The sequence below is a fragment of the Paenibacillus sp. XP01 genome (assembly GCF_057364885.1).
In genome coordinates, this window is sequence record NZ_CP139481.1 from 1,374,556 (window position 1) to 1,605,241 (window position 230,686).

Consider the following 230,686-nt stretch of genomic DNA (forward strand, 5'->3'; position numbering starts at 1 on the left):
ATACCAACCCGATTAGGGGTGGTATGCCGGATGCCTTTTTTTATTGCCCAAAACCGACCAGAGAGGCCGAATTTATGGAAAGGCAGGCAAATTGAATGGAAAAAGAGACTTGGGAACAGCTGACGCGCGCGGATGACCTGTTCCGCAAAATGGTGCGCAGATTCGTGAAGGAACGGGACCGCGTCAGCGTGGAGGGCGTGACATTGCCTGCCATGCTGATCCTGCAAAAGATCATTCGCGACGGTGAGCAGCGGCTTGGCGATCTGGCCGAACAGATGGATTTCACCTCTGGCGCGATCACTGCGCTCAGCGACAAGCTGGAAGCGGCCGGGTATACGGTGCGCCGCCGCAAGGAGGACGACCGCCGTACGGTACTGCTGGACATCACCGCCAAAGGGCGGGAGATGGTGGCGCGCAACAACAACATCGGTGACCGATGTATCACGCTTCTGTTTCAAGGATTCACGGCAGAGGAGCTGGAGCAGCAGAGCCGTTTCTACGAACGGATTTTTGCCAATCTGGAGGGGTTCTCCGAAACGCTGCTGGGGCTGGCCGAACAGAATGCGGCAGTTCCGGTGCCTGTGGATCAGGAACAGAAGCAGAAACCGTCACGAAGCAATGACCAAAATTATTTGAGTTATTAACCAACATATAAGGAGCGATCACTATGGGACATTCAACGATTTATCCGACAGGAGCAACGGTGTATCAGCCGGAGAAGGCTTGGAGCGGTTATACGATTTTTCAAGCCGGGGACGAGGGCGTTGTTTTGATCGACATGAACGGCAGGGAAGTGCGTCTGTGGAAAGGCTTGATCGGTTTTCCGGCCAAATTGTTCCCGGGCGGTTACGTGCTCGGCAGCACCGGGCGCCGAGATCCGAAGTTCGGCATTCAGGATAACCTTGACCTGGTGCAGGTGGATTGGGACGGCAACATCGTTTGGAAATACGATGGCTACGAACATATCGAGGACCCTGGATACGAGCCGCTCTGGTATGCAAGACAGCATCATGACTACCAACGGGAAGGCAATCCGGTCGGGTACTATGCTCCGGGATTGGTACCGAAGGTGGGCAGCGGCACCACGCTGATCTTGTCCCACAAAAACGTGAACAATCCGAAAATTTCCGATAAACCGCTGCTCGATGACACGATCCTCGAAGTGGATTGGCAGGGAAATATCATCTGGGAATGGGCTGCGAACGAGCATTTCGAAGAGCTGGGCTTCGATGAAGCTGCTCGCAACGTATTGTTCCGCGATCCGAATACCCGTTCGTTCGGCAATCTGGGAGGGGGCGTAGGCGACTGGCTGCACATCAACTCCGCATCTTATGTCGGCCCGAACCGCTTCTATGATGCGGGGGACGAACGGTTCCATCCGGATAACATTATTTGGGATGCGCGCGAAGCGAACATTATCGCGATCACCGACAAACGAACAGGAAAGATCGTCTGGCAGCTTGGGCCGGATATGGCCTGCCGAATCCCGCTTCCCCATATGGACTGAAGTCGGCGGTGCGCGATCATTCCCGGGTGCTGGAGATCGATCCGGTCACGCTGGAGATCGTGTGGCAGTATACCCCGGCAGAAGCGGGATTTTCGGTGCCGACCGATTCCTATAAATTTTATAGCCCATATATCAGCTCGGCCCAACGGCTCGCCAATGGCAATACGCTCATTACCGAAGGTTCGAACGGACGACTGTTTGAGGTGACGCGCGAGCACGAGCTGGTGTGGGAATACATTTCGCCGTATTGGAACACGCGCAACACCAACATGGTGTATCGTTCTTACCGGGTTCCTTATAACTGGGTGCCACAGCTGGACAAACCGGAGGAAGCGGCGATCGAACCGATCCGCGTAGAGGATTATCGCGTCCCTGGAGCCGCGCCCAGAGGAGCGGAATCGGTCGTGAACGTTGCGGCTACGCTGCCATTTGTCGAGGAAGCCGCCTGCGTAGCTACTTCGGACGACGTCAAATCCGACGAAGACGGGCAGGCAAACGAATAGGCAATCATTCCAATAGACGAAGAGGTGGGTCCTCGTGAAAAAAACATTCATTCATACATCCATGCTGTTCCTTGTAACGGCAATGCTGGTGCTGTCCGGTTGCGCGCCGGGAGAAAAGGCTGAAGCCCAAACAGGCGGTGCTGAAACCGGCGGGGCCAAGGTGAAAATCCGGATTGCCGATACGGCAAGCAACCCGACGTTTCGCGTCGGTATCGCCAAAGGATTCTTTGCAGAGCAAGGCATTGACGCTGAGAGCATTACGTTCGGCACACCTGCTGAAGGTGTCAACGCCTTGTTCATCAACCAGGTCGATATTGCATACGGCGCGGACTTTCCCGTATTAAACGCCATATCCAAGGGCGACTACTCCATCATCGCCTCGGCCGGGCAGGCAACGGATCAGGCGGCCGCGGCCTGGAAGCTGTACGTGAACAACGACATCCAATCTGCCGTCGATCTGAAAGGCAAGAAGCTGAGTTTTCTGCGGGGCACGTTCATTCCGTATCTATGGGATGAATATTTGAAGGATAACGGCGTGGCGGTTCAGGACGCCACGCAGGTGGGGCAGGGCTCTTTTGACGAAGCATACATTGCGTTGAAGCAAGGCGATTTGGATGCGTCCTGGGTCATCGGTTCGGCGCTGACCGACAAATTCGATGCACTGGACAACGTGCACCAACTGACGGATATGTCGCAAACGTCGGTGCGGCTGGGCATGGGGCTTGTGGCGAGCGATGCATTCATCGAATCGAACCCTGAAACGATTAGCGGTTTCCTGAAGGCGCTCAGCCAAGCTTCGGAATATGCGCAGGCCCATCCGGATGAAGTGGCCGATTTGCTGTACAAGGAAACCAAGCAGCCGAAGGAAGCAACGCTGAAAGATCTGCCGATCAATCCGTGGGAGGTCGGTTTCACGCAAGCGGCCTATGACAGCCTGGCTGGCCAGAAGCAATACATGGTCGATAACGGCATCATTCAACAGGATTTCGATCTCGGAAGCAAATTGAATCTGGAACCGCTGCGCAGGGCGCTGCCGGACCAGGTCACTTACGGAAAATAGATGAATCGTATATGAAGGAGGGCTTGCACATGTCAACATCGGCGACGGTATCGGCCATTGAGATCGAGCAGCTTCGCAAAAGCTACAACGACGTGGCGGCAGGGGATGTCCATTATATTATCAAAGACGTGAACCTGGTCATTCGGGGAGGAGAGTTCTTTGTCCTGCTTGGACCGAGCGGCTGCGGCAAATCGACGCTGCTTAACATGATCGCAGGGTTTGTTTCGAAATCGGGCGGACAGCTGAAGGTCAATGCGCGGGAGGTCGTCAAACCGGGCAAAGACCGGGCCATGGTGTTCCAGCAGGCGGATTCCTCGCTGTTCCCATGGTTGACCGTCAGGGAGAACGTGGAATTCGGCCTGCGCATGGCACATGTGCCCAAGGGAGATCGCCGGGCGATATCGGATCGGTTCATTGCGATGGTTGGCTTGAGCGGCCACGAATCCAAATTTCCGAGAGAGCTGTCCGGCGGCATGAAACAGCGCGTGCAGCTTGCCCGGGTGCTGGCAAACGATCCGGCCATCCTGTTGATGGATGAACCGTTCGGCGCGCTCGACGCGATGACGCGCCGGACGATGCAGAAGGAACTGGTCAACATTTGGCGGGAAACGAACAAGACGATCATTTTCGTTACCCATGACATTCAGGAAGCGCTGCTGCTCGGCGATCGGATCGGCATTATGTCTGTGGGGCCATCCTCCAACATTACGGATATCTATGACGTGAATTTGCCTTATCCGCGCAATATCGCCTCCGAGGAATTCGGGGCGCTCTATGAGCGGATCGGCAGCCATTTTGGGGAATAGGAGGAAGGATGCCATGAAATGGTTGGAACGCAAATGGGTGACGGTCCCGATATTGTGGTTGGTTGTGCTCGGCATCTGGCAGACGGGGGCGTTGATCTACGGACCGGACGTCATTCCCGGACCGTGGGCCACTGTGCTGGGCGCCAAGGAGTTGATTGCCGACGGCACGTTGGTGCATTACATTGCCATCAGTTTTCAACGCGTGCTGATCGGATGGGTTCTCGGCAGTCTGATTGCCATTCCGATCGGACTGCTCATCGGCCAGGTGCACGTCATTCGCGTGTTCGCAGAGCCGTTCCTGAACTTTATCCGCTTTATTCCGCCGATCGCGTTTATTACGTTGTTCCTGGTCTGGTTCGGCATTGGCGAGCAGTCGAAGATCGCGCTGATCATGTATGCGACCTTTTTTATCGTCATTCTTAATACGTTAACCGGCGTGCTTGCCGTGGAGGAAGACAAAATCCGATCCGCCCGCAGCATGGGCGCTAGTGAGTGGCAGATTTTGCTGCATGTGGTAGTACCGGCCACAACGCCATATATTTTTACCGGAGTAAGGCTCGCCATGGGGACTTCTTACATGGCCATCATCGGGGCGGAGATGATTGCTTCTAATGAAGGTGTCGGTTATCTGATCTGGAATTCGCGTCTCTTTTTCCGCACGGACTGGATCTTCGTTGGTTTGATCTGCCTGGGCTTTATGGGGTTTGCCACCGACAGGCTGTTCAACTGGTTTGGGCGCAGAGCCCTCCGCAGATACGGCGTCGTCAGTTCGCCGGCATGGAAAAGGTAAGCTCCTCCGAGTTTGGCACAAATGATCACATGGGCGACTCGCAGACGACACGGTTTGCGGATCGCTTTTTTTGTGCATTGGCTGTAATCAACGTACCATGGCATGAGTTGTTTGTACGATGGAAGGTGCACGCATGATAGACTGACAGGGTATAATGGAAGGAGATGAGTGTATTTCACAAAATGATGTGAGAAGAGATGACAATCTCAGATAGGTTTTGCTTTTCGAAACCGCTGATGTTGTGTATAATCACTCAAAATAGAGACAGTCGGCTAGGAGTGATCAACATGCAATGGAACGATCTGAGAGAACATAGACAGTATCCCGAGCTTGCGAAACAGGATGGTGCCCGAGCGGCGTATGAACGGGACTATTCCCGCTTGATCCATTCGCCTACCTTTCGCCGTTTGCAGGGTAAATCGCAGGTATTTGGCGCAGGAACGGGCGATTATTACCGGACGCGCCTGACCCATTCGCTGGAAGTGGCGCAGATTGCGCGCGAAGCGGCCCGCAGCCTGTTGCGTCGGTATCCCGAGGTGGATCTGGGACAGGCGGACAGCCCTGGCCTGATCATCGATTCGGAAGTGGTGGAATGTGCGGCGATCGCGCATGATTTCGGACATCCTCCGTTTGGGCATAAAGGGGAGGAAGTGCTGGATGGCATTTTGGATGATCTCATCAACGCCGAGGTCAAACGAATCATGAAGAAAAGCCGTGGCGCCAAATCGCCGCAGCAGGAGCCGGAAATCCGGGCCGAGTTAAAACGCAAGTATGAGCATTTCGAGGGAAATGCACACAATTTCCGGCTGATCATGTTTTTGGAGAAGCGCGAAGATATCGACGGGCTGAACCTGTCCGACGCGGTGCTGCTCGGCATCAACAAGTACCCGTACCCGGGCACGGAAAGCAAGAAGGGCATGTATCACCATGAATGGCAGTACATCCGCGAGGTGCGGAACCGCTGGGATATCCCGGCAGGCAAAAAAACGCTGGAAGCGCAGCTCATGGACTTGTGCGACGACATCGCGTACTCTGCGCATGATTTGGAAGACGGCATCAAGGCCGGCAAAATCGAGGTGCATGAGCACTTTTTGCAAGATCCGCACATCAAAAAGCTGATCGTGGACAAAATTACGACGCTGGAGGATTCGTTCTGGAGCGGCTGGACCCGCGAAGCGATTGCGCAAAAAGTAGATGAGGTGCTGGTGACGTTCCTGCGCGTCTGGAATGAGAAAATGCCTTTCTGCGAGCATGATTATTCGCGCACCCGCCGCGAGGTCAAGGCGTATTGGGTCAGTCTCTTCGTGGGCAGCCTGGGCGTCATCGATGACGGGGATTGGAAGAAAGTAACCTTCGTGCGCGAAGGGACCGAGGATCTCGACATGCTGCGCACGGTGAGTGTGCTGAAAAGCTTTGCCTGGGTAACGATGATTCGCGACCTGCGGGTACAACGGCTGCAGAAACGCAGCGAATGGATGATTAAGCGGCTGTGGGATGCGTTCCTTGATCCCGAAACGTCGAAATCGATCATTCCTTCCGATTGGCTGCAGCGCTATGAGAAGGATCAGGCCAAGGCACAGCCGATCTGGACTTGGGAGCATATGGTGATCGATTACATCGCGGGCATGACGGATGCCTTTGCCGAGAAAATATATAATGAATTGTACGGACTGAAAGTGGGCTCCATTTACGATCTGGACTAATCTGCTGCCAACAGCATGGGAGCAGTCGTATTCTATGGGATTTGCGTAAATGCGAATTTTCTTGGAATTGATTGCGTAAATACGAATGTGTTTGAGTTCGTTGCATAAATGCGAATGTGCTTGAGATCGTTGCACAAATGCGAATGCTAATGTGTTTAAAGTTTAGTATGGGAGGGAGGGAACGATTTGACTATAGACAGATCTGTGGGGGCAGAAAGAAGTACTGGTGCGAGCGTTCGCGAGAAGGCTCGTCTCGGCGTGCTTGACCTGGTGCCGAGGCTGGGCGGAGCGTCGGCAGAAGAGGCGCTGCGCCAGGCCGTCATGTTGGCGCAGCATGCCGAAGCATGGGGGTATTCGCGGTATTGGACGTCGGAGCACCACGATATGGAGGAGCTGGCCTCGGCATCGCCGGAGGTGCTGCTCGCCCATGTCGGGGCGCTGACCAAGAGCATCCGCCTTGGTTCCGGGGCGGTGCTGCTGCCGCATTACAGCCCGCTGAAGGTCGCCGAATCGTTTCGGCTGCTGTCTGCGCTTTACCCTGGACGCGTCGAGCTTGGCCTCGGCCGGGCCCCTGGCGGAGGTCCTCATGCGGCGATGGCGCTAAGCGGCAATTATTTGCAGCACGTATCAAAGCTTCCGGAATCGTTAACCGCCCTGACCCAGCTGCTCGAGGACCGTTATGCTTACGAGGAGCATCCCGTACGGGCAAGACCGATTCCGGGCAAATCGCCATCCTTGTGGATGCTGGGCACGAATATGAAGAGTGCCGAATATGCGGCGCGTTTCGGCATGGGTTACGCCTTTGGCCAATTCATGAGCGATACGGACGGCCTGGAGGCGGTTCGTCGTTATCGGGATGGATTCATCCCTAGTGCCGACCGGACAGAGCCAGAGGTCATGGTTGCCGTTAGCGTGCTGTGTGCCGAGACGGAACAAGAGGCGCTCGATTGGAGCATGGAGATGGAGCGGAAACGTCAATCCCGCGGAGCCGATTCGAAAGCAGTCCCTTCGGCTGATGAAGCTCCCCCTTCCGGAGGACAAGGCCCGAAACGGCATTATGCCGGTACGGCGGATCAGGTATGGACGGAGCTGAAAGGGCTCGCAAGCCGGTTGGGAACCCATCAGCTGCTTGCCGTCACGGGCGGGCCGGATTATGAACGCAGACTGTCTTCCTACCGATTGTTGGCTGAATGCGTGTTTGCTCATTCATGCAAGGCTTAACGATCCATTTTCAGGCAACCGGATTGCCGATTTGTGATACTATTAGAGGAGCTGCAGGACGCGATTTCCCGTGTGCTGCAGCTCTTTAACATGCAGGCATAGATTTAACAAAACCAAGCATGTCTTGCAAAATATCATGTTATAATTTTTTGCGTCTATATATTCATGAAAAAAATATGAATATATGTTTTTTTGCAAGATGACCATAGTAGGGTAAATCAATGACAAAAGGTTCGAAAACGAATTCATGGCCACATCAAACACAAGGGGGAAACCAAATGTTCGGCAGATTCAGGATCAAGAGCATCGGCCTGCGCATCAGCATCGCGTTTTATCTGTTACTCCTCTGTTTAATCGTTCTAAGCGTCACGGTGATTGGCCGCTTGAATTCGATGGAGGCGAATACGAACGATATAACGGACAAATGGATGCCGGCGATCCAGCAGATCAACCATCTGAATTATACGACAGAGCATATCCTGTCGCTCAGCTACCGCCATTTTGATGCACGGGCAGAGGAAAAGAAGTCATTGTCCGAAGAACGGACCACATATATACGCGAAACGGCCCAGACGATCAAAATTTATGATCAGAAGGCGAAAAGCGATGAGGAGCAGCAGCATTGGTCCGATTTCAAAGCCAAATGGGAGGCCTACCTTAAACTGAACGTGCAGGCGATCAAGCTAAGCGATGAAGGACAGACGGAATTGGCGAAGGAAGTATCTGAAAAAGGGGCTGCCTCTTTCGATGATTTGCAGGTGAACCTGAATTACCTGGTGGAGTATAACCGGGAACAATCGGATATCGCTGCGGCGCGAACCATCCGCATCGTGCAGGATGGCAGAATCACCATCATGCTTGGAGTGCTGGCCATGATCCTGATTACCGCCGTGTCCATCCCGATCATTCGCTCGCAGGTCGTCAGACCGCTTCTCCGGGTGATCAGCGCGGTTAAACTGATTGCTGAAGGCCAATTGAATGTGCAGGACGTACATACCAAATACGAGGATGAAGTGGGCGCTTTGGCAAAAGCCGTGAATGTAATGAAAAGCAATCTGACGTCCATGGTCTTGAACGTCAGACGGATCGCGGAGTCGGTCAATCGTCAGAGCATTGATCTTACGGTTGCATCCGAGGAGGTCAAAATCGGCAGCAGGCAAATCGCCGCAACGATGGAAGAGTCGGCCAGGGCGGCCGAAAGCCAGGCGATGACTGCCGTGGAATCGACACGGGCGGTGACGGGGCTGAACAGCCATATTCAACAGCATGCCGAGCAGGGACGACGGCTTCAGGCCATGTCGGATCAGGTGCTTGAGCAAGGTTTGAATGGCCGTATGGTGATGGAGCAATCGGTGCAGCAGATGCGGCTGATCGCCGGTACCGTCTTTGCTTCGATGAGCAAAATGGAACAACTGGATCGAAAAAACGAGGATATTTCCAAGTTGGTCCAGGTCATTCGTGACATTGCCCGCCAAACCAATCTGCTTGCATTGAATGCCTCGATCGAGGCTGCGCGTGCAGGTGAGAGCGGACGAGGGTTCGCGGTTGTGGCAGCAGAGGTGCGCAGCCTGTCCGAAGCCGTTCAAGCCTCGGTGGAGGAGATTACGGCCATTACGGAAGATATTCAACAGGATTCGCAGGGTGTTGTGGCAGAGCTGCGCCTGGGCGTGCAGGAGACGGAACGCGGACAGGAACAGGTTCAGGCGACGGGCGAATTGTTCCGGAACATTAGCGAATCGGTGGAAAGCATGGTCGTTGTGATCGCCAAGATGACGGAAGGCCTGAAGGGCATGCAGGAAGCCAGTGCAAGGATGAACGGGTTCAGTCAACAGATTTCGGCGGTCTCCGAGCAAACGGCAGCGAGCGTGGAGGAAGTATCGGCTTCGGCCGAGGAACAGGTGAGCTCAATGGAGACGATCAGCGGCAATGTTCAGCAATTGAAGGCGTTGTCCGGCGATCTGCTCACTTCCATCGAAAAACTGAAAATATAATCTTCTTATTATAGAAGAAGCATGAAGGACGGATAAACATTGTGAAAGAGAAGCTTGCCGATGGCGGCGCCAATACCCCGTATTTGTATACTTTTGCCTGTCATGAAAACGAGCGTGAAATTTGTGCGCTTGAACTGGAAACGATGCTGCTTTCCGGAGTAGAAATGGATGATTCTGCCCGCTCTTATGTGCGCTCCGCGATTCGCATTGCACCTGGGCGAAGCCCGTTTATCCGGGGCAGGCTGGATATCATCGCCGAAAAGAGAACGGTGTCCGAACTGCAGCCGATCGCTGCAGCAATTCGTCTGGCCGAGGGTGAGACGTTCAAGGTGGTTTGCTTGAAAGAAGGGGACGACATGCCCGATTTCGAGCAAGCGCGTTTGTTGGAAAGGGAAATCGGCATGTGCATTCGCGGAACGGCTAGGATGAAACACCCAAAAATGACTTTTGGCCTAATACAGGCTGGCGGAAAATGGCTCTTCGGTCGATGGACGGAAGCAGACCGGGATTGGTACGATCACCGGCATAAGCCGCAAAATTACTCCACAGGGCTCCCTGTCCATCTCGCCAGGGCGCTTGTCAACATTGCGCTTCCCGAAACGGAAAACCGCCGTTTGCTCGACCCGTGCTGCGGGATGGGCACGGTGATGATTGAAGCTTTATCGATGGGCATCGAAACCGAAGGCAATGATCTGAACCCGCTTGCGGTTCAGGGGGCCCGGGTCAATCTGTCCCATTACGGCTACGATTCGGAACTCGTTGCACTCGGGGACATGAACGACCTCCAGGGAAGATACGATGCGGCGATTCTGGATATGCCGTACAATCTTTGCTCGGTGCTGCCGGATGAGGAACAACGGATGATGCTGACGAGCCTGCGTCGATTGTCGGGACGAGCAGTCATCGTTTCCACCGAAAGGGTGGAACATCGCCTGGAGCAGGCGGGATGGAGGGTGCTGCAGCATCGAACCGTCAGGAAAGGCACGTTTATCCGTCACGTCTGGTTGTGCAGCGAATAACGACCAAATAAAAGAACCTCCGATCCGAAGGCAGGACGCCGCAGCGGATTCGGAGGTTCTTTGTGCTGCCTGATTCAATACTTGTGCTCGTAATCCACCAGATTGCGGTGCAAAGACCCGTCTTCCAGATACGTTTGCAGGTTATCGATAAAAATATCCAATGCCCGGTCGGTGTATAGCTCCGTGCTGCCGGCAATATGCGGCGTGATCAGCACGTTCTCCTTGCTCCACAACGGATGGTCGGCGGGCAGCGGTTCTTCTTCAAAGACGTCCAGTGCCGCGAAAGCCAGTGATCCGTTATCCAATGCGCGAAGAAGGGCGGCGGTGTCCACGCTGGGACCGCGTCCCACGTTGACGAAGCATGCTCCCGGTTTGCAGCGCGCGAACGCGGCATCATTGTATGCATGATGCGTTTCATCGGTAAGCGGCAAAATGTTAATGATGTAGTCGCCCTGTGCCAACGCTTCGTGGAAGCCGGACATATCGTACATCCGATCCACATGGGGAGCGTCCTTGCCTGAACGGCGCACGCCAATGACTTTCATGCCGAGGGCCTTGAGGATTCTCGCGGTTTCCGTTCCGATTTCCCCGACGCCGGCGATGACGGCCGTTTTGCCATTCAATTCGGGCAGCGGCTTGCCTGGGGATGTCCATTCGGCATGCTGTTGATGCAGCATAGCTTGTCTTAACCAACGGCTATGGGAAAGCATCATGCCCAAAATGATTTCGGTGATGGGAACGGCATGTACGCCGTTGGCGCTGGTGACCCGAATGTTCTTTTGTTCCAATTGGGCAAAGGGAAGGCTGTCGACACCCGCGGACCACACCTGAATCCACTTCAACGGACTGTCCTGCGACAAAACGTGTTCAGTGATCAATGGGGACCAGCCGACAATGATCTCGGCTTCCGCCAATTGTTTGGGATCCAGTTCTTTGGCTTTGCCGACAATGAGCGAATAACCAGGTGCAGCATCCGTAATCCGTTGTTTCTGTTCCTTGGATAATGTTGGAAAACATACGATTTTACCCATGATTGCCCTCCTGAATTTGAATGTAGTCTGATTTAATTTTAACAAATTTGAGCAGAATGTGCAGAGAAGGCAGGTATGAAGCCTCATGAATATCGCTCTGTTCTATGTCAATCTGGACGTAGGCGACTTGAAAGAATCTCTTTGAATATGGAATAATAGATCATACTTTAGCGGGGTGGATACAATGAGTAATGATTTACATAATAGTTTTGGTGGTGTTTCCCATGGGAGGGAAAGATTGTTCACAGCGATTCGTTTGCCGTCCAAACTTCAGGAATTTCTTCGGTTGGAGGCGGAATGGGCGCAGACCAGGCTCGATTTTCGCAAATGGACGGATCATAGGGACTACCATATTACCTTGCAATTTTTGGGAGATACGCCTTCTGCCGAAATCGGGAAGTTGAAGAAAGTGCTGAGGGAGGCAAGCTTGGCATTCCAACCGTTTTCCTTGAACATATCCGATTGGGGGACATTCGGGCTTGAACGTGCACCGAAGGTTTTGTGGAAGGGTGTTAGCGGAGACGTGGAGCGATTGCACTCTCTGCAAAAACATATCGTGGAGTCAACGGCCCAACTGGGTTTTCAGGCAGAGCTGAGACCGTATCGCCCGCACATCACGATGGCGCGCAAATTCGTGGGTCAGGTTCCAGAACATACGCAAAATGGCATTTTCGACCTGCTCCCTGGACATTCCTCTCCTGTGAATTCATGGACGGTAGATGGGTTTGTACTTTATGTGACAAGGCTTGGACAAATCCCCATGTACGAGGTCGTGGATACGTTTTCATTTTCCTGTAAATAAGTATTTTTACATAAAATCACATTGACATTACGTTTATCCCTATGTAATATTAGCCAACGTTATTCAATTTCTTTTTTTGAGGTTACTTAGTTTAGGGAATTGCTGCGACAGGAGGAATCTTCGAGATGGATCTTATAAACAAAAATCGTTGGGTAGCACCGATGTTATCTGTGCTGCTTGTGTGCATATTGGGGGTAAATTTAGTTCAGGCATCCGGGAAATGGAATGAGGCGAGTGAAAGCAAACAAATGAGCGAAGTGGCGGCGCCAGGGCCTGACGGACAATCCGTTGCCGCAGGAGATAGGCGAGTGATGGAAGACAGGACCAGTCTGTCCGCAAGCACGTCCCTCCAGTCCGATTGGAAACATGCGACACCTGCGCAAAAATGGTTCACGGCTGCCTTGGACAAGCAGGAGAAAGAGGAAGCCAAGGCCAAACGACAGGTTCAGGCTGCAGCTCAGGCCAAAGCGAAGAAAGAAGCTGCGTTAAAGCTGGCCGGAACGAAAAAGGCCAAAGCGGCTGCTGCAACGACAACTCCCCCCCACAAACTATACTTTACGCGGACCAAACTGCTCAGTCAGGAAGACCGGAAATCAGCCACCTGGTCGTATACTGTGTCCGATAAAGAGCTGTTTCTGCTGCAGAAAATCGTCATGGCAGAAGCGGAAGGCGAACCGTACGAAGGCAAAGTGGCAGTGGCCAACGTTGTCTTGAACCGGCTGCGGTCAGCCAATTTTCCCGATACCATTCACAAGGTTATCTATCAAAAATCCCAATTCAGTCCTGTGGCTAACGGGCGCCTGGATCGCGTAACTCCGAACGAGGAGTGTGTCAGGGCCGTGAATGCCGCGTTGAATGGAACGAAGGAAGTACCGGATAATACGTATTATTTTCTTTCGTTGACGCTGGCGGACGACTTGACGGTCGCCAAATCGCAGAAAAAAGTCAAGACCATCGGAAATCATACTTTTTATAAATAAAGGCCCTTTAATTCTGCAAACAGGCAGGGTAGTTCACTAATCGATGTTTTTTGCAACGATTTTCCCTCGGGAAAAAAGCGAATTTGCAGGGCGTTATTTCGAATATTCACCGTTAAGTATTTCCTTTTTTGCGGTAGTTATTCGGTGATCGTTCATTAAAATGACAAGGTCCCGTCCATGCTGATGGACGAGGACCTTATTTATCTGTACAAATTTATTTCGTGCATATTCTTCTAATGTCCTCTCAGATCGATTCTAAGGGGTCATAGAGAGGTTAATACGGCAAACGGGTACCTGACAAAGATCTGGCTGTAATTCCGGCTGAAACGAGCTCCTTGGGCGCTGATATGAATTCTGCTGCCATCGGGAACAATAAGTCATGAACCGTTTGGGCACAGCACGTCGGATCATAGCTTTGTGTTTTCGGAGAATGAATCGTTTTCTGGCTTGAAGGCTCTGGCGATAACGTGCCTCCCGTGCTTAATTGCCCGAAATAATTCGCGATGACTTCAGGTGAGTGAATGACTTGGCCGTATCCTGCTTGTACGAAATACTCGCAATTCTCCTCTTCCTGTCCGGGAAGGGGCGGCACGAACAGCATGGGCAATTTTTTGGCCATCGCTTCCGTGCAGGTCATGCCGCCAGGCTTCGTGATGAGCACGTCGGACGCATCCATCAGCTTGCTGACTTCCCGGGTGTATCCGATAATGCGGATATTGGGATGCTGGAAGCAAGGCATTTCCTTCATTTTCGCCATCATTTTGGCATTGCTGCCCAGACAGAAGAGCAGCTGGATGCGATCTGCCCAGGATGCAAGCGACTTTAGATGGTCTTCGTCAAAGGAGAGTCCCCATCCTCCGCCCATGAGCAGGGCCGTGGGCATTTGCTCCAGGCCAAGCTCGCGCCGGATCAGCGTTTTGTCGCCCTGCTCCCAAAAATCGGGATGCACGGGAATGCCTGTGACCCGAATGCGGGCCGGATCAACGCCGCGAATTTCAAGCAGTGCTTTGACCTGAGAGGTAGGGACCAGAAAATGGTTTACTTCAGGCGTAATCCAGGTACCATGGGCATCGTAATCCGTGACAAGCGTATACAGCGGAATGTTGAGCCCCTGGCGCTTGAGCCGGGAAATGACCGCATTCGGGAAAGGATGGGTACAGATCACGGCATCCGGCTTCAATTGGGAAATGACCTGGGCCGTCTGCGTATAAAAAATGCGGTGCAAAGCAAGCCTGGTGAAGCCGTTCAGCGATTTATTATATTGTGTCCGGTAAAGCAGGCTGACCAGCTTGGGCTGGACGGACAACGTCTTGCGGTATGCCGAGAAGATCAGCGGAGCCATCGTAGGGTTAAGAAACTTTCCGAGTTCGATGACGCGGCTATGAACCTGGGGGTTGAGTTGTTTGATGCCGCTCGCAAGTGCATGGGCGGCTTGAGTGTGACCGGTGCCGAAACCTTCCGATAGCAAGAGTACTCTTGGTTTTCGCATGAGTTCACCTTTATTCATAAGTTTTCATATATAACGATTATCGCTGTGCCTAAGGCTTGTTACTACATGGATATACAGTGGAATGATGAATGATGTTCATTCATTAATGTTTACACGTTTTTACGATTCTGATACCACTAGACTTCATGTCTGCCCGTGTTGAGTATGACACCATAACTATAGACGACGACAGGAACGGTTTCCACTGCATTTCGGTTAAAAAAAATTAACACAAATTTGGGATGTTAGTCTTGCAATCTGTTCAATATGGTGGTATTGTAACTTTTGACCGAATGACTAAATTGTATTTTTGGTCATTCATAAGTGGAATAACATGCAAAGGAGGGGGAGAGATGGCTCCGATCGACCGGAGACAACAGGTGATACAGGCGGCTGCGCAGTCGTTTTCCATGTTCGGCTATAAGGCAACCACGATGGATCAGGTGGCGAAGATCGCTAATGTCGGCAAAGGGACGATCTACACTTTTTTCACGAATAAAGAGCAGTTGTTCGACCAGATTCTGGTGGAAGTGATCCAGGAAATGAAGAACATTGCCCACAGGGAGGTCCACCGGGAGAGCACGTTTTTTGATAATTTGTTTCGGGTGCTGGACTCGTTGCTGGAATTCCGACGCGATCATGAGCTGCTTGTGAAGCTTTCCCAGGAGTTGAAGGATTTCGGGACGCTGCAGGCCAAGGACGGCTTGGAAAAAGTAGAGAAGGTCATTTCCGACTTTTTGGCCAGTCACTTGGAGAAGGCGAAGGAGCGCGGGGAAATCAAGGACTGCGATCCCAACATCGTGTCTTTTATGATGATCCGCTTGTACATTGCGCTGACCTCGGATTGGAACAAACAGCATGAACCTCTTGGCAAAGAGGAAATCAAGAATCATTTTCGCCTTTTTTTAATGGAAGGAATTGCTGCAGCAACGTAAACCATACTTGTTCTATAATAGTAGAATGACGTTTGAGGAGCATGATCCATGCATAGGTTGCGGCAGTGAGGCTTGTCGGGAGACAGGTTGTTTTTTTGCTCTGGATTGACCGTTTGGGGAAAGTGGTCATTCCGTATTTCTGAAAATTTCATAATAAGTCCTGCTCCATGAGCAGAGAGAAGTAAGGGGAGAAACCAATTGAAATCATTATCCGTGTTTTTCAAGGATGTGGGATCGGCCGTGAGAAACCCGAAGGTGTTGATCCCCGTCATTGCTGTCATGTTTATTCCTATTTTGTATAGCGGTATCTACCTTGCCGCATACTGGGACCCATACGGTAAAGTGGATCAGATGCCGGTTGCGGTGGTCAATCTCGACAAAGGAGCTGAGCTTGAAGGCAAATCCCTTCATATCGGCAACGATCTGATCGACGAGCTCAAAAAGAACGATGACTTCAAGTGGGACTTTGTATCCGCGGAGCAAGCCAAAAAAGGCATTCAGGATGACAAGTACTACATGCAGATCACGATTCCGCAAAATTTCTCGTCCCAGGCGACAACGCTGCTGGACGACAAACCGCAGCCTGCGGAGTTGATCTACGAGCCGAACGGCAATTACAGCTTCGTCGGTGCGCAGATCGGCAAAACGGCCATCAAGGACCTGAAATCGAAGGTGTCCGCCAAAGTGACCGAGGCCTATGCGGAGACGCTGCTCGACAAGTTCTCCGAAGTATCGGACGGATTGGCTGATGCAGGCGAAGGCGCAGGCAAGCTGACGGACGGTGCTGGCGAACTGGACGACGGCGCAGTGAAGCTCAAGGATAATTTGGCGAAGCTGGCCGACGGGACATTGGAACTCCAAAAAGGATTGTCTCCGCTGAGCGATGGCGTCAGTGCGCTGCATACCGGCGCAAGTAAGCTCGAAACAGGAACGGCGAGCCTGGTGTCCGGATTGAATCAACTTCACACAGCGGCCCAAACGCAGCTGCAAAGCGGTGCGGACCAGTTGAAAGAAGGCAGCGACAAGCTGGCTGCAGGACTTAAGTCCTCCCTGGATGGAACGAGCAAGCTGCAAACCGGGCTCCAATCGTCCGAACAGGGAAGCGCCCAGTTGTCCGAAGGGCTGCAAAGCGCAGTGGAGGGCAGCAGCAAGCTGTCAAACGGACTGCAGTCTGCGGTGGACGGCAGCGAAAAGGTGGCCGGCGGAGCGAAAAGCGTTGCCGACGGCTTGAAGCAGCTTGCAGCGTCGAATCCGGAACTGGCCGCAAGCGAGGATGTGCAGAAGCTGCTGGCTGCAAGTGAGGCCGTAGCCGACGGCAGCGCGCAGCTGCACGAGAGCGAGCAGCAGCTGGCCGCAGGGGCAGCGCAATTGCATGAGGGCAACCAGAAGCTTGCCGCAGGAGCTGCCCAATTGCATGACGGCCAGAAACAATTGCTTGCCGGTGCAGACCAACTGGTAAACGGTCAGCAGCAGCTGCTGACAGGAGCCGGTCAACTTAGCCAAGGCGGCGCGAAGTTGTCCGACGGGCTGAAACAATTCACCGCCAAGCTGGGCGAAGCCGCGAGCGGCGGCACGCAGCTGGCGGACGGTGCCAAACAGCTGGGTACAGGCACAAGCGCGCTGCAAACGGGTGTGAGCAAGCTCAGCAACGGTGTCAGCACGCTGACCGATGGATCGAAACAGCTCGGCGATGGTGCAGGCAAGCTGTCAAACGGCTTGTCCGAACTGAAGGACGGTTCTAGCGAGCTTGCCACCAAACTGAATGACGCTGCCGACAAAACGTCGGAAGTGAAGAAAACGGATGATGTGGTTAGCATGTTCGCCGAACCGGTGAACTCTTCGGAGAACGAAGCCGAAGGGGTATCCAACTATGGTACCGGACTGACGCCGTTCTTCCTGTCGATCGGGTTGTTCGTTGGATCGCTCATTTCCACGATCATTCTAAAAATGCGTGACACGTCCGTGCCGAACGCATCCGGTTGGAGCCGGTTTGTCAGCCGCACACTTGTCTTTGGTGGCATGAGCGTGTTCCAGTCGGTCATTGTGGCCAGCTTTATGCTCTATGGTCTCGGTCTGGAAACGCACAGCGTGCCGCTGTTCTACCTGTTCACGATCATTACGGGCCTGACCTTCATGTTTATCGTGCAGGCGCTCGTAACCTGGCTCGACCTGCCTGGGCGTTACGTGGTCATCCTGCTGCTGGTATTCCAGTTGGCGGCAAGCGCCGGAACATTCCCGGTGGAATTGATTCCAGGCTGGCTGCAATCGTTCAGCCCTTGGCTGCCGATGACGCATAGCATCATGGGCTTCAAAGCCGTCGTTTCCAGCGGCAACTTTGACGTGATGTGGCATCAGGCCGGAATACTCGCCATCTATGCGGGTGCATCGGTGCTGCTCACATTGGGCTTCTTCCTTTGGAACGGCAAACGTCGCACGAAAAAAGCGGCAGAAGCAGCGGAATCGGGTCAAGTCGTGACGGCATAATATTGAAGTGAACCGGAGTTTGGAACCGGCATTTGGTGGTTCGTTCGAAACCGGGATGTGAAAGTGGTTGAAAAACGATCAATTCACTATCAAAATTATGCAATATAGTGTACAAAAAGTGCAAATAGCTTATGCCCCCTAAAAAGGGCATAAGCTATTTTTGCATAGGATTGCATGCCTGGCGCGCGATTTGCTGGACCGCCGGATCCGATTTTGGCGAAAAGAGGGGGAAATGCAGGCCCCATATGGAATGTTTTTCTTTTGTCAGCAGATAAAATCAGTTGTACTCTTGCGCGAAATGTGTATAATTATTCGAAAAAGAGTTGGATTTTAGCGTTACCGCACTAACGCTTCACTGCAAAACAATTCTTATCAGAGGTATTAAAAAGTTTAAATTGCGCTGATGTTAGGTCGGTGTTAAAATGATAGAACTTATTAAACACGTCGCTCCATTTTTAACGGCCATGCCAGTGGCCGAAAATGCCAATCATCATGCATTCGTGCCCGCCCGGGCCGCGGACGGCATGTAACCTTCAAGGCATATACCGAACTACGACAGCGCTCTTGAATCGGACGGCCATTGTGCCGCCACTCCGCAATTTTGGCAGGCACTTGCATCAAGTTGCCGGCTCCTCCCGTCTCAATGTTGCTTGTCGCCAAAGTCTGGATCTCCGAAATACTTCATTAATAGAAAGGTTGCGTTCCATGAAACAGATCGGATTACCACCCAAACAGGGTCTGTATGACCCGCAATTCGAAAAAGATGCATGCGGAATGGGCTTTGTGGCCCATATCAAAGGTGTAGCTTCACACGATATCGTTAGCCAGGCGCTGACCATGCTCAGTAACATGGAGCACCGTGGCGGACAGGGCAGTGAACCGAATTCCGGTGACGGAGCCGGTATTTTGATCCAGATTCCTCATCGCTTTTTTGCGAAGGAGGCGGAGCGTCTCGGTTTTGCTTTGCCAGAACAAGGACATTATGGTGTAGGCATGCTCTTCCTTTCCCATGATCCGGCCATTCGCGGCGCCCATGAGGAAAGCCTCAAAAAAATCATTGAAGAAGAAGGCCAAACGGTGCTCGGATTCCGCGATGTGCCTACCTACGATGGCATGCTGGGGCGTTCCGCGCTTGCAGCGAAACCTCATGTCCGTCAGATATTCATCGGCAAGTCCGAGGACATCAAGGACGAGATGGCTTTCGAGCGCAAGCTGTACGTCATTCGCAGACGCGCGGAGCTGGCGATCCGTTATTCGGCTGAGGCACAAGCCGGCGATTCCTTCTATCTGCCAAGCTTGTCTTGCCGCAAAGTGGTATATAAAGGAATGCTTACGACAGAGCAGGTTGGAGAATTTTACCTGGATCTGCAGGAGGACCTGGTGGAATCCGCGATCGCACTCGTGCACTCCCGTTTCAGCACGAACACGTTTCCGAGCTGGGAACGCGCGCATCCGTACCGCTTCATGATCCACAACGGCGAGATCAATACGATGCGCGGCAACGTGAACTGGATGCATGCTCGCCAGTCGCTGTTCGAGAGCGAAGTGTTCGGCAGCGACATCGACAAAGTGAAACCGATCATCAACCCGGACGGTTCGGATACCGCGATGTTTGACAATACGCTGGAGTTCCTTTATTTGAGCGGACGTTCCCTGCCTCAGGTAGCCATGATGATGGTACCGGAGCCGTGGAGCACGGATGAAGGCATGGACCCGGCCAAAAAAGCATTTTATGAGTACCACAGCACGCTGATGGAGCCATGGGATGGACCGGCAGCGATGGGCATCACCGACGGCGTGCAAATTTGCGCAACGCTGGACCGCAACGGTTTGCGTCCTGCCCGTTATTATGTAACGAAAGACGATCGTATCATTTTGTCCTCCGAGGTAGGGGTACTGGATATCGCGCCGGAAGACATCCTTTACAAAGACCGCCTGCGTCCTGGACGGATGCTGATCGTGGATACGCAAGAAGGACGCATCATCTCCGATGAGGAAGCAAAAGCGAAAATCGCGGCTGAAAATCCGTATCAGGCATGGCTGGACGAACATCTCGTAGACCTGAAGGAACTGCCTGAAGCGCCTGAGCTGCCGGAGCCGAAGCATGATAACGTGACCCAGCTGCAGCTTGCGTACGGGTATTCCTTCGAAGAACTGCGCAAAATTCTGGAGCCGATGGCGTCCACCGGAATGGAAGCGACAGGTTCGATGGGATACGATGCACCGCTTGCGGTGTTGTCCGATCGCCCGCAGCGGTTGTACAACTACTTCAAGCAGATGTTTGCCCAAGTCACGAACCCGCCGATCGATGCGATTCGTGAGGAGATCGTAACCTCGACGGCAACGACCATCGGGCCTGAGCGCAACCTGCTGAACCCGGAACCGGAGAGCTGTCGTCAGATTCGTCTCGAGACGCCGGTTCTGTCCAACGAGGATTTTGCGAAAATCCGCCACGTCCGCCGTCCGGGCTTCCGCTCGATGACGATTCCGATCTTCTTCGCGGCGAAAGAAGGCGCGGAAGGATTGCGCAAAGCGATGGACCTGCTCTTCGAAGCAGCGGATCGCGTTATTGATAAAGGACACAACATCCTGATCCTGTCGGACCGCGGCGTGGATGCGGAAAATGCAGCCATTCCTGCATTGCTTGCCGTTGCCGGTCTGCACCATCATCTGATCCGTCAGGGGACAAGAACGAAAGTCAGCATTTTGCTGGAATCGGGAGAACCGCGCGACATTCATCACTATGCCCTGCTGCTTGGCTATGGGGTAAGCGCCGTGAACCCGTATCTGGCATTCGAAACGCTGGATGACATGATCCGCCAAGGTATGCTGCGCGGCATCTCGCATGAGAAGGCGGTTAAAAACTATATTAAAGCGGCGACCAAAGGGGTTATTAAAATCCTGTCCAAAATGGGGATTTCCACGATCCAGTCCTATCGCGGAGCACAAATCTTCGAAGCGGTCGGTTTGAAATCCGATTTCGTGGACCGCTATTTCACCTGGACGCCTTCCCGGATCGGCGGGATTGGCTTGGAAGAAGTCGCTGCGGAGGCGCTTAGCCACCACAACCGCGCGTTTACGGAGAAGGACGGCAATGACAAAGTGCTGGATTCCGGCGGTGAATACCAATGGCGCAATGACGGGGAGGAGCATCTGTTCAACCCGCAAACGATCCACACGCTGCAGCACGCCGTTCGCACCGGTGATTATAAACTGTATAAAAAGTATTCCAAGCTGGTACAGGGCGAGAACGAGCAAATGCTCACCATCCGTTCGATGCTGAAGCTGAAACCGGTCGGTCCAGCCATTCCGCTGGATGAGGTTGAGCCGCTCGAAGCGATCATGCGTCGTTTCAAAACGGGAGCCATGTCTTTCGGTTCCATCAGCAAAGAGGCGCATGAGGACCTCGCGATTGCAATGAACCGCGTCGGCGGCAAATCGAACACGGGCGAAGGCGGGGAGGATCCAGCACGTTTCGTGCCGGATGCCAACGGCGATTCCCGTCGCAGCGCGATCAAGCAGGTTGCGTCCGGCCGATTCGGCGTAACGTCCAACTACCTGGTCAATGCGGACGAAATTCAGATCAAAATGGCCCAAGGCGCGAAACCGGGCGAGGGCGGGCAGCTGCCTGGACGCAAAGTGTATCCTTGGGTTGCCGAGGTCCGCGGATCAACGCCTGGCGTAGGTCTGATCTCTCCGCCGCCGCATCACGACATCTACTCCATCGAGGATTTGGCGGAGCTTATCTATGATCTCAAAAACGCCAACCCTCGCGCGGAAATCAACGTGAAGCTGGTATCCGAAGTGGGCGTAGGAACGATCGCGGCCGGCGTAGCCAAAGGCCGTGCAGACATCATTCTCGTCAGCGGATACGATGGGGGTACAGGTGCGTCACCTCAAGGCTCGATCCGCCATGCGGGAATGCCGTGGGAGCTTGGCTTGGCCGAGACACACCAGACGTTGATGCTCAACAACTTGCGTGATCGCATCGTGCTGGAGACCGATGGTAAAATGCTCAATGGTCGTGACCTTGCAGTTGCGGCTCTGCTTGGAGCCGAAGAATACGGATTCTCGACGGCACCGCTCGTGGCGCTGGGATGCATCATGATGCGTGTATGTCAAATGGATACTTGTCCGGTGGGCGTGGCCACGCAAAATCCGGAACTGCGCAAAAATTATATGGGCGATCCGGCCCATGTCGTAAACTTCATGCGTTTCGTCGCCGAAGAAATGCGCGAAATCATGGCAGAATTGGGCTTCCGCACGATCCAAGAGATGGTTGGCCGTACCGACTGTCTGGAAGCTGCGGATGCCGCGGACCATTGGAAGAAAAAAGGCGTGGATCTGTCCGTGCTGCTGCACGTGCCGGAAATGCCGGAAGGTTCTGCGCGCTACCGTACGCAGTTCCAGAACCATGGTCTGGAAGAAACGCTGGATATGCAGCAGCTGCTGCCGCTGGCGCAGCCTGCGCTCGAATCCGGGCAACCGGTGGAAGGCGTGCTGCCGATCACCAACGTCAACCGTGCCGTCGGAACCATTCTGGGCAGCGAGGTTACGCGCAAGTATGGTCTTGCCGGACTGCCTGAGGATACCATTCAATTCAAATTCATCGGCTCTGCGGGACAAAGCTTCGGTGCGTTTATTCCAAAAGGCATGACGATGACGGTTGAAGGGGATTCCAATGACTATGTAGGTAAAGGACTGTCCGGAGGCAAACTGATTGTGATGCCTTCTCCGAAAGCGACATTTGCGGCTGAGGAAAACATCATCATCGGCAACACCGCCCTGTATGGAGCAACCAGCGGGGAAGCGTACATTCGCGGAATCGCCGGCGAACGCTTTGCGGTTCGTAATTCGGGGGCTAACGTCGTCGTGGAAGGCGTGGGAGACCATGGCTGTGAATACATGACCGGTGGGCGCGTTGTCGTGCTCGGCGATACAGGCCGTAACTTTGCGGCAGGAATGTCCGGAGGCATAGCATACGTTTATGATCCGAAAGGCACATTCTTGCAGCGGTGCAACCTGGAGATGGTTCTGCTTGAACGTGTGGAAAGCACGGAAGAGAGTGCCGAACTGCGCGGCATGATCCAGCGCCATGTGGCCTTCACTGGCAGTGAAGCGGGTCAGCGCATTCTGGATCAATGGCAGTCATCCCTGGCTGACTTCGTTCGTGTCATTCCGAAGGACTTCAAACGCATGACGGAACAAATTGAGCGTGCACAGGCTTCGGGCCTGACGGGCGAAGCTGCGCTGCTGGCCGCTTTCGAAGCCAATATGCGTGAGCTTGCTCGAACCGGAGGCTAAGCCGTCCGTTTATATTCAAACATTTTGCTTCATTATATAACCGAAAATAAAAGCAGGAGCCTAACGACAACGCGATTGGTGTCGTTAGGCTCCTGTTTTGTTTTCGACAAAATTAGAACCACCCTCAAAAACGTTCTCGCCACAAGACGACAACATAGATATGGCAACTCAAGTATAATAAGAACAGTTTTGGAGTCAGGAAAGTATAGTAAAGAGAGGGTTAGCGGAATGAATATGAAGCATCCACACAGTCGCAGACCTAGACCGACAAAAGGCAAACCGGTGGAAACTACCAAGCTGGACATCACCAAGGTGTTGCTGCAATGCGGGATCAAACCTGAACGCTGGGAACAATTCGTATCCTCCGCGACCGGCAAGCGTTCTTGACCGCAATGACATACATGGATCGGAGGGAAATAAAGAAGAGACGAAAAAACCCAGGTACCGAAAAAGATCATCTTCATCGGACTGGGTCTTTTTATTTGTTCCTCATTTCATGCTGCGTTCCATCCGGACAAAAGCAATAAAGCGACGGGCCTCTTCTTCGGTAAGAGGTTTACCGTCGATCATTAAATCGAAACGATCCAGCACTTCCTTGTCCGATAATTCAAGGGAGTCCACGAATTCCCGCACATCTTCGTCCATCACCACATCCGTGTGTTGCGTGCGGCCAACGAGATAATCGATAGATACCCCAAAGATATCGGCAAGTTTGGTTAAGACTTCAAAATCGGGTTTGCGACGATTCTTTTCATAGTGAGAGAGAGCAGCTCTGGTGATATGAATGGAGCTCGCAAGTTCTTCTTGAGTAAGTCCCCGCTGTTCCCTTAATTCAGCAATGCGATTTCCGTAATTCATAAGCTTATCCCCCTGAACGCCAAGTCAAATAATTTTCAACGATCCCAAGCCATTATTTTGATCAGGGCAGCTATCTGCAATACGTCGAACAAGATCCGGCATTCCGATCAAGTCAATATTTATCCCGGGCCCAGTTCGAAAAAGTAATATCTTCCCATGGATTCTGACCAAATATAGTTCTGTCTAAGGACATCTCATATTGTCGTATATCAAAAGAACCATGTCCAAATACCGCTTGACATGATACTTATTGTATCGTAAATTGAACCTATAGAGTTACGAAATGTATCATTTGGAATAATTTAAGTGTAACCAAGCTGCCTGCACAATATACATCCGGCAAGATGCGTCATATTGCGGGCTATCCCATCCTTTAAAGGAATGAAAACATGGAACCAATGTTAAGCGAGTGGGCCAAATTGGAACTAAACGTTCATATGTACATTCACGCGTTTCAAGGCAAACAGGTAGAACGAAAGCGGCGTCCAGTTATGCTGCTCGGCATGGATACCAAGGAGCTCACGTTCCTTAGCGATCTAGACCTGCCCATCTCACCGGAAATGGTGATCGGATTGGACGTGGAAGATCATCATGCGTGCTTGCGGCTTCAAGCCGTACTTCAATGGAAGCAGCCGTTTGGAGAGCTGATATTGTATCATTCAAAGCTGCATATTCAGCAAGAGCAAGCACTATATATAACAGGACAGTTAAACAACATGCTTCGAGATGTGCAGTTTCCGGTTGTTCCGCGAGATCCGTATGAAAAATCGCCGCAACCCCCGATTACTGCGAAAAACATCCATTACATCGATTTTACCATATAAAGTCGAAGGCAATCTAAACATTTTCTAAACAAGCATTACTTAACGCCATTTTACTATATTTTATGTCGTTATGCATTAGTTCTTTAACACCAAAACAATTGCGCAAGAAATACGGGGCGAGGAGGAGCATACATTGAGGAAGTTTGGTTATGGTTGAAATACACTGCCACATTTTATTCGGTCTGGATGATGGTCCCTTCCATGTGGAACAATCCGTCGCTATGGCCGAGAAGGCGGCAGTCTCCGGAATTACCTCCATTATTGCCACTCCGCATCACTTGAACGGGCATTATAATAATGACCCGATTGTGGTCAATCAGGCAGTGAAACTGCTTCAGGAAGAGCTGGGAGAGCGTAATATTCACCTGGAGATTCGCCCCGGACAAGAGATCAGGGTACATGACAACCTGATCGATGACCTGTACGCCGGAAGATGCTGCACGCTGGCCGGAAGCCGTTACATGCTGCTGGAATTGCCCTTTGACCACATTCCCCCGAAGTTGTCCGACATTTTATATGAACTCAAAATGGCGGGCATTGTTCCGATTCTTGCTCATCCGGAAAGAAATCGCGTTTTGCTGCGCAAGCCGAAATTGTTAGCAGAGTATTTGAGGCAAGGTGGATTATGCCAGCTTACATCCCAATCGTTCACGGGGCTTTTCGGGCGGAAAGTTCAGAAATGGTGTTTTCATTTTTGCAAAGAAAACGGATTTCATTTCATTTCATCGGATGCTCATGACATTCAAGTGAGGACGTTTGCATTGCGAGAGGCTTATGCATTAATTGAACGTAAGTTTGGGCACAGATTCGTTCAAGTTTTGCAGGATAATGCAGGTTCATTATGGTGGAACAGAAGAGTGAAGGGCGAAAAGTTAACCCGAAGACGAAGGTTCCTGTTTTGACAACCAGCGGCAAGGCCATCAGGTGAATTAAAAAGCAGATTTGAATGGAGGAAATGGCGTGGAACTTAAAGAGTACATGAAGATTTTGCGTAAACGAATCTGGATCATTGTCACATTTGTGTTGGTTGCCTGCGTAGGAGCTGGGGTGAAAAGTTATTTCTTTACTACTCCTATATATGAAGCGAACACCAAATTAATCGTGAATCAGGCGTACAATACGGATGGAGTGCCTAGTCTCGATATTTCTTCGATTCAGACGAATATAAAGGTGATCAGTTCATACATGGAAATCATTAAATCTTCAGCCATCCTCGATAAAGTGGTTACTACATACCCCGATCTTGGTTTAGACGCGAATCAACTGCTTCGTAACATCAAGGTATCTACCGCAAACGAGTCTCAAGTGATGAACTTGACCGCCCTTGGAGTGTCCTACGAAAAAGCCGCTAAAACAGCGAATGCCGTCGCGAAGGTATTTCAAAAACAAATCCCTACTATTATGAAGGTCGACAATGTGACAATTCTAAGCGAGGCCAAACCGACAGAAGTGTCCAAACCTATTAATTTCAATCCAACGATGAATATTATGGTCAGCTTTTTCGTTGGTCTCTTGCTTGCTGTAGGTTTTGTAATTTTATTGGAATATTTGGATGACACGATTAAAACAGAAGATGAGCTGGAGAAGGAGCTTGGTATCCCGGCCCTTGCCGTGATCTCCAAGATTAGAAAAGAGGAAGCACGTGCATCTAAGCTAAATTCGGCACATCCAAAGAAAGTAGGTGACGGTCAGTATGCCACGGCAAACCAATGATAAAGGCGGCCTCATCACGATGGCTAACCCCCAATCCAACTCGTCGGAGGCATATCGTAAACTGCGGACGAATATTCAATTTTCGTCCATCGACAGCCAGATCAGAACGATTATGATTGCTTCCGCGATATCGGGCGAGGGCAAGACAACAACGATTGGAAATTTGGCCGTAGCCTATGCGCAAGTAGGGAAGAAAGTGTTACTTATGGATACCGATCTGCGGAAGCCGGCAGTGCATCGAATGTTTAATGTGCCGAACCATATTGGCCTGACGAGTGTATTGTCGAGTCAATACCAAATCACGGAGGTTCTGAGGGAGACCGGTGTTGAAGGACTGCATGTGCTTACATCTGGTCCAATTCCTCCTAATCCTTCGGAAATGATCGGATCGCGAAAAATGCTCGCGTTGCTCGAAGATTTGAAGGAAGAGTATGACGTTATCCTATTTGATACACCTCCTGTGTTAGCCGTATCAGATGCACTGATTATCAGTTCCTTGGTGGATGGAGTCATTCTTGTAGTGAGTGCGGGCAAAGTCAAGAAAGATCTCGTCAAAAAGGCTAAAGCTCATCTGGAACATGTTAATGCACGTATACTTGGAGCGGCGCTGAACAACGTTCAGCTATCCAAGGGACAGTATGGCGAGGATGCTTAAAAGGTAGTGTCGTCTGACAGTCCATTCAATCGTCGTTATTAACATTTCCAAGGTCATGTCTACTATACCTCTATCAAGGTAGACACTCGGTCACACTGTGGGTAGTGTACCTTAGACGTTCATCGTCGAGGGTGTGATGTGAGGTAGGGTTAAATGCCCAATCAAATAATCATCTTTTATGTTGTTATGAAATCTAGTTTCATAAAAATATTAGAGGATAGGGTGGTTTTTATGAGTAGAGTTAGGAAAGCAATCATTCCTGCGGCGGGTTTGGGAACCCGATTTTTGCCTGCCACGAAGGCGATGCCTAAAGAAATGCTCCCTATCGTAGACAAGCCAACCATTCAATACATTGTAGAGGAAGCCATTGCTTCAGGGATCGAGGATATTATCATTGTGACAGGTAAAGGCAAACGTGCCATTGAGGATCATTTTGACAGTGCGTTCGAGCTGGAGCAGAATTTGCTGGAAAAAGGGAAACACTCCTTGCTTGAAGAGGTCAAAAAATCCTCTAACGTTGATATTCATTACATACGACAAAAGGAGCCTCTAGGTCTCGGGCATGCCGTCTGGTGTGCGCGGAACTTTATTGGTAATGAACCGTTTGCCGTACTGCTTGGCGATGATATTGTTGTTTCTGACGTACCTTGCACCAGACAGTTGATCCAGCAGTATGAGGAGGTTCAACAATCGGTTCTGGGTGTGAAAACGGTGAGTCCAAGCGAAACATACCGTTATGGTATCATTGATCCTTTGCATACGGAAGGCCGATTGTCCTCGGTTAGCAGCATGGTGGAGAAGCCACCTCTGGGCTCGGCTCCCTCCAATCTGGCCATTATGGGCCGTTACATTTTGACGCCGGATGTATTTCGGTATCTGGAAGCGCAGCATATCGGCGCTGGGGGAGAAATCCAATTAACAGATGCACTACAAAAGTTGAATGATGATAAGGGCTTATATGCCTATGATTTTGAAGGAACTCGTTACGATGTGGGAGAGAAGCTTGGTTACATTCTGACCACGCTTGATTTCGCACTGAACAATGCAGAACTTCGTGCGCCCGTACTAACCGCCATTGAAGATATCTTGATGAGAGAGCATTTGAAACATCGTATGCTTGTGGGTGGAGGGGATAGTCTGTGAACCTCTCAGGACCGGAATATGTAGTAAACCGTGAAGCTGCCGTGCAAGAGGGAACTGCAGCAGTCCTGGATCAGACTTGTTCCCGGCGAGTTGGAGGTTATGCGGATTTCTGGAAACCGTTTATCGATGTCATGGTAGCAGCCGTACTGTTGCTCGCCGTTTCACCTGTGATGATCCTTGTAGCTATTATGATCAAACTCGATTCTCGAGGACCCGTTCTATTTCGCCAGGATCGCTATGGAAAGAATGGTACGAAGTTCAGCATTTATAAATTCAGAACCATGTATACGGATGCACCCAAATACAGTGTTTCTCCTACAAGCAGTCTAGACCCGCGGATAACCCGAATCGGCAGAATCCTTCGCAAGACGAGTCTGGATGAATTGCCGCAGCTGTTGAATATTCTTAAAGGAGAAATGAGTTTTATCGGGCCGAGGCCGGAGATAAAAACGATTGTTGAGCAAGAGTACACCGAGCTGGAACGCAGACGGTTTATTGTGAAACCCGGAATAACCGGCTTGTGGCAGGTCAGTGAAGCGCGCAAAGAGCCGATTCACCACAATCTGCAGTATGATTTCCATTATATTTCGAATGTTTCCTTGAGCATGGACATCAAAATTATCATTCAAACCCTACGTGTCATGATTAAAAGCAATACGTTTTGACCTATTATAATGGAGCGTGATCGGATTGAAACATATCGTTGTGACGGGCGCAGCCGGGTTCTTGGGTTCACATCTCGTCAAATCTCTGGTTGGGCAAGGCCATCGTGTTACCGGATTGGATAATCTGTCCACCGGCGTTATATCCAATTTACAAGAGGTGGCGGAAAGCCCCCTCTTTTCTTTTGTCGAAGCGGATGTTACCGTTCCTGCGTCGTTGAGTTTTCTAGACGATGAGCCTCTGGATGAAATCTACCATCTTGCATCACCAGCTTCGCCCAAATTTTATCAAGCCGATTCTTTGGGTACAATTTGGGTCAACACACAAGGGACGTATCATATGCTGGAGCTTGCTCGCCTCAAAGGAGCACGGTTCCTCTACTCCAGCACAAGTGAAGCTTATGGTGATCCGGAAGTGCATCCGCAGCCTGAAAGCTATCGTGGTTACGTGAACACATGGGGACCACGAGCTTGTTACGATGAGTCCAAACGTTTAGGTGAAGTGCTCTGTTACGAATATTATACGAAGCATCAGGTAGCCGTGAGGGTAGCTCGCATTTTTAATACGTATTCTGCGGGGTTGCGCAACGACGATGGTCGGGTAATTTCGAATTTTGTGACCCAAGCGCTGACTGGTCGAGATATTACCGTATATGGGGATGGTTCGCAGACCCGGTCATTCTGCTATGTGGACGATAACATCCAGGGATTGGAAAAATTGATGGCATCGGATCAGGCAGAAGGGGAAATTGTAAACATCGGTAACCCATCCGAATACAGCGTGCTTGAAGTGGCTCACCTCGTTAAGCGGCTTACACAGTCGGAGAGCCATATCGTATATATGCCTTTGCCTCAGGATGATCCCAAAGTCAGAAGACCGGTCATTGACAAAGCCAAAAAATTGCTGGATTGGGAGCCGAAAATCGGTCTGGAAGAGGGGCTCGGTCGCATGATCGAACATTATCGTTCCATGCTGCTGGGGACGACCTGATCCTATGGCCAAAGTATTAATTGCCCACAGCCTCTATCCGCCGAACATCATTGGGGGGGCTGAGGTGTCCACCCAAATCCTGGCACAGACGTTGCGTCGGCGATATGAAGTTCAAGTCGTGACCGTTGGCCGGCATAACGACAGAAAGGTCCAACTCGACCGTGTGAATGGAATCGATGTATTCCGTTTGCCTTATAACAATCAGTACTGGGTTGGAGATATCGAGAGGCAATCATCGGTGGCAAGTAAAGTCATGTGGCGCATTCAGGATATATTCAACCTGAGGCAATATCGGCACATTAAAGAGATTCTTGTCCGCGAAAGGCCCGATCTGGTCCATACGCAAAATCTACCAGGTATTAGCTTGGCGATCTGGAGAGCTGCCCGTGAGCTGAATATTCCGGTTGTACATACGCTTCGGGATTACTCTTTGATCGAACCGATTGGTATATCGGTTTATTCCAAGATCTATAGAGTCTTTTCACGAAAATCCAGTCAAACGATCTCGTCCGTCATTGGCATTTCCGGCCATATTCTTGGGACTCACACCGGACTTGGATTTTTCGAGGGCTCCAGCAAACATGTCGTACACAACATTGTAGAAAATGATGCAGATGCGGCAGAGCTATATGAACAGAAAAAAGTGAACGTTAATGGCCCGCTCCATATCGGGTATTTTGGCCAACTTACCGAAGTGAAGGGCGTTCAGTATCTGATTGAGGCATTCAAGGGGCTTGGGCCAGATATTGCAGGTCAACTGCATATTTTTGGCGAAGGTCCTCTGCTTTCTTCGTTACAACAATCCGCAGCCTCGGATAATCGCATCAAATTTGAAGGGAAAATTGCCAAAACGGAGATTGCCAGACAGATGGCAGCGATGGACCTTGTCATTGTCCCTTCGATTTGGGGGGAGCCATTTGGAAGAGTGGTCATTGAATCCTATCAAGTAGGGACACCGGTGTATGCATCGCGTGTCGGAGGAATGGTGGAAATTTTGCTGGATGCGGACGATTTTTCGTTTGATCGCCAAAGCTCAGAGGCGATCAAGCAGTCCATTTTGCGATATTTTCATTTGAGTGAGGAGCAGAAAGAAAAAATAAAAGAACGTTGCTATGACCACAGCCAGACCTTCAATGAATCTTATCTTCTCTCTAACCATGTGAATATTTACGATAAGCTGATCAGACATGGGGGTTAAACATATAGATGGCATCTATAGAGATGGGAAGACCCGTATATGGGATATCTTTGGTTGAACCTAAGCATTCGCTGTTGAAGCTTTCGATCCATGCTTTGTTAGTATACTTGGCATGTTATGGACTAATTTCTATATATGTCGACAATATCATTGTTCGTTCTCTCAAAGATGTGGGAATGTCCTTGTTGGCCATTTATGCTTTAAGCAAAGTGTATCACGAGCAAAGAACATTTATCGTACCCTTTCTATTTTTGCTAGGATCTATATTTTTCTTAGGTTCATTGAATTTGTTGCTTGGAGGAAGTTTCGTTGCGCTGATTTATGGATTCAAGATTACCTTTTTGCCGATGATGATGGTATTCATTGGCATGTTAATCGCTAAATTCAATGCTGTGGAGTTGTTCGCTAGAACAAATTTGTTCATCCTGGTCCTTCTCATTATAGGCTGGCTTATTCAATATTCGCTTGGAATAGAGAAGCTGATCTCGCTTGGATTCGTCTATGGCGTAAATATAAAAAATTATTTTGAGGGAGTACCGCGTCTGCCCTCGATCACCTATTCACCAGACGGATATGCTTATGCCTTGTTGATTTCAGGACTAATTGCCGAGAAAGTCCGTTTGGCAAGAAACTATCGAATAATTCGCCTATCGATTCAGCTGCTTACGATTAGTTTTTTGTTTATGTCTACCATTCGTTCTGCGTTGGTCTTATGGGGAGTGTATCAGATTGTCATGTTCCTCCTCCATATGCGTCAGTACAACAAACGCAACTTGTTGTTGTTGTCCAGCGTGTTTTTCCTGCTTCCGGCGGCAACTGTGCTTGGGGTACAAGTTTTGAACAATTATAACTTATTGTCAGTTACGTCCATGCTGGACCGTTTTCAGAACTGGGGATATGGTTTAACCTCGCCCTTCACGATGCACGGGATGATTGGGAACGGCATTGGCGCCGTGGGAGCTGCCAGTCGCCGAATGAATATGATTGGTCTACAATCCAGAGATTATGCCGTGGATAGCCAATTCTTCTCTTTTTATGAGCAAATAGGATTGATTGGGGTCATGTATATATCAATCTTATTTTTGTGGATAATGCACAGTCTCATAAAGCGAATGAAGCAGCTGCCTGTGACTGATCGCCTGAAGTTACCGCAAACCGCGATCGGACTTGTTGTAGGTGTAGCAGCAGCAAGTGTTACAACGAATGTACTTGAGATGTTTCCTTCAAACGTCTTTCTTTGGTTATTTGTAGGTGCAGCCTTGTACCAGCATCGGAAAACAGAGGAAATACCATAAAGAATGGGTGAGCAAAGTTGAAGATTTTGCATATCGGCGAGTATGTTGTTGGTGGAGTGGCGACATACATGAACGAAGTTGTCGCTTATCAACGAAATTATTTTGATGTTCATTTACTTTTAAGTGACTATAACTCGGCTTCTGATTTCGATTTAGAACCCGAACGCATTTGTCGGTATACCTATAAGCGTCATCCTAAATTTTTCTTCTCTGCCATGAAACAGATCTACCAAAACATACAAAGAATTCAACCGGACATTATCCATGTCCACAGTTCGTTTGCAGGCATGCTTGTAAGAGGTTTGTTTTTTATTACTCGGCGCAAAGCTAGCGTGATTTACTGCTCACACGGCTGGTCCTTTCTAATGGACACCAAGCAGTGGCTTAAAAAAGTTTATTTCATGATCGAGAAGATCCTCGAGTTCAAAACCGACTGTATCATTAATGTCTCGAAACGTGAATTGGAACAGTCCATTCGATTTGGGATGTCCCCTTTCAAATCCAAATTAGTCTACAGCGGAATTAGCGAGAGACAGAGGAATGTGTCACTCGATCATCGACATTCGGAATATCGGTCATCAGAAGAATCTTCAAGCATTCAGCTTTTATTCGTAGGTCGTTACGATTGGGCCAAAGGGTTGGACATCCTGTTGGATGTATTCCAACAGCATCAGCATTTACAGCAGCGGATTACATTAAGCGTAGTAGGTGAGCCTGTACTAGAAGATGATCATCATTTACATTTTTCGGATAATGTCATTCAAATAGGGTGGGTGAATCACGAGGAAATCGATGAATATTACCAGAAGTGTGATGCGGTTATTATGCCTTCCCGATGGGAGGGATTTGGTTTGACGGCTGTGGAGGCGATGAAGAATAAAAAACCCGTGATCGTCAGCAATCGTGGAGCATTGCCGGAATTGATAACACATGGAATGAATGGTTACGTCTTTGATATAGATCAGTCCGACGAGCTGCCCGATTTGCTGATGCAATTGGACAAAACCACTTTGGCGGAAATGGGAAACAAAGGTTATGAGATTTACAAAGAAAAATTCAGTTCTGTAAGAATGAATGAAGAAATAGTAAACATTTATTATGAAGTATCCAATATGCGGGGTAAAATTCCGGCTCCTACAACGAAGCATGCGAAATTTTCGGAGAGAATGGGAGAAGTGCATGATTAAAATATATATGAATGCCCGATTCTTGACCCAGACCGTTACAGGGGTACAAAGGTATGCCATAGAACTCGTGAAAGAAATTGATAGGTTGATTGACCAAGGCGCTATTGACTCAAAGCAATATCAATTTCATCTTCTGTCACCTAACAACGTAATAACGAAATTGGAACTTAAACATATCAGTCATAGAGTTGTCGGTAAATTGAAAGGTCACCTGTGGGAACAGTTCGAACTTCCTTTCTATTCAAGAGGGGGAATGCTGATCAATATGTGTAATACGGGGCCTGCTTTCAAAAAAAACCAAATCGTCACCATTCATGATGCTGCCGTATTTAGCTCCCCGGAAGGTTTTTCCTTTGCCTTTCGTAATTGGTACAAATTTTTGTTGGCACGTTTGGGGAAGTCCTCAAAGAAAATAATTACGGTATCTCATTTCTCCAAAAAAGAATTGATCCTCAATTGCAAAATAGAGGAGGAGAAGATTGCAGTGACTTATTTGGGGATTGATCACATCCATCGTATACAGGCGGCACATGGAATTATTGAGAAATATCAATTACACAGTCCGTATATTTTAGCGGTGTGCGCAATGAATCCCAATAAAAATTTTAAAATGATTTTTGATGTAGTGCCTGAACTTGAAGGCCATGATTTAAAGGTTGTTATTGTAGGATCTAAAAATAGCAGAGTGTTCGGAGAGCAAGATACGCCTCATTTCGATTCCGTACATTGGCTGGGGTATGTATCCGATGAAGAATTACTTGCTTTATACGAGCATGCTGCCGGTTTTATTTTCCCTTCGCTGTACGAAGGCTTTGGTTTGCCCCCGCTCGAAGCAATGGCGCTCGGATGTCCCGTCGTTGTATCTTCCCGCGCTTCCATTCCTGAGATATGCGGCGATGCTGGATTATATTTTAATCCCCTTGATCCTAAGGAGGCTGCCGCACGTTTGATCGAGGTTACATCAAACTCGGAACTAGGTCAAAAATTGTCCGATAAGGGCAGGGAGCATTCGGCGTTCTTTACTTGGAACAAATGCGCCAAAGATACCGTCAACATTATCATGAATGCGGTATGAGCAGGTTGGCTGCGTTCTTTCGAGGGAGATGACGAATATGAACAAAGTATTTGTAGCGATTGATTTTCCTCCTGAAAAAGGCGGAATTCACGATTATGCTTACGGGCTTATTTCACAGATGCCTGCGGAAGAGACCACGGTTCTGACCAATAAAATAAAGGATTCGGCACAATCAAGCCAGTTTGACCAAAGTGAAGGATTCGAGATTATCCGCAAGCGTATTTTCTGGAATTCGAATAAGGTGCTCTTGCTTATATCCCAGCTGATCTTATTGATACAGTTAATCCTGCTAAGATGGCGCAAAAAAACGAATGAAATTCATTTCATTAATGTGTTTCCGGTAGGAATTGCTGGTCCAATTATGAAAACCTGTTTTGGTGTAAAGTATTTCACTTACGTTCATGGTCTGGACGTTATGGGAATGCGCGGCAGCAGGTTTTTTCCTCTGTTGATGACTATATTGCGGCGTTCCGACAAGGTTATTGCCAACAGTCAATATACACGCTCTAGACTTGTGGAGCTAGGCATCAGAGAAGAACAGATTGTGATTATTCCGCCAGGCTTGAATATTGGGAAGCTGAGGGGGGCCGTTGGCCACGAGGTAAACGTCAGGAGTAAGTATGGTCTGCAGGATAACAAGGTCATGATTACCGTTTCCAGATTGGTTGAACGTAAAGGTCACGACATTACGCTTCGTGCCGTTCGTCAAGTCGTGAAGCGAATTCCGGATCTGAAGTACGTTATCTGTGGGGAAGGACCTTACCGTAGTGAACTGGAACGTTTGGTCCAGCAATACGAACTGGAGGATGTTGTTGTTTTTACAGGGGGGATCCCTGACCATGAGCTTCATCAGTTGTACCAATGTTCCGATCTGTTCATCATGCCCAGTCGTGATATTAAGGAAAAGGGTGACGTTGAGGGGTTTGGCATTGTGTTTCTGGAGGCTAACTATTACCGGTTGCCGGTCATTGGCGGCAATAGCGGAGGGATTCCGGACGCTGTCAGGGACTCTGTTACCGGTTATCTGGTTGATCCTTTGAATGAAAAGGAAATTGCGGATCGAATCGAACAATTGGTGATGGATGAAGATCTTGCAAGGACGCTTGGGGATAACGGATATGATTGGGTTATCAATCATTGCCTCTGGTCGCATCGAGGCCAGCTGCTAAGGCAATTGGCTTAAACGCAAAATATTGCAAATTTCGGGGTGAGGACATGAGGGCGTCAGTAGCCATATGTACGCATAACAGAGGGAATGACACCATGCAGGCTGTGGATAGTGTCTTGAGAGGAGACACGGAACAGAGTGAATTTGAAATTTTGGTCATAGATAATCGTTCTACAGATAATACCAAGGAATTGTTTGATTCCATGCAATTTCCTTCGAATGTAAGATATATTTTCGAACCCCAATTAGGATTGTCTTATGCAAGGAACAGGGCAATTGAAGAAGCGAAAGGTGAATTTATCCTGTTTTTGGACGATGATGCTCTTGCTTTTCCATCCTGGATCGATGAAGTCTTAAAAATATTCGATAAGGATCCTGCGATCGGTTGCGTTGGCGGAAAGATCATCCCTCTTTGGGAAGGGGGCAAGCCGGACTGGATACCGGACGATATCGTGAGTTTGTATACGGTTATGGATTTTTCAGATCATGTAGTAGAGATGCAGGCTCCACATATCCCGTTTGGCGCGAACGTATCGTTTCGGAAAAACATATTCGAGAAGATCCAGCCGTTTCGAGTGGATTTGGGACGCGTAGGAACTAACTTGATGTCAAGTGAAGAGAGCGAACTGATTAGCCGTGTCCGATTAGAGCACAAAATTTATTACAGTCCGTTTGCGGTCGTAGAACATAAAATTTCTAAAAGTCGATTGAACAAACGCTGGCTGTTAAGACGGATGTATTGGCAGGGAATCAGTGACGCAACGCGGTACAGAAAAAGTGCGTGGGGAATCTTCAAACATGTGATAAGAATTGCACAGGCACTGGTGCTTATGTTGCTTTCGGTGAACAATGTAAAAAAAGTAACTAGCCAAATGGTCAAAATTTCTTATCGCAATGGCACGATCGTGGGTTCATTTCGGAAAAGCAAAGGGATGAACGCCTGATGAGCCTAGTCGCTGCAAAGTCCCCAAGATCGAACAGCATGCTCCAAACGATTCTCATGACCAGTTTTGCGAACATTGCCATTATGGCTGTAACGACGCTTACTTCCATCCTGACCGCTCGCATGTTCGGAGCTGCGGGGAAGGGGGAACTGGCCGCCGTGCTGTTCTGGCCGGCGTTTTTGTCTGGTATTGCGGCATTCGGGCTGCCGACATCGTTGATTTATAACGTGAAGAAGAACCAAAATCAGCTCTCAACCTATATTGGCATGAGTTTTGCAGTTCAGCTGCCGATCAGTCTGATCATCGGTATCGTCAGCTGGATCGGAGTCTCTTCATGGTTAACCGGATATTCGGATTCGGTAGTCTCTTTAGCGAAATGGTATACGGTTCTTATGGTTCCTGTTCTGCTTTTGACAGGTGTCTTGGCCGCAGCCGCCCAAGGCACGGAACGATTCCATGTATACAATTTGTCGAGGCTGCTCGTTCCTTTGATCAATCTTCTGGGGCTGGTAGCCCTGTGGATCGCAGGAACGCTGACCGTAGAGCGGGCTATTATTGTCAGTCTGGCATCTTCGTTTCTTGTACTTGCGGTCTACATGTATATGATGAGAAGCCAAATCCTCGACTCGGCTGGCCAATTCATGCACCGATTCAAGGCTTGCGTGCACTTGTTCAGTTACGGCATTCGGGTGTATGGCGTTGAATTGCTAGGTACGCTCTATACCCAATTCGACAAGATCATCATTGTAGCATTGCTTACTCCACGCGATTTTGGCCTGTATTCCGTCGTGTATGCTCTTTCGAGAATGTTTAATGTCGTACAAAATGCGATAACCAACGTGATCTTTCCGAAAGTGGCAGGCATGGAAAAAGAACGGGTATTGCTGCTGGTCGGCAGAGCTTTTCGAATCAGCATGGTGCTGATGACGATTATAGTATTGCCAAGCATGTTTATTGGTCGTTTTTTTATTGGTCTCCTGTTTGGGCCGGAATTTTTGCAGGCCAGCGGCGTCTTCTACTTGCTTTCACTTGAATGCATCGTAGGTGGAGGTTCATGGATTTTGGCCTCGGCGTTTAATGCGCTTGGGAGGCCAGGGGTCATCGTGCTGAGACAGGTTATTGCGCTATCCGTGACGATTGCGCTATTTTTTGTGCTTACGCCCACGTTTGGCTTGCTGGGGATTGCAATTGCCTTGCTCGTCGGCTCATTTGTTCGTATCCTGATGTCCCTGATATCGATCTCCATTCTGTTCAAGCTGCCCTTGCATAGCATGATCTATGATTCCAAGGATATCCCGTTCTTGAAACAAACCTTCAGAGAGAAAAATCCATTCAAAGGAGCTCGGAAAGATGCCAAACGTGCAACGGACTCATCCCATGGATGAGCTGAAACAACGGCTTTCACAGCTTTTGGAGGCGATCCCTCCAAAATCAAAGATCTTTTATTTGGACTATCCGGTCTATAGCAATGGCGGGGACCTGCTAATTATGAAGGGGGCGTTGGCTTTTTTTAAAAGCAATGACATCCAAGTCACAGATTCGTATAGCGTACACGATTTTCACGAAGATGTCAGGATCCCCGAAGACCATATCATTGTGATGAGCGGAGGAGGGAATTTCGGCGATTTATATGATTCGCACCAAAGACTCAGGGAACTTGTAGTCCAAAAGTATCCAAGAAATAAAATCGTCATATTGCCCCAAACGATTTTCTACAAGGATGTAGCCAACCTGCAAAAGACCGCAGAACTATTCAATCGGCACAGTAATCTGTATGTATATACTCGGGATGAATCTTCTTATAAGCTGGCGACCACATATTTCACCCGCGCTCATGTAGGGCTTCTTCCGGATATGGCGCATCAATTATGGAAGATTCAGACCCCGGTCACCGCGAAAAAGGCGAAACTGAACTTCTTGAGAACCGATATTGAAACCAACGCAGAACAGTCGGATATCGTTGTCCAAGGCGACACTGTAGATTGGGCATCATTGTATAACAGATACGAGAAAAAGATGATATTTTTGATGGCGAACGCTCTCCGTAAGCGAAAAGCAAGAAAGCTGCTGCAGTTTGCTTGGAACGTGTACAGCGACTACCTGGTACGCAAGGCTGTTCGGCTCTTCGCCCAATACGAAATGATTCATACCTCCCGGTTGCATGGACATATTTTGTCCTGCCTGATGGCAAAGCCAAATATCTTGATAGATAATTCGTATGGAAAGAATTCAGGCTACTACCAGCTATGGACACATGAGGTGAACACGGCGAATATGGCCGGCTCCGCCAAAGGCAATATGTCCTTGGATCATGGATACAAAGAAACCGTCACGGTTTAAAAAAAGGGATAAAATAAGGAGTGAAGTGACTACGTTATGAGAATCGTACTTCTTTCCGGCGGGTCCGGCAAACGGTTATGGCCGTTGTCCAATGACACACGCTCCAAACAATTTCTGAAAGTGCTGGAAGGCCCCAATGGGCAGGCCGAATCGATGGTTCAGCGTGTATGGAGACAGCTGCAGCATACCGGGTTAAGCGAATCGGCCACTATTGCAACAAGCAAACCTCAGGTTGAGATTTTGCGCAGCCAATTGGGAGAGGAAGTGGACCTCGTTGTAGAACCGGAGCGCAGAGACACCTTCCCGGCTATTGCATTGGCGGCCGTGTATCTGTATTCGGTCAAGGGTGTCAGCCTGAATGAGACTGTGGCTGTACTTCCGGTAGATCCCTATGTGGAAGAGGCCTTTTTTCATAAAGTGACCGAACTTGAGTCCATACTAAACCAATCCGAAGCGGAACTGGCTTTGATCGGCGTCAAACCGACATATCCTTCCGAAAAGTACGGGTATATCATTCCCGGCACCAAAGAAGTGGAGAATGAGCATGCTCCATATACGAAAGTATTGCGTTTCCAGGAGAAACCCCGCGAAGCCGAAGCGGCAGAGATGATTCAACAATCTGCGCTTTGGAATTGCGGGGTTTTTGCATTCAACCTGAACTACCTGATCAATCTCCTGATTTCCCTTGAACTACCCATCCAGTACGAGGAGATGCTTAAGCAATATGACAGGCTGGAAAAAATCAGCTTTGATTACCAGGTTGTCGAGAAATCCGGTCACATTGTGGTCACGCCGTACGAGGGGTATTGGAAGGACCTCGGCACATGGAACACACTGACGGACGAAATGAGCACCAACATTGTTGGGCCGGGCGTCATGAGTGGAAATTCGATCAACACTCATCTCATCAATGAATTGAATATCCCCGTATGCGTGCTTGGCGTGTCCAATCTTATAGTGGCAACGAGCCCGGATGGCATTCTTGTCAGCGAGAAAGAGGCCAGCCCCCAGGTCAAAGAGGTATTGAAAGACCGCAATGACCGGCCCATGTACGAGGAGCGCCGCTGGGGATGTTACCGGGTGCTGGACTATACGCGAAATGCGGACGGCGATGAGGTGCTGACGAAACGCATCGTGATCGGTGCCGGCAAAAATTTGTCCTATCAGTATCATTTGAAACGGAATGAAGTGTGGACGGTTGTGTCGGGTCAGGGAGAATTCATACTTGACGGCGACCTGATGAAAATTTCCCAGGGGGACAATATCGTCATCCCGTTAGGGTGCATGCATAGCGTAAAAGCTGTAACCGAACTTGAAATCATTGAAGTGCAGATGGGCAGCGAATTGGTGGAAGAAGACATTGTCCGCATCGAGACGGAATGGGCTGAAATTATCCAAAATTGCGTGAACTGGGGGAGAAGAAGATGAACATAGCGGTGATTGGAACGGGATATGTCGGTCTTGTGTCAGGAGTATGCTTTTCGGAAATCGGCAACAAGGTCATCTGCGTGGACAACAATCAAGCCAAGGTTGATATGCTCAATGACGGCGGCGTGCCGATCTACGAGCCAGGTCTTCAAGAACTGATGCAATCCAACATGAAAGCAGGCCGATTATCCTTTACGTCGGATATTGCCGAAGCCATGGACCAATCCGATATCATTTTTATTGCGGTAGGCACGCCTCCCCTGCCAAATGGAGAAGCCAATCTGAGTTTTGTTGAGCAGGTGGCGCTGGAAATCGGAACCCACATGAAAAATTATAAAATCGTGGTGACCAAAAGCACCGTCCCCGTCGGCACGAATGATCGCGTGAAAGACTTGATCAGCAGCATCAGCGGTCAACCTTTTGACGTGGCTTCGGTACCTGAGTTTTTGCGGGAGGGGTCGGCCGTAAAGGATACGCTGCATCCGGATCGCATCGTGATCGGAACGGATAGCGATCGGGTCATCAAAACGCTCAAAAAGCTTCATCGTCCGTTAACGGACAATATCATCATCACGGACATCCGCTCTGCCGAAATGATCAAATACGCATCCAATGCTTTCCTGGCAACCAAAATTTCGTTCATTAATGAAATTTCGAATATTTGCGAAAAAGTAGGCGCTGACGTCACTCGCGTGGCCGAAGGCATGGGGTATGACAAACGGATCGGATCCGCCTTCCTGAAGGCGGGAATCGGCTATGGTGGTTCATGCTTTCCCAAAGATACCCAAGCCCTGATCCAGATTGCGGACAGGGTTGATTACGATTTCCGCTTGTTGAAGTCCGTCGTGCAAGTCAACCAGGACCAACGCTTTCAAGTCATTCGCAAACTGGAAGAGGCTGCCGGGTCGCTCCAAGGTAAAACGATTGGCATTTGGGGACTTGCATTCAAACCGGACACGGACGATGTGCGGGAGGCGCCGGCAATCGATATCATCAACTATCTTCATGATGCCGGGGCAGTCATCAAAGTGTATGATCCGATCGCGATGCCTAACTTCCGCAAAGAAGTCGATATTGCTTCGATTCAGTGGTGCGAAGATGCTTTGCAGGCAGCGAGGGATACGGATGCGTTGTGCGTGTTGACCGAATGGAAGGAATTTTCCAAAGTTGATTTGCAGGACCTGGTCCATGTGATGAAAGAACCCATTATGATTGATGGACGCAATCTGTATGGCCCGGAACAAATTCTGGCATCAGACCTGCAATATTATTCGGTTGGCCGTCCGGGGCTGGTCCGCATTCAAGGAAAAACAGCGGCAATCATTTAACGAGTTCATCCACAATCGAGTATGAGCGAGGGCAAACTTATGAAAAAGTGGCTAAAAATCACCATATGGACGTTTTCCCTATTGATTCTGGGCACGGCGGGGTATGGCATCTACCTGTATCAGTCCGTTAAGTCCACCGCTGAGCAAATCTATGAACCGCGCAATCCGGTCAAGCCGGTATCCATTACAAATAAAGGTGGAGGCCTCCCGGTAGATCTAAACAGCAAGGAGCCGTTCAATGCGCTGATTCTTGGGGTAGATGAGAGACCCAATGATTCGGGACGATCCGATACAATCATTGTATTAAGCGTCAACCCGGCCAAACACAAGGCGCTTTTGTTCAATATTCCGAGAGACACCAGAACGGAGATTGTCGGACATGGCACAGAGGACAAAATCAATCATGCGTATGCGTTCGGTGGAGTGGACATGTCGATTCGAACGATCGAACAATTTTTGGGCATTCCGATCCATTATTACATGAAAGTGGATATGGAAGGGTTTGCTCGGATTATCGACCTGGTGGGTGGGGTCGACGTGAATAATCCATTTGCTTTTGATTATGACGGGATGCGCTATGAGAAGGGGAATATCCATTTGGACGGTTCGGCTGCCCTCGGTTACTCAAGAATGCGTTATGATGATCCAAAAGGAGACCTTGGGCGCAATGAAAGGCAGCGCGAAGTGTTGAAAAGCGTGTTTCAAAATTCGCTGCAGGTTTCAAGCGTCATGAATTTGCATTCGGTGCTCGAAGAGTTGGGAACCCATGTCAGAACCGACCTGACATTTGATGAAATGAAAGAGCTTTTGTTCGAATATCGCAGTGATTTGGGAACGATCGACACGGTTGAAATTCAAGGCAAGGGCGAAAAAATAGACGGCATTTATTATTATATCGTGGACCAGGCCGAACGGGACCGGATTCGTGGAATTCTTGAGGAATACGCAGAAAAATAACGTGCAGAGGGCTAATGAAAGTGGTGATACCCATCATTGCAGAGGAGGTTGCTCGCAAAAAAAGAAGGCGAGTCAAAAGCAACGGTTACAAGCGCCGGAGAACGTTCGGTTATATTCTGTGGTTATTGTTTATTCTGGGCTGGATCATGCTGATCTGGTCCTTCTCCATGCAAACCTATCAACAGCAGAGCATTCAGCCTTGGTTGCACAACTGGGCAGAACATTTGCGGTTGAAAATATCGTTTCCGGACATTGCCTTCCATTACGGTGATCGTTCTTACTCTTTAAGGCAGCAGCCCTACGAATTTGTCGAATTTATGTTCCGGAAGACTGCGCATCTGTTCGTGTATGCTGTCCTGGGAATATTGGTCTATGCGAGCTTGCGTTGCAGGAACGTGCATTGGGCCAAATGTGCAATGATCTCATTGATCGTCGTTGCAGCCATTGCAGGCACGGATGAGTACATACAGCAGTTTTCCAAGGATCGAACTTCATCTGTTCGCGATGTTGGAGTGGATCTTCTTGGGGGCGCAGCCGGCATTTTGATCTGGGTGGGGGGCAGGTCCCTTTTTAGGAAAAAGCGGCAATAGGCTTCGATCGTTTGTCCTGAAGCAACGATGATTTCCCAGGAAATGCGCACAATGTTCCTTCTACTTGTCCTTCATTCATCATAAGTATGAATGAAGTAGATAAGGGGGAGCCTGCATGCTGCGAAAAAGAAACCGGATGATGCTGCTTCAGAAGATCGGTTTTATTGCCGTTGTAGTCGTGTTGATCTGGCTGATCGGCCGAACGCTTCCAGCTCTTTTCAAGGCAGCTGCACCGGAAGAGGCAGCAGCTCTCGTTCAACAATTTTATGAATATGAACAGGCTGGGGATTTCGGCAGCTCGTGGGAGCTGTTTCATCCGTTGATGAAGGAGCGTTTCTCCAAAAGCGCTTACTTGCAATCCAGAGCGCACATCTTTATGCAGCATTTTGGAGTGGAAACCTTCGATTTGGAGGTGGGGAAGCCTGAACGCCAGTTTGACGTTGTCATTGTCGGCGGAGCCGAACCTTTCGATGAAGCTTATCGGGTGAAGGTTACTATGAAGTATGAAGGGACTTTTGGCCAGTTCAGCATTGACCAGAATTGTTATGCAGTGAAAGACGGAGATGAGTGGACGATGCTTTGGTATTATCCGCAAAAAGAGGCTGAAGGTGAGGGGAACGGATAATCGCTTGTTGTAAGGATGGATCATCTTCAAAAAAAGTAATTGATATGCATCTATATATTGCATCATAATGTAACATTTTTCTCTCCTGAAAGCTCCATAAATGCGAGACTTTGGTCGCATTTATGGAGCTTTTTTTGTGTTTTATTTGCCTTTTATGCCTGCAAGCCCTTGACAATAGTTCGTATGTCCAGTAAATTACGACTTAGATACAAAATGTATCAAATTTCTGCGCCTAACGACAAAAAACTGGGACGTTCATAAGCTCATGCGAGGGGAAGGAATTTCATTGATCGAATCGAGCCGCTTTTACTGTGTCAGCTGTGGGATCATTGTGTCGGTTGCTGGAGGCTTCGTCGAAATGAAAGAAAAAGGCTGCAGGAGGGATCAGGTTTTTCGCACCGGCTTCTACCGAAGTGAAATGCCGCTTGGATGCTGCGAAACCTGCTTGAATCACGGGAAAAGTCAAGGGATCAACCAATTCTCAGGACAATATGACAAAAATTATGATACACTGGATTCATATGAAAAGCGGGCTTGAGAGACCAAGCCCGTGAAATAGGGAGGTATGACATGCAGCAGGAGCCGGTAGTGCGCATACAGGGCGTCAGCAAAATCATCTCTTCCCGAACGTTGGTGAGCGACCTGACCTTGGATATTCCTCCAGGCCAGGTTTTTGGCTTTTTGGGCCCCAATGGTGCGGGGAAGACAACGACCATTCGCATGATGGTTGGATTGATGTCCATTAGCAAGGGAGATATTTTCATCTCCGGGCATAGCGTTAAGGATGAATTCGAGAAGGCTGTGGCCAACGTGGGAGCCATTGTGGAAAATCCGGAAATGTACAAGTTTCTGAGCGGATATCAGAACTTGGTGCATTTTGCGCGAATGTCCCCGGGAGTTACGAAAGAAAGAATTGATGAAGCCGTTGCGCGTGTAGGGCTCACTGCCCGCATCCACGACCGCGTCAAAACGTACTCCTTGGGCATGCGTCAGCGTCTTGGGGTTGCACAGGCCATCCTGCATAGACCCAAGCTGCTCATTCTGGACGAGCCGACCAACGGACTGGATCCGCAGGGAATTCGCGAATTAAGGGATTATTTGCGGCAGCTCAGCCGTGAAGAGGGTACGACCGTCTTTGTTTCCAGCCATTTGCTGTCCGAAATGGAGCTGATGTGTGACACGGTAGCCATTATTCAGAATGGCAAATTGGTCGACGTAAGAAACCTCAGAACAGAAGCGGAAGCCGACGCCATGGCGGAGATTGCGTTCGAGGTCGATGATGTGCAGCGGGCCGTCATGCTGGTGGACGGAGCTGTCGTTCAAGGACAGGCGCTCGTTGTCCGTCTGACACGGGAGCAGATCCCGGCCCTGAATGCGAAATTGGTCGGGGAAGGCATTCACGTTTACGGCATTCGTCATGTGGCGGCAACGCTTGAGGATCAATTTTTGCAAGTAACCGGAGGTGGGGGCATTGGGTAACTTCGGGAATCTGGTGATGAACGAAAACATGAAAATCTATCGCCGTGCCCGCACATGGATCATGCTGTCCATTCTGGCGGTATTGGCATTGTTCATGCCCGTCCTGTTCAAGGAAGGCATCGGCGCAGAGAACATGTCTGCCTTGGAAGCGGCGTTGACGACCGTTCAGTTGTTGTTTTTCCTGAATACGATCTTCTCGGTTGTGATCGCCGCGGAGACGGTTGCCGGTGAATTTACGTGGGGCACGATCAAACTGCTGCTCATTCGTCCATGGTCGCGAAGCAAGATTCTGGCATCCAAATACGTTAGCGTGATCGCGTTCAGCGTGCTCAGCACATTGATCCTGATTTTGCTGACGCTGGGCATGTCGTTCATTCTCTTTGGCGGCGGAGGTAATGTGACAGCGGGGGATGCTTGGGCGATGTGGGGATATCAATATGTGGACCTGTTCATTACTCTGGCCATCGCTTTCATGGTTTCTTCGGTATTCCGTTCCGGCGCGCTTGCGATCGGGCTATCGCTATTCATTATGTTCACGCAGGGCATTTTCTCGCTGATCTTTAGCCCGGAGCGTTACGGCTGGGCCAAGTACATTCTGTTCAACAATATGGACCTTAGCAGATACATGACGGATTCCTCGGAACTGAGCTTGTTTGGCGGCGGATCTTCAGGCATGACGCTCGGATTTTCCGTAACGGTCCTGGCTGTATATTACATCGTATTCATGGTTATATCGTGGGTCGTATTCACAAGAAGAGATGTGGCAGGCACATAAGCCTGCCTCTTTTTTTTTGCCTTTTTTTGCGATTTTGCCGACGGAAGCGGAACGCCTGCTATGTGGCATGGCCCGGATTTTGGGGTACATAGGTAGTACGCGTACATAAAAAAAGCGGATGACCGCCGATGGCCTCTCGGCGGGCAGCATATGGAGGGAGTGAACCCGTTGATCAATCACAAATTTTATCGGATTTGCTCGGCAATCCTGCTGCTGCTGCTCATCGTATATTTGGGGGATAAAGTAAGCTTCATCTTTCGTCCCCTGACGTCACTGCTGCACATCGTGATCGTACCGCTGCTCGTAGCGGGTTTTTTCTATTATTTGCTCCGTCCGCTGGTGGATTTCATGGAAAATCACAATATCAAGCGTTCCATCGCGGTGCTGCTCATTTATACCGCCATCGCCCTCGTATTGGGTGGTTTCAGCGTGCTCGTTTGGCCTTCGCTGAGGGAGCAGCTTTGGAATTTCGTTGAAGATACGCCTTCGCTGGTAACCTCGCTAAGCAACCAATTGGGGGAACTGAAGAACAACCGTTTCTTGTCCGCATACCTTCCCGACGACGGCGAAATATTGGCTAAAATTTCGGATTACCTCAGCGAGGGAATCACGCAAGTGTCTGATTACGTCTCGGGGTTGTTTACGGTAGTATCCAACGTGGTCATCGTGCTCGCGACGTTTCCGATCATGCTGTATTACATGTTGAAGGAAGGCAGCAAATTCGGGACGAACCTGACGATGCTGCTGCCAAGGGCCTATCGCAAGGACGGGGAAGAGGCCATTCATGAAATTGACGAGGCGCTGAGCGGTTATATCGTGGGCCGCGTTATCGTCAACGTGGCGTTAGGCATTCTGATGTACATCGGGTTTGTCATCATCGGCCTGCCCTATGCGCTGCTGTTGACCGTAGTATCCGTTATCCTGAACTTCATCCCGTATGTTGGGGCGCTGCTTGCAGCGGTGCCCGTTGTGATCGTAGGGTTCATCGAATCGCCTTCGATGGCGATCTGGTCGCTCGTGATCATCGTGGTCGCCCAGCAAATCCAGGATAATCTTATCTCGCCTTATGTCTATGGGAAACAGTTGGATATTCACCCGCTTACAACGGTCATTCTGTTACTGGTAGGCGCCGATCTGTGGAACATTCTGGGCATGATCATCATTATCCCGCTCTACATGATCCTCAAGATCATACTCAGGAAGCTGCAGCAGCGGGTGGTGGAAGAACGGGCGGAGCATCCCAGCTGAGGAAAGAAAGGCACAGCAAAAGAGCAATCCCTCAAGGGACTGCTCTTTTGCTTGCCCTGCAAGGGCATGGCGCGGATTATGCTTCCGCGTGTTCATCGTTGGTATATCCGGGAAGCGTGATCGCTTCTTTCGGAACAACCGCAACTTTATAGAAGCGATTTTTATCCTTTTCCAGCAGGACAAAGGTCAAATTCTCGAATTCGTATTCTTCCTGCTCGTCCATTTCCGGGCGATGACTGTAAAGCCAGCCGCCGATCGTGTCCCATTCATCGGCATCCAGGTTCGACATGAACATGTCATTGACCTTGGACAAGGACACCTTGCCGTCCAGGATCACATAGTTCTCGTTAATGATCTGAATATCCTCGACTTCATCCGCATCGAATTCGTCACGGATCTCGCCGACGATCTGTTCAAGCACGTCCTCAATCGTTACGATCCCCGAGGTGCCGCCATATTCGTCGACCAGGACGGCGATGTGCACGCCGTCTTTTTGCATTTTTTTCAACAGGTCCTTGACCGGTGTTGTTTCATGCACGGCCGACACGGGCTGAATCAGGGAAGACAGATCAACGGGGGCATCGTTGCCATACAATTCCAGGAAAAATTGCTTCGTATTGATGATCCCGATGATATCGTCCTTGCTCTCGTTCACGACGGGAAAACGTGTATATTGTTCCTGGCGAATGATATCCAGGTTTTCTTCGTTTGTTTTATTCAAATAAAGGCAGACCATGTCTGTTCGGGGTACCATGATTTCTTTGGCCAGCATTTCATCAAAAGCGAAGATCCGGCTGACATAACCAAACTCGCTTTGATTGATTTTGCCGCTTTCGAAGCTTTCGTTAATAATAATCTGCAATTCTTCCTCCGAGTGTGCTTCTTCATGCTCGGAAGCGGGTTTGATGCCGAATAGCTTGACCAGTTGATTCGCGGAGCCGTTCAACAGCCAGATAAAAGGATACATAATTCGGTTGAACCAGATGATAGGTCCCGAAGTCAGCAGCGCAACGGTTTCGGCTTTGCGGATGGCAATCGTTTTAGGAGCAAGCTCGCCTACCACGACATGCAGGTAAGTGATCGTTACGAACGCAATCACGAACGACAGAAATCCTGCAATGGCTTCAGGGATGCGCATCGCTTCGAACAATGGATGAAGGAGGCTTTCTACCGTCGGCTCACCCAGCCAACCGAGTCCCAGCGACGTAATCGTAATGCCGAGCTGGCACGCGGACAAGTAACCGTCCAGGTTGGCAACAGCCTGTTTGACGGCCATGGCTCGTTTGTTTCCTTCCGCAATCATTTGGTCGATCCGGCTTGAGCGGACGCGAACCAATGCAAATTCCACTGCGACGAAAAATGCCGAAAACCCTATCAAAATCGCAACCAATACTAAATTTAACGCATACCTCTCACTGTCCATTCACTACTCTTCTCCTTTGAAGTAATAAGTTTTAACGAATATTATATCGAATTGCGAGGCAAAAGACCACTTTTTGGGTCACATTTATATGTATGGGACAACACAGTCATAACAGACATCACGGCGTTTCCATTCCAGGGTGATGGTGCTGCGGGCGGTTTGGACCGCGGTTTTCTTGTCCAAAATGCTGTTATGGGTAAAACCGTTATGGGGTAACCATGATTACCTCGGGGAAATGTTGTCAAAGCTAGGGGAATTGAACGTTGGGCAGGCAGGATGCTCGTCGCCGAGGGGGAGGTTATATGTTCTGGTTGGTCATTATTTTACTCATATTCATATTTCAAGCTGCAACGATCTTGCTGCTGGAGTTTCGTAATCCGGCCAAGGCGGTCGCCTGGTTGTTCATTTTGTTTTGCGTGCCCTTGATCGGATTCATCGTGTACTATTTCGTGGCCCAGGATTACAGAAAACGCAAAAAACTGCGCAGGGGCGGCTCGCGCATTTTTCGGGCAATCCGGGGAAGGTTATGGACCCAGGCTGCCATCGTTGAAAGGATCGGCCAGATGCCTGAGGGCCGGTTTCAGAACCAGCAGCGGTTGTTCAATTTGTTGACCCGGCTCTCGGAAAGTCCGATTACCGGCTGCAACCGGAGCCGGGTGTTGACCAATGGGCAAGAGACGTATGCTGCCATGCTCAGCGAGATGGAAAAAGCGCGGCATCACTTGCACGTGGAGTTTTATATTTTTCGGGATGACGTCATCGGGGCCCAATTCCAGAACGTCATGATCCGCAAGGCTCGCGAAGGCGTGAAGGTGCGGTTCATCTGCGACGGACTCGGAAGCCATGCCCTTAGGCGGGACTTTTCCGAAAAGCTGCGGCAAGCCGGGGTTGAATTTCACTTCTTCCTCCCGCCGATGATCGCCACAATCGATCGGAGCATCAACTATCGTAACCACAGGAAAATCGTCATCGTGGATGGCAAGGTGGGGTTCGTGGGCGGGATCAACGTGGGTGACGACTATTTAGGCCAGTATCCGAAAATGGGACATTGGCGGGACACGCACGTCCAGCTTGAAGGGGACGCCGTCTATTTTTTGCAGAATACGTTTTTGAATGACTGGAAGCTGGCCTCCGGCGAACAAATTGCCGAACCCGGGTTATCCGAGCTGTTCCCGCTGCATGATTGCCAAGGGACGGAGCGCGTTCAAATATTGAGCAGCGGCCCGGACCAGAATTGGGATGCCATTCAGGAGATGTGTTTTAGCGCCATGTCGGTGGCATGCGACCGCATTTACCTCACAACCCCCTATTTTATTCCTGACCCTGCGCTATTCGAGGCCCTTAAAACGGCCGCCGTCAGCGGGGTGGATGTGCGCATTCTCATTCCTTACCAATCGGATTCCTTGCTGGTTCACCTGGCCTCGCTTTCCTACGTGGAGGAACTGCTTCTTGCCGGGGTACGGTTTTTCCAATACCGCAAAGGATTCGTGCATGCCAAAGTAATGATCGTGGACGATTTGCTGGCTACCGTCGGCACGGCCAATATCGACATGCGCAGTTTTTTTTGCAACTTTGAACTGATGGCGGTGTTGTTCGATGCGGAGCCGATAAACCGGTTATTGGAGGATTTTAAGCAGGATCTAAGCGAAAGCAGTGAAATCGAGATCAAGGCCTTTGTACGGCGTTCGTGGCGACAAAAAGGGATGGAAATGCTGTCTCGGATGCTTTCTCCGCTGCTTTAGCCGTTTTAGACCTGATTTCACGAGATAAATTCACTTTTTGTGAATTTATCTCTTTTTTTCTAACTATTTTGCTCAAATTTGATCTTTTATGATATAATAGTGATAACAAATGATGTCTTGGCGAAGGAGGGGGAGTCTGAATGATAGCAGGCTCCCTTTTGCTCTTTTTTGGCAATTGCCATCGGAATTAAGACATTTTGAATCCATTTCATATAGCTTTTAGTTGCTCTTCAGGGTGCGTATAAAGTCCAACCCATTTGTTGTTTTATATGTAGACCCCCCGTGCAGTAGTTAAATGATTTATGAAATGGATTCACATACTGACCAAATGGGGGGGAAAGCATGTCCAATGTAACAGTTAAAGAAATTACATCCAAGCCGGACCGCAGCGTGAAAGGCTCTGTGTTCACATTGAAGCTTCTGCAGCGGATTGTCATGATTCTCATTGGTGCGGTGCTAATGGCCGTCGCACTGGAAGTGTTCCTGGTGCCCAATGGCGTTATTGATGGAGGGGTTACGGGCATTTCCATCATGGTGTCGGAACTGACCGGCTTGCCACTCGGGATTTTCTTGACACTGCTTAACTTGCCGTTCCTGTTACTCGGATACAGACAAATCGGCAAAACGTTTGCCTTGTCCACGCTGCTGGGGATCGTGGCCATGTCAATCAGTACCACGTTATTGCACCATGTTCCCGCATTGACTCCGGGCGAGCCTTTGCTTGGCGCCGTATTCGGCGGACTGATTCTTGGCGCCGGCGTCGGCCTGGTCATTCGTTCCGGCGGATCGCTGGACGGAACCGAGATCGTGGCCATTCTGCTCAGCGAGAAAACCCCGCTGTCCGTCGGACAGATCGTGCTGTTCATCAACATCTTTATTTTTGCGGCTGCAGGCTTCGTGTTTGGCTGGCCGAATGCGCTGTACTCCATGATCGCCTACTATATCGCAATGAAGCTGATCGATATCGTGAACGAAGGGTTGGAGCAATCCAAATCGGTTTGGATCATTAGTGAAAAATATCGCGAAATCGGTTCGGCCCTTACCGACCGCCTTGGTCGCGGAGTTACGTTCCTTGATGGAGAGGGCGGTTTTAGCGGCGATGAGAAGAAAATCATTTTTGTCGTCATCACCCGTCTGGAGGAAGCAAAGATGAAATCCATCGTTGAGGATTGGGATCCGCATGCGTTCGTAGCCATCGGCAACATTCATGACGTAAAGGGCGGACGCTTCAAGAAAAAGGGAATTCATTAGCGGTTATGTCCGCGTACATCGATAAAATAGCCGATATCTGCCCACATGCAGGTATCGGCTATTTGGATTGGAGGTGCTTCAGTATCAGTTCTACCGGCTGAGGATCGATTGCGGCGATCAGATCGCCGGTCTTCTGCAGGCGTTCCAGAATATTGAGCAAATGAAAAGCTTTGACGGACACGTTACTGCGAACCTCATCCCAGGTCAATGGCGTGGACACGGTCCCTTCGGGCTTGGAACGGGGCGTATATGGGGCTGCCAGCGTTTTTCCGCCATAATGCTGCAGGTAATCGAAATAAATCCGATCTCCGCGATCCTTTTTGAGTCGCTCCAGCGTGAATAGGTCGGGATGCTTCTGGGTGACGTATTTCCCGACGAAGTGGCCGATCATCCGAAGCTGATCAAACGTCACTCCTTTCCGAATGGGCACGATGATCTGTACCCCTGTGGCACCGGACGTTTTGGCCACAGATTGCAGTCCGAGAGAGGAGAGGGTTTCGCCAACGATCAAGGCAGCCTCCATGATGCGAGGTTCTTCCTCCAGCGAAGGGTCCAGGTCGATCATCCATTCGCACGGGAGCGTGCTGCCTACGGCATGTAATGAGGGGTGAAACTCCAATGCCGCGAGATTGCCAAGCCATAGCAGTTCGGGCAAACCGTTCATGACGACGTAACGGATGCCATCGTGCATTTCGGTATGCACAAACTCGGGCACCGGTTCGGGCACGTTTTTTTGATAAAAAAATTCACCGCCCGCACCGTGCGGATAACGAATGGTTGTAAGCAGGCGCTGTTTGGTATAGGGGAGCAGGAACGGGGCGAGGCCGGCCAGTTTTTGCAGGTACATCGCTTTGGTGATCCCCACTTCGGGCCACAAGGGTTTGTCGGGATTGGTAATGGTCAGTTCGACGCCTTCTACCGTAATTGTCCCTTTTATGGGTGAAGCCATATTCGTACCTCCTCAAAAGTCATGGGCGATTTGTCGATCCGTGCCATCTGCGGCCACTTACGTTTGGAGTTGATCCGCAGAGCATTCTTCCCGGGTGACCTCGGCGAATGCCTGGATGCTGGGATGTCTTAGCGTCCGATGGTGGGTCAGCTCCATATACTGCACCCTGACGCCAATCTGCGGCTGGATCCAGGTTGTTTCGGCGCTTCGTTCGGGTCTGTTGCTGAAGGGTCGTTCCTCCCTGACGAGCGGCGCCACTTGTCGGGTCAGATCGCGCCATGCTTCGGCATTCAACCTGCCGGTGCCGACATGACCGATATAGACGAAATGAGGGCCGTCATACACTCCGACGGCGACGGCATTGACGATGCCGTCCCTGTACGTAACCCCGCCGATCATGGCGTACAGGTCATGCATGATTTTTACTTTTTGCCAACGCGCGTCCTTGCCCTGTATGCCGTATGTGCTGCGCAGATCCTTACAAACGATGCCTTCCATCCGGTGTTTGCGCATGACGGCAAGCAGCGTGTCCGGATCGTCCGTATTCGCGACTTCCTGCACATGGGGGGAAGGGATCAGAACGTCGTGAAGCAATCGCTGCCGATCCGCGAGCGGCTGGTCGGTTACCCACCGTCCGTTGCAATACAAAATATCGAATACCATGTACGCGATCGGAAGCTGATGAACCATTTGGGAGATGACGTCCGGTTTGCTCATGCGATCGCGCCGCAATACGTGATAGAAGGAAGGAGTACCGTTTTCCGGATCAAGGGAAATCACTTCTCCGTCCAGAATATAGGTTTGTGCCGAACAAAGATTGCGCTTGACGGTCAATTCCGGATATTGCAGCGTTCGCTCATGCCTTCGACGGTTAAACAATTTCAAAGCTTCCCCATCCTCATAGGCCAGCATACGGACGCCATCCCATTTGATCTGGGCGATCCAGTCGGGGCCGGTCGGGAGCTGCTCCTTCAATACGGGTTCAAATGGTATGATCGGGGGTAACATGGGGTGAGCCTCCTTTCGGCACGGGCTGCCTTGCAAAAGATGCTTGAGCATTCGTTGCAGATATCAGCTTTTTCGCAAGCGTCTCCTAAACTGGTGAATCAGAAGCAGCAGCACAGGCAAAACAATGCCGCAGGTGATATCCCAATCGATCCAATACGGGATAATGTCTTTAAGATAGAACTCTTCGTCGGGAGCAACCAGGATGGACATGGAGACTGTCATTAAGGCTCCCGGCAAAATGAGTGGGCGATGGCTGGATATTCGAAACAGGGAAGACAGCCCCATAAGAAATCCATATAGGAACAGTATGCCCTTGAAAAATACGGCGATCATCCAGACAGAGGCGATGAATGCCTCGATTCGTTGCAGGAAGTTGCCGATGTTTATTTTGCGCGACAGATTGTAGGCGGGAAACCATTGATGCTCCGTCATAAAGGAACCCAAGACAAGCAAGCACATGGTCAACGTAAGAGTGAGCCACAATCCGCCAAAGATGCCGGCCAGAAGAACATCCTTTTTCAAATTCGCTCCCTGGTTGGCATAGGGGAACACCATCATGAAAATGCATAGCTGGCAGTAGGGGTAGGTCAATACGGCAAAGATTCCTTTCAAAGGGTCAAGCAAGCCATGAGCTAGGATTGGCGTAATATTGTTCAGATGGGCTTGAGGCAGTATACATACCGTCAAAATAAGCAAAAACAGCAGGACCAGCGGCAAAAAAAGCTCTGCACCTCGTCCTATGCATTCAATGCCACAGATCAGACCCCATGCAAGCGCCCCGACAAAGAGCAGGTTTAAGGCAAAGAGCGGAGATTGGCGCATGATATTCGTAGTCATGAAATCGCCAAGTTCCCGCACAAAGGTGGAAGCGCCGATCAGGAAATAGAACAAATAAAAGCAGCTGACAACGGCGCCGAACCATGGACCAAGCTTTTGCAGCGCATGCTGTATCAGATTCAATTGCGGCTGCGTTGCATGGAGCAGCAGCATGATGGCGAGAATGCCGGTGCCACCTGCGACCCCGAGCAAGGCGGATAACCACGCATCTTCGTGCGCATACGACGTGATCATGGACGGAAACAAGAGAATTTGTTCTCCGATCGTGCACATGAATAGCAATGCAGCAAGCTGTCTTACCGTCAAACGCCCATTTTCAAGCATACGGCTTCTCCTTTGCGGGTATATCCGGTTATTCCTATATTCTTTGCCAAAGAGACCAATATTATGAGGCCAAGTTCATTTGACCGATGAAGAACGCTGCATGGCCGCGCTAAAAGGCCCGAACAGGATCTGCTCTTCAAATAGGAAGAGGCAATCCCGTTCGGGCCGTTATAGGTGTATGCGCTAGAGTCGAGGGCGGAGCCGAGTTGGCGGGCAATCATTTCAGTTTGCTGCTGTCAGGCGAATGCGAATGTTTTGCGGATCGACGGTCCACCAGATCGCCCCGTCCTGTTCCACAGAGGCCCCTTCCTGACGAAGATGCTGCACGGCCGCATCAAGCTCGGCCTTTCTGTCGTAAACGATCGTGAAGTAGTCGATGCCTGTTCCGTTTATCGGCGTGACGGGCGCTCCGACGCCCGCCCACGTGTTCAACCCAAGGTGATGATGGTATCCTCCTGCCGATACGAACAGTGCCGAGCCGCCGAAACCACTCGTAATATCGAACCCGAGCAATCCGATATAGAAAATGCCGGAATCCTGCAGGCTCCGCACGTGAAAATGCACGTGGCCGATCACTGTGCCCGCCGGAAGGCCCTTCCAAGGGAGATTTTCGGAAATGGCGAACAGGCCTTCCACGTCAACGGGGTCGGTTGCCATAATGTAGTTGTTTTTCTCATCCCGTTGCCACGTATCGCGAGGACGATCCGCGTAGATTTCAATCCCGTTGTTGTCCGGGTCGGAGATGTAAAGCGCTTCGCTGACCAGATGATCCCCTTGTCCGATCTCGATGCCATGGGCAGCAAGGTTGCGCAGAGCGAGACCGAGCGATTGACGGTCAGGCAGCAAAATGGCGAAATGATACAAGCCGGCAGAAGACCTCGGGCGGGTGATGCTTACGTCGGCAGGCTGCTCCAGCCGCAGCAGCGAGGTTTGGCCGTCAGCGGTCAATGTGGCGACACGGTCGTTCCGTTCCAGCAGCTTCAGCCCGACCACTTCGGTGTAAAACCGGATCGAACGGTCGAGATCGCTGATTCTGATGCTGACCTCGCCGAGTCGTGTCGATGCGGGAATTTGATAATCGGTTGTCATTGGGATACCTCCTCGGAATATAAATGATGCTTCATCAGCATTCATATGATTATGGATCAAAGTACGGTTGTTGAAGGATGATGGATCGATGTTTATTCAGGGCGGATCTGCGAAGAAAGGCCTTGCGAATCCATTTTGCTGTAAATTGATAAATAAGTTACTTTTCATAAGTTAATATAAAATATAAATAAACTTTCGTCAATCCATATCTGATCCTAGCCATCCGGCAAATACGACGAACGAAAAAAAGCCGGCTCAATATGGCCGGATTGGCGAAAATGGACGAGATGCAAGTTAGGATATGGAAGGGCAGGGTGTGACGAGTCATGTTTTCGGTTTGGCTGCGCTTTTTTTGCGTTTGCCGGCAGCGGGCGTTGCCGCAGGTTCTTCGTTTCCGACGGCCGCTTGCGCAGCGGTTTTCTTTGGCGCCCGTTTCTTTGGTTTGGCTGTCGCGGTACCGGGATCGGCCGGGATCGGTTTGACGGCTTCGATGCTTGCCTGCAAAGCGGCCATCAAATCCATGACGTTGGCTTCCGGTTTGGCCGGAGCGATTTTGATTTCTTCGCCCGCAACCTTGTGATTGATCAGCTCCACCAGTTTATTGCGGTAGTCGTCCGTGTACTTTTCAGGCTCAAACGGGGTTGAAAGCTGTTCGATCAACAGTTTGGCCATCGTCAGTTCCTTCTCGTTGACATTCTGGTTCTCGGGCAGGCCCGGCACCTGGGAAACCGGGCGAATTTCATCCGGATAGAAGATGGTTTCCATGGAGAGGCAGTCCTCAAGCACGCGAATGGCCGCCAGGCTGCTCTTGGAGCGGATGGAAACCTTTGCAATGCCGATCTTGCCTGTGTCGTGCATGGCTTTCATCAAAAGCTGATAGGCATTGCCTCCAGCCTGATCGGGGGAAAGATAGTATGTTTTTTGAAAATAAATCGGATCGATTTCGGTGAGGTCTACGAAATCGATGATCGTGATCGTTCTGTTCGAGGCGTCATTCAAGGCCTCCAGCTCCTCTTTTTCGAACAGCACGAATTTTCCCTTTTCATATTCATAACCTTTGGTGATGTCCTCCCACTGGACTTCGACTTCACAGGATGGACATTTGCGGACATAAGCGAGCGGACTTCCGCAGACTTTATGAATGTAACGCATGGAGATGTCTTTGTCCTCGGTGGCCGAGAACATTTTGACAGGCACGTGCACGAGCCCGAAGCTGATGGCCCCTTTCCAGACGGTATGCATGGGACAGCCCCTTTCCGATAGAAACTTTTAATAGCAGTATGGGCATGTAAGGGCTTGATCATCCCTGCGGCGACGATTTTTGTATGCTTGGGCTGCATTCGGGGATGATAAGTGTGCATGCCGTAAGCTGTGCCTATGAAGACAAGGGAGGTGTCCTATGAATCAACGACGGGATGATGAACGTGCGCATAAATACGCCTTTACCCCGTACCCGCTAGTAACTACAGATAGCGTTGCAGGAACCCAAGTGAACTGGGAGGCAGTGACGTCCACGGACGAACCGCTTGATCGCGAGTCCTACATGCTGGACATAGACCGGATGGTGAACGAAGGACTGGGCGGCGGCCAAGTTACGGAAGACAACGGTTATATCGGAGATAGCACGACGGACAGCATGACACCCGAACCCCATGATGTGGAAGGAGAGTACGATCCATTATGATGGATGCCAAACGAGCAAAAGCCATCTTCGACTCCAAAGATACCATTGCCGTTAGTTTGGATGGCGAGCCGGTCTGGATCGAACATGTGGATGAAGCGAACGGCATGGCGACCGTGCAGGTCGGCAGCGATCCGCTGAATACGCACACCGTTTCGGTTGATCGGTTGAAAGAGTAGACATCGGGCGACACATAAGCATACAATGATTTCAAGGGCCGGTGCCGTCAAGCACCGGTTCTTTGGCTTGGTCGACCCTTCGGTGTTGCGGGGGAAGAAGGGGACCGATATAATAGTCTTCAAAGTGAACTCGGGCGGCTTGGACCGCCAAAGGTGGGGCGTATATTGAATCTGAAGCATGAGCAGTGGGTGTTCGAATCCCATGGCATTGCCGATACCGAAGCGCTCGCGTCCGCAATTGCAGGACAGGCAACCGCCGGAATGGTGATTGCGCTGGACGGCGACCTGGGCGCGGGCAAAACGGCGTTTTCGCAAAAATTCGCATGGCATCTCGGCGTGCAGGACGTGGTGAACAGTCCCACGTTTACGTTGATCAAGGAATACGAGGGCCGATTGCCCCTGTATCATATGGACGTGTACCGGATATCGCTGGAGGAAGCGGACGAGCTTGGACTGGGCGAGTATTTCTACGGAAATGGCGTAAGCCTGGTGGAGTGGGCGAGCATCATTCCCGAACTGCTGCCGGAAGCGCACTTGCATATCCAGATCGAGACGACAGGTCCGGAAGACCGCAAAATTACGCTCGATGGATACGGCGAAACCTACGCTGCCCTGTGCAGGCAGTTCAGAGAGAATGGAGTGTTCAGTTAATATGGAACAATTGCAGCAAAAAGGAGGGCGGCGGTTTCTGGCTCTCGATACGTCCACCGCAATGATGGCGGCTTCCGTCATGGAAGAGGAAGCGCTGCTGGAGGAGCGAAACGAACGGGCAGACCGCAACCATTCGGTGCATGTGGTGCCGGTGATGGAAGAGCTGCTGCAGGCCAGCGGCACCCGAACGGGCGAGCTGGACGGCATTGCCGTAGGCATCGGTCCAGGCTCGTACACGGGCATCCGCATTGCGGTGACCGCGGCCAAGACGCTTGCCTGGGCTTGGGACATCCCCGTTGCCGGGGTGTCCAGCCTTCAGGCGATCGCTTGGGGCGGCTGGCACGCAGGCCTCGCCGCCAAGGCGGAAGCTGCGGCCGAGGATGCCGCAGCGGCAGGGCTTGGCGGAACGCCATCCGCGGACCAGGACGGCACAGGTGCCGCCCCTGTCCACTGGATCGTTCCGCTCGTGGATGCGCGGCGCGGCCAGGCCTACACCGCGCTGTTCGCCGGCGCCGGAAGCGCTGCGCCCCGGCGGCTGGAGCAGGATGCCATCCGCAAGATGGACGGATGGCTGGAAACGCTCGCCGCCCGCATCGCGGAGGCGGCGCCCGAGGAGCGGCCCGTCGCCGTCTGGTTCGTCGGCGAGACGGGGCCGCATGCAGAGGCAGCGGCGGGGCTTCGCTGCCCGGCCGGGACGGCGATCCAGCTCGTGCCTTATGAGCTGGAGGGCCGTTGGATCGGGCGCCTCGGCGCTGCCGCGCTGCTTGCAGGCCAGCATGACGACGTGCATGCGCTGGTGCCGAACTACACCCAGCTGGCAGAGGCGGAAGCCAACCTGCTGCGCAAAGGTTGAAGGAGGGCTTGCGAATGGACAGGCTGGAGGGGCAGCAACCGGATGAAGGGCTGCAGTTCAGGCTGATGACCATGGACGACATTCCGGGCGTAATGGTCATCGAGCACGAAGCGTTCACCTTGCCGTGGACGGAAGAAGCATTCCGCAATGAATTGACGCATAACCAATTTGCCAAATATATGATCATGGAATATGAAGGCGCTCCGATCGGATACGCCGGCATGTGGACGATTATGGATGAGGCTCATATTACCAACATTGCCGTCCGCAAGGCATACCGGGGACGCGGGCTGGGAGAACGGCTGCTGGACGAACTGATGAGAACGGCCGCATATCTCGGCATGGAGCGAATCACGCTGGAAGTCAGGGTTTCGAACCATGTTGCCCAGAACCTGTATGCCAAAAAAGGATTTGAATCCGCAGGTCTTCGCAAAGGATATTATTCCGACAACCAGGAGGATGCGATGATCATGTGGGCCAATCTGCCGCCCGTGGACCGCGATGAAGAGGAAGGAAGCGTAACGGATTAATGAGCGAACACAATGAAAGTCAACTCTCGGCCCCGGCCTACATTCTTGCGGTCGAGACAAGCTGCGACGAAACGTCCGTAGCGGTGGTCAAGGATGGATGTGAAGTGTTGTCCAACCTGATCTCGAGCCAGATCGAAACCCATAAGGCATTTGGCGGCGTGGTGCCTGAGGTCGCTTCCCGCAAACATGTGGAAGTCATTACGCTGATGATGCAGGAAGCGATTGAGAAATCAGGCATCCGTCCACAGGATTTGAGCGCGATTGCGGTTACGCAGGGTCCGGGTCTCGTAGGCGCTTTGCTGGTGGGCATCATTGCGGCGAAAACGCTGGCGATGGCTCTGGGCAAACCGCTGATCGGCACGCATCACATCGCCGGGCACATCTACGCCAACCGGCTGACGCAGGAGCTGCAATACCCGGCCATGGCTTTGGTGGTATCCGGCGGTCATACCGAACTGGTGCATCTGGAATCCGAAGGCAGCTTCAAACTGATCGGGCGCACGCGTGACGACGCGGTAGGGGAGGCCTATGACAAAGTGGCCCGTGCACTGGGTTGTCCCTATCCCGGCGGACCGCATGTGGACCGGATGGCCCATGAGGCGCATGAAGCCGTGCCGCTGCCGCGGGTTTGGCTGGAAGCCGACTCGTACGACTTCAGCCTGAGCGGGCTGAAATCGGCCGTGCTTAATGCGCTCAACCAGGCCAAAATGCGAGGCGAGACGCTGGAGCCTGCCGCAGTGGCGCGAGGGTTCCAGGAGGCCGTCGTTGAGGTGCTGGTAGAAAAAGCGGTGCGGGCCGTGCGCCAGTACGGTTCCCGTCAATTGCTGCTGTGCGGCGGCGTGGCTGCCAACCGTGGTTTGCGTACTGCGCTGCAGGAGCGCTGTGCCAAGGAGGGCCTTCAGCTCCTTATTCCGCCGATGGAATATTGCACGGATAATGCGGCGATGATCGGAGCTGCAGCTTATCTGAAATTCAAACGCGGAGAGGACATGAACTACGATGCCAAGGCCGATCCGGGCCTTTCGTTGGAGGCATGGTCGGTCCGCGCCGTTTAAGCTTTTTTGGACTTTGCGGGTTGACACCTGCTTGCAAAGCATGTATATTAAAACCAAATTTAAACAGGGAAACGCAATGAACAGGATCAGTAGGGATATTCCGGGATCAAGAGAACTGCGGGTTGGTGCAACGCAGTCGATGGAAGCCTGAAGCTCGCCTGGAAGCGGAATGATGGAAGTCGGGAAGTGTGTGCAATGTGTGATGTTGCTCGCTTGTCCAGTACATCGTTACGGGTTGCCTCCGTGATGGGGCCGTTGTTGAAGGTTCATGCCGAATGCAATGATATTCTGGTACATGAACGCTTTAGCAGCACTGAGGTGGATTTTCGCAGTCTCGGCATAGTTATGGCGTGTGGACGCATACGCGGTAACGGGCTGATGGCACGGAAATCAACAAGAGTGGTACCGCGTATGGGTGAACAGCCTGTCGTCTCTTGAATGAGATGGCAGGCTTTTTTTGTTACTTATAACGATGCGAAAAATGCAATTCATGTGGAAACGAATAACGATAAAGGTAATGAACGGGAGCAGTAGGACGAGGGTGGTGTACAGAGAGCTGCGGGGTGGTGCAACGCAGTCGCCGAATCGTGCGAATCTCGCCCGGGAACAGAGCCGTGGAATCATGGAACAGGTTGCCTCCGAAACTGATCGGGCAGCAGAAACCATAGGGTACATGGCAACGGCTAACCCCCGTTACAGGGTGGTTTTCGGCCAGGCTAGCGCTTGGATTGGCAGCGGAGTTGCGCTGCTGCAAGGGCGGGCATGGCCGGGACGCGAGGTGGATGCTTCGGGGATTTCCTGAACATCAAACAAGAGTGGTACCGCGGAGGGAGAATAACCCGCCGTCTCTTCTAGAAGAGATGGCGGGTTATTTGTATTTGCTGCCGGCAGCAGGGGTGGGCGCAATTTAAGGAGTTGGAAGGTTAAGCCATGGCAGGATGGAAGGAATAATCGAAACGCAAGTCGACGTGCGTTTCGGCATAAAGGTAGTAGAGTGAATCGGCAATAAACGAACAGGCGCCGGGTCGCCGGGAACGGCACCGGTCAATTAACTATCGATGGAGGATGTGGACGATGACAACACCACAGCATAAACGGATGATCGAAATTTTTGATACAACGCTGCGCGACGGGGAACAGGCGCCGGGAGCGAGTCTCCAGCCTGAACAGAAGATTGAGCTGGCACACCAGCTGGCTGCACTCGGCATTGATGTCATTGAGCCTGGATTTCCGATTTCGAGTCCGGGCGAGTTCGCGGCGGTGCAGGCGATCTCCCGCCAATTGCAGCAGGTTGAAATTTGTGGATTTGCCCGCGCGGTGAAGCAGGACATTGATGCAGCCGTCAAAGCGACTGCAGATGCGGCTAAACGTCGGATTCACCTGTTCATTTCCTCTTCCGATATCCATATCGAGCATCAACTGTGCCGCCCGCGGAGCGAAGTGGTTGCAACGGCAAGGGAAATGGTCGCCTATGCCCGTCAATTCACGGACGTGGTAGAGTTCACGGCCATGGATGCCGCGCGCACCAAAATCGATGACCTGATCGAAATGGTCGAGGTTGCGATTGAAGCCGGGGCAAGCATTATTAACCTGCCAGATACTGTGGGATATGCGCTGCCACATGAGTACGGAGAGATGTTTCGCCGCGTGCGTGAAGGGGCCAGAGGCGGCGATCGGGTGCGATACAGTGCGCATTGTCACAACGATCTCGGACTGGCCGTAGCCAACAGCTTGGCAGCAATCGCCAACGGGGCCTCCCAGATCGAAGTGACGATTAACGGCGTGGGCGAGCGGACGGGCAATACGGCGCTTGAGGAACTGATTATGGCATTGGAAACGCGCGGCGACGCCATTGGGGCGACGACGAACATCAAACTGAACCAGCTTTATGAGACTTCGCGCCAGATCAGTCGTGCAATGCATTTTCCGATTGCTTACAACAAACCGGTCGTGGGACGGAACGCTTTTCAGCATGAGTCTGGCATTCATCAGGACGGCCTGCTGAAAAACCGCAATACGTATGAAATCATGGACCCGGAAGCGTTGGGCATTCCGCGCAGCATGATTATTCTTGGCAAGCACTCCGGGCGTCATGCCTTGAAGGATCGCGTCCGAAAATACGGTTTCGAACCGGATGAGCAGCAGATGGAACGTCTGTATGAAGTGTTTAAGGAAACGGCGGATCAACAAAAGGTCGTAAGCGATGATCAGCTGCTGCAAATGGTCAGCCAAACGATGAACATTCCGGCCCAGGATTACGAATTGCTGGAGCTTCAAGTAACGGCGGGCAGTATGACCGACCGGGTAGCAGCCGTGCGCATTCGCACCAGTGCCGGGGAACAGACGTATTCCGCCATCGGTGGCGGTCCCGTGGATGCGGCGATCAAGGCGATCAGTCAGAGTATTGCCGAGGATATCTCCTTTGTGGACATGGAGATCCAAGCTCTCAGCGGAGGCGCCGGTGCTACAGGAGAAGCTGTAATTACCGTGGAGCGCGCCGGACGCGAGTTCAAGGGAACGGCGACGCATCAGGATATCGTAATGGCGGCTGGCCTTGCGTATGTCGCGGCATGCAACGCAGCCGGTTTGAAGGCGGAATCCATGGAAAATGCACCAACCGTGCATGCATAGGTTCTAGGTTCTAGATTCACTGGGGAAGAAGCAATCCGAGGCAAAGCCGGCTTGATGGCTTTGCCTTTCTTTTTTTCGGGTACGTTCCTCGTACAGTAAATGCATGCGGAAAATAAGGCGTAATTTGGCATCGAAAAGAGTGAGGCGTTCCGCACAAATCATGCTTATCTCTGATATGTCGTTCTATTTAGCCTTTTTCAGCGGAAGGAAACGGATGTGAGCTGAAATGATAAATGTCAAGATGTGATTATAGTTATGCACATATTCAGTGAATTTTGTGGATAATCCTGTTGAAACCTTCCCTGTCTTGTTTTCGAAACTAAAAGGTTTTAGGGGATATTTAAGGAGTGAATTGTCCACAATGATGTGGATAACGTGGATAAGTCGGTGGATAAATATGGATTTTGTGCGATTAAGCTAAGTGTGCAGCCATTTTCCTGCAAAATGACGTATGGTTTGTAGACGGAGGGTTTGTGGATAAATCGTCGGTTATTCGCTGAAAAAAATATTCCAGGATTCGATGGTTTCGGACAACGGAATTCCCCAAATGTTTTGGCGGCTTCATATCGTAAATTCAAAAAGCTGACTCCGCAAAGGAATCAGCTTTTTTGGGTAATGCGTATCATGGAGATTCGCCGGATGCATTCCCGACCGGACCGGCAGGTTGGGTCGCCGATATCCTTGGGTTCTTCTGGGGACAATACGCCTATTCCATTGCCAGAGCTTCCCACTCTTCATAGGCTTCGGCGAGTTGTGTTTTGAGATCATCGGTTTTGGCCTGAAGCTCCTGCAGCTTCATATAATCCTTATACACTTCTGGTAAAGCCATCTCAGCCTCGAGTCTGGCGATTTCCGTTTCCAGCTCGGTGATCCGTTTTTCCAGTGCTTCTTGTTTGCGCTGGCGGTTTCGCTCCTCGCGTTTCGCCTGTTTGCCGGCTTCAAAGGAAGCGGCGCCCGAATCTTCGGAAACGGCTGCGCGAGATTCTGGACGGGAGGCCTTTCTGGCGGACGCTTGCGCCGACTGCGCTTCCGCAGCTTCGCGGGCAATGTCCTCCAGTTCCTGTTTTTTCTCGACGTAATCGTCGTAATTGCCCAGATAATGCTCCGTTCCGTTTGGATGCAGCTCCACGATCCGTTCCGCCATTTTGTTCAGGAAGTAACGGTCATGGGAAATGAACAGCAGTGTTCCTTCGTAATCGATAAGGGCAGATTCCAGTACCTCTTTACTAAACAAGTCCAAATGGTTCGTCGGTTCGTCGAGAATGAGCATGTTGGCTTCCTTGAGCATGAGCTTGGACAGGGAAACGCGAGCCTTTTCCCCGCCGCTGAGCGAAGAAATCCGCTTAAGCACGTCGTCGCCGCTGAACAAAAAGTTGCCCAGCACCGTCCGGATTCGGGATTCCTCCATGTGCGGGTACGCGCTCCATACTTCCTCCAGTACCGTATTGGTTGGAGTAAGGCCGGTCTGTTCCTGATCGTAATAGCCGATCTGAACCTTGGTCCCCCAGTTGATCTTGCCGCTAACCGGGCGCAAGCTGCCGGTGAGGCACTTCAGCATCGTGGATTTCCCGATGCCGTTCGGCCCGATCAGGGCGACCGTTTCGCCGCGGCGAAGATCAAACGATACGTTGCGGAACAGCGGAGAGGCTTCGTCATACGCCGCCGAAAGTCCATCGACTTGCAGCACCTCCTTGCCGGACATGACCGCTGTCTCGAAAGAAAAGTGGGCTTTTTTCAACTCGCCCATCGGCTTGTCCAGCCTTTCCATCTTTTCGAGCGCCTTGCGGCGGCTTTGGGCGCGTTTGGTCGTGGAAGCACGCACGATGTTTTTCTGGACGAAATCCTCCAATTTGGCGATCTCGTCTTGTTGTTTCTCATATTGTTTCATTTGGCTTTCATATTCGGCGGCCTTCAGCTCCATGTAGCGGCTGTAGTTGCCGGTATATTTTTTGGAGCGGTGGCGCTCGATTTCAACGATATTCGTGACGAGACGGTCCAGGAAGTAGCGGTCATGGGAAACAACGAGCAGAGCGCCCGAATAACCGCGCAAATAATCTTCCAGCCAGGTGAGCGTTGGAATATCGAGATAGTTGGTCGGCTCATCCAACATGAGCAGATCCGGGGCCTGCAGCAAAATGCGGGCCAGCGCCAGTCTCGTTTTTTGCCCGCCGCTCAGCGTCGAGATCGGGGTGTCCGGCGAAAATTCGCCGAATCCCATGCCGTGCAGAATGCTGCGGATGCGCGTTTCCATCGCGTAACCGCCCTGGTCTTTGAACCAGTCGGATTTGCGGGCGTAGCGCTCGAGCAGGTCGGCGTATTTTTTTTCGTCCTCCATTTGGGCCGGGTCTGCAATATCCAGCTCCATCTGTCTCAGTTCTGCCTCCGCCTGCGTCAGGTGGGCGAATACGTTGATCATTTCTTCCCAGATGGTGCGTTCGGATTGCAGGCCGCTATTTTGGGCGAGATAACCGAGCGTCGTTTCCTTGGACCGGAAGATTTGCCCTTCGTCATAGGACATTTCTCCGGCGATGATTTTGAGCAAAGTCGATTTGCCCGCACCGTTCACTCCGACGAGTCCGATGCGTTCGCGTTCCAATATTTGCAGGTTTACGCCGTCCAGAATCGGATCGACACCATAACGTTTAACAATTCCGGATACTTGAAGCAGCATAGGTTATAGTTCCTCCATTACGTTCCAGTTCTTGATTAGAGACTGCGACGAAATAAAGTACCTCTAATTTCTTCGCAGCTTCTTAGGCAACTGCTTTCCAGTTTACATGAAAAACAGAACAAATGCACTGATTGACAACGGCCGGGCGTGTAGTCTTTTTGGTCAATCAATGATAAACTGAAACAAGGCATGTTAAACGATGATGGTTTTGCAGAATTTTTGCAGAAAATAAATGAGTAACTTCAAAATATTCAACAAGATGACAGCATGTCATAACGCATATAGATGTTTTGCTTGGATTCAAGAGCCGCTTTCATGTGATCAAACAGGGGGTATTTCAGGGACATGCAGGATCAGACGCAGCAAAAGAACAAGCTTCGTTCAAGGCTCAGAAAGAGCCGAGACCTGTTGGACGATTCCATTCGGCGCCGGGCTATGGCCGGAATTGAAGAATGGACCCTGAGAGAACTCGAACGTCTTCGCCGGGAAAAGGACAGGCTGATCGTGTTCAGTTATTTGTCATATCGGAGCGAGGCATCTACGGCATTCCTGTTTGAAGAGGGATGGAAGCGCGGCGATCTCATGCTTGCGCCGAAGGTGCAGGCGAACCCGCAGCGGATAGAACTGCGCAAGGTAGAGGGAATGCAGGACATCGAGCCCGGAGTATGGGGCATTCCCGAACCGAACGAGGAATGCGGGATTTATCCGCCCGAACAGTGGCCGGATATTGATTTTATCGTCGTGCCCGGACTGGGGTATGATCGTCAGGGAGGGCGCATCGGTTATGGCGGCGGTTACTATGACCGTTTCGCTGCCATGCTCTCGGCCCAAAGCGCGGCGGCCGGCAAACGGCCGCTTCTGGCCGGATTCGTGCTTCCCGGTCAATTGCAGGACGAAATTCCGATGGAGCCGCTTGACTTGCGGCTCGATCTGCTGATCATGGCAGAAGGGGTCGTACATATCGAATAAAAAGGTTGTGATCGCATTGAATTCAGATTCGGCTCGTGGAGGCGCCGAAGGGCAGCTGACCCATTTTAATGAACAGGGGCGTGCCCGAATGGTCGACGTTTCGGCGAAAGAAATTACGGTGCGGACGGCAGTTGCCGTCTCCAAGGTGACGATGAACCCCGCCACATTGGAAGCGATTCGCGCTGGACGCATCGGCAAAGGAGACGTTCTTGCGGTGGCTCAGATTGCCGGCATTCAGGGTGCAAAGAAAACGTCGGACTGGATACCGATGTGCCATCCGCTGGCCCTTACCGGGGTTGACATTCGTTTCCGGGACAACGGCGTGGATGAACTGCATATCGAAGCCGTCGTCAAGACCGAAGGCAAAACCGGCGTCGAGATGGAGGCACTTACTGCCGCCTCGGCTGCGGCATTGACGATCTATGACATGTGCAAAGCGTTGCAAAAAGATATGATTATCGGCCCGACAATGCTGAAGTCCAAGACCGGAGGCAAAAACGGGGATTTCAGCCGATAAGGAAAAATTATTTTCATAGAGGAGAAGGGGGATCTATATGGTGTGGAGAACAGCAATCCTGACAGCCAGCGACAAGGGAGCCCGCGGAGAGCGCGAAGATACTAGCGCTCAGGTTATCCGGGAGCTTGTGGAGGAGGAACTGGGCGGGGAAATCGTGGAATACCGCATCGTTCCTGATGAACCTGATGAGATTATCGCGGCGCTGATTGAGATGACGGATTATTTCCATGCCGATCTGGTGTTGACCACCGGCGGCACGGAGCTTGCCATTCGCGACATTACCCCCGAAGCGACAAGGCGTGTGATCGAACGCGAGGTGCCTGGCATGGCTGAAGCGATGCGATATTCAGTCATGAAAAAAAATCGGTCAGCCATGCTGTTTCGGGGCGTGTGCGGCATTCGCGGACGCACGTTAATTGTGAACCTTCCAGGAACGCCGAAGGGCGTGCATGAACATCTGGCAGCAATCATGGACCAGCTTCCCGAGGCGTTGTTGATGGTCACGGGACAATTCCGGCAATAATCGTGCATGAACTCCAAACGTGGATGTTAAAAAATGCTTCTCCGAGAACTCTTTCCTGCATTTAATGGGTTATGTAAGTGGTTACATTGTGATATGATGGGGGTAATTGGCAGCAATGCCATAGAACGTTCGCAATCTGGTCAACTACTAAATGTAACAATCCGAACCTGAATGGAGGAGGAATGACCATGTTAAGTTCCATTGGACCGACGGGATTTATTTTGCTTGCTGTCATTGCGCTGCTGTTGTTTGGACCGAACAAGCTGCCGGAATTGGGACGCGCGGTAGGACGAACATTCCGCGAGTTCAAAGAGGGTGCGCGCGACATCATCTCCGACGATGAATCGAACAAGCATAAGGAGCCAGAGAAGGCGAAGCCGGTTGCTTCCGATAGCGCCGCTCCCGAGAAAACTGGTCAGCAGCGCCTGCCGGAGTAGTACCTGAGGACTTGAACGAGAAATCCCTTCCGGCAGGAAGGGTTTTGTACTTTAAGCTGGCTGCAAAGGGGGACGGACATGACGAGGCAGAAGCAAGAAATGACCATGGGTGAGCATTTGGGCGAGCTGCGCAGGCGGCTGATTTACGTGCTTGGCATATTTACGCTTGGTCTGGTGGCCGGATTTTTCGTTGCCGACCCGGCGTATCGTTATTTAACGAAGGCGGAGTCGGCTCAGGGCTTCGTGCTGCATGCCTTTTCGTTCTGGGACGGAATCGGCATTTACATGAAAATCGCCGGGCTGTTTTCGCTTGTGATTACGCTTCCTTTTACGGTGTACCAGATCTGGAAATTTGTCAGTCCAGGGCTTCGACCCGTTGAACGCAAGGCCACGCTGAAATACATCCCCTATGTGCTCATATTGTTTCTGGTGGGACTGGCCTTTGCGTATTACGTCGTATTCCCGATGGCGCTCGCATTTACTTCCTCAATCACGGAAAAAATGGGGTTAGTGGAAACCTACGGCATGAAACAGTATTTCAGCTTCCTGTTCGGCATCGTATTGCCGGTATCGTTGCTGTTCGAGCTGCCGCTGCTGATCATGTTCCTTACAGGACTGCGGATCCTGAATCCATATCGGCTGCGCAGGATGCGCAAAGTATCTTATTTCGTGCTCATTTTTATTGCGGTAGCCGTGACGCCGCCGGATTTCATTTCCGATCTGCTGGTCATGATTCCGCTTTTGTTGTTGTACGAATTCAGCGTGTTTCTGTCTTCCATCGTTTACCGCAGGCAGCTTGCGGCCGACGAAGCGGCAGAGTCGCGTTACGTTCGCGCAGGGAATGCCGAGGGCGCAGGCCAATGAATGGCTTGTGCCTTTTGCGTGATTTGAACTTGGGGTGAAGTCTATTATAAAATGTGGTTACAGGACAAACTGGCATATTTTGTTTGGTGGATGGATACAATGGTGAAGTGCTTTTTACGCCATGTTCCTTTTGCGGACAAGTTGGTATACCAGCGCCCTACAGTATGCAGTGCGCAGATGCCGGTCTTTGTAAAAGTTCGATTGATTTCATGAAAAGGACTTGAAATCAGTCGGCAAGTTGAGTATCATAAAGTTGGTTGTTAGCACTAAACACTGTCGAGTGCTAATACATATGGCTACAACCTATGAAGAACCTTATATAATTTCAAAAGGAGGCTATTTTTCATGATCAGACCTTTAGGTGAACGCGTATTGGTAGAACCATTGGAGCAAGAGCAAACGACTTCTTTCGGGATCGTACTTCCGGACTCCGCGAAGGAAAAACCGCAAGAGGGTAAAGTAATCGCTGTTGGTTCCGGTGCGTTGAAAGACGGAGTGCGCGTAGCTCTGGAAGTAAAAGAAGGAGATCGCGTAATCTTCTCCAAATATGCCGGAACAGAGATCAAATACGAAGGTAAAGAATATTTGATTATGAAAGAGAGCGATATCCACGCGATTCTCGACTAATTCATAATGTAATCGGATCACCGATCAATATAGCATGACAAGATCAAAACATATACTAGGGAGGTTTTCTTAACATGGCTAAAGACATTAAATTCAGTGAAGACGCTCGTCGCTCCATGCTTCGTGGTGTGGATGCATTGGCTAACGCAGTGAAAGTAACCCTCGGTCCTAAAGGCCGTAACGTGGTTCTGGAGAAAAAATTCGGAAGCCCGCTCATCACCAATGACGGCGTAACGATCGCAAAAGAAATCGAACTGGAAGACGCATTCGAAAACATGGGTGCTCAACTGGTTAAAGAAGTAGCAACCAAAACAAACGACGTTGCCGGTGACGGTACGACGACTGCAACTGTATTGGCTCAAGCGCTGATCACAGAAGGTCTGAAAAACGTAACTGCTGGCGCCAGCCCGATCGGTATCCGCAAAGGGATCGACAAAGCGGTTAAAGCGGCTGTTGCCGAACTGCAATCCATCTCCAAACCGGTTGAAGGCAAACAATCCATTGCTCAAGTTGCTGCGATCTCCGCTGCTGACGAAGAAGTTGGCGAACTGATCGCTGAAGCGATGGAAAAAGTGGGCAAAGACGGCGTTATTACTGTTGAAGAGTCCCGCGGATTCGCGACAGAGCTGGAAGTGGTTGAAGGTATGCAATTCGACCGCGGTTACATCTCCCCTTACATGATCACGGATACGGACAAAATGGAAGCTGTTCTGGATAACCCGTACATCCTGATCACGGACAAAAAAATCTCCAGCACACAGGACATCCTGCCATTGCTCGAGAAAATCGTTCAACAAGGCAAACCGCTCGTTCTGATCGCTGAAGACATCGAAGGCGAAGCGTTGGCGATGCTGGTTGTGAACAAACTGCGTGGAACATTCAACGCGGTTGCCGTTAAAGCTCCTGGCTTTGGTGACCGTCGTAAAGCCATGCTGCAAGATATCGCAGCTCTGACTGGTGGTCAAGTGATCACGGAAGAACTGGGTCTGGACCTGAAAACCGCTTCGGTGGATCAACTGGGTACAGCTCGTCAAATCCGCGTAACGAAAGAAAACACAATCGTTGTTGATGGCGCTGGTAACAAAGCGGACATCGATGCACGCGTGAGCCAAATCCGTACGCAACTGGAAGAAACCACTTCCGAGTTCGACAAAGAGAAACTGCAAGAGCGTCTGGCTAAACTGTCCGGCGGCGTAGCAGTAATCAAAGTTGGTGCGGCTACTGAAACAGAATTGAAAGAACGCAAACTGCGCATCGAAGATGCCCTGAACGCAACTCGCGCTGCGGTTGAAGAAGGAATCGTATCCGGTGGTGGTACTGCGCTCCTGAACGTATACAATGCGGTTGCGGCAGTAAGCCTGTCCGGCGACGAGCAAACCGGCGTAAACATCGTGCTGAAAGCACTGGAAGCGCCAATCCGTACAATCGCTGCTAACGCTGGCGAAGAAGGTTCCGTCATCGTTGAGCGTCTGAAAAAAGAGCAAGTTGGCGTAGGTTACAACGCGGCAACTGGCGAGTGGGTGAACATGATCGAAGCAGGTATCGTTGACCCTGCGAAGGTTACTCGTTCCGCACTGCAAAACGCTGCATCCGTCGCGGCTATGTTCTTGACAACAGAAGCGGTGATCGCTGACAAGCCAGAACCAGCTGGCGCTGCCGGTGCTCCTGACATGGGCGGCATGGGCGGAATGGGCGGCATGATGTAACATGAGGACTGAACCCTTGCGTAGCAAGGATTTCTCCTCAGGATAACCCTGATTGCCCATATTGTGTTAAATAAAAGGCACCATAGAGTAGATATCTACTCTATGGTGCCTTTTATTTTTAGAGGGTTTTTATGGATAATATTTCCGGCTTTGATCTTAATGCATCAGTCGGAAGAGATGCTCCCTCTGCGACAAAAGGGACAAAATCTGTTTAGGTTGACATCTAAAGAACTCCATGGTAACATTCAACTCATTAAATAAGAGGAGGCACGTTATCTATGACACATTCCATGCGTATTCGATAAGCTGGCAATAAAAAAGCGGATTTTTCTTCCACACAATTGTGGGCTTTTTTTGAGCTGCTTATTTTTACGTATGGTGAGACATAGATTACGATCTGGATAGCTTATTTTGGCTATGCCTTGTATCGCCGTGTCCTAATTCGTGATGAATGCAGATCTAAGCCCGCATAGTGGTTTGGATCTGTATTTTTTATTGCCGAAAACAAATAACCAATAAAAGATACAGGGAGAATGAATATGAATACACAAAGATGGAAACGTAGTTTCTTTACGATATGGGCCGGCCAGGCCATTTCACTCATTACAAGCGCCGCCCTGCAAATGGCAATTATTTGGTATCTTACAGACACGACAGGATCTGCAATGGTGCTCGCTATTGCAACTATGGTAGGGTTTTTGCCTCAAGCTATCTTGGGTACCATGATCGGAGTATTGGTTGACCGTTGGAATCGAAAGCTGGTCATGATCGGAGCAGACCTTATGGTTGCTGCCGCAGGTGTGGCCTTGGCAGTGGTCGCACTTACAATCGAGCTACCAATATGGGTAGTAATGCTCGTCTTATTAATTCGTAGTATTGGTACCGCATTTCACACACCTGCTTTGAGTGCAGTGACGCCGTTGTTGGTTCCAGAGGATCAACTGACGAAGTGCGCGGGATACAGCCAATCGGTACAGTCGGCAAGCTATATTATCAGCCCTGCAATCGGAGCTTTTCTATATTCGACATGGGAGCTGAATGCCATTATTCTCATCGATGTGTTGGGTGCATTGATCGCTTGCACCACGGTGGCGGTCGTGACTATACCTAATCAAAAGCTGCAAGCAGAAAGTGCCACAAGCAACTTTTTTGAAGAAGTCAAAGATGGCTATCGTGTACTAAGAGAATCGAAGGGATTATTCGCATTGCTTTGGATCGGTGCGCTGTATGCATTTGTCTTTATGCCAATCAATGCCTTGTTCCCATTAATGAGCATGAGCTATTTCAAAGGCACGGCCACCCATGCTTCTATTGTGGAAATCGCCTTCGCAGTAGGCATGCTGGTAGGCGGCTTGTTGCTTGGGGCATGGGGCGGATTCAAAAACCGTGCGCTGAGCATCGTGTTTTCCATTTCATTAATGGGGAGTGCCTTATTCATTTCTGGCCTATTGCCGATCAATGGCTATCTCGTTTTTGTTCTATGCAGTGTCTTGATGGGCTTATCCAGTCCGTTCTATAACGGTGTACAGATGGCGCTCATACAGGAGAAGATTCAACCTGAGTATTTAGGGCGGGTATTTGGCCTGCTGGGTAGCCTAGTATCCTTTGCCATGCCGATCGGATTGATCGTGTCCGGTATTTTCGCGGATCGAGTTGGCATTAACATGTGGTTTCTGTTATCGGGGGTTGTCATCATCGGAATTGCCATACTATGTGCATCTCTTCCCTCCATCCGAGAATTAGACAAAAAAGCTGAAAGGGACTAATACGATGAGATACATGCATAGCTACTTCTTCATATAGTCCTCCCTTCCTAAATCACAGGCGATCCTGCGAACAAGAAAACTGTGAATTCAGAAGGGGGTAACAATAATGAATGCATTGATTAACGCAAAAGAATCATAACAGCTAGTATGGTGCTAATTGGTGTGTTCTATGGATCACATCTCCCCTCTTTTTTGATCCAAATTTCATGTGGATTTCAGAATCATTTAAGGTTCGGGCTTTAATATATATCTTGTAAACCCCTTCTCGTGTGAAAAATAGATGTGTGATTGGCCCTGTCGGATCATCCGGCAGGGCACTTTTTTTGTTTATGGGTTTACGCGCTTCGAGTGCAGTATGGTATCATTTTATATAAACCGCAAAAACTTCCACATGTTAACGGAGAAATAAAATGGTTTTCATTCACTATACTTTTGATTAAAACAAGTTAAACCTGAAAAGGAGAGGTTGTTCATGAGTGGAACGTTTCAAGTAAGGGATCATTTGTTGCGAGAATTGGAGTTAGGCATCAGAACAGGCGCGTCGCTGATTCGTTTGATTCGTCCCGAGGATTGGGCGTACCGTCCACAGGATAATATGCGCTCCTTGGTCGAGTTGGTTCACCATTTTGTGCAAATCACCGCATCCGATCTGGCAATCATGCAGGAAAAGTCCGAATCCGAGGTAGGAGAGGTCGAGAATCGGCTGTCCGGTATGCAGGACGTTGAAAAGGTTGAAGCGGCGTTGTGGGGGAATTTCGAGGCGTACAAGGATTACATCGTTTCGCTAAGCGAAGAGGATTACCTCAATCGTTCCACGAAAGCATTCTACATGGAGCATGGGCACCTTCAAGCCCAATGGCAGATTGAGACGTTGACTCATGTGTTTCATCACCGTTCCCAGCTGTACAACTATTTGAAACAGCTTGGACACGAATTGAACTTCTTCATGCTGTATGCCTAAGCACGCCGATTTACAATCTATCCATAGCTGCAAGCCACCGGATAAGCCGGTGGTTTTTTTATTAATTTTATTATAAATCTAGCAGGTCTATGAAAAATGGACGTAACGACACGTGCATTTACCGCTGCAATTATAGATTCGGCGCATAGAATGCATTATCAAAACAAGAGGAGGTGAGTTCGATGGCCATCCTTTTACCACAACAAACTTACGCCCTTGCCGCAAACGTCGGCAGATCGTATTACGAGAGCCTGGCGGGAGGTATCAACGCCAGCGTGACCGTGAACAACGTTGGACCTGCATCAATAAATCTGGTCATTACGCGTGTTGATGGTCCGAGTGTGACGTTTGCAATCCCTGCGGGAAACGGTCTTACGATTACCGTTAATGGGTTGCTCGTGGCTGGTTTGTTGACGACTGCGCTCGGCGCCGCTACCGGCACGATTCAAGTGGCAATTGCCGAATTCTGATTTGAATGGTGTATAGGTAGACAAGCAAGTCCCTGCACGGACAAGTTCCGGCAGGGGCTTGTTTTTTTGGTTGAAGCTCAAGGATAATGAACAAATCACAACGGTCAAATATGAGGGCAATTGGAAGAACGATAAAAAAGAGGGACAAGGAACGTTATTAACTACAGATATCACGGTTCAAGGCGAAATGATGGGAGAGAGTCTCCAAACCGGAATCTTTGCCAAAGACAAGTGGATTAGCGGTTATGAGGTGGAGCATTTTTTGATGGCAGATCCCCCTTATAATTTTACATATAAAGATCCGAATAAAACCATTCGAGTGATGGGCGGCGCCGAGGGCATTCTTACAGGATTAAAGGAAGGCTATTTCTTCGCTTTTACTTATCAGAAAGGCAAGATCTATAAGGATGTGGGCGTTGGCGATGAGTTTGACCAAAAACAATTTGCCGCTTTCATTAAAACCAGTTTATTCTGCTTGGAATCGACGTAATTTTTGGTATAGACAGCCGTTCACGGCTGCCGAAATAGTAGGAGGGATTCTTTATGGAACGTACTGTTTTTCTTGAAACGGAACGCTTGGCGTTCTCGACCTGGACGAGAGAGGATTATGCGCTCGCCGCATCGTTATGGGAAGATCCGGAAGTGGGCAAATGGATCAGCAGCAAAGGTTATTTAAGCGAGGATGAGGTGGAGGCACGCCTCGAACAGGAAGTAAAACGCGAACAGGAGCTGGGGATACAATATTGGCCCATCTTCGAGAAAGAATCAGGCCAGTTTGTAGGGTGCTGCGGCCTTCGTCCGTATGAAGATCGAGAGCGGGTATTCGAGCTTGGTTTTCATCTAACCCGGGATCAATGGGGGAAAGGCTACGCTACGGAAGCGGCCAGGGCGGTGATTGATTATGCCTTTACGAAAAAAGGGGCGGAAGCGTTATTTGCCGGGCATCATCCGGCTAACGACGGTTCCGGGAAGGTGCTTCGCAAACTTGGCTTCACTTACCAGGGCGAGGAATTTTATGAGCCGACGGGCAAGATGCACCCTTCATACATCTTGTTGAACAGCGATAAGCAATCTGAACGGGTTGGAGATCGTGGCCGGGTGGGTTATAGTTAACATTGTTTTTATGCTTTTTTTATGTCGTTTTCAGCTTCTATTAAGGTAGCGGGGGTAAGATAGATTTTGTAAACCCCTTCTCGTGTTAGATAGATGTGTGACTGACCTCGTCGGATGCCGACGAGGTATTTTTTTATTCGTTTTTCAAAAAAACGTCAAAAACAAAAGTGAACAAAGATAAATAAAACTAAATAAATAATAAATCGATTGACTTATAAAGATAAACAAAGGTATAATGAATGTGAAAAAAGGAACGTATTCGTCCGTGAAGTGCCGTGAATTTTCATTCGATGAACAAATAAAGGAGAGAACGATCATGAACATGATCTTTAAGCATGACCCCGCGCAAGTTGCCGGCTGGGACATTCCATTTGTCCGCGAAATGGCGGAAATTACGCAGCATATGTGGAAAAACGGCTGGGATGAACGCAATGGGGGCAATGTCAGCTATTTGCTTGATGAGGAAGAAGTAGCCAGGTATGTCGATATCCATCAGGTGCTTCGCACGATCAAACCGGCTTTTTCGGTCGAAGAATTGGCAGGAAAATATTTTATCGTTACCGCTTCGGGCAAATATTTCAAAAACGTGCTTGCCGATCCCGAAAGCAATCTTGGACTGCTGCGCGTATCGCAGGATGGACAGCAGCTGGAAGTGCTGTGGGGCTTCAAGTCAGGAGCAAACCCGACGAGCGAATTGCCGACGCACTTTATGAGCCATATCGAGAGATTGAAGGCAGACCCGAATCATCGGGTCGTCATGCACAACCATGCAACCAACGTGCTTGCAATGACTTTCATCCATGAGCTTGACGAGAGCCGATTCACCAGAACGCTTTGGCAGATGTGTACCGAATGTGTGGTGGTATTCCCGGATGGCGTCGGCATCATCCCTTGGATGGTACCTGGTTCGAACGAGATCGGCCAGGCGACTGCGGAAAAAATGAAACAATTTCACGCCGTCATTTGGCCGCAGCACGGCATCTTCGGTACAGGCACAACGATTGACGAGGCGTTTGGTTTGATTGAAACGATCGAGAAGGCGGCACAGGTATACATGCTTGTCGCAGGCCATGAGATCAAACAACGCATCACGGATGAACAGCTTGCCAACCTTGCGAAGGCTTTTGGGGTTACGCCTCGGCCGGGCATTTTGAATGTGGCCCTGTAATCCTCGAGGAACTCGTCTGAACGAAAATACAGGCGTTCTTCAGCACTTGAACAGCATAGGTTTTTCCAGAATGGCAAACAATACGCTAGGATGGTCTTCGGTGAACGCAAAAGCCGAAGGCTATTTTTCATTTTCAGGCAAGCAAACGTCGTTTTGGACCAAAAAACTCTGATTTGTGCATAAAGAACGGCTTTGTTATTCATTATTGAATCGTAGAATGCATTATCGCGCGCTGGCGAATCCCGGGTGAAATGACATATTGTCATCGGCACGGCGATTTTGCATAATAACAATGCTCCACACATGAAAGACGGAAGGAAGTCATGATTATGTTTGGCAAAATGAAAAGAGTCCTGATCGGCAAACCGATGAAATCCACTGAATTGGATGCGGAAAAGCTCGGGAAATGGAAGGCGCTCGCCATCCTTTCCTCCGATGCGCTGTCTTCCGTAGCCTACGGCACGGAACAGATTTTGCTGGTGTTGATTGCGGCCGGATTCGCCGCCTTATGGTATTCGGTGCCTATTTCCCTGGCTGTTCTCGGACTGCTCGTCATATTGATTTTTTCATATCGCCAAACCATATTTGCATATCCAACGGGCGGCGGCGCCTATATTGTGGCCAAGGATAATCTGGGCACAACGCCGAGCCTGATTGCAGGGGGATCGCTGCTTGTCGATTACATCCTGACGGTGGCCGTCAGCTCGTCCGCAGGCACGGACGCCATTACGTCGGCATTTCCTGCGCTGCATGATTACAGCGTGATCATCGCGCTGGTCATGATTTTGTTTTTGACGATCATGAATTTGCGCGGGGTTACGGAATCGGCCTCGGTACTGGCGATCCCGATCTATCTGTTTATTTTCTCCATCGCGATATTGATCATCTCGGGGGGCATCAAATATTTTACGGGCGGGGTTCATGCGGCCGCTCCCGAGTTTGGAAACACGTTATCCCATGTGAGCCTGTTTCTGCTGCTGAAGGCGTTCAGCTCGGGCTGCTCAGCCTTGACCGGCGTGGAGGCAGTCAGCAATGCCATCCCGAACTTCAAACAGCCTGCCGAAAAGAACGCCGCCGGCACGCTTATGCTTATGGGATGTATACTGGGGGCCATGTTCATTGGCATCACCTTGCTAGCTTTTGCTTACGGAGTGAAGCCTGACCCCAAAGCAACGGTTATTTCCCAAATCGCCGAATCTACATTTGGACGGGGAACGATGTATTTTATCATTCAGGGTGTGACTGCGCTCATCTTGTTCCTGGCGGCGAATACGGCATATTCCGCTTTTCCGCTGCTGTCCTTCATGATGGCCAAGGATAAATATATGCCGCATGCGTTCATGGTCCGGGGCGACCGGTTGGGCTTTTCGAACGGCATCATTTTTCTCAGCGTCATGTCCGCCTTGCTCGTCGTTGGGTTCAAAGGCAACACGGAAAGCCTGATTCCGCTGTATGCGGTCGGCGTATTCATTCCGTTTACGCTGTCGCAGCTTGGCATGATGATCCGCTGGATCAAAGTCAAACCAAAGGGCTGGGGCGTCAAACTGTTGGTCAATACGATCGGCATGCTGACCACGCTTTCCATCACGCTGATTTTTATTTTCACCAAATTCACGCAAACCTGGTTCATCTTCATTTTCCTGCCTCTGGTGGTGTACGTGTTCATGCGCATTCATCGCCACTATTGCAACATTGCGGACGAATTGCGAATCAACATTGCGGAGGAGAAACCGATCCCGAAAGGTAACACCATCGTGATTCCGGTAGCCGGCATTACGCGCGTGGTCATGAACACGATTAGTTACGCAAAGACGATGTCGGATAACGTGGTGGCGCTGTACATTGGCTTTGACGATGAAGCGATTCGCAAAATGGAGCGGAAGTGGGAAGAATGGAACCCCGGCGTACGGCTGGTCGTGGTCAAATCCAGGTATCGCAGCATCATGGGCCCGCTTAAAAAATTCATTGATACGGTGGAATGGAAAACGGCGGAAACGGACCACATCACCATTCTGATCCCGCAATTCATTACAAAGCATTGGTGGCAAAACGTGCTTCACAACCAGACCAGTTTCATGATTCGCGCATACCTGATTAATTACAAGGATGTGATCGTAACGACAGTGCCATATCATCTTCATCGATAAACATGAGTGATGTCGTAGTTTGTAAAAACGGTTCATTCGGATTCGACCTTGCTGATTTATCTTCCATTTACAATGCAAAACCGCTCCGGCTCTGCTTATCCAGAGCTGGCGCGGTTTTTTGTTCATGTCCGCAGAACACATATGTCCTTATTTTATCCATGATTTAGTTAATGTTACAGTTGATAGTTAACATGAACTTGATTTAGAAGAAATTGTCCGGTGACATTTTCCTTTTAGACTAAAAAGCAGGGTTAAGAGCTTAACTTCATATCGAAAGGTAAATCAAGGGGGAAGACCATCCGATGAGTGAGCTTGACAAACGGATCAGCTTGCCAACGTCCAGAGCACGCGTTTCCGAGGCAGCAGAACAGCGGCGCACGGCTTCGCTCCGCGTGCAACGACTGCGTGAGAACATGCTGGCTTATGGTTTCTTGGCGCCATCGCTGCTTCTGTTTGCGGTGTTTTTGTTTTATCCGATGTTCAAGTCCGTGTATTTGAGCCTTCATTCCACGGATCCGACCGGGCAGATTGCAGCATTTGTCGGGTTGGACAACTTCAAGGCCGTGTTTCAGTCGGGATTGTTCTTTCAAGGAATGAAAGTAACGCTGTTGTTTGTTCTGTTGACCGTACCGACAGGCATTTTTGCTGCACTTGTTCTGGCGGCTCTTACGCACAACCGCTTTAAGGGCATGCGCATGTTTCAATTCGTTTTTTCACTCCCGGTAGTACTGTCCGTAGGTTCGTCTGCGGTCATCTGGAAGTTTCTGTTTCACCCGACGCTTGGCATGCTTAACTACCTTCTTGGCAAGGCAGGCATCGAACCGATTCCGTGGTTAACCAGCCCGGATTGGGCTTTGTTTTCCATTTCCATCATGACCATCTGGATGAACCTGGGCTTCAACTACATTATCATTTCCAGCGGATTGCAGGGCATTCCGGACGAGATCTACGAAAGCGCCAAAATCGATGGGGCCGGAGCGCTGCTCACGTTTCGAAAAATATCGATGCCGCTGCTGTCGCCCACTCTGTTTTTCGTGACTGTGGTATCGATGATCGGTGCGTTCCAGTCGTTTGGCCAGATCAACATTCTGACCCGTGGCGGTCCGATGGACAGTACCAACGTATTCGTATATTCGATTTATCAAGAAGCCTTTATCAATTTCCGTTTCGGGACAGGCAGTGCTCAAGCGCTCATTTTGTTTGCCGTGATCATGCTGCTGACGCTGATCCAATTCAAGTGGGTGGAAAGGAAGGTGCATTACCAATGAAAGCGTCGTGGACGACCAGAACGCTGCTGTACATCGTGTTGACCATCTGCGCTGCGTTGGTGCTGTATCCCGTCATGTACACCTTTTTCATGGCCATCATGAGCCCGGAGGATGCCAGTGCGTATCCGCCGCACATCATTCCGCAATCTGTGGATTTGTCCAATTTCGCCGAAGTGTTCGAGATCGTGCCGATCGGTTCGTTTATCGGAAACACGTTTCTCGTCTCCGGCGTTACGATGCTGGGACAGCTCGTTACGGCGAGCATGGCGGCTTATGCTTTTGCCAAAATGCAATTCAGGGGCAAAAACATCATGTTCAGCCTGTTCGTGGCCACCATGATGATTCCGTGGGAAGTGACGATGATCCCCAACTATCTGACGGTCCGCAGCTGGGGCTGGCTGGATTCGTACCAAGGATTGACCGTGCCGTTTCTGGCTACGGCGTTTGGCACGTTTCTTCTCAGACAGTTTTTCATGCAGCTGCCGAAAGAATTGTTCGAAGCGGCCAGAATGGATGGATGCGGCCATGTTCGTTATTTCATTTCCCATGTGCTTCCCTTATCGCGTCCGGCACTTGGCACCCTGGCGATCTACTCGTTTCTGAACATGTATAACTCATATTTGTGGCCATTGCTTGTCACGAACACTCCGGAAATGCGCACCGCGCAAATCGGGATCTCCATGCTGGAATTTCAGGAATCGACGTCATGGAATCTGGTGTTTGCAGGAACGGCATTGGTCATTCTCCCATCGTTATTGCTGTTGATTTTTGGCTTGAAGCAGCTGGTACGCGGAATGGCCGCCGGTGCGCTCAAGGGTTAATAAAAATAAAAAAATGGGACGTTCAACAAGGTGCGGCTATAAGCCAGGAGTAGTGGAGAAAACGAGATCGATTCTGAAGAAGCGCGAGCGTTCGCCTTTGTCTCCGAATTTCATGCCGAAGCAGAAAATAAATCAGGGAAATCTGGAGACAACAGCGATCGGAAGAACGATTTCGATTCGGAACGTCTACTCGTGCTGGCTTCCAAGCTTTGATTTTGAACGGGCCCAAAAGGAGAGAGAACATGAACAAGAACGTACGTATGAAAAAAAGAGGAACGTTTGCACTCATGCTTGCAGCACTCATGTTGGTCATTTCCGCATGCGGAGGAAAAACGGATACAGCCACCACCTCCGGAGGTGCCCAAGTGGATACGGTTGCGGCATCTAACAACGATCCGATTCAATTGACTTGGTGGCATTCCATGTCGGGTTCAGGGGAGAAGGCGATCAACCAGCTTGCCTCCGATTTCAACGCCAGCCATCCGGACATTCAGGTCAAAGCGATTTATCAGGGCAAATACGATGAAAGCTTGAACAAACTCAAAGCGTCGATGGGGTCGGACAGCGGTCCGGACATTATCCAGGTGTATGAGATCGGCAGCAAATTCATGATCGATTCCGGCATGATCACGCCGGTGCAGCAGTTCATCGACAAGGAAAACTTCGATCTGTCCAAGCTGGAACCCAATATCATTCGCTATTACACCATTGATGGCAAGTTGAATGCGATGCCGTTTAATACGTCCAACCCGATTCTGTATTACAACAAGGATGCCTTCAAAGCAGCCGGACTGGACCCGGAAAATCCTCCAAAAACATACGAAGAGTTCGAACAGGCGGCCAAAGCGCTGTCCCAGAACGGCAAGCCCGGAGCTTCCATGGCGATCTACGGCTGGTTCATGGAGCAGTATTTTGCCAACCAGAATGCAGATTATGTTAACAACGGCAACGGAAGAAGCGAAGCTGCAACCGAATCTTTGCTGAATTCCGAAGCTGGTGTAAAAACATTGACTTGGTGGAAAAAAATGATCGACGATAAAACGCTGGCCAACCTCGGACGCAGCACGGATGATACGTCAGCGGCCTTTGCCGCGGAGCAGATCGGCATGACGCTGGACTCAACGGCTTCCTTGCGTGGTATTGTGGAGAAGGTTGGAGGCAAATTTGAACTGGGAACAGGCTTCCTGCCGCGTCCATCTGATGTAAAAGAAGGCGGCGTTGTCGTTGGCGGAGCCAGCCTGTACATCATGAACAACAAATCCGAAGCCCAGCAGCAAGCGGCATGGGAGTTCATCAAGTATTTGGCAACACCTGAAGTGCAAGCGAACTGGAGCGTGGCGACAGGATACTTCCCCATTACGACAGCAGCCTACGACCAGCAAGTATTAAAGGATAATATGGCGAAGTACCCGCAATTCCAGACAGCAGTCGACCAACTTCACGCTTCCGTGGATTCGACGGCAACTTCCGGCGCGGTGATGGGCGTTTTCCCCGAAGCCCGTCAAATTGTCGAAGGCGCGATCGAAGCCGTGTTGAACGGTCAAGGCACACCTCAGGAAGCATTGGATACGGCGGCGAAGCAGATTACGGAGAAGATTGCACAGTACAACGCAACGGTGAAAAAATAAGCAGGTTGAAAAGAAGGATGGATGTGGCAGGCAACAACAGGTTTAATCCGTTTGCGGAGGCAACGCGTGCGGAAGTGGTTACGCTGCTGATGTCTGCAGCAGAAATGCAGAATTAACCGTAAGTGAATTTAGAATGTACCGATAAAATGTCGAACGATGCAAAACAAGCTGCTCCTGGATAGGAGCAGCTTGTTTGCGTAATGAATGAAGAACATAGAAGGACATATGCATAATGGCTTTTTGCATAGCGGATTATTGCTTCAAATCTTCAATGGAACTGATGTTCATATAGCTTGGAACGACGAGGCCCGTACGGACGCCGGTCATGTTGGTGCCGAGATCGTCCAACTGGTCTTTGTACTTGGCCCAGTAATCGGCATGCGTCAGCGGCAGCCAGGCTGCCGGGGAAGCGTCCACGTCCCCGGTGGCAACCCCGGTCCACAAAGGTCCGGGCTCTACTTGCAGCGCGGTGACTTTATAGCCCAGATCATTTTCCAAAACGTATTTCAACAGATTGGTGCTGGCGATTTCCGAATCCCATGCAACATATCCAAGGCGGAACGTATCCCCCTTGACGGGAGTCAACCCTTTGGTCCATTCGGCGATTTGCTCGGGATGTTTGCCGGCATAATCCTTTGCTGCTTGCTCAGGTGTGGTGCCGTCCTGGATCGCGATCATCATTTCGCCCATTTGGTCTGACGTCCAATTGAAGCGGGACAGGAATTCGTAGGCAACCGGATGATCGTCCTTCAGGCCTTTGCGGGCAATCGTATGAATTTCTTCAGCATCCCCGTACACTTTATCCGGATCATCCAAATATTTCAGATCATATTGATTGAACATCCAGTGCGGCGTCCAACCGGTAACGATAATCGGCTCCTCGTTTTTGTAGGCTTTATCCAGCGTCGCCGTCATAGCGGCACCGGAGCCTTCAACCAGATTCCAACCGGTCAGCCCGTACGTTTCGATCGCGCTGGCGGTAGACTTCATGATGCCTGCTCCCGGATCGATACCGATAATCTGATGGCTGACTGCATCTCCTACATTCGCTGCTATGTCCGCATTGGCAGGAGCGGAGGCGGAGCCGGACGAAGCGGCTCCTGTCTCCAGATCTTCAATCGAATTGACATCGGTCATATACGATGGGACGACAAGGCCGGTACGGACGCCAGTCATATTGGCGCCAAGGTCGTCGACCTGGTCTTTGTAACGCGCCCAATAATCGGCATGGGTGAGCGGCAGCCATGCGGCAGGCGAAGCGTCGACATCTCCGGAAGCAACGCCGGTCCACATCGGTCCTGCTTCGACTTGAAGCGCATTGACTTTATAGCCGAGTTTGTTTTCCATGACGTATTTCAGCAAATTGGTGCTCGCGATTTCGGAATCCCAAGCGACGTAACTCAGTTTGAACGAATCTCCATTTACCGGAGCAAGGCCTTTCGTCCACTCATTAATTTGATCGGCATGTTTCTCTGCATAATCTTGCGCCGCTTGCTCGGGAGATGTGCCATTCTGAATGGCAATCATCATTTCGCCCATTTGGTCCGAGGTCCAATTGAAGCGGGTCAGGAATTCATAGGCAACCGGATGATCATCCTTCAGGCCTTTGCGGGCAATGGTATGAATTTCCTCGGCATCGCCAAACGATTTTTTCGGATCTTCCAAGTACTTCAGGTCGTATTTGTTGAACATCCAGTGCGGCGTCCAACCGGTAATAATGAGCGGTTCTTTGTTTTTGTACGCTTTGTCGAGCGTGGCCGTCATGGCAGCACCCGATCCCTCAACCAGCGTCCAGTCGGACAAGTGGTAATCCTCGATCGCTTTGTTCGCGGATTTCATGATGCCTGCCCCAGGGTCGATACCGATAATTTGGTAATTAACCTCGTTACCAACCGTGTTAGCCGATGTATTCCCCCCGGCAGACGTATTTCCACCAACGAAATATTGGGAGAATCCGGCAATGAGCACGACCGCTGCGGCAGCTACCGTTATCCACGCTTTTTGCTTCGACGATACGCGGGAAGACTTCTTCCGGCCAGGCATAAACAGGTTTTGTGTAAATCGGTCCAGCACGATGGCCAGCACCACGACGGCAAGCCCGGCTTCGAAACCTTTACCGATCTGAAGCTGCGTCACGGCCCGGTATACCTCTGCACCGATGCCTTGCGCACCGATCATCGAGGCGATCACGACCATGGACAGCGACAGCATGATCGTTTGGTTGACCCCCGACATCAGCGTAGGCAGTGCCAGCGGAAGCTGCACCTTGAACAGCTTTTGCCCGGAGGTGGAACCGAACGCATCGGCCGCTTCCACCAGTTCGCCAGATACTTGGTTGATCCCCAGATGGGTCAAACGAATCGTTGGCGGAATGGCGAAAATGACTGAAGCGATAACCCCTGGAACGACGCCCAGGCTAAAGAACGTAACAGCAGGCAGCAGGTAAACGAAGGCAGGCATCGTCTGCATGAAATCCAGCAGCGGAGTGATGATGCGTGCCGCCGTTTTGCTGTATGCCAGCCATATTCCGATCGGAACGCCCAACAGGATCGAGATCAGGCCCGAGGTAATGACAAGCCCCAGAGTGTCCATCGATTGGGTCCAATACCCGAGGTTTTCGATCAGCAAGAAACCGATGATGGTGAAAAGGGTAAGCGGCAGACGGCCTACCAGATAGGCCAATACGGCCAAGATGGCAATGAACAGCAGCGGATGCGGGAGCAAAAACAATCCCGAAAAGAAATCGACAACCGCTCCGATCACCGTCGATATGACATTGAACAGGCCGGAGAGCGAATCGCTCATCCAGTCGACAATGGCTTCAATCCACGATGCCAGTGGAATTTTCGGTATCATTCTCCGGGCACCTCCTCTTTCGTTACTTCACCGCTCAACGCACCAAGCAGGGCTCCCCGAACGATGACGCCTTGCAAGCGGCCGTTTTCGTTCACGACGGCAAGAGGCACCTGGGAAGAGCTTGTAATTTCAAACAGCTCGTGAATCAACGTTTCCGGCGCAACCTGCGGCCCGTCGGTAATCAGAATATCATTGAGCGTTTTGTTTTCGCGCATGGCACGCGAAGCGTCCTCCGCGGTAATGACGCCGAGCAGCTTTTTCGCTCGGTCAATGACGAACAGGTTGGAAATGCCTCGTTCGCGCATCAATTCGAGTGCAACGCGCGGACCGCGGTCCGGCGTAATCGTTTCGGGCCTGCGCATGACGTGGGCAGCCGTGAGGACTTTGGACAGATCCACGTCTTCGACGAAGCGGGCCACATACGAGTTGGCCGGTTGAATCATGATTTCTTCCGGAGTACCGATCTGTACGACGGCGCCGTCTTTCATGAGGGCAATCCGATCGCCGATGCGCAGCGCTTCGTCCAAGTCATGGGTGATAAAGATGATCGTTTTTTTCATTTTATCCTGAAGCTCAATCAATTCATCCTGCATATCCCGGCGAATCAATGGATCGAGTGCACTGAACGCTTCGTCCATGAGCAGTACTTCCGGATCGTTAGCGAGTGCGCGAGCCAGACCGACACGCTGCTGCATGCCGCCGCTCAACTCATCGGGCATTTTGTCTTCCCAGCCCTTAAGGCCAACCAGCTCCAATGAGGTTTTGGCTTTCTCGCGGCGTACGCTTTTGTCCACCTTTTGGACTTCAAGGCCGTACTCCACGTTTTCCAGCACGGTGCGATGAGGGAAGAGCGCGAATTTCTGAAATACCATGCTGATCGTCTTCCGGCGTACTTCGCGAAGCTGTTCCTTGTTCATTTTGCGCAAATCCTTGCCATGAACGAGAATCTCTCCCGACGTCGGTTCGATCAGACGGTTAAACATGCGAACCAGGGTGGATTTACCACTCCCGGACAGTCCCATAATGACGAAAATCTCTCCTTGGTTAATCTCCATGTTGACCCGGTTGACACCAACCGTAATTTGTTTCTCTTTAGCCAACTTTTCCTTGCCCCAACCTTGTTCAAGCAGTTGCAATCCTTGTTCGGTGTGGGGACCAAACAGTTTGCTTACGTTCCTTACTTCAAGTATGGTCAATTGCCTTCACCCCTTCTGATGTGTTGTGCACTTCGAATGGCCTGCAGCTATACGCAAGCCCATACACTTGCGAGCCTAGCCACGAAATCCGGTTTTGCTTTGGCTTCCCGTCTTTCTGGGTAACGTTAATATTCTAACAAATAAACAAACTGTATATCAAACGAACAAACAGTACATAATGTTTGTACAGTAAAAACTGTACAAAGTTTCTCTCCGAAATGCTCCCTGATGCTCATTATTATGGCAAATAAGGCTTCTTTACATTTGATAAGGCAACTCCTACAATAGACAATGAGCTGAATCTAAGCTTTTTTTGGGGTTATGCAATAGTCATGGGCACAGCAATATGGAAATCTGCCCTTAACATGCATTCGGTATTGTTGCTTCTGGCATATAGAATGTCCTGTCGAATGCATTCCCATGTAAGCTGGATGATTTCCGACATTGCATTGATTTTGCCAAGACTGGAATGTTCAGAATGGAGGTTGCAAGCATGAGCTTGGACCATTTGCAAGAAGAACAGCAGGCAACCGTTCTTAAAATTCGTAAGCGCGTCATTGAAGCCATCGGGCGCAACATGGATTTATACGGCGTTACGCTGTCCACGGGACACTTGTATGGATTGCTTTTTTTTGCAGACAAACCGATGACCCTTGATGATATGGGCCGGGAAATGGAAATGAGCAAAACGAGCATGAGCACCGGCGTACGGAATCTGCTGGATCTAAAAATGGTAAACAAAGTGTGGAGCAAAGGTTCGCGAAAAGATTTGTATGAGGTCGAATATGATTGGTATCAAACATTTACGGATTATTTCGTCATTAAATGGAGAAAAGCGGTCGAGAGCAACCTGCAGGTGTTTCGCAAGTCGATCGAGGAATTGAACCGGCTCGCGGATACGCTGAACGAAGAGACGGATGCGGAGCTTCTGCGTATTCTGGAACAGGACAGGGGCAAAATGCTGCAAGCGGAAGCCTATTATAAATGGTTGGATCGCCTGATTGATGCCATGGAGGATGAAGAGATATATAAGCTGGTTCCGCGTGAGGAAGTCAAAGATCGGTCCTAGCGCACACGAAAAAGGCACTTTCCGTTCAAAGGAGAGTGCCTTTTTTCATTTAATAGGCCTGAAAGAGTGCTACATGACGGTCAGCCAATTGTTCAAGTTCGTTTAGAATTTGCTGGCGGCCCGAAGGGGTTCGGCTCATTCGCATCCAGTCCTGGATCTCGTGTACGCTTCCCTGAAGAACGGCTGGAGATCGGTTCCAGGCCGCGGTTTGTTTTAAGCGTCTGAGCATTTTCTCGCTGCCCGCCTGTTCAGGAGAACGGAGCAGCAGCAAATGGTCTGTGTCCAGCAAAGGAATACTGTCGGCCGTGTATTCAACCCATGCATGAATGTTGGGCTGGGTTAAGCTTGCAGGCTGCAGGCAAAGACGATGATACAGCAGTTCGTTCAGCGGGTGCTCCAGGCCGCCTTGGATACGAATGCAATAGGGCGTGATTTGCAGCACCGTTACACGTTCCCTGCCGAAATGCTGCCGGAGCCTTTTGCTCACATCCAGTGCGCGAAATTCCAATTGTTTGAGATTTTGCAGGGCTCGTTCTTCTTGCCCCGCCAATTCGGCGATACGCCAGTGGGTCTCCTTCCAGTCCAGCGACGGGTCGATGAACACGGTAGGCGCGATCATTTTCAGTTGATCCGGCAAGAAGCTAGGGTTACGGTCTGCGATGATCAGATCGGGTTTGGTCCGACGCAATCGATCAAGCAGCCCAATAAGCTGACGAGATTGATCGACGTCGCCTTGTTCCCGTTCCTTTGAGACGCCGAGGGCTGCTGCCGCTTCCAGTCCAAGGGAGGAAAGATGATCCTGGAGATGGCTGGTGGAGACCGTGGCTATCTTCAATTGTCTCCTCTTCATATATAAACTTGGTGCCATGCCGAAGCTCTGCTTGAATTTGCGGCTGAAATAATATTCATTGCCATAGCCTACGGACTCGGCCACGTCCTTGATGGTCTGTTTGTCCTGGCTCAATAATCGTTTGGCCTCGTCGATCCGCATCCGGTTCAGGTAGTCGGTGGGAGACATGCCTTTGGCCTTCTTGAAGCTGCGTGAATAGGAGCTGGCGGTCAATCCTGCGATTTTGGCTAGTTGTTCCATGCTGATTCCTTCGCTCATATATCGTTGCATATATGCAATGCTGCGTTCCAAGGAAAGATCAACCTTCTCAAGGTTGTCTTCCAAACGGTGTTCCGACAAGTGCTGCAGCAATTCATGCAGTTGGCTGTGGACGCTGATGCAGTGCTCTTGTTGCCGTGTCCCGTGATAAGCTTCATGGAGCCGAATGAAACGCTGCACGGATTGGGACTCATGACGCACGCGCAGCCTCCCGGTCGGCCAGTGAAGCGGAAACTCGGGATGGGGGAGCATATGCCATTCACCGCGTACCTGCTTCAGCCTTACGGTGTTCATGCTCAGCAAAATGCACTCCATCGGAGTACGGGAAGCCGCTTCAATCGTTGTGCCTGTTTCCAGGAAAAACAAATGGTTGGCCTGAACCGTATGTACCTTATCATTCAATACCAGAAGACCTTCTCCTTGCAAAACAAGGCAGAGCATGGGCCGGGTTACGGCTTGTTCGCGCAAACGGAAATTCTCTCCACGGCGTACACGGCACATGGATGAGAGAAGCGGCAGTGATGAGGTTTTGGAAATGAAGGGAAGCTGTTCAGTCATACGGACCATCCTTTGATTTCATTTTCTTAATGATAACAATTATCATTCTCAAATGGAAGGCGTTTTTAAGTTTTATTGCCAAACTTAGCCCCGGAAAAACAAAAATACCCTGAACACGGATGGTTCAGGGTATCCTTCATGGATTTGAGATCAGCCTTTTTTAGTTAGGCGTTGCCAACAAAATGCGGTCGGCGTACACTTCGCTGAGCACTTTTTTGCCAGTGCCGTTCGCTTGCACATGGTAAAGGCGGAACTGATCATCGGCATTCAAGTAAAATACGCCTGGAACTTCGTTGCCGAATTGATAATAATCCCATTCTTCCCCGGCCAGCTTGGTCACTTTGAGCGCCGTATTCACGGCGTAAATGCCATTATAGTTGGAGATGTAGGCCAGCGTCGGCGAAGCGTTCGTCAGTTGTGAACCGAGAGAGTTCACGCCGCTGAGGTTGAGGTTGGCCGTTTTGATGACTTTGCTGGCCGATACCGTTTTGCCGTAGGCTTTTTTGTCCGCATCGATAATGATGACTTTGTCCGTACCGACCATCGTTGTTTCACGCACGCTTTTGCTGTGGAGCTGCATCGTTTTGCCCGCCGTGGTCAGTGCAAAGGCTTTGCCTGTAGCATAGTTGTAATCCTTGTTGCTGTCCAGCTTGATGCCTTTGTTGTAAACGTAAAGATTGCCTGCCCAACCGCCGGAATAAGCGGCATTAACGTCCAGCTTCGCCTTCGGATTGACGGCTTTGCCTTTGCCGGTGCTGTAGTTGACGGAATACATAACGACGGCGTTGGTCGAGTAGACCGTTTCGTATTCGTCGGTATTGACCATCATGAGCAGTGCGTTTTTGGTAGAGTTGATGAAATAGCTGTCTTCCACGGCGCCGGCTGCAATGGATTGAACGGAACCGCTGCCGTTTGTAGCTTTGGAAGCAACGTACGTTTTGCCGTTAATTACTGCATTGTAGTAGACTCTGCCTTTGCTTACATATAGCAGAGGGAAGTCCGTATTTGCCCGGTCGGCGATTTTTTGGACCGTGGATGGAGCACTGTTTCCGTTGGTACGGTAGATGGCACCCTTGGAATCAAGATAATAAATGAAGCCGTTATCCGTAGCGTAGTCCAGCACATCCTCAGCAAAGGTTTCGCTCTCGTCCTGCGAGCCGTCATTTTTCACCCGGTGCAGCGTCGTGGACGTTGCAGTTTCCGTGTAATAGAGGTAGGAGCCGGCTGCTTGAAGCCCGGATCCTTTAAAGTCGAGCAATACTTCCGTCGTGCCGGAACCGTCTCCGGATACTTTGTAGAGCACGCCGTCCGAATCGTAATATACCGTTGATTGGCTAAGGGATGCCGCTTGCGCTTTACCTCCACTTACCAGTGCTGCTGTGGCAAACAGGGAAACCATCAGCACGGCACACATCGTTCGTTGCAGTCGCAAAGACCATTTTTTCATAGACCCATCTTCACCCTTCGTTCGCAATGTATGTATATAATACCTTAAAATATATCGGTAATCTATGGAAAAAATGTTAGAGCAACGCGGGAAATGTTTTTGGAATGAAATTCGATTTCATTCTGTTGGACACATATAGAGAATCTATGCACGCTGCGGCCAATACCTTCCGAAAGCATTCCCCGAACCGACCCCGTGCTGGTACCATGGCGATATCAAGCGAATAAGGAGTGAAGCGAATGATGAATATCGCCATGATTGGGTTCGGAAACGCGGTCGTAAACTACCATTTGCCTTACTTGGCAGGGAGAGAAGGGATTAAAGTAAAAACGATCTTCCGCCGGGAGGAGGACCGCGTCGGGGATATGGAGCGTGAAGCGTATTATCCGGATATTGCATTCACGAGCGACCTGAACGCCGTATTGTCGGATCAGGACATCGAATTGATCGTTGTGGCGACCCATGTGGACAGCCATTTCGAATATGCCAGACTGGCGCTTGAACATGGCAAGCATGTGCTTGTGGAGAAGCCTTTTGCCTCCACCTCGGAAGAAGCGCGCCGTATTTTTGAGCTTGCAGAACGGAAAAACCTGATTGCCATGGCCAATCAGAACCGCAGGTTTGACGGGGATTTTCTCACGTTGAAAAAGGTTATGGAGAGCGGCAAACTCGGCCATATCGTTGAAATTCAATCGCACTACGATTATTTCAGGCCAGCCTGGGTCAAACCGGGATTCACGATGCTGCACGGATTGGCTGTGCATCCCATCGATCAGCTGATCTCCCTGTTCGGCAGGGCAGACCGGATCGATTACGATGTCCGCAGCCTTGCTTATCCGGGCGAATCCGATGATTACGTGGACATTGATTTTCGCTACGGCAAGGCCAAAATGACCGTCAAGTGCAGCATGCTCGTCAGCATCGAGCATCCCAAGTTCGTCGTTCACGGCGACCGGGGCAGCTTCGTCAAATACAGCAGCGGCCACCAGCACAAGAACGAGCATGGACCGACCGTCGTTTCGTTTGAGCCGGAGGACGAAGCCAATTGGGGAACGCTCCGTTATGTCGACGATGATGGGAATTCCCGCACGGAAAAGGTTCCGTCGGAAGTAACGGATTACGGCATCCTGTATGAACAGCTTCTCGCGGCAATACGGCATGGGACAGACAAGCCGGTCAAGGATGACGAGGTTCTGTACGTCCTGGACATTTTGCAGCAAGGGGTAAAAGTGGCCAAACAGGCTCAAGCATAAATTATTATGAATGATCAGGAGTGAAGAGAACATGATGAACATTGCAACGATCGGCACCGGAAGCATCGTGGATGCCATGTTGGCAGCGATCAGCGAAGTGGAGAGAGTAACTTGTACCGCGATGTATTCGCGCAAACGGGAGACGGCTCAGCCTCTGGCCGACAAGTATGGGGTCGATTCTGTTTATACCGATCTGGAGGCGCTGTTTGCTGATACAAATGTGGATGCCGTATACATCGCTTCGCCGAACAGCCTTCATTATGAACACGCATATAGGGCAATGGAGCATGGTAAACACGTCATTTGCGAGAAACCGTTTGCGTCCAACCTGGCCGAAACGGAATCGCTCATCGCCCTTGCCAAACAGAAAAACCTGTTCCTTTTCGAAGCGATCTCCAACATCCATTTGCCGAACTACGCGGCGGTGCAGGAACAATTGCCCAAGCTGGGCCATATCAAATTCATTCAATGCAACTACAGCCAATATTCCCGAAAATACGACCAGCTGTTGGCAGGCGAGACGCCGAACGTATTCAATCCGCAATTTTCCGGCGGGGCGATCATGGACATCAACATCTACAACATTCATTTCGTCATGAAAATGTTCGGTGCTCCGGAATCCGTGACCTATACGGCGAACAAACACGCCAACGGGATCGACACGTCAGGCGTTGCCGTGCTTCAATATCCCGACTTCATTGCGGAATGCGTGGGCTGCAAGGATACGAGCAGCATGAATTTCGTGCTGATTCAGGGCGAGAAGGGATATATCCAGGTCGTCGGCGGCGCCAATGGGTGCCGGGAAATCAAGGTGCAGATCGGCGAGAAAACCGAAGAGCTGAACCGCCAAAACCGGAAGAACTGGTTTTACTACGAGTGGGAGACGTTCCGGGACATTTACGAAAGCGGAGATCAACAGCGCTGCCATGAACTGCTGGCGCACAGCCGATCCGTCATGAGCGTGCTGACGAGTGCGCGCAAGGACGCAGGCATTCGATTTGCAGCCGATCAGGCCTGATTATCGGACTCGTCGATGCTGCACATGTACAGGATGTCGAAGATGTACATGACGGAAAGCATGGAGGACATCTTGCTAAGCCGCAGTTGGTCGCTGTATGCGTAAGTAAGCAGCGTTTCATCACATTGCTTTGCCAACGTCGAATCATTGTTGCCAGTCACGGCAATGACGTTCATCCGTTTGCCGCTCAGAAGGCTCGCCGCTTCAATCATGGCAGGATTCTCGCCGGTGTGGGAGATGACAAAGGATACCGTAGCCGATCCGGCGTGCACGGTATTCAAATAGTGCCTGTTCGGCGTATTGTGGGCAATGGCAGGCAGGCCGAGTTCATTCCATTTGGTACAGGCCTGCCGCGCCACGTCATAGTTCACGTCGCTTCCGTAAATATCGATCCGGCTGGACTGTTTCAGCGTCCTCAAGATGCGCTCGATCACGGCGCCGTTCAACATCCGCCGCGTCTCGGCGACGGCTTGCTGATACAGGTATGGCACGGATTCGATCGCGGTTTGCACGTTCCCGAACTCCGGCGTCTGCACCTCTGGCGATGCGATGGCGGAAGGGGCCTGCACGGTTTCGAGCGCCAGCTTCAACTGAAAGTCCGGGTACCCTTTGGTACCCAGTTTTTTGCATAAGCGGACAATGGTCGATGAGCTTGTAAAGGTTAAATGAGCCAGCTCCTGGGCCGTGGAATGGAAGACGGCTTCGGGATGCTGGAGGATATAATCCACGATGTGCTTTTCCTGTGTCGTTAAATGCTGCGCGTATTTCATTTGAAGAAGTAACATGGGTTCCAATCCTCTCCGTCGTCTTGCCGTCTCCAGCTTCATGTCCCCTTATCATACCGCGCCTCATACAGTTTCTCAATCAAGTCCAGGCGCGGGACATGTCGGTCCCGAAGTCAGATCTGGCTCTCTGCAAGCTGCTGGCGACGATTCCACATTGAGACAAGGCGCAGCAGCACGAAGCAAAGGCACAGCAATACCGCACCGATGACGGCGAGCAGCCAGGGACGAAGCAGCAGCATGCCCGTAGCCTGGGCACCGATCAGGGCGAGCAAGGGGAGAACGACGACGCCCCCCAATTGGTAAGCCTCCTGGAACCCCCGTACTTTGGCCGAAATCAGCACATTGAGCAAAATGACGACCAGACTGCACAGCGGAATCACCCATAAGATCAGGAGGATCCAATTCAGGTTGGGGAACATGATCTGTCCAAACATCGGATACATGATCACATTGGCGATCACGCCGAAGATCAGAAAGGTTGCCCATGATAAAATAATAGAAGGAATCAGGGCAGCCAGCACCTTTGCCGTAAATAACGTGTTCATGCTCACAGGCGTGAATAGAAGTCCTTCCAGCGTTTTACGCTCCTTCTCGCCGGCAAAGCTGTTCGCCGTCAGAATGCTGGACGCCATTACCGGAATGATGAGAAACAGCGGGGCAAACATATAAAGGGCCAAATAATAGACGATCCGTTGATTATCGGTCGCCATATGCGCGAGCTGAGGGATCTGTCCCGAAGCGGTCAAGGCATCGAGCGTGTCCAGGACCGCCCCCATATTACCCAGCTCGCGCAGATCCAGGCGTGAAGCCAGCCATAATAAAGCTGTGGGCATCGCTACTCCAATGATGAGAGGCACGATCAGCATCGGCAGCCACAGTTGTACACTGGCGGTAATGGCGCGTATGTCTTTACGGACCAGTGCGCGAAGCGCCCGGTTTTGGTGAGCGTTCCTATTCATGACGGTGAGCCTCCCTTATGGAAAAATAAACACTCTCAAGGTCGCTGTTCATAATCCGGGACTGATAAACCTCGCCAATTCCGGTTAACGTTCGCAGCAATCGCGGTATTTGTTCGCGTGACTCCAATTGGAATATGGCTTTACGAGGCGTCAGGATTTCCAGAGAGTACCCCGGCAAGTCCAATGCCCGCCACCCGCCTGGCAGGTCGGCTTCGATTTCCACTTTGGGCCGCCCCAGATAACGGTTTACGATGTCTTCCTCGGTGCCTTCCTCTACTTTACAGCCGTTCTCCATGAAAATGTAATGATCGCATACGGCCGACAATTGGGACAGTACATGGGAAGACACAAGGATCGTGATGCCTTCCTCCCGATTGAGCCGTCGGATCATGCCCAGCACCATCTGAATTCCATCCGGATCGAGACCGTTCGTCGGTTCGTCGAGAAACAGAATGGAGGGGGAGTGGAGCAGCACTCGGGCCAGTCCCAGCCGTTTTTTCATGCCTGTGCTGTATGTGCCTACTTTCCGATCTACATATTCCGAAAGCTCGAAAAGAGCAACAAGTTCATCGATACGTGCGGCGGCCTGTTTGACGCCGAAAACCTCCGCAAAAAAAAGCAGATTGTCCCGGCCGCTCATATTCTCGTACAATCCGCTCTGTTCCGTCAGCGTGCCGCACATGGCCAGCACCTTCTCCGCATCGGTTGACGGGTCCAAACCGCCAATCTTGATTTTGCCTGCGGATGCGCCGAGCACCCCGTTCATAATGCGAATCAGTGTAGTTTTACCCGATCCGTTGGGGCCGATGAGCCCTGTCACGCTGCCCTGCTTGATCGTGAAGCTGACATCGTTCAGCGCCCGATGGATCTCGAATTGTTTGGAAATATTGCATACCTCGATCATGATGTCACCGCCGTCTTCCCGACCTGCCCGATGGTTGTGTTGGTTTTGCAAGAACATAATCGGGTATGATCTGAATTTTAAAATAGTACGTTTAGGACCCGATTTTCGTTCAAATGGAAAAAAAGATCGACTTTGTCCTTCTATAGTCCCAAAAAAGCGAACATTTGCACGTATTTTCCGGCGCGAAATCGGGTCTCAAGTTCGTTTTATACGGGTGCCGTACCATGTATCCTTGTTATAAGAGGCATTCTTCATGTTGGTGGGCATCCATTTGCTTTGAGCGCTTCATGAGCATAAGAGACGTCTCAAAACGAATTATTTCGTCTAACACATCGGTTTAAACATGGATGCATCGGTGTGGAGGATTCGGGAAGGTGAATCGTATGGCATCATCCAATGAGTACCGCTTTCAGGTCAATCTGAGCGGCATGATCCAGATTTTATCGAATCATTTATACAGCAGCCCCAAAGTGTTTCTGCGCGAACTCATGCAAAATGCGACCGATGCGATTACGGCACGAAGCGAGGCGGAGCCGGGCCATCGGGGCGAAGTCAGCGTGGAACTGACCGGAGCGGGAACGGAGCTGACGATGACGGTGCAGGATAACGGAATCGGGTTGACCGAGGCCGACATTCACGAATTTCTGGCCATGATCGGGCAGTCGTCGAAGCGTGGCCGCCAAGCGCTGCTGGACGGGGAAACGTCCTTTATCGGCCGTTTCGGCATCGGACTGTTGTCATGCTTCATGGTGAGCAACGAAATCGTGATGCTGACTCAGTCCGCAAAGGGCGGGCCTTCCATGGAATGGCGTGGCAAGCCGGACGGCACGTACACGATTCGCCGGTTAGACACGTCATTGTCGCCAGGGACGAAAGTGTATCTTCGGTGCACTCCCGAAGGGGCAGCGTATTTCGATGCAGAGTACGTCAAGGAGTCGCTATTTTATTATGGGGCATTGCTGCCTTACCCGGTTACCTTGCAGCATGAAGGGCAGCGGCATGTGATCAACGCCGAATCGCCCGCATGGCTGGCGAACCCCGAACTCGCTGCAGGACGCAAATCCGAGGTGCTTGCATTTGGCCAACGTTTGCTGGGGGAACGGTTCGAGGAATTCATTCCGCTGACAACAGCGTCCGGACGCACAGCCGGCATTGCATACGTACTGCCGCATGCCGTAAATCTGAACGCCAAACGTTCGCACCGTGTGTACCTGAAACGAATGCTGGTATCGGAGAAGGCGGAGAACATTTTGCCGGATTGGGCCTTTTTCGTCAAATGCCTGATCTGGACGGATGAATTGCAGCCCACCGCTTCCAGGGAGCATTTCTACGAGAACGATAAATTGGAACAGGTGCGTTCTGAACTCGGTGACGCGATTCGGGCAGGCCTTGCGAACATGGCTGCGAACCATCCGGAACGGCTGCAGAAGCTTATTCGTTTGCATGCGTTGTCCATGAAGGCGTTGGCGGTGCAGGATCAACAATTTTACGCCATGGTCCATCGCTGGCTGCCATTCGAGACAACAAGGGGACACCGGGAACTCGGTGAACTGTTGGACGAGGAAGAGACGTTGTATTATACCGGGTCCGTGGATGAATATCGCCAGATCCATCATGTGGCGGCAGCACAATCCATGCTGGTCGTGAACGGTGGTTATATCTATGACAGCGACCTGATGGCGGCCCTGCCTTTAGCGGTACCTTCCGCGCACACGGAGCAGCTTCAGCCGGACGAGGTTTCGATGAAATTCATCGACGTGCCTCCGCATGAGCGGGACCGATATTACGACGCTTTGCGTCTTGCCGATGCCGCTTTGCAGCGTTTCCGGTGCCGGGCAGAAGTTAAAGGCTTCAAACCGAGCGACCTTCCCGTCCTGTTCACGCTGTCCAAGGAAACTTCAACGCTCCGCGCATTGGAAAAGGCGAGCGAGGAGAGCACGGACTTGTTCTCTTCGGTGCTGGGCTCATTGTCTACAGCGATGAATTCGGCGGGGTACTCCACGCTCTACTTGAACGTGAGCAATCCGGTCATCCAGCGTGTGCTTACGTCGCCTGATCCCCAGATGACACCGCTGGCCATTGAGATGTTGTACGTGAATGCGCTCATGATGGGCCACTACGCGATGAACCGGCAAGAGCATGCCGTGCTTAACCAAGGCATCATTCGCTTCATCGATTGGGGTTTGCAGGCCAACACGAAAGATAAGGGAGAGTGAGTCGGCGATGAGTCTGGAAATGGACATGGATTTCGAAGATTTGATGATGGAGGCGCACGGTTTGCCGAACGGTGCGGCCAAGCTTGGGCTGTTGGAGGAAGCGGCGAGGATCGCGGATATCAACGGCATGGAAGAAGAGGCATACGAAGCGCGAGCGGAAATCGTGGAGACGGCTACGTTCTGCGGTTATCCGATGAAGGCGCTGATCGCTTTTTCCTGGCAGCTGGGCAAGTTCGACGGCGACCCGGAGCGTTACGACGAGGAAGAACTGATGTGGTCCTACAAATGGATTCTCGGCACGATTTCCAACTTCCCTGAAATATCGCGCGAAAAAATCATGGAGCTTCTGGAGGATTTCGGTCGCCGTTTCCGCTCTTTCGGTTACAGCGAACGATCGTACCTGTACTATCGGTTCATGTTGTCCATGGATTTGGGCGACTTGGAAGAAGCTACGCGCTGCCTTTCCAAATTCACGGCGGCCGACAGTGATTACATGAGCGATTGCGCGGCCTGCGAACAGAACGAAATCGTACGATATTGGAATTTGATGGGTGATGACGAAAAGGCAATCGAAGCGGCGAAGCCGATTCTGTCGGGCAGAATGTCTTGTGCCGAGATTCCGCATCTTACATTGTCTCGCCTGTTGATGCCGCTGTATCGCCTGAACCGGCAGGGAGAAGCGGACAAACACCAGAAAAAAGGCTACCGTCTGACCAAAGGAAACAAGGATTTCGTGAAGTGTTTTGGCGAGCAAATGGGATACCTGGCACGTACCAATCCGGCGGCAGGCATCGACGTGCTGGAACAGACGGCGCCACTGGCGGTGGATCACGAAGATCCGACGGCCAGAATGGTATTTTACGCCAATGCGGCAGCGCTGCTGAAGCGCTGGGCCGATGAATCCCAAGGCTATCGCCTGCGCCTCCCGACATCGTTCCATTACGATGGCGATGCCTCCGATTTGCAAGGTTTGGCTGACGTATTCGCCAAGGAAGCGGAGACCATTGCGGACAAATTGAATCAACGGAACGGAAACCGGCATGTATCCGCATTGATCGCCAACATTTAATTTTACCCTCGAGCGGCGGGCAGCGTATGCCCTGATCATACAAGAGAACAGGCTTGTCGAAGGACGACGGTTTCGCCCTTCGAACAAGCCTGTTTGGTCATGTTCTATACATCGTTTTTCACATTTCTACTGCTCGGAGCAGGCACGCAGCATCTGCTTCCTGGAATCAGGAAGCAGCGGCCTCTTCGGCCGGCTGCTGCTGTTTCATCAGCTCGGACACGATCTTGTCGGTCGGCTGCGTGAACAGCTGGTACATGATCGCCGCTTCTTCCTGACGGATCAACGGCTTGCGGGGAAGGACATCGACCGATCCATCCTCCAGAACCTTCACTTCCGGTCCGTGAAGGCCCAGCGCAACCATCATGCGGATGGCAGGCGCAGCCCATTCGTCGATATGTCCGGCCAGTCGGATATCTTCAAACAGTTCGGCAGGATATTGCTTTTGCAGCGAGCGCCATACCATGACCATCGCTTCCTGACGGGTAATGGCCTGGTCCGGCTTGAATTGCTTCGAATCGGCTCCGGTGATCATGCCGGCCTCATAACCAAGCTGAATGTAACCTGCTGCCGGATGGGTAGCCCAATCGCTGTCTGCAGGAGGGGCTGTTTTGCTGGCAGACAAGCCGCTCATTTTCAGCACGTCTTCGATGAATTCGGCGCGGGTCACCGTATTTTTCGGTTGGAAAGCCGCGTTTTTGTCATTTTCGTAATGTCCGAGGGATTGCAGGCCATAGATCGCCTCGGCGTAAGGGCTGTCCGGACGGACATCCCGGAATCCTTGGGCTTTCTCGCCTTTTTTCTCATAACCCATCGGGTTGAGGTAAGGCTCTTTCATATAAACGGTACCGTCGGCATTCTCCTTGAAGGCGGTAAATTGCCCGGTGATCTCGTCCTTGAACAGATGGTCTCCGACCTGAATCAGCGTGCGCGGCCCGAGGAATGCATCCGAGATGCTCAGTTTTCCAGCCTCTTCGCCCCCGCCGTTCAATTTGCTGACGATCGTGCTGAGACGCAGGTCGGCATACAGACCGGTAAAGCGCTGCAGCTCTTCGCCCGATTGCGGCGTGAACGGTTCAAGCTTGGCCGGTTCTGCGTACTGCGGGAAGAACGTTTGGATAAAGGCCGGGTAGAACAGGTTGCGCAAAGCTCCGGTTTGATTGTAAGTCAGGAAGACACCCGTATTTTGCTCAGGAATAAAGAAGAGATAAGAGCTGAAGCCGGGCAGGTCTCCTGCCTTGGTGATGATTTTGGAACTGCTCCCTGCTCCCGGAAGCTGAAATGGCGCTTCGAATCCGTAGGTCGTATTGGGCAGCAGCGGATGAATCGATGAGCGGTATTGCTCCATACTGTTGATGGTGGATTCTTTCCATACGCGCTGATCATCCTTGATCCCGCCATTCAGGAAGGCGATCATGAAGCTGCCGATATCCTCGGCCGTGGACAGCATGCCGCCTTGCGGCATCGGCGTCGGGGAGAGCGTGTATATGTCAAGCGGCTTGCTTGTCGCGTCATAGCCCGTCGCCAGTTGTTTCTGGCGTTCGCCATTCAGCAGGAAGCTGCTGTGATCCATGCCGAGCGGCTCGAAAATATGCTTTTGCATATAGGTCTCGAACGGTTCGCCGCTCACATTCTCCACGATCATGCCGAGCAGCAGGAACGAAAAGTTGTCGTACATGTAGGAGCTCCCAGGTTCGCGAACGACAGGGGGCATGTGCTCTTTGGCGTAATCCTCCATCGATACGATTTTCTCGAAGTCCGCGTGAAGGTCTTCCTGCTGAGGATCGCGAATCTCGAAACCTGTTGTATGGGTGAGCAGATGTTCAACGGTTACGGGTTTGTCGAACGGATTTTTGAACTCCAGCCCTTTAACGTAAGTCTGAAAATCGGCCTGCAAATCGACTTTCCCTTGTTCCGCCAGCTGCATTACCGCTGCAGCCGTAAAGGTTTTGGAGACGGAGGCAATCCGGAAAAGCGTGCTCTTGGGATTAACGGCCGTCTGGTTCTCGGCATCGGCGTAACCATACCCTTTTTCAGCCAGAATCTTGCCGTCCTTGACAACAACGACGGATGCTCCGACGTATTGGGCCTGTGCTTCAGGCGATGCAAAAAACTTGTCTAAAAACGAGGTTGCCGATTCCGCCGTCAGCGCGGTGGCTTTGTTTTGCTGGGACGCTGCGGTGGCAGCCTGTCCCGGCGTTTGCGCGGTTTCCGCATGAACCGCCGGCGTCCATAAGCTGAATGAAAGCATTGCAGCCATGAGCGCGCTGGTCAGTGTAGTGGCTTTGAAGCGATTCCTTCGTGTGGATTGATGCATGTAAACACTCCCTTGAATTGGTTTGGGAAATTGTTCCTTCATGTGTATTACGTCCAAATGCCTGGATTGGTTCACGTAAATTTCTCGGGAGAAAATCAATCGTTGTGCAAGAGTGCGCGGCTGGCGTCCACAGCGGGATTCTTTTTTGCGTTTATGACGCCATCGTTCCGGACGATGAATTGCCTGAATTGCCTGAAGTGAACGTTTGGCGATCCAGCGAACTTCGGAATAAGCAGAGCGCTCCCAGTCCCATCAGCAGATACAAGCAAGCCATCGCGTATGAGGGCAGAATCGCGCCGATGGACAAACCGATGCTTCCCATTAAGGCGGCAGCGTTGTAACTCATGCTGTCGGCGGCCATATAGGCTGCACGGTTCGTATCGGGGATCATGCCGGCCAAAAGGACTTTTTGGACGGGCGAATACATCAGTTCACCGATCGTGTATACCACCGCAGCCGCAATCAGAAGCAGCGCCCAGTTGCTGACGGCGAGCAAGGCGAAGCCCAACGTGTACAGCACCATGCCAACCGTCATGACAGACCGGGAAGAATAGCGATGTATCCACTTGGAAAAGGGCAGGGCGATGAGCGCTACAAGGACGGTGTTGATGGCCAAAACGAAGCTGAACATTTGCAGTCCCGTGATGTCCCATTGAAACAGCTGGGCGCTGAATTCATTTTTCAGGCGCACGGCGATATACTTATCCAATTGAAATTCAAGGGCTACGGCCAGTACGGTTGCAGCAAAGAATGTCATGAAACGCCGATTGCGGAGCACATCTCCATACGTGGAGAACATGCTGCTCCGTTTGCGCGAAACGGGAACATTGGAATGGGAGTGTGTTTCCATCGTTTCGTGAATCAAGGTGACAAGAATGGCCAGCGTTGCCACGCTTTCGGCGAGTACCAGGCCGAACAGCAGGAATCGGTTGGTTTCGAACAGCAGGCCGCCCATCAAGGCGCCGAACGTGATAGCCACGTTCGTGGTCCAATATTGAAGGCCGTAAACATACTGGCGTTCCCGTTCGCTGCTGACATCCACGATCATGGCATTGGCAACGGGAATGCTAACGCCCGAACTTACGCTGCTGAATGTAAACATGATGCATGTCAACCAGACGGAGTCCAGCCAAGGCGAGTTGGCCGCCGCCATCCAGAACAGGGCGAAAACCTGTATGCATTGGGCGGAAACCATCAGTTTTTTACGTCCGATCCGGTCGGACCAGTACCCAGCCCCCAGGCTCACCAGCATGGATAGCAAAATATTGGCGGTGAGCAATAGCCCGGCCCAACTCGCTCCCAGTCGAACGCTCAGGTATATGGCCATGAACGGCAGGATGGATTTTTGCGTCAGATCGGTAAAAAAGTCGGTGATGATGCGAATTCGAATGTTGCGATGCAAATCGGAGTACTTCATGGTATGCGTTCCTTCCTTGGGTCATATTGATTTCCCGAGTATAATGGATGAAAACCTGAAGAAAAACCGTAAAAGCATCGAGTTTAATTTCGTATTTTATTTGAGTCAGGGGAAAGGCAGGAAACGTTCAGTGGACATGATCGATCATTATCTTCGGTTGCGTTTGAAGTTTTCGAATGTAGCGGATGGGGAGAGTTGTGCGAGTACGACTGGAGAGCTTGCCGATTGCTTGTGCTGCACGATGCGCAATATGAACTTGATCATGAACAGGTTCATGCGGGAAGGATGGGTCGAGTGGAGCCCGGAGCGAGGGAGAGGCAAGAAATCAAAGCTTGTGTTCCGCTATCCTCTGCGGGCGGCCGCAGGAGAGAGGTTTGATCGACTCATGCAGGGCAACAGGCTCGATGAAGCCTATGAGCTGGCGTCGCGTCTGCCTTTTGCGATTCGAAACGATGTCCTGCAGCGACTCGGCGATCACTTTGGCTTTCGATCTGCTGTGGGTAGCGAAGGCAGAATGGATACGCTGCGCATTCCCCAAGAAACGCCGTTCGTGACGCTTGATCCAACGCAAGTGGCCATGTGGGCGGAAGCCGGAATCGTGGGAGAAGTGTTTGACAGGCTGGTACGTTACAATGCCGAATGCGAGCGCTGCGAACCGAGCCTGGCCATTGCCTGGGAGAGCAATGCGGCTGGGACGGAATGGACCTTTTATTTGCACAAGGGCGTGCGCTTTCACCATGGCAAGTCATTGGATGCGGAGGACGTAAAATATACGTTCGAGCGGATTACGGCAGACCGCAGTAATCCGTGCAGATGGTTGTTCGGGGATATTGCCGGTATTGTTGCCTACGACGAACTCACGGTACGATTCCGGTTAAGCAGGCCCCATTTCATGTTTCCGGACTTGATGAGCAGCATCGCTGCCTCCATTTTGCCGAGAGACGTGGATTTCGATCCGTTAAATCCGGTTGGAACCGGTCCGTACCGTTTGGTTCGCAACGACCCACAGCTGCTGGCGTTAGATGTGAATCCTTGGTATTTCAAAGGGCGTGCTTACATTGATCGAGTTGAGTTATGGCAGCTTCCTCAGCTTCCTTCAGGGGAGCCGTTGGTAGAATCGGCCATTAAGCGGGACATGTTTCCCGATGGTCAGGGGAGAGCCGTGCAGTATGAAGCGCAGGGCGGAGTTTTTATGACGTTTAACATGCGCAAGCCCGGGCCGCAGCAGGACCGCAGATTCAGGCTTGCGATCAGATATTTGTTAAGCCGGCAAGCGTTGGATAACGAGATGGAGGACAAGAATACCCGGCTTGCCTATAGCCTGTTTCGCGGTCGCTTGGGGGAACAGTCCGCAATGAGTCCCATGGATGATGAAGGTGTGGATGGATCTTTGGCGAGGGCGGCAACGTTGCTGCGTGACAGCGGGTATGCGGGGGAAACGGTGAGCGTCTGGGTGGAGGACGGCCATAAATTGCAAATCGACATGGCTTGGTTTGCCGATCGGTGCGAACACGTCGGACTAAAGATAAACATCGAGCCCGGTGATGTGGTCAAGGCGGTCTACCACCACGATTTCGGAGAGCATGACCTGATCTACACGGGGGAGTTGTTTGATGAACATGTCATGTTAAGCCTGCTGACCATGTACACGTTTCGAAACACGTTGTTCCTGATTGCGATGGACGATGCGTGGCGGGCAGCACTGGCGCTTCAATGCAGCAGGGTCGTCGGCATTCGGGACGAGGACGAGCGAATGCAAGGATGGATCGAGCTGGAAGAAATGCTGATCCGCGAGGCACTGCTGCTGCCCATGTACAGTTTCCGGGAAGAGCACACCCACCATGCATCCTTGCGAGATTACAGGGTGGTCGGTTACGGGATGCCGGACCTGAGGAGATTATGGGTGAAGCGCAGCCCGGATGCCGAAAGCAGGCAGGAGAGCTATCCGGCGTATATCCCGTTATGGTAATGAATCACTGGATGGATACCCCGCTTGTGATTTCGGTTGTGGTTTATTTGAAATATGAAACCGGAAGTACATACATGGATGATTTTGGGCATCAAAAAGGGGCTCGGCCAGAGCCCCATCGTTTTTCGCGGTTCAGGATTGCTTAGGCTGTTTGACAAATACAATCGGCTTCGTGCCGGGTTCCATCAGCAAGGGAATAGAAACCGATTGTACATGCCCGTCCTCGCTCACTTCGAACGTCGCTGTCACCGTTAACCCCAATAACGGAAGCTCCACCGAAAATGTTTCGTTTCCGGAATAGGTCATCGGCATTTCCAGTTGGTTAAAATAGGTTTCCAGTCCGTCTTCCCGACGGCGAACGAATAGCTCGCCATACCCGGGGTTAACATAAACGCCTTCATAGGCAGATCCATGCCGTTCAAGGGTGAACGATGTTGGCGTCTCCTCTTTGTCGGTTTGTTCCGGCTCCTTTCTTGTGGAAGTGATGGCACTAGGAGCGATGGCATCCGTATCCTGTTCGGCCGGTTCGCCGCCCATGATTTTTCGCATTTTGCCGCTCCAATCCACGACATCCAGTTGAAGCAGTAAATCCACGACGCGGAACGACGCCGTGTAAGGCACCACGCTGCCTTGCGTATTGCTGAGCGCAACGATTCCGATGTTTTGTTCCGGCAGAAAGGCCACTTGGGAAGCAAAGCCGTCAATGGCTCCGCCGTGATGAATCATCATATGTCCGCGATAAGGCTCGATGAACCAACCGAGACCATAGGTACATACAGGCATTTCGCTGCCTTGGAATGGAGAGTCGCATGGCATGTGCGGCGTGTGCATGACGGCAAATTGCTCTTTGGAAATTAAGGACTGGCCGTCGAATTGTCCCTGGTTCAGCTGGAATCGCAGCCAGGCGATCATGTCATTCAGGTTGCTGTTGATGGAGCCTGCAGGGCCAATAGCGTCGATGTTGCGGAACGGCATGCGCTCTAACTTCCCGTCTTTCTCTATATACGGATAGGCGTAGTCTTCCTTTTGCTGCATGTCCTGAACCGAAAATACGCTGGACGCCATGCCTAACGGATCCAATAGGTACTGCTGAGCGAACTGTTCCCATTCGGTTTCTTTGATGTGTCCCACGAGATAGCCAGCCGCCATATAGATCAGGTTCTGGTACTGCCATTTGTTTCTGAAATCTTCATTGGGTTCCAGATACCGCAAAGCGTAGATGAGTTCTTCTCTCGTACGGCCCGAATTGTACCAAGCCATTTCATGTCTCGGCAGGCCGGAGCGGTGGCACAACATATCTCGGATGGTCATACGTTCCGCAGCCATGGTATCAAACATTTGGAATTCTTCCATATACGTTTTAACGGGGGTATCCCACTTCAGCAGTTCTTGATCGACAAGCTGGGCTGCCGTGGCTGCAGTGAAAGCTTTGGTGCTTGAACCGATCGCGAAGAGCGTTTCAGGTGTAACCTCACTTTTGGATTCTACGTCGCGGTAACCGTAGCCTTTTTTCCAAATGATTTCATCGTTATGTATGACGGCTATGGCCAAACCGGCCGTTTTCCATTCCTGCAGCTGTTGGATGATATATTCGTCCAATCCGTCGAGCAATGTGGAGTTCGTTGCGATAGACATCTCGAATCCCTCCGTTTACATGAATTTGTTCCCCACGTCCACTATGCCTCTCCCCATTGGAAATTGCATCCTTCCCGAGACCGATTTGTGCCTGATCACCGACAATACGAAAAGGGATGAAGGCTTGTCAAACCAGTCCGCATAAATCGAACAAGTCCCTCATAGACATGTACTAATCAAGTAGGGGTTCTGCCGAACGCACAATCCCGAAGTGAAAACATGTGCTAAAGGGGATGATGTCATGCGCCGAATATCATGGATGCTTGCCATGGTATTGGTTTTCTCGGTCTTGCTTGCCGCTTGCGGGAAAAAGGATGCGGCAGCCGTGGTCAAAGATTTGAATGAAGTCGTGGGTGAGATGAAAAGTTATCAGGGATCAGGCGTCATGACGCTACATACCGGAGACACGCCGCAGCAGTACAAGGTCGAGGTATGGCATCAGAAACCGTCTTATTATCGCATCGCGCTCACCAACGCCAAAAAGGATATTACCCAGATCGTGCTCCGCAACGACGAAGGTGTCTTCGTGCTGACGCCAAGCCAGAACAAAAGCTTCCGTTTCCAGAGCAATTGGCCGGACAACCAGGGGCAAGTCTATCTGTATGAAACGTTGATTCGCAGCATTACGGGAGATTCGACCCGTCAGTTCTCCGATGAAAAAGAAAGCTATGTTTTTGATGTGGCGGCCAGATACAACACCCCAGCGCTCGTCCGTCAAAAAATATGGCTCCATAAAGGCGATTACGCGCCACAGCAGGTGGAAGTATCGGATGCCAGTGCGAACGTCGTCGTAGACGTCAAATTCGACAGTTTCAAATTCGGAGCCGAGTTCGGCAAGGACGCGTTCGACATGCAGCGCAACATGACGGCTGCCACGGGAGAGAAAGGACAGAACGGTACCAGCACCGGCGGCACAACAGAAACGGAAAACGGTAAGACGCAGGATGGCCAGAACGCAGGTAACGAGCAGGCTAATCCGCAAACGGCACCTGGCGAAGGTGCGGCATCCGAATCGGGAGGAACGTCCGTGGATGGTCAAACCGGCGTCTCCGAAGGAAATCAGGCGGGAGCCCAACAGCAGCCGTCTACCGGCAATGAAGGCGCGGAAGAAACGACTACTGCCTTACCGGAAGACGCGGGAAGCTTCGGTGTCATCGAGCCGACATATGCTCCGGAAGGCGTCAAGTTCAAGGACGATCAAATTTTGGATGAGTCGGAAAATTACTCGGTCATGCTGCGTTACGAAGGAATGTACAATTACACCATTTTTGAAGCAAGACCGCAGGACCGGGCCGTATCGCTCGCGCCATCGACGCTTATTGATCTCGGATTCACCGTCGGCATGTTAAGCGGAGATGCGCTGCAGACGCTGACATGGATGAATGACGGCATTGAATACCGGATTACGAGCAGTGACCTGCCTACTCACGAGATGGTGAAGATCGCCACGTCGATGCAGGACCAGTCGGGTAAATAGGTCTGAGGGTATAGGAGATTTGTCATTAGGCATGCTAAGAAGCATCGGGGAGTGGTTCTCCGGTGCTTTTTTTGGGTTCATAATATAGACTTCCTCCGGATTTTTGAAAGTGTGACGTGATGGAGAAAAGGTATTCATCCGCTTAGGACAGAAATCGGCGCTATTTTTTCCAGCAGGCCACACTCGCGATCCGAAACCCGCATATAATTGAAAGTATGGGTGTATTGAAACCAGCATCCCGGTTAAATGCAATTGGGGAATCATTACCATGCTCTGGAAAAAGGAAGGGCCGCTCCACATTGAAGCAGGCACGCTTACGAGCAGCCAGAAACGGGTATGTGTATAAGGGAGAGGGCGGATAAAATGCAAGCAGGCGAGAGGCGCCCTTCCTGTGAAACCCCACCCGTTTTCAGCCGTGCTGCCTTCGTATTCCGTCGTTGATTTGACAGTCACATGCTTGGGCATTACGATGGAAACTGACATGAGGCGGATTAAGAAGATTGGAGAAGGTGAAAGAACGTGCAACGACAATATCGGCCGACCCAAGCGGAAATTAACTTGGACCATCTGGGCAGCAACGTAGAAGCTTTCCGCGCGGCATTGCCGCAAGGCATGAAGCTGCTCGCATGCGTCAAGGCAAATGCCTATGGCCATGGTGCAGTGGAGACGGCCAGAGAACTGGAACGAATCGGCGCTGATTATCTGAGCGTTGCTTTTCTGGACGAAGCGCTTGAATTAAGGCAGCATGGCATTACATTGCCGATTCTTGTATTGGGATATACTCCGCCGGAAGGCATCGTGGAGGCTTGGAAGCATAACCTGACCATCACCCTATTCAGCAGGGAGGTGCTCGAGGCCATTCGCAGTCTGGACCCGGGCCTGAGCGACCGCAGGCTCAAAGTGCACATCAAGATCGATAGCGGCATGGGCCGATTGGGCTTGCTGCCTGGGGAAGAAGCGGTGGCTTTCGTCCAGGAAGTGGCCGATTTGCCGCAGGCAGAGCTGGAGGGCATGTTTACCCATTATGCCAAAGCAGACGAAGAAGACAAAACGTATACCCTGGAGCAGTATCGACGGTTTCAAGGCGTGGTGGATGCGCTGCGAAATCAGGGATGCACCATCCCGATCTTACATACGGCGAATAGCGCGGCCGCGATCGATTCTCCCGGATTGTCTTATGACATGGTACGGGTCGGAATCAGTCTCTATGGGCTGTATCCATCCGCCGAGGTGAATCATCAGGCCGTGAAGCTTTCGCCGGTATTGACGCTGAAAACCAAAACGGTTCTGGTCAAAACGCTGCCGTCCCATTGGGGGATCAGCTATGGAACCCGTTATGTTACGCAGGACAATGAACGAATAGCGACACTGCCGATCGGTTATGCAGACGGATTCTCCCGAATGCTGACGGGCAAGGCGCAGGTGCTTATACGCGGTCGCCGCGTTCCCGTTGTCGGCACGATCTGCATGGACCAATGCATGGTGTCGCTGCAAGCTTTCGCGGAAGAAGCGGAAGACATTCAAGCCGGCGAAGAGGTTGTTCTCATCGGCCATCAGCATGGGGAGACCATTTCCGCAGAGGAGGTCGCTTCCCAACTCGGTACCCTCAACTACGAGGTGATTTGCATGCTCGCGCATCGCGTTCCGCGCGTATATACACGCGGTGGAACAGAAGTTGCCAGCATCAACCCCCTTTTGACAATCTAATCATTCGCAAGGTTTATATTTCCAGCAAAGTTTTTTCCGAATCGGCAGGAATAATGTCATCCCGTCCCGAAATCTTATCTTTGGAACGATCCGAGGATGTAAATCCTGTAAAAGGATGTCTGACCTGTACGAATAATGCCTGCCCGGTTTATAATGGAGTACAGCATACTTGATATACTGGGGGCATATATATTCCTTTGTATAAAAGTTCTGGAAAAACGCAATACTGGAACACAATGGCGAATGGTTTTTGGGGGTGGAAGAAAGGTGGCCAACTTGCAAAACACCAAGCGGATCATGATCAGTCTGCCTGATCATCTTCTGCAGGAAGTGGATGGCATCGTCGCGATGGAGAATTCCAACCGCAGCGAATTGATCAGGCAGGCCATGAAGCTGTATTTGACAGAGCGGAAAAAGCGTTATATTCGCGAGTCGATGCAGCGCGGGTACATGGAGATGGCGAAGATTAATCTAACCATGGCATGTGAGGCCTTTCACGCGGAGGAAGATGCGGACAGCACTCTGGACCGCTTAGTTAGCGGGGTGTAGACATTGATCGTAAAACGCGGTGACGTTTTTTTTGCGGATCTTTCTCCCGTTGTTGGTTCCGAGCAAGGCGGGGTCAGACCGGTTCTGGTGATCCAGAACGATATCGGCAACCGATTCAGTCCAACCTGTATCGTGGCGGCCATTACCGCCCAGATTCAGAAGGCGAAGCTGCCGACGCACGTCGAGATTGATGCGGAGGCACATGGGTTTGATCGGGACTCGGTGATTTTGCTCGAACAAATACGGACCATTGACAAGCAAAGGCTGACCGACAAGATTACCCATCTTGACGAGGAGACCATGAAGCTGGTCAATGAGGCATTGCAGATCAGCATAGGGCTGATCGATTTTTGAAATGCGGTTCCCAGGAAGAACACTATCATAACCGCAGTTTGTTAAGGGAGCGTACGGCCGTCTTAGAGAGGGCTGTGCGCTCTTTGCATGTCCAGCTTCATCAAGCGTTGTGAAAGCGTAGAACAATTAAAGGGTTTTCGCTATAATGGTACCGGAGAAACCGTTTACGAGAAAGATATACAGAGTGGAGGAAGCATATGAGCATTTTGATCAATCCGGACAAGCTTCAGTTTCATCTGCAGACCCGCAAGGCAAGCTACGTATTTCAGGTCATGCCTTCGGGGCATTTAGTGCATCTGTATTACGGCAAAAAATTGCGAGACACCGATCTGGGCTGGCTTCACGTTCGCACGGAACGGGCATCGTTCAGCCCTAACCCCGTGCCGGAAGATCGCACCATTTCATTCGATACATTGGCGCAGGAACTGCCGGTATATGGAACGAGCGATTTCCGCCACCCGTCCGTGCAGCTGCAGCTGGCCAACGGATCGATGATTACCGAGTTTACTTATGTCGGTCATCGATTGGAGCAAGGCAAACCCGTGCTGGAAGGCTTGCCAGCGACTTACGTGGAATCGGCCGATGAAGCCGATACGCTTGTGATCGAGTTGGAAGATCGCGTGGCAGGCGTGCGCATCGAGCTTTCTTACACGGCATTCGACAAGTTCAACGCAATTACGCGTTCCATGCGGGTCATTAATGACAGCGCTACCGCGGTAAACCTCGTGCGCGCGCTCAGCATGTCCGTTGACTTTCCGCATGACCGATACGAACTGCTTCACCTATCCGGTGCGTGGACGCGCGAGCGCGACGTGGTGCGCAGAGCGCTGGCTTCCGGCATGCAAGGCGTGGAGAGCCGCCGCGGTGCGAGCGGCCATCAGCAGAACCCGTTCTTGGCGCTGCTGACGCCGGGCACCGACGAGGATCATGGCGAGGTGTACGGCTTCAGCCTTGTCTACAGCGGAAGCTTCACGGCGCAGGCTGAAGTGGATCAGTTCAAAACCACCCGCCTGTCCATGGGCATCAACCCGTTCGATTTCAGCTGGAAGCTGGACTCCGGGGAAGCGTTCCAGACGCCGGAAACAGTTATGGTATATTCGGATACCGGTTTGGACGGCATGTCTCAGTCCTTTCATGAGCTTTATCGCGAACGACTGGCGCGCGGCCGGTTCCGCAATGCGGAGCGCCCGGTGCTCGTCAACAACTGGGAAGCGACTTATTTCGCTTTCAATGCGGACAAGATTGAGCAGATCGCCCAAGCGGGCAAGAAGCTCGGCATTGAGTTGTTCGTCTTGGATGACGGTTGGTTCGGCCATCGCGACAGCGACAATTCCTCGCTGGGTGACTGGTTCGTCGATAAAAGCAAGCTGCCCGCCGGCCTGGAGGATCTGGCCAACCGGGTAACCGGATTGGACATGCAGTTCGGGCTCTGGTTCGAACCGGAAATGGTATCGCCGGACAGTGAGCTGTATAAGGCGCATCCGGATTGGTGCCTGCATGTTCCTGACCGTCGCCGCACCGAAGGCCGACAGCAGCTCGTGCTGGATTTCTCCCGCCAGGACGTGCGTGACGAAATTGTTCGCATGCTCAGCGACGTTCTGGGCTCTGCCCCGATTTCCTACGTGAAATGGGATATGAACCGCAACATGACCGAAGTGGGTTCCGCATTGCTGCCAGCGGATCGCCAGCGCGAGACGGCTCACCGCTACATGCTTGGATTGTACGACGTTATGGAACGCGTCACGTCTTCGTTCCCGCACATTTTGTTCGAAAGCTGTTCGGGCGGCGGCGGCCGTTTCGATCCGGGCATGTTGTATTACATGCCGCAAACATGGACCAGCGACAACACGGATGCCATCTCGCGTTTGCGCATCCAGTACGGAACGAGCCTCGTATATCCGGTAAGCTCGATGGGATCCCATATTTCTGCTGTTCCGAATCACCAGGTGAACCGGATCACTTCCCTGGAAATCCGCGGGCATGTAGCCATGTCCGGCAACTTCGGATACGAACTCGACCTGACTCGCTTCACCGAAGAAGAGAATGAAATCGTGAAGGCACAGGTCGAGTTGTACAAGGAAATTCGCGGAACGATCCAGTTCGGTACGTTCCGTCGTCTCCTCAGCCCGTTCGAAGGCAACGAAACGGCATGGATGTTCACGTCGCCGGACGGAAGCGAGGTTGTCGTCTTTTACTTCCGCGTGCTGTCCGAGCCGAATGCGCCGCTGCAGCGCCTGAAGCTGAAAGGGCTTGATCCGGAAGCGGATTATCGCTTGAAAGGCCGGTCCGAAACGTTCACCGGAGATGCGCTGATGTATGGCGGCATTGCGGTTGGTGCAGCCAAAGGAGATTACCTGAGTGAAATGTTCCGCTTCGAACGTGTTTGAGGCTTAAATTAAACCATCCGATCCTAACAGGGCCGAAATGCATTGGAAGATGTGTTTCGGCCCTTCTTTGCGGTCGCCGGGAAAGGGATTGGGGTTGGTTCTGAGCTGTAAGAACTTGCTATGCGCACGATTGCTGGAAATCTGCACGGAATTTTGTGATAATATAAAAAAGGGAAACCTGTTCAAGTGGCAGGTTACATATGGGATTACAGCAGCGCGGCTGCCCCGAACATAGCCTGATCTGTACGATTCAGGAAGGAAAGAGGGATTGGATTTGTCTGAACAGGAAACGGTTATGGAAATGAATGAAGAGAAAATAAAGGCTGAACGCCATGAACGTATTGTAAAACAAGTTGCGAAGGAACTGTCGTTATCGCTCAAACAGATCCGTACAACCACGGAGCTGCTGGATGAGGGGAATACGATTCCGTTTATTGCCCGTTACCGCAAAGAAATGACGGGCGAGCTCGACGAAAACCAGCTGCGGCAGATTGAAGAACGCATCGTATACCTGCGCAACCTCGAAGACCGAAAAGTCGAAGTCATCCGCATCATCGAAGAACAGGGCAAACTGACCGAGGATTTGAAAACGTCCATCACGAAGGCGGTCAAGTTGCAGGAAGTGGAAGACCTGTATCGACCTTATCGCCAGAAACGCAAGACACGTGCCAGCGTGGCGAAGGAGAAAGGTTTGGAGCCGCTCGCGGCCTGGATCTGGGCTCAACCGAAACAAGGGAACGTGGCGGAGGAAGCCGCACGTTACGTGAATGCCGAGCTTGGGGTGGACGACGCGGATGCCGCACTCCAGGGAGCCAAGGATATCCTTGCCGAGAACGTGGCCGACGATGCAGCAATTCGCGCCTGGATTCGCAGATATACGCTTGATCATGGCATGTTGACTTCCGAAGCGAAAGATGCGGAACAGGAATCCGTGTACGAGAACTACTATAGCTATCGCGAGCTGGCCAAAAAAATGCCGCCGCACCGGATTCTGGCCATTAATCGCGGAGAGCGCGAAGGCATTCTCAAGGTCGGGCTGGAAGTCCAGCCGGAGTCGGCCCATCGGCACATGGAAGGCCAAATCATTAAAGGCGCTTCCGCCGTGCAGGATATTTTGCGCGCCGTCATCGAAGATGCCTACAAACGGCTGATTGCTCCTTCAATCGAACGCGAGGTCCGGGCAGAGCTGACGGAGAAGGGCGAGGCCCAGGCGATTTCCGTCTTCTCGGCCAACCTGCGCAACCTGCTGCTGCAACCGCCGATCCACGGCAAAAGCGTGCTGGGCGTGGACCCGGCATACCGGACCGGCTGCAAGCTGGCCGTTGTGGACGATACGGGCAAACTGCTTGAGGTTGCCGTCACGTACCCGACGCCGCCGAACAACAAAAAACGCGAAGCTGCGGAAGTCTTCCATCGCATCATTAAACAGTATGACATCGGTCTGATCGTCATCGGCAATGGTACGGCATCGCGCGAAACGGAACAGTTCGTTGCCGAGATCATTCAAGAGAACGGGGACGACAACCTGGTATACCTGATCGTCAACGAGGCTGGAGCGAGCGTATACTCCGCTTCCAAACTCGCCCAGGAGGAGTTCCCGGATCTGGACGTGGCCGAACGGAGCGCTGCCTCCATCGCTCGCCGGGTACAGGATCCGCTGGCTGAACTGGTCAAAATCGATCCCAAAGCGATCGGCGTCGGACAGTATCAGCATGATGTTTCCCAGAAAGTACTGGAGGAGAGCTTGAAAGCTGTCGTCGAATCGGCGGTCAACCATGTCGGGGTCGACGTCAATACGGCTTCGCCTTCGCTGTTGTCCTACGTGGCTGGCGTGAATGCGACTATCGCGAAAAACATCGTCAAGTTCCGTGAAGAGAACGGACGCTTCTCGAATCGCCGCCAGCTACAGAAAGTGCCGCGTCTGGGCGCGAAAACGTATGAGCAGTGCGTCGGCTTCATGCGCATCGGCGAAGGAGACAATCCGCTGGACCGCACCCCGATTCATCCTGAGTCCTACAAGGTGGTCGACCAGCTGTTCGCCGAGCTGAACATCGGTCTGGACAAGCTGGGCAGCAAAGAATTGTCGGAATTGCTCTCCCGGCAAAATCCGGAGCAATTGGCTGCCAAGCTGGGCGTTGGCGTGCCTACGCTGCGCGACATTTTGGACAGCCTGCAGCGTCCGGGCCGCGATCCGCGCGAAGAGATGCCGCTGCCGATTTTCCGCACGGACGTCCTGAAAATCGAAGATCTGGTGCCAGGCATGGAGCTGCAAGGTACGGTGCGCAACGTGATCGATTTTGGCGCTTTCGTAGACATCGGCATTAAGAGCGATGGGCTTGTCCACATTTCGCAGCTTAGCAACGGGTATGTCAAACATCCGATGGATGTCGTATCCGTAGGCGATAATGTGACGGTGTGGGTACTTCACGTGGATGTCAAAAAAGGCCGCGTTGGACTGACCATGAAAAAGCCGGCTTCGGCTCAGCAGTCCTCATGATCGGCACACCACGCACAGAGAACAGCCTTCCCTTTCCGGGGAGGCTGTTTTTGTCATGTATGGGCTTCGTTGTGTTCCGCGACCGGTCCGAACGAAAAAGCGGGCTGCGCCCGTGAAGGGCTCGTCACATTTCACTGTCTGCGCTGCGAGATACGCTGCTATTGCTCGGTTTGTTCCGATAAAAGAACCAGCATTCGTTCAGGAGTTTGATCTGGCGGCTATCCTTTTTGTGGAATGCCCGCATCAGTTGATTGCAAAGCCATTGGGGCAAGGGTATCTCCTCCTCTTGCGTTTTCATCTGTACGTTAGCATATGTGGCTATAGCCTGACCCGTGCGGAATAACCCGGGCATGAACGTTGGAAAATTCAATGCCAGCATAGCTCCTCATAGCTGCTCGGTTCAGGTGAAAGCTTTTCTTGGAGTTCATGCATACAAGATGAGCGACGTTGGGCCATACAGCGCAAAAAAGCGCATCCTCCGGTTGGGGAAAATGCACTTTCAGGTTGGGTATTCTGCCTATGGGTGTATACGAGTCGATCAGAGCGCTTCGGCTTCTTCCTCGTACCATTGCTCCAATTGAGCTTGCAGCGCACGAATTTCGGTGAGAAGCGCAATCAACGGGTAATGGTTCTCTTTCAGACTGGCAAAACTCTGCTCCAGCGCGTTGATGTAATCCATCCCGGAAACGATCACCCATTGCTCGCTCAGCAAATCAAGATTGTCGCATTCCGCAACGGCCCGAGGCAGTTCGGGTACATCTGCAGCCGTGAGTTTGTCGATTTCCTTGTGCAGGCGCAGATTGAGCGCACTCAATTGATAGGCATAATCGGCCGGCATCTCCACAAATTGCAGGTGCCCTGCCTGTTGCAAAATGACGTAACGCATTTTCGGCATAACGAGTCGTAGCTCCCCTCATACATTCTACTTGACAGTGTAGCCCACGAAACGGTTACAATTCAAGGGTATGCTTGCAAACAAAAAGATTGGCCTGCACCAAAGGAGAGGAAATCAGTGGAGAATGACGAATTGCAGCAATGGATCGAGCAGGTGTCTCTGGAGCACTTTGGAGTCCCGTTTACGCATGAGGCGCTATTCAATCCTCGTTTGTCGACGACGGGCGGACGATACATGCTGAAAAGCCACCGGATCGAGATCAATCCTCGTCAGCTTGAAGTGCACGGACGGGAAGAGGTCGAAAAAATTATCAAGCATGAGCTGTGTCACTACCATTTGCATATCCGGGGGCGCGGTTATCGTCATCGGGATCCGGAGTTCAAGGCATTGCTGCAAAAAGTGGGAGGTTCCCGGTTCTGCCAGTCCCTGCCGGACGGGATGGGGAGAAAGACGCTGCCTTATCGCTATAAACTGGTTTGCAAAAGCTGTGGCACCGAATACTTGCGTAAACGCAAAATGGACCCGAAGCGTTATCGCTGCGGACGCTGCACGGGAAAGTTGGAGCTGCGCGACATGCCGTCATGATTGCAGAGCGCGGATACGGACACAAGAAGAAGCGGGAGTTGTCTCATAAGAGAAAAATGCTGCAAAAAAATGTTTAAAACAGTGTCAACGTTATTGACTTGGCAAGCCAATCATGTTAAATTATTTTTATCCACTAAAAATATTCCCTGATAGCTCAGTTGGTAGAGCACTCGACTGTTAATCGAGTTGTCACAGGTTCGAGTCCTGTTCGGGGAGCCATTTCTTTGGAGAGATACCCAAGTGGCTATAAGGGGACCCTCTGCTAAGGGGTTAGACTGCGTAAGCGGTGCGAGGGTTCGAATCCCTCTCTCTCCGTACTGAATATACAAAATACAAATCCTCTTCACGTGAATCGGTTAACGATTCCAGTGAAGAGGATTTTTTAGTTTCTTATTTTTATTCAAAATATGATTCCGAGCGCGTTTGACAAGCCTTGTTTGCCTTCTTCCGTCACTTCGACGGCACGGCTGCCTGTTTTGCGGCGCGTCCATCCAAGCTCCGCCAGTCGCCGTTCCAGTTGATCACCGAGCAAGCCCGAGATATGGAACCTGCGTTCGCTCCAATCCAGGCACTTGCGTGCGATTGCTCTGCGCGTTCCGGATCGATGCGAAAGGTCGATTCCGAACGACTCAAACCATTCATATCCTTTCGTTGGAATGTGATAATCCTTGTTCTGGCCATCGTCCACGATATAGCCTTTCTGCAACAAGGCGTCGCAGAGGGCGATACCCAACTTTCCGGCCAGATGATTGTAACAGGTGCGGGCGGAACTGAGCTGTTGCAGCTGATCGGATTGTTTGAGGGAACGTACGGAGACAGGGGGGGCGATGCTTGCCATCGTTTCGATCAAAAAGGCAATGTCATGACTGGCCAGGCGATAATACCGATGCCTGCCCTGACGTTCCACAACGAGTAATCCGCCTTCTACCAATTTGGCCAGGTGGTTGCTTGCGGTTTGGGGAGTCACCCCCGCCATATAAGCGAGTTCGCCGGCAGGCAATGCTCTCCCGTCCAGCAAGGCTTCCATAAATACGGCACGACTGGGGTCCGCGATTAATGATGCAATCGCTGAAATATTAGGGTATGCATTCATACTTCGATGATAACTGAACAATTGCCGTATTACAATGCAATCAGGCACGAAAAATCTGCCCCGAAGGTCGGATGCATGTCGTCGCTATGAAAGAAGTTGTTTTTGAAGGATGGAATGGAGGAAGGATACATGGGACATCGCTATCTGAAGGATCATATGGAGCATAACAACAGCTGTGAAACCAGGACTTTTCATGAGAAATCGGTGGAGCTTCATGAAGTGATCCGCCCGAATATTTTATATTATGGCACACCCGTGCTGCTGCTCAGCACACTGAATGAGGACGGGTCAACCAACATATCCCCGTTATCGTCGTCATGGGCTCTGGGAGATTGCGTCGTGCTTGGGTTAGGCGTTCAAGGGCAGGCTATCGATAACTTGAGCAGGCATAAGGAATGTGTTATTAATTTGCCGGATGCCACCTTATGGAGACAGGTTGAGCTTTTGGGAAAGTATACAGGCAAAAGTCCGGTTCCTGAGGAAAAAGCGGAAATGGGATATCGATTCTGCTCGGACAAGTTCGAGGCTGCGGGGTTTACGTCACAGCGTTCGGCAGAAGTTCGTCCTGATCGGATCGCCGAATGCGCGCTCCAAATCGAAGCCTCGGTGCAGCATATTCGCATACCCCAACATACGCCGTTTATGGCGATTGTTGAAGCTAAGGCGCTAATGATACATGCCCATCCGGGGATCATCTCTGCTCATGACCATATTGATCCGGAAAGATGGAATCCGCTTATTTATAATTTTCGGCACTACTACGGACTCGGGGAGAAGCATGGAGAGAGCTTTAGGGCGAGGAAGTGATCGGACGTAAGAAAGAAGAGAGGGCGGGGGCCGACGAAGGTCCTCGTCTTTTAAGTATTTTGAAAATGGGGTAATTAGTAAAGGATAATGAATGTAAGCATATACATACTTGAGATGGGATGTCCGCCTTGTTGGCGTTGTTTCGAGATGATACGAAAGGATGGATGGCGATGGAATGGGAATATTTGATGCGCGTGGTCCTCGCCGGTCTGTGCGGTGTGTTCATTGGATATGAACGGAAAAATCGGATGAAAGAAGCGGGGATCCGCACGCATTTTGTCGTTGCTGTAGGTGCAGCGCTGATGATGGTTGTATCCAAATACGGATTCCAGGATCAATCCGGCTGGACCAACCTGTCGCTGGATCCTTCCCGGATTGCGGCACAGGTAGTAAGCGGGGTCGGATTCATCGGCGCCGGCATGATTTTTACGCAGCGCCAAACGGTGCGTGGACTCACCACGGCCGCAGGCATTTGGGCAACGGCTGGCATGGGTCTGGCCATGGGTGCGGGATTATATTGGACGGGTGCCGGAGTGACGCTGCTCATCATCATTGCGCAAATGCTGCTCCATCGGCAAGCGCGCTGGCTCGTATCCGCCAGGTCGGAAACGTTGACGATCCGTTTGGATCAGGAAGGGGCTGCGCTCCAGAGCGTCTTGTCCCTGCTGGGGCAAGAGGGGATTGCGGTGACGGGTTTCCGGGCAGAAAAAGAAACAAGCGCAGGTCTCCTTGGAGAGACTACGCTTGAGTTTGTCGTTAAACTGCCGGGTCCTTATCAGGGAGAACGGCTGCTTGCATTGCTTTCCGATGTGCCGCATGTGCGTTCCATCGAGCTGAAATAGCCGGGGTTAAAGGTTAAATGACGGTTTCGGGACGGGAAATCGTTTTGCCGTCAAGCACGCAGTGAATTGCATGCGCAACGCCGTTTTCCACGTTGGTTAACGTTATGGCATCGGCCAGATCCTGAACTTCGGCCACGGCATTGCCCATGGCAATGCCAAGCCCGGCCATTTCGATCATGGACACATCGTTGAAGTTGTCGCCGATGGCTGCCGTGTCACTCATGGAAACGCCGAAGTGCTCGGCGAGCTTTGCCAAGGCATTTCCTTTGGAAACGTCGGGATGCTGCATTTCGAAGTTGTGTTCGGCCGACACAACCATGGCTACGTCCGATCGGGAGGCGAAGTGCTCGCGTCCTTTTTTCAATTGAAGCGGGTCAAGCGAGAAGGCCATGATGTTGTAAATGAAAGCCTCAGCCGGAATGTCCTGATGAGAATTGACGCGGAAATGGTCCTTTTTGGCATAGTGTTTTTTAATGCCGGAAATCATATGTTTAAGGTTTTCGTCAGGAGTCGTGTCGAGCAGGCGTTCCATGTCGGCCATGATTTGCGCATGGTGGTTGGAAGGGGCGTAGATGCCCTGTTGGGTAGAGGCTTCGTAATAAATTTCGTTCTCCTCCAGCCATTTCATGACCGATGCTGCCGTTTCGCGGTCCAGCGGAAGATGGAAAATGCGCTCGCCGTTCTCGTCATGGATGGTGGCGCCGTTGGATCCGATGACAGGGGTTTTGATGCCGCCATCACGGCTAATGTTGATCACGTCGGAATAGACGCGGCCGGTGGCAATCGTAACTTCAAGCCCTTCTTGCTTGGCGCGCTGAATCGCAGCCGCATTTTCGGGACTCACCTGGCTATTGCGGTTCAATAACGTTCCGTCCAGGTCGGTTGCAAACAATTTGATCATACTTACAGCTCCTTTTCTTTGATGGGTTCAGGAATGAGAATCTCGACTTGTTGTTCTTCGAGGAAAGCCAGCCAGTCTGCGGAAGGCCATTGATTCGTGATCAGCACGTCCACGAGGGACCAGTCGGCAAAGCGGTATCCGTATTGCCTGTCAAATTTCGAATGATCGGCAAGCACGATCACCTGTTTGGCTGCCTGCATCATTTGGTATTTGATTTTGCCTTCTTCTTCAGAGGCGCTGAAGCCCTGCATGGTAAGGCCGCCAATGCCGATGAAAGCTTTATCTACATAATAGCGGGATAACGTTTCGATCACGGAGGCGCCATAAACATAGCGTTGGTCCTTGTTGATCTTGCCGCCGAGCAGGCGGATATCCACTGCGGCATGGTTGGAGAGCAGATCGGCCGAGTGCATGGAGTTGGTGATGACCGTGCAGGATTTGCCGTTCAGATTCTCCGCACAGGCCTGAACCGTGGTTGAAGAATCCAGAATGATAATTTCGCCTTCGCGCACAAGCGCTGCCGCGAGTTTGCCGATGGCGCGTTTATCCTCGGAAACATGGAGCAGGCGTTCCTTGTAAGATTTGAATTCGAGTGGAGGCGAGGGAAGAATTGCGCCGCCGCGCGTGCGGATGATGGCCTCCTGCTCTTCAAGCTTGATCAGATCCCTGCGGGCCGTATCTCGGGATACATCGAACAGGGTTACGATCTCGTCCGCGGAAATTCGGCTATGCTTGCGAAGATGCTCGATAATGAGCTGCAGGCGTTCTTCTTGAAACAAACAAGATGCCTCCTTAATGGGGATGACTAATTTATATAATAGTTCAATTATAAGTTTTTATAATGATATTTGCAATGTTATAAGTTATTATAAGTTATTATAAGTGATTGTAAGGTTTTTTAATAAGGTTTTTACATATTCAGTGGTTGCGGATAACACTAATGTGGATTGAAGTAGAGCGAATATGTTTGTTTTATTTCATTAAAATTTATTTTTCAAAAAAAGTGTTGCACACCTCTGAAATTCTATGATATACTCTATCTTGTCGCCAAGAACGACAGAGTTTAACAAGGCCCGTTGGTCAAGGGGTTAAGACACCTCCCTTTCACGGAGGTAACAGGGGTTCGAATCCCCTACGGGTCATTGCAATTCCATTGCAACACAAGGGGTGAGAACCCCAAAGGTTCGTCGGAGGATAAACCTCGTTAGCACAGACTTCGCAGTCTCGAACGAAGTGAGAGTATCCCCTACGTGTCATTGCTTCACAAAAGGTCATTGCTTTTCCATAAGTGATATGGCGCATTCGGTGAAGTTTTACAGCAAGAGCCATTAGCTCAGTTGGTAGAGCACCTGACTTTTAATCAGGGTGTCGAAGGTTCGAGTCCTTCATGGCTCACCAGTTTTACATTTGAATATGCGGTCGTGGTGGAATGGCAGACACGCTATCTTGAGGGGGTAGTGGGCGTACGCCCGTGGAGGTTCGAGTCCTCTCGACCGCATACATAAGTATTAACGAAGACAGGTTTTCATGTTTATACATGAGAACCTGTCTTTTTTATTTTTGTACAACATGCTTAGGGGTGGGCTGAGTGATCAGGCAGATTGTGGTATAATATTGTTTAATGTGTGGCCCATGAGATGATGGAAAGCAGAGCAGAGGGATTCATGATTACTAAGGTTGGAAGGCGGTCTTGTATGCAGTCGATCTATGAACGAATTGAACAACTGATTGCCGAAAGGGGAATGACCAAGAAGGCGTTCTGTCAGCAGCTGAAGATCAGCACGGGCAATCTGGGGGATTGGAAGCGCGGCAAGTCTATTCCGAGTACGAACAAGTTGATCGAGATCGCGTCGTTTTTCGATGTGAGCCTGGATTGGCTTATGATCGGACGGCCGTCGAAGGAAGCGATGGTGCGGGAGAAGCGGGAGGATTATTTTTTTGACGTATTGCGGCAACTGGATTGCCAGGACAACGAATTATCGACTGAAGAACAGTCTTTCATCAGCGAATATATTGAATTTACCCGGTATCGCAAGGCCAAAGAAGGTCGTCATTCCGGGGATGGCTTCCTTGAAAAGAAAGAGGATCGAACGGAAGATGAATCGATCTGAATCATAAAAACCTCTGAACAGGTCAACACGACGTTGATGCTGTTCAGAGGTTTTTTTCGCTGTTCATGCCCGGATGCGTATCTGCCTGTCGCATCCTATCATCCGAGTTATTTGCGGAAAGGAGGCATTTCGCTGCCGAGCAGTGCCGGGCGAACCGCATTCCAGAGAAGCAGGCATTGCTCCTGCAATTCCCAGGCGGCCATGCCGAGCATGCGGACGCCGATTCCGCCGGCGGCAAGCATGCTCGCACCGGCCAGGATGCGGCTTCCGTGCGGCAATCTCTGCCTAACCAGTTCTAATTCAGCAGAGCCGAGTCCGGGAGCGATCATCCACAATGCGGCCGTATGGGTGTAATGCATCAATGCGGCGGACTCGGTTGGATCGTCCCGCTCCGGGGCGAGGCCGAATCGGTCCCAGACGACGATCTGCTTGCCCAACCGGATATCGGTCAGGCTGTCGTAACGTTGGAATTGGAACAGTTCCCCGCGATGAACGCGCCCGGCAGCCCAAATATCCGCATACGCCAGAACGGTGTTTTCTCGCAGATCGAACCTGGTGGTAAGTGTGGAAGAACTGCCTTTGAACGGAATGACGCCTTCCGGAAAGTATTCCAGAACGGCCCCTTGTTCCAGCGTGAAATGATGCTTCACGGAGGATGGCAATGAAGGCGTGGGGTGCAATCGGGTTGCGGACGTGCTGCTTAACATGACGTGGGTACCTTCCCCGAGATGCCATTCCGAATGGTATACGTCCCCGTTCAAAACGCCAGGCGAGACATCCGATGTATACACGCATAACCCGTTTCCGCCTCCGTGAGGGCGGAAGGAGCGGCTGAACCGGAGCGGGGCGCTGTAATAGCGGTCGATCATGACCGTTCTCCCGCCCTGAAGAGCAAAGCCGGCCCGGAGCTCGCTGCGGCGCGTGATGGCGCCTGTTATCGGCTGCGCTGGTTCGGGCCCGGTTGCCTGCATCTCCGGAACGGGATCAATGAGTGTGTGCCGAACCGTGGTCATGGCTGTGCGAATGCAGATGCGCAGCGGCAGCATCGTCATCCATGTATTGGTGTTCGAGCCAATGCACGATCTCGGATACGCCTTCGCCGCTCATCAGATTGGACATGACATAAGGGCGGCCTTCACGGACGCGTTCGGTATCCTCTTTCATCACTTCGAGACTGGCGCCGACGTAAGGAGCGAGGTCTGTTTTGTTGATCAATAGCAGATCGGAACGGGTAATGCCCGGACCGCCTTTGCGAGGCAGTTTTTCCCCTTGCGCCACATCGATGATGTAAATGAATACGTCGGCCAGTTCCGGACTGAATGCAGCCGACAGGTTATCTCCGCCGCTCTCGATGAAAATCAACTGCAGGTCGGGAAAACGTTCGATCAGTTCATCCACCGCCTCGAAATTCATGGAAGCATCTTCGCGGATCGCGGTATGCGGGCAGCCGCCTGTTTCGACGCCGATAATGCGCTCGGGTGCCAAAGCGTTCTGACGCAGCAAAATTTCCGCATCTTCCTTCGTGTAGATGTCGTTCGTGATGACGGCGATGCTGTAGCGGGTGCGAAGCGCCTTGGACAGTTTTTCCACAAGCGCGGTTTTGCCCGATCCTACAGGACCTCCGATTCCGATTCGCATGGGACGGCTGCGATCAAAAGCTTTGCGCTCCCACTCCGGATGATGCGTATGATTTGCTCCTCCACACATAACTGATTCCTCCTTGGATAATGAATATGGATAAAAGATTTCAGGACATGAACAGACGGGCAGGCAGTGTTTCATGCTGCATGGCGTAAATTTCCTGGGCGATGCCGAAGCTGTGCATCTGCTCGGGAGCCTCGAGCCGGAGCTTGCTCCATTCGGATTCAATGTCGTTCAACAGCTTGTGAATGAGCATCTGCGCTTCGGTCTGGCCGATCGGCAGGAGGCGCAAGGCGCTGTTAACGTATGCGTTGACACTGGTGTACAAATGCCCCGTCACTGCCTCGTCCAACCCGATTTCCAATCGATGGTTAATGTATCCGTGAATCGTTGTGATTCCGCAATAGGCGCCATGGTCCCGCACCGCTTCGTCGATCAGGGAAAAGTCCATCCACGGGTATAAGGATCGCGCCAGCTTCAACAAGCGTTTGCCCATTTTATGCCCGCTTTCTCGTATCTCGCGCGGTGCGCGTTGGGCGTGAACTTGTTTGTCGATCAGGGCGAGCAAGCCGGAATCCTCCAGATCGATCGCCTGATATACGCCTTTGATGGCAAGTCCGTCAAACCTGACGAGGCTGGAATGCAGCTGGCTGCGAATGAATTGTTCCAGCTGGGCCGTCGTTTGAATGGTGCCGACATGCGTGTATGCTTCCAGGCCGAACGAGTGGGAAAAACCGCCGATGGGCAATGCGGAATCCAGCAGTTGCACATAACGCAACAGTTTGGTGCCGTGATGCATCATAAGTCGATGCCCTCCCCGAAAGTAACGTTTCATCTATTGATCCCGCCAACCTCCGTGTATGCGCGTGAGAATCAGAACATGAAATATCGCTGTGCCATGGGCAGTTCTTCCGCCGGTTCGCATGTCAGCAGCACCCCGTCGGCCCGTACCTCATAGGTTTCGGGGTCCACTTCGATGACCGGGGTCACATCGTTGTGGATCATGTCCTTTTTGCTGACCGAGCGGCAGCCTTTGACCGCTTCCACGCGTTTGTTTAATCCTAGGGCTTCTTTGATGCCGGCCTCTGCTGCTGCTTGGGAAACGAACGTGATCGAGCCTTTGGCCAGAGCGCCGCCGTAGGAACCGAACATCGGCCGCCCGAATACGGGCTGCGGTGTCGGAATGGAAGCGTTCGGGTCGCCCATTTGGGCGAAAGCGATCATGCCGCCCTTAATGACCATTTCCGGTTTGACTCCGAAATAGGCAGGGCTCCAAAGGGTGAGATCGGCCAGTTTTCCGGCTTCGACGGAACCGACAAGGTGGCTGATGCCGTGGGCAATGGCCGGGTTGATCGTATATTTGGCCACGTACCTTTTGATTCGGTCGTTGTCGGAAGGCGAGCCTGCGGATAATTCCAGCTTGCCGCGTTGTTTCTTCATTTTGTCCGCGGTTTGCCAGGTGCGAATAATGACTTCTCCGACACGTCCCATAGCTTGGGAGTCCGAACTGATGATGCTGAACACGCCGAGGTCATGCAGAATATCCTCTGCAGCGATCGTTTCCGGACGAATCCGCGAGTCCGCGAAAGCAACGTCTTCCGGAATCGACGGGTCCAGATGGTGGCAGACCATCAGCATGTCGAGGTGTTCCTCTACCGTATTGCGTGTGTAGGGACGTGTTGGATTGGTTGAAGAGGGGATGACATAAGACTCTCCCGCTGCCCGGATGATATCCGGTGCGTGCCCGCCGCCGGCGCCTTCTGTGTGGTAGGTATGAATGGTTCTGCCTTTGATGGCTGCCAGCGTGTTTTCCAGGAAACCGGTCTCGTTCAACGTATCCGTATGGATAGCGACTTGCACGTCGTGCTTGTCTGCGGCCGTAAGGCAGGCGTCGATGGCGCTTGGCGTCGTTCCCCAGTCCTCATGCAGCTTGAGCCCGATGACCCCGGCTTCGATCTGTTCAACGAGCGGTGCGATGTTGGAGCTGTTTCCTTTGCCCAGAAAGCCGATATTCATCGGAAAAGCTTCTGCGGATTCGAGCATGCGATGAATATGCCATGCTCCAGGCGTGCACGTTGTCGCTTTTGTGCCGGTTGCCGGCCCCGTCCCGCCGCCGATCATCGTGGTTACTCCGGAAGAGAGGGCGGTTTGGATTTGCTGGGGGCAGATGAAATGGATATGGGTATCGATGCCTCCTGCCGTCACGATGAGGCCTTCTCCGGCAATGATTTCCGTGGAGGCCCCGATCATCAGGGACGGATGGACGCCGTCCATCGTATCCGGATTGCCGGATTTGCCGATGGCGCAAATCAGGCCGTCCCGAATGCCGATATCGGCCTTGACGATGCCCCAATGGTCGATAATGACGGCGTTGGTAATGACGGTATCCGGCGTGCCGTCAGTGCGCAGTGCCGAGGCGGACTGCCCCATGCCGTCGCGGATCACTTTGCCGCCGCCGAATTTGCTCTCGTCGCCATAAACGGCGTAATCGTGTTCAATCTCGGCCCAAAGCTCCGTATCCGCCAGACGGATGGCATCCCCTGTTGTGGGGCCGAACATGGAGGCGTATTGTTCCCGGCTCATTTTTTTCAAGAGGGATCGCCTCCGTTGTTCGCAGGGTCGGCAAAGGTTTGCAGGAAAGCGTTGAGCTTCCCGGGATCGGGGGGACACGCCAAGGAGCCTTCGGTCAACCCGTTAAAGCCGTGAATATGCCGTGTGCCGCCAAAGGTAGTGAGTTCGACGGGTTTTTCTTCTCCGGGTTCAAACCGGACTGCCGTACCCGCCGGAATGTGAAGCCGATGCCCGAAGGCTGTTGCGCGGTCGAAGTCCAGGGAGGCATTCACTTCATAGAAGTGTACATGCGAGCCCACTTGAACGGGCCGGTCGCCACGGTTCAATACGATAAGTTGGAGCGTCGGGCGGTCGGGATGACACACGATGTCGTCCTGTTTCAATCGGTATTCACCAGGAATCATGGCATTCTCCTGCCTTTCTCAACGTATGGGTTCATGCACGGTAACCAGCTTGGTTCCGTCGGGGAATGTGGCTTCGACCTGTACCTCGGGAACCATGTCGGGGACGCCTTCCATGCAATCCTCGCGAGTCAGGATCGTTCCGCCATACCGCATCAACTCGGCTACGCTCATCCCGTCCCGAGCGCGTTCCATCAGCTCGGAAGTGAGCAGTGCAATGGCTTCCGGCACGTTCAGCTTCAAGCCGCGGGTTTTGCGTTCGCGGGCGAGGTTGGCAGCTACGGTTATCAGGAGTTTTTCTTTTTCCTGTTCTGTCCAGTGCAAGGCAATCCGACCTTTCCCTTGATTATTTCTGATGTGAACGAAATGATATCGTGTTAAATATACTCACACAGGTGGTGTTTTTTGTCAATAACCTTCTGGAAATCTTAGAAATATGCATGAAACGAAACGGTTGAAATAAAATTATGTTAGATTTATTGACATACGAAGTCGGAGCAACCATAATTTGGAGCAACGAACATTTTAGAGCTGTGAGTCCGTAATGTTCGTCAATAGACCAAAAAAGGGAGTGCAGGCTATTGAAAAAGAGTTCGTTCAAATGGTGGGGCATGTTGCTAGGGATGGTCATTGCTTTGACGGGATGTGTAGAAGGGGGAGAACCTCCGCAGTCGGCAGCGACCTCCGGAACAGGCGAAGCGGTATCCGCGGAGGATACGATCAAAGTAGGCATTCTTCATTCTTTAAGCGGAACGATGGCGATCAGCGAGGTGTCGGTGAAGGATGCCGAGATGCTGGCCATCGAAGAAATCAATGCGGCAGGCGGCGTGCTTGGAAAGCAGATCGAGCCGGTCGTGGAAGATGGCGCTTCGGATTGGCCGACGTTTGCGGAGAAAGCCGGAAAGCTGCTGCAGCAGGATAAGGTGGCTGCCGTGTTCGGAGGGTGGACTTCCGCCAGTCGCAAGGCTATGCTTCCGGTATTTGAACAGAACAACGGCTTGCTGTTTTATCCCGTGCAATACGAAGGTTTGGAATCTTCCCCTAACATCTTTTATACGGGGGCCACAACCAATCAGCAGATCGTTCCTTCGGTTACGTGGCTGCTTGAGAACCGGGGCAAGAAGTTTTATCTGTTAGGCTCGGATTACGTATTCCCGAAAACGGCCAATCAAATCATTAAAGCCCAGCTTGAAGCCGAAGGCGGTGAAGTAGTGGGTGAGGAGTACACGCCGCTGGGGCACACCGACTACAGCACCATCATTAGCAAAATCAAAGCGGCACAACCTGACATTGTATATAACACGCTGAATGGCGATAGCAATGTGGCGTTCTTCAAACAATGGAAAGATGCCGGAATGACGGCAGACAAGATGACAACGTTGTCCGTGAGCGTGGCTGAAGAGGAAATTCGCGGCATCGGCGCGGATGTGCTGAAAGGTCACTTGGCGTCATGGAACTATTATCAAACGACCGATACGCCGGAAAATGCAGCGTTTGTGCAGAAATACAAAGAGAAGTACGGACAGGACCGGGTCACCGCCGATCCGATCGAAGCGGGTTACGTTGCCGTTTATTTGTGGAAAGCCGCCGTTGAAAAAGCCGGAAGTACGGATGTGGAGAAAGTCAGAGAAGCTGCCAAAGGGCTGGAATTCGATGCGCCGGAAGGGAAAGTGACAGTGGATGGCGAGAATCAGCATATTTACAAAACGGTGCGCATCGGAGAAGTGCAGGAAGATGGACAGTTCAAGGAACTGTGGAATTCGGGCGATCCTGTCAAACCGGATCCTTACCTGAAAACGTATGAATGGGGAGCTTCGCTCAGCAGCCAATAACATTAAAGTAACTGATTATTGCCTTCTTTAGTGTGGATGAGGGTGATGAATACACCCTTATTCCGCATCGAATTAAAGCGGTGTCGCGTTATTCAAGAGCGGTTCACAGCCATTATGGAAAGCCTTATCGCATGGGGAGTGAGAAGCATGGATATGTTTATTTTGCAACTGTTCAACGGCCTGAGCGTGAGTTCGATCCTGCTGTTGATTGCGCTCGGGCTGGCGGTTACATTCGGGCTCATGAACGTCATTAACATGGCGCATGGCGAATTGATCATGATTGGTGCCTACGCCACGTACGTGACGCAAAATTTGTTTGTGTCCTATGCCCCTGCAGGGTGGTTCGAGGCGTACTTTATCGTGGCACTGCCTTTGGCGTTCGGCGCTGCCGCCTTCGTCGGCTGGCTGCTTGAAGCGGTGCTGATTCGCCACTTGTACGGGCGGCCTCTGGATAGTTTGCTGGCGACCTGGGGCGTGGGCATGATGCTGCAGCAGCTTGCCCGAACGATTTTTGGAGCGCCTAATGTCGGGGTGTCAAGCCCATCCTGGCTGAATGGCGGGTGGGTTGTCTCGGAAGGTATCGTATTTCCGTACAAACGGCTGTTTATCATTGCGTTGGTGATCGTTGTGTTGCTCTGTATGTATCTTTATATTTACCACACTTCGTCGGGGCGGCGCATGAGAGCGGTGATGCAAAATCGAAGCATGGCGGGCTGCCTGGGCATATCGACCAGACGCGTGGATGGATTGACGTTCGCCATAGGCTCTGGAATTGCGGGCGTTGCAGGCTGCGCATTGACGCTGATCGGTCCGATCGGACCTTCGCTGGGCACCTATTACATCGTCGATGCTTTTATGGTCGTCGTGTTGGGTGGCGTAGGCAAATTGGTCGGCACCGTACTCGGCGCGCTGGGGATCGGGGTGTTCAATACGCTGTTCGAGACGTATACTTCGGCTTCGATCGGCAAAGTGCTTGTCTTTGCATGTATTGTTGCTTTCCTTCAATGGAAACCACGCGGCTTTGTTGCAGTGAGAACCCGGAGCTTGGATTGATGCGAAAAGGGGGTTAACTTATGCAGGTACTTCTCAAGTCAGGCAACGCGAAAATGAAGATCGTCTGGGCGGTCGCATTGCTCCTGATGTGTCTTGCACCGCTCATTTCAACCGAATTTCGGCTTAGCCTGCTGGCTAAGTTTCTGGCGCTCGCCATTTTGGCCATAGGGCTTGACCTGATCTGGGGATATGGCGGAGTGTTAAGTCTGGGGCATGGGGTGTTTTTCGGGCTTGGCGGATACGCGATGGCCATGCACCTTAAACTTCAGGCGAGCGGCACGTCGCTGCCTGACTTCATGGGGTGGAGCGGGCTGCGCGAGCTGCCCTGGTTTTGGGAACCGTTCCGGTCATTTCCGGCGGCGGTTGCGCTAGGGATTTTGCTCCCGGCCTTGCTTGCCTTTGTGCTCGGCTGGTTCACGTTTCGCAACCGGATTTCGGGTGTCTATTTTACGATTCTTACTCAAGCGCTGGTATTGATCACGGTTACTCTTTTTGTGGGCAAACAGGAGTGGACGGGAGGCACGAACGGCATTACCGGATTTTACTCGATCTTTGGGTTCGCGCTGCACTCGCCAGGAACGACGATCGTGTTGTATTATGTCACCCTTGCGGTGCTGGTGCTGGCCTACGTGCTTTGCAGGCGCGTGGTCAACAGCCGTTTTGGCCAAGTGCTGGAGGCGGCGAGGGACGGAGAGAACCGGGTGCGTTTTTTGGGATACGATCCCGCGGGTTACAAGACATTATCCTTTGTGTTGTCAGGGGCGCTGGCTGGCATCGCCGGAATGCTGTTTGTGCTTCAGGTAGGCATTATCTCGCCTTCCATGATGGGCATTGTTCCTTCCATTGAAATGGTGCTATGGGTAGCTCTTGGCGGACGGGGGACGCTGATCGGAGCTGTTATCGGGGCAGTGGTGCTGAATGCGGCCAAAACCGGGATCAGCGAGGCTTATCCGGAAGGTTGGTTATTTGTTCTCGGTGGATTATTTGTCACTGTTGTTCTGTTCATGCCGAATGGGTTGGTGGGCGTATATCGCCGCCTGGCCCGAATGATGAAGCGGAGAGGAGAGGTTGCTCATGTCCCTGTCAGTCAGGAAAAGCCGGAAGTCTATTGAACCGGCAGCCGTGCTGGAAGCCAAAGATGTCACCGTTGCGTTTGGAGGTTTCGTGGCGGTTAACGGCATGAATTTGAAGCTGCATGAGCAGGATTTGCATTTCTTGATCGGACCGAACGGGGCGGGCAAAACGACGATGCTTGATGTCATCTGCGGCAAAACCAAGCCGGTTTCCGGAGGTGTCACCATGCATGACGGTACGGAATTGACGCGGTTGAAAGAACATCAGATCGTCCGCAAAGGCGTCGGACGCAAATTCCAAGCACCGTCCGTTTTCGCGGGGTTGACGGTTCAGGAAAATCTGGCGCTGGCGGCTGAAGTGCGTCGTTCACCGTTACAGGCTTTGGGGATTCGGCGCCATGGGAAGATGAAACCGGCGATGGAACGAGTCATCTTGCAGGTAGGGCTGCAGGATCGTGTCCATGCCCGTGCCGGAGCGCTGTCCCACGGAGAAAAGCAATGGCTGGAAATTGGCATGTTATTGCTGCAGGAGCCTCGGGTGTTGTTGTTGGATGAGCCTGTTGCCGGCATGACGGATGAAGAAACGGATAAAACGGGTCAACTTCTGAGGGGGATTGCACGCGAGCGTTCAGTGGTCGTGGTCGAGCATGACATGGAGTTTGTGCGGAATTATGCGGCGAAGGTGACGGTCATGCATGAAGGCAAGCTGCTCAAGGAAGGCACGATGGAGGAGGTGCAGGCAGACCCGATCGTGGCTGAAGTCTACCTGGGCAAAAGGAGGGATGAGCATGCTGTCTCTGCAACGCATTGAATCCGGCTATGGCGAGTCGAATGTATTGCGAGGGGTGAATCTTGAGGTTCGACCCGGACAGGTCGTGTGTCTCATGGGGCGGAACGGGGTGGGCAAAACCACGCTGATGAAAACGTTGATGGGCTTGCTCAAAACGCGGAAGGGCAATATCCTTTGGCAAGGGAGGGACGTGACCTCTTTGGATTCTGCGAAAAGGGCGAAGGCTGGCATCGGCTATGTGCCTCAGGGGCGCGACATTTTTCCGCAATTGACCGTTAGGGAGAATCTGCTGCTGGGGCTTGAATCGGCCCCTGGCAGAAGGAAGGAGTTCCCGGAAGATGTACTGGCCATGTTTCCTGTGCTGGAAACGATGTATGGCCGCCAGGGCGGCGACCTGAGTGGAGGCCAGCAGCAGCAATTGGCATTCGCCAGAGCGTTGGCATCCAGGCCGGGCTTGCTGCTGTTGGATGAACCGACCGAAGGCATTCAGCCTTCCATTGTGGAAGATATCCGCCAGGCTATACTGGGGATCAGGGAGAAAGGTGACATATCCGTGTTGTTGGTCGAACAGAGCATCGACTTTGTCCGAGGCGCCGCGGATTATATTTACGTCATGGACAAAGGCGTGATTGCGCTGCAGGGTTCTCCGAACGAGCTGGATATGTCCCAATTCGAGCACCATCTGTCGGTATAGGCTGAGGGTTGGGGAATCCCGGGTGTCAGGAGAGTCTGTTGAGTCTGTTCATGTACTCCGGATATAGCCGCCGGATGCAGTCGGGGCAAATGTCGTGGGTGAATTCGGCGTGGGTGTGCTTCTCCAAATAACTCTCAATGGAGTTCCAATGGTCCTGGTCATCCTTGATTTGCTTGCAAACGGCACAGATGGGCAACATCCCCCGCAGTGTACGTACTTCCGCCAAGGCTTGCTTCAATTGCAATTCCGTCTGTTTATGTTCAGTGATGTCTGTGTGTGCGATCAGGGAGAGATCGAGGCAGCGTGAAACAGATGTCTGAATGAGAGGGGTGAGTTCCATGCGAAACCACCTCTTCTTTGCGTCCCGATGTACGGGGATCTCGTAAGCGATGCTGCTTTCCGCAGGCTGGCGAATGTGCTGCAAATGCCGAATGATGGCCGTTATGCGTATCGATTCTTCCTGAGGGACCGAAGACCTTAACCATTGAAGGTAGTGCGGGAGCTTCTCGGGATGCATCCGGTTGGCGGATGAATGCGGCTTGGGTCCGTTTCGGCGTTGTCCGAGGTCTTGAAGCCACGCTTCGTTGCAGCTTCGAATGTTCCAATGTTGGTCCACGATGACTAGCTGATGGCGCATGGACTGGAAAGACAATCTTTCCAGTTCGGTGACGGTAAAACTCATGGGATAAGACCCTCCTTGTAATATAGGATAATGGCATTGATTGGAGAAAAAGGTCGATAAGGTCAGCGCAGCTCGTCCGGAATTTGCAAAATGTCTGCGACCTGATGGCGGAATCGGGTTGCTTTTCGCGTTCCGTGAATGAGATTGGACAGGCGGTATGGCGGGATACCGTGTATTTCGCAAAATGTTTTCTGATCCATTTGCAGTTCGGTCAGCCTTCGTTTAATTGCCCAACCAAACGGCGTCACCGGTTTCTTTTTGTTCAAAAGGGTTCACCTTCAGTTCAACATAGTTTTCAGCAGGCTTGTTGTGTTGTAGAATGGATGTAAATGCGAGCTGTATGGATAATTATATACGTATTTGCGTCATGTAACAATTAAAAAAGACGTAAAAAAGTTCTATTTTTAGTGTTTTATGACGAACTTGCGTATTTTTTAGTCTTTATGAAAGAAAGGTAAAAGCACGCCGGCTGGGGACGGCGTGCTTTTTTTGGCATGTGGATGAAGTTGGAGGAGAAAAGAAGGCGAGTTTATGCCCTGAAAGCGTGGAGGCCTGCTCCAAGCATGTGGAAGCTGGGAAAAAGCGATTTGATGGACGTCGGGACGGAAGGGGAAAGTCCATCGGTAGAGGAAGCGCTGACCAGTGCCCATTCCTGGTCAAGGTCTGCGGCCAGGCGTGCAGACAGTTGTTGGCTTGCATCGCCGTCCAGGGCAAGAGTTCTGGCGGCTTCGGTTATGCACGCGCTCATGGCTGAGTGGAGATAACCTTGTACAGCGTCCTCGACGGGAATGCCGAGGTGGTGATTGACCCATGCGTGGACTGTCGAGAGGCAGCCGACGGATTCGTATTTGGCTAAAGTGTCTTCAAGCGGAGAAAAATCAATCCATGGATGGAGGGCGTGTGCGAGTTTGATCAGCCTTTTGCCCATGGAGCTCGCTTGCTCTCGTTGGTTGGCAGGGGTGCGCTGTACATGTACGAGTTTGTCGATTAGTGCCAGCCGCCAGGTGTCGTTTTGGTCGGCGGCACTATAGATGCCTTTGATGGCCATCCCTTCAAGGCGGGTGATGCTGGGATGCATCTGACAACGCATGAACGATTCGAGATCAGCGGCATTGCGAATGTTCCCATCCTGGATGTGCGTATCCATGCCGAAGAAATGGGTGAAGCCTCCGACCTGGATAGAGGAATCAAGCAGTTTGACATAATCGAGCAGCTTATTTCCTCGGTTCACCATTTTCGCCTCCTATGTTCGTTTTGTGTAATATAATATGACTTTGTTGCAGGTTTTAAATCACTTATATCGGTAAAAATCCGAATTATATGATATATATATTTACACAAATGTCTGCGTTTTGTCAATGGTAAGCTGTATTTTTGATTTGTGAAATAAAATATGTTATTTTATTATCCTTACCGTGTTAATATTATGTTATGTAATTGTTCGGAATTGCTTCAGAACCGAAAATAAAATGATGGCGAAATGTTCAAATCAGATACCATCTTATGCAATATGATGTTGGAAAATGACGATACATTCGGCACCAAAATTTAATGTTAAAAATAGCTTTACTTTTCCTTTGAAACCCTGTATAATCATTTTTGTTGCCGCTAATACGACATGCGGTCGTGGTGGAATGGCAGACACGCTATCTTGAGGGGGTAGTGGGCGTACGCCCGTGGAGGTTCGAGTCCTCTCGACCGCATTATAATGAAGTAGAACAAAAGAAGCATTCCGATCATCGGAATGCTTCTTTTTTTTGTTTTCTGCAAAAAGGCATAAAAAAGCCGTGCTGCATCACCGATTTTTCGAAAAGCCTTTCCGGGCTGCAACACGGTTCTTCAAGGGGATGACCTTATGAAAAATGAATGCATCGTGACATCAATCCATCTCTGTTGAAATGTTGTTATTGATGCAGCAGCTCCGCAATATCGGCTTCAATCTGATCAGGCGTCGTTTGGGGAGCATAACGTTTGAGCACGCGGCCGTCCCGGTCGACCAGAAATTTAGTGAAATTCCATTTGATGGCCTTCGATCCTAGCAGGCCTGGCGCTTCTTTGGTCAAATGCTGAAAAAGAGGGTGGGCGCTGCTGCCGTTCACGTCGATCTTCTCGAACATCGGGAAGCTGACGCCATAGTTCATCTGGCAAAATTCGGCGATGTCGTCGGAAGAGCCCTTTTCCTGAGCGAACTGGTTGCTTGGAAACCCCAATACTTCGAAATCGCTGTTCTGGAACTTGTCATACAGCTTTTGCAAGCCTTCGTATTGCGGGGTTAGGCCGCATTTGCTCGCAGTGTTGACGATCAGCAGGACCTTGTTGCGGTATTGGGACATTTCGACTTCCTGGCCACGAAGCGTGTTCACTTTGTAATCGTAGATGGACATAATATTCGCCTCCAAATGAGTAGTATCGATGCGGTGATCTTTTTATATCTCTATTATATTTGATGCAATTAATTAATGCAAAATTATAATTGGAATCATTTGGGATGCCAGTGTCTTGTTTCTTCCTTTCCGTTATCATGTGGAATTTCTACCAGAGCGAGAATTAGATAGTTTAAACGAGAAAGGTGGAGATTAGTATATATGTAAGCGATCTCATTAAAGCAAAGTGCCATAAATCTGCCTTTTCGGAGAGCTGCACCGACTTTACACCGACTTGTCAGGGGTGTATGATTCATATCGATAACATGAACGATGTTTTTAATCGCTGAGTTTCCGTTCCGGTCGGAATGGAAAACGGGGGAACCAATCGGATGCGATGCATCTATGGGGTGAATTTTCCGGCTATGCCGGAAATAGGGCGACTCTCGCGCCCGAATCCGTCAGCTAACCTCGTAAGCGTTAAAGGGAGAGGCAACAAGCCGTACGTTATTCATGGCGAATGTTATTTGTCATGGATTGAAGAAGCGTTCGGGCGGCCTTGGTCCCCCACGCTTCTTTTTTGTTGTCTTTTCACGTCAGAGGGAGGAACGAATAATGGATAACGAGATGGTTTTGGTCACGGCCCCGAATGAAGCAGGGCGCAAATTTGTGAAGCTGTTGATGTACAAAAAGGTACCTTTTGCCGTGCTGACGAACAGTGCGGGCGAAGAACGCAAATTGCGGCGGATCGGCGTAGAGAACGTCATTCGCATGAATACGGCATCGGCGCAAAAGTGGTTTCTGCCGCAGGGAAATGTGGGCAATGTTTTTATTTTTGAGAACAGCCTTAATCTCACCTGCCGTTATCTGCAAATCTGCAGATCGTGGACATCCAAGACGTTGTGCGTCATTACGGAACAGAGCCATCCCAAAGGCATTTATCGCGGTATGGGTGCCGATCGGATCGTGTATTCGATGAATGGAGAGGTCGGATTTCTGCTCAACGGATAAGGGCGGGCTGTTGGTGATTGATCCGATGTTAGGCGGCTGTTATAATTAGCTTAATTATATGTGTGAAAAACCAAGAAGACTCTTTCTGGATACGGGTCTTCTTTTTTTAATGTTGGAAGACGGGCCTGAAAACAGCGACCTTTTGAAGGGTAAAAGATTCGCCGGATGAGGCTCGCGTTGATGATTGGGAGGATGCGTTCAAGGTGAGCAAGGAGGAGTAACGTGCCGGATATTGGTGGTATCAAATGGTTGTTTTTTGATGTTGGGGATACGTTGGTGGATGAGTGGGAGCCGGTGGACGACATCATCGGCCAGTTTGTGCGGGAAGCCCGAATGCTCGGGTATCATGTGAACATCGAAAAGGTGCGCGAGATCTTTGTCGAATGTTACAGCAAGTACGAGCAGTGGCCGATGCGGGTAGCTATTCGTACCTTGATCGATCATGAGGAGCACCGGGCACGGATTCAGGAAAAACTGAAGTTCCGGAAGGAGCTTGAGCATCCTTTTGCTGCTGCGGAGCGTGTGCTGCATGCGTTATCCGGCCGTTATCGGATCGGCATCATTGCCAATCAAAGCCTGGGCACGGAAGAGCGGCTTGAAAGGTATGGCTTGCGCAAATACGTGGACGTCCTGGCATGCTCGGCAGAAGAGGGCGTATCCAAACCGGATCCCGGATTATACGCGGTAGCGTTGAAGCAGGCGGAATGCGAGCCTGATGAGGCTGTTATGATTGGGGACCGAATCGATAACGACATCGTTCCGGCAAGCAAACTGGGCATGCGCACTGTACGCATATTGCAAGGTTACGGAAGGTTTCAGCCTGAACGCTCGGCGGACGAGCAGCCGGACTGGACGGTTGAATCGCTGGAGCAGCTGCTGCCGCTGTTTTTGCCTGGCGAGGATTAGGTTTCATTAATAGTTACATTATAATGCTGTGTTCATCCTCCGTTTCATCGAAGAAAAGGCTGATCGTGCAGGCACTCCGGTGCTTGCGACGATCAGCCTTATTTTTTTAGAGGAGTGCGAAAGTCTGGATAATGAGGTACACGTTCAGGACGACGATGATACCAGCAATAAACCAGGATGCTATTTTCAGCCATGGTTTGTTGGCAAACTCGCCCATGCTTTTTTTATCGCTCGTAAACATGACCAGCGGGATGACGGCAAACGGCAGCTGCAAAGACAAAATGACCTGGCTCAGAATGAGCAGTTCCTCGGTACCGTGTTCGCCGGCAATGGCGGTAACGATGACGGCCGGGATGATGGCAATAAGCCGTGTAACCAGCCTGCGCAGCCAGGCGGGAATCCGGATGTTCAGGAAACCTTCCATGACGATCTGTCCGGACAGGGTTCCTGTCAGCGTGGAATTCTGGCCGGAAGCAAGCAGGGCAACGCCGAACAGAACGCTTGCGATCGTTGTGCCCAGCAGCGGCGTCAGCAGGTGATAGGCATCGGCGATTTCGGCGACCTGCGTCATGCCTGCACTGTGGAAAACGGCCGCCGACACGATCAAAATGGCGGCATTGATGAACAGGGCCAGCGTCAAAGCGATCGTGGAATCCATGGTGGAGTAACGGATCGCTTCTCTTTTGCCACGGGATGTCTGCTCGATCTGGCGGGTCTGTACGATGGACGAATGCAGATACAGGTTATGGGGCATAACGGTAGCCCCGATGATGCCGATCGCGATGTATAACATGGCTGGGTTTTGCAAAATTTCCGCGCTGGGTACAAAGCCGTGCAGCACTCCGCCCATGTCCGGTTTGGCGAGAAACAGATCGATGCCGAAACAGAGGGCAATGGTGGCCATCAGCACGATGACGAGCGTTTCAAGGGCCCGAAAACCTTTGTTTTGCAAAAGCAGGACCAGCAGCACGTCCACTACGGTAATGATGACGCCATACAGCATTGGAATGTTAAACAACAGTTTCAGGGCGATGGCCGACCCGATCACCTCGGCGAGATCGGTTGCAGCGATCGCGAGTTCGCATAACAACCACAGCATGATGACTACAGGCATGCTGAACCGTTCGCGGCAAGCCTGGGCAAGGTCGCGTCCGGTAACGATGCCGAGTTTGCCTGCGAGTGCTTGCAGCACAACCGCCATCAGATTCGAAATGAGGATTACCGACAGGAGCGTATACCCGAATTGCGAGCCTCCCGATATGTCGGTCGCCCAGTTGCCGGGGTCCATATATCCGACGGCAACCATGTAACCCGGGCCGACGAAGGCGAGGAATTTTTTCCACCAGGCCGCGTTTTTGGGCACTCTCATGGAACTATGGGCTTCCCCGAGGGAAGGCATCGCGCCTGCTGCTGCAAGCTGTTCGGCTGAGGAGGTGTGGAATGGATTTCTTTTGCTCATGGAATCATCACCTGACTTTTAATGGATTTAATAACGATTATCTATAGTTTCGATGAAATGAAGGTTTGGAATGACGAGAAGCTTATGTCCGAAAAGATATGTCGTTGTTTACATTGTACACCCTCAAATATTTTTGTCTAGTGCAACTTTTATGTAAAAGGACAATTTTTCTGAAGTGGCGCCAAACAAAAAAGAATGGATAGGAATAGTTGGCGGCTTGCAAAGAAGGGGGCGGTGTTTCAGACGATAGGTTAACCCATTCGATGCTGTCAGAACCGAAATAGCGGTGAATAACGTTTCAAAACGACTCAGCGGTTTAATTGGAACATAAGCGATAATACTAACCATATTAAAGGAGAGATCATCGATGCAGGCTTTATATACGGCAACGGCAACAGTTAAAGGCGGACGCACGGGTTCGGTAGCTTCTTCGGACGGAGTGCTCAAACATGAGCTCGCCATGCCTAAGGAACTGGGCGGATCAGGCGGTGAAGGCACGAATCCGGAGCAGTTGTTTGCAGCGGGTTACGGAGCTTGTTACGAGAGTGCATTGGCCAATGTGGCCCGTAAGGCGGGAGTGAAGCTTGGGGACGTCGTCGTCACCAGCAACGTTTCGATCGGCAAAGACCCGGAAGACGACGGTTTCAAGCTGGCGGTCCGCCTCGACGTCAATATGGAAGGAATCGAACGCAGCCAAGCGGAGGAGCTGGCTCGCAAAGCGCATGAATTTTGTCCGTATTCCAAGGCGACCCGGGGCAATATCGACGTTGTGTTGAACGTGGTATAACGCTGGGCGAACTTTGACATCGGATCCGAATCGGGGGCTCTGCCGCAATCCGGCAGGGTCCTGTTTTTCAACAATAAGCATTTCATAGCAGGAAATGGCATGATGCATATCGTACTCTTTTACATAAACCCAAACCTGTCTGATCCGACGTCCAGAAAAGAAGAGGGGGAACGCTTGATGAGTATTGAAGAAATGATTGAGCGCCGGTTCGTATGTTCGAAATGTCGGGGGACGGATTGCGACATCAAGGAAGTGTCCATGTCGGGAGCAGGACTCAGCAAAGTGTTCGATATCCAGCACAACCATTATTTGTTCGTCTCTTGTTCTTCCTGCGGTTATGTCGAGGTGTTTGACCCAAGCGTGTTGAAAGGCAAAAAGCAAGGCCAGGTCGGGACGATTCTGGATATTTTGTTCGGGGGTTAATGAGGCTTCCCGTGAAGAGATCCGGTGCGCCCGCGTTTCTGATATGGAGATCCCGGCAATGCGGCATGGCAGGCGAGTTGACATTAAGCTAAAATTTCTTTAATATGTTTGAGTACTGAGAAAGCTAATGCAGGAACAAATTTGAATTGACAGGTGATCTCCATGTCTTATAGACCGAGCATTGCAACATTGCAAATCGCGAGCAAAAACGAAAAAGACGGATTGTACGAGTTTACGATGAAATTGGTGGACGGCACCCATTGCCGCGTGTTCTATTCCCGTACTCCGGAATGGAAATTGACCAACATCAGCCGTCTGCAGAAAACGCCTTGTCCAGTATGCCGCAAAGATTTCATTTGCAAATGCATGGACCAGTATGCAGCAGACCTCCATCAACAAATGATGGATGACCAGTGGGTAGAAAAGGCAATTGCCGAGTAATTGCCGGGCAGATACGAGCGTGGGCGCAAGCCTGCGCTCTTTTTCTATATGAACGGAAGACCATGTACCTTTAAATGCATCGCGAGCGGTGCACAGCTTCTATAATAGCTGGAGGAGGTTGAGGAGAATGTCAGAACTTGAATGGAAAAACCGAAAGGAGCATCCCATCGTGCTTGTGGACGGCGTATGCCACTTTTGTCAGGGAGTCACCAAATGGATCATCAAGCGCGACCCGAAAGGAAAGTACCATTTCGCCTCGCTTCAATCGGATGTGGCCAAAAGATTGCTTGAACAAGGAAGGCTTCCGGTCGATCGCATGGATACATTCGTGCTGATTGAAGACGGGAAGTATTACACGCGGTCTACTGCCGCGCTGAAGCTTGCCAAAGGCCTGAAGTTTCCTTACCCGCTGCTGTATGGATTCGTGATCATACCAAGGCCGCTGCGTGATGCGGTATATGGCGTCATTGCCCGCAATCGGTACCGCTGGTTCGGCAAGGATGAGACGTGCATGCTTCCTTCACCGGACATCAAGGATCGTTTTCTGTGAAATGGGTTTGAAATGAGGAAAGACAGGGTAATGATTGGGGAAATCAACCATTTTGGAGGTATAATCATTTGAAGAAATGGACGACAGTACTTATCGGGGCATGGATGGCACTAAGCTTGGCTGCATGCGGAGGTCAGGCGGGAAGCAATGATGCATCAGAAACAGCGGCAAACAACGATCCAACGAGCAATAATGCCGCAGTAAATGAACAGGAAGCGGCGGTTCCTACGTTGGACGAATTGATTGCAAAATCGAGCGAAGCTTCGAAGACATTAAAGAGTTTTTCCTCCGAAGCAAGCATTCAGCAGAACATTAGCGTCGAAGCCGGCGAACAGAGCCAGGAGCAGCAGTTAACGACAAGCATCAAGATGGACGTCATCAAAGATCCATTGACAGCTTACCAGGAAATGAAGGTGGAAATGCCCGGTCAGGAAGCGCAGACCATCAAGCAGTATTTTACTAACGATGGCATCTATTCGCAGGTGGGCGAACAGTGGGTGACCATTCCGGAAGAGCAAACCCAGCCGCTGATCGAGCAAATGAAAGCAAGCGTCAATCCGGAACAGGAGCTGGAGCAGTTCAAATCGATCACGGAAGACACGAAAATTACGGCCGAGGGCGACAACTATATCATCAACGCTACGGTGTCCGGGGACAATGTGAAGGAGCTGGCCAAATCGGTTCTGCAGCAAAACGGGACAGACCCGCAAATGCAAACGATGATCGATCAAATGGACATCACCAGCATGACCATGAAATACATGGTCAACCAAGAAACATATTTGCCAACGGGAACAGACCTCAACATGGTCATGAACATGGAGCAAGAGGGTCAGAAGATGAAGATGGACATGAAAATGACCAGCACGTTCAGCAACCACAACACCGTGGAGAACATCGAGGTTCCTCAGGAAGTGCTGGACAGCGCGAAGTAACGAGTTGAATCAATCCGGAAGGTTTAGAGATGCATCCCTTAAGGAGAAAGCGCAAGGAAATGTACGTTTTGCGCTGCTCTGCGAGGGGTGTTTTTCGTATTTTCTATGCTTTCTGCCTGCAACGTTCCGGATGGTTTGCGGACATAAAAAGCACCCCGATCCGGAGTGCTATATATGGTATATGCTTCTCGTTCGATGTTCCGTCGAGAGAAGTATACAAGTTGTTCGAGGTTTTTCTATCCTTGCTTGAGACCAGCTATGTATTCAGGTGCAACCTTAAGCCAGCTTTGTTCTTTGTGTTTTTCAACTTTAGGCTGAAAAACGGGGACGGATACGTACAACCTTGTTTACTTATTTCTTTTCACAAGCTACGCCGTCTCCGTCTCGATCCAGGGCTTTACGGTATCCTGGCTCTCCTTTATAAAGCGGGGCTTTCCCGGCTTTCCTCACGGCAGCACAGTTTTTGTAGTACACTTTTTTCGCTTCAACTTTAGGCATAGCTTGGACTGAAACATTGGCAACCAGAATAGCAGCTAACACGGTAAAGAGCAATTTCTTTTTCATCCTTCATATACTCCCTTCATCGTTTAAGTGAATTACAAAGCTATTTTACCAAAAAGAAGGTTATCGAACTACAGGTTATAACAAAGAAAAAGGAAACTTATTCAATCAGCAGGGGGTGTTTGGTGTTGTTTGAGCAAACCTCGGTTCTGGCGAAGAATCATTATGTTATGCTATGGTATATTCGTGTATCGGCTTGAACATCATGTTTGCATAACCCGAGGGAGATCCGGCAAGGGAAAGAAAGAGGAGGGGGAAACGGGAATGATTCATTTTTCGCATATTCACCACGTCAGTTTGGCTGTGCGCGACCTGGAGGTTGCAAAGCGGTTTTACTCGGAGGTGCTTGGACTGCAGGAGATCGAGCGTCCGCCTTTCCGTTCAACGGGCACTTGGTATGCCATCGGCAGCCAGCAGCTTCATCTATTGCAGCATCCGCAGGGGCATACGCTGCGGGAGGGCGGCATCGATACGACGGATGGCCATTTCGCGATTTGGGTGAAGAGCCACAAGGAAACGTTGGAGTGGCTTGAGAAACAGGGGGTCGAATACGAGGCCAGGCCGGACAGCGTTGCCGGATTTGCGCAAATTTTCATATTGGACCCGGATCGAAACATTATCGAGTTCGGCGCTCCTTACGGCTCGTAAAAGGGAAGCGTAATTTCCGGTTTTTCACAAATCACTTGATCATCCAGAAATTGTATGATATATTATCGATAAATTCATAGCACGTGACGGAAGCACCGTCCTTACATTGCATGCGGTTTGTGCAATTGTATGGGCGGTGTTTTTTGTGCTTTTCGGGGAGGGAAGGCATATTGGGTGTTCTGAAGGCGGTTCTTGCTTCCGGGGACAAAGAGTATATTGACGCCTGGCTGGATTATGTGCGGGAAAGCGCATATGCCGCGGATATCCGTTTTACGGCGTTTTCGAATGAGGAAGCTTTCAGGGAGTACATGTACGAGCAGGTAGACAGGGAGATGCCTGATCTGGTCATTGCGGAGCCTGCATTTCTGCAGCCCTGGCTGGAACGGGCGAAACATGATCGAGAAATCCCATGGTTGATGCTTGGGGAAGGAAAGGAAGGGGTACAGGAAGAGAAGCTTCTGGCAAAGTATCAACCTTTGCCTGCACTGCTGGATGCGGCCTTGAATGCCTGCCGCCAACCACGGCGGAAGAAACAGCTGAAGGTGGGTCGCGGCACCCTTTTGGCAGGAGTGGTATCGGCTTCCGGAGGCTGCGGCAAAACAACGGTAGCGATGCATTTGGTCAAACAATTGGGTGTTGCGGGATATGCGGTGCTGTATCTCAATCTGGAGACGCTGGACAGCACCATGCCGTTTCTGGAGAAAGGCTTGTTGCGGAGCCATCCTCGGTATGCCGAAGCGGAATCGGGTTTGTCGCGGCTGTTATACGACCTGAAGGCTGGCAAGAAGCATTCCGGGGCTAGAGGGGAGAAGCAGAATGCTTCAGCCAAACAGGGAGGGGCTCTGGACGATTATGTGTTTCGCCATGACGCATTGAAGGCAGACATGTTTTGGCCGCCGAACAACCGCAAAGAACTGCTGCAAATGTCCTGCGAGGACGCCAAAGCGCTGATGCAGCATGCCGTGGATTGCGGTCGGTATGACGTGATCGTCACGGATGGCGACTCGGGTTGGGATGGGCGCAGCGAGGCTGTATTTGAAGCGGCGGACACGCTTGTATGGCTCGTTGAGGACGAACTTGCCTCCATGTACCGCTGGGGAGAATGGATGAGACATATGGAACGAATTCATCCGGAACGTTACGAGAGCGTGATGGAACGTGCCAGGTTTATTGCCAACAAGGTCCAGGGCCGCATGATAAATGCCCTTCCCCGTGCTGATCTGCGACTGGACGCGATTCTTCCGTGGATTCCTTCCTGGAAACAGCTCAGTCAAGAGGAAGTGCTGCTCAGCTCTCCAATCTTCCAGCGTGAAATCAGGCAGGTATGCGCCATGCTGCTGCCTGACGAGGATGACCATTCGCGGATCAAAGGACTCGCTCCTTCAATGGCGGAGGTACGCCATGGTTAAAATGATCGTCCCGGAACGTGAAGACCTGTTCCAGGCCATGCGCAATGAAGTCAGGGCAGGTTTGAACCTGACTTCCGCTGCCGGAGATGAGGAGCTGTGGCAATCCATTGAACGCAGGGTGCTGTCCGACGCTCAATTGGAAGAACTGACTTCAGGGGAAAAACATGCCTTGATCAAGCGGCTGTATGATTCGTTTCGCGGACTGGACATTTTGCAACCGCTGGTCGACTCTCCGGAGATCACGGAAATCATGATTAACAGCCATAGGGAGATCTTCGTGGAAAAGGCCGGGGAGGTAGAGCGCGTGCCATTGGAATTCGAATCCACGGAGCGGCTTGAGGATATCATCCAGATGATCGTTGCTGGCGTTAACCGGATCGTGAATGAATCGTCTCCCATCGTCGATGCCAGATTGAAGGACGGATCAAGGGTCAATATCGTTTTGCCCCCAATCGCACTTAAAGGGCCAACCATGACGATCCGGAAATTTCCGAGCGAGCCGATGAGTATGTCGGACCTGATCGATAAAGGAGCATTGCACGAAGAAGCAGCAGAACTACTGCAGCAATTGGTCCGCAGCAAATATAACATTTTCATCGGCGGCGGAACGGGCTCGGGAAAAACGACGTTTCTTAATGCGCTGTCCCAGTTCATTCCTGCCGATGAGCGCATTATTACGATCGAAGATTCTGCAGAGCTGCGAATCGTGACCGTGCCCAACCTGGTATCGCTTGAAACGCGCAATGCCAATACGGAAGGCAAAGGGGAAATTTCGATTCGCGACTTGATCAAGTCGTCGCTGCGCATGCGTCCCAACCGGATCGTGATCGGGGAGGTTCGGGGAGCGGAAGCGTTGGATATGCTGCAGGCTATGAACACAGGGCATGACGGATCTTTAAGTACCGCCCATGCGAATAATGTGGCTGACATGATCAGCAGACTGGAGACGATGGTGCTTAGCGGCGCCGATCTGCCTATTTCCGTTGTGCGGCAGCAAATCAGCTCGGCCATCGATATTTTTGTTCATTTGTCCCGGCTTCGCGACCGTTCCCGCCGCGTAACGGAAATCAGTGAAGTTGCAGGCATGCATGAGGGGGAAGTGATGCTTCATCCGTTGTTCCGTTTCCAGGAGCAAGGAGAGCAGGATGGAAAGATTGTCGGTGGCCTTGTTCAAGTGGGGAAGTTAAAGCAAGTACATAAAGTGCAGATGGCGGGTTATGGAGAATGGTTGGAGGAGTACGCACAGCGAAACCCGATTCCTGGCTGAACAGATCATATAACAACGTAAATAAACTACTAATCAGAGGTGGTTTCGGTGGATGAAGCCAAACAAACACTTACGGATTATACGACATTGGTGTTATCTCGAAGGCAGCGCTGGAGCTGTATTGGGATCAGCGGACTGTTGTTCTTTGGGGTAGGTCTGTTGTTCTATCATCACTGGATTGCCGGGATTGTGCTGGCAGTCGGGGCTCTCGGGGTGCCCCGTTATTGGACCAAAGTGCTGCTGGACCGCAGAAGAACGACGCTCGGCCTGCACTTTAAACAAGCGCTGTATGCGTTGTCGTCCGCGCTTGCGGCGGGAAAATCGGTAGAGAACGGCTTCCGGGAATCCGTCGAAGATTTGCGCATGCTCAATCCGGAAACGGATACGGATTTGATTCGGGAATTCACGATATTGCGCACCCGGATGGAGTACGGCCAAGCGATCGAAGAAGCGCTGCAGGACTTTGCCGATCGTGCCCGGATCGAGGATATCACCAATTTTGCGGACGTGTTCATTACTTGCAAGCGGACAGGCGGCGATCTGGTCGAGGTGGTGAGACGCACGTCGGCCGTGATCGGGGAGAAGCTGGATATCCAGCAGGATATCATGGTTGCGGTGGCCCAGAAACGGTTTGAATCCAAGGCAATGTTTGCCGCACCGTTCATTTTCCTCCTTTTTTTGAATTTCACCGCCAAGGACTTTATGGCACCGCTCTACAGCGGCATGGGGTATCTGATCTCTACCGGAGCTTTGGTGATGCTTGCCGGCTGTTATTTGTGGATCACGCGCATTATGGATATCAAGGTATAGGGGTGAGATCGAAATGTTGATACCCGTATTTGCAGGCGGAGCGCTGTGTTTGGGATGGCTCGTGCTCGATCGTGCCCGGGGAAGGGCGTATCGGCATTTGCGCAAGCTGGACATGCCCGGAATCAGGCTGAAGCAGCTGCATGGTCCGTTTCTTTTTTTGCTGGAACGATTCGATGCGGTACGAAGATTGCCTGTGTTGATGTTTCGCATGCAGCATGCCATTCAGAAAATATACGGCGTCCAGCACAGCGGCGAGAAAACAATGCTTTATTGTGCCGAAATGCTGGCGTATGCATGGCTGATGCTCATATTGGGGTGCCTGTTGTCATTGATTGAAGGCATCGGAATTGGGGGAATGGCATGTGGACTGATTATGGCAATGCTGCTGCCCTTTGCGCTCTACAGAGACCTGAATGCGAAAGTGCAGCGCAGGGACCAAGACATGCTGATGGAGCTGCCGGAACTGTTGAACCGGATCGTGTTATTGGTCGGCGCGGGAGAAACGGTTCAGCGATCCATCGTACATTGCGCAGCCAGTCAGGGCAATCGGGATCATCCTTTATATAACGAACTGCGTAGAACCGTTGCGGATTGGAATAACGGATATTCGTTTCACCAGGCTTTCGAGCAGTTCAGCCGACGCTGTGGGGTTCAGGAGGTCACGATTTTTACGACGACCGTACTGCTGAATTTCCGGCGTGGAGGAGGTGACTTTGTGTTGGCGCTGCGTGATCTTTCACACGTACTGTGGGAGAAACGTAAGGCAGTCAGTCGGGCAAGGGGAGAGCAGGCCTCTTCCAAACTGGTGTTTCCGATGGTGGTGATCTTTTTCGCGATCGTGGTCATGATCGGGGCACCTGCTTTTATGATGATGAATATGTAGGAGGAATCGGCATGCTGGAATGGACGAGAGGAAAAATCGAAGGATTTTGGAATGAAGAAGATGGTTTGGGGACGTTGGAACTGATCCTGATTATTGGCGTCATTATTATCATTGCTCTGATTTTCAAGGATCAGATCAAAGCTTTGGTAACGAGGCTGCTTGGTCAAGTCAGCGATAAAAGCAATGAATTTTTCGAATAGACGATTCAGGAACGATGAGGGGAGCTTCACCATCGAAGCCTCCCTGGTCTTTCCTGTGCTGCTCTTTGTGTTGGCATTGATCTTGTTTTTTGGCATGTACATGTACCAAAGAACGTTTCTGAATCAGCATGCCTATGCCGCTTCGGAGCGTGCGGCCTACAGTTGGGACAACAGCCACAAAAAAGCCTTGACCGGCGAGTATGCTGTTTCAGATGTTGACGGTTTGTATTGGCGGTTGAAAGATGATCAGTTATTGGGCGCTTTATTCGGCTGGGCGGGAGCCGACAACGTGACGAAGGTTTCCATACCGGCTATCGAGGGAGAAGGGCTTGCCGAGCAAAAATTGGCTCAAGCCGTACAGGGCATGCCCTCCGGCATGACCGGCACGATCGAATACGCGAATTCGCTGCTGCAGCGGAAAGTCACGGTCCATCTTAACCAGGTTATTTCGTTGCCATTGCCTTCTTTTCTCTTTGATTCGGGTGATGAGGTACAGACCGAAGGTGTTTCCGCCGTGGTTGAGCCTGTCGAGTTCATTCGAACGGTGGATTTGGCCCGCTACTACGCTGCTAAGTTTAAAAACAAGGGCGGAGCGGCCGCAGAAGCAGCAACAGAAGCGGGACAAGTCATTCAGCATTTCGGGAACGGCAAAAAGTAGCAAAGGAGGAGGGCTCTGCTGTTCAGAAAAAGAGATGGCGAATCAGGGGCAGTCACCCTGTTTTTAATATTGATTCTGGCGGGGGTGTATATGTTCATGGCAGTATTTATCGATTATGCGCGCATTGCGGCTTTCAAGGTACAGGTTGAACGGATGACGCATGCTGCGATGAGGTCTGTAATGTCGGCATATGACCCTGCGCTTCGGGAATACGGGCTATTCGGATACGGAGATAGCAGCGGGGAAAATATGATGGCCAAAGTGCTGAACGATAGCGTGAAACCTTCGGCGGTGAAGGACGCCTTTCCCATTCTTGATATTCAGTGGGACACCACTTCTCTTGGCATGGAACGAGAATTGGGTAAGTATGCCATCTTCAATCGACAAATCCAGGAAGACATGAAGTACCGGGCTCCCGTCGACTTTACCCTCGAAGTGATCAACCGCTTCAAACCGATGTCGGGAGAGATGAAGGAAGCGGCTCATACGGTGGATTTGCTCAAAAAACTCCAGAAGCTGTACGACAAGCGCGAGGCACTGCTGGACGAGGCCATCGAAATACAGGAACAATCCGCGGCGAAGCTGAAGGGCCTGCCGGAACTTGTCATGAATCCGCCAAACGGGGCCATTTACGACGAAATGCTTGAGGAAGCGCCTGTTACTGCCGCCGAGGCAGCAGCACGTTATACCGACTTCTGGAGCAAAAAAACAGCAGATGAAGGACTGCCGCTTTTGGAACAGCAATATATCTCGGAGTTGGGGCGATATCGTTCGGGCGTGAACAATGTAGTGATGGGGATTAGCGCTAGCATGCAGTCCTCGACCCAAGCGCATCAGACGAACTTGCCGGAGGCGATCACCAAAATCGAAGAGGCCCGCAGCATCAATGAAGAAATGAAACGGGTCATTGCCGAAGGGCAGAATCGTCTGCAGAATACCGACTATGACAAAGTGGGCAGTTCCGATTTGCCGGGCCAGAGCCCCGGCTCCACCGGAAACGGAAACGAGGCGCGAGATACACGTTCCCTTGCTTCCGAACTGGTGAGGGAGGAAGGTCTGTTTGACCGATTGGGTGAGCGTGTCAGCGCGCAGACATCTGACTTTACTCAAGTAAGACAGGCTGGCGTAGAACTTAACAACCAGCTTCGCAACGTGACTTCCCAGCACGGTGTTCCGATTAAACAGGCAGTCAGACAAGCCAGCCAAGCGACGGAGCGTTATATGGACAGCTTTGTGCGCAATGGCGCTTCCAATGTCATTCTCCAGAGCAAACGCGAGCTGGAGAGCGGTCGCGGGTCCGATGCGCAGCGCAAAGCCAATGACAAGGAGTCCAAAGGCAAATTGAAGGAGGTCCGGCGCGTGTTGGCGCGGATCGAAAACGGCGGTTCGGCTTCGTCGGAGGCTTTCAAATCGTTGGAGAAGTTTTACAATGCCAACATTGCATTTAATCAGGCGAGCGCCAGCACCTCGGAAAAGGCGGAAATCGCAGGTGATCCGTACGAGTCCGGCGGCAATGCGATGAGCGGCATGGACAGCTTGTTCGGGGGCATGTCAGGCCTGCTCGACAATCTGGGAGATGAGCTGTTCCAGAATGAATATGCTTTGGCTTACTTTAATTCGACGGATTTCGGGCAATTGCTCGGATGGACCGAAGGGGATGGAGGAGCGGGTGACGTATTTGACTTGAAAAATCAGGAGTTGGAATATATCATCTACGGCTTTCACAACTCTTCAGGCAACATCGCTGCGGCATACGCGGAAATATTCGGTATAAGGCTTGCCATTCGTACGGCAGAGGGATTGATCGAAAACAGCAAGCTTGGGAATCCGCTGCTTGTATTGTCTGCCGCCATACTGCATGGCATTACTCATGCCATCAAAGACATGCTCACATTGGCCAAGGAAGGCAGCGTAGAGTTGTCCAAAATGATCAAGATCAAACTTACATACCGGGATCATCTTCGCCTGTTTTTGTTGATGCATAGCAACAATGAACGCAAAATGTCCAGAATGCTCGCTTTGATCCGATGGAATACCGGGGTGAATCCGGAGGAAAAGCAAACCTATGCAGCGGGATCGACGCGCAGCAGTATCAGATTATGGTTTTTGCCTGGCGTCGTGCGAAGCATAGGGGCCGTAATGGGCAGTGAGGAACAGGTGGAAGACGGACGATTGTTCGTGGAACGCCGAGCGGATTATTCCTATTAAATTTAATGATGATTCCATGGAGGGAACATGGACAAGCAACTCCATCGAAAGCAGCAATTTCAGCAGTCGGGCAAGGCATGGCGAATGAGAGGGAAGCTGCACTTGCGCTGGACTCTTACGATTTGGCGGAAGAAGGATCAAAGGAAATCATTACGGGCAAACATGCCAATGGCTCCGTTGCCCCAAGAGCAGGGGAGCATCGTTTTGGAGGCTTCGTTGGTGCTTCCGGTATTTCTCTTCTTCGTCATGTTCCTTATATATATCGTGCAGATGACGCTTATTTCCACTTCATTGCAAAGTACGGCGGGCGAGGCGGTGAAGCAATTGGCTGCCCAGATCTATCCGGTCTCGCTCGCGTTCTCGCCCGGCGATTCGGCCGGAGGCGGGGAGGGAGGGGGAGGCTGGAAACTGCCAGGGCTGTCTCTGGAGGAGTGGGCCGAAAAATACGCTTCTTCACTTCCCGAGCCTCTCAACGACTGGGTTCGAGCGGCAGCCGCCCGCGGCGAACAGCCTTTACAGGAAATCAAAACTTCCGTTTTGGAATCGGTGCTTGATCCAACGGTAAAACCGATGCTTAAACCTTTCATTAATGAACGTGTCCTTGATTATGAACGAATTCACGTGAACGGTATTTCCGTTCCCGATCTTCGCAATAAGCAGAATCCTTATTTTATGGTGGAATTGAGTTATGAGCTTCCCGTTAAGGTTCCTTTTTTGGGCAAATCGTTACGTATCCAGGCTGCCGCGGCCGAACGTGCATGGATTGGAGATACGGGAGAAGGCTCTGGCGGCTCCGGTGAGGGGGCTAATTCGGCAAGTTCAGCAGCGGTTGTATTGTCCAAACCGGAGCCGGCGTACGTTGGCAACAAAGCCGCGGTGAAAGTCAAGGTGGACCCCGGGATGAGCGCGAACCTTACGATTTTTTACAAATCCGGCCAGAGCACGGCCAAACACATCGGTTGGGCCACGGCGGACGAGAATGGTGTCATCGAATGGAACTGGTTCGTCGGCACCCGGACGACGGAAGGCACATGGACGTTTGTGGTCGAGACGGCCGATGGCGCAGTGACCGAAACCAGTTTTGACGTGGCATCCAAATGATTGAAGGGAGGGCGGAGCATGGAATGGTTTTATCTGGTTTGCGGCCTGGTCGTAATGGCAGCCTTCGTCACCGATATTCGGTCGATGAAGATTCCGAATCGTCTCACCTTGCCTGCGATGTTGGTGGGGACGGCGGCACATGCCGCTTGGGGCGGCTGGGATGGCTTGCTCTTCTCGGCCGCCGGATTTGCCGTATGTTTTGCAGTTCTGTTTGCGATGTATGCCATCGGTGCCGTGGGCGCGGGGGATGTGAAGCTATTCGGAGCAATCGGGTCCTGGACCGGGCTGTTGTTCGGCATTCATGTCGTCGTTTATTCCGTGTTGTATGCGGGCGCGATCGGGCTTGTCATTGTGTTGTTCCGAAAAGATGCGGCAAGGCGATTTCGCAGCATCGTTGGCGGCCTGGCCGGCTTCTTCCTATTGGGTTCGATCAGGCTGGTCGGCAAGGGGAAAACGCTGAAATTTCCGTTTATGCTGGCGGTATTGCCCGGATTTGTCAGCACTTATTTATATTTGATGTAGATCGGCTGAGGAAGGAGGAAGGAATAGAACGATGTTTGGATTGACGAGGGATTTTGTTCGCAACGGCGGTGTGTTCATGGTGCTGGAGAGGCCCGATGGGTTGCGGATGGACGAGTTAAGCAGCGTGCAGGTCGGAATGCTGGCCTCCAATCGCATTGCAAGAGTGTTGCCTGTCCATATCCGCGAAGTGGATCTTAAGGTGACTCTTCAATATGATATCGCGGGATTCAAGATGCTCTCCCATGCGTTGAAGACGGAAAAGATCAAACTTCACGTGCTGTACGGATTGTTGTTCCAGATCGCAGACACGCTATTGGAGAGCAGGCAATATATGCTGGAGTCATGCAAGTTTATTCTGCAGGAGGATTATTTGTTCGTTAACGGGTCGCTCGATCAAGGGGGAATCGGCATGATTTACGTTCCGATCCAGGATGCAGCCCAGACAGATATACCTCAGCAATTTCGGGAGCTTGTTATCCGTTTGATGGCCCATGTGCAGCAATTGCAGGGTGAAGGGATTCAGCGCGTGCTCCAGTTATGCCATGAAGAGAGCTGGGATATCAGGCACCTTCGGGAGCTGTTGCTGGAATTGTATGCGAACGGGCAAAAAAGCGAGGATGATCCAGAGAAGACAACTGCGTCCTCCGTTCATCCGGCTGCCGTGTCCGGAATGGAGGCGAAGCTTCATGTTGTGTCCCATGGCACGCATCAAGGTTTGGAATCGGAGCCGGAGTCCTTCCTGTTCAAACGCAAAGGCATAATGTCTTCAGCTTTGGAAACGGGACAGCCGCAGCCCTTTTTGTCGCGATCCGGCGAGCGTTCTGCCGTAGAATCAGAGAAGCCATCCAACCATGACTCGAAGAAGAGGATGTTCAAGCGAAGCTCTGTGGATTCAGGTGAGGACCAGAACCTTGAGACGGACGTGGATGACGAAGGTAAAGATGCGGGGTCTGCCAAAGTGACATACATCGCTTTGGGCTGCATGGTAGGCATGGCTTTGATATGGAGATTCATTTACATGGAACAGCCCGGACAGATGGAAATGATGGTATCTTCCGCTCTGAGCATCATCCTGCTTGGGGCAGCAGTATGGGCGTGGAAAGGGCGAGGGAGGTTTTCGTTTCCTGCCCTGGGTAAACGCCAACGGGAAAGCGGCGGCGAAGAAGAGATGTTTCAGGAAAGCTGGCGTTGGAACAATCAAGCAGGCCATGCAGGTCCGTTTGCAGCCCGCCGAAGCGATGACCCCAGCAAGTTGCAAGATCCATTGCCGGGGTCAGACGCCGCCCCGGAAGGTCCGCATCTGAACACGAATGTTCATCGCATGGATATGCCGTATAACCGTCGGCAGGGAAGCATGGTACAGGATTTGCCGCACCCGCATTTTTCGGACAAAGAACAGTTACAGGATTCGGCAGCATCCACAGAGAACAGCATGCGTTTTGACGTGTCCAGAGAAGCTACCGTCAATTTGCAATCCATGAAAGAAGCCGGCGGCTTCAAAGGCGCAGACACGGGACTGCCCCTGTATTATTTGGAGCGTAGATCCCCTGCAGGGGAGCCGGGCGAGCGGATGGACATAAGGGGAGCCTCGTTTGTTATTGGAAGGTCGGCAGACATGGTACAGTGGGTTGACGCAGCGGTCGGAGTATCCCGTGCGCATGTTGAACTGAGCAGGAACAAAACCGGTTATGCCATTAAAGATCTCGGTTCCGTGAACGGAACGGTCCTTCAGGGGCAGCTGCTTGCCCCTTACAAGGAATATCCGCTCCATGACGGAGATTCCTTCATTTTGGCAGAGTCCGTCTACACCTACCGAGCGGTCCAATCAGTGTAATTTAAGGTCTTCCAACGCTTCTTGCAGCGTCGGATAAGTGAACAGGAAACCCTGATCCAGCGCCTTTTGGGGAATGACGCGCTGCCCTTGCAGCACAAGCATAGACATTTCCCCTACCAGTGCATGGATCAGGAAGCCCGGTACCGGAAACCAATGAGGCCTGCGAAAGACCTTTCCGATGGTTTTTCCAAATTCGTCATTCGTTACCGGATGCGGTGCAGCCGCGTTTACCGGACCGGAAATGGCTTTGTTTTGCACCGTGAAATCAATAAGCCTCACCATATCGTGAATATGAATCCAGCTCGTCCACTGCTTGCCGCTGCCCAGTTTGCCGCCAAATCCAACCAAGTAGGGCAGCTTCATGAGTGGAAAAGCCCCTTTGTGACCCAACACCAGACTGATCCGGATGAAGACAAGCCTTGTGCCTTTAATTTCCTTGGAGGCGGCTTCCCAGCGTTCCGAAACGCGTGCCGGAAAATCCGCTGCATGAAGGGGACTGTCCTCGTCAAAGGTTTCCGTTGCCGATGTTCCATAGATCGCCATGGCAGAAGCCTGCACGACCACCTCCGGTTTGCGTTCAAGCGAAGACACGAGGCGGGCCACCTTGGCTGCGGTCGTTACGCGCGACTCCAGAATCCGCATCTTGGCGCTGCTCGTCCAGCGTTGATTCAACGTTTCTCCCGCAAGATTAACCAATGCATCGAAGCCCTCCATACGTTCCGGCTGAACTTCAAGTTGTTCCCAGGATACATATTCCAGATTCGGATATGCCGCTCGTTTATTTTCCGGCAGCTTTCGAGTGATGATCATGATATGGTGATTGGACTTCAGCCAGTAATCCGTCAATGCGCTTCCAATAAATCCGGTTCCGCCGCAGATGGCAATTTTCATAGTGGGCACTCCCTTTTGCGTATCTATCGCAGGTATTCAACAACAACGATCATTGGAAAAAAGCCCCGATCGGTAAGAATGAACTGAAACTTGACCTGCCGGAGCCTGTGTGGGATTCTATTCGTTTATCATGAGGAGTCACCAAAAAGCGACGTTCTTAAAATCTTATCCTTTTTCATTTGTTCATCAAATGTTCGTAACGCGAATAATCAATTTCGTTTTTTTGCAAAAAACGGACAAGAAACTTATTGTCCCGCTTGGGCGTGGCGATAATATATCCCTTGATGCAATGGTCGCGGGTGACTTCGGAAGCTTTGCTTTCGATGGCGATTCTGCCGATTTCAGCCGCAATGGAATGCTTCGCGATGTCCCTGAACGGTCCGGGCACCGGCTCCACCAGCTGATCCAAAAAGGCTTTGGCGTCGTCCGTCCATAAATGCCGGCTGGTTTCGACCCAGTGATTTTGCCAATCCAGCTTGGACTTGCCGTCCGCTTTGGGCAATACCTTCAGAAATTTGCGCATCATAAAAAAACCGCCGATACACATGCTGCCTAACAGGATGACTGTCCAAAATGCGATCGTGTTCATAAACCAGTTGCTGGGCGAGCTGCTAGCCAGCGTCAAAACAAGTGGATCGAACATCACTGTAAAAGGTCACCTCGGTTCATTGAATTTTGCGAAAGAAACCCTCCGCTACCCATGTTCCGGAATGCTGTTAAAAATAGCCTGTATTCCGAATTATATCGCATTTCTAGATTTATTTCGATAATCGCGTTAGAATAGGGGATAACTCAAACAAAGGGGGATGAATGATGCTTAAAATAGGCTCTCACGTGTCCTTTTCGGACAAGGGATTATTGAGTGCAACGAATGAGGCGTCCTCGTACGGCTCAAGTTCGTTTATGATATATACGGGTGCTCCGCAGAATACGCGCCGCAAGCCCATTGAATCCATGTTCATCGAAGAAGGCAAACAGGCCATGCAGGCTGCGGGCATGGATGAAATCGTAGTGCATGCGCCGTACATCATTAACCTGGGCTCTTACAAAGAAAATACGTACGAGCTGGCCGTCAGCTTCCTGCAGGAAGAAATTCGGCGGACGCATGCCATCGGCGTGAAAAATATCGTGCTGCATCCCGGTGCTTTCACCGACAAGGATGCGCATTACGGCATTGAGCGCATTGCTCAAGGCCTGAACGAGGTGTTGGACGGCGTGAAGGAGACGGATGTCAATATCGCTCTGGAAACGATGGCCGGCAAAGGCACGGAGATGGGACGCAGCTTCGAAGAGATCGCACAGATTATCGAAAAGGTCAAGCATAACGAACGATTGACGATCTGCATGGATACATGCCATATTCACGATGCAGGCTACGATATCGTGGGAGATTTGGACGGCGTGCTCGAACAATTCGACAGCATCGTCGGACTGGATCGCATTGCCGTCATGCATATCAATGACAGCAAAAATCCGGTGGGCGCACGCAAGGACCGCCACACCCCGATCGGCTCGGGATGGATCGGGTTCGAAGCGATTAACCGGGTTGTGCATCACGAGAAGCTTCAGGGGCGTCCGTTCATTCTGGAAACCCCGTGGATCGGCAAAGATGCCAAGACGCAGCGCCCGATGTATGAGGTGGAAATCGCTTTGCTGCGCGGGGATGTTGCCGGCCGTTTCGGCCAGTCATTTTTGGCTGAAGTCGAGCAGCTGCATCACTTCTTCGAAGGCAAGGAAATCAATCCGCGCTCTTATATTCTCGATGTATGGAACTTGCTCAAAAATGATGCCAAAGCCAAGAAGGCCGATCCGCGCGAGCCGCTGGAGCGCCTGTACGACATGGTGACGGAATCTGCCCTGTTCCCGGATTTGAGCGAGGAACAACTGAATCATCGTTTGATCGCCTGGCTGGCCGGCAAAGAGCTGCTCGTCACGGCTTAATTTAAGGAGGAAAAGTACCCGATGGAGATTCATGCCAAACAATTACGTCCTGATCAACAAAACCGCGCCGACCGGGCGCGGATGCTCATTTCCTGTCCGGATGGACCCGGAATCGTAGCAGCCGTATCGCATTTCCTGCACCAGCACGGTGCAAACATCGTTCAGTCCGACCAATATACGATGGACCCGGCCGGAGGCATGTTTTTCATGCGCGTCGAGTTCGATCTGCCGCAATTGTCTGACAATTTGAACAAGCTCGAGACAGACTTCGCCGAAGTGGCAGGCAAGTTTCGGATGGAATGGACGTTGACGGCGGTGAGCCGCAAAAAGAAACTCGCCATTTTTGTATCCAAGGAAGACCACTGTCTGGTGGAACTGTTGTGGCAATGGCAGGCCGGCGACCTGGATGCCGATATCGCCCTGGTCGTAAGCAACCATTTGGATATGAGAGATTACGTGGAATCTTTCGGTATCCCGTACCATCACATTCCGGTTACCGCAGAGACCAAGCCCGAGGCGGAAAAACGCCAGCTGGAAGTCATCGGCGACGATATCGACGTGATCATTCTTGCGCGTTATATGCAAATCATCTCGCCAACGTTCATTGAACATTATCGCAACCGGATCATTAACATTCATCATTCGTTCCTTCCGGCGTTCGTCGGCGGCAAACCGTATGCTCAGGCATACAAGCGCGGCGTAAAAATCATCGGAGCGACGGCGCATTATGTTACCGAAGAGTTGGATGGCGGACCGATTATCGAGCAGGATGTGCAGCGTGTAAGCCATGGTGACGACGTGAACGAATTGAAACGCATCGGACGCACCATTGAACGCGTCGTGCTGGCACGGGCAGTGAAGTGGCATGTGGAGGACCGGGTGCTGGTTCACGAAAATAAAACGGTCGTTTTTTAACCTTATAGTTTAGTGCTGTGCAGGATTAATTTGCAATTGTAATGCCATGCAAAATGGCTGTTGAAGGCGGCTCCCGTTCATTGAGAGGGGAGTTCGTCTTTTTTTATGGCATTGTTCCACAAAGAGTATGGTTTTCCGGTTTCGGGTTATACTTCATCCGATGGAAGCATGGGGCGATCCGAGTTGTGGAGGAATGTAAGAGGATCGGCATGGCCTGGGCAAATTTGGTATATAGCGGGCAATTTGCGCCCCAAAGCTGAGCGGAAGCCACTTTCACGATCTCCAACGACCGAATTTCCCTGTTCGCCGAAAAGAGGTTATGGAAAAGCGCCTCGCCAAGTGATACAATACAAAAGTGAATAAGTCAAAATGAAACACTCAAGCGGATTTACTTATTGTTATATACGGTTTGCTTGTATGATGAGAGGGATTCGCTTGCGCACCCGACTTATCTAAAGACATGAGGAGGACAAACCATGACTGACAAGAACGAAGCGATTCAAAAGGACGTAAACAGCACAATCGACAACCTGTCGATCACGACGGTTCGTACACTGGCGATTGACGCCATCGAAAAGGCAAAATCCGGACACCCGGGCATGCCGATGGGTTCCGCTCCGATGGGGTACCAGCTTTTTGCTAAAACGATGACACATAACCCGGCTCACCCGACATGGGTAAATCGGGACCGTTTTGTGCTGTCCGCAGGACATGGTTCCATGCTGCTGTACAGCTTGCTGCACCTGAGCGGTTACGACCTGCCTATGGAAGAACTGAAACAATTCCGCCAATGGGGAAGCAAAACGCCTGGTCACCCGGAATTCGGGCACACTGCGGGTGTTGATGCTACGACAGGACCACTCGGCCAAGGGATTGCAATGGCTGTAGGTATGGCTATGGCTGAAGCACAACTCGGCGCAACCTACAACAAAGACAATTTTGATGTAGTTAACCATTATACGTATGCGATCTGCGGCGACGGCGACCTGATGGAAGGCGTATCCCATGAAGCGGCTTCGCTTGCCGGACGCCTACACCTCGGCAAACTGATCGTATTGTTCGACTCCAACGACATCACGCTGGACGGCGAATTGAACCTGTCTTCTTCCGAAAGCATCGCGAAGCGTTTCGAAGCATACGGCTGGCAAGTGCTGCGCGTTGAAGACGGCAACGACCTGCCTGCAATTGAAAAAGCAATCCAGGAAGGACAAGCGGAAAGCATTCGTCCTACACTGATCGAAGTGAAAACCGTGATCGGTTACGGCAGCCCGAACAAACAAGGTAAAGGCGGCCACGGCGGTACGCACGGATCCCCACTGGGTGCGGAAGAAGCCAAACTGACCAAAGAATTCTATAAATGGGTATACGAAGAGGACTTCTACGTGCCTGCTGAAGTTCGCGACCATTTCGCGCAAGTGAAAGAGCGCGGCATCGCGGCAAACAAAGCTTGGGACGAGAAATTCGCCGAGTACAAAAAAGCATACCCTGAGCTGGCAGCTCAGTTCGAATCGGCAATCAGCGGCGAACTTCCTGAAGGCTGGGATCGCGATCTGCCTAAATACGCGGCCACAGACAAAGCGGTATCCACACGCGTGGCATCCGGTAACGCCCTGAACGGTCTGGCACCTAACCTGCCTTATCTGACAGGCGGTTCTGCCGACCTGGAAAGCTCCACAATGACACACCTGAACAACATCGCCAACTTCACGCCAGAAGATTACTCCGGCCGCAACATCTACTTCGGTATCCGCGAGTTCGGCATGGCTGCTGCGATGAACGGTATGGCATTGCACAGCGGCGTAAAAGTATTCGGAGGTACGTTCTTCGTATTTACCGACTACCTGCGTCCGGCTGTACGCCTTGCAGCTCTGATGGGTCTGCCTGTAACGTACGTTCTGACTCACGACAGTATCGCTGTTGGTGAAGACGGACCGACTCACGAACCAATCGAGCAATTGGCTTCCTTGCGCATCATTCCTAACCTGACGGTCATCCGTCCGGCTGACGGCAATGAAACTTCCGCAGCATGGGCTTATGCGCTCGAAAACAAAAACAACCCGGTTGCGCTGGTGCTGACTCGTCAAAACCTGCCGATCCTCGAAGGAACGGTAGAAGGCGCACGCGAGAACGTAAAACGCGGTGCTTATGTTGTGTCTGATGCGAAAGACGGCAAAGCCGCTGCTCAAATCATCGCTACAGGTTCCGAAGTGCAGCTGGCTGTCAAAGCTCAAGCCGCGCTGGCTGAAGAAGGCATTCAAGTTCGTGTCATCAGCATGCCGAGCTGGGATTTGTTCGACAAACAAGACAAAGCATACAAAGAATCCGTCCTGCTGCCTGATGTCAAAGCACGTCTGGCGATTGAAATGGCTCACCCGATGGGTTGGGAAAAATACGTTGGCGACCAAGGCGACATTCTCGGAATCAGCACATTTGGTGCATCCGCGCCTGGAGACCGCGTCATCGCAGAATACGGCTTCACTGTGGAAAACGTGGTTAGCCGCGTAAAAGCATTGCTGTAATAACCACAGCGCTTAAGATAACGTCTATTTAACTTCAGGGGGAGCGGGTACGAATGTCACAGTTTGATCAAGTCAGCGTTGTTAAAAAGGCCAACATTTATTATGAAGGCCAAGTAACCAGCAGAACGGTAATTTTGGGAGATGGCAGCAAAGTCACTCTGGGCATCATGCTTCCAGGCAGCTACGAGTTCGGTACGGATTCCCGCGAAATCATGGAGATTCTGTCCGGCGACCTGAGAGTGTTGCTCCCGGGCGAGGAAAACTGGCTGGAGATTCAAGGCGAAGCCACATTCCATGTGCCTGCCAATTCCAAATTCAAACTGGAGATACGCAGCGTTACCGATTATTGCTGCTCGTACCCGGCGGAATAACACAATAAGGGTAAGCAGGGCCTTTCGAGCAAGGTCCGGTTTACCCTTTTTACTTCGTTTGCCGGATGACAAAGTTGGTTTCGCAAGCTTGTCAGCCCCGTGGATTTGCAGTATCCTAATGCTAAGTTGATTCATTGAAACGGACCAAACACATATAATCAGGAGGGTTTAATATCATGGCTAAAAAAGTGACCTTTGACTACAGCACTGCCCTGCAATTTGTAGGCCAGCATGAAGTGGATTATTTTGCTGAACCGATCCGCCTGGCACATGAGCAGCTTCATAACGGTACAGGAACGGGTTCCGACTATCTGGGATGGATCGACCTGCCAACCGCTTACGACAAAGAAGAGTTCTCCCGCATCCAGAAGGCAGCCGCCAAAATCCAAAGCGACTCCGATGTACTGATCGTAATCGGTATCGGTGGTTCTTACCTTGGTGCACGCGCAGCGATCGAAATGCTGACACACTCCTTCTACAACAATTTGCCAAAAGAAAAACGCAAAACGCCAGAAGTTTATTTTGCAGGCAACAACATCAGCTCCACTTATGTGAGCCATCTGCTGGACCTGATCGAAGGCAAAGACTTCTCCGTGAACGTCATTTCCAAATCCGGTACAACAACGGAGCCAGCAATTGCTTTCCGGATCTTCCGCGCTGAACTGGAGAAAAAATACGGCAAAGAAGAAGCTCGCAAACGCATTTATGCAACAACGGACAAAGAGCGCGGCGCTCTCAAAAAATTGGCTAATGAAGAAGGTTATGAGTCCTTCATCATTCCGGATGACGTGGGCGGACGCTATTCCGTGCTGACGGCTGTCGGATTGCTGCCAATCGCGACTGCAGGCATCAACATCGAAGAAATGATGCAGGGCGCGGCTGACGCTTCCAAAGAATACAGCAACCCGAACGTAGCCGAAAACCAGGCCTACCAATATGCAGCCGTTCGTAATGCGTTGTATCGCAAAGGCAAAGGCACGGAAATTCTCGTAAACTATGAGCCATCCTTGCATTTCGTGTCCGAGTGGTGGAAACAACTGTACGGCGAGAGCGAAGGTAAAGACTTCAAAGGCATCTATCCTGCCTCCGTCGACTTCTCGACAGACCTGCACTCCATGGGACAATTTATCCAGGAAGGCAGCCGCAATATCTTCGAAACCGTAATCCAGGTTGCTGAAGTGGCGGAACACATCTCTATCGAAGCCGATCCGGACGATCTGGACGGACTGAATTTCCTGGAAGGAAAAACGATGGATTTCGTCAACAAAAAAGCATTCCAAGGAACGTTGCTGGCGCATACGGACGGCCAAGTGCCAAACCTGATCGTCAACATTCCGGATATGACTCCATATTCGTTCGGTTATCTGGTATACTTCTTTGAAAAAGCATGCGGCATTAGCGGATATCTGCTGGGTGTCAATCCTTTTGACCAACCGGGCGTTGAAGCTTACAAGAAAAACATGTTTGCATTGCTGGGCAAACCAGGCTATGAAGAAGAGAAAGCAGCGCTGGAAGCGAGACTTTCCGAATAATTCATCGTTTTGCTCATATAGATTGGTTATAAAGGATGGAACAGCATTCCGGATTTAGGCAGCTTCGGCTGCCGAGGTCCGATGTTGTGAACACAGGGCAGTTCGTCCGCGTTTACGCGGGGAACTGCTTTGTTGTAAAATGGATCAAATCAGAAAGTTGGAACGACATGCTTGAACGTTATCGTACGGTCCGCGGACCGGGAAACAAGGAAATCGTCATAAAGAAGTCGCGTTTCATCGGGCATATCATGCCGGTGGAGACTGAAGAGCAGGCCATTGCTTTTATCGATGAAATCAAGAAAAAACATTGGAATGCTACGCATAACTGTTCAGCCTACATGATTGGCGAGCGGGATGAGATTCAGAAGCAGTCCGATGACGGCGAACCGAGCGGTACGGCGGGCAAGCCGATTCTTGAAGTCATCCGGAACCAGCAATTGAAAAATGTGGCCATCGTCGTCACGCGTTATTTCGGGGGAATCATGCTCGGCGCCGGTGGGCTCATCCGTGCATACACGGATGGTGCGGTTGCAGCCATCGAAGCAGGAGAAGGAATTACGCGGGTTCTGCATCGCGAAGTATTCGTGGAGCTGGATTACACGTGGCTGGGCAAAGTGGAGAATGAATTAAGGAGCCGGGAAGTCCGTACAGGTGAAACGAGTTTTACCGATAAGGTTACGTTGACTTGTCTTCCGCCGGATAGTGAGACCGAGGCATTCATCGCCTGGATCACGGATTTGACGCAAGGGCAATCCCGGGTCACGGAGGGACAGCGGCTTTATTTTATTGAAGGGGAATAAAATATATGGCTAGAAGAGCAGTCGAACAGGAGTTGTCGAGGGAGCGGATACTGGAGGCGGCGAGGCATCTTTTTATAACCAAAGGATACCGCGCCATTTCGATGCGGAGCATCGGCCAGCATCTGGGCTATAGTCATGGGTCGCTGTATTACCATTTCAAGGAAAAGGCAGAACTGTTTTATGCCATCGTGGTTGAAGATTTCAACCACTTGGGACATCTGCTGCTGCAAGCCATGGTCAGGCCTAGAACGAGCGAGTTGACCAAAGTGGAGCAGATCATGATGGAGTTCATTCGTTTTGCGCTGGAAAATCCGTATCAGTATGAGATCATGTTTATGATTCGGGATGAGGAATTATTGTCTTATTGCAGGACGGAGCAGGGACGCTGCTTCGAATTGTTTGCCTCCATTGTGCGCCAATACATGAAAGAGGAAGGCTGCCCGGAGGAAGACATTCAATGTGTGCCAAGGACATTGTTTCTGTCGATGCATGGATTTATCTCTTACTATATACAAGACCGATTGACGTTTGCCGAGATCGAAGCAGCAGCTCTGACACATGTAAAAGTGTTATGCCGCAATCTTCAACACCAGCCTGGCGTCCAATAATGGCGCTTTCGTCACACTTCATACTTCAGGGCGGTGAATTGTCATAACATTAATTCTTTATTACGTTATCTTACGAAAGTTATTATGCAGAAAAGAAAAGAGCAGGCGGTTTATGGCCCGAATGAGGGCGGACCGCCTGTTCGTGTTTGTTCAGCCCTCCATGATTTTGATAAAATATTCCCTGGAACGAGGTCCGTCGAATTCGCAAAAGTAAATGCCTTGCCAGCGACCCAGCAGCAACCGCCCTTCATGAATGATGATCGTTTGTGAAGGTCCGGTCGTTATGGATTTAAGATGGGAAGCGGTGTTTCCTTCAGCATGCAGGTATTGCGGATGCTCCCAAGGGTAGACTTCATCCAGGCGCAGCAGCACGTCGTGTTTTACGTCAGGATCCGCATTTTCGTTGATGGCAATGCCTGCCGTCGTGTGCGGGCAGTAGACGAGCACGGTGCCGTTCTGCACGCCGCTTCTGCGGACAACCTGCTCAACCTCGCGCGTAATATCCTTCATTTCGTCCCGTCTTGTTGTGGACAGATTCATCGTTTGCAGCATGGTGGTGACACTCCTTTTCATTTACATATCCACGATTTGAAATGGTTTGCTTATAAGACAGATCATCTTTATTACATACTCAAATTGTACCTTAATCCAGAGCGTTGAAACAAACCGCTGAACCCCAGCAATTCTTCTCGAAAAAGCATTGACGACCTGTACTGTAAACTGGTAAAGTATCAGATAAGTCAAAACCAAGTAGACTAATGGGAATAATATTAAAGGAATAAAAACCAACTAAGGGAAATCGTTGTATTCAGCGGAAAGAGCGCCGACCGGAGTAAGCCGGAGGCTGGGAGGGAATGCAGTAATGAATACCGTTCTTCGTCATAAAGGATGGACTTGGGGATTCCGCAGTACCGTATTGTTGTATTTCATAGTGTTGATCGTGCTTCCGATCATTGGCGTCTACGTGAACTCATTCTCTGAGGGATGGGCCAATTTTGCGGAAAGCGTGATGGACCCGATTGCCTGGAAAGCCGTGCTGTTGACTATACGGCTGGCGGTGATTGCTACGCTGATCAACGTGGTTATCGGCACGATGGTTGCCTGGGTGCTCACGCGTTACCGTTTCTGGGGCAGATCGCTGCTTAACAGTCTGGTGGACCTGCCTTTTGCACTCCCGACGGCGGTGGGTGGATTAATGATCATGCTTCTGCTCGGTCCGGTAAGCGCCATCGGCAAGTTGGCCGAATCGCTCGGGTTCCAAATCGTATTTCATCAGCCGGCCATCGTCATCGCGATGACGTTTGTGACCTTTCCTTTTGTCATCCGTGCGGTCCAGCCTTTGCTGGAGGAAATCGATCCTTCTGAAGAAGAAGCGTCCTATACGATGGGAGCATCCAAGGCCCGTACCTTTATGCAGGTGATTCTGCCATCGATGCTGCCGGGCATGATTAGCGGAGGCATGCTCGCTTTCTCCAGAGCCCTTGCCGAATTCGGGGCCGTCGTACTCGTGGCGGGAAACATCCCGGGCAGAACGCTGACCGCCTCCGTATTTATTTACGGGGAAATCGAGAGCGATAATCCGACCGGAGCGGCAGCCGTCTCGGTGCTGCTATTAACACTGTCATTTCTGATCCTCTGGCTGATCAATCTGGTGCAGATGCGGGGGAGAAGAAGATGAGAAGACTGTTGATCGGACTTACCTTTCTGGTATTCATTATTTTGCTGATTATTCCGCTTGGACGGATTATCATCGGTGCATTCGAAGATGGTTTCGGAGGATTGCTGGATGGGCTGCTGCGGCCTGAAGCGCTGCATGCGCTGATGATGACAGGGCTGGTCGTGCTCGTTGTCACGCTGCTGAACACGTTGTTCGGCATCATGATGGCGATCTATCTGGTTCGTGCAGGATGGCTCAGCGATCGGATCAAAGGTTTGCTGAACAGCATCGTGGACCTGCCATATGCCGTATCGCCTGTCATCGGCGGATTGATGATTGTATTGCTGCTCGGACCGAACAGCATCATGGGCGGTTTTTTTGAGGGGATCGGTTTGAACGTGGTCTACGCTTTCCCCGGAATGGTCATTGCGACGCTGTTCGTCACGTTTCCACTCATGGTCCGCGAGGTGATGCCTGTGCTGCAGGAATTGGGTTCTCAACAGGAAGAGGCTGCATCTACCCTGGGGGCATACAGCTGGCGAACCTTCTGGAGCGTGACCTGGCCTTCGATCCGCTGGGCCGTCATTTATGGGCTGGTGTTGACCGTGGCCCGTTCTCTCGGCGAGTTCGGGGCCGTGCTTGTCGTATCCGGCAATATCATGAACAAAACGCAAACCGCAACAACGCTTGTCTATCAGGACGTCGAAAACTTCAACGTTTCGGCCGCCAACGGGGTGGCATTGGTTCTCGTAACGTTTTCCGCATTACTACTGCTCATCATGGAATGGGCCAAGAAGCGAAAGGAAGTGCATTGAGATGCATGTTGAGGTTCGGAATCTGAACAAACATTTCGGTCAGTTTCATGCGGTCAAGGATGTCTCGTTCGATATTGCCAAAGGTCACTTGATCGGCCTGCTCGGTCCGAGCGGCGGAGGCAAAACGTCGATTTTGCGCATGCTGGCCGGCCTCGAAAGCCCGGACTCCGGAGAGATCCGTTTTCACGGAAACGTGGTGAATCATTTGCCTCCACAGGAGCGCGGCATCGGATTCGTATTCCAGAATTACGCGTTATTCAAGCATATGACCGTATTCGATAACATCGCTTTCGGGCTCAAGGTCAAAAAGACGCCCAAAGCGCAAATTCGAGATCGGGTCATGGAGCTGGTCGAGCTGACCGGACTCAAAGGGTTCGAGCAGCGTTATCCGCACCAGCTGTCCGGCGGACAACGCCAGCGCGTGGCATTTGCGAGAGCGTTGGCGCCGGAGCCGCAGCTGCTTCTGCTGGATGAGCCGTTCGCCGCCATCGATGCCAAGATCCGCCAGGAGCTGCGCTCCTGGCTGAGAGAGCTGATCGAGCGCGTAGGCATTACGTCCATCTTTGTTACCCATGACCAGGATGAGGCCATTGAGGTGGCGGACGAGATCATGATCATCAGTCAGGGACGGGTCGAGCAGAAGGGCACGCCGTGGGACATTTACAAAAACCCGCAGACCCCTTTTGTGGCTACGTTTATCGGCGAATCGACCGTGGTGGAGAATGCTGCCGAGCTTAAAGGTTTTGAACGAGCGGCGCAAGGAGAAGCTACCCGGGCACTGATTCGTCCGGAATATATCGAGATCGGTCTCGAGAACGAATTCACGATGCTGTCGGCAACGGAAAAAGGTACCGTAAAGCATCTTCATTTCCGTGGCAGCGAATGGATGGTTGAAGTGGAAGTGCGAGGCCACAAGCTCATTACGTACCGCTCGTTGGAGAAAACAACGCTGGAGATCGGGCAGGAGATCCGGGTGCTGGTGCATCGGGCCTATCTGTTCAACGATTCGGACAGCTGGGTTGTGGAAAATGCGCTCAAGGAAGATCCGATGCCGGTCATGATTTAGGGATGAATGATTGCTCGGTTCAAGTAACCGATCGACAACCATATGTGATTGCGAGCAGTCAACTAAGCTGAATTTTGAAAAGAGGGACTGTACATGCAGACCAGGAAAAAAAGCATCGCTCTGGTATATGCCGCATTGTTATTGTTGTTGGTCTGCGCGCTGGCAGGTTGCAGCAACCGGCAGGAAACAGGCGAAGCAGCGGATGGCTCCTCCGCAGAAGCGAAATCGGATACGCTGGTCATTGGGGCATACAGCGTCGTCAAAGATGCCATGGCGGAATTGCTGCCGAAGTTTCAGGAGGAATGGAAGGCCAAGACGGGCAAAACCGTTCATTTCCAGGAATCCTACGAGGCTTCGGGCACACAGGCGAGAGCCATCGTGGGCGGATTCGAGGCGGATGTCGCGCTTTTGGCCATGGAAGGCGATGTTGACAAGCTGGTCAAAGCGGATCTGGTGCAGCCTGAATGGAAGCAGTCACCTTACAACGGCATGATCACGCGTTCCATCGTGGTGTTGGGCACGCGCGAAGGAAATCCGCTCGGCATTCAGGACTTTGAAGATTTGACGAAACCCGGCGTCAAGGTGCTGTATCCTAACCCCAAAACGTCAGGCGGAGCCCAGTGGGACATCAATGCCATTTACGGCGCTGGATTGAAACAGTCGGAGGAGCAGGAAGGCAAGAAAGACCCGGCGGCCGCGAAGGCGTTTCTGGAGAAGGTACATCGAAATGTGGAATCGCTGGACAAGAGCGGCCGGTCGTCGATGGCAGCCTTCGAATACGGCGTGGGCGACGTCATCGTAACATACGAGAATGAGCTGCTCGCCCGGATTGCCAAAGGAGTAAAGTATGATATCGTGGTGCCGAAAGATACGATCCTGATCGAAAATCCGGCGGTCGTCGTGGACAAATACGCGGACAAAAACGGAAAACGCGAGTTGGCGGAAGCTTTTGTGGCCTATCTGCGTACACCAGAAGCGCAGCGCATTTTCGCCAAGCACGGTTTTCGTGCGGTCGACCCTGACGTTTTTGCGGAGACGGCATCCGAATTCCCGGTTCCCGAAGGTTTGTTCGACATCGACTACCTTGGCGGATGGGATGAGGTTCGGAATACGCTGTATTCCAAACGCGGCGTATGGTACCAGGTGCTGGCAGGCCTATAGAAGCGGCAGTCGGATCATACCGGATCATCATGGAGCCTCCAGCACCTCGCTGGAGGTTTTGTCGTTTGGCTGCGGTCGGGGCATTTTTTGTACCTGACGGAACGAACAGGCTATAATGAATCGGGACGATGAACATAGCGATATTACAGGAAGGTGTGAATGGAATGAATACTGAAGTCAAATTATCACAAAGCACGGCGATCCGCGTGGAGCATGCACGCATCAACGGCATGTCGGATGCGGCCATACTGGAGGCGATTCGGACGCAGAACGCGTCCGGCTTTGATACAGTGGCTGACGATTATTACGTGTACGACGAGTTTCTGTCCTATGCTGCAGAGCATGGCGAGCGTCTGGAAGAAGCCGTGAAGGACGGGTACCGAATGACCTTTAATACTCGTGGTGGACTCGGCATTTGGCTGGAGAAAGCCTTTGGTTTGAAGGCCGATCAAGACTTCACCGTAGGAGAAGGCATCGTGACCGGTTTGCGCCTGAAGCCGGAACAAGCCGAAATACTGGCACGGCGATTGGCAAGCAATTGGATCGTCGCGGAATCCGTGGACGTGCCCGCAGGAAAGGAGCTTACGCTGAAACTGCGCGCCTTGGCATAGTCTCAGGTAACGGCAAGCAGCAATACATAGCAAGGTTATTCGCGAAGAGTCAGAGGATCATCCCGATGCGGAAGCGGTACCGCATCAGGGTGGTCTTTTTTTGCAAAAAAGCGAGGATGACATATAATCAACAGTAGTTAAGATGGACGTGACGAGAGGGGAATACGAATGAGTTGGATGAATCGGATGACATTTGTAGGCACAGGTGATGCGATGGGCGTTCCGCGCGTATATTGTGAGTGCGAGATTTGCATGGAAGCCCGGAGCACAGGCGTCAACCGGCGCAGGCGATCTTCCGTGCTGCTTCACGATGCAGACGATGAGAGAAGGGTCCTGATCGATTGCGGACCGGACTGGCGGTCCCAGATGGAAGGGCTGGGTCTCCGAATGGTGCATACGCTGCTGATCACCCATGCGCATTTTGATCATATCGGAGGTTTGCCGGAATGGGCCGATGCATGCCGCTGGCTTGGGGTTAAAGGACGTTTGTATGCACCGCGCGAGGTTATTGCGGTCATTCAAGGTCAATTTCCGTGGCTGTCCAGGCATATGGACTTTCTGGAAACGGATGAGGGCATTGAGCTGGGTGGATGGAAGATTTCCTCCTGGAAAGTGTGCCACGGCAAAAACGGATATTCTTATGCATATCGATTGGAACGGGAAGGGTTCCGCTGGGCCTATTGCTCCGATGCCATCGATTTGAAGCCGAACGAAAAGGAACCGCTGCATGATCTGGACGTGCTGGTGCTTGGAACGAGCTTTGTGCATGAGCAGGCGGAATTCTCCACACGCTCGGTGTACGATATGCGCGAAGCACAAGAGCTGCTCGGCGAGGTAAAGCCGTGGCATGCTTATTTCACCCACATGTCCCATGATGTGGATCTAAGGAAAGATTACGGCTTGCCTGACGGTATTACGCTGGCTCGCGCAGGAATGACCATAACGTTGGATAAGGAAACCGAACCTTGTTGAAAAAAATCGCTAATCTGCGTATCCTTTGCGGACCGCTGTTCGTTTACAAGATGTAAGACCAATCAGGAACCAACAAAGGGGGGCCCCTTACATGGCCTTTGTGAAGTCCGTCGATTGCAGAATCAACAGACCACTTGATGAACAAAAGCGAAATGCCAACCGAATTATGAACCATGGCACCAAACCGATCACAATGTCTGCATTTTCTGGCGATCCGGGAATTTCGACCGGGAATGCGCAGCAGGAGACAGGCATAAACCAAGCGCCAGCGGCAAGTCTGACCGAAACGCTTGGTTCACTGTATGCCTATTGCATGACGCTGACGGGTTCCGTCTGGGAGACGGAAGATCTGGTGCAGGAAACGTGTCTTAAAGCATGGTCCTCCACATATGCCGGGCAGCAGAGTACGAACCCGGAAATGAACTGGGAGGCCTATCTGGTCCGCACGGCGCGTAATACGTGGATTGACCAGCTTCGCAAGCGTGCACGCTTGTCACGGAAGCTGGACAGCCTGAAACCGCTGCTTGCGGACACGGAGCACGAAGAACGATTTGAAGACCTGGAGCTGGCGGTCCGTCTGCTGGTCAACGGGCTGCCGCCATGGCAAAGGGTCATTTATATGTTAAGGGATCTGTTGGGATATACGGCGGCAGAGACAGCGGATTTGCTGGATACGACGGAGGGGGCGGTCAAAGCCGCCCTGAGCCGGGCTCGAGCCGCGCTTGCAAAGATCAGGCAGAGGCTGCATGATTCGGGTTCCGACGATCCGTCGACCGGCCCGGATTATGGATTGCGGGAAGATGAGCAAGGCGCAGAGCAGCTGCGCAGCTATTTGAGGGCGTTCCGCACCGGCGATGCCGTGGCGCTAATCGATCTGTGCCTGAACCGGAGCGATGACCCGATGGCCGTCGCCGGCACGATTTTGCAGGCTCTGCCGTCTCAAACGATGCAGCCCGTGCTGCATGGCCAGGATGTTCCGCGCATGTTTGGGGCAGGCTTGGCCGTCTGCATGGTTGCATAAACCGAGGAGGCGACAAGCATGAACGTAGTACCATACGTAGTGGAGCAGACAGCCCGCGGAGAGCGGAGCTATGATATTTACTCCCGATTGTTGAAAGATCGCATTATTATGGTGTCCGGGGAAATCGAGGACCAGATGGCGAATGCCATCGTGGCACAGCTGTTGTTTCTGACCGCAGAGGATCCCGACAAAGATATCCAGATGTACATCAACAGTCCGGGAGGCTCGGTTACAGCCGGGTTCTCGATTTATGATACGATGCAGTTTGTGAAACCCGATATTTCCACGATCTGCACAGGCATGGCGGCCAGCTTTGGCACGATATTGCTCGTCGGAGGCACCAAAGGCAAACGGATGGCTTTGCCGAACAGCGAGATCATGATCCACCAGCCGCATGGCGGCACGCGGGGCCAGGCGTCGGATATGCTGATTCATGCGAACCGGATCATCCAGCACCGCCAGCGTTTGAACCAACTGCTGGCAGATCGCACGGGCCAGCCGCTGGATCGCATCGAGAAGGATTCGGACCGGGACTACTTCCTGACTTCGGCGGAAGCGGTGGAGTATGGATTGATTGACAAGGTGATTTCCGGAACCTGATCAAGGAACGGAGACGCTTCAACCATAACAATAACCCGAGGGGTCGCGATAACCGGACCATTCGGGTTATTTGTTTATCGTGCAGCGCAAGCAGGACGTTTCATGCTTTCCGGGCAATCTCGATGAGCCGACCCATGCCTTCGCGGATTTGCTGTTCGTGCGCGTAGGAGAAGGAGAGCCGCAGCTTGCGGCTTGCGCTTGTGTCAGAAGGGTCGAACACCGTGCCTGGCACGAATGCCACCGAATGCTCCATGCATCGGTGCAGCAAACGGCCCGTATCGATGCCTTCCGGCAGCTCTGCCCAAATATTAAGCCCGCCTTCCGGTTTGGTCCAGACCCAATCCGTTTCCAGCAGGCATTGCTCCATCACTTCCATGCGCAACTGGATCGCGGTCCGCAGCTTGGAGAGATGCTGGTGCATGCGCGGCGATTGGAAATAGCGGAGAAACAGCTTCTGGTTGAGCAGCGGGGAGCCGTTATCCGCCAGCGTTTTGATGGCCAGCAGCCCGGGCATGAAGCGCGGCCGGCACATGATGGCCGCGATGCGCAGGCCCGGTACGACATATTTGCTGTAGCTGCGAATGTACAGCGTATGTCCGGTCGTATCGTAGGTGAAAATGGGCGGCGGCGGTTTTTCGCCGAAATAGATGTCGTAGGTGCTGTCGTCCTCCAACAGGAAACAGCCGTACTGTTCTGCCAATTCCGGCAGCTGTTTGCGCTGCTCGGCCCCGATGTTCAATCCCGTCGGATTCTGGAACGTCGGCGTCAGGTAGAACAGCCGGGGTTTCTCTTGGCGCATCAGCCGTTCGATCTGTTCCATATCATAACCCTCGTCATGCATGTCCGCAAAAACCAGCCGCGCCCCTTGCTTGCGAAAAATTTCCATGGCGGGGCCGTAGGTCGGCCGTTCCACCATGACACGGTCGCCGGGCCGGATGAGGCTGCGCGCAATCAGGTCGATGGCTTGCTGCGCGCCTGTCGCAATCAGCACTTCATCCGCCGAGACATAGAATCGTTCCTTTGCCGTCAAATGGGCGGCGAGCGCGCTTCGCAGCTCCAGATCGCCCTGAATGGTCGAGTAGGTTCCGAGCAGCCGCGGATATTGGTCCAGCAGCTCCCGCATCAGCTCTCCCCAGTAGAGATTAGGGAGAAGGGCCGGATCGATCAGCGATTTGGAAAACTGGAAGTCTGCTTCAAGCGACTGTACCCGCGCGAGCGAATCCCAATGCAGCCACGCCGAAACGGCAGGGTCATCCGCCTGGTCGGTCACCGGAGCGGGATCGGCCGGGCTGACGAAATAACCCGCTTTGTCTTTGACATATACATGTCCGCGCTCCTTTAGCTCCTGATAGGCTTTGAACACGGTCAGCCGGTGAACGCCGAGCTGTTCGGACAAGCTGCGTACGGAAGGCATCTTTTCATGTTCGGCCCATTCACCGGCTTCGATGCGAACAACAAGATAATGCACGACTTGCTCATACAGTTTCAGACTGTTATCAGACATCAAAATGGCTTTGCTCAACCCGCCCACGCTCCTTTTGCAGTCCATTGTAACACCAAATGGCAGATCACTGTTCTGTTTTCTTCATTCTGTTCTGTTGACGGTAAGGTATGATGGTGAACAGTTGAAGGAGGGGCTGGCATGGTAGCGGCAGCATTTGCGATAATGTGTTTGATTTTCGGTACGACGTTTTTGGCGATCAAAATCGGCGTGGAGGCAGGGCTTCCGCCTTTTCTGTCCGCAGGACTGCGGTTCGTGGCCGCCGGGGCGCTGATGTTTGCATGGATGTGGATGAAAGGGCGCGTGAAGCTCTCCCTGCTGTGGCGGAAAGAGATGCTGTTAACAGGCATGGGATTGACCTTTGGCACGTTTGCGACGCTGTATTGGGCTGAACAATATGTCAGTTCCGGCGTAGGGGCCATTTTGTCGGCGACGGGGCCGCTCATGATCATGATTATGCAAACCGCGCTGTTACGGCAAAAAACATCGCTTCGCATCGTGGCGGGGTACTTGGTCGGCTTTGGCGGGGTGGTGCTGGTCGTTCTGCCAGGCATATCGTTTGGGGGAGGCGCATTGTGGCTCTTGGGCTGCATTGCCGTTTTGGTGGGAGAATTATGTTATTCGGCAGGGGCGTTATATTCGAAAAAGGTCATTAACCAGTTTAGCGACAGCGATCCGGTGGCGATCAATGCCGTGCAAATGATGTACGGGGGCGTGCTGCTTTTGGGACTCTCGGCTGTAACCGAGCCTTGGAAGATGAGCATAAGCACCTTGGATTGGCAGCCTGCCATCCTGTCCCTGTTATATTTAACGGTGATCGGTTCAATGGTGGGACATAGTCTGTTCTATTGGATCATGTCGCGCACCAATCCGCTGTTCCCGGCGACCTGGCTGTATATCTCGCCGCCAATCGCCGTTGTTCTGGGAGCTGTGCTCTATAACGAGCATGTCAGCTGGATGACGTGGACGGGCGTCGTGCTGATCGTTTCCGGCCTGCTTGCCATGAACGACAAGGTGATGTCCGCATTTCGAGCAGGGATTCGAAAAGTACAATTCAAAGCACGGGTTGGATGATAGTTAAACCCTTATAAGCTTTTGTCCGCGTAGAAAAGCCCTCTCCTATTTGTTCACAAAGATAGGAGAGGGCTTCTGCGTTTCCGGTGGAGCGCTTGACTAAGGTTGAACTGGTTCAAGGTGTTTATATGAATAATCGGGATTTACCCCATTTATGGGTGCGCTATTATATTGAAATATAGCACCATTCTCTTTTTTATAGAAATATCTTGCGTTTGGTTCATCTTTGAATATGACCTCGGTGTTAACGAGCGGCGCTTTGCCGAAATGGGTGTCAATGGCTAGAATGTCTGCCTTGCTGTATCCCTTGACGTCAACGAGATAGGCTTGTACTTCTGCTTCCCTACTTCTTTGGACATTCCATAAAAATGAAAATATTCCGAGAATCAAAGCAAACAACAGGAAGATAACTAATTTTCCTTTGCTGATTTTCATGACTCTATCACCTCTATGGATAAATCATACATGTTCAATCGGCACAGGAAAAGAACTTCTATGGGGCGGTACAAGCGTAGATCGGCTTACCTATATCCGGCCTTCCGAAATTCTGAATTCCAGTCAGGTCATTACGACCGCCGTGTTTTATCGATAAGACCCGAAAAGATCTCTACAAAGGGGAAACAGCCTGATGCGCCGCTGCGCATTTCAGGCTGTTTTTGTTGGATGAAGTAAATGGCCCTGATTGCTGTAAACAATCGGGGCCATGAAAGGGAAGATGTTCTGCCGGGCGATTATTCCGCGTTCAGCACAAACTTCTCGATAACGTGTTTTACGCCGTCTTCGTTGTTGCTCAGCGTGATGTAATCGGCCAGTTCTTTCAATGCAGGAATCGCATTGCCCATGGCCACGCCAAGTCCGGCAACTTCAAGCATCTCGTGGTCGTTCCACGAGTCGCCGATGGCGATGCACTCGCTGAGCTCGTGGCCGAAATGCTCGGCCAGGAAGGTCAAGGCATGTCCTTTGGTTCCTTCGCGGTGCATGATTTCCAGGAAGTACGGTTTGGATTTGGTGATGTGCACCTCAGGTCCGAGCAGTTCGCGCAGATCTACGGCCACTTTATCCAAGTAATCCGGCTCGTCGATGATCAACAGCTTCGGCGTTTTCTGCTCGATCACTTTAATGAAGTCCGGTTCAATGTGGTACTGCGTGCCATTCAGTTTGGCATAATCGCGCAGCTTGTCGTTTTCTTCGCGGGCATACAGCTTGTCGTCGATGTACGTTTGCAGGTGCAGATTATGCTCCAGGCAGTAGTCGAACAGCTTGCGGGAAGCGTCTTGCGGAACATAGCGCTCATAGAGCACATGCTCATCCAGCAGGTTTTTGACCAGTGCGCCTTGATACGTGATGATCGGCACGTTCAGCTTCGTTTGGCGTGCCAACGCTTGAGCGGAGGCGTAAGCGCGGCCGGTGGCCAGCGTAACCACCACGCCGTGAGCAACGGCTTGCTCCAATGCGGTTTGCGTGGCAGGGGTCACTTCTTTGTCGTCGTTGATCAGGGTGTCATCGATGTCGATGGCGATCAGTTTGTAAGTCATCCGGTTTCTCTCCTTTTTATCTGTGCATGATGAGGTGAATCGAATCTGTTAATTCCGCTTTATTTTGCAGGGTAATGTTGCTCGGTGCTACTCTTCCAAGAAAATCAGTCCGATGAAATCTTCCAGCTCCAGGTTGCCGAAGTAATGCTTGACGTCAAGGTCCTTGAGAGCTTCCCGCACATCGTTTTCCTCGTAACGCTTGCCGCGCAGCATGTTCTCGATGTCCGCCACGTCGCCTACGCCGAAGAAATCGCCGAAGATTTTAATGTCCTCGATGCGTCCGTCCTTGATGTTCATACGCAGGTCGATGATGCCGACAGGGAATTTGCGGGAATGTTTCACATTGCTTTCCGGCGATTGGCCGTAGTTCCAGTCCCAGTTTTTGTAGCGTTCGGCAGAGATTTCGTTGATTTTCTCCCAGTCTTTCTCGGTCAAATGGTATTGCGGAACTTCGTTAGGCTCCATGCCGAAAATGTGGCGCAGCAGTTCGCCGCGGAACGCTTCGATCGTCATGTCGCTGCTCATCAACTCGCGAATGTTGGCGACGCGGCTGCGGACCGACTTGGTGCTTTTGGATTTGAACTTCTCGGGATTGACGTTCAGGGAAGCCTGTACGTGATCCAGGTTCAGGTCGAACATCAGCGTGCCGTGACTGAACATGCGGCCGCGGGTGGAGAACTGGGCATTGCCCGAAATTTTACGTTCGCCCACCTGCAGGTCGTTCCGTCCGGTCAATTCGGCGTTGACGCCAAGTTCATGGAGCGCTTCGACGACAGGTTGGGTGAATTTGCGGAAATTGTGGAAGGACTGGCCGTCATCCTTCGTGATGAAGCTGAAGTTGAGATTGCCGAGATCGTGGTAAACGGCACCGCCGCCCGACAGACGTCTCACGACTTGAACGTTGTTATCCTGAACATACTCGATGTTGATTTCCTCGATCGTGTTCTGGTGTTTTCCGATGATGATGGAAGGGCGGTTGATGTAGAACAGCAAATAACTGTCGTCCATCGGCAGATGCTTCAGGATGTATTCCTCGATGGCGAGGTTTACCGAAGGATCCGTGATGCCCTGGTTGTCGACAAACAGCATGGTCATTCCTCCATTAATGTATGTGAGGGAGAAGTCTCCCTTATGTAGTGATTCTCGCGGAACGAAGTTCCTCTACTATCATATCAGAAAGTATCGTAAACCGCGCATGGCTTTCAGAAATTACCGGAAAACTTCTCTTGAACAGCCGTTGCGATAAGAATCGCCATACGCTTAACGTCTCCATCGGTTCGATGCGAAAAAGAAAACGACCGGCGATATCATATTTTGTTATTTTACACCGAATCATGTAAAAACACGCAAAAAAGCAGGCTCAGATCGGACAATTCGGCGTTGACCACACCTTGCCCGGACGCCATAATAAACAGGATACATAGAAAGGATGACGGACAGAATGACCGATATCATTGAAGTTTTCGGACATGGCGGGGACGTAGAGACGGCCGCATCCCGTTTCGGGGGAGATCCCGCCGATTTTCTCGATTTTAGCGCAAACATCAATCCCCTGGGTCCGCCGCCGGAAGTGCTGCGTGCATTGGAACAGGGTTTGAATGCGGTGCTGCGTTATCCCGATCCGGGACATCGCGCGTTGAAATCCGCTTTGGGCAGCAGGCTGGGAGTCGCTCCGGATTGTATATCCGTAGGCAACGGCGCGGCGGAGAACATGGCCTTATTGCTGCTTGGACTGGCTCCCCGCAGGGTGGGAACCGTGGAACCGGGCTTTTCGGAGTATGCCGCTCTATCCCGGCAATTCGGAGCAGAAGTGATCAGCGTTCGTGGACGGCAAGAGCTGGATTGGCGGGCCGAGACGGAGGACATCGAACGATTGCTGGAACAGGTGGACATGCTCTTCCTGGGCCAGCCGAATAACCCGAACGGTGTGCAGTATCCGGTAGCCGTACTGGAACGTTTGGCTCTCAAGGCTGGGCAAACGGGTGCGGTTCTCGTCGTGGACGAAGCCTTCATGGACTTTATTCCGGCGGAGAAGCGCCACTCGCTTGCGGCAAGGCTGCATGAATTTCCGCAGGTTGTCATCATCCGCTCCATGACCAAGTTCTATGCGATACCCGGACTGCGTCTGGGTTACGCCTTGGGACGGCCTGAACTGATCGAGGCAATGACAGCCAAGCAGGTGACGTGGAGCGTCAACGGCCTTGCGCTGATTGCCGGGGAAGCCTGCCTGCGCAGTGGAGAGTCGTTCGAACGGGAAACGTTGCAGCAGATTGCGCTGGAACGCAGGCGGCTGAGTGATGCTTTGCAAGGATATGGCTGTGAGGTAACGCCTGGAGAGGCCAACTTCCTGCTCGTCCGTTTGCCCGATCCGTGGACTGCTGCCACCATGCAGGCGGCGCTTGGCGGGCAGGGCATCCTCATCCGCAGCTGTGCGATGTATCCGGGTCTGACGGAGCGTCATGTCCGCATTGCGGTTAAAGACGAGCCGTCCAACAAACGGTTGATCGAAGCGCTGGGCTGTGTAATAACCGCCCAAACTTCGAAAACGGAGGAACCGGTCGGGACGGATGAGCAGATCGAAGCTGTACCCGACCCGGTTCAAAAATCGGGGGGTGGCGTCCAATGACATTGCCGTTTCGCGATGTGGAGGGTAACCTTGCCGCGGAGGGGACCTCGTATGATTCCGTGACTTGGCCGGGCCTCCGCGTTACGATTCATGAGCGTCATGTCAAAGCGTCCGTGCCTTCTCCCGTGCCGGCCCTGTCCAGCGCGATCGTTGGCGGAGGCATGACGGAGCTGGACCGCGTGTTCAACATTTACGTCGACAAGCACTACCGCTGTGATGATCCTCTGAGGGACATCGAACGGCTGCTGGCCGAATGGCAGGAGCCGCGTGATGTGTGTTCCGGTTTGCTGACAGCGGTCAAGCTGCAGCATACGTCCATTCAGGAATGGGACGGATCGGATTTCGGACTGCTGTGCTGCACAACCGCAGGTGTGTCCAATGCTGCCCGTGCCGGTTCGGACCGGCTCGTCTTTGATGCGTGCGGTAACGAAGCGGAGGAGAATTCGATCCGGGACGCCGTTTATGTGCCGGGCACCATCAACATCATGTTGTGGGTGAACGGGCGCATGACGCCGGGAGCAATGGTCAATGCCGTACAGACCGCTGTGGAAGCAAAAGCCGCGGCGCTGGCCGATCGCGGCGTGCGTGATGCCGACAACGGACTGTCGGCGACGGGGACAACGACGGATGCCATCGTGCTCGCCGTCCGGCAGGATCATGCAGACAAACCTTTGGTCCAATACGCGGGTACGGCAACGGTCATGGGCGCAGCCATCGGCAGACTGGTGTATGACACGGTGAAAGAGAGCCTTGAGGCAGGGAAATGGAACCGGCGGCAGGAGGGGGAACCGCGATGACAAACATATTCGCGTTTGCTTCTTGGCCGGTATGGACCGGCATGACGGGTGCCGGGGTGCTGCTGGCGGCCTACATCGTCGATCGCTGCATCGGTGATCCGCGCTGGATTCCTCATCCGGTCATCGGCATGGGCAAGGGCATTACGGCGTTGGAACGATGGATCCGTGCCAAGGTTCATTCGGATCAAGGGCTCAAAAAGGCCGGATTATGGTTCCCGATCGTGATTGCCGGCGGTGCTTTTATTCTGACCTGGTTGGTACTCATTGTGCTGGGGCTGATCCATCCAGTGCTCGCTGTTTTGGCCGAAATCCTGTTAATTGCGACCACCATTGCGTCCAAAGGACTGAAGGATGCAGGCATGGAGGTTTATCGCCATTTGGCGCAAGGCGACCTTCCGGGAGCCAGACGTTCGCTCGGCATGATCGTGGGCAGGGATACCGAGCATCTGGAGGAACCGGAGATCGTGCGCGGGACAGTGGAAACGGTGGCCGAAAACATCGTCGATGCCATCGTCTCCCCGCTGTTCTACGCGCTGATCGGAGGAGCTCCGCTGGCCATGGCCTATCGTGCCGTTAACACCTTGGATTCCATGGTTGGTTACAAAAACGAAAAGTACCTGCATCTCGGCTGGGCCTCGGCACGTCTTGACGACTGGGCCAACTGGATTCCGGCGCGGATCACGGCCTTATTGCTCATCGCGGGCGCCTGGGTCATGAAGCTGGACGCAAGGCAGTCGGCACGCATGGTCTCCAGGGATGCACGATTGCATCCAAGTCCGAACAGCGGGTTTCCTGAGTCGGCTGTCGCCGGAGCGCTGGGCATTCGGCTTGGCGGGCACAATGTTTACCATGGCGTAGCTTCGTTTCGTGCATATATGGGTGAGCCCACTCGTCCAATGGAGGCCGAAGACATCGTGCGCACGTCGCGCCTGATGTTCTGGTCGGCCGGATCGTTCGTACTGCTCTGCATTTTGGTCAACCTGCTGGTTTGGTTCTGCGGAGGCTCGTTGTTATGGACATGATGACAAGACGGGGAGAACAACAGGATCAGCAAGGGACACACGATCGATGGGAAAAAGAATTATGGCTTGTTCGTCACGGCACGACGGCGTGGAACACGGAAAAGAGGTACCTCGGCCATACCGATATCGGTTTGCTGCCTGAAGCGGAGCAGGAATTGGCCTCACTGCGCGTGCAGTTGGGCGGCATTAAGTGGGCTTCGGTCCATAGCAGCGATCTGCTTCGCTGCCGTCAGACGCTGGAACGGATCGCGCCCTTGCACGCAGGGCAAGCGCATATGGACTCCCGGCTGAGAGAAATCCATTTTGGCGAATGGGAAGGGCGTACCTATGAGGAACTGAAGCATTTGGCCCGTTACCGGGAATGGATCGATTCACCGCAAACAGTAACTCCGCCCGGCGGGGAACCGTGGTCATCGTTTTCTGCCCGGATTGATGATTTTTTGAATGAAGTAATGTGGGCGGAACCCCGGCATGAGAGAACTGGTGATTCGACAACAGCGCAGACGAAAGATCTGGTCGTTACGCATGGCGGGGTCATTCGTTATATGCTGACTCGGCTGCTGCCAGGTCAGGCGTTCTGGGACGTTTCGGTCATTCCGGGGCAAGCGATCCGGCTTCAATTGGAACGTTCGCCGGACGGACGGAAGGCAATCCGTCTTCCTTTTCCCGAAATCGGGTTGTAAGCACGGTCGATATCACCTATAATCACAACAGAAGTGTGGCTTCGGTACAAGCATCGTTTCAAGAGCTGGCGAAGGCGTTCGGCAGCAGATGCACACCCACTTGAATGGGGATGCAATATTAACGACCATGGGACCCGTTACTCCCGAAAATCACGGCGTCCGTGCGGACGATCCGGAGAGGGCAAACGGGTAAAACAGGGGAAGCCGGTGCAAATCCGGCACGGTCCCGCCACTGTAATCCAGCCGATTCGGCGTGGAAAGTCAGGTTGCCTGCCCAGGGCGTTTAACCATCGGTGTTCCTTCGAGGAAAGGACAGCGTTTCGGGCAATGCTCCATGCATGCGGCCTTGTGCTGTCGTGCGCGGATCGCCATATGCGAGACGTTATCCCTGATCCTGATCGCAAGGATCGGGGATTTTTTTTCAAGAAACGGCCATTCAAGGGACAGACACGGGCGGAAGCACAGTCTTCGATCTACCAAACACAGAAAAAGGGGAGAATCCAATCATGAGATTCACGACATGGAAAGGCATGGCGTCCCTGCTGAGCGCAGCGATGCTGACATTCGCTCTCGCAGGATGCGGAGCGGCAACAACGAACAACGAAGGAGGCGCAGGCACGCAGCAGCCGGCACAGGGGCAATCCCAGGAACAGGCGCAGACGGACCTCAAAACGCAGTATCCGTTCACGGTGACCGATGCAACGGGCGAGTCGTTTACGTTTGAAAAGGCGCCGACAAAGATCGTCTCCGTATCGCCAGCCGAAACGGAATCGCTGTTCGCGCTCGGATTGGACGAGCAGATCGTGGGCGTATCCGATTTCGACGATTATCCGGAAGCAGCGACGACAAAACCGAAGATGGGCGGCGTGTCCAAGCCGAACGAAGAGTCGATCATTGCAGCGGATGCCGATCTCGTGGTAACGGGGATTTCGATGAGCGAGGAAGCCGTGAAAAAGCTGCGCGACTTGGGTATCACCATTTTCAAAACAGACCCGAAATCGGTCGATGACGTAATCAAAAACATCGAAACGTTCGGCAAAATTACGGACCGTCAGGCAGAAGCCCAGAAATTGGCCGCACAGATGAAACAAGATGTGGCTGACGTGACGGAAGCGGTCAAATCGGTGAAACCGGAAGACAAGAAAAAAGTGTACGTGGAGTTCTCCCCAGGCTGGACTGTGGGCAAGGGAGAGTTCATGGATGAAATCATCACGCTTTCCGGTGCTACGAACGTCGCTTCCGACATGACAGGCTGGAATGAAATCAACGAAGAAAACATCATCGCCGCCAATCCGGATGTGATTTTGTACGCGGACGACGTGGTGGAAGACTCCAAAACACTGGATCAAATCATCAAGGCCCGCAGCGGTTGGGATCAAATTACAGCCGTCAAAAACGATCAGGTCATCGGTTTGGATGCCAATCTGCTGACTCGTCCAGGTCCTCGCGTGACCCAAGGCTTGAAGGAAGTGGCCAAGGCGGTCTATCCTGACTTGTTCCAATGAGCCGCAAACTTGCAGTGTACGGCACAGCAGGCATGGTGCTGCTTGTCCTGACCGTGCTGATCTGCACCGGCATCGGCTCGGTCTCGCTGCCGATCCGGCATATTGCAGGTATTATTCTGCATCACATTCCATGGCTGGGTGACCGGATCGTTCCGGATTGGACGACTGCAGCGGAACAGATCATATGGAAGGTACGCCTTCCGAGGGTACTGCTCGCTGTTCTCGTCGGCGCAGCATTGACCGTGGCCGGCGCTGGATTTCAGGGCGTACTGCGCAACCCGCTGGCCGACCCGTTCACCCTTGGCGTATCGTCCGGAGCGTCGGTGGGGGCAGCCGTGTTGATCTTTTTCGGCCTGCAATATGCGCTGATCGGCGTCTGGACGCTGCCGTTGGTTGCTTTCGTGACCGGAGTGCTGACATTGTGGTTTGTGCTGGCTTTGGCGCGCGAAGGCCGCAAAATCCCGACGCACAGCCTCATTCTTGCCGGCGTGGTGATGCAGAGTTTCCTGGGAGCGGTCGTATCCTTCCTGTCCACCATGTCCAAACAAACGATTAACGAAATTATATATTGGACGATGGGAAGTCTGGCACTGCGTGGATGGTCGTATACGGCCATCCTTTTCCCATATTTCCTGCTTGGTTTGCTCGTGCTGTGGAGCCAAGCTCGTTCATTGAACATTTTGGCGCTGGGCGAAAGACAGGCTGCCCACATCGGGGTTCGCGTCGACCGATTGAAGCTGGCGGTGCTCGGCGTGGGTACGCTGCTGACGGCTGGGGCCGTCTCGGTGTCGGGCGTGATCGGTTTTGTCGGTTTGGTCATTCCGCATATGCTGCGGCTGATCGTCGGCCCGGATTACCGTCTGCTGGTGCCGCTCTCCGCCATAGGCGGTGCGATCTTCATGGTATGGGCCGACACGATTGCCCGTTCCTTGCTGGCACCGACCGAGATTCCCCTCGGCGTCGTCACGGCATTTGTGGGAGCACCGTTCTTCGCCTACCTGCTGCACCGCAACAAAAAGCTGCAAAAGGGGATGATGCCGTGAGCGGGAACCAATCTCTGATCGAAGTGAAGGGCGCAAGCAAAAGCTATGGCTCCCATCATGCCCTGCATGACGTGAACTGGAGCGTCCAGGAAGGGGAATGGTGGGGAGTGGTCGGCCCGAACGGCAGCGGCAAATCCACCCTGCTGCAGCTGGTGGCTGGAACCGAGCAAGCGAATACGGGCAGCATCCTGTTGGAAGGGAAGAACATTGCCTCTTACGGTCGCAAAGAGCTGTCGCGCATGATTGCGGTATTGCAGCAGGACGGGCTGCCCTCGATCTCGTATCCTGTAAGGGATGTGGTGGAGATGGGGCGGTACCCCTACCAGAACTGGATGGGGCGCGATTCGGCGGATGGGGATGCCATCGTGGAACGCGTGCTTGCAGAGCTGGAGCTGACGGAACTGGCGGATCGTCCGCTGAACGCACTCAGCGGGGGCCAGCGGCAGCGGGTAGCGCTGGCCAAAGTGATGGCACAGGAACCGCGGCTGCTGCTGCTGGACGAACCGACGACATTTCTGGATATCCAGTACCAGCTGCAATTCATGGAATTGCTGTCTGCATGGCGTAAACGAAATCGCATTACCATTGTGGCCGTGCTGCACGATTTGAATCTGGCGGCACAGTTTTGCGATCATATGCTGGCATTGCGTGATGGAGCATGTGCCGGAGCAGGAACGCCGGAAGCGCTGATGACGGAAGATCACATCCGGAAGCTGTTTAGGGTCGATCCGGCGATGGTCAGTCATCCTGACAGCGGTCTTCCTCAATTGCTGCTGCGTCGTAAACCAGAGTAGCATCATTGCAATTATAGTCGGGCTGTCATGGTCCTAATTCTAGTATAGAAGGAAGTGCTGGATGGAATGGAAAACGAACAGCTGCTGATGCAGCTCATCAATAACATCAAAGGGATTGACGCTCAAGCGGCCGCAAAAGCATCAGCTCATGTGGATATGCTCACGAAGCCGCCGGGAAGCTTGGGCAAACTGGAGGAGCTGGTCATTCGGCTCGCTGGCATGACAGGTGAGGTCCGCCCTTCGTTTGAACGCAGATCCGTCATCGTTATGGCTGCCGATCATGGCGTTGTCGAGGAAGGCATCAGTGCGTTTCCGGCAGAGGTGACGCCGCAGATGGTGATGAATTTTTTGGCGGGCGGAGCGGCGGTGAACGTGCTCTCGCGCCATGCCGGTGCGGAAGTCGTGTGTGTTGACATTGGCGTGAATGCAGACCTGAAACATCCGGGTCTCGTTTCGCGGAACATTCGCAAAGGCACGGCCAATATGGCCAAAGGGGCAGCGATGACCCGCGAACAGGCCATTCAGGCCATCATTACGGGCGTGGACGTGGTCCATGCGGAGGTTGAAAAAGGCTCGCGTCTTTTCGTTACCGGCGAGATGGGCATCGGGAACACAACGGCCAGCGCGGCCGTTGTATGTGCCTTGACCGGCATTGCACCTGCTGCGGCGGTAGGGCGCGGAACGGGCATGGATGATGAGGGCGTACTGCGCAAGGCGGCCGTGGTCGGGCAAGCGCTGAGCGTGAATGCGCCGAACGGCGACGATCCGCTCGACGTGCTCTCCAAAGTAGGCGGTTTGGAAATCGCCGGACTTGTCGGCGTGATTCTTGCGGCAGCCGCCCATGGCTGTCCGGTCGTCGTGGATGGCTTCATTTCTACGGCAGCCGCGCTGATCGCAAGCCGGTTGGCTCCGCTGAGCAAGGAGTACATGATCGCCTCCCATACATCCCACGAGAACGGACATGCGGCCCTGCTGCGCGAATTGGACCTGAAGCCGATGCTGGACCTGGACATGCGGCTCGGCGAAGGCACCGGCGGCGTGCTCAGCCTGCACCTGATCGATGCGGCGTGCCGTATCCTTAATGAGATGGCTACCTTTGCAAGCGCAGGCGTCTCGGACGGATCTTCAGCTCAAGGAGAGGGAACACGATGAGCGTTCTTGTGACAGGCGGGGCAAGAAGCGGCAAAAGCTCGTTTGCGGAGCGTCTCGTCATGCACCGCTCTTCGGAAGCTTGGTATGTCGCCACGGCCCAAGCCTATGATGACGAGATGCGGGAACGCATCCGCATGCATCAGAAGCAACGCGAGGCTGCCGGGTATTTATGGCATACGGTGGAGGCGCCTCTGGATTTGCCCGAATGGATCTCTCAGATGGGCCAATCCCGTGCGGGTACTTCCGCGCCAACCGTGTTGGTGGATTGCCTGACGTTGTGGCTTTCGAATGAATTGCTCGCGCATGAGCATGAACCTGAATCAGTACTGCAAGCACGAATGGATGCCCTGGTAGAGGCGATTCGCGCGTATCCCGGCTTGCTTGTGCTGGTAACCAACGAAGTCGGCGACGGTATCGTGCCGGAATATCCCTTGGGACGAAGATACCGGGATCTGGCGGGCATATTGAATCAGCGGGTTGCCGCAATTTGCCGCGAGGTGTTTCTGGTTACCGTAGGTATTGCCGTTGAGTTGAAAAGCAGGGAGTACCGCTTATGAGCAAAGGCAGCAGCGCCAATCCATATGGCAAAAAACAGGCGGCCGCCGCCGCTTTTCAGTTTCTGTCCCGTTTTCCCGTCCGGATGCAGCTTGATTTTGCTCCTCCTTTGTTAAGGGAAAGCGTGGTGTATTACCCGCTCGTCGGGGCGGCGATCGGCCTTGCCGTCTGGCTTGGCGGAGCCTTGTTCGGCACAGTGCTGCCCGCCCTGCCCGCCGCTGTGCTGACCTTGACGCTGTGGGTGTGGCTCACTGGCGGATTGCATCTGGACGGCTGGATGGATACGGCGGACGGGCTGCTCAGTTATCGCAGCCGCGAACGCATGCTGGAGATCATGAAGGACAGCCGCGTCGGTGCCATGGGCGTCATTGCCTGCGTGCTGCTGTTGATGATGAAAGGGGCGCTGCTGGCCGATTTCATTGCCCAAGGCCGCTGGGCATACGTGCCGCTATTGATTTTGCCCATGATTTGGAGCCGTTGGTTCATGGTATGTGCGATATCGGGCTGGCCGAATGCCAGAGCTGATGATGGTTTGGCCGCATTGTTTGCCGGCTTGGGCGAACGGAGAGAACTTCGGCGGGCAACGGCGCGTGCTGCTTGGCTAACCGTTGTGGCAGGTTTAATTGCGCTTGTCGCCGCGTGGTATACTCAGCCTCATCATAGCCTGATCGGTGGCGGCATGTCGGGACATTCATGGTGGCTTTATCCGGTGCTCGCCACCATGCTGTTGCCGCTGGCGTGTCATCTGCTCGGAAGATGGGTTGCCGGGCGGATCAGCGATCGGTTGGGCGGTTTGACCGGGGATACGTACGGAGCGATGAACGAATTGCTGGAGACGGCGCTTTTGATTGTATTAAGCCTGCTGCAGGGCTTGTTCTGGACTTCGTTTGCAAACTGATTGATCAAGATGAAAGCCGGGGTGGGAAAGATGGTAGAAAAAGAGGTACATACAGCGCCGGTCATCATGCTACAGGGAACGGCCTCGGATGTGGGCAAAAGCGTCATTACGACGGCATTGTGCCGCATTTTCAAGCAGGACGGTTTCCGTCCGGCACCGTTCAAGTCGCAGAATATGGCGCTGAACTCTTACGTCACGCACGACGGCAAAGAGATCGGGCGGGCGCAGGGCGCGCAGGCCGAGGCTTGCGGAATCGAAGCTACAACCGACATGAATCCGATTCTGATCAAGCCGGTTCGGGACATGCATTCCCAGATCGTGGTTCATGGCGTGCCTTTTGCGCAGATGAGCGCTTCGGATTATCGGCAGCACTTTTTGCCGGAAGCCAAGCGGACGGTGCTGGAGGCGCTTGATCGTTTACGTTCGGCTTACGACATTGTCGTGATGGAAGGCGCAGGCAGCCCGGCGGAAATCAACCTGAAGGACCGAGATATCGTCAACATGAATCTGGCAGGTTGGGCGGATGCCCCGGTCATTCTGATCTCGGATATCGACCGCGGCGGCGTGTTTGCTTCGATCGTGGGCACGCTGGAATTGCTCGAACCTCACGAAGTTCAGCGCATCAAAGGCTTTATCATCAACAAGTTCCGCGGCGATTTGTCCCTGCTGCAGCCGGGACTGGACTGGCTGGAAGAGCGGACAGGCATTCCGGTGCTCGGCGTGCTGCCTTACGTCAGGGACATTCAGATCGAGGCCGAGGATTCGGTGGTGCTCGATTCGCTGCGCCACGGCAAATCGGAGCACAAGGAACTGGATCTTGCAGTGATCCGTTATCCGCGCATTTCCAACTTTACCGATTTTGATGCCTTGTCGAAAGAGCCGGACGTCAATGTCAGGTTCGTGACTTCTCCGGAGGAACTTGGACAGCCTGACGCGATCTTGTTGCCAGGCACCAAAGACACGATTGGCGATCTGGAGTTTTTGCGCGAATCGGGTTTGGAGCAAGCCATTGCCCGTCGCGTAACGCGCGAGCATGGACAGCTTGTAGGCATATGCGGCGGGTACCAGATGCTGGGTGAGCATCTCAAGGACCCGTTCGCCGTTGAAGCGGGGCAGGTACAGGAAGCAAAGGGACTCGGATGGTTGCCGTTGTCGACCACGTTCCTCCAGCGGAAACAGACGGTAAGGGCAGCGGGACAGGTGCTGGAACAGCATCCCATTCGGCTTGCGAGCCATGAAAGTACGGATACCGCATTGCCGGTTGAGGGGTATGAGATCCATATGGGTGTCACTGAATGCAACCGGCCTGATCAGGTCACCGCATTGTTTGAAATCCAACATGCCGACGGTCAACCATTCGCGGAGGGCTGGGGTACGAAGGACGGCAGAGTGTGGGGAACGTATCTTCACGGCCTGTTCGAGAGCGACCGCTTCCGGCGAGCCTGGCTGAACGGGCTGCGCGAAGCCAAAGGGCTCGAATCGCTGGAGAAGACCTATAGCGCCAGGGAGCAGAAGGAAAAGGAGTTTGATCGGGTCGCAGACTCGGTGCGTTCGGCTTTGGACATGAAGCGGGTTTATGAAATCATGGGCATGGGAGAGAAGGTCTGACTGGTTGAAGATCGGGGCATGATCATTTTCTCGCAATCATAACGGCATGAAAAACACCCCCATAGGTGGCGCTGCCTTGTACCGGCAAGCGGCTCCCATGGGGGTGTTTATATTTGCATATCTGACTATACTGATTCATATGATTCAGCAATGAACCGACAGGGTGAGTTATAGAGAGTTAGTCGATTTTGAATTTCTTCATGGCAGCCTGCAGTTCGACAGCCTGTTCATGCAGATGACGAACCGTATTGGCATGGGAATCCATCTCGCTGAGCTGGGTTTCCGCCGTGGCAGCAATCTGCTGCATGCTCTGACGGGCCCTGGACGTAATCTGTGCCGTTTCTTCCACGGAGGCGCTGACTTCTTCAGCTCCTGCAGATACCTGTTGGGTAGAGGAAGAGACGTTCTGGATGGTCAGATTGACGTTTTGGATCAATTCGTTCAGTTGTTTGAATGCGGCCCCTGCCTGCTGCACGACTTGCGTTCCCGATCCGACTTCTTCCGTCACGCGATTCATGGCATTCACCGAACGCTCGGCATCTTCCCGAATGGTAGCCAGGTAATCCGAAATTTCCTCCGTGGCTTGTTTCGATTGCTCGGCAAGCTTGCGGACCTCGCCGGCAACGACGGCGAATCCGCGCCCGTGCTCGCCTGCGCGCGCCGCTTCGATGGAAGCGTTGAGGGCCAGCATCTGAATCTGTTTCGTAATGACCGAGATCGAGGTAACGATCGTACCGATTGCGATGGAACGTTCATTCACGGTTTCGACGTAACGAAGCGATTCGGTAGCGGTCTGGCCTACGCGCTCCATTTGCTCGACCGCATCCTGAGCCAGCCGGTTTCCGTTGACGGCTTCGCCGGCCGCATCGCCGATCTGTTCGGAAACCTCGGCAGACGATGATGCGATATACATGATGCCTTGCGTGATTTCTTCCATGGCCCGTGCATTTTCGGAGGCGCTGGAAGCGATGCTCTCACTGCCTTTCTCGGCTTCCACCGCAGAGCGGCTGGAGTTTTTGACCATGCCTGACATGGACTCGACCCGCTGCAGCAGGTCGTTGGAGCCGTCGACGACTTCGGAGGAAGTCGCAAGCGCATGGCTGATCATTTCTTTCAGATTATGGGTCATCACCTGGAAGCTTGCAGCCAATTGGGCAATTTCATCTCTGCCTTTGATGTTGAGCTCTGTCGTAAGATCGCCTTGCGCTACCTGTTTGCTGTGCTGAACGAGCTTGATGATCGGCGTCGTGATTCTTTTGATCAGGCTATTGGAAATGAGCCATCCCAGAACGATGACAAGTGCAGTAATGCCCAGGCACAGCCAGAAAATTTGGGAGATCTTGCTCTGGATAAACTCGGCATCCATACTAACAGCCATCACCATATTGCCGCCCGAGATCGGAATGAATGCCGCTTTATGTACGCCAAAGGCATCGTTATATACGGAGCTGATGGCAACGTCCTTGTTCTGCACCGCCTCTTCCATGGCATTGACGACGTTGACCGAATCCCCTGTTTTCATACCCGATGCCGTATTGGCGATAACGACCGTTGCCGTGCCATCCTTCAAGGCAACGACGTAGGCCGCGTCCAGATTATGCTCTTTGGCTTTTTGGGTCAGGAATGATTCGACCGTTAACGCTGCGCCGTCCGAGCCCGAGCCCCCGCTTTGGATTTGCGACAGTTTGGAGGCCGACGTGTTTTTATATATATCATGGACCGACGTATCCAGCACCTTGTCGAACTGAGGCATCACGTAGCTTTGGATAATGTTCATGGAAACAAAATAAAAACTGATGCTGAACAACAAAGAAGCAACCAGCAATACAAGGAACAGGGTACTTCTTATTTTCCCGGCAACGGTGCGATTTCGAAACATAAGATCATCCTTTCACGTCATGTTCTTTGACACAAACGCTTTTCCGTATGGTCAAGACCTTCTTCCTAATAAAAAGAGGCCTAAAGTTTGAGTTGGGACATCATGGGAATAAGCGGATATACCTATATTACATAATTAACCGGAGGTTGAATACAATAATTTTCATCAGCGTTCAACTTTTTTTCAGAAATAACGGGATTAATTACATACATGTTACATTTAAATAATAAAAACCTACCAGAATAGTTTGTTTTGTAGTATGATGGATTACGCCGCTTCATGAAGCTTAGCCGGGTTGCCCGGCAATGAATTATTTTTCAAGGGAGGATTCAAGCAATGAGTACTTTTCAAATCATTCTGAACGTAGCGGTTATGCTCGTTCTTCTGGGCGTCCTGATCTGGATGCAAAAGAAACATATTTCCTTCACCAAGCGGGTCTTTGCGGGACTTGGGCTCGGGGTCGTATTCGGCGTAGCGCTGCAGTTGATCTACCCTTCCGGTTCTGACGTCATCGCCAAATCGGTCGATTGGTTCAATCTGGTCGGCTCGGGTTATGTTCGATTGCTGCAAATGGTCGTTATCCCGCTGATCATGGTGTCGATCATCTCGGCCATCATGAATTTGAAGGGCAAGCAGAACCTGGGCAAAATGAGCTTTTCCATCATCGCGATTCTATTGATCACGACGGCGATCGCGGCCAGCGTCAGCATCGTGACCAGCCTCAGCTTTGATCTGAAGGCGATCGACATTCAGGGCGGCGAGAAAGAGATTGCTCAAGGCCAGAAGATGGAAGAACGACTGGTGGATGTGCAGGACCAGACGATTCCGCAGCAAGTGCTGGAGTTCATTCCGTCCAATCCGTTCGCGGATATGACGGGAGCCCGCCGTTCATCGACGCTGGCTGTCGTCATCTTCTCCGCGTTTATCGGGGTGGCGGTGCTTGGGCTGGATCGCAAAAAACCGGAGCAGGCGGAAACGTTCCGCAGCATGGTCAACGCGGTGTATGCCGTGGTCATGCGGATCGTTACGCTGGTACTCCGATTGACGCCGTACGGCATTTTGGCGTTGATCACAAAGGTGACGGCGACGACGAACCCGGATGAAATTTTGAAGCTGCTCAAGTTCGTCATCGCATCTTACGTGGCGTTGATCGTGATGTTTATCATTCATCTCATCATTATTTCGCTCTTCGGTTTCAACCCTGTCACGTATGTGAAAAAAGTGCTGCCAACGCTTGTATTTGCGTTTACGTCCCGTTCCAGCGCGGCAACGATTCCGCTGAACGTGGAAACTCAAACGAAGAAACTTGGCGTATCGGACGGCATCGCCAACCTGTCGGCGACCTTCGGAGCAACGATCGGACAGAACGGTTGCGCCGGGATCTATCCGGCGATGCTTGCCGTCATGATCGCGCCTACGATGAACATTAACCCGATGAGCTGGGATTTCATCCTTACATTGATTCTCGTCGTTGTCATCAGCTCCTTCGGGGTAGCCGGCGTAGGCGGCGGAGCCACCTTCGCTTCCCTGATCGTGCTGTCCACGATGAATCTGCCTGTTGCACTCGCAGGCCTGCTCATCTCCGTGGAGCCGCTGATCGATATGGGCCGTACGGCGCTGAACGTGAACGATTCGATGACCGCCGGTCTCGTATCCAGCAAAATTCTGAAAGAGAACGACCAGAACACGTACAACGATCGCGGTCAAGATCTGGACACGGCCGTTCAGGCCTGATCCGGATCAACCCGTAAAGAAGGCCAGCATCACCGGCCGTCCATCGTTCAGGTTAAACCGCAGCTGCATGAATGCAAGGTTAGCAAGCCGTCTTTCGGGTTCGTCCCGAAGGGCGGCTTTTTTCGCAAGGATGTTCGGCAGGGAAGGGCTGGTTGAATTTAAGTCTGTTCAAGTCGGGAGAAATGTGTTAGAGTAATTCATGTTTTGGCCAAAGGGGCCAGGGCCGCGGTTCGTAACCATCCCGCGTAATCAAAACTAGGAAGGCAGTGTAAATAGTATGTTTAATTTAGGGTGGGGAGCGCTGTTCGTTCTCGTGACTTATGGATTTTTCCTGTTATGTTATCGTTTGTTCGGCAAAAAAGGACTGTATGCCTGGATCGGCGTAGCGACGGTCATTGCCAACATTCAGGTGACGAAGACGATTGATATTATGGGGATCGTGCTGACCTTAGGCAATACGATGTATGTCAGCATGTACCTGACCAGCGACCTGTTGAATGAGAGGTATGGTCCGGGCGAGGCGCGCAAAGCGGTGTGGTTCGGATTTTTTACGCTGATCATGACCACGGTATTGATGCAAATGGTATTGTTCTTTGATCCGGCATCGACGGATTTTGCCCAGAAACCGATGGAGATCCTGTTCGGATTGCTGCCGCGATTGGCGCTTGGAAGCCTGACGGCCTACTTTATCAGCCAATTCCTGGACGTGCGGCTTTATACCTGGCTGCGCAAGCTGTTTCCGGGACGGAATCAGCTGTGGATTCGCAACAACGGAAGTTCGATCATCAGCTCTTTCGTGGATACGCTGGTGTTCTGCACCATCGCGTTTGCGTTTATCTATACATGGGACGTATGGATCGAGATTTTCCTGACGACGTATGTCATCAAATTCGTGCTGACCGCCGTGGGGACGCCGTTCTTGTACGTTGCCAGAAATTTCGTGTTCAAGGACGAGCCGGTTGCACCGGTTCAAACCAAGGACATGAACGACACGCGCATGTTCTAAAACATAAAAAGTGCCGCAAGACGATGAATGCCACGCATTCGGTCGTTTTGCGGCACTTTTTCAATTTGACGCGAAATGCATGCAGATTGCGCCAGTGAGTCAAGGGCCGATCAGGCTTTAGTCCGTGAGCACCTGCAGTTCTTTCGGATAGCTGGTCAGCACCTCAATCCCCGTATCGGTCACGAGCACGTCATCTTCAATGCGCACGCCGCCAGCGCTGACATAAATGCCAGGCTCGATCGTAAACACCGTTCCTTCCTGCAGAATGTCCTGGTTCTGTCCATGCAGGGATGGATATTCGTGTACGTCGATGCCGAGACCGTGTCCTACGCGGTGCATAAACCGTTCGCCGTATCCTGCTTCTTCGATGACTTGGCGGGCGGCACGGTCCACTTCTGCGCAGGTAATGCCGGGTTTCACGGCACGAATGGCCGCTTCGTTGGCTGCAAGCACCGTATTATAGATGGTTTTCAGCTCCGGCGAGATGTCGCCAAAGGCAAAAGTACGGGTAATATCGGATGCATAACCCCCGGCATATACGCCCATATCGAACATCAGCAGGTCTCCGTGCTGGAGTTTACGGTCACCTGGCGTGCCGTGCGGCAGTCCCGTTTTGGGACCGGTCAATACCATCGTGTCGAAGGATGGGCCGTCGGCGCCCAGTTTCTTCATTTGATATTCCATCTCGGCGACCAGCTCGATTTCGGTAACGCCCGCACGTACGTGGGAGAGACCTTGGCGCAGTACCTCTTCGATCAGATGAATGGCATGGCGCATCCGGGCCACTTCTTCCGGCGATTTCTTCACGCGCAGCGCACGCAGCAGCGAACCGACGTCTTCGAAGCGGGTCGAGCCGAGAGCGGCGGCCAACTGCTCGTAACGGGATACCGTCATGTATTCTTTTTCGAGACCGATCCGTTCCAGCCTGCCTTGATAACGTTGCAGCAGGTGATATGGATTGTCCGTGTCCGAGTGCGTTACAATGTTTTTGACCGAAGAAGCGGCTGATGCGGCATCCGCATCCAGGGCAGGCACGATCAGCAGCGGCTCCTCGCCGCGGGCGAGCACCAGGCCGAGAAAGCGTTCATGCGGATTGCTTGCAAAGCCGGTCAAATAATAAATATGCTTCGGATCAGTGATCAGGACAGCATCAAGGCCGTTCGCCGACAGATCGGCTTCCAGGCGGGATAATGGGGTTGATGTCATGATTAGAACGTCCACCTTTCATATGTACATCGTTTTATTATAAGAGATGTTCGCAAAATTCCCAAATAGTTGCTTTCAATGGGAGGCGGCACTATGCAAAGAAGCCAGGCCCTACATAGAGGACTCGGCTTCTTCGGCAGATGCGTGGATCGATTCGTGCAAAATCGTCTGGCCGAAGCGATGATTACCGCGCTTCCTCGGCCAGAGCTTTGATGCGCCCGCTTGGGTCTTGGGTATATTCCCCGCCGTGATAACACAGTACCTTGTCCAGCTTGAGGCCAGTCAGGCGGTTCAAGCTGCGCAGCGCTTCAGGCATGTCCGGGGTAACCGTCGGCGCAGGGCCGACCAGTTCGTCGTCCACCACCCGGAGTTCGTCGGCCGCCAGAAGGAGATGTTGATCGCGAACATACAGGCAGATGTGCCCTGGCGTATGTCCTGGCGTATGGATGACCTGAATCCCGTCCTCGCCCTGAAGCGGCAGTATGTCCCCGTCCTGCAGGACGCGGGAGATTTGAATTTCGGGCAGCTGCGCAAGCAGCTGATCAGCGAGTTCGGCTATCGGTGCAGGCAGCAGTGCTATGCGTTCCGGCGTGAATTTGATCAACGGCAATTCGCCGTTCAGGTAAGGGACTTCTTCCGCATGTGCCCACACTTCCAAGCCGGGAACGGCGTCCAGCAGAGCGCCGAGGTTGCCGATGTGATCGATGTCCTGATGGGTAATGATAACGCGTTTGATATCCGACAGCTGCACGCCTTCCAGTTCCAGCGCAGCTTGCAGCTCCGCGAATTGTCCGATCATGCCCGTATCGATGAGCGTAATTCCGTCATTGTCGCGCAGCAGGACAGGATGGATCGGATTGAGGCCTGCCGGAGTAGGAATATGAAGTTGAAGCACGGTCAGGGATGGAATGGGTTTGTTCATTGATTCTCCGGAGCGGGTCCGGCACACCTCCTTGGTTAGGTTTATAGTTTGCCGCCGGTTATGCCGGCCGATATTTCAATTGTTTCCTGTATGCCTTCATCGTATCGAGAATCCACGCCAAGGTTCGGGAGGCATCGTGGTGGTCTTTCATGACGGCAGCGAATTCAAAATGTTCAAGCATCAGCTTGTTTCTCAACTGAAACACCTGGACGATGGCCTGATCCGGCTGTTCCGACTCCTGCTTCGGTACCGGGGAGATATGCTGCTTTTTCAATTCGGCCTGAAGGATCTCGATGTTGGATCGGGAACGGTAGGCAGGAGTTTTCATCAATTGGACCGAATTGAAAGGCTGTTGGTACGATTGCTGGTACAACTCATGCAGCATGTGTTCGACAATGGTACAGCACTCGATGGTGATGGAAGCATATCTGCGATGCAAACGTCTTCGGGCCATTTCCCGGAGCTCTTCGTTCGTCCAATCGTCTTGTCGTGCAGGCAAGGGGGATTCGGCCGTATGCCGCAGGTTTGCGTATTCCTTTTCCAGTCGTTTCAACTCAAGCTTGGCTTCTTTTTTGATTTTTTTGAATTGTTCTTTGCTCAGCATGTCATGTCCTCCCATATGAACCGGATGCGATGCTTCCATTATCTCATATTGTTCTTACGAATGCCCATCCCGCATAAAGCTATGCCAAATCGATAAGACCTTCGGGGTCAGGAGGTACACGAATCATGTCCATAAAAACGGCGATCGTCACCGGTGCCAATTCCGGCATGGGACTCGCGACCACGATTGAACTGGCCAAACAAAACTACCGCGTTGTCATGGCTTGCCGCAGCGAAGAGCGGGGCCGACAGGCGCTTCAGGAAGCATTGCGCGAATCCGGCTCCACCCACATTGAGCTGATGCTGTGCGATCTGGGATCGCTGGATAGCATTCGCCGGTTTGCCCGAGGCTTCCGCGAACGCTACGACACCCTTGACGTGCTGGTGAACAACGCGGGCGTAGTCATGATGAAGCGCGAAGAAACGAAGGATGGCTTCGAACGATGCATCGGCATCAACCATTTAGGGCATTTTCTGCTGACCTTGCTGCTCATCGAACCGCTTAAGGCCGCGGAACAGGGAAGGATCGTCAATGTTTCCTCCGGTGCCTATAAGGCGGGCAAAATCCATTGGGACGATCCTCATCTGCGCCAAGGGTTTAATCCAATCAAGAGTTACGCCCAGTCCAAACTGGCGAACATTCTGTTCACGCGCATCCTGGCCAGGAAGCTGTCGCATACCCGGATTACGGCGAACAGCCTGCATCCCGGCGCGGTAGGCACAAGCATCGGCGTGAATCGGAACACCGGATTCGGCACACGCATCATGGCTTTTATGGGCAAACTGCCCTTTTTCCTTACGCCAGCAGAGGGGGCCAGAACGGCGATCTATCTGGCAACAAGCCCGGATGTCCAGGGCATTTCTGGCGCTTATTTCTACCGCGAAAAGGAACAGGAGCTGAAGCCCCACGTCCTAAATGATGCGGAAGCCGAACGCTTCTGGACATGGAGCGAGCAGCAAGTTGGCCTTGGGCCGGAAGAACGGCTGTAACCGTGCGGCGGCGTATCAGGCTTTGGCGCGAACGGCTGCCTGAATCTGCTGAATGACGGCTTCGATGTCTTGCATGCCTTGATCGCCTTGGCCGTGAATGCGGACGGAGGCCGCCGATGCCAGCTTTTCCTGCTCACCTACGATAAGCGAATAAGGCACTTTTTGCAGCTGCGCTTCGCGCAGTTTGTAACCCAGCTTCTCGCTGCGCAAATCCGCATCGGCCCGAATGCCGGCTCCCCGCAGCCGCTGCAGCACTTCCATGGCATAGTCTGCATAATGGTCGGACACCGGGAGCAGCTTTACCTGAACGGGAGCCAGCCACAGCGGGAACGCGCCGGCATAATGTTCTGTCAGTATGCCGATGAAGCGGTCGATGGAGCCGTAGATCGCACGGTGGATGACCACTGGACGATGCTTCTGGCCGTCTTCGCCGACATAGCTCAGGTCGAATTTTTCGGGCATCTGGAAATCCAGTTGGATCGTCCCGCATTGCCAGCTGCGCTTCAGCGCATCGAGGATGTGGAAATCGATTTTGGGGCCGTAGAAGGCGCCGTCTCCTTCGTTCAGGCGGTACTTCACGCCGCGGCGTTCCAATACGTTTCGCAAGGCCTGTTCGGCTTGATCCCACAGCTCGGGCGATCCCATGAAATCTTCGGGCCTTGTGGACAGCTCGATCGCGTAATCGAAGCCGAAAATGTCGTACATCCGCCCGATCAACGAAATCGCCTGGTTGATCTCGTCTTCGATCTGCTCCGGCAGGACGTAGAGGTGGGCGTCATCCTGACAGAATGTGCGCACCCTCATCATGCCGTTCAGCGCTCCCGAGAATTCGTGGCGATGCACCTGGCCGAATTCCATCAGGCGAATGGGCAATTCGCGGTACGAGTGCAGTTGATTTTTGAAAATGAGCATATGACCCGGACAGTTCATCGGTTTCAGGGCAAATGTGTCATCGTCCACGTCCGCGAAATACATGTTGTCTTTATAATGATCCCAGTGGCCGGATTGTTCCCAAAGCCTGTTGTTCATCATCAATGGCGTGCGAACTTCCTGATATCCGGCCTGCAGCTGCAGTTCGCGCGAGAATTGCTCTAATTCAGTACGGATCGTCATGCCTTTGGGCAGGTAGAAGGGCATCCCCGGCGCTTCCTCGGAGAACATGAACAACTCCAGCTCTTTGCCGAGCTTGCGGTGATCCCGCTTCTTGGCTTCCTCCAGCATTTCCAAATGGGCCTCCAGCGCGGCCTTGCTCGGAAAAGCAGTGCCGTAAATGCGCTGCAGCATTTTGTTGTCCGAGCTGCCCCGCCAGTATGCCCCCGCCACGCTCAGCAGTTTGAAGGCTTTGATCCGGCCAGTCGAAGGCAGATGCGGTCCCCGGCACAGATCCGAAAATTCTCCCTGTTCGTAAATCGACAGCTCTATATCTGCAGGCAAGTCGCGAATCAGCTCCAGTTTATAAGGCTCATCTTGTTCCTCGAACAAGCGGAGGGCCTGTTCCCGATCCAGCACGCGGCGCTTGATGTCCAGGTTTTCCCGGACAATGGCGTGCATTTCCTTTTCGATATCGGCCAGATCCCTTACGGACAACGTTTGATCCAGATCAATGTCATAATAAAATCCGTCTTCAATTACCGGACCGATACCCAATTTAACTTGGCTTGCGCCATAAAGGCGTTTCAACGCCTGAGCGAGAACGTGGGCTGTAGTGTGGTGATACCGGCGAAGTCCTTCTTCGCTGTCCAAGGTTACGATTTCAAGTCGATCCTGGTGCGCCAAGACATAGTCCAGGTCGACATGTTGACCATTGACGATCCCGCCGATGGCTTGTTTGCCCAGGCTTGTGCTGATGGAAGCGGCCACTCCCCCGACGGAAACGCCTGCTTCAAAGACGCGACTCTCGGCCTGATTGAGGTAAATTTCGATGCAGCCCTCTGATGGGCTGGAAGAAAGCGAAGACGGTGAATGGCTGGCGGAATTGCCTTGTTTCTGTGAATGACTCATGTGGAAACACACTCCATTTTTTAGAATTGGAAGCGCAAAAAAACACCCGTCCCGGAAAAAGGGACGAGTGCGCTCGGCTCGTGGTTCCACCCTGATTCGGCAATGAACTCCCGCCGCGGCCAGCCGCCGCAAGCAAGGTCTATTCATCACCCTCATTGGATCCGTTATCGGGGATCAGACGGCGAACTCTACTGGCGGCCGGCTGGATCTTGCGGAAGGCTCCGGAAGAAAGGCCGGGGTTCAAGCTCGCGGCTGCGGAGGGGTAACTTCGATCCGTTCGCTGAAGAAGGTTTCACCAATCCCTTCTCTCTCTGGGCAGCACGCAATCGAAATCATGTCTCCGGTCATTGCCATATATTCAGGTCATGACGAAGTCGGTCATGGGATGAATGTGGTTCAATTTTTTGGAACAGGTGTTATTGAGTGTCGATTATATAGACTGAAAATGGAAAGGTCAAGGGGCAATGTTCGATTTGTTTTTTGATTTTTCGTCCCATATTAACCAAATGATCGTTCCCTCATCAGGAGTGGAATGTACCTCGATCCGGCCTTTCATTGCTTCGATCAACCCTTTGGTTACGGCCATGCCAAGACCTGATCCGACATCCGATGTACCTGTGTCCGTACCGCGATAATAACGTTCAAACAGCTTCCATACCGTCTCCGGGTTCATGCCTCGTCCATTATCGGCAAACTGGATGCTGAATGCACCTGTATGTTCCCCGGGATGCACAGTAACGACGAGCTTGGTCTCGGGCGGATTATGGAGAAGGGCGTTGGCAGTCAGATTATCCACGATTCGTTCAAACGAAGGGATATGCACAAGGCCATGCACAGGCACTTCGGAAGGTTGGAATGTGATACGATCCTCCCCGTATGCCGGGTTTCGTTCAGCACGCTGGATGAGATCATGTAGCAGCGTATTTACGTCAGTGTTCTCCACGTCAGGTTGGTACCCGCCGCTCCGCAATCGATAGGTCATCGCAAGGTCATTCACAAGCCTGTCCATATACATGGATTTATCCAGCATGATCCCCGCAAATTCCTTGACCTCCTCCTCGGTCCAACTATATTTGTCTGCCTCAAGCATATGGGCATACCCCTGAATGGAGGAGAGGGGTGTCTTGAGATCGTGCGTGATGCCTGCAATCCATTCCTCCCGCAGCGACTCGGTTTGTTTGCGAAGCTCTTCGTCTTGCTTCAACGTGTGGGACAAAGCCCGCATGGAGTGAAGCACTTCAGCATACACGCGGTATTTCCGTTTCCACTTTCCGTTGCGGCGTTGGCTCCGGGGCACTCCCAAGGCTCCAGTGGGTTCTTCGTAATGTCCCCGCTCCAGGCGCTGCAGCCATTGGAGCATATGCAGCATGGGGGAACCAAAACGATTTGCATACCAAAAGGCAAGCAACATGAGTAAAACGATGACGGACAGGATCAAGACGATCAAAGTGGGCTCCAATATGAAATTGTAGGGGTTCTGGTCGCCTGGCAATGATGGGTCGCCGGGTACGCCGATCAGCCAGGTGGTTTCATTCTGTTCATCGTACCAGGTTGCCATGGATATGCCTGATCGACTGGGATAACGGACAAGCAGAATCAATTGCTGAAGGCTGTATTGGCTGGGCACGCCCATGGCCGGTTTGTTATAGGAGACGAGCTCGCGTCCGCTCGCGTCCAATACTTGAAGGTAAGCGTTAGCGGAATAAATGAGTTCCTGCGCATCGGGTTTGAGAACCAGCTTCCCGCTAGTGTAGGAATGATCTGGCCGTATTTGATCCAGCAAGGCTCTGGCCGAATTCCGTTCGCCGTATAACAAGGTGAAGTTGTTTCCGTTTTTCTCACGGATCAGGATGGTGAGCTGATAAGGAAACGGTTTTTCGGATTCCCAATATGCAATCAATTCTCCGGGTTTATAGTGAGCAGGTACGTCGGCCGGGGTGTGGTAATCATCAATGGCGTAGCCCTGTTCGTCCAGGACTTGCAGCCATCCTTGATTTTTGTCGACCTGCTCCAGCAGCTTGGGATCATACTTTATCGTACCATCCGGCATAAACTCTGCGGTGTCGATCAGCTGGTCAAGACCACTGTAGGCAAAATCATCGACCAGATTCACTTCATTTACCTTTTGCACGACCCAGTACGTGGCCAATGAACCAAGCAGGATAATAAGAACGACCGTCCCGGCAAGCATTCCGATAAATCGGGTCATTAACCTGCGGCGAATGCTCATGGACGAGATCCGTTGTCCGACTGAATCAGTTTGTAACCCAGGCCGCGGACATTGACGAGAAACACAGGATTGGAAGGGTCGGCTTCGATCCGTTCCCGAATGCGGTGGATATGAACCATAACAGTGTTGTCATCGCTTAGGGCTTCCGAGCCCCATACCCGCTCATATAGTTCCGGTTTGGTGAAGATGCGGTTGGGATGTTTGCAAAAAAAGAGCAGCAGTTGAAAAACAAGAGCCGGGCAGGACACCGCTTGTCCTTCAACCCGAAGCTCGCCAGCCAGTTCGAGCACCTGAAATCGTCCAAAATCATACACTCCCTCCGGAATGTCGGGAGATGACGTAATTGCGTCAGGATTGCCTTTGCCTTGCTCCGGAATGGCTGCTGTTTTTGAAGGCAAGTATCGCTTCAATAATGATTTGATTCGGGCCACCACTTCGAGAGGGTTAAACGGTTTGATGACGTAATCATCGCCCCCGACGGCGAACCCGGTTAATTTGTCATAATCGGTGGTTTTGGCTGTTAGAAACAGGATAGGAGCATCGGTGACCTGCCGCAGAAAAGGACAGATTTCCAGCCCGCTTTTGCCGGGGAGCATGATGTCCAGCACGATGCAATGATAGGTCTTGCTACTGCATGCTTCCAATGCGGCTTCGCCTGTCGTTACGGTATCGATATCCAGAAACTGCTCTTTAAGCAGAACGGTTTTGAGCATATGCAGAATAGCTTGTTCGTCATCCACAAGCAGTAATGAGACATGATTCATCATGGAATGAATGACCTCCTCGTACTTTCAAGACGTTTACTGCTAATCATACCATTCGGAAGACCTCTTGGGCTGCCTCCTGTCTTAACGGAACCTTAATTATGAAACGTCGGAAGCGTGACGAGTTTAGCTGGATGTAAGGAAGAGTTAGACGAAGGATAAGATTCATTTTGTACACTTAACGTAAACGTAGATTGATTAGCGGAAAGGAAGGTTGCAAGCTCAATGAACATGTTGTGCAAAGGGTACCCGAAGAACGGCAAGAGCCGGGGGTTGGTTGCCATAGCGCTTGGAGGTTGTTTGATTTTGTCTGCCTGCGGTCATTCGGTAACGTCCGAACAGGTCGAACAGGCGGAGCAGGCGGAGCAGCCAACAGTTGAACAGACATCCAGGCCGAATGAATCAAGTGAGAAAATCAATCAGGAACAGACTGCAAATCCGGGAGGGGACGCCATGGTAACGCCAGACAATTTCATAGATATACTGATGAACGGTTCGAAGGACGCAATCTATAGCCAGTTTACCCCTGAAATGAAGGAAGTCGTAACCTTGAATCAGTTCAAGGCGTCTGCCGAAAGCTTTCTGGAGGGGGTGACATCCTGGGATCAGGTAGTCTATGCCAAAATAAACCATTTAACGGAGTGTGCCTGGATGGACAAGGCAGGGGTCAAAGGGGTACAGGTGAGTTTTACAGCGGACAACCAGATTGCTGGCTTGGTCATTCTGCCGCTGGAAACCCACCAGGATACCGACACCAAATTCACCAAAACTGTGTTTCAATTCCCGTTAAAGGGGGAGTGGTTTGTTTTCTGGGGAGGCAACAACGTTTTGTCCAACTACCACTATGAGCATGAAACACAGCGCTACGCGCTGGACGTTGTGCGCACGAAAGATCAATTAAGTTATCAAGGCGATGCAGCGGTAAACGAGAATTACTATGCTTTCGGCGAGCCGCTGTACGCGGCTGCAGACGGTACTGTCGTCGAGGTCAAGAACGATATTCCCGATAATTCGCCGGGCGTGATGAATGCTGAGGAGCCTGCGGGCAATTATGTGGTCATCGACCATGGAAATGGAGAATACAGCATCACCGCACATATCAAGGAAGGCAGCGTAGCAGTTCAAAAAGGAGACACCCTCAAACAAGGAGACCTCATCGGCCAGCTCGGCAACTCGGGCAACTCCAGTGAAGCTCATCTGCATTTTCAGGTATCGGACGGTCCTGATCTGTTTACCTCTCGTTCAATCAACATTCGTTGGGCAGACCAGAGTCAGCAGATGACCCGGGGGAACACAGTGCAGGGGCTGCCCGAGTAAATTCGATAAATTCGTTTGTTCACTGTCCCGATGTTTGAGGGTGACGCCTGCTTCTTTTCTCCGTTATAATATCCTCTATAATCAGAGGTTTGATTTGGAACGATGGAGGAGTAGAGATGAAGCTGGAACATGCGCAGATTGAATATGCGCGCCTTGAGGACTTGCCGAGGATCGTGGAGATTTATAATTCGACCATTGAGAGCCGTATGGTCACGGCCGATTTGGAGCCGGTGACGGTAGAACAGCGCATGCCGTGGTTCGAGGAGCATTCACCGGACCGTCGTCCCTTGTGGGTCATGAAGCAGGATGGGCAAGTTGTCGCCTGGGCAAGTCTAAGCTCGTTCTATGGACGTCCGGCGTACAACGGAACGGTGGAAGTCAGCGTATACGTGGATCAGCACTGCCGCGGAATCGGGGCGGGCGGTCGGTTGTTGAATACGGTTTTTGATGCATGCCCTGGATTGGGCATTACAACGATTCTCGGTTTTGTTTTTGGCCATAATGAGCCAAGCCTGGGACTGCTTCGCAAGTATGGTTTTGAACAGTGGGGTTATTATCCCGAGGTTGCCGTGCTGGACGGCGTGAAGCGGGATCTGGCGATCCTGGGCAAAAAGATTTAACCAGGACACCCTCGCTGAGGGGGGTTGATAAATAAACATGGAAGAAGGGTCGCCGAGATCGGTGGCCTTTTTTGCGTGTGCTGAATTTGCTTTGTTAAACAGGTTAGATGTGTCCGTTCCTAACGAATCACAGGCAAGTTATGTTGGAGTTTTTCAGGCCTTTAAACAGAGTACAGGGGAGAAGGTATGTCAGCTTTTATGCGGTCGGTCTGAAGTGGAAGATTTTGAGCAGTTATGGGCAATCTCAAAACGCAAAGCAATATAGCATCGATTTCGCCTTGTTACCTGTAGTGAGTGCTGCTTGATATATAAAAATCCAAGAAAATCATGGAACGACAAAAAACCATCTCCAAAAAAAGATTGACGGTAAGGTCTATGCATTTTATAATCGGTAGCAAGTGACTTGATATGTGAGGAGTTCTGACATGACATGTTAGTAATTGATGAGGTATACCACCATACAGCATTGCAAATATCATCGTCCGATTTATTGTACCTTATCGAAAGGCTTAAGGTCAAAAAGGAAAATGAGATTGACTCACTCAAGCTTAAAATCGAGCAATTCGAACAAAAACGGCGGGCCGAGGAAATAGCTTACCAATCCCTCTCTCCTGTGCGCAAGTGGTTTACGGGCAGGCCGGCCTCCCATCACCAGGCTGTCGAATATATGGTACAGGTGAAGGAACGGTTCCGCAAGATGGAACAAATCAAACGGCGTATCCGCGAACTGGATCGAATTGCCGGGCAAATTGCGCATCCGGACATCATCGAGCGGGACGAAATCGAGCTTGCTCCCGACTTGATCCGAGAAATTCTGCAGCTTAGGGAAACGGAGGATGCACAGGCATGACGATAGAGATATTGGGCTCGGGCCTTAATACGATTTGGGTCGTGCTCAGCGCGGCCATGATACTGCTTATGGAGGGCGGGTTTGCCCTGCTTGAGGCAGGTTTTGTCCGATATAAAAACAGCGTGAACATTATTATGAAGGTGTTTGCTGACATTACGATCGGCACGCTGCTGTTCTATGCGATCGGGTTCGGGTTGATGTACGGCTCGGATGCCGGAGGCATTGTGGGTATCACCGGTTTTTTCCTGAACGGCGATCTTTCTCACCTGGAAGTTCCTGTATCGCTGGAGACATTTTGGCTGTTTCAGGCGGCATTCACGATTGCAGTCATTTCCATCGTGTCCGGTGCGGTGGCTGAACGGATCCATTTCAGGGCATATCTGCTGTACATCATTCTGATGACCGCAGTGATCTATCCGATCGGCGGTCATTGGGCCTGGGGCGGAGGCTGGCTGAGCAGCCTCGGCATGCAGGATTTTGCGGGTTCGGCGGTCATCCATGCCTTGGGCGGGTTCTCGGCACTGGCGGCAGCAATGATCATCGGCCCGCGCAAAGGCAAATATACGGCACAGGGCGTAAGTGCCATCGCGCTGCCGAGCAATTTGCCGCTGGCTTCCGTCGGCGCGTTTCTGCTGTGGTTCGGCTGGTTCGGCTTCAATGCCGGCAGCACGCTGAGCGCCACGGACGTGCGCATCGGCCATATTGCCATCGTGACGATGCTGTCCGCAGCGGCAGGCGGGGCGTCAACGCTGCTCTACACGCTGTTCCGCTATAACCGTTCGGATGCCCCCTCGGTCATCAACGGCTCCCTTGCCGGGCTGGTCGGCATAACCGCAGGGTGCGCTTTCGTTGGCGATCTGGCCGCCATTCTGATCGGCGCGGTCTCCGGCCTGCTTATGATGGCGGCCACGAGTTGGCTGGATCGGCGAAAGATCGACGATCCGGTGGGCGCTTTTCCGGTCCATGCCGTTTCAGGCATGTGGGGCACGATTGCCGTCGGATTGTTTGCCACGGAAGGCGGCCTTTTTACAGGCGGAGGCTGGAAGCTTCTTGGCGTACAGGCATTGGGTCTAGTCGCCTTGGTGTTATGGGGATTCATCATGACCTGGCTTGGACTGAAGCTGATCGGTAAACTTGTTCCCGTTCGCTCGACTGAGGAGGAGGAGGAGCTTGGACTGGACATCAGCTACCATGGCGTCATGGCTGCTCACCAGTCGCATGAATTCCTGGACGGAGAGGAACATATTATCGGTTATCGGAACGGGCGGACCGATTGAAGACGAGACATAGCGCCCGAACATACATGAAATGAAACCAAGACCAATGTCCGAATGAGCTCTCTGACAGAAGACCAATCTTGTGGCACATCTGCGTATATAGAGAAGTTCATAGATGTTGGTCTTTTTTTTGCTCCAGGCAGGGAAAAAAACGCAATCTCCAGAATATACATGTAGGAATCCGAATACGTCTCACCAGGGATGTCTTTGTCTGAGTCTGAGGAGGAGGAGCATAATGATTAAACCTGAACAATGTGAGCGTCTGAACCGCAAAGCACGTCAAGTGCTGGGGGACTACGGTCTTGATGCCGCTGCTGATCTTTTGTTGTCCGCTGGACGTTGGGGAATTCGCCTCGATGCAAACGCGCCGGACGAGTACCGGAGAACCGGGAACTCGCGTGCCGGAGGTGACCCTGATTTGCCGGACGATATGGAGTGGCCGGTGACCAAGGATGGAATTCCGATGACTTTTTTAGCCCAGTTGAATCTGGTGGATCTTACACCCTATACGCCGAATAACGGGCGGGGGAGCTTGCCGGAGCGCGGGATGTTATACTTTTTTATCGGCGTGGATGAGCCGGCATACAATATCGAGCATCGTGTCATTTACGAGCCGAATACTCAAGATTTGAATCGGCGCACACCGGAAGGGAAAACCGCGCTGGACACTGAATTCGAGCCCCACTGCGTCACCGTGCTGCCTAATCTTGAACTACCTACATATGCCTATGTGGATACGAAAGCGCTGAACGCGCTTGCGGTTCCGTCATCCGGTCAGGATGATGCGGGCGAGGAGCTGTTTAACAGGTACATTGAATTCGAATCCGACTGGAACCACCCGAGCGACCAGACTTGGGGAGGCATGTTCGGGTATCCTGACGGACAGCATCCGGATGCGGAGCATCAGGCGCTGCTGCAAATTTTGTTGGGAGAAGAGTACGATTATAACGAGCAGGAATGCATGCGCAAGCTGAAGGCGCATTTTGATGGAGACGAACAGCGCGTAGCACGCGAGTTGGACGATACGCTGCTGCTGCTGAAGATGGATACCCATGACGGCATCGGCTTTCAGTGGTGGGACTGCGGCGAGCTTCAATTCTATATTCGCAAGGAAGATTTGCTGGCAGGCCGTTTTGAACGTACGTACTGTTCGATTTATTCCAGCTGATGTGCAGCGGCGTAGCGGAAATGAGAAACAAAAGCGCCCCTAATCCCGTCTAACGGGAGAGGGGTGCTTTTTTTGCCGGCTTTGTGTTTAACGAAGCGATTTTGTTTATATAAAAAGGAGGGATATTTTTGATTGTTATGCGATCGTATGTTCTGTATAATGTAATAAAAGGAAGTGTTTGCGTTGATAGAATCCGTGTTCAAACATATTGATACTGCAATAGACTCGCTGCTTGACATCTGCGATCAACTGTCAGAGGAAGAGCTGGCCATGACTCCGATCGAAGGAAAGCGGTCTTTGGGAGAGCTGTTGTCGCATATGTCCTTGATCTGCCGAGCAGACTTATACATATCCGAAGGGGCCTCCCTTGCGCAGATGCAATCGTTTTATGAAACGAATTCCCCGCGTACAATCGACGAGATCAAGAAGGCGTTTTTGCATAACAGGACATATTTGCACTTGAGATACTGCCGATTTACGACCGAAGACCTGTTAAAGGTCACAGAATCGTATTGGGGAGCCTCGTATAGCCGTCTGGAGTGGCTGCTTGAAATCATGGGCCACCTTTATCATCATAGGGGGCAGCTGTACACCATGCTTGCTTTGACCAGCAAGGAACAGAAAGTGGCGGTTCTTCAATGAATAACTTGGTCTTTTGAGGAATGGAGTTCTCGGTCTTCCGGAAAAGGGGAATTCGTTCATTTTGAAAAGGTAAATACATAACGTTGGTACATCATTTGGTACATATATAAACCGCAAAAAACATATACACGTTAACGGAGAGGCAGAACCAATCTGAAGAAGCGGAGCGGTCTAAAAGCTTTCTGAAAGAAAGCTGCTTCGGAAGCATAGGCTTTTCACCGGATTTTCCCTTAGAAAAAGGGGATTGGAAAAATCCAGGGATAACAACGATCGGAAATGGTACTGCACTCGCAGTGCCTTGATGTGATTCATTATTGCGGTTTATATAGGCAAGGATGCAGGTATATTGGATTTGAATGAACCATAACGGAGTTGGGAGGAAATCGAATTGGAACTGGGCAATTCACATGACCGATTGCTGGATGCGCTAAGGGTTGTGCCGGAATTACGGCAGGCCACGGCGATTGAGCCGATTTTGAAAGGGTACTCGCCGGACCGGAAGTTCAAAGTGACTGTTCCCTCGCAGGGCCAGTATCTTGTACGTACCTATGATTCGAGCCAAGAGTCGAAGAAACAGGCCGAGTTTCAATGGATGCACGGTGCCAGGCAGATAGGTGTGATGAGTCAGTTACCCGTAGCGATGGGGAGGCTGGATGAGGGACAAGGGTATATGGTACTGAGCTATATTGAAGGCGAGGATGCTTCTGACGTACTCCCCCGGTTATCGGAGAAAGTACAACGGGATATCGGAATGCAGGCCGGCGCGCAGTTGAGAATGCTCCATCGCCTTCAGGTTCGGGATCAGCCCGAATCATGGTTTGTCCGCAAAAGCAAAAAGCATCGACGCTATATGGAGAAGTATGTTCAATGCCCCATCGTGATGAAACGGGATGAATCCATCCTGGCCTTTATTGACAGCCGCTTGCATTTGATGAAACATCGTCCGGATCGGTTTCAGCACGATGATTTTCATCCTGGAAACCTGATCGTAAAGGATGGCAGATTAGCCGGGATCATCGACTTTAGCCGTTTTGATCAAGGCGACCCGATACACGAGTTTTTGAAACTGGGATTGTTCGGGGTAGAAGTCAGCATTCCCTATGCCATTGGACAAGTGGAAGGTTATTGTGGGGGGAACCGGCCTGATGAGACGTTCTGGGCGTTGTATTCGTTGTACTTGGCGATGGCGCTTGTCTCCTCGGTGGTCTGGATTCAACAAGCGAAGCCGGAGGAAACAGATGACATGATGGCCAAGATCGAGCGGGTTCGCGAGGAACATGACGATTTTCGCAGAATCGTTCCCCGGTGGTATAATGAATCATCATGAATCGTGGAACGAAAGGAATAGTGACGTGGCAGAGCCAGCAACCATTTTGCTCGTGGATGACGAGCATGAAATCATCAAATTGATGGAAATTTATTTCGGTAACGAAGGGTACCGCATTCTTACGGCCCATGACGGGGTCGAAGCCCTTGAACAATTGAGAAAAGAGCGGGTGGATCTCATCGTCCTCGACGTGATGATGCCCAACATGGACGGCATTGAAGCATGCATGAAAATTCGCGAGGAACAAAAAATGCCGATCATCATGCTTTCCGCCAAAAGCATGGATATGGATAAAATCATGGGGCTGAGCATCGGAGCTGACGACTATGTCACGAAGCCATTTAATCCTTTGGAACTCGTGGCTCGGGCAAAATCGCAGCTGCGCAGATACTACCAATTTAATGAAGGCCGGGAAAAAAGGAAACATGAGCTCACCATCGACGAATTGGTCATCAATACCGATACGCATGAAGTGTGGGTCGATGAACAGCCGGTTCATCTTACGCCGCGCGAGTTTGCGGTACTCGAATTGTTGGCCCGCCACCAAGGCTCTGTGCTCAGCATGGAGCAAATATACCAACAGGTCTGGAAAGAAGAATACATGGAATCAAGCAATACGGTGATGGTACATATCCGCAAAATTCGCGAAAAGATTGAACCGGACAAAAAAAATCCGAAATTCATCCAGACGGTGTGGGGCGTCGGCTATAAAATGATCAAACCACAATAAAACAATGGCACGTCCGTCGTTTGTATAATGTTGCGTGAATGGTACGCGCAGGGAGTTGCATCATGAATTCAAAGTTGATAAATACGGTACGCTGGAAGTTCATCTATGCCTTTTTGCTGAGCGGCATTCTAACAGCAGCCATTTTGTACGGGGGCAACCTGATCGTGCAATCCATACTTGCAGCGCAAACATATCCGAACTATTCTGCCCCCGCACGGGGAATTCGGTGGTTGATCAACTACATCGGGTCCGTCCCGCTCATGATTGTGGTTGGCGTTCTCGGCTTTGTGTTGTTTTTCTTTCTGTTGACGCGCAGAATTATGCTTGTGCTGGACGAGATTACGGAAGGCATTCAGGAAGTCGCCAAGGGAGAATTGGCCCACCGGATTGAGGTGAAGACGTCGGATGAGTTCGGCGTGGTTGCTGCAAGTATCAATCAGATGGCTGAGCGGCTGGAAAAGTCGCTGCAGGAGGAACGGAGCGCCGTTGCTGCCAAAAATGAGCTGATTACAGGCATTTCCCATGACCTGCGGACACCGCTGACGTCCATTCTGGGATTTTTGGAGTATATTGAGAAGGATCGTTATCGGGACGAAATTGAGCTTCGTCACTACGTCAGCATTGCCTACGACAAATCGTTGACGCTGCGCAAGTTGATTGACGATTTGTTCGAGTATACCCGCGTAAGCGGGGGAGGATTGCCGTTATCCTTTGTTCCGCTTAACCTTTGGCCTTTTTTGATGCAGCTTGCGGAAGAATTCGCGCCAATGCTGGAAGAGGCGGGCATGACCTATAGCTTTGTCGGCGACCAGCAAGAGGTATGGATTGAGGCTGCCCCGGGAGAGTTGGTGCGCGCATATGAGAATTTGCTCAGCAATGCGATACGCTACGGGGCGAGAGGAAAACTTGTGGAGATCGCGATTGCTGCCGAAGAGAACGAAGCCGTGGTGCGAATCAGCAATTATGGCGATCCGATTCCTGCCCAGGACTTGCCTCATCTGTTTGAACGGTTCTATCGGGTGGACAAATCCCGCTCGCGTGAAACGGGGGGGACAGGACTTGGGCTCGCGATTGCCAAATCGATGGTCGAGCTGCATCATGGCACGATTATGGCGACAAGCGAGAACGGTCGAACGGATTTTGTTACCCGTTTTCCGCTCGTTTTAAGAAAATGATAAGAAGTTCCCCGCTTCTTCGTTAAGAAACATCCGGTATCTTTATATCCATGAGTTGTAAATGACTACGCTATGGAGGAGGATACCTGAATGAACAGACGGATGGACAGCGTAAGGAGCAGGTATGCATACATTTGCGGAGCGAGTGCACTTCTCAGTGCGGCGCTCCTGTTTGTCATGGCTCAAACGTTTGAATTCATTTATCGTCATGTACTTGTCGGGGACGGATCGTTGTCCCGCATCGTTCACTGGGTGATCAATCACATCGGGAGAACTCCGCTTCTTTTTGTAGGCGGGGCAGTTCTGTTTATGCTGTTTTTTTGGATTCGTTCCCAGAAGGTTAGCGCCGATCTGGAGCAAATTGCCCGGGGCACGCACGATTTGGCGCACGGCAGGATGCCCAAGACGATCGAAGTGATGAGCGGAGGAGAGCTTCGGCAAATCGCCGCCGATCTGAATGAAGTGGCTTATCGGTTGCAAGAGGAGCAAGGAGCTTTTCATGCAGAGGATACATCTCCAATTGAACATGTTGACGCGGTAGCGGATGCAGGCCCTACGACAAATGTCCCTGTGCAGCTTACGTTGTACGGAATTCGATCCTCTCTCACCGAAGTGTTGGAAGGACGTTGTCGTGATGAGGCGGAGATCCAGCATTGGGTCCGGCTGGCCTATGAGCAGACCGTACTGCTTCAACATGCGCTGGAAGACGCGGAGCAGCAGGGGGCAGACGATATGACTCGCGAACGATCGCTGCATCGGGACACGGGATGTTGAAACGAATGCACAAGCGTTGGTTGTACCGGATTTATGATGTATCCGTTCTAATCGTATTGTTGATGGCGATGGCTTGCGCCTATATGTTGATTTACGGTGAGGTGGTGGTGCGCGGCAATCCGCCCGCATTATCCAAGGTTTCTTCAACGACGATCCTTAACGCGGAGGATGAGGAAGTAGCGAAGCTGCGTACCGACTATAAGGGATATGCGGAGTATGCCCGTTTGGAGGAAATGCCGAAACTGCTCATCGATGCGTTCCTTGCCACGGAGGATCGGCGCTTCTATAGTCATCATGGAATGGACGTCATCGGAATTGGCAGGGCGCTGCTGCAAAATACGCTGCATATGGATATGAGTCAGGGCGGGAGTTCCATTACCCAACAACTGGCCAGGAACCTGTATTTGAATGGCAACAAAACGCTCATTCGCAAAGTGAATGAAGCGTCCATTGCCTTTGCGCTCGAAAAGAGGTATGGCAAGGATGACATTCTGGAAATGTACCTGAACCGCATTTATATGGGTCGCCAGCAGTACGGCGTGAAGGCTGCTGCCTGGAGATATTTCGGGGTAAGGGATCTGAACGAGCTCAGCATCGGACAGATTGCCTCGTTGGCTGGAATGCCCAAAGGTCCTTCGATTTACAATCCTGTCGATGACCCTCGGCGATCAGAGCAAAGAAGGGACGTCGTTTTGACCATTATGCACGAGCAAGGCCTGATTACAAGGAGAGAGATGGAAGAAGCAAAGCGTGCCGAATACGAAACGTCGTCATCGAAGGCGGCAATGGACGAGGATGGGGAACCGGCCTACATATCTGCTCTGGATGCGGTATTGGAGGAAGCATCGCAGTTGACGGGCAGAAGCAAGGAACAGATTCAGAATGCCGGATGGACGATTCGCACAGGCCTGGACGATACGGCCCAACTTGCGATGGAAAGCGTGTTTCAGGACTCGTCCCGTTTTCGGGACGACCGGGCGGATGAACAGGTGCAAGCGGGTATGGTTATCGTGGATCAACATAATGGGGAAGTAAAAGCCATGATGGGGGGCCGCGATCCGGTCGCAGGGGGCATCAACCGTGCCACGGCGGATGTCAGGCAACCAGGTTCTGTTTTCAAACCCGTGATTGCGTACGGTCCAGCGCTCGAATCCGGGAGGTATTCGCCGAACAGCATGCTGCCCGATAAACCTCTTCGTTACGGCGGCTACCAGCCCCGCAACCCGGGAGGGCATTATCGCGGGAGCGTGACCATGATGCAAGCGGTGGAGAAGTCGATCAACAGTACGGCAGTATGGCTGGTCAACGAAAACGGGCTGGATGAATCGCGACAGTTCGCTGAACGGCTAGGCATCGCACTGGGGGATGAGGACCGGAACCTGTCCATTGCACTCGGTGGACTCCATAAGGGGGTATCACCGTTGAAGATGGCCCAAGCTTATGCCGTATTTGCCAATGGAGGCAAATTCAATACGGCGCATCTGATTCGCGATATTACGGATGCTCAGGGAAAGAAAGTGGTTGAGTACCGGCCTGAAAACAAATCGGTGATCTCTTCCCGAACTGCTGCGGAAATGACGAAGATGCTGCAACGCGTAGTCAGCCAGGGCACAGGGAAACGGGCCCGGATAATCGGTCATCCGGTTGCAGGCAAAACGGGAACGACTCAGGCGGGGGTTTCCGGAGCCGGGCAGGGAGCGAACCGGGACTTGTGGTTTGCGGGTTATACGGATCGTTGGACAGCCGCTGTATGGATGGGGTTTGATCATACGGATCGCGACCATTACATGACGGCCGGCAGCGGCGATGCGGCAGAGCTCTTCGCGGCAGTCATGAAGCGTGCGCTGCCGTAAAACGCGTTTTTCATAAATTAGGAGATTCTCGTGCCGTGTTGAACCTGTTGTACAGATTCCGCTGCAACAACAGCCCAAACGAACAGAAAGGCAATCTGTTCGTTTGGGCTGTTCGACATGCGTGAAGCTTCGAAAACAAAACATTATCGTTTGGCGTGTGCAGACCTGGAGGACAATCGCCGGATGGTTTGATTCAGCACCTCGGATAATACGAGTCCTACCGCAATCGCTCCTGACAACATCAACGCTTTGGCGGCCATCTCCATGGCCGTGTTGTAGTCGTTTTGCACGAAATTGCGCATGGCGTTGTAGGCAAGCCCCCCTGGGACGAGCGGGATGATGCCTGCGACGCTGAAAATAATGACGGGAGACCGGAACATGCGGGCAAACCATTGGCTGATGACGCCGACCGCGATGGTGGCCACAAGCGTTGCGGGTACGGCATCTGCGGCATATTCCAGCGCAACATAGATTAGCCAGCCGATCATGCCGACGAAGCCGCCGTGGAGAAGCATGCGCCGTGGCGCATTGAAAATGATGCCGAACGCAGCGGACGCGATAAAACTGGTCAGCGCTTGTTCCAAAACTTGAAGCATACGTGCATTCCTCCGTGTTACGCCCAAAATGAAAATACGACTGCGATGCCCGTGCCGATGGCAAAGGCGGTCAGGAACGCCTCGGCCCCTTTGGACAATCCCGATACGAGATGTCCGGCCATCAGATCGCGCACGGCATTTGTGATGAGCAGACCCGGTACCAGCGGCATGACCGAACCGATAATGATTTTGTCCCGCTCATGTCCGGCGCCGATGTACACCAGCAGAAAGGCGAGCAAGCCAACGACAAACGAGGCGCTAAGCTCGGCGAAAAATTTGACCAATACGAGCCGATGAAAGGCGATGACTGCGGCATAACCGACGCCGCCGCACAAGAGGGCAGGCAGGAAATCGACCCATGTGCCGCCGAACATAATTGTAAAACAACCGCTGGAAAACGCTGCAGCAGCTAACTGTACGGCCGTGGAATAAGAAGAAGGTTGTCCTTCGATCCGCTGCAGCAGCTCATAGGCTTCCTCCACGGTCAATTCCCCTTGGCCGATGCGGCGGGAGACGGCATTCACTTCAGACACTTTGTACAGGTTGGTCGTCCGTTCCGAAATGCGAATCAGCTTGGCCGGTTCGGTGGCGTCCGCCGAGAAAAAAATGCCTGTCGGCACGACATAACTATGGGAATGGGGCAGTCCCAGTGCCGCCGCCATACGTTTCATCGTATCTTCCACCCGGTAGGTTTCGCCTCCGCTTTGCAGCATGATTTTGCCCGCAAGCAGGCATATGGCGATAACGCGCGACTGCTCTGCAGCATGATTAGCAGGGGGAGTAGATTCCCTTGGATTTGAAAGAGACGTTTCAGTGTCTGATTGCATATATTTCAACGGGATCAAGCTCCGTTTCTGGATAGGATAAGGAGGCTGTTGCCGACCTTATTGTACCATATTTCAAGCGTGAACCAAGAATGCGTGCGCCTGTGGTGCATCCCCTTGTTTGATCCTTGGGGATTGTCCGAAGGATTGAGCAGCTGTTACATCCCCAAAAGCCCCGTCTCCGAAATGCTGCATTTCGGAGACGGAGCGATCGGACTGGCGTGTCGGGGAGAAACGGCGTCACATCAATTACATCAGCAACGTAATGACCAGCAGCTCATACAGCACCAGAGGCAGGATGGTTGGACCAAACAACGCGCGCGGCTCCGGATATCCATGCATGGGCGTAACCTGAAGGTAAAGGATGCCGCGGTCGGCGCTGACAATGACGCCTTCCCAGACCTGCCCGTCAATGTTCTGGACTTGAACCTTCCGGCCGGTATACTGGCGAACGGTCTGATGAAGCGCATTTCGCGTCTGTTGGACCGATTGAAGCAATGGCGTATGGGCCTGATACACAATGACTGCTGTCGGCGTGGATGGCGTTTCGGACATAATGCACACCTCTTCCTCGTAATGGGTTCCTGCTTCAGCATATGCATTCGCCTATATAAAGGTGATTGGGCGTACATTGTGTAAGTTTTGTTATTCCAGTGGAATATCCAGCGAAAACGGGGAACTGCTTTCCATCGGATATGATCCGATGCGCAGGGTTAGCTTGCCCTTGATGGAAGCACCGTTTTCAATGGTATACCATGCCACGGCTTCCCCTTGATCGGGGGCTTCCCAGCTCGTGTTGGGTATGTCGTAGTTTTTCCCTTGTTCGTCGGCAGCTGTGCTAAACGTCAGGGGAGAGACGCCGTTCTGGAAATGGGAAAGATGGAATTCAAGAACGCGATCTTTGCCTTTGACTTCGCTATCCGCAAACGTCAAACCTTTCGGCCCGCCTTCGAGGCGCCCTGTTTTGAGATCAATCGTGACATCCAAATCCGTTTTGTCCAGCGCGGATAACCCCGAACCCTGAAGCGTCAATTTCTTCGGAATCGCAAAGTACATGCTCTCAAAAAAGATGGATTGCTGAGTGCCGCTTAATGAGGAGGTATTTGTTCTCCAAGCGCGCCCTTGATCATCAACCAGCTGTAAATTGCGAAGACCGAAAATCTCCTTTGAATTGTCCGGGTCGAATTTGACGTCGAGCTTAAGTCGGGTGGGATAGAGTACAGCTTCGCCAAACTCGATTCGCTGGCCGTCGATCGTTGCGGTTTGGTGAATCGGAATCGTCTTTTTCATGCCCTTGGTAAGGCTGTAATCAACGGGGAACGTAACGCTCCAGGTTCCGGGTTGAGCTTTGTCTCTCGATTGGAATTGTATCGTGATTTTATCAGGCTTCACGGCTTCTTCCGACATGAATGCATCAATATATCCTTCATACGTATCCGTACTGCCGGTTTGTCTCGGGGATTCGTAACTCATCCCGACCGAAAGCCCTTCGCCATGTTCATCCTGCAATTGGATGTCGTACAAGCCGCCCTCGCGATTGCTTACCCCTTTCATCGTGTAAAAAATAACCATGCGTGCGTCATCGGTGATCACGCCATTTACGGTCACAGAGATCCCGTCATGCTCGTCGGTGATATTCACCGTCTGTAACAATGACTGATCTACGGCCAACTGCAAGCCTTTGTCTTGGCGAATCAGGTTCACGACCCCTTCCATGCCCGGCAGCTGCTCCACAAACGAGGCGAATGCGGGCGACACGCGAATACAGCCCGTAAACAGCAGTATAATACATGCCGCCGAAAGCCCGCTCAGGCCCCAGCGAAGCCTGGACTTGCGATTCCGTGTAGCTTTGCGAATGCCCGATTGTACAGCAAGGTGAGCGGTTTCATCGGGCACAGGGATCGCGTCATACTCCGCTTTGCGAGCATGCAGCCGCCGTTCCAACGCTTCGAACGTTTTATTTTCATCGGTCATAACGAGGTATCTCCTTTCGTATCCAAATGATTGCGCAGTTGGCCCAGCGCCCGATGCAGGCGCGATTTCACCGTACCGACCGGAATGTCCAGAATATCTGCAACCTCCGTCAGGGGAAAACCCTCAAAATAACTTAAAATAATGATATCCTTACAGCCCGGTTCCAGCGCTTCGATGGCTGCGGCGAGGTCGGGGTCCTGCGGCGTATCCCAGCTGCTTGGTTAAGCCGCGAGTGCGGCAAACGGGCTGAACCGATGCTTGCGTTTACGCTCGTCCGCGCAGTAGTTCAGCAGAATACGGACCAGCCATGTGCTGAAGAAGGCAGGTTCCTTTAATTTTTTCAGCTTGCGAAAGGCTCTGTAGGTGCATTCCTGGATCGCTTCGAGCGCGTCCCCTTCATTATGGAGATAAGCATAAGCGATCCGGTACAGCCGGTTCCGATGCAAGTCCATTAAGGCCGAAAAAGCCTCGGCATCCCCTCTCTGTGCGGCGACGGTCAATTCGGAAGGGGTCACAGGCTCTCCTCCTTTCGTGGATGTGTTGCGTATTAGACGGCGAGAGAGGGCAAACGGTTCTCGATTATGTAAAAGATCTTGCTCTTGCCTGCGGCCATTAAAGCTAAAGATGTGAGCTCATGCCAAAAACCGCCAGTCTCTCGCTAAAGAGGCGGGCGGTTTGTTGTCGCGGGGCTGCCGGTCGGCGGGTTTCGGAATGGATCGTCAGCTTTTCATTTTCACGATCAAGGGAAGCAGGCGCGCAAGGAGCATGGTCCCTGCTGCAAACTATCGTGCTCCGAGCGCTTCTCTCAAACAGGCGGCGGCAGTTTCATGGCCGCGCTCCAGCGCGATCTCCGCTGCATTCCGGCCGTCCACATTCATGGCTGACGGGTCGGCGCCATGCTGGAGCAGCAGCGCAATGATCTCGGCCTGATCCGTATGGTAGGCAGCCGAATGCAGGGCGAATTGTCCGTCGCTGTCAGCGATGTTCGTCGCCGCACCGCGCCCCAGCAGCAGCCGGATTACGGCGGTGGAGCGTTCGCCGGCAAGCGCCGCGTGCAGCGCCGTGTTGGAAGGGATATACGAAACCTTGGAATGGGAGACGGCGTTGACATCGGCTCCGTAGTCCAACAAGAGTGCGGCCGCTTCGCTTTGGCCAAAATGGGCGGCGTACCCGAGCAGCGTCAGTCCATCCCCGTTTTCGGCATTGGCCAGCTCCGGATGTGCGGTTAACAGGGCTGCTAACGTGGCTGTATCGCCATGCTGGGCAGCTGTGAACCATTTTTCCAAGGATTGTGCGTCTTGAGTCATAAGCAAAGACCTCCATTCGCAAAAAAGATAACGTGTAACGAAGCACGGCGTTTGATGCTGATCCAAGCTTTTGAAGCAGCATACAATCCATCGTGCATCGTCCGTCCTTCCCTGATTATAACGATGCGGGTGAACGTCTGCTTCTTCATTCTCACCTGTTTAATCGCGCTTGCGAGGGCGGCTCGCCGAATCGTCTGGCAAACAACGAGCTGAACGTGCCCAGACTTTCGAATCCGACGGCGAAGCAGATGTCTGTGACCGAACGGTCCGTCGTTTGCAATAACCGCATGGCGGCCTGAAGCCTGCATTCTGTCAAGTAACGGTGGGGCGAGATGCCGAAGACGGCTTTGTAACTGCGCAAAAAATGGTTGACCGACAATTGGGCGACGGCTGCCGTGTCGGCGAGTGACGGGGACTGGTCGTAATAGGCGGTCAAGTATTCGTGTCCCAGATAAGCCCTGCGATACAGCTCTTCCCTGGTAGAGAGCTTGGCGGCCGAGAGATTGTCCATTTCCTTGCGTATATCCTGGTGCAAGCGGAGTAAGCGCACGGCCAGGTCATGCATCCGTTCTTCCCATCCCCAGGCATCCAGCGTTTTAAGGCGATGAAGATGCCGCAGTTGGCGCAGGGTTTCTCCAAGACTGCTTTGCATGGAGTGCGTGCGTTCAACCCATTCGAAGCTTTTCGTGGACCGTGAACCGAACGGGTCGTCCAGCCGTTGTCCCTCGCTCTGCACGAGGTCTTGGCCGATCCTCTCAACGAATCCGTCGGGGAAAAAGACGCAGAAAGACTCCACTTCCGTGGGGGAATCGATATGTAACGCATACTCTTGTCCGGCGTTCAGCACGAGGAAACGATGATCGTCGACGGAAAAGTATCCTCGCCCGGCCTCATATAGGGTGGTTCCTCCACGGAACGTTTTGAGCGAAAGGGCACCGCTGCCCTTCCATGCAAAGCTTGCTCTTGATTCATGCAGGATGAAGGGGAGCAGCCTTGCAGGTTCCGAGTTCCCGCTGTTCATGCCCGCCCATCCTTAGTTCGCTTAACGGCCTCCAGTGCGGGAATGGCGAAGCAGGCCAGAGGGGAAGGCAGGTCGTTCAGCGGAAACCACGCGACCTCCCCGATCGCGCCGCCTTCCTCCATGTTGCGGGCAGAGCCGCCGACAATCCGGGTCGAGTAGAGGAGGGAGATCCAATGCTCCTGCTTCTCCGGCCGAATCGTCTCGGCAGTGCAGAGCAGTTGCTCCACCTCAATATCCAGGCCGACCTCTTCCTTGATTTCGCGGATGACCGAGTCTACGGCGGATTCGTAAGGATCGATTTTGCCGCCGGGAATGCTCCAGGTGTGCTGCTCGGGCTGTCGGTTGCGCCAAACGAGCAGTACTTCATCGCGTTCGTTGACAATGACGGCACCTACGCCGATGCGGGGCTGCACAGGTTCCGGCTCAGAAGGCCCGCAGGTCACATCTGCGTTGCCAAGGTCGCTTTCATGTGGCAAAGCCGGGCGCATGGAAAGCGGAAGTCCTGTCCGTTCAGCCCATTCCTCGGCCAGCAGAGCCATGGAAATCAGGTCGTAATGTGCTCCGCCGCGCAATACGGCGGAACGTTGACGGCCCTCCACGCGGAATCCTGCCTTTAGGTATGCATGCATGGCTGCATCGTTGTAGGAAATGACTTCAAGTGCGACCCGGTTCAGGTTCAGCTCGTGAAAGGCATAGCGGAGAATAAGGGCGAGGGCGTCGCTGCCGAAGCCTTTGCCGCGATCTTGCGGATCGCCAATGCCGACCGCCAGACGAGCGGAGCGGTTGTTCCATTCGATCCGGTACAAGGCCGTGAAGCCGACGAATCGGTTGTCCTTCAGCGTGCGCAGCGCAAATTCGAAACCGCCGTCCCGGCGCACGGACGACGTTCCCGCTTCGTCCGGTGTCAGGGGGACGGCAGCATCGGTATCCACGTTGCGAAGGTAGTCGTAATTATCGGTAAATCGGGCGATTCGCAGGCAGTCCTCGGGGCACGGAGCCGTTAGCCTGACTTTGGTGCCCTGAAACAAATCCATGTCGTTATAACTCATAAGGCACCTCTTTTGTCCAGAAAATGTATTGCTGAGTGCCTTCATTATACTATGAAATGCCGTATAAGAAGAAAGAGGCTGTGCCGCAATACATGCGACAGCAGCCGTTCCTGGTGCTGCGATGGTCCGCTTAAGCGAAGAGCGTCAACCAAGCCAATTCCCCCATAAACGAAAAAGAAGAACAAGCTTATGCCGGAGCCATCCTTCGTTCAGGACCACACCTTCATCAATGCTCATTCTTCCCTTTGGATTCAAGGGCGCTGTATGTTTTTTCCATAATAGATTTCGTCCATCTCCAGCTTCAGCCACTCCGTGATGGTCTGCTGCTCGGACTCGCTCAGCTTATTTTTCGTATACCCGAACAGGTAGTTGTCCAGGTCGAATGCCTTCAGCTTGCACTTGGTATGGAAAATGTTTTCCTGATACACGTTGACGTCGATCATGTCGAAGTTCCGTTTGATCTCGTCCGGAATGTAATTCTGGATGGATCCGATGTCATGGTCGATGAACAGCTTGCGTCCGCTCGTATCGCGCGTGAATCCGCGCACCCGGTAGTCCATGATCATAATGTCCGTATCGAACGAGTGAATCAGGTAGTTGAGCGCTTTGAGCGGCGAAATTTCGCCGCAGGTGGAGACGTCGATATCCGCGCGGAACGTGCTGATGCCCTCGCCCGGATGAAATTCCGGATACGTGTGCACGGTAATATGGCTTTTGTCGAGCTGCATGACGACATTGTCCGGCAAAGGGCCCGGCGATTCTTCGAACGATTCCTCCGGTACCTCAACGATCGGGCCTTCGGAGACCAGCATCGTGACGCTGGCGCCTTGGGGCACATAATCCTGTTTGGCGACGTTGAGCACATGCGCTCCGATGATGTCGGCAACGTGGTGCAGAATGCTGCTCAGCCGCTCCGCATTGTACTGCTCGTCAATATATTCAATGTAAGCCTCGCGCTCTTTTCGCGTTTGGGTGTAACAGATATCGTACATATTGAAGCTCAGCGACTTGGTCAGGTTGTTGAATCCATGCAGCTGAATGCGCTGCTCTGGCGTTAAGCTCATGGCGGCCAATCCCCTTTATGCATACGACGCAATGATCGCAGTATTATTACTACGTATACCCTAATCCATGCCAAATAAACATGGGGTCCCTGCGAATAATCGGTTGAAAGGTGGAGATCCACGACGGCATTGCGTGATAAAAAAGAGCAGAACCACGGATTGAAAAGCCTGATCAAGATGTTATAATGGGGGAAGAAAGAGCTTATACTGCAAAAAGAGCCGTGCTGGACACACGACTCTCTGCGCAATAGCCGCTATTAAGGGCGGTGGGCTTTACAGGCGAGATGCAGACTTATAGACCGCAACCTTCGACCGGGGCGGTCTATTTGTGTTTGTCGGACAGCAGCGCTGCGATCAGCAAACCGAAGGTAAGCATCAGCATAAGTGCTTCAAATACTGTCACCAGGCATCACCTCCCTTCCGGGAGATTAGCCGACCGCCCATATCAGCCTTTCCATTGCGTTTAAATTATACCATGTTTGCGTCTAAAAGGCGTAGTCTTCGTACGTACTTGCGTCATTCATGCGCTCATCGTCGGCGATCGATTGAATGTCCTCCGACGTAATCGTGATGAGACGATATTCCTCGTTTTGCTGCTTCTTTTTCAACGCCTTCTCCTTAATGAAGCGCGGGCTTCCTTCACCGGCATCTTCATCATACACAAGCAGCAGCCCATCGCTCTTGCGCAGCAGCAGGTCATCGCGCGCCGTGAACTGCCACGGTCCGACATACGGCTGGCGGCTGACCGCTCCGTAATAATCCACGCCCGTCAGAATGGAGCGGTAATACTCCTGCTTGTCTTCCTTCCATTGTTCCTCCGGGTTCAGAAAAGCGGTAATGATCGACAGCTTCAAATGAGGATATTCTTTTTTGAGCTCCAAAACGACTTCGCATGCCCACAGGTCGACGCCATACTGGCCGGGCGTTAATACCCATTCCAATCCATCCTCGACGAGCGGGATCAGGCGGGAAGCAATGGCTTTTTTGATAAACGGAATGCCTTCGTGCTTCTGCCCGAAAATTTGCAGCTCATGCGCCCGGTATCCGGTAATCAACAAGTTCTTCAGCATCGGTTCCTCCTATCAGACAGCTCGGTTTCCGAATGGTCCAGTTACTTCGCCGGCGGGGCATCTTTGCGGAACGGGTACAAAAATGGTTTGGGTATGTCTGTCTCAAATTTCATGAGCTCACCCGTGGTCGGATGGATGAACGAAAGCACCCGTGCATGAAGGCCGAGACGCCCCAGCGTTCTCGTTCGCGCACCATATTTTTTGTCGCCTGCAACGGGATGGCCAAGCTCTTCCATATGCACGCGAATCTGGTTTTTGCGTCCCGTTTCCAGACGAACTTCAAGCAGGGAGAACTCGCGGTTTGACTGCAGCCGTTTGTAGTGCGTGATGGCATGCTGTCCATCACCCGGACGCGGACTGGAATACATCTTCAGCGTTTTGCTTTCTTTCAGCCAGGACGAGATCGTTCCGGCTTCTTTGGCAACCTTGCCTTCAACCAGCGCCACGTAGATCCGTTCCTGCACCTGGTCTTTCCAGTTGTTTTGCAGTTTTTGCTGCACTTCTTCGCTTTTGGCAAACATCATGACACCCGATGTATCGCGGTCCAGACGATGTACAACAAAGATCCGGTTGCGCGAATCGGTACGGCGCACATGCTCGGTCAGCTGGCGATAGGCGGTAGTTTCATCGCTTCGGTCTGCGGCGATGGACAACAGTCCGGATTCTTTGGAGATGACGATGATGTCGTCATCCTCATGCAAGATCGTCAGCCCTGCCATGGGCTCAGCTTCGGTCACGCCTTCTTTGCTTACCGACACGACTTGTCCAGGAACGAGGGCGTGGTTATATTGGGTCACGATCTCATTCCCGACCGAAATTTGGCCGCGGCTCAGCATGGATTTGACGGCGTTCCGTCCGGAATTGACATGCTGGAGCAAAAACGAAAGCAGTTCTTCCGCTTCATTCACCTGATACTGGCGGGGCGGCTCCGGTTTGCGAGCGGGGATATGCGCCGGCCGTTGGCGAGGTTTGTGCTTATTCGGTTTCTTGGCATCATTTCCGCGCTTTGCCGCGGGAGTGGACTTGGTGCCGTTGCGTTTGTTATTCATTATTATTCATTCTCCTTTAGGACAGCTGTATCGGGTGTGCGATACGGATCCGTTCGTTTCTTCCATGCTGTCCAATATACCATTAAAGGGCATGAATGAAAAATGGGAGGTTGCCTTCCGTAATTCATCCAAGCGGGGTCAGAGGAAGCTTCATAGTATAACCTATCAAACAGGATTGGAGGTGTGACTTTTTGGGAACCTTTCTTGATATGAAGAGTTCGATGAGCTCGTCAGGCACAGGTGCGCCTAACGTAGCTTTGAGTCCAACTCCAACATTGTTCGGCATCATTGGATTGGATACGATGCAAACAGTCGGTACGGTCATTACGCTGAACGGCACGGTTGGGGTAACAGGCGAAGTAGGGGATACATTTGAGGTCATGCTTGTCCGGGGAAGTGTATTCGATCCGGCGAATGTCATTTACCATGCGGTAGGAACCGTATCGCAAAGTGGCGGGCACGAGTTCCATTCCTTTACAGCACAGGATCTGTTGGCGCCGCCGGCCTTGCTAACCGTATATTCTTCCTATATTTCAGGAGTGTCTACGACTGTTCGTTCCGGACCGGAAGTATTTTATGGTATTGCATCGACGGTGTAGAACAAGTTGCCTTGCGAAGATGAACTTTCGCATGACGGTTCTTTGTTTTGCTCTAGTAACGACTTTCTCCAAAATACATGCTGCAAATGGAGAATGATATGATCGACAGGCCATTCCATGTATGTCAAAAAACCATTGGTGACCTCATCGTCATCAATGGTTTTTTGGCGTTTAATGAAAAAAGCAGATTCAGTTGGGTGAACCTTTCAAAATGATATTGTTCGCCTTGCCGAAATCGATGGCGACCTTCCCGGAAAGGGCTGTGGCTTGCTCGGCAAGGACAACAGCATTGACGCCGCAGGAGAAGAGCGCCACATCGAATTCATCCGGATGCGCCGCGATCCATTGCAGCGTCTCCGGCAAATCATCCCAACCGTCAAATGGCAACGCTGCCGCAATGTTCAGGTTATAAGGATCTTGGACAAGTGCGTCCTGAAGCTCCTGGATCTGCCGCGTGACGAGCAGCACGCGTTTGCCTGCAAGCAATTGCCAGAAGCGCGGCGTCCGGGCCAAGTCCCGATTGACGCAGGCATGGCAGGTCAATGCCGGCTCGATGCCGTAATAGGCGAACAACTTGTCGGTCAAGGTCCTTTTTAGATAATCCGGCGCTTTGATCGTTTGATCGTCCGGCGGGAGAATGCCGACGATCGTGGCGCGCTGCAGGGAAGCGGCAACCAAGTCCCGCAATACTAGATTGGGCAGGGTAAGCCCTTTTTGTCCCTTATTGGCCTTGATCGCCCATCGCTCCTGCAGCACCTCTTCCATGGTCCAGACCGTTTCCTGGGCCATGACGATATTTTCCCCATCGCCAACTCGCACAAGGGAGAAGGGCGATCGTTTCCGCAGCGCCGTTTCCAGCTCAAGGAGCACGGCGTCCAATTCAAGATAGCGTGACTTCATGTGAACCCATCCCTCCTTTGAAATTTCAACTGCTCTATTCTATGTCGTTGCTGTGGTAAGGTTGTTGCGCGTTTGCCGGATACGACGAATGAACAGGGTACATATCAGTCTATTTCTATGAAATCGGTACGAGTGTCCGTTCCGGTTTGGACTGCTTCTCATACGTTATAGAGATTAGTTTCATAAAAATAGTATTTTTGATCCACGCAAGGGTGAGCAGCAGTAACATGGAAGTACGAATTCAAAGACCGCCTGAGCTGGGGGGAATGGCAAGCGTACTTCGGGAATTCATGATCTGATTGGAGGATGCAGCATGATTAAGGGAAAAAAGATTCTGATAACGGGCGGCACGGGGTCCTGGGGACAGAAGCTGACTGAGGTGCTGCTGGAGCAGGACCCGGCCGAGATTCGCATCCTGTCGCGCAACGAATACGCGCAGATCGCGATGCAGCGGGAGTTTGGCCATGATCCGCGCCTGCGCTTCGTCATCGGGGATATCCGGGATTACACCGCCGTGGAAGAAGCCAGCCAGGGGATACAGGTGCTCTTCCATCTGGCCGCGCTCAAGCATGTGCCTGTCTGCGAAGACCAGCCGGATGAAGCATTCAAAACGAATGTGATCGGAACGCAAAACATCATCCGGGCAGCCATATATCACCGGATTCCGAAGGTGATCGACGTATCGACGGACAAGGCGGTTGACCCGATCAACGTGTATGGCATGACCAAAGCGCTTGGCGAAAAAATGATGATTCGTGCGAACGGTTTGAGCGAGCATACGCGTTTCGTTTGCATTCGCGGGGGGAACGTGCTTGGCACGAGCGGCAGCGTTGTGCCGTTGTTTCGTCGCCAGCTCGATGATGGCCAAATGCTCACGATCACGGACGAAGGCATGACACGGTTCTTCCTGACCCGCACGGAAGCCATTCGTTTGCTGCTCAAAGCGGCCGAAGCGGCAGTCGGCGGAGAGACGTTCGTGATGAAAATGAAGGCGTGCAAAATGACCGATCTGGCCATCGTCATGCTGGAACAGGCGGGGCGCCCGGCCAGCGATTACAAGGTGACCGGCATCCGGCCCGGAGAGAAGCTGCATGAGGTGCTGGTCTCGCCGTTCGAAGCGCCGCGCACGTACAAATATGACGAGCAGTACTACGTTATTTTGCCGCAGGATCCGGATAAACGGCTGAGGGACCAATACGCCGGACTCGCCCCGGTCGCTTTTGCCGAATATCGTTCAGACAGCGAAATGATGGAACGCAAAGGGATTTTACGGTTTTTGCGCGACGGCGGCTTCATCGACTAACGGAAGGGAGGAGGACCCATGGAAACGGATGGGATGGAAGAAACGCAGAAACAAAAGGAAACGGCAGCAGGTCATGTTTCCCGTGCCGGTGGTCGACCTTGGGTCGGGGAGACTCATCAACGCTTCATGATCCCGAAGGCGAGCGAGATCGATGGGGGAAATCCGGTCGGATCGAAGATCTCGGCAGCGTCTGATACAGGGAGCGGACAGAGTGTTGCCACCGGCACGATTGCCTCGATCGATGCGGACCGGATCATGCGCGGCATTAGGGAGCGGTCGCTTCAAGCGGCGGTGATCGGCCTCGGCTACGTGGGCTTGCCGATGGCGATGGAGATGGCTCAGGCGGGCTATCGCGTGCATGGCATCGACATCGACGCCCGCAAGGTATCCCGGCTGCGCGCCGGCGATTCGTACGTCATCGGCATCGACGCCGCGTTGGTGGAGGCGATGAACGAATCGGGGCGCTTCGAGGCGGGAACCGATTACCGGGCGGTGTCGCAGGCTGACGTCATCGTCATTTGCGTGCCGACGCCGCTCACGACGGAGCATGAGCCGGATATTTCGTTCATTACGGCAGCCGTGGACGGCATGCTGCCTTACCTGCAGGAAGGCAGTCTCGTTATTTTGGAGAGCACGACGTATCCGGGCACGACGGAGGAATGCGTCAAGCTGCCGATCGAAGCGGCCAAGGGGTGGAAAGCAGGCCTTCAGTTCCATGTCTGCTATTCCCCCGAGCGGGTGGACCCGGGCAGTGTGCATTACGGGGTGAAAAACACGCCCAAAATCATCGGCGGTTCGACGCCCGCCTGCCTGTCGTATGGAGAGCGGTTCTACGGTTCGTTCCTGAACGAAATCGTGCCGGTCAGCTCGACGACCGTGGCCGAGACGGCGAAACTGTTCGAAAATACGTTTCGCAGCGTCAACATCGCGCTGGTGAACGAGCTGACGCCTGCATGCGAGCAGATGGGCGTGGATATATGGGAGGTGCTGGATGCGGCGGCGACAAAGCCGTTTGGGTACATGCCCTTCTATCCGGGTCCAGGCATCGGCGGCCACTGCATCCCGATTGATCCGATTTATTTATCCTGGGCGGCGGAGCGGAAAGGGGCAGCCTTGCGTTTCATTACGCTCGCAGACGAGACCCATCGGCACGTGCCGAAGCGCATTGCCGAACGCGCGGCGGAGCTGCTGGCCAAGGACGGCGTGCCCATCGCTGGCGCACGGATCGTGCTGGCGGGCATAGCCTACAAAAAGGACATCGATGACCTGCGCGAATCGCCGGCCCTGGACGTATTCCGGCTGCTGGAGGAGGCCGGGGCGGAGGTGGCGTTCGCCGATCCGCTTGTGTCCACGTTCCGCAAGCATGACGGCACGATGGCTCAAGCTCGCCCAGCCTCGCCGCAAACGTGGGCATGGGCCGACCTGGTGATCGTTACGACCGATCACAGCGGCTTCGACTACGAAGAACTGGCGGCGCATGCCCGTCTAGTCTACGACACACGCAATGCCACTGCAGGCGTCGCAGGCGGACGAATCGTCGTGCTTGGGCAGCCAGGGATTTCCGCGGGTGGGCAAGATGGCGAATCATGATCGGGTGAGCGAGCGCTACTACGGGACCGTCAATGCGGAGGCTTCGCATGAAGCGACGCGTGCCCGTATCCACTGGATGTGCCGCCAAGCGACGGGACAGCGCATTTTGGACGTGGGCTGCAGCCAGGGCATTGCCTCCATCCTGCTCGGGCGGGAGGGATTTCGGGTGACCGGCATAGATTTGGAGGACGAGAGTATCCGGTATGCGCGCGAGGAACTCGCCAAGGAATCCCGGCCCGTGCGGAGCAAGGTCGATTTCCTGCTGGCGGACATTACGCAGTGGCGGGTCAGGACGGTGTTCGATACCGTGCTGCTCGGGGAGGTGCTGGAGCACTTCTCCCATCCCGAGGTGCTGCTTCTGCAATTGCACCGGCTGCTTCGCATCGACGGGACATTGGTGGTAACCGTGCCGTACGGATACCATCCCTTCCACGACCACAAGCAAACGTTCTATGCGGGCAATCTGGCGACTTGTTTAATGCCGTATTTCGATGTATACAAGATCGAGATCCATCATAAATATCTATGTTGCGCGGCGCGCAGACGTCGGGAAACCGAAATGCACGTCCAGCCGACCGCCAGCCAACTGGCGGCATGGATGAGCATGGATCATGCCGAATTCGCCGCGATCGAGCAGAGGCACCAGCAGCAGATGAATCAACGCAAAAAGGCGCTGGACAGCGCGGTGGAGCAGCTCAGGAAGCTGAAGCAGGGGCAGGACGGAACGTGACCGGCACGGATGAAATGTCGGATGGGCAGGAAGTTTCAAAGCAGTGAGAGAGTACAAAGACCGTGAGCGTCAACCGGAAGCAAAAAGGTGGAGCCATGCAGTCTGAACGAAGCAGGATGGATTTCGGGGAATAGATTTAGAAAAAAAGTACAGAAGACACCTCACGGCAATACGCGTAAGGATAAGGAAGGAGCTAGAAACGTGATCACCATCAGCCTGTGCATGATTGTGAAGAACGAGGAACGAACGCTGGCGCGTTGTCTCGATTCGGTGAATGGCATCGCCGACGAGATCGTCATCGTGGATACCGGATCATCCGATCGCACGACGGAAGTGGCCGCGCGGTATACCGACCGGATCTATGCGTTTGCCTGGGAGGACGATTTTGCCGCGGCACGCAATGCTTCGTTCGCCCGAGCCACGCAGGAGTATATCCTGTGGCTGGATGCGGACGATGTGCTGCTGCCCGCGGAACGGGCAAAGCTGCTCGCCTTGAAGGAACGCCTGCCGTCAGGGGGGGAGACGGCAGGCGTGATCTTGAACTATACGCTGGCCGAGGGCCCGGATGGCGGTCCGCTCGTATCGGACCGCCGCCTGCGCCTGGTCAGGCG

The 230,686-nt window shown here is 52.1% G+C and carries 214 protein-coding genes, 6 tRNA genes, 4 pseudogenes, 2 riboswitches and 1 other annotated feature (1 of these 227 cut by a window edge); of the genes and pseudogenes, 158 read left to right on the forward strand and 66 right to left on the reverse strand.

From position 1 onward, the window contains the following. Positions 1–95 precede the first annotated feature (95 nt). The 9 genes and pseudogenes from SNR34_RS06205 (at position 96) to SNR34_RS06245 (ending at position 10,600) form a co-directional block, all read left to right on the forward strand. Positions 96–644, forward strand: coding sequence for a MarR family winged helix-turn-helix transcriptional regulator (locus SNR34_RS06205; protein ID WP_339276559.1), 549 nt, complete (start codon positions 96–98; stop codon positions 642–644). 23 nt (positions 645–667) lie between these two features. Continuing rightward, positions 668–2,010, forward strand: a pseudogene (locus tag SNR34_RS06210) (aryl-sulfate sulfotransferase). A 34-nt stretch (positions 2,011–2,044) separates the two neighbouring features. Further along, the gene (locus SNR34_RS06215) at positions 2,045–3,070 is read left to right on the forward strand and encodes an ABC transporter substrate-binding protein (protein ID WP_486181444.1); all 1,026 of its coding nucleotides are present in this window, start codon (positions 2,045–2,047) and stop codon (positions 3,068–3,070) included. Positions 3,071–3,099: 29 nt separating this feature from the next. Further along, positions 3,100–3,876: an ABC transporter ATP-binding protein gene (locus SNR34_RS06220; protein ID WP_343262345.1), complete on the forward strand. Its 777-nt coding sequence runs from the start codon at positions 3,100–3,102 to the stop codon at positions 3,874–3,876. Between the two features lie 13 nt (positions 3,877–3,889). Beyond that, positions 3,890–4,666, forward strand: coding sequence for an ABC transporter permease (locus tag SNR34_RS06225; protein WP_236415265.1), 777 nt, complete (start codon positions 3,890–3,892; stop codon positions 4,664–4,666). Between the two features lie 287 nt (positions 4,667–4,953). Further along, positions 4,954–6,369: a deoxyguanosinetriphosphate triphosphohydrolase family protein gene (locus SNR34_RS06230; RefSeq protein ID WP_236415263.1), complete on the forward strand. Its 1,416-nt coding sequence runs from the start codon at positions 4,954–4,956 to the stop codon at positions 6,367–6,369. 192 nt (positions 6,370–6,561) lie between these two features. Further along, positions 6,562–7,590, forward strand: coding sequence for an MsnO8 family LLM class oxidoreductase (locus tag SNR34_RS06235; protein WP_236415402.1), 1,029 nt, complete (start codon positions 6,562–6,564; stop codon positions 7,588–7,590). 278 nt (positions 7,591–7,868) lie between these two features. Beyond that, positions 7,869–9,581, forward strand: coding sequence for a methyl-accepting chemotaxis protein (locus SNR34_RS06240; RefSeq protein WP_339276563.1), 1,713 nt, complete (start codon positions 7,869–7,871; stop codon positions 9,579–9,581). Between the two features lie 38 nt (positions 9,582–9,619). Next, complete coding sequence (locus SNR34_RS06245) at positions 9,620–10,600, forward strand: RsmD family RNA methyltransferase (RefSeq protein ID WP_486182412.1); 981 nt, start codon at positions 9,620–9,622, stop codon at positions 10,598–10,600. 74 nt (positions 10,601–10,674) lie between these two features. Here SNR34_RS06245 and SNR34_RS06250 read toward each other — a convergent pair whose 3' ends face one another. Further along, positions 10,675–11,631 (reverse strand): D-2-hydroxyacid dehydrogenase, encoded by a 957-nt coding sequence (locus tag SNR34_RS06250; protein ID WP_236415258.1) that lies wholly within the window; start codon positions 11,629–11,631, stop codon positions 10,675–10,677. A gap of 238 nt (positions 11,632–11,869) precedes the next feature. On the opposite strand from SNR34_RS06250, the gene thpR reads away from it, so the two are divergent. Then, positions 11,870–12,433: an RNA 2',3'-cyclic phosphodiesterase gene (gene thpR / locus SNR34_RS06255; RefSeq protein WP_236415256.1), complete on the forward strand. Its 564-nt coding sequence runs from the start codon at positions 11,870–11,872 to the stop codon at positions 12,431–12,433. Between the two features lie 125 nt (positions 12,434–12,558). Beyond that, positions 12,559–13,413, forward strand: coding sequence for a cell wall hydrolase (locus SNR34_RS06260; RefSeq protein ID WP_236415254.1), 855 nt, complete (start codon positions 12,559–12,561; stop codon positions 13,411–13,413). A 274-nt stretch (positions 13,414–13,687) separates the two neighbouring features. On the opposite strand, the gene SNR34_RS06265 is transcribed toward SNR34_RS06260, so the two are convergent. After that, positions 13,688–14,902, reverse strand: a complete 1,215-nt coding sequence (locus SNR34_RS06265) for an MGDG synthase family glycosyltransferase (protein ID WP_236415252.1) — start codon at positions 14,900–14,902, stop codon at positions 13,688–13,690. 353 nt (positions 14,903–15,255) lie between these two features. Here SNR34_RS06265 and SNR34_RS06270 point away from each other — a divergent pair, with 353 nt between their 5' ends. From SNR34_RS06270 to SNR34_RS06285, 4 genes are all read left to right on the forward strand, one after another. Then, entirely contained in the window at positions 15,256–15,837 is a 582-nt protein-coding gene (locus SNR34_RS06270) for a TetR/AcrR family transcriptional regulator (protein ID WP_236415250.1), read from the forward strand. A 198-nt stretch (positions 15,838–16,035) separates the two neighbouring features. Beyond that, positions 16,036–18,321: a YhgE/Pip domain-containing protein gene (locus SNR34_RS06275; RefSeq protein ID WP_236415248.1), complete on the forward strand. Its 2,286-nt coding sequence runs from the start codon at positions 16,036–16,038 to the stop codon at positions 18,319–18,321. Between the two features lie 705 nt (positions 18,322–19,026). Then, a complete protein-coding gene (gltB, locus tag SNR34_RS06280; RefSeq protein WP_486181445.1) occupies positions 19,027–23,625 on the forward strand; it encodes a glutamate synthase large subunit in 4,599 nt (1,532 codons plus the stop codon). A 228-nt stretch (positions 23,626–23,853) separates the two neighbouring features. Next, positions 23,854–24,012, forward strand: a complete 159-nt coding sequence (locus SNR34_RS06285) for a hypothetical protein (protein WP_236415245.1) — start codon at positions 23,854–23,856, stop codon at positions 24,010–24,012. 102 nt (positions 24,013–24,114) lie between these two features. On the opposite strand, the gene SNR34_RS06290 is transcribed toward SNR34_RS06285, so the two are convergent. Further along, on the reverse strand, positions 24,115–24,483 hold the full coding sequence (locus tag SNR34_RS06290; RefSeq protein WP_236415243.1) for a helix-turn-helix domain-containing protein: 369 nt from the start codon (positions 24,481–24,483) through the stop codon (positions 24,115–24,117). A 389-nt stretch (positions 24,484–24,872) separates the two neighbouring features. Here SNR34_RS06290 and SNR34_RS06295 point away from each other — a divergent pair, with 389 nt between their 5' ends. The 24 genes from SNR34_RS06295 to SNR34_RS06410 all read left to right on the forward strand — a co-directional run bounded on the left by SNR34_RS06295 (position 24,873) and on the right by SNR34_RS06410 (position 48,108). Then, positions 24,873–25,307 (forward strand): hypothetical protein, encoded by a 435-nt coding sequence (locus SNR34_RS06295; RefSeq protein WP_339276571.1) that lies wholly within the window; start codon positions 24,873–24,875, stop codon positions 25,305–25,307. A gap of 149 nt (positions 25,308–25,456) precedes the next feature. Then, positions 25,457–26,209: a tyrosine-protein phosphatase gene (locus tag SNR34_RS06300; protein ID WP_236415240.1), complete on the forward strand. Its 753-nt coding sequence runs from the start codon at positions 25,457–25,459 to the stop codon at positions 26,207–26,209. A 58-nt stretch (positions 26,210–26,267) separates the two neighbouring features. Continuing rightward, positions 26,268–27,020, forward strand: coding sequence for a YveK family protein (locus SNR34_RS06305; protein WP_236415239.1), 753 nt, complete (start codon positions 26,268–26,270; stop codon positions 27,018–27,020). Continuing rightward, positions 27,001–27,675, forward strand: a complete 675-nt coding sequence (locus SNR34_RS06310) for a CpsD/CapB family tyrosine-protein kinase (protein ID WP_236415238.1) — start codon at positions 27,001–27,003, stop codon at positions 27,673–27,675. The genes SNR34_RS06305 and SNR34_RS06310 overlap by 20 nt, the downstream gene beginning before the upstream one ends. Positions 27,676–27,906: 231 nt before the next feature. Then, positions 27,907–28,818, forward strand: a complete 912-nt coding sequence (gene galU / locus SNR34_RS06315) for a UTP--glucose-1-phosphate uridylyltransferase GalU (protein WP_486181446.1) — start codon at positions 27,907–27,909, stop codon at positions 28,816–28,818. Beyond that, positions 28,815–29,483, forward strand: a complete 669-nt coding sequence (locus SNR34_RS06320) for a sugar transferase (RefSeq protein ID WP_236415236.1) — start codon at positions 28,815–28,817, stop codon at positions 29,481–29,483. Before galU ends, SNR34_RS06320 begins: the two co-directional genes overlap by 4 nt. A 25-nt stretch (positions 29,484–29,508) precedes the next feature. Next, the gene (locus tag SNR34_RS06325) at positions 29,509–30,471 is read left to right on the forward strand and encodes a UDP-glucuronic acid decarboxylase family protein (protein WP_486181447.1); all 963 of its coding nucleotides are present in this window, start codon (positions 29,509–29,511) and stop codon (positions 30,469–30,471) included. Positions 30,472–30,475: 4 nt separating this feature from the next. After that, positions 30,476–31,669, forward strand: a complete 1,194-nt coding sequence (locus tag SNR34_RS06330) for a glycosyltransferase family 4 protein (RefSeq protein ID WP_486181448.1) — start codon at positions 30,476–30,478, stop codon at positions 31,667–31,669. Between the two features lie 23 nt (positions 31,670–31,692). Then, positions 31,693–32,964, forward strand: coding sequence for a hypothetical protein (locus tag SNR34_RS06335; protein ID WP_486181449.1), 1,272 nt, complete (start codon positions 31,693–31,695; stop codon positions 32,962–32,964). A 56-nt stretch (positions 32,965–33,020) separates the two neighbouring features. Beyond that, entirely contained in the window at positions 33,021–34,151 is a 1,131-nt protein-coding gene (locus SNR34_RS06340) for a glycosyltransferase (protein ID WP_290371444.1), read from the forward strand. Next, complete coding sequence (locus SNR34_RS06345; RefSeq protein ID WP_236415230.1) at positions 34,144–35,226, forward strand: glycosyltransferase family 4 protein; 1,083 nt, start codon at positions 34,144–34,146, stop codon at positions 35,224–35,226. The genes SNR34_RS06340 and SNR34_RS06345 overlap by 8 nt, the downstream gene beginning before the upstream one ends. Positions 35,227–35,263: 37 nt before the next feature. Continuing rightward, positions 35,264–36,409 carry a glycosyltransferase family 4 protein gene (locus SNR34_RS06350; RefSeq protein WP_486181450.1) on the forward strand — a complete coding sequence of 382 codons (1,146 nt, stop codon included), beginning with the start codon at positions 35,264–35,266 and terminating at the stop codon, positions 36,407–36,409. A 32-nt stretch (positions 36,410–36,441) separates the two neighbouring features. Continuing rightward, positions 36,442–37,338 carry a glycosyltransferase gene (locus SNR34_RS06355; protein ID WP_290371441.1) on the forward strand — a complete coding sequence of 299 codons (897 nt, stop codon included), beginning with the start codon at positions 36,442–36,444 and terminating at the stop codon, positions 37,336–37,338. Beyond that, on the forward strand, positions 37,338–38,723 hold the full coding sequence (locus tag SNR34_RS06360) for an oligosaccharide flippase family protein (protein ID WP_339276587.1): 1,386 nt from the start codon (positions 37,338–37,340) through the stop codon (positions 38,721–38,723). Before SNR34_RS06355 ends, SNR34_RS06360 begins: the two co-directional genes overlap by 1 nt. After that, positions 38,716–39,678 carry a polysaccharide pyruvyl transferase family protein gene (locus tag SNR34_RS06365; protein WP_486181451.1) on the forward strand — a complete coding sequence of 321 codons (963 nt, stop codon included), beginning with the start codon at positions 38,716–38,718 and terminating at the stop codon, positions 39,676–39,678. Before SNR34_RS06360 ends, SNR34_RS06365 begins: the two co-directional genes overlap by 8 nt. 36 nt (positions 39,679–39,714) lie before the next feature. Then, positions 39,715–41,106, forward strand: a complete 1,392-nt coding sequence (locus tag SNR34_RS06370; RefSeq protein ID WP_486181452.1) for a sugar phosphate nucleotidyltransferase — start codon at positions 39,715–39,717, stop codon at positions 41,104–41,106. Further along, the gene (locus SNR34_RS06375; protein WP_486181453.1) at positions 41,103–42,434 is read left to right on the forward strand and encodes a UDP-glucose dehydrogenase family protein; all 1,332 of its coding nucleotides are present in this window, start codon (positions 41,103–41,105) and stop codon (positions 42,432–42,434) included. The genes SNR34_RS06370 and SNR34_RS06375 overlap by 4 nt, the downstream gene beginning before the upstream one ends. Before the next feature lie 39 nt (positions 42,435–42,473). After that, positions 42,474–43,391 carry an LCP family glycopolymer transferase gene (locus SNR34_RS06380; protein WP_486181454.1) on the forward strand — a complete coding sequence of 306 codons (918 nt, stop codon included), beginning with the start codon at positions 42,474–42,476 and terminating at the stop codon, positions 43,389–43,391. A 14-nt stretch (positions 43,392–43,405) separates the two neighbouring features. Continuing rightward, positions 43,406–43,981 (forward strand): VanZ family protein, encoded by a 576-nt coding sequence (locus SNR34_RS06385; protein WP_486181455.1) that lies wholly within the window; start codon positions 43,406–43,408, stop codon positions 43,979–43,981. A 115-nt stretch (positions 43,982–44,096) separates the two neighbouring features. Beyond that, complete coding sequence (locus tag SNR34_RS06390) at positions 44,097–44,606, forward strand: hypothetical protein (RefSeq protein WP_486181456.1); 510 nt, start codon at positions 44,097–44,099, stop codon at positions 44,604–44,606. Positions 44,607–44,964: 358 nt separating this feature from the next. Continuing rightward, positions 44,965–45,144, forward strand: coding sequence for a hypothetical protein (locus tag SNR34_RS06395; protein ID WP_236415212.1), 180 nt, complete (start codon positions 44,965–44,967; stop codon positions 45,142–45,144). A 32-nt stretch (positions 45,145–45,176) separates the two neighbouring features. Continuing rightward, positions 45,177–46,085, forward strand: a complete 909-nt coding sequence (locus tag SNR34_RS06400) for an ABC transporter ATP-binding protein (RefSeq protein ID WP_236415210.1) — start codon at positions 45,177–45,179, stop codon at positions 46,083–46,085. After that, positions 46,078–46,860: an ABC transporter permease gene (locus SNR34_RS06405; RefSeq protein ID WP_236415208.1), complete on the forward strand. Its 783-nt coding sequence runs from the start codon at positions 46,078–46,080 to the stop codon at positions 46,858–46,860. Before SNR34_RS06400 ends, SNR34_RS06405 begins: the two co-directional genes overlap by 8 nt. Before the next feature lie 168 nt (positions 46,861–47,028). Next, positions 47,029–48,108: an AI-2E family transporter gene (locus tag SNR34_RS06410; RefSeq protein WP_339276598.1), complete on the forward strand. Its 1,080-nt coding sequence runs from the start codon at positions 47,029–47,031 to the stop codon at positions 48,106–48,108. 76 nt (positions 48,109–48,184) lie between these two features. Here the strand turns inward: SNR34_RS06410 and SNR34_RS06415 are convergent, their stop codons facing one another. Then, positions 48,185–49,531 (reverse strand): hemolysin family protein, encoded by a 1,347-nt coding sequence (locus SNR34_RS06415; protein ID WP_339276599.1) that lies wholly within the window; start codon positions 49,529–49,531, stop codon positions 48,185–48,187. A gap of 302 nt (positions 49,532–49,833) precedes the next feature. On the opposite strand from SNR34_RS06415, the gene cls reads away from it, so the two are divergent. Both cls and SNR34_RS06425 read left to right on the forward strand, forming a co-directional pair. Then, a complete protein-coding gene (gene cls / locus SNR34_RS06420; protein ID WP_343262322.1) occupies positions 49,834–51,273 on the forward strand; it encodes a cardiolipin synthase in 1,440 nt (479 codons plus the stop codon). Positions 51,274–51,615: 342 nt separating this feature from the next. After that, the gene (locus SNR34_RS06425) at positions 51,616–52,524 is read left to right on the forward strand and encodes a YitT family protein (RefSeq protein ID WP_236415201.1); all 909 of its coding nucleotides are present in this window, start codon (positions 51,616–51,618) and stop codon (positions 52,522–52,524) included. Positions 52,525–52,582: 58 nt separating this feature from the next. Here the strand turns inward: SNR34_RS06425 and ligD are convergent, their stop codons facing one another. The 5 genes from ligD to ku all read right to left on the reverse strand — a co-directional run bounded on the left by ligD (position 52,583) and on the right by ku (position 57,973). Next, positions 52,583–53,473 (reverse strand): non-homologous end-joining DNA ligase, encoded by an 891-nt coding sequence (gene ligD / locus SNR34_RS06430; protein ID WP_236415200.1) that lies wholly within the window; start codon positions 53,471–53,473, stop codon positions 52,583–52,585. Between the two features lie 57 nt (positions 53,474–53,530). Beyond that, positions 53,531–54,481 (reverse strand): ATP-dependent DNA ligase, encoded by a 951-nt coding sequence (locus SNR34_RS06435; protein ID WP_343262321.1) that lies wholly within the window; start codon positions 54,479–54,481, stop codon positions 53,531–53,533. 63 nt (positions 54,482–54,544) lie between these two features. Continuing rightward, on the reverse strand, positions 54,545–55,642 hold the full coding sequence (locus SNR34_RS06440) for a GerAB/ArcD/ProY family transporter (protein WP_236415198.1): 1,098 nt from the start codon (positions 55,640–55,642) through the stop codon (positions 54,545–54,547). Between the two features lie 222 nt (positions 55,643–55,864). Then, positions 55,865–56,731: a VOC family protein gene (locus SNR34_RS06445; RefSeq protein ID WP_343262320.1), complete on the reverse strand. Its 867-nt coding sequence runs from the start codon at positions 56,729–56,731 to the stop codon at positions 55,865–55,867. A gap of 324 nt (positions 56,732–57,055) precedes the next feature. Continuing rightward, a complete protein-coding gene (gene ku, locus SNR34_RS06450) occupies positions 57,056–57,973 on the reverse strand; it encodes a non-homologous end joining protein Ku (protein ID WP_236415196.1) in 918 nt (305 codons plus the stop codon). Positions 57,974–58,130: 157 nt separating this feature from the next. On the opposite strand from ku, the gene SNR34_RS06455 reads away from it, so the two are divergent. The 8 genes from SNR34_RS06455 to SNR34_RS06490 all read left to right on the forward strand — a co-directional run bounded on the left by SNR34_RS06455 (position 58,131) and on the right by SNR34_RS06490 (position 64,311). Then, entirely contained in the window at positions 58,131–58,415 is a 285-nt protein-coding gene (locus tag SNR34_RS06455) for a hypothetical protein (protein ID WP_236415195.1), read from the forward strand. Next, the gene (locus SNR34_RS06460) at positions 58,415–58,591 is read left to right on the forward strand and encodes an H-type small acid-soluble spore protein (protein WP_236415401.1); all 177 of its coding nucleotides are present in this window, start codon (positions 58,415–58,417) and stop codon (positions 58,589–58,591) included. The genes SNR34_RS06455 and SNR34_RS06460 overlap by 1 nt, the downstream gene beginning before the upstream one ends. A gap of 165 nt (positions 58,592–58,756) precedes the next feature. Beyond that, positions 58,757–59,242, forward strand: coding sequence for a tRNA (adenosine(37)-N6)-threonylcarbamoyltransferase complex ATPase subunit type 1 TsaE (tsaE, locus tag SNR34_RS06465; RefSeq protein WP_343262319.1), 486 nt, complete (start codon positions 58,757–58,759; stop codon positions 59,240–59,242). Between the two features lies 1 nt (position 59,243). Continuing rightward, the gene (gene tsaB / locus SNR34_RS06470; RefSeq protein WP_339276604.1) at positions 59,244–60,095 is read left to right on the forward strand and encodes a tRNA (adenosine(37)-N6)-threonylcarbamoyltransferase complex dimerization subunit type 1 TsaB; all 852 of its coding nucleotides are present in this window, start codon (positions 59,244–59,246) and stop codon (positions 60,093–60,095) included. A gap of 14 nt (positions 60,096–60,109) precedes the next feature. Continuing rightward, a complete protein-coding gene (rimI, locus tag SNR34_RS06475) occupies positions 60,110–60,625 on the forward strand; it encodes a ribosomal protein S18-alanine N-acetyltransferase (protein WP_236415191.1) in 516 nt (171 codons plus the stop codon). Beyond that, a complete protein-coding gene (tsaD, locus tag SNR34_RS06480; protein ID WP_343262318.1) occupies positions 60,625–61,680 on the forward strand; it encodes a tRNA (adenosine(37)-N6)-threonylcarbamoyltransferase complex transferase subunit TsaD in 1,056 nt (351 codons plus the stop codon). Before rimI ends, tsaD begins: the two co-directional genes overlap by 1 nt. Positions 61,681–61,893: 213 nt before the next feature. After that, on the forward strand, positions 61,894–62,118 hold the full coding sequence (locus SNR34_RS06485) for a hypothetical protein (protein WP_486181457.1): 225 nt from the start codon (positions 61,894–61,896) through the stop codon (positions 62,116–62,118). Positions 62,119–62,188: 70 nt separating this feature from the next. Continuing rightward, positions 62,189–62,533 (forward strand) — a binding site (T-box leader). Between the two features lie 221 nt (positions 62,534–62,754). Beyond that, a complete protein-coding gene (locus SNR34_RS06490; RefSeq protein WP_486181458.1) occupies positions 62,755–64,311 on the forward strand; it encodes a 2-isopropylmalate synthase in 1,557 nt (518 codons plus the stop codon). A gap of 706 nt (positions 64,312–65,017) precedes the next feature. On the opposite strand, the gene SNR34_RS06495 is transcribed toward SNR34_RS06490, so the two are convergent. After that, the gene (locus SNR34_RS06495; RefSeq protein WP_486181459.1) at positions 65,018–66,982 is read right to left on the reverse strand and encodes an ABC-F family ATP-binding cassette domain-containing protein; all 1,965 of its coding nucleotides are present in this window, start codon (positions 66,980–66,982) and stop codon (positions 65,018–65,020) included. Between the two features lie 345 nt (positions 66,983–67,327). Here SNR34_RS06495 and SNR34_RS06500 point away from each other — a divergent pair, with 345 nt between their 5' ends. From SNR34_RS06500 to SNR34_RS06580, 17 genes are all read left to right on the forward strand, one after another. After that, a complete protein-coding gene (locus SNR34_RS06500; protein ID WP_486181460.1) occupies positions 67,328–67,951 on the forward strand; it encodes a 5-formyltetrahydrofolate cyclo-ligase in 624 nt (207 codons plus the stop codon). Positions 67,952–67,967: 16 nt separating this feature from the next. Then, a complete protein-coding gene (moaC, locus tag SNR34_RS06505) occupies positions 67,968–68,468 on the forward strand; it encodes a cyclic pyranopterin monophosphate synthase MoaC (RefSeq protein WP_290371440.1) in 501 nt (166 codons plus the stop codon). A gap of 37 nt (positions 68,469–68,505) precedes the next feature. Then, on the forward strand, positions 68,506–68,991 hold the full coding sequence (locus tag SNR34_RS06510) for a MogA/MoaB family molybdenum cofactor biosynthesis protein (protein ID WP_236415180.1): 486 nt from the start codon (positions 68,506–68,508) through the stop codon (positions 68,989–68,991). 188 nt (positions 68,992–69,179) lie between these two features. Continuing rightward, the gene (locus tag SNR34_RS06515; RefSeq protein ID WP_236415178.1) at positions 69,180–69,428 is read left to right on the forward strand and encodes a twin-arginine translocase TatA/TatE family subunit; all 249 of its coding nucleotides are present in this window, start codon (positions 69,180–69,182) and stop codon (positions 69,426–69,428) included. 78 nt (positions 69,429–69,506) lie between these two features. Beyond that, entirely contained in the window at positions 69,507–70,292 is a 786-nt protein-coding gene (gene tatC / locus SNR34_RS06520) for a twin-arginine translocase subunit TatC (RefSeq protein ID WP_343262314.1), read from the forward strand. A gap of 345 nt (positions 70,293–70,637) precedes the next feature. Beyond that, entirely contained in the window at positions 70,638–70,919 is a 282-nt protein-coding gene (gene groES, locus SNR34_RS06525) for a co-chaperone GroES (protein WP_236415176.1), read from the forward strand. Positions 70,920–70,993: 74 nt separating this feature from the next. Beyond that, positions 70,994–72,625 (forward strand): chaperonin GroEL, encoded by a 1,632-nt coding sequence (groL, locus tag SNR34_RS06530; RefSeq protein WP_236415175.1) that lies wholly within the window; start codon positions 70,994–70,996, stop codon positions 72,623–72,625. A 539-nt stretch (positions 72,626–73,164) separates the two neighbouring features. Then, a complete protein-coding gene (locus SNR34_RS06535) occupies positions 73,165–74,391 on the forward strand; it encodes an MFS transporter (protein WP_343260023.1) in 1,227 nt (408 codons plus the stop codon). A 472-nt stretch (positions 74,392–74,863) separates the two neighbouring features. Beyond that, positions 74,864–75,352: a DinB family protein gene (locus tag SNR34_RS06540; protein ID WP_236415173.1), complete on the forward strand. Its 489-nt coding sequence runs from the start codon at positions 74,864–74,866 to the stop codon at positions 75,350–75,352. 182 nt (positions 75,353–75,534) lie between these two features. Continuing rightward, positions 75,535–75,822 carry a hypothetical protein gene (locus SNR34_RS06545; RefSeq protein ID WP_236415172.1) on the forward strand — a complete coding sequence of 96 codons (288 nt, stop codon included), beginning with the start codon at positions 75,535–75,537 and terminating at the stop codon, positions 75,820–75,822. Positions 75,823–75,892: 70 nt separating this feature from the next. Next, entirely contained in the window at positions 75,893–76,312 is a 420-nt protein-coding gene (locus SNR34_RS06550; protein WP_486181461.1) for a hypothetical protein, read from the forward strand. A gap of 53 nt (positions 76,313–76,365) precedes the next feature. Beyond that, entirely contained in the window at positions 76,366–76,935 is a 570-nt protein-coding gene (locus tag SNR34_RS06555; RefSeq protein ID WP_486181462.1) for a GNAT family N-acetyltransferase, read from the forward strand. A 316-nt stretch (positions 76,936–77,251) separates the two neighbouring features. Then, positions 77,252–78,103, forward strand: coding sequence for a rhamnulose-1-phosphate aldolase (gene rhaD, locus SNR34_RS06560; RefSeq protein WP_236415168.1), 852 nt, complete (start codon positions 77,252–77,254; stop codon positions 78,101–78,103). 329 nt (positions 78,104–78,432) lie between these two features. Beyond that, positions 78,433–80,250 (forward strand): APC family permease, encoded by a 1,818-nt coding sequence (locus SNR34_RS06565; protein ID WP_339276614.1) that lies wholly within the window; start codon positions 78,433–78,435, stop codon positions 80,248–80,250. 302 nt (positions 80,251–80,552) lie between these two features. Next, positions 80,553–81,518, forward strand: coding sequence for a carbohydrate ABC transporter permease (locus SNR34_RS06570; RefSeq protein WP_339276615.1), 966 nt, complete (start codon positions 80,553–80,555; stop codon positions 81,516–81,518). After that, positions 81,515–82,339: a carbohydrate ABC transporter permease gene (locus SNR34_RS06575; protein WP_343260019.1), complete on the forward strand. Its 825-nt coding sequence runs from the start codon at positions 81,515–81,517 to the stop codon at positions 82,337–82,339. The genes SNR34_RS06570 and SNR34_RS06575 overlap by 4 nt, the downstream gene beginning before the upstream one ends. A gap of 242 nt (positions 82,340–82,581) precedes the next feature. Beyond that, positions 82,582–83,967, forward strand: a complete 1,386-nt coding sequence (locus tag SNR34_RS06580) for an ABC transporter substrate-binding protein (RefSeq protein ID WP_343260018.1) — start codon at positions 82,582–82,584, stop codon at positions 83,965–83,967. Positions 83,968–84,219: 252 nt separating this feature from the next. Here SNR34_RS06580 and SNR34_RS06585 read toward each other — a convergent pair whose 3' ends face one another. Continuing rightward, complete coding sequence (locus tag SNR34_RS06585; protein ID WP_486181463.1) at positions 84,220–86,823, reverse strand: glycine betaine ABC transporter substrate-binding protein; 2,604 nt, start codon at positions 86,821–86,823, stop codon at positions 84,220–84,222. Then, a complete protein-coding gene (locus SNR34_RS06590; protein ID WP_236415161.1) occupies positions 86,820–88,019 on the reverse strand; it encodes a quaternary amine ABC transporter ATP-binding protein in 1,200 nt (399 codons plus the stop codon). The genes SNR34_RS06585 and SNR34_RS06590 overlap by 4 nt, the downstream gene beginning before the upstream one ends. 493 nt (positions 88,020–88,512) lie before the next feature. Here SNR34_RS06590 and SNR34_RS06595 point away from each other — a divergent pair, with 493 nt between their 5' ends. After that, the gene (locus SNR34_RS06595; RefSeq protein WP_236415160.1) at positions 88,513–89,088 is read left to right on the forward strand and encodes a GbsR/MarR family transcriptional regulator; all 576 of its coding nucleotides are present in this window, start codon (positions 88,513–88,515) and stop codon (positions 89,086–89,088) included. A 49-nt stretch (positions 89,089–89,137) separates the two neighbouring features. Here SNR34_RS06595 and SNR34_RS06600 read toward each other — a convergent pair whose 3' ends face one another. Together SNR34_RS06600 and SNR34_RS06605 are read right to left on the reverse strand one after the other, a co-directional pair. After that, complete coding sequence (locus SNR34_RS06600; protein WP_486181464.1) at positions 89,138–90,754, reverse strand: helix-turn-helix domain-containing protein; 1,617 nt, start codon at positions 90,752–90,754, stop codon at positions 89,138–89,140. A 160-nt stretch (positions 90,755–90,914) separates the two neighbouring features. Continuing rightward, entirely contained in the window at positions 90,915–92,186 is a 1,272-nt protein-coding gene (locus SNR34_RS06605) for a DUF5050 domain-containing protein (RefSeq protein WP_486181465.1), read from the reverse strand. Positions 92,187–92,440: 254 nt separating this feature from the next. Here SNR34_RS06605 and SNR34_RS06610 point away from each other — a divergent pair, with 254 nt between their 5' ends. Then, positions 92,441–93,454: a Gfo/Idh/MocA family oxidoreductase gene (locus tag SNR34_RS06610; RefSeq protein ID WP_486181466.1), complete on the forward strand. Its 1,014-nt coding sequence runs from the start codon at positions 92,441–92,443 to the stop codon at positions 93,452–93,454. 34 nt (positions 93,455–93,488) lie between these two features. After that, complete coding sequence (locus SNR34_RS06615; protein ID WP_486182413.1) at positions 93,489–94,472, forward strand: Gfo/Idh/MocA family protein; 984 nt, start codon at positions 93,489–93,491, stop codon at positions 94,470–94,472. Here SNR34_RS06615 and SNR34_RS06620 read toward each other — a convergent pair. The 3 genes from SNR34_RS06620 to SNR34_RS06630 all read right to left on the reverse strand — a co-directional run bounded on the left by SNR34_RS06620 (position 94,463) and on the right by SNR34_RS06630 (position 97,171). Continuing rightward, positions 94,463–95,257 carry a MurR/RpiR family transcriptional regulator gene (locus SNR34_RS06620; RefSeq protein WP_486182414.1) on the reverse strand — a complete coding sequence of 265 codons (795 nt, stop codon included), beginning with the start codon at positions 95,255–95,257 and terminating at the stop codon, positions 94,463–94,465. The two genes, SNR34_RS06615 and SNR34_RS06620, sit on opposite strands and share 10 nt — an antisense overlap. Positions 95,258–95,370: 113 nt before the next feature. Continuing rightward, positions 95,371–96,216 (reverse strand): ABC transporter permease subunit, encoded by an 846-nt coding sequence (locus SNR34_RS06625; RefSeq protein WP_486181467.1) that lies wholly within the window; start codon positions 96,214–96,216, stop codon positions 95,371–95,373. Continuing rightward, positions 96,209–97,171 (reverse strand): ABC transporter ATP-binding protein, encoded by a 963-nt coding sequence (locus SNR34_RS06630; RefSeq protein WP_486181468.1) that lies wholly within the window; start codon positions 97,169–97,171, stop codon positions 96,209–96,211. The genes SNR34_RS06625 and SNR34_RS06630 overlap by 8 nt, the downstream gene beginning before the upstream one ends. Before the next feature lie 332 nt (positions 97,172–97,503). Here SNR34_RS06630 and SNR34_RS06635 point away from each other — a divergent pair, with 332 nt between their 5' ends. Both SNR34_RS06635 and SNR34_RS06640 read left to right on the forward strand, forming a co-directional pair. After that, positions 97,504–99,336, forward strand: coding sequence for an HSP90 family protein (locus tag SNR34_RS06635; protein WP_486181469.1), 1,833 nt, complete (start codon positions 97,504–97,506; stop codon positions 99,334–99,336). Between the two features lie 7 nt (positions 99,337–99,343). Continuing rightward, positions 99,344–100,405, forward strand: coding sequence for a hypothetical protein (locus tag SNR34_RS06640; RefSeq protein ID WP_486181470.1), 1,062 nt, complete (start codon positions 99,344–99,346; stop codon positions 100,403–100,405). A gap of 166 nt (positions 100,406–100,571) precedes the next feature. Here the strand turns inward: SNR34_RS06640 and SNR34_RS06645 are convergent, their stop codons facing one another. Together SNR34_RS06645 and SNR34_RS06650 are read right to left on the reverse strand one after the other, a co-directional pair. Further along, positions 100,572–102,719, reverse strand: coding sequence for a serine hydrolase domain-containing protein (locus SNR34_RS06645; protein ID WP_486181471.1), 2,148 nt, complete (start codon positions 102,717–102,719; stop codon positions 100,572–100,574). 151 nt (positions 102,720–102,870) lie between these two features. After that, positions 102,871–104,136: an MDR family MFS transporter gene (locus tag SNR34_RS06650; protein WP_486181472.1), complete on the reverse strand. Its 1,266-nt coding sequence runs from the start codon at positions 104,134–104,136 to the stop codon at positions 102,871–102,873. Between the two features lie 136 nt (positions 104,137–104,272). Here SNR34_RS06650 and SNR34_RS06655 point away from each other — a divergent pair, with 136 nt between their 5' ends. Beyond that, positions 104,273–106,105, forward strand: coding sequence for an ABC transporter substrate-binding protein (locus tag SNR34_RS06655; RefSeq protein ID WP_486181473.1), 1,833 nt, complete (start codon positions 104,273–104,275; stop codon positions 106,103–106,105). Between the two features lie 132 nt (positions 106,106–106,237). On the opposite strand, the gene SNR34_RS06660 is transcribed toward SNR34_RS06655, so the two are convergent. After that, a complete protein-coding gene (locus tag SNR34_RS06660; protein ID WP_486181474.1) occupies positions 106,238–107,740 on the reverse strand; it encodes a serine hydrolase in 1,503 nt (500 codons plus the stop codon). Between the two features lie 241 nt (positions 107,741–107,981). Between SNR34_RS06660 and SNR34_RS06665 the strand changes: the two genes are divergently transcribed. The 6 genes from SNR34_RS06665 to SNR34_RS06690 all read left to right on the forward strand — a co-directional run bounded on the left by SNR34_RS06665 (position 107,982) and on the right by SNR34_RS06690 (position 116,711). Continuing rightward, positions 107,982–109,217: a DUF4367 domain-containing protein gene (locus SNR34_RS06665; RefSeq protein WP_486181475.1), complete on the forward strand. Its 1,236-nt coding sequence runs from the start codon at positions 107,982–107,984 to the stop codon at positions 109,215–109,217. Between the two features lie 519 nt (positions 109,218–109,736). Then, positions 109,737–110,924: an alanine racemase gene (gene alr / locus SNR34_RS06670; RefSeq protein WP_486181476.1), complete on the forward strand. Its 1,188-nt coding sequence runs from the start codon at positions 109,737–109,739 to the stop codon at positions 110,922–110,924. Between the two features lie 267 nt (positions 110,925–111,191). Next, positions 111,192–111,473 carry a CopG family ribbon-helix-helix protein gene (locus SNR34_RS06675; RefSeq protein WP_290371439.1) on the forward strand — a complete coding sequence of 94 codons (282 nt, stop codon included), beginning with the start codon at positions 111,192–111,194 and terminating at the stop codon, positions 111,471–111,473. A 3-nt stretch (positions 111,474–111,476) separates the two neighbouring features. Continuing rightward, positions 111,477–111,827, forward strand: coding sequence for a type II toxin-antitoxin system PemK/MazF family toxin (locus SNR34_RS06680; RefSeq protein WP_236415139.1), 351 nt, complete (start codon positions 111,477–111,479; stop codon positions 111,825–111,827). Positions 111,828–112,024: 197 nt separating this feature from the next. Next, the gene (locus tag SNR34_RS06685) at positions 112,025–114,214 is read left to right on the forward strand and encodes an alpha-galactosidase (RefSeq protein ID WP_486181477.1); all 2,190 of its coding nucleotides are present in this window, start codon (positions 112,025–112,027) and stop codon (positions 114,212–114,214) included. Positions 114,215–114,488: 274 nt separating this feature from the next. Next, positions 114,489–116,711: a Tex family protein gene (locus SNR34_RS06690; protein WP_445259743.1), complete on the forward strand. Its 2,223-nt coding sequence runs from the start codon at positions 114,489–114,491 to the stop codon at positions 116,709–116,711. A gap of 124 nt (positions 116,712–116,835) precedes the next feature. On the opposite strand, the gene cmpA is transcribed toward SNR34_RS06690, so the two are convergent. Together cmpA and SNR34_RS06700 are read right to left on the reverse strand one after the other, a co-directional pair. Beyond that, positions 116,836–116,982 (reverse strand): cortex morphogenetic protein CmpA, encoded by a 147-nt coding sequence (gene cmpA, locus SNR34_RS06695; RefSeq protein ID WP_236415136.1) that lies wholly within the window; start codon positions 116,980–116,982, stop codon positions 116,836–116,838. A 267-nt stretch (positions 116,983–117,249) separates the two neighbouring features. Further along, positions 117,250–117,606, reverse strand: a complete 357-nt coding sequence (locus tag SNR34_RS06700; protein ID WP_236415134.1) for a hydrolase/acyltransferase — start codon at positions 117,604–117,606, stop codon at positions 117,250–117,252. Between the two features lie 117 nt (positions 117,607–117,723). On the opposite strand from SNR34_RS06700, the gene SNR34_RS06705 reads away from it, so the two are divergent. The 3 genes from SNR34_RS06705 (at position 117,724) to SNR34_RS06715 (ending at position 118,506) form a co-directional block, all read left to right on the forward strand. Next, entirely contained in the window at positions 117,724–118,191 is a 468-nt protein-coding gene (locus SNR34_RS06705) for a SprT family protein (RefSeq protein ID WP_339276648.1), read from the forward strand. Between the two features lie 143 nt (positions 118,192–118,334). Beyond that, positions 118,335–118,410 (forward strand) — tRNA-Asn (locus SNR34_RS06710). A gap of 7 nt (positions 118,411–118,417) precedes the next feature. Beyond that, a tRNA-Ser gene (locus tag SNR34_RS06715) sits at positions 118,418–118,506 on the forward strand. An 85-nt stretch (positions 118,507–118,591) separates the two neighbouring features. On the opposite strand, the gene SNR34_RS06720 is transcribed toward SNR34_RS06715, so the two are convergent. After that, positions 118,592–119,284, reverse strand: coding sequence for an ArsR/SmtB family transcription factor (locus tag SNR34_RS06720; protein ID WP_486181478.1), 693 nt, complete (start codon positions 119,282–119,284; stop codon positions 118,592–118,594). Between the two features lie 156 nt (positions 119,285–119,440). On the opposite strand from SNR34_RS06720, the gene SNR34_RS06725 reads away from it, so the two are divergent. Both SNR34_RS06725 and SNR34_RS06730 read left to right on the forward strand, forming a co-directional pair. Next, complete coding sequence (locus SNR34_RS06725; protein WP_486182415.1) at positions 119,441–120,091, forward strand: flavin reductase family protein; 651 nt, start codon at positions 119,441–119,443, stop codon at positions 120,089–120,091. A gap of 170 nt (positions 120,092–120,261) precedes the next feature. Continuing rightward, positions 120,262–120,933 (forward strand): MgtC/SapB family protein, encoded by a 672-nt coding sequence (locus SNR34_RS06730; RefSeq protein ID WP_236415130.1) that lies wholly within the window; start codon positions 120,262–120,264, stop codon positions 120,931–120,933. A gap of 13 nt (positions 120,934–120,946) precedes the next feature. On the opposite strand, the gene SNR34_RS06735 is transcribed toward SNR34_RS06730, so the two are convergent. Together SNR34_RS06735 and SNR34_RS06740 are read right to left on the reverse strand one after the other, a co-directional pair. Then, the gene (locus SNR34_RS06735; protein WP_236415129.1) at positions 120,947–121,834 is read right to left on the reverse strand and encodes a Cof-type HAD-IIB family hydrolase; all 888 of its coding nucleotides are present in this window, start codon (positions 121,832–121,834) and stop codon (positions 120,947–120,949) included. Positions 121,835–121,836: 2 nt separating this feature from the next. Continuing rightward, positions 121,837–122,613, reverse strand: a complete 777-nt coding sequence (locus SNR34_RS06740) for a DeoR/GlpR family DNA-binding transcription regulator (RefSeq protein WP_236415128.1) — start codon at positions 122,611–122,613, stop codon at positions 121,837–121,839. Between the two features lie 291 nt (positions 122,614–122,904). Between SNR34_RS06740 and SNR34_RS06745 the strand changes: the two genes are divergently transcribed. The 4 genes from SNR34_RS06745 to SNR34_RS06760 all read left to right on the forward strand — a co-directional run bounded on the left by SNR34_RS06745 (position 122,905) and on the right by SNR34_RS06760 (position 123,945). Next, positions 122,905–122,976, forward strand: a tRNA-Glu gene (locus tag SNR34_RS06745). A gap of 180 nt (positions 122,977–123,156) precedes the next feature. Continuing rightward, a tRNA-Lys gene (locus SNR34_RS06750) sits at positions 123,157–123,232 on the forward strand. A gap of 17 nt (positions 123,233–123,249) precedes the next feature. Next, positions 123,250–123,332: transfer RNA gene (locus SNR34_RS06755), tRNA-Leu, on the forward strand. Between the two features lie 196 nt (positions 123,333–123,528). Then, entirely contained in the window at positions 123,529–123,945 is a 417-nt protein-coding gene (locus SNR34_RS06760) for a helix-turn-helix domain-containing protein (protein ID WP_236415127.1), read from the forward strand. Between the two features lie 107 nt (positions 123,946–124,052). Here SNR34_RS06760 and SNR34_RS06765 read toward each other — a convergent pair whose 3' ends face one another. From SNR34_RS06765 to SNR34_RS06790, 6 genes are all read right to left on the reverse strand, one after another. Then, the gene (locus tag SNR34_RS06765; protein ID WP_486181479.1) at positions 124,053–124,997 is read right to left on the reverse strand and encodes an urease accessory protein UreD; all 945 of its coding nucleotides are present in this window, start codon (positions 124,995–124,997) and stop codon (positions 124,053–124,055) included. After that, the gene (ureG, locus tag SNR34_RS06770) at positions 124,930–125,652 is read right to left on the reverse strand and encodes an urease accessory protein UreG (RefSeq protein WP_236415125.1); all 723 of its coding nucleotides are present in this window, start codon (positions 125,650–125,652) and stop codon (positions 124,930–124,932) included. The genes SNR34_RS06765 and ureG overlap by 68 nt, the downstream gene beginning before the upstream one ends. Before the next feature lie 40 nt (positions 125,653–125,692). After that, positions 125,693–126,388 (reverse strand): urease accessory protein UreF, encoded by a 696-nt coding sequence (locus SNR34_RS06775; protein ID WP_339276653.1) that lies wholly within the window; start codon positions 126,386–126,388, stop codon positions 125,693–125,695. Between the two features lie 71 nt (positions 126,389–126,459). Further along, positions 126,460–128,169, reverse strand: coding sequence for an urease subunit alpha (gene ureC, locus SNR34_RS06780; protein ID WP_486182416.1), 1,710 nt, complete (start codon positions 128,167–128,169; stop codon positions 126,460–126,462). Between the two features lie 5 nt (positions 128,170–128,174). Next, the gene (locus tag SNR34_RS06785) at positions 128,175–128,561 is read right to left on the reverse strand and encodes an urease subunit beta (RefSeq protein ID WP_339276657.1); all 387 of its coding nucleotides are present in this window, start codon (positions 128,559–128,561) and stop codon (positions 128,175–128,177) included. Positions 128,562–128,579: 18 nt separating this feature from the next. After that, entirely contained in the window at positions 128,580–128,882 is a 303-nt protein-coding gene (locus SNR34_RS06790; protein WP_236415119.1) for an urease subunit gamma, read from the reverse strand. Between the two features lie 287 nt (positions 128,883–129,169). On the opposite strand from SNR34_RS06790, the gene urtA reads away from it, so the two are divergent. The 5 genes from urtA to urtE all read left to right on the forward strand — a co-directional run bounded on the left by urtA (position 129,170) and on the right by urtE (position 134,000). After that, positions 129,170–130,390 (forward strand): urea ABC transporter substrate-binding protein, encoded by a 1,221-nt coding sequence (gene urtA, locus SNR34_RS06795; RefSeq protein WP_438286775.1) that lies wholly within the window; start codon positions 129,170–129,172, stop codon positions 130,388–130,390. A 147-nt stretch (positions 130,391–130,537) separates the two neighbouring features. Continuing rightward, positions 130,538–131,443, forward strand: a complete 906-nt coding sequence (gene urtB, locus SNR34_RS06800; RefSeq protein WP_236415116.1) for an urea ABC transporter permease subunit UrtB — start codon at positions 130,538–130,540, stop codon at positions 131,441–131,443. A gap of 20 nt (positions 131,444–131,463) precedes the next feature. Beyond that, the gene (urtC, locus tag SNR34_RS06805; RefSeq protein WP_339276661.1) at positions 131,464–132,555 is read left to right on the forward strand and encodes an urea ABC transporter permease subunit UrtC; all 1,092 of its coding nucleotides are present in this window, start codon (positions 131,464–131,466) and stop codon (positions 132,553–132,555) included. Continuing rightward, positions 132,518–133,327: an urea ABC transporter ATP-binding protein UrtD gene (gene urtD / locus SNR34_RS06810; protein ID WP_236415112.1), complete on the forward strand. Its 810-nt coding sequence runs from the start codon at positions 132,518–132,520 to the stop codon at positions 133,325–133,327. Before urtC ends, urtD begins: the two co-directional genes overlap by 38 nt. Further along, positions 133,305–134,000, forward strand: coding sequence for an urea ABC transporter ATP-binding subunit UrtE (urtE, locus tag SNR34_RS06815; RefSeq protein WP_486181480.1), 696 nt, complete (start codon positions 133,305–133,307; stop codon positions 133,998–134,000). Before urtD ends, urtE begins: the two co-directional genes overlap by 23 nt. Before the next feature lie 25 nt (positions 134,001–134,025). Here the strand turns inward: urtE and SNR34_RS06820 are convergent, their stop codons facing one another. The 3 genes from SNR34_RS06820 to SNR34_RS06830 all read right to left on the reverse strand — a co-directional run bounded on the left by SNR34_RS06820 (position 134,026) and on the right by SNR34_RS06830 (position 135,913). After that, positions 134,026–134,682 (reverse strand): nitrogen regulation protein NR(II), encoded by a 657-nt coding sequence (locus SNR34_RS06820; protein WP_486181481.1) that lies wholly within the window; start codon positions 134,680–134,682, stop codon positions 134,026–134,028. A gap of 62 nt (positions 134,683–134,744) precedes the next feature. Beyond that, entirely contained in the window at positions 134,745–134,948 is a 204-nt protein-coding gene (locus tag SNR34_RS06825; RefSeq protein WP_236415107.1) for an XRE family transcriptional regulator, read from the reverse strand. 263 nt (positions 134,949–135,211) lie between these two features. Next, entirely contained in the window at positions 135,212–135,913 is a 702-nt protein-coding gene (locus SNR34_RS06830) for an urease accessory protein UreF (protein WP_339276665.1), read from the reverse strand. A 389-nt stretch (positions 135,914–136,302) separates the two neighbouring features. Between SNR34_RS06830 and SNR34_RS06835 the strand changes: the two genes are divergently transcribed. Next, positions 136,303–136,385 (forward strand) — tRNA-Leu (locus tag SNR34_RS06835). A gap of 201 nt (positions 136,386–136,586) precedes the next feature. On the opposite strand, the gene SNR34_RS06840 is transcribed toward SNR34_RS06835, so the two are convergent. Next, positions 136,587–137,066 (reverse strand): glutathione peroxidase, encoded by a 480-nt coding sequence (locus tag SNR34_RS06840; protein ID WP_236415104.1) that lies wholly within the window; start codon positions 137,064–137,066, stop codon positions 136,587–136,589. 313 nt (positions 137,067–137,379) lie between these two features. Then, positions 137,380–137,540: riboswitch (cyclic di-AMP (ydaO/yuaA leader) on the forward strand. 120 nt (positions 137,541–137,660) lie between these two features. On the opposite strand from SNR34_RS06840, the gene SNR34_RS06845 reads away from it, so the two are divergent. Beyond that, on the forward strand, positions 137,661–138,056 hold the full coding sequence (locus SNR34_RS06845) for a hypothetical protein (RefSeq protein ID WP_236415101.1): 396 nt from the start codon (positions 137,661–137,663) through the stop codon (positions 138,054–138,056). Between the two features lie 222 nt (positions 138,057–138,278). After that, complete coding sequence (locus SNR34_RS06850; RefSeq protein ID WP_236415099.1) at positions 138,279–138,962, forward strand: HAD family hydrolase; 684 nt, start codon at positions 138,279–138,281, stop codon at positions 138,960–138,962. Positions 138,963–139,068: 106 nt separating this feature from the next. On the opposite strand, the gene SNR34_RS06855 is transcribed toward SNR34_RS06850, so the two are convergent. Further along, on the reverse strand, positions 139,069–140,361 hold the full coding sequence (locus SNR34_RS06855; RefSeq protein ID WP_486182417.1) for an Nramp family divalent metal transporter: 1,293 nt from the start codon (positions 140,359–140,361) through the stop codon (positions 139,069–139,071). Positions 140,362–140,788: 427 nt separating this feature from the next. On the opposite strand from SNR34_RS06855, the gene SNR34_RS06860 reads away from it, so the two are divergent. From SNR34_RS06860 to SNR34_RS06880, 5 genes are all read left to right on the forward strand, one after another. After that, a complete protein-coding gene (locus SNR34_RS06860) occupies positions 140,789–141,208 on the forward strand; it encodes an organic hydroperoxide resistance protein (protein ID WP_236415097.1) in 420 nt (139 codons plus the stop codon). A gap of 177 nt (positions 141,209–141,385) precedes the next feature. Further along, a complete protein-coding gene (locus SNR34_RS06865) occupies positions 141,386–141,631 on the forward strand; it encodes a zinc ribbon domain-containing protein (RefSeq protein WP_236415095.1) in 246 nt (81 codons plus the stop codon). A 162-nt stretch (positions 141,632–141,793) separates the two neighbouring features. Continuing rightward, positions 141,794–142,072, forward strand: a complete 279-nt coding sequence (locus tag SNR34_RS06870; RefSeq protein WP_236415093.1) for a hypothetical protein — start codon at positions 141,794–141,796, stop codon at positions 142,070–142,072. Between the two features lie 127 nt (positions 142,073–142,199). Next, on the forward strand, positions 142,200–142,622 hold the full coding sequence (locus SNR34_RS06875; protein WP_486181482.1) for a thiol-disulfide oxidoreductase DCC family protein: 423 nt from the start codon (positions 142,200–142,202) through the stop codon (positions 142,620–142,622). Between the two features lie 68 nt (positions 142,623–142,690). Beyond that, complete coding sequence (locus SNR34_RS06880) at positions 142,691–143,557, forward strand: DUF6612 family protein (protein ID WP_486181483.1); 867 nt, start codon at positions 142,691–142,693, stop codon at positions 143,555–143,557. A gap of 351 nt (positions 143,558–143,908) precedes the next feature. Here the strand turns inward: SNR34_RS06880 and SNR34_RS06885 are convergent. Beyond that, positions 143,909–144,028 (reverse strand): annotated as a pseudogene (locus SNR34_RS06885) (excalibur calcium-binding domain-containing protein); the annotation flags it as partial. A gap of 354 nt (positions 144,029–144,382) precedes the next feature. Between SNR34_RS06885 and SNR34_RS06890 the strand changes: the two are divergent. From SNR34_RS06890 to SNR34_RS06940, 11 genes are all read left to right on the forward strand, one after another. After that, on the forward strand, positions 144,383–144,766 hold the full coding sequence (locus tag SNR34_RS06890; RefSeq protein WP_236415087.1) for a VOC family protein: 384 nt from the start codon (positions 144,383–144,385) through the stop codon (positions 144,764–144,766). Between the two features lie 170 nt (positions 144,767–144,936). Next, complete coding sequence (locus SNR34_RS06895; RefSeq protein WP_486181484.1) at positions 144,937–146,175, forward strand: nucleotide-binding protein; 1,239 nt, start codon at positions 144,937–144,939, stop codon at positions 146,173–146,175. Beyond that, positions 146,168–147,442 (forward strand): TadA family conjugal transfer-associated ATPase, encoded by a 1,275-nt coding sequence (locus tag SNR34_RS06900; RefSeq protein ID WP_486181485.1) that lies wholly within the window; start codon positions 146,168–146,170, stop codon positions 147,440–147,442. The genes SNR34_RS06895 and SNR34_RS06900 overlap by 8 nt, the downstream gene beginning before the upstream one ends. Before the next feature lie 48 nt (positions 147,443–147,490). Then, on the forward strand, positions 147,491–148,252 hold the full coding sequence (locus SNR34_RS06905) for a type II secretion system F family protein (protein WP_236415083.1): 762 nt from the start codon (positions 147,491–147,493) through the stop codon (positions 148,250–148,252). Positions 148,253–148,265: 13 nt separating this feature from the next. Then, complete coding sequence (locus SNR34_RS06910) at positions 148,266–149,135, forward strand: type II secretion system F family protein (RefSeq protein ID WP_486181486.1); 870 nt, start codon at positions 148,266–148,268, stop codon at positions 149,133–149,135. A gap of 11 nt (positions 149,136–149,146) precedes the next feature. Beyond that, positions 149,147–149,335: a Flp1 family type IVb pilin gene (locus SNR34_RS06915; protein ID WP_236415079.1), complete on the forward strand. Its 189-nt coding sequence runs from the start codon at positions 149,147–149,149 to the stop codon at positions 149,333–149,335. After that, complete coding sequence (locus SNR34_RS06920; protein WP_486181487.1) at positions 149,319–149,993, forward strand: TadE/TadG family type IV pilus assembly protein; 675 nt, start codon at positions 149,319–149,321, stop codon at positions 149,991–149,993. The genes SNR34_RS06915 and SNR34_RS06920 overlap by 17 nt, the downstream gene beginning before the upstream one ends. Before the next feature lie 96 nt (positions 149,994–150,089). Continuing rightward, complete coding sequence (locus tag SNR34_RS06925) at positions 150,090–152,201, forward strand: hypothetical protein (protein ID WP_486181488.1); 2,112 nt, start codon at positions 150,090–150,092, stop codon at positions 152,199–152,201. A gap of 27 nt (positions 152,202–152,228) precedes the next feature. Then, positions 152,229–153,302: a TadE/TadG family type IV pilus assembly protein gene (locus SNR34_RS06930; protein ID WP_486181489.1), complete on the forward strand. Its 1,074-nt coding sequence runs from the start codon at positions 152,229–152,231 to the stop codon at positions 153,300–153,302. A gap of 18 nt (positions 153,303–153,320) precedes the next feature. Continuing rightward, positions 153,321–153,824: an A24 family peptidase gene (locus SNR34_RS06935; RefSeq protein ID WP_236415072.1), complete on the forward strand. Its 504-nt coding sequence runs from the start codon at positions 153,321–153,323 to the stop codon at positions 153,822–153,824. Positions 153,825–153,855: 31 nt separating this feature from the next. Then, the gene (locus SNR34_RS06940; RefSeq protein WP_486181490.1) at positions 153,856–155,658 is read left to right on the forward strand and encodes a DUF6382 domain-containing protein; all 1,803 of its coding nucleotides are present in this window, start codon (positions 153,856–153,858) and stop codon (positions 155,656–155,658) included. On the opposite strand, the gene SNR34_RS06945 is transcribed toward SNR34_RS06940, so the two are convergent. Both SNR34_RS06945 and SNR34_RS06950 read right to left on the reverse strand, forming a co-directional pair. Then, entirely contained in the window at positions 155,650–156,549 is a 900-nt protein-coding gene (locus tag SNR34_RS06945) for a TIGR01777 family oxidoreductase (RefSeq protein ID WP_486181491.1), read from the reverse strand. The genes SNR34_RS06940 and SNR34_RS06945 overlap by 9 nt on opposite strands. Positions 156,550–156,724: 175 nt before the next feature. Beyond that, complete coding sequence (locus tag SNR34_RS06950; RefSeq protein ID WP_236415388.1) at positions 156,725–157,192, reverse strand: DUF2621 domain-containing protein; 468 nt, start codon at positions 157,190–157,192, stop codon at positions 156,725–156,727. 170 nt (positions 157,193–157,362) lie between these two features. Here SNR34_RS06950 and SNR34_RS06955 point away from each other — a divergent pair, with 170 nt between their 5' ends. The 7 genes from SNR34_RS06955 to SNR34_RS06985 all read left to right on the forward strand — a co-directional run bounded on the left by SNR34_RS06955 (position 157,363) and on the right by SNR34_RS06985 (position 165,235). Next, the gene (locus SNR34_RS06955; protein ID WP_236415386.1) at positions 157,363–158,490 is read left to right on the forward strand and encodes a deoxyribonuclease IV; all 1,128 of its coding nucleotides are present in this window, start codon (positions 157,363–157,365) and stop codon (positions 158,488–158,490) included. A 21-nt stretch (positions 158,491–158,511) separates the two neighbouring features. Then, positions 158,512–159,405 carry a formyltetrahydrofolate deformylase gene (gene purU, locus SNR34_RS06960; protein WP_486181492.1) on the forward strand — a complete coding sequence of 298 codons (894 nt, stop codon included), beginning with the start codon at positions 158,512–158,514 and terminating at the stop codon, positions 159,403–159,405. 476 nt (positions 159,406–159,881) lie between these two features. Next, the gene (tkt, locus tag SNR34_RS06965) at positions 159,882–161,924 is read left to right on the forward strand and encodes a transketolase (RefSeq protein ID WP_486181493.1); all 2,043 of its coding nucleotides are present in this window, start codon (positions 159,882–159,884) and stop codon (positions 161,922–161,924) included. 53 nt (positions 161,925–161,977) lie between these two features. Then, a complete protein-coding gene (ppnP, locus tag SNR34_RS06970; RefSeq protein ID WP_236415061.1) occupies positions 161,978–162,295 on the forward strand; it encodes a pyrimidine/purine nucleoside phosphorylase in 318 nt (105 codons plus the stop codon). Between the two features lie 176 nt (positions 162,296–162,471). Further along, positions 162,472–163,827 carry a glucose-6-phosphate isomerase gene (locus tag SNR34_RS06975; RefSeq protein WP_339276690.1) on the forward strand — a complete coding sequence of 452 codons (1,356 nt, stop codon included), beginning with the start codon at positions 162,472–162,474 and terminating at the stop codon, positions 163,825–163,827. A 167-nt stretch (positions 163,828–163,994) separates the two neighbouring features. Beyond that, positions 163,995–164,627 (forward strand): YigZ family protein, encoded by a 633-nt coding sequence (locus SNR34_RS06980; RefSeq protein ID WP_236415057.1) that lies wholly within the window; start codon positions 163,995–163,997, stop codon positions 164,625–164,627. Between the two features lie 5 nt (positions 164,628–164,632). Then, positions 164,633–165,235 (forward strand): TetR/AcrR family transcriptional regulator, encoded by a 603-nt coding sequence (locus SNR34_RS06985; RefSeq protein ID WP_236415056.1) that lies wholly within the window; start codon positions 164,633–164,635, stop codon positions 165,233–165,235. Positions 165,236–165,385: 150 nt separating this feature from the next. Here SNR34_RS06985 and SNR34_RS06990 read toward each other — a convergent pair whose 3' ends face one another. Beyond that, on the reverse strand, positions 165,386–165,787 hold the full coding sequence (locus SNR34_RS06990) for a secondary thiamine-phosphate synthase enzyme YjbQ (protein WP_486181494.1): 402 nt from the start codon (positions 165,785–165,787) through the stop codon (positions 165,386–165,388). A gap of 310 nt (positions 165,788–166,097) precedes the next feature. Here SNR34_RS06990 and cysT point away from each other — a divergent pair, with 310 nt between their 5' ends. From cysT to clpP, 8 genes are all read left to right on the forward strand, one after another. Continuing rightward, positions 166,098–166,913 (forward strand): sulfate ABC transporter permease subunit CysT, encoded by an 816-nt coding sequence (gene cysT / locus SNR34_RS06995; RefSeq protein ID WP_236415054.1) that lies wholly within the window; start codon positions 166,098–166,100, stop codon positions 166,911–166,913. Further along, positions 166,910–167,707 (forward strand): sulfate ABC transporter permease subunit, encoded by a 798-nt coding sequence (locus SNR34_RS07000; RefSeq protein ID WP_486181495.1) that lies wholly within the window; start codon positions 166,910–166,912, stop codon positions 167,705–167,707. The genes cysT and SNR34_RS07000 overlap by 4 nt, the downstream gene beginning before the upstream one ends. Position 167,708: 1 nt before the next feature. Continuing rightward, positions 167,709–168,773, forward strand: a complete 1,065-nt coding sequence (locus SNR34_RS07005) for a sulfate/molybdate ABC transporter ATP-binding protein (protein ID WP_236415052.1) — start codon at positions 167,709–167,711, stop codon at positions 168,771–168,773. Positions 168,774–168,866: 93 nt separating this feature from the next. Next, complete coding sequence (locus tag SNR34_RS07010) at positions 168,867–169,934, forward strand: sulfate ABC transporter substrate-binding protein (protein WP_339276698.1); 1,068 nt, start codon at positions 168,867–168,869, stop codon at positions 169,932–169,934. Positions 169,935–170,098: 164 nt separating this feature from the next. Continuing rightward, complete coding sequence (locus SNR34_RS07015) at positions 170,099–170,545, forward strand: hypothetical protein (RefSeq protein WP_236415050.1); 447 nt, start codon at positions 170,099–170,101, stop codon at positions 170,543–170,545. 177 nt (positions 170,546–170,722) lie between these two features. Then, a complete protein-coding gene (locus SNR34_RS07020; RefSeq protein ID WP_486182418.1) occupies positions 170,723–171,517 on the forward strand; it encodes an MBL fold metallo-hydrolase in 795 nt (264 codons plus the stop codon). Between the two features lie 91 nt (positions 171,518–171,608). Then, positions 171,609–172,538: an RNA polymerase sigma factor gene (locus tag SNR34_RS07025; RefSeq protein WP_486181496.1), complete on the forward strand. Its 930-nt coding sequence runs from the start codon at positions 171,609–171,611 to the stop codon at positions 172,536–172,538. A gap of 18 nt (positions 172,539–172,556) precedes the next feature. Continuing rightward, the gene (clpP, locus tag SNR34_RS07030) at positions 172,557–173,138 is read left to right on the forward strand and encodes an ATP-dependent Clp endopeptidase proteolytic subunit ClpP (RefSeq protein ID WP_236415048.1); all 582 of its coding nucleotides are present in this window, start codon (positions 172,557–172,559) and stop codon (positions 173,136–173,138) included. Between the two features lie 100 nt (positions 173,139–173,238). Here the strand turns inward: clpP and SNR34_RS07035 are convergent, their stop codons facing one another. Beyond that, the gene (locus tag SNR34_RS07035; RefSeq protein WP_486181497.1) at positions 173,239–174,687 is read right to left on the reverse strand and encodes an aminotransferase-like domain-containing protein; all 1,449 of its coding nucleotides are present in this window, start codon (positions 174,685–174,687) and stop codon (positions 173,239–173,241) included. Positions 174,688–174,780: 93 nt separating this feature from the next. Here SNR34_RS07035 and SNR34_RS07040 point away from each other — a divergent pair, with 93 nt between their 5' ends. Then, entirely contained in the window at positions 174,781–175,713 is a 933-nt protein-coding gene (locus SNR34_RS07040) for a DMT family transporter (RefSeq protein ID WP_486181498.1), read from the forward strand. 99 nt (positions 175,714–175,812) lie between these two features. Here the strand turns inward: SNR34_RS07040 and SNR34_RS07045 are convergent, their stop codons facing one another. From SNR34_RS07045 to lplA, 3 genes are all read right to left on the reverse strand, one after another. Continuing rightward, positions 175,813–176,148, reverse strand: a complete 336-nt coding sequence (locus SNR34_RS07045) for a DUF3139 domain-containing protein (RefSeq protein ID WP_486181499.1) — start codon at positions 176,146–176,148, stop codon at positions 175,813–175,815. 296 nt (positions 176,149–176,444) lie between these two features. Beyond that, on the reverse strand, positions 176,445–177,248 hold the full coding sequence (locus SNR34_RS07050; RefSeq protein ID WP_339276706.1) for a Cof-type HAD-IIB family hydrolase: 804 nt from the start codon (positions 177,246–177,248) through the stop codon (positions 176,445–176,447). Positions 177,249–177,335: 87 nt separating this feature from the next. Beyond that, on the reverse strand, positions 177,336–178,337 hold the full coding sequence (gene lplA / locus SNR34_RS07055; RefSeq protein ID WP_486181500.1) for a lipoate--protein ligase: 1,002 nt from the start codon (positions 178,335–178,337) through the stop codon (positions 177,336–177,338). A 340-nt stretch (positions 178,338–178,677) separates the two neighbouring features. Between lplA and cobD the strand changes: the two genes are divergently transcribed. The 11 genes from cobD to SNR34_RS07110 all read left to right on the forward strand — a co-directional run bounded on the left by cobD (position 178,678) and on the right by SNR34_RS07110 (position 189,931). After that, positions 178,678–179,874, forward strand: a complete 1,197-nt coding sequence (gene cobD, locus SNR34_RS07060) for a threonine-phosphate decarboxylase CobD (RefSeq protein ID WP_486181501.1) — start codon at positions 178,678–178,680, stop codon at positions 179,872–179,874. Continuing rightward, the gene (locus tag SNR34_RS07065) at positions 179,871–180,671 is read left to right on the forward strand and encodes an adenosylcobinamide amidohydrolase (protein WP_486181502.1); all 801 of its coding nucleotides are present in this window, start codon (positions 179,871–179,873) and stop codon (positions 180,669–180,671) included. The genes cobD and SNR34_RS07065 overlap by 4 nt, the downstream gene beginning before the upstream one ends. 41 nt (positions 180,672–180,712) lie before the next feature. After that, on the forward strand, positions 180,713–181,693 hold the full coding sequence (gene cbiB, locus SNR34_RS07070) for an adenosylcobinamide-phosphate synthase CbiB (protein WP_486182419.1): 981 nt from the start codon (positions 180,713–180,715) through the stop codon (positions 181,691–181,693). Then, positions 181,684–182,376 (forward strand): histidine phosphatase family protein, encoded by a 693-nt coding sequence (locus SNR34_RS07075; protein ID WP_486181503.1) that lies wholly within the window; start codon positions 181,684–181,686, stop codon positions 182,374–182,376. The genes cbiB and SNR34_RS07075 overlap by 10 nt, the downstream gene beginning before the upstream one ends. Before the next feature lie 138 nt (positions 182,377–182,514). Then, positions 182,515–182,668, forward strand: a riboswitch (cobalamin riboswitch). Between the two features lie 214 nt (positions 182,669–182,882). Further along, a complete protein-coding gene (locus tag SNR34_RS07080; RefSeq protein WP_486181504.1) occupies positions 182,883–183,881 on the forward strand; it encodes an ABC transporter substrate-binding protein in 999 nt (332 codons plus the stop codon). Then, a complete protein-coding gene (locus SNR34_RS07085; RefSeq protein ID WP_486181505.1) occupies positions 183,878–184,924 on the forward strand; it encodes a FecCD family ABC transporter permease in 1,047 nt (348 codons plus the stop codon). Before SNR34_RS07080 ends, SNR34_RS07085 begins: the two co-directional genes overlap by 4 nt. Then, positions 184,921–185,718 carry an ABC transporter ATP-binding protein gene (locus tag SNR34_RS07090; RefSeq protein ID WP_486181506.1) on the forward strand — a complete coding sequence of 266 codons (798 nt, stop codon included), beginning with the start codon at positions 184,921–184,923 and terminating at the stop codon, positions 185,716–185,718. Before SNR34_RS07085 ends, SNR34_RS07090 begins: the two co-directional genes overlap by 4 nt. 66 nt (positions 185,719–185,784) lie before the next feature. Further along, the gene (gene cobT / locus SNR34_RS07095; RefSeq protein ID WP_486181507.1) at positions 185,785–186,870 is read left to right on the forward strand and encodes a nicotinate-nucleotide--dimethylbenzimidazole phosphoribosyltransferase; all 1,086 of its coding nucleotides are present in this window, start codon (positions 185,785–185,787) and stop codon (positions 186,868–186,870) included. Next, entirely contained in the window at positions 186,867–187,427 is a 561-nt protein-coding gene (gene cobU / locus SNR34_RS07100; RefSeq protein WP_486181508.1) for a bifunctional adenosylcobinamide kinase/adenosylcobinamide-phosphate guanylyltransferase, read from the forward strand. Before cobT ends, cobU begins: the two co-directional genes overlap by 4 nt. Beyond that, positions 187,424–188,323, forward strand: a complete 900-nt coding sequence (cobS, locus tag SNR34_RS07105; protein ID WP_486181509.1) for an adenosylcobinamide-GDP ribazoletransferase — start codon at positions 187,424–187,426, stop codon at positions 188,321–188,323. The genes cobU and cobS overlap by 4 nt, the downstream gene beginning before the upstream one ends. A 9-nt stretch (positions 188,324–188,332) precedes the next feature. Beyond that, complete coding sequence (locus tag SNR34_RS07110; RefSeq protein WP_486182420.1) at positions 188,333–189,931, forward strand: cobyric acid synthase; 1,599 nt, start codon at positions 188,333–188,335, stop codon at positions 189,929–189,931. A gap of 178 nt (positions 189,932–190,109) precedes the next feature. Here SNR34_RS07110 and SNR34_RS07115 read toward each other — a convergent pair whose 3' ends face one another. After that, complete coding sequence (locus SNR34_RS07115; RefSeq protein ID WP_486181510.1) at positions 190,110–191,810, reverse strand: methyl-accepting chemotaxis protein; 1,701 nt, start codon at positions 191,808–191,810, stop codon at positions 190,110–190,112. A 336-nt stretch (positions 191,811–192,146) separates the two neighbouring features. Here SNR34_RS07115 and SNR34_RS07120 point away from each other — a divergent pair, with 336 nt between their 5' ends. Next, positions 192,147–193,544, forward strand: a complete 1,398-nt coding sequence (locus SNR34_RS07120) for an L-cystine transporter (protein WP_339276729.1) — start codon at positions 192,147–192,149, stop codon at positions 193,542–193,544. A gap of 277 nt (positions 193,545–193,821) precedes the next feature. Continuing rightward, on the forward strand, positions 193,822–194,550 hold the full coding sequence (locus SNR34_RS07125; RefSeq protein WP_343259974.1) for a queuosine precursor transporter: 729 nt from the start codon (positions 193,822–193,824) through the stop codon (positions 194,548–194,550). Positions 194,551–194,667: 117 nt separating this feature from the next. Here SNR34_RS07125 and SNR34_RS07130 read toward each other — a convergent pair whose 3' ends face one another. From SNR34_RS07130 to SNR34_RS07140, 3 genes are all read right to left on the reverse strand, one after another. Beyond that, positions 194,668–195,756, reverse strand: a complete 1,089-nt coding sequence (locus tag SNR34_RS07130; protein ID WP_486181511.1) for a M24 family metallopeptidase — start codon at positions 195,754–195,756, stop codon at positions 194,668–194,670. A 184-nt stretch (positions 195,757–195,940) separates the two neighbouring features. Next, positions 195,941–196,678, reverse strand: coding sequence for an MBL fold metallo-hydrolase (locus SNR34_RS07135; RefSeq protein WP_486181512.1), 738 nt, complete (start codon positions 196,676–196,678; stop codon positions 195,941–195,943). Between the two features lie 58 nt (positions 196,679–196,736). After that, positions 196,737–197,282, reverse strand: a complete 546-nt coding sequence (locus tag SNR34_RS07140; RefSeq protein WP_486181513.1) for a hypothetical protein — start codon at positions 197,280–197,282, stop codon at positions 196,737–196,739. Positions 197,283–197,407: 125 nt separating this feature from the next. Between SNR34_RS07140 and SNR34_RS07145 the strand changes: the two genes are divergently transcribed. Continuing rightward, positions 197,408–198,271: an SDR family oxidoreductase gene (locus SNR34_RS07145; protein ID WP_486181514.1), complete on the forward strand. Its 864-nt coding sequence runs from the start codon at positions 197,408–197,410 to the stop codon at positions 198,269–198,271. A 15-nt stretch (positions 198,272–198,286) separates the two neighbouring features. Here SNR34_RS07145 and thrS read toward each other — a convergent pair whose 3' ends face one another. The 3 genes from thrS to SNR34_RS07160 all read right to left on the reverse strand — a co-directional run bounded on the left by thrS (position 198,287) and on the right by SNR34_RS07160 (position 203,266). After that, positions 198,287–200,272 carry a threonine--tRNA ligase gene (gene thrS, locus SNR34_RS07150; protein ID WP_486181515.1) on the reverse strand — a complete coding sequence of 662 codons (1,986 nt, stop codon included), beginning with the start codon at positions 200,270–200,272 and terminating at the stop codon, positions 198,287–198,289. 454 nt (positions 200,273–200,726) lie between these two features. Beyond that, positions 200,727–202,502 (reverse strand): sensor histidine kinase, encoded by a 1,776-nt coding sequence (locus tag SNR34_RS07155; RefSeq protein WP_486181516.1) that lies wholly within the window; start codon positions 202,500–202,502, stop codon positions 200,727–200,729. Next, positions 202,499–203,266 carry a response regulator transcription factor gene (locus SNR34_RS07160; protein WP_486182421.1) on the reverse strand — a complete coding sequence of 256 codons (768 nt, stop codon included), beginning with the start codon at positions 203,264–203,266 and terminating at the stop codon, positions 202,499–202,501. The genes SNR34_RS07155 and SNR34_RS07160 overlap by 4 nt, the downstream gene beginning before the upstream one ends. Before the next feature lie 225 nt (positions 203,267–203,491). On the opposite strand from SNR34_RS07160, the gene SNR34_RS07165 reads away from it, so the two are divergent. From SNR34_RS07165 to SNR34_RS07220, 12 genes are all read left to right on the forward strand, one after another. Continuing rightward, the gene (locus SNR34_RS07165; protein ID WP_486181517.1) at positions 203,492–204,583 is read left to right on the forward strand and encodes a peptidoglycan DD-metalloendopeptidase family protein; all 1,092 of its coding nucleotides are present in this window, start codon (positions 203,492–203,494) and stop codon (positions 204,581–204,583) included. Positions 204,584–204,699: 116 nt separating this feature from the next. Next, entirely contained in the window at positions 204,700–205,203 is a 504-nt protein-coding gene (locus SNR34_RS07170; protein ID WP_486181518.1) for a GNAT family N-acetyltransferase, read from the forward strand. Positions 205,204–205,240: 37 nt separating this feature from the next. Continuing rightward, positions 205,241–205,468, forward strand: a complete 228-nt coding sequence (locus SNR34_RS07175; protein ID WP_486181519.1) for a hypothetical protein — start codon at positions 205,241–205,243, stop codon at positions 205,466–205,468. Positions 205,469–205,633: 165 nt separating this feature from the next. Next, positions 205,634–206,053 (forward strand): hypothetical protein, encoded by a 420-nt coding sequence (locus SNR34_RS07180; protein ID WP_339276741.1) that lies wholly within the window; start codon positions 205,634–205,636, stop codon positions 206,051–206,053. Next, the gene (locus tag SNR34_RS07185; protein ID WP_343259965.1) at positions 206,050–207,330 is read left to right on the forward strand and encodes an ammonium transporter; all 1,281 of its coding nucleotides are present in this window, start codon (positions 206,050–206,052) and stop codon (positions 207,328–207,330) included. The genes SNR34_RS07180 and SNR34_RS07185 overlap by 4 nt, the downstream gene beginning before the upstream one ends. Before the next feature lie 235 nt (positions 207,331–207,565). Further along, positions 207,566–208,498 carry a YwqG family protein gene (locus SNR34_RS07190; RefSeq protein WP_236415001.1) on the forward strand — a complete coding sequence of 311 codons (933 nt, stop codon included), beginning with the start codon at positions 207,566–207,568 and terminating at the stop codon, positions 208,496–208,498. Positions 208,499–208,693: 195 nt separating this feature from the next. Then, on the forward strand, positions 208,694–209,140 hold the full coding sequence (locus SNR34_RS07195; protein WP_486181520.1) for a DinB family protein: 447 nt from the start codon (positions 208,694–208,696) through the stop codon (positions 209,138–209,140). A gap of 388 nt (positions 209,141–209,528) precedes the next feature. After that, a complete protein-coding gene (locus tag SNR34_RS07200; RefSeq protein ID WP_486181521.1) occupies positions 209,529–210,467 on the forward strand; it encodes an aminoglycoside phosphotransferase family protein in 939 nt (312 codons plus the stop codon). Then, entirely contained in the window at positions 210,454–211,197 is a 744-nt protein-coding gene (locus SNR34_RS07205; RefSeq protein WP_339276744.1) for a response regulator transcription factor, read from the forward strand. The genes SNR34_RS07200 and SNR34_RS07205 overlap by 14 nt, the downstream gene beginning before the upstream one ends. 62 nt (positions 211,198–211,259) lie before the next feature. Continuing rightward, entirely contained in the window at positions 211,260–212,372 is a 1,113-nt protein-coding gene (locus tag SNR34_RS07210) for a sensor histidine kinase (protein ID WP_236414997.1), read from the forward strand. 90 nt (positions 212,373–212,462) lie between these two features. Then, positions 212,463–213,146, forward strand: a complete 684-nt coding sequence (locus SNR34_RS07215; RefSeq protein ID WP_486181522.1) for a hypothetical protein — start codon at positions 212,463–212,465, stop codon at positions 213,144–213,146. Positions 213,147–213,151: 5 nt separating this feature from the next. Continuing rightward, the gene (locus tag SNR34_RS07220; protein ID WP_486181523.1) at positions 213,152–214,999 is read left to right on the forward strand and encodes a transglycosylase domain-containing protein; all 1,848 of its coding nucleotides are present in this window, start codon (positions 213,152–213,154) and stop codon (positions 214,997–214,999) included. A 143-nt stretch (positions 215,000–215,142) separates the two neighbouring features. Here SNR34_RS07220 and SNR34_RS07225 read toward each other — a convergent pair whose 3' ends face one another. From SNR34_RS07225 to SNR34_RS07290, 14 genes and pseudogenes are all read right to left on the reverse strand, one after another. Beyond that, on the reverse strand, positions 215,143–215,595 hold the full coding sequence (locus SNR34_RS07225) for a threonine/serine exporter family protein (RefSeq protein WP_486181524.1): 453 nt from the start codon (positions 215,593–215,595) through the stop codon (positions 215,143–215,145). Between the two features lie 17 nt (positions 215,596–215,612). Continuing rightward, positions 215,613–216,422 (reverse strand): threonine/serine exporter family protein, encoded by an 810-nt coding sequence (locus SNR34_RS07230; RefSeq protein ID WP_486181525.1) that lies wholly within the window; start codon positions 216,420–216,422, stop codon positions 215,613–215,615. 246 nt (positions 216,423–216,668) lie between these two features. Further along, positions 216,669–216,974 (reverse strand): acetyl-CoA acetyltransferase, encoded by a 306-nt coding sequence (locus SNR34_RS07235; protein ID WP_236414989.1) that lies wholly within the window; start codon positions 216,972–216,974, stop codon positions 216,669–216,671. Between the two features lie 90 nt (positions 216,975–217,064). Further along, a complete protein-coding gene (locus SNR34_RS07240; RefSeq protein WP_486181526.1) occupies positions 217,065–218,393 on the reverse strand; it encodes a DUF4179 domain-containing protein in 1,329 nt (442 codons plus the stop codon). After that, positions 218,390–218,572, reverse strand: a pseudogene (locus SNR34_RS07245) (RNA polymerase sigma factor); the annotation flags it as partial. The gene SNR34_RS07240 and the pseudogene SNR34_RS07245, both read right to left, overlap by 4 nt. A 42-nt stretch (positions 218,573–218,614) precedes the next feature. Then, positions 218,615–218,908, reverse strand: a complete 294-nt coding sequence (locus tag SNR34_RS07250; protein WP_486181527.1) for a sigma factor — start codon at positions 218,906–218,908, stop codon at positions 218,615–218,617. 267 nt (positions 218,909–219,175) lie between these two features. Beyond that, positions 219,176–219,700, reverse strand: coding sequence for an ankyrin repeat domain-containing protein (locus SNR34_RS07255; RefSeq protein ID WP_486181528.1), 525 nt, complete (start codon positions 219,698–219,700; stop codon positions 219,176–219,178). Between the two features lie 151 nt (positions 219,701–219,851). Then, a complete protein-coding gene (locus SNR34_RS07260; protein ID WP_486181529.1) occupies positions 219,852–220,721 on the reverse strand; it encodes a helix-turn-helix transcriptional regulator in 870 nt (289 codons plus the stop codon). Further along, a complete protein-coding gene (locus tag SNR34_RS07265) occupies positions 220,718–221,134 on the reverse strand; it encodes an NUDIX domain-containing protein (RefSeq protein ID WP_236415376.1) in 417 nt (138 codons plus the stop codon). The genes SNR34_RS07260 and SNR34_RS07265 overlap by 4 nt, the downstream gene beginning before the upstream one ends. Before the next feature lie 144 nt (positions 221,135–221,278). Then, positions 221,279–221,815 (reverse strand): annotated as a pseudogene (locus tag SNR34_RS07270) (GNAT family N-acetyltransferase); the annotation flags it as partial. A 206-nt stretch (positions 221,816–222,021) separates the two neighbouring features. Continuing rightward, the gene (speD, locus tag SNR34_RS07275; RefSeq protein ID WP_236414978.1) at positions 222,022–222,834 is read right to left on the reverse strand and encodes an adenosylmethionine decarboxylase; all 813 of its coding nucleotides are present in this window, start codon (positions 222,832–222,834) and stop codon (positions 222,022–222,024) included. A gap of 322 nt (positions 222,835–223,156) precedes the next feature. After that, the gene (locus SNR34_RS07280) at positions 223,157–223,237 is read right to left on the reverse strand and encodes a putative holin-like toxin (RefSeq protein ID WP_356722732.1); all 81 of its coding nucleotides are present in this window, start codon (positions 223,235–223,237) and stop codon (positions 223,157–223,159) included. Positions 223,238–223,319: 82 nt separating this feature from the next. Continuing rightward, positions 223,320–223,904, reverse strand: coding sequence for an SLOG family protein (locus tag SNR34_RS07285; protein ID WP_486181530.1), 585 nt, complete (start codon positions 223,902–223,904; stop codon positions 223,320–223,322). Between the two features lie 41 nt (positions 223,905–223,945). Further along, positions 223,946–224,953, reverse strand: coding sequence for an RluA family pseudouridine synthase (locus tag SNR34_RS07290; protein ID WP_486181531.1), 1,008 nt, complete (start codon positions 224,951–224,953; stop codon positions 223,946–223,948). Between the two features lie 209 nt (positions 224,954–225,162). Here SNR34_RS07290 and SNR34_RS07295 point away from each other — a divergent pair, with 209 nt between their 5' ends. Then, on the forward strand, positions 225,163–225,552 hold the full coding sequence (locus SNR34_RS07295) for a hypothetical protein (protein WP_486181532.1): 390 nt from the start codon (positions 225,163–225,165) through the stop codon (positions 225,550–225,552). A 189-nt stretch (positions 225,553–225,741) separates the two neighbouring features. Here the strand turns inward: SNR34_RS07295 and SNR34_RS07300 are convergent, their stop codons facing one another. Beyond that, positions 225,742–226,452, reverse strand: coding sequence for a GT-D fold domain-containing glycosyltransferase (locus tag SNR34_RS07300; RefSeq protein WP_486181533.1), 711 nt, complete (start codon positions 226,450–226,452; stop codon positions 225,742–225,744). Between the two features lie 313 nt (positions 226,453–226,765). On the opposite strand from SNR34_RS07300, the gene SNR34_RS07305 reads away from it, so the two are divergent. From SNR34_RS07305 to SNR34_RS07320, 4 genes are all read left to right on the forward strand, one after another. Then, on the forward strand, positions 226,766–227,755 hold the full coding sequence (locus tag SNR34_RS07305) for a polysaccharide biosynthesis protein (protein ID WP_339276760.1): 990 nt from the start codon (positions 226,766–226,768) through the stop codon (positions 227,753–227,755). Positions 227,756–227,773: 18 nt separating this feature from the next. After that, positions 227,774–229,345 (forward strand): nucleotide sugar dehydrogenase, encoded by a 1,572-nt coding sequence (locus tag SNR34_RS07310; RefSeq protein WP_486181534.1) that lies wholly within the window; start codon positions 227,774–227,776, stop codon positions 229,343–229,345. Continuing rightward, positions 229,332–230,075 (forward strand): class I SAM-dependent methyltransferase, encoded by a 744-nt coding sequence (locus SNR34_RS07315; protein ID WP_236414968.1) that lies wholly within the window; start codon positions 229,332–229,334, stop codon positions 230,073–230,075. Before SNR34_RS07310 ends, SNR34_RS07315 begins: the two co-directional genes overlap by 14 nt. Positions 230,076–230,276: 201 nt before the next feature. Continuing rightward, positions 230,277–230,686: the 5' end (the start) of a glycosyltransferase family 2 protein gene (locus SNR34_RS07320; RefSeq protein WP_486181535.1), read on the forward strand. It continues 694 nt past the right edge of the window; the window shows 410 of its 1,104 coding nt (coding positions 1–410); it begins with the start codon at positions 230,277–230,279; its stop codon lies off the right edge, out of view.

Bases quoted from the DNA above. Each gene is read 5' to 3' on its own strand.
- SNR34_RS06205 (WP_339276559.1), top strand. From the start codon at position 96: ATGGAAAAAGAGACTTGGGAACAGCTGACGCGCGCGGATGACCTGTTC.
- SNR34_RS06220 (WP_343262345.1), top strand. From the start codon at position 3,100: ATGTCAACATCGGCGACGGTATCGGCCATTGAGATCGAGCAGCTTCGC.
- SNR34_RS06225 (WP_236415265.1), top strand. From the start codon at position 3,890: ATGAAATGGTTGGAACGCAAATGGGTGACGGTCCCGATATTGTGGTTG.
- SNR34_RS06230 (WP_236415263.1), top strand. From the start codon at position 4,954: ATGCAATGGAACGATCTGAGAGAACATAGACAGTATCCCGAGCTTGCG.
- SNR34_RS06240 (WP_339276563.1), top strand. From the start codon at position 7,869: ATGTTCGGCAGATTCAGGATCAAGAGCATCGGCCTGCGCATCAGCATC.
- SNR34_RS06250 (WP_236415258.1), bottom strand. From the start codon at position 11,631: ATGGGTAAAATCGTATGTTTTCCAACATTATCCAAGGAACAGAAACAA.
- SNR34_RS06260 (WP_236415254.1), top strand. From the start codon at position 12,559: ATGGATCTTATAAACAAAAATCGTTGGGTAGCACCGATGTTATCTGTG.
- SNR34_RS06265 (WP_236415252.1), bottom strand. From the start codon at position 14,902: ATGCGAAAACCAAGAGTACTCTTGCTATCGGAAGGTTTCGGCACCGGT.
- SNR34_RS06270 (WP_236415250.1), top strand. From the start codon at position 15,256: ATGGCTCCGATCGACCGGAGACAACAGGTGATACAGGCGGCTGCGCAG.
- gltB (WP_486181445.1), top strand. From the start codon at position 19,027: ATGAAACAGATCGGATTACCACCCAAACAGGGTCTGTATGACCCGCAA.
- SNR34_RS06285 (WP_236415245.1), top strand. From the start codon at position 23,854: ATGAATATGAAGCATCCACACAGTCGCAGACCTAGACCGACAAAAGGC.
- SNR34_RS06290 (WP_236415243.1), bottom strand. From the start codon at position 24,483: ATGAATTACGGAAATCGCATTGCTGAATTAAGGGAACAGCGGGGACTT.
- SNR34_RS06295 (WP_339276571.1), top strand. From the start codon at position 24,873: ATGGAACCAATGTTAAGCGAGTGGGCCAAATTGGAACTAAACGTTCAT.
- SNR34_RS06300 (WP_236415240.1), top strand. From the start codon at position 25,457: ATGGTTGAAATACACTGCCACATTTTATTCGGTCTGGATGATGGTCCC.
- SNR34_RS06310 (WP_236415238.1), top strand. From the start codon at position 27,001: ATGCCACGGCAAACCAATGATAAAGGCGGCCTCATCACGATGGCTAAC.
- galU (WP_486181446.1), top strand. From the start codon at position 27,907: ATGAGTAGAGTTAGGAAAGCAATCATTCCTGCGGCGGGTTTGGGAACC.
- SNR34_RS06330 (WP_486181448.1), top strand. From the start codon at position 30,476: ATGGCCAAAGTATTAATTGCCCACAGCCTCTATCCGCCGAACATCATT.
- SNR34_RS06335 (WP_486181449.1), top strand. From the start codon at position 31,693: ATGGGAAGACCCGTATATGGGATATCTTTGGTTGAACCTAAGCATTCG.
- SNR34_RS06345 (WP_236415230.1), top strand. From the start codon at position 34,144: ATGATTAAAATATATATGAATGCCCGATTCTTGACCCAGACCGTTACA.
- SNR34_RS06350 (WP_486181450.1), top strand. From the start codon at position 35,264: ATGAACAAAGTATTTGTAGCGATTGATTTTCCTCCTGAAAAAGGCGGA.
- SNR34_RS06355 (WP_290371441.1), top strand. From the start codon at position 36,442: ATGAGGGCGTCAGTAGCCATATGTACGCATAACAGAGGGAATGACACC.
- SNR34_RS06360 (WP_339276587.1), top strand. From the start codon at position 37,338: ATGAGCCTAGTCGCTGCAAAGTCCCCAAGATCGAACAGCATGCTCCAA.
- SNR34_RS06365 (WP_486181451.1), top strand. From the start codon at position 38,716: ATGGATGAGCTGAAACAACGGCTTTCACAGCTTTTGGAGGCGATCCCT.
- SNR34_RS06370 (WP_486181452.1), top strand. From the start codon at position 39,715: ATGAGAATCGTACTTCTTTCCGGCGGGTCCGGCAAACGGTTATGGCCG.
- SNR34_RS06375 (WP_486181453.1), top strand. From the start codon at position 41,103: ATGAACATAGCGGTGATTGGAACGGGATATGTCGGTCTTGTGTCAGGA.
- SNR34_RS06380 (WP_486181454.1), top strand. From the start codon at position 42,474: ATGAAAAAGTGGCTAAAAATCACCATATGGACGTTTTCCCTATTGATT.
- SNR34_RS06385 (WP_486181455.1), top strand. From the start codon at position 43,406: ATGAAAGTGGTGATACCCATCATTGCAGAGGAGGTTGCTCGCAAAAAA.
- SNR34_RS06390 (WP_486181456.1), top strand. From the start codon at position 44,097: ATGCTGCGAAAAAGAAACCGGATGATGCTGCTTCAGAAGATCGGTTTT.
- SNR34_RS06395 (WP_236415212.1), top strand. From the start codon at position 44,965: ATGAAAGAAAAAGGCTGCAGGAGGGATCAGGTTTTTCGCACCGGCTTC.
- SNR34_RS06400 (WP_236415210.1), top strand. From the start codon at position 45,177: ATGCAGCAGGAGCCGGTAGTGCGCATACAGGGCGTCAGCAAAATCATC.
- SNR34_RS06415 (WP_339276599.1), bottom strand. From the start codon at position 49,531: ATGGACAGTGAGAGGTATGCGTTAAATTTAGTATTGGTTGCGATTTTG.
- cls (WP_343262322.1), top strand. From the start codon at position 49,834: ATGTTCTGGTTGGTCATTATTTTACTCATATTCATATTTCAAGCTGCA.
- SNR34_RS06425 (WP_236415201.1), top strand. From the start codon at position 51,616: ATGTCCAATGTAACAGTTAAAGAAATTACATCCAAGCCGGACCGCAGC.
- ligD (WP_236415200.1), bottom strand. From the start codon at position 53,473: ATGGCTTCACCCATAAAAGGGACAATTACGGTAGAAGGCGTCGAACTG.
- SNR34_RS06435 (WP_343262321.1), bottom strand. From the start codon at position 54,481: ATGTTACCCCCGATCATACCATTTGAACCCGTATTGAAGGAGCAGCTC.
- SNR34_RS06440 (WP_236415198.1), bottom strand. From the start codon at position 55,642: ATGCTTGAAAATGGGCGTTTGACGGTAAGACAGCTTGCTGCATTGCTA.
- SNR34_RS06445 (WP_343262320.1), bottom strand. From the start codon at position 56,731: ATGACAACCGATTATCAAATTCCCGCATCGACACGACTCGGCGAGGTC.
- ku (WP_236415196.1), bottom strand. From the start codon at position 57,973: ATGCATACCGTCTGGAAAGGGGCCATCAGCTTCGGGCTCGTGCACGTG.
- SNR34_RS06455 (WP_236415195.1), top strand. From the start codon at position 58,131: ATGAATCAACGACGGGATGATGAACGTGCGCATAAATACGCCTTTACC.
- SNR34_RS06460 (WP_236415401.1), top strand. From the start codon at position 58,415: ATGGATGCCAAACGAGCAAAAGCCATCTTCGACTCCAAAGATACCATT.
- tsaB (WP_339276604.1), top strand. From the start codon at position 59,244: ATGGAACAATTGCAGCAAAAAGGAGGGCGGCGGTTTCTGGCTCTCGAT.
- rimI (WP_236415191.1), top strand. From the start codon at position 60,110: ATGGACAGGCTGGAGGGGCAGCAACCGGATGAAGGGCTGCAGTTCAGG.
- tsaD (WP_343262318.1), top strand. From the start codon at position 60,625: ATGAGCGAACACAATGAAAGTCAACTCTCGGCCCCGGCCTACATTCTT.
- SNR34_RS06490 (WP_486181458.1), top strand. From the start codon at position 62,755: ATGACAACACCACAGCATAAACGGATGATCGAAATTTTTGATACAACG.
- SNR34_RS06495 (WP_486181459.1), bottom strand. From the start codon at position 66,982: ATGCTGCTTCAAGTATCCGGAATTGTTAAACGTTATGGTGTCGATCCG.
- SNR34_RS06500 (WP_486181460.1), top strand. From the start codon at position 67,328: ATGCAGGATCAGACGCAGCAAAAGAACAAGCTTCGTTCAAGGCTCAGA.
- SNR34_RS06510 (WP_236415180.1), top strand. From the start codon at position 68,506: ATGGTGTGGAGAACAGCAATCCTGACAGCCAGCGACAAGGGAGCCCGC.
- SNR34_RS06515 (WP_236415178.1), top strand. From the start codon at position 69,180: ATGTTAAGTTCCATTGGACCGACGGGATTTATTTTGCTTGCTGTCATT.
- tatC (WP_343262314.1), top strand. From the start codon at position 69,507: ATGACGAGGCAGAAGCAAGAAATGACCATGGGTGAGCATTTGGGCGAG.
- groES (WP_236415176.1), top strand. From the start codon at position 70,638: ATGATCAGACCTTTAGGTGAACGCGTATTGGTAGAACCATTGGAGCAA.
- groL (WP_236415175.1), top strand. From the start codon at position 70,994: ATGGCTAAAGACATTAAATTCAGTGAAGACGCTCGTCGCTCCATGCTT.
- SNR34_RS06535 (WP_343260023.1), top strand. From the start codon at position 73,165: ATGAATACACAAAGATGGAAACGTAGTTTCTTTACGATATGGGCCGGC.
- SNR34_RS06540 (WP_236415173.1), top strand. From the start codon at position 74,864: ATGAGTGGAACGTTTCAAGTAAGGGATCATTTGTTGCGAGAATTGGAG.
- SNR34_RS06545 (WP_236415172.1), top strand. From the start codon at position 75,535: ATGGCCATCCTTTTACCACAACAAACTTACGCCCTTGCCGCAAACGTC.
- SNR34_RS06555 (WP_486181462.1), top strand. From the start codon at position 76,366: ATGGAACGTACTGTTTTTCTTGAAACGGAACGCTTGGCGTTCTCGACC.
- rhaD (WP_236415168.1), top strand. From the start codon at position 77,252: ATGAACATGATCTTTAAGCATGACCCCGCGCAAGTTGCCGGCTGGGAC.
- SNR34_RS06565 (WP_339276614.1), top strand. From the start codon at position 78,433: ATGTTTGGCAAAATGAAAAGAGTCCTGATCGGCAAACCGATGAAATCC.
- SNR34_RS06570 (WP_339276615.1), top strand. From the start codon at position 80,553: ATGAGTGAGCTTGACAAACGGATCAGCTTGCCAACGTCCAGAGCACGC.
- SNR34_RS06575 (WP_343260019.1), top strand. From the start codon at position 81,515: ATGAAAGCGTCGTGGACGACCAGAACGCTGCTGTACATCGTGTTGACC.
- SNR34_RS06580 (WP_343260018.1), top strand. From the start codon at position 82,582: ATGAACAAGAACGTACGTATGAAAAAAAGAGGAACGTTTGCACTCATG.
- SNR34_RS06585 (WP_486181463.1), bottom strand. From the start codon at position 86,823: ATGATACCGAAAATTCCACTGGCATCGTGGATTGAAGCCATTGTCGAC.
- SNR34_RS06595 (WP_236415160.1), top strand. From the start codon at position 88,513: ATGAGCTTGGACCATTTGCAAGAAGAACAGCAGGCAACCGTTCTTAAA.
- SNR34_RS06600 (WP_486181464.1), bottom strand. From the start codon at position 90,754: ATGACTGAACAGCTTCCCTTCATTTCCAAAACCTCATCACTGCCGCTT.
- SNR34_RS06610 (WP_486181466.1), top strand. From the start codon at position 92,441: ATGATGAATATCGCCATGATTGGGTTCGGAAACGCGGTCGTAAACTAC.
- SNR34_RS06615 (WP_486182413.1), top strand. From the start codon at position 93,489: ATGAACATTGCAACGATCGGCACCGGAAGCATCGTGGATGCCATGTTG.
- SNR34_RS06620 (WP_486182414.1), bottom strand. From the start codon at position 95,257: ATGTTACTTCTTCAAATGAAATACGCGCAGCATTTAACGACACAGGAA.
- SNR34_RS06625 (WP_486181467.1), bottom strand. From the start codon at position 96,216: ATGAATAGGAACGCTCACCAAAACCGGGCGCTTCGCGCACTGGTCCGT.
- SNR34_RS06635 (WP_486181469.1), top strand. From the start codon at position 97,504: ATGGCATCATCCAATGAGTACCGCTTTCAGGTCAATCTGAGCGGCATG.
- SNR34_RS06640 (WP_486181470.1), top strand. From the start codon at position 99,344: ATGAGTCTGGAAATGGACATGGATTTCGAAGATTTGATGATGGAGGCG.
- SNR34_RS06645 (WP_486181471.1), bottom strand. From the start codon at position 102,719: ATGCATCAATCCACACGAAGGAATCGCTTCAAAGCCACTACACTGACC.
- SNR34_RS06650 (WP_486181472.1), bottom strand. From the start codon at position 104,136: ATGAAGTACTCCGATTTGCATCGCAACATTCGAATTCGCATCATCACC.
- SNR34_RS06655 (WP_486181473.1), top strand. From the start codon at position 104,273: ATGATCGATCATTATCTTCGGTTGCGTTTGAAGTTTTCGAATGTAGCG.
- SNR34_RS06660 (WP_486181474.1), bottom strand. From the start codon at position 107,740: ATGTCTATCGCAACGAACTCCACATTGCTCGACGGATTGGACGAATAT.
- SNR34_RS06665 (WP_486181475.1), top strand. From the start codon at position 107,982: ATGCGCCGAATATCATGGATGCTTGCCATGGTATTGGTTTTCTCGGTC.
- SNR34_RS06685 (WP_486181477.1), top strand. From the start codon at position 112,025: ATGAGCATTTTGATCAATCCGGACAAGCTTCAGTTTCATCTGCAGACC.
- SNR34_RS06700 (WP_236415134.1), bottom strand. From the start codon at position 117,606: ATGCCGAAAATGCGTTACGTCATTTTGCAACAGGCAGGGCACCTGCAA.
- SNR34_RS06720 (WP_486181478.1), bottom strand. From the start codon at position 119,284: ATGAATGCATACCCTAATATTTCAGCGATTGCATCATTAATCGCGGAC.
- SNR34_RS06725 (WP_486182415.1), top strand. From the start codon at position 119,441: ATGGAGCATAACAACAGCTGTGAAACCAGGACTTTTCATGAGAAATCG.
- SNR34_RS06730 (WP_236415130.1), top strand. From the start codon at position 120,262: ATGGAATGGGAATATTTGATGCGCGTGGTCCTCGCCGGTCTGTGCGGT.
- SNR34_RS06735 (WP_236415129.1), bottom strand. From the start codon at position 121,834: ATGATCAAATTGTTTGCAACCGACCTGGACGGAACGTTATTGAACCGC.
- SNR34_RS06760 (WP_236415127.1), top strand. From the start codon at position 123,529: ATGCAGTCGATCTATGAACGAATTGAACAACTGATTGCCGAAAGGGGA.
- SNR34_RS06765 (WP_486181479.1), bottom strand. From the start codon at position 124,997: ATGACGATGCTGCCGCTGCGCATCTGCATTCGCACAGCCATGACCACG.
- ureG (WP_236415125.1), bottom strand. From the start codon at position 125,652: ATGTGTGGAGGAGCAAATCATACGCATCATCCGGAGTGGGAGCGCAAA.
- SNR34_RS06775 (WP_339276653.1), bottom strand. From the start codon at position 126,388: ATGATGCATCACGGCACCAAACTGTTGCGTTATGTGCAACTGCTGGAT.
- ureC (WP_486182416.1), bottom strand. From the start codon at position 128,169: ATGAGCCGGGAACAATACGCCTCCATGTTCGGCCCCACAACAGGGGAT.
- SNR34_RS06785 (WP_339276657.1), bottom strand. From the start codon at position 128,561: ATGATTCCTGGTGAATACCGATTGAAACAGGACGACATCGTGTGTCAT.
- urtA (WP_438286775.1), top strand. From the start codon at position 129,170: ATGTTGCTAGGGATGGTCATTGCTTTGACGGGATGTGTAGAAGGGGGA.
- urtB (WP_236415116.1), top strand. From the start codon at position 130,538: ATGGATATGTTTATTTTGCAACTGTTCAACGGCCTGAGCGTGAGTTCG.
- urtC (WP_339276661.1), top strand. From the start codon at position 131,464: ATGCAGGTACTTCTCAAGTCAGGCAACGCGAAAATGAAGATCGTCTGG.
- urtD (WP_236415112.1), top strand. From the start codon at position 132,518: ATGTCCCTGTCAGTCAGGAAAAGCCGGAAGTCTATTGAACCGGCAGCC.
- urtE (WP_486181480.1), top strand. From the start codon at position 133,305: ATGCTGTCTCTGCAACGCATTGAATCCGGCTATGGCGAGTCGAATGTA.
- SNR34_RS06820 (WP_486181481.1), bottom strand. From the start codon at position 134,682: ATGAGTTTTACCGTCACCGAACTGGAAAGATTGTCTTTCCAGTCCATG.
- SNR34_RS06840 (WP_236415104.1), bottom strand. From the start codon at position 137,066: ATGTCCATCTACGATTACAAAGTGAACACGCTTCGTGGCCAGGAAGTC.
- SNR34_RS06845 (WP_236415101.1), top strand. From the start codon at position 137,661: ATGGATAACGAGATGGTTTTGGTCACGGCCCCGAATGAAGCAGGGCGC.
- SNR34_RS06855 (WP_486182417.1), bottom strand. From the start codon at position 140,361: ATGCCTTCCCTCGGGGAAGCCCATAGTTCCATGAGAGTGCCCAAAAAC.
- SNR34_RS06860 (WP_236415097.1), top strand. From the start codon at position 140,789: ATGCAGGCTTTATATACGGCAACGGCAACAGTTAAAGGCGGACGCACG.
- SNR34_RS06865 (WP_236415095.1), top strand. From the start codon at position 141,386: ATGAGTATTGAAGAAATGATTGAGCGCCGGTTCGTATGTTCGAAATGT.
- SNR34_RS06870 (WP_236415093.1), top strand. From the start codon at position 141,794: ATGTCTTATAGACCGAGCATTGCAACATTGCAAATCGCGAGCAAAAAC.
- SNR34_RS06875 (WP_486181482.1), top strand. From the start codon at position 142,200: ATGTCAGAACTTGAATGGAAAAACCGAAAGGAGCATCCCATCGTGCTT.
- SNR34_RS06890 (WP_236415087.1), top strand. From the start codon at position 144,383: ATGATTCATTTTTCGCATATTCACCACGTCAGTTTGGCTGTGCGCGAC.
- SNR34_RS06900 (WP_486181485.1), top strand. From the start codon at position 146,168: ATGGTTAAAATGATCGTCCCGGAACGTGAAGACCTGTTCCAGGCCATG.
- SNR34_RS06910 (WP_486181486.1), top strand. From the start codon at position 148,266: ATGTTGATACCCGTATTTGCAGGCGGAGCGCTGTGTTTGGGATGGCTC.
- SNR34_RS06915 (WP_236415079.1), top strand. From the start codon at position 149,147: ATGCTGGAATGGACGAGAGGAAAAATCGAAGGATTTTGGAATGAAGAA.
- SNR34_RS06920 (WP_486181487.1), top strand. From the start codon at position 149,319: ATGAATTTTTCGAATAGACGATTCAGGAACGATGAGGGGAGCTTCACC.
- SNR34_RS06925 (WP_486181488.1), top strand. From the start codon at position 150,090: ATGGCAGTATTTATCGATTATGCGCGCATTGCGGCTTTCAAGGTACAG.
- SNR34_RS06930 (WP_486181489.1), top strand. From the start codon at position 152,229: ATGGACAAGCAACTCCATCGAAAGCAGCAATTTCAGCAGTCGGGCAAG.
- SNR34_RS06935 (WP_236415072.1), top strand. From the start codon at position 153,321: ATGGAATGGTTTTATCTGGTTTGCGGCCTGGTCGTAATGGCAGCCTTC.
- SNR34_RS06940 (WP_486181490.1), top strand. From the start codon at position 153,856: ATGTTTGGATTGACGAGGGATTTTGTTCGCAACGGCGGTGTGTTCATG.
- SNR34_RS06945 (WP_486181491.1), bottom strand. From the start codon at position 156,549: ATGAAAATTGCCATCTGCGGCGGAACCGGATTTATTGGAAGCGCATTG.
- SNR34_RS06950 (WP_236415388.1), bottom strand. From the start codon at position 157,192: ATGTTCGATCCACTTGTTTTGACGCTGGCTAGCAGCTCGCCCAGCAAC.
- SNR34_RS06955 (WP_236415386.1), top strand. From the start codon at position 157,363: ATGCTTAAAATAGGCTCTCACGTGTCCTTTTCGGACAAGGGATTATTG.
- purU (WP_486181492.1), top strand. From the start codon at position 158,512: ATGGAGATTCATGCCAAACAATTACGTCCTGATCAACAAAACCGCGCC.
- tkt (WP_486181493.1), top strand. From the start codon at position 159,882: ATGACTGACAAGAACGAAGCGATTCAAAAGGACGTAAACAGCACAATC.
- ppnP (WP_236415061.1), top strand. From the start codon at position 161,978: ATGTCACAGTTTGATCAAGTCAGCGTTGTTAAAAAGGCCAACATTTAT.
- SNR34_RS06975 (WP_339276690.1), top strand. From the start codon at position 162,472: ATGGCTAAAAAAGTGACCTTTGACTACAGCACTGCCCTGCAATTTGTA.
- SNR34_RS06980 (WP_236415057.1), top strand. From the start codon at position 163,995: ATGCTTGAACGTTATCGTACGGTCCGCGGACCGGGAAACAAGGAAATC.
- SNR34_RS06985 (WP_236415056.1), top strand. From the start codon at position 164,633: ATGGCTAGAAGAGCAGTCGAACAGGAGTTGTCGAGGGAGCGGATACTG.
- SNR34_RS06990 (WP_486181494.1), bottom strand. From the start codon at position 165,787: ATGCTGCAAACGATGAATCTGTCCACAACAAGACGGGACGAAATGAAG.
- cysT (WP_236415054.1), top strand. From the start codon at position 166,098: ATGAATACCGTTCTTCGTCATAAAGGATGGACTTGGGGATTCCGCAGT.
- SNR34_RS07000 (WP_486181495.1), top strand. From the start codon at position 166,910: ATGAGAAGACTGTTGATCGGACTTACCTTTCTGGTATTCATTATTTTG.
- SNR34_RS07005 (WP_236415052.1), top strand. From the start codon at position 167,709: ATGCATGTTGAGGTTCGGAATCTGAACAAACATTTCGGTCAGTTTCAT.
- SNR34_RS07010 (WP_339276698.1), top strand. From the start codon at position 168,867: ATGCAGACCAGGAAAAAAAGCATCGCTCTGGTATATGCCGCATTGTTA.
- SNR34_RS07015 (WP_236415050.1), top strand. From the start codon at position 170,099: ATGAATACTGAAGTCAAATTATCACAAAGCACGGCGATCCGCGTGGAG.
- SNR34_RS07020 (WP_486182418.1), top strand. From the start codon at position 170,723: ATGAATCGGATGACATTTGTAGGCACAGGTGATGCGATGGGCGTTCCG.
- SNR34_RS07025 (WP_486181496.1), top strand. From the start codon at position 171,609: ATGGCCTTTGTGAAGTCCGTCGATTGCAGAATCAACAGACCACTTGAT.
- clpP (WP_236415048.1), top strand. From the start codon at position 172,557: ATGAACGTAGTACCATACGTAGTGGAGCAGACAGCCCGCGGAGAGCGG.
- SNR34_RS07035 (WP_486181497.1), bottom strand. From the start codon at position 174,687: ATGGACTGCAAAAGGAGCGTGGGCGGGTTGAGCAAAGCCATTTTGATG.
- SNR34_RS07040 (WP_486181498.1), top strand. From the start codon at position 174,781: ATGGTAGCGGCAGCATTTGCGATAATGTGTTTGATTTTCGGTACGACG.
- SNR34_RS07045 (WP_486181499.1), bottom strand. From the start codon at position 176,148: ATGAAAATCAGCAAAGGAAAATTAGTTATCTTCCTGTTGTTTGCTTTG.
- SNR34_RS07050 (WP_339276706.1), bottom strand. From the start codon at position 177,248: ATGACTTACAAACTGATCGCCATCGACATCGATGACACCCTGATCAAC.
- lplA (WP_486181500.1), bottom strand. From the start codon at position 178,337: ATGCTGTTTGTCGACAACCAGGGCATCACGGATCCTTCGGTAAACCTC.
- cobD (WP_486181501.1), top strand. From the start codon at position 178,678: ATGACGGACAGAATGACCGATATCATTGAAGTTTTCGGACATGGCGGG.
- SNR34_RS07065 (WP_486181502.1), top strand. From the start codon at position 179,871: ATGACATTGCCGTTTCGCGATGTGGAGGGTAACCTTGCCGCGGAGGGG.
- cbiB (WP_486182419.1), top strand. From the start codon at position 180,713: ATGACGGGTGCCGGGGTGCTGCTGGCGGCCTACATCGTCGATCGCTGC.
- SNR34_RS07075 (WP_486181503.1), top strand. From the start codon at position 181,684: ATGGACATGATGACAAGACGGGGAGAACAACAGGATCAGCAAGGGACA.
- SNR34_RS07080 (WP_486181504.1), top strand. From the start codon at position 182,883: ATGAGATTCACGACATGGAAAGGCATGGCGTCCCTGCTGAGCGCAGCG.
- SNR34_RS07085 (WP_486181505.1), top strand. From the start codon at position 183,878: ATGAGCCGCAAACTTGCAGTGTACGGCACAGCAGGCATGGTGCTGCTT.
- cobT (WP_486181507.1), top strand. From the start codon at position 185,785: ATGGAAAACGAACAGCTGCTGATGCAGCTCATCAATAACATCAAAGGG.
- cobU (WP_486181508.1), top strand. From the start codon at position 186,867: ATGAGCGTTCTTGTGACAGGCGGGGCAAGAAGCGGCAAAAGCTCGTTT.
- cobS (WP_486181509.1), top strand. From the start codon at position 187,424: ATGAGCAAAGGCAGCAGCGCCAATCCATATGGCAAAAAACAGGCGGCC.
- SNR34_RS07110 (WP_486182420.1), top strand. From the start codon at position 188,333: ATGAAAGCCGGGGTGGGAAAGATGGTAGAAAAAGAGGTACATACAGCG.
- SNR34_RS07115 (WP_486181510.1), bottom strand. From the start codon at position 191,810: ATGTTTCGAAATCGCACCGTTGCCGGGAAAATAAGAAGTACCCTGTTC.
- SNR34_RS07120 (WP_339276729.1), top strand. From the start codon at position 192,147: ATGAGTACTTTTCAAATCATTCTGAACGTAGCGGTTATGCTCGTTCTT.
- SNR34_RS07125 (WP_343259974.1), top strand. From the start codon at position 193,822: ATGTTTAATTTAGGGTGGGGAGCGCTGTTCGTTCTCGTGACTTATGGA.
- SNR34_RS07130 (WP_486181511.1), bottom strand. From the start codon at position 195,756: ATGACATCAACCCCATTATCCCGCCTGGAAGCCGATCTGTCGGCGAAC.
- SNR34_RS07135 (WP_486181512.1), bottom strand. From the start codon at position 196,678: ATGAACAAACCCATTCCATCCCTGACCGTGCTTCAACTTCATATTCCT.
- SNR34_RS07140 (WP_486181513.1), bottom strand. From the start codon at position 197,282: ATGCTGAGCAAAGAACAATTCAAAAAAATCAAAAAAGAAGCCAAGCTT.
- SNR34_RS07145 (WP_486181514.1), top strand. From the start codon at position 197,408: ATGTCCATAAAAACGGCGATCGTCACCGGTGCCAATTCCGGCATGGGA.
- thrS (WP_486181515.1), bottom strand. From the start codon at position 200,272: ATGAGTCATTCACAGAAACAAGGCAATTCCGCCAGCCATTCACCGTCT.
- SNR34_RS07155 (WP_486181516.1), bottom strand. From the start codon at position 202,502: ATGAGCATTCGCCGCAGGTTAATGACCCGATTTATCGGAATGCTTGCC.
- SNR34_RS07160 (WP_486182421.1), bottom strand. From the start codon at position 203,266: ATGAATCATGTCTCATTACTGCTTGTGGATGACGAACAAGCTATTCTG.
- SNR34_RS07165 (WP_486181517.1), top strand. From the start codon at position 203,492: ATGAACATGTTGTGCAAAGGGTACCCGAAGAACGGCAAGAGCCGGGGG.
- SNR34_RS07170 (WP_486181518.1), top strand. From the start codon at position 204,700: ATGAAGCTGGAACATGCGCAGATTGAATATGCGCGCCTTGAGGACTTG.
- SNR34_RS07175 (WP_486181519.1), top strand. From the start codon at position 205,241: ATGGAAGAAGGGTCGCCGAGATCGGTGGCCTTTTTTGCGTGTGCTGAA.
- SNR34_RS07180 (WP_339276741.1), top strand. From the start codon at position 205,634: ATGTTAGTAATTGATGAGGTATACCACCATACAGCATTGCAAATATCA.
- SNR34_RS07185 (WP_343259965.1), top strand. From the start codon at position 206,050: ATGACGATAGAGATATTGGGCTCGGGCCTTAATACGATTTGGGTCGTG.
- SNR34_RS07190 (WP_236415001.1), top strand. From the start codon at position 207,566: ATGATTAAACCTGAACAATGTGAGCGTCTGAACCGCAAAGCACGTCAA.
- SNR34_RS07205 (WP_339276744.1), top strand. From the start codon at position 210,454: ATGAATCATCATGAATCGTGGAACGAAAGGAATAGTGACGTGGCAGAG.
- SNR34_RS07210 (WP_236414997.1), top strand. From the start codon at position 211,260: ATGAATTCAAAGTTGATAAATACGGTACGCTGGAAGTTCATCTATGCC.
- SNR34_RS07215 (WP_486181522.1), top strand. From the start codon at position 212,463: ATGAACAGACGGATGGACAGCGTAAGGAGCAGGTATGCATACATTTGC.
- SNR34_RS07220 (WP_486181523.1), top strand. From the start codon at position 213,152: ATGCACAAGCGTTGGTTGTACCGGATTTATGATGTATCCGTTCTAATC.
- SNR34_RS07225 (WP_486181524.1), bottom strand. From the start codon at position 215,595: ATGCTTCAAGTTTTGGAACAAGCGCTGACCAGTTTTATCGCGTCCGCT.
- SNR34_RS07230 (WP_486181525.1), bottom strand. From the start codon at position 216,422: ATGCAATCAGACACTGAAACGTCTCTTTCAAATCCAAGGGAATCTACT.
- SNR34_RS07235 (WP_236414989.1), bottom strand. From the start codon at position 216,974: ATGTCCGAAACGCCATCCACGCCGACAGCAGTCATTGTGTATCAGGCC.
- SNR34_RS07240 (WP_486181526.1), bottom strand. From the start codon at position 218,393: ATGACCGATGAAAATAAAACGTTCGAAGCGTTGGAACGGCGGCTGCAT.
- SNR34_RS07255 (WP_486181528.1), bottom strand. From the start codon at position 219,700: ATGACTCAAGACGCACAATCCTTGGAAAAATGGTTCACAGCTGCCCAG.
- SNR34_RS07260 (WP_486181529.1), bottom strand. From the start codon at position 220,721: ATGAACAGCGGGAACTCGGAACCTGCAAGGCTGCTCCCCTTCATCCTG.
- speD (WP_236414978.1), bottom strand. From the start codon at position 222,834: ATGAGCTTAACGCCAGAGCAGCGCATTCAGCTGCATGGATTCAACAAC.
- SNR34_RS07285 (WP_486181530.1), bottom strand. From the start codon at position 223,904: ATGCTGAAGAACTTGTTGATTACCGGATACCGGGCGCATGAGCTGCAA.
- SNR34_RS07290 (WP_486181531.1), bottom strand. From the start codon at position 224,953: ATGAATAACAAACGCAACGGCACCAAGTCCACTCCCGCGGCAAAGCGC.
- SNR34_RS07295 (WP_486181532.1), top strand. From the start codon at position 225,163: ATGAAGAGTTCGATGAGCTCGTCAGGCACAGGTGCGCCTAACGTAGCT.
- SNR34_RS07300 (WP_486181533.1), bottom strand. From the start codon at position 226,452: ATGAAGTCACGCTATCTTGAATTGGACGCCGTGCTCCTTGAGCTGGAA.
- SNR34_RS07305 (WP_339276760.1), top strand. From the start codon at position 226,766: ATGATTAAGGGAAAAAAGATTCTGATAACGGGCGGCACGGGGTCCTGG.
- SNR34_RS07310 (WP_486181534.1), top strand. From the start codon at position 227,774: ATGGAAACGGATGGGATGGAAGAAACGCAGAAACAAAAGGAAACGGCA.
- SNR34_RS07315 (WP_236414968.1), top strand. From the start codon at position 229,332: ATGGCGAATCATGATCGGGTGAGCGAGCGCTACTACGGGACCGTCAAT.